Source organism: Luteibacter sp. HA06 (assembly GCF_054061215.1).
The window spans coordinates 4504955-4732541 of sequence record NZ_JBSSDZ010000001.1; the positions used below are offsets into that span (position 1 = coordinate 4504955).

Below are 227587 nucleotides of genomic sequence, written 5' to 3' on the forward strand. Positions count from 1 at the left end.
GCAAGACCACGTCGCCCTCTTCCATCCGGACCGTCGAGCCACCGTCCGTGCGCAGCCAGCACCCGCCGCGCAGGACGGCGAAGAACTTCAGCTTGTCCGGCGCCGGAAAGCGGATCGCCCAGTCCCCGCCGGCGCGGAAACCGCCGGAAACGACTGACTCGACGTCCGCCAGCCGTAACACCTCAGAGATCGGATCGTCAGCCATGCCCGTACGATTGCGCATGGATGGCGGACTTTCAAGCATTCATCGTTCGGCGAGAGGGGCCTAACCTTGTGAGCATCCCCAGAGGAGATTCCCCATGTCCAGCGTCCAGACCCCCATCCATTCCGGTTTCACCATGGCCAGCACGGCGGACGAGGTGCTCGCCGGCATCGACCTGACCGGCAAAACCGCCATCGTCACCGGCGGCTACTCGGGCATCGGTACCGAGACCAGCCGTGCGCTACGCGCCGCCGGGGCACGCGTGATCGTCCCGGCCCGCGACCTGGCCAAGGCGCGCAAGGCCCTCGAGGGCATCGATGTCGAGATCGAGCCGATGGACCTCGCCGACCCGGCCTCCATCGACGCCTTCGCCGAGCGCTTCCTCGCCCGTGGCGAGCCACTGCACGTCCTGGTCAACAGCGCTGGCGTGATGGCGATGCCGCTGACACGCGACGCGCGCGGCTACGAAATGCAGTTCGCGACCAACCACCTGGGCCACTTCCAGCTGACCGCACGGTTGTGGCCCGCCCTCCGGCGTGCTGGCGGCGCACGCGTCGTTTCGGTGTCGTCGCGCGGCCACCGCTTCGCCGGCGTCGACTTCGACGACCCGAACTTCGAGCACCGCGCCTATGACCCCTGGGTCGCCTATGGTCAGTCGAAGACGGCGAACGTGCTGTTCGCCCTCGGCGTGGACAAGCGTGGCGAGGCCGACGGCATCCGCGCGTTTGCCTTGCACCCCGGCGCGATCATGACGGACCTGGTCCGACACATCAGCCAGGACGAACTCCGCGCGTTTGGCGCGATCGACGAGGAAGGGCGTCCCGTCGTCGACCTCGAACGCGGCTTCAAGAGTGTGCCGCAGGGCGCGGCGACGAGCGTCTGGTGCGCCACCAGCCCACAGCTGGATGGCATGGGTGGCGTGTATTGCGAGGACGTCGAGGTGTCGCCGATTCTGGTGGAGGCAGACAACACGCCGGGGCGAGTGAGTAGTGATGTCGGTGTGCGCCCGTGGGCGATCGACCCGGCGGCAGCGGAAAGCCTGTGGGCGCTGAGCGAAACGCTCACGGGTGTATCGCTCGCTTTACGCTGATCCATCAGGGAACCGACGCGCGGTTGAGAGGCCGGGAAACCTCCGACGTTATTGAGGCGAAGCGGGATTTCCCGCAGGCGACGGCTGCTTGTAGACCACCCCACCCTTCATGACGAAGGCGACATGCGCAAGCGTGCCGATGTCCCGCGTCGGATCACCCGGCACCGCGATGATGTCGGCATCGAGCCCGGCTTTGAGCTGGCCGATATGGTCCTGCTGGCGAAGCACCTTCGCGTTGACTGCGGTGGCGGCGAGGAGTGCGCGGACGGGTGACATGCCATCGCGCACCATCCAGGCAAGTTCCTTGTAGTTGTCGCCGTGGGTGAACACGCCGACGTCGCTGCCGTTGCCGATGATCACGCCCGCATCGAGCGCAAGCTTGAACGCGTGCGCCGCCTTCTGCATGGATTCGGTCGGCGGATCGCCCGGCTTCCAGCCACCGAAGTATTCCGAGGTGGCCGCGCTGGCTTCGAGCGTGGGCATGTACGCAACCCCGTGCTGCTTCATCAGCGCGAAGACTTCCGGAGTGCCGTCATAGCCATGTTCGATGGTATCGACGCCGGCCAGCACCGAGCGACGCATGCCTTCGGCCGTGGTCGAGTGCACGGCGACGGGCAGGCCCATACCGTGCGCCGCGTCCACTGCCGTTTTCAACTCTTCTTCGCTGAAGGTCGGCACTGAGCCCTTCGCCTTGCCGCAGTGGTAGTCGGCATACAGCTTGATCCAGTCCGCGCCATGTGCGGCCTGGTCGCGCACGGCGTCCAGCATCTGCGCCGGACCGCTTACCGGGATGCCACCCTGCGGGATGTCCATGTCGTCACGAAAGCCCAGGGGCCCGGGACCATAACAATGCGCCGCGATAGTCGCGCGCGTTGCAACAAAGAGATGTGGACCCGGGATCACGCCCTTGTCGATGGCCCGCTGCACGTCGACATCGGCATAACCCGCGCCTTCCGTGCCGAGGTCCCGCAGCGCGGTAAAGCCGGCCATGAGGGTGTCGTTGGCGTGCTTCACCGCTTCCACCGTGCGGAAGGCCAGCGTTTCCTTGAGGACCTGGTCGTTCCAGGTCGTCTCGTTATACGGGTGCAGGAAGATATGCGAGTGCGCGTCGATAAGGCCAGGGAGGATCGTCGTACCCGGCAGGTCGATGGTCTGCGTGCCGGCCGGAAGCGTTACGTCCTTCGCCGCACCAACCGCGACGATCTTGTCGCCCTGGACGAGAACGACCCAGCCTGCGTGCGTCTGCTCGCTCCTTGCGTCGAAGACACGCTCGCCCTTGATCAGCCAGGCGTGATCCGCCGCTTTTGACCCGGCCACCTGCCCTGCTCCCGTGGCGCTGCACGCAACGGCCATACCACCCACCAGCGCAAGCGCCTTGCTCCACCCCGCCACCTTGCTCATACCATCACCCCTGATCGATTCATCACTGCCCCGGATGATAGGTCCGCTCGATGTGCCCCTGCTGTTCCTCGGGCCAGAAATACACGGTCCGCAGGTTGCCCGTGGTGTAACGCTCTGCCTCATCGTTGAAATGCGGCGAATCCGGGTGACCACTTTCGCCGCCTGCCGTGATGGCCCGCGCATGCACCTTGTCGCCGAACTCCACCACCGCCACGAAGCTGTTCCCGCTGGTGCCGTAGTAGCGTTTGGTGCCCGGCCAGCGGTGCGCGCCGAATGAGGCAAGTGAACCCCACCGCGATGACGTAAACGGCTCAGGGATGCTCGGCTTCGCATCGTCGAAGGGCTGCACGATCGCACCGTCGATCCGCTGGAAGCGATTGACCTCGCCCCAGGGCACGCCCCAGCTGCCGAAGTCGTGCTCGAGCCGTTCCGTCGCCTCGGCCAGGGCGTTAAGCCGCATCTGCGGCCCCGCCTTGTCGGCCATCCTGTCGTAGACCGACAGGCCTTCCTCCGTATCCAGCTTGCTGGCCTTGTCCCAGAGGATGTCTCCCCAGAATACGGCCAGCGAGGTTGGCATTGAGGAGATACCCCAACGGTAGTCCCAGGTCCGCAACATCGCGATGGGGCCGGCGAGTTTCTGTTTGAGGGGGTCAGCCGGGGGCAACGCGTCGAAGTCGGCGATAAGAATCGGCAACTGCCGCGCGAAGGCCGGCAGGTAGGGATCAAAGGCCGTGTCGATCAGCGAGGCCAGGGTGAAGTCACGGCGGCCGGTGAGCACGCGCGTCGCATGCAGACCGCGCGGGTTCTCACCAACAGCATCCATGTAGCGCGGGAAGTCGGCCTGCTTCGGGCTGTCCGGACCGGCCGCGGAGTACGGCCAGTCGTTGGTATTGAAGATCCAGCCCGTCGGCGGATTGAGCAGGTGCGGTGCCTTGTCCAGCGGAAGCAAACCCTGCCAGTCGGTGGATGGATCGCTGCCATCGACCGGCTTCGTGTAGTCGAAGCGGTCATCGCGCTTGGGGATGAACTGCGGGTGGAGGTAAGCGATGTTGCCTTTGTCGTCCGCGTAGATCGTATTGTTCGACGAGTTGGCCTTGAGCTCAGCCACCTTCATGTAGGCCGCGTAGTCGTTCGCCCTGGTCCGCAGCCAGCTCTGCTGCAAGGCCTCCAAGGGCTTGTTCATCAGTGCAACGGCGATCCACTTATCACCCTCGCTGCGCACGACGGGGCCATGGCGCGTCGCGTACACCGTGAAGGTGCGCGCGGTGCGAGTACCGTCGGCTGCACGGTAAGGCACGACGATCTCACGCGATGTCACCGCACGCAGTTCCTTGCCGTACCGATAGAACGCTTTGCCATCTTTCTGCACGATGGTCTCGGCGAATTCGTCGACGACGTCCGCACCGGTAGAAGTGTGCATCCAGCCTATGTGCTGGTTGAAGCCCTGGTAGATGAAGAACTGACCCCACGTGACTGCACCATACGCATCGAGTCCTTCGTCGCTCGACATCTGCAGCTCCGAACGAAAGAAGAACGACGTGTGCGGGTTGATGAGCAGCAGTGCGTGGCCGTTCGCCGTGAGCTTCCGCGCGATGGCGATGCCGTTCGAGCCCGTTGGCTCTTCCCAGCTGGAGGGCGGCGTGAACTGCGCAAGCGCCGCCCCCGGGTCCTTGCCGTAGAAAGCCTGCAATCCCCTGGTCGAGACCCGCTCGATGTCACCACCGATACTGCCTTCGCTGAAGCTAAGGGCCATCCAGGGTTCGAAGTGCGTGATGACGCGCGGATGCACTTCGGGATGCGTCGCGAGGTAATCGTTGAGTCCATCGGCCCAGGCGTCCATCAACGCTACCAGCCAACGTGGACTGCGTTCGTACATCGCCTTGAGCTGTGCCGGATCGACAAAGAGCTTCTGCCGGAGGTCCTGCCAGATGGCGGACTCGCCGTCGGCCTCGGCGGTGCGGCCAAGCGAGGTCAGATAATTAGACTCGATGCGATTGAAGTCGTCTTCCGCCTGGGCATAGGCCATGCCGAAAACGGCATCGGCGTCGGTCTTGCCGTGGACGTGCGCAATGCCCCAGTCGTCGCGCTGGATCGTCACGGATTGCGCTTCGTGCTTCCAGCGGGCGGCGTCGTCAGCGCCTCGTGCGTCCACCGTCGCCAAGGACAGCAGCATGAAGATGGACAATGGCAGGCCGCGTGTACGCATCCGATAGTCCCCGGGTCACCGACTAAGGCGTGCCCCTGCACGCGAGATGGAAGTATAGCCGCGAGTGCTCGCGCGGCGAGTTGTACTGCGCGCGCCGTTTGACCGAAGATGGCCCTGCCATCGTTGGCAAGGGAACAAGGAACGTACATGCGTCCATTTGCGTGGCTCGTCGTGCTTCTGCTGACCCCCACGGACGTTGGTGCTCGGGCGGCAGATGTCCCGCCGATCCAAGTGACCCCATGCCAGCTACTGAGTGATCCGGGGCGTTACAACCATGAACTGGTCCAGGTCTACGGCCTCATCTCTCATGGCTTCGAACAATTCGACATGTCGTCCGGGAAGTGCCCGATTCACGACGGCATGAGCACTGGCCTCTGGCTCGAGTACGGCGGCAAGCGCCAGTCACAAACCGCCTACTGTTGCTCGAACGCGACCGGTCCCGACCGCGCGGAAGTTCTCGTCGTCGAGAGCCTGAAATGCGATCTCGTGGATGATGCGCGGTTCAAGCAGTTCGACCATCTCCTTCACCGTCGACACGAGAGCTCAGTCACGGCGACCATCGTTGCGCGCTTCTTCGCCGGAGAAGAGTCGAAGATCAACGGAAAAAAGTTCTGGGGCGGCTACGGCCACATGGGATTTGGAAGTCTCCTCGTTGTCGAACAGGTCCTATCCGTATCACCTGCTGCCTACGCTCCGTATTCGAACGATCCCCTGCCGGTCCTTACGGGCAAACTTCCCAACATCGACGCTCGACTGCTCGCGCCTGCGAAGTAAAGAAGGCTTGACGCCTTACCGGAAAGGTCGCGAATCGCCGACGAGCTGCGAAAGTTCTCACAGCTTATCTTTCGCTTAGCAGCCACACCTGCTTCGCACGCAATGTGACGAAGCAACAACCACGAACCAAGCCCCACCACTCGTGTCGGTTAGCACGCCTTGCACGACAGTGCTTTCGGCCAGCTTACGTCCGGCTTAGCGACGAAGTGCACGTCGATGTCCGCGTCTATAAGTGTCGAATACATCGACAGCGATTTCGTTCGCTACGAACTTTAGCGACACGAAACCTGCACGAAACCAACCCGGCGTACGTTCGCATCTCCGTACTACACGTCGTGGAGTGCGCCTCAAGAAATCGCGGATATCCGATGCGCATCCATTACGTTGTTACGAGTCTTGAAAGCGGCGGCGCGGAGTTCAGCATCCCCGACATCGCCAAGGTCATCCGCGGCCTCGGGCATGACTTCCATGTCTTCGCCCTCGAGCCCCGCGACCGCCTGGCAGAACCGCGCCTGATCGACGCCGGCGTGCCCTACACGCTGATGTCCGAGGGGAAAGCCTCGAAGCTGGCCAGCATGTACCGATATGCCCGGGCAGTCAGGACATCCCGACCCGACGTCATATGGACCTCGCTGAGCCAGGCGACTCGTGTCGGCCAGATCGTCGGCGCGATGTACCGCATCCCGGTCGTCAGCTGGAAGCACAGTGCGGACGCCAAGTCCTACATTCGGCGGTCGCAACGCCTGAGCAACCTGTGGATCGCCGACTCTCGGGACGTCGCTCTGTACCTGCGCAAGTCGATGGGCGTCGAATCGGAGAGGGTGGCGACATGGCCATTGTTCAGCCCCACCTTCGCCGACGCGCCTCTTGCGCGGTGGGACGGTGCCGGTCCCTTGGTCATCGGTAGTTCCGGCCGACTTCATCCGCAGAAGAACTATCACTTACTCATTCAGGCGGTCGGTCGGCTTCGCCATGACGATCCCGAGACGTTCGCGAAAGTCGAGGTATCGATTGCCGGCGATGGACCGCTCCGTGGCGAGTTACAGAACCTCATTTCGTCGCTCGGCCTGCAGGACAAGATCACACTCAAGGGGTGGATCTCCGACGTACCTGCGTACCTGCGCACCCTGCATCTGTACGTCCAGCCATCCGCCTACGAGGGTATGTGCATTGCTGCGCACGAAGCCATGGCGGCGGGACTTCCGATCATCGCCACGCCGGTCGGCGAGATGCGCAGGAGCGTCCAGCCCGGCCGCACCGGCGTCTTGCTCGAGAACGACATCGTCGGCGGCATCGGCGCGGCGATACGTGGATTCCTCAGGCGGCCACAGACGCTGAAAGACTATGGCGAGAACGCGAGGGTTTACGTCGAGCGCAGCATGGGTGAAGGCGCCTTCGCCAGGAACGGACAGGACGTACTGGAGCGGATAGAGCGGGACATCCTGAAGAAGCACGTCCCGCGGCCGATCGCGCAGAAAGTCGACACCGCTACCGGCTGACCAGCGCGGCCGGCGTCAGTCCCCGGGATACGCCAGCGCGTAGTCGAACGCGGCACGCACCGCTGCCACCTGGGCGTCGTTGCACTGCTGCGGCGTCGCCCGCGGGCTATCCGGATAGACCTCGGTGGTCGTGACGTAACGTGCGTCGGTGATGCCAGCGCAAAGGCCCAGCTTCTTCACGTCGTATTCGATCACGCCAGGCGCGACCACTTCCGAGCCGATGATTTCGCCGTGGTCATCCGCAGGCGCGATATGCGTCACCTTCGCGACGGCGTCAATGATCGCTTTCTGGAATTCCGGCTGGCGATTGAAGGAGTCGTCGACAAGATAGAAGCCATCGGGAATCTCGCCGGGCTCGTATTCTTTTCCATCGCGCGCGGCGACGGCCGGACGGAATTCCGACTCGTCCGAATCAGTGGTTTCGTGCAGGTCGATGTGCGCCAGCACGCGGTTGCCCAGCGGCGCCAGTAGCTTCACGAGTGCAGCCGATTCCGCCGCCGGGCTGTCTTCGCGAAAATTACGGTTCGGATCGATTGCGTCCGGGTTCCAGCGCTGGATGCGCTCGTAGGCCCAGGGGCTCACGCAGGGCACGACGAGCACGTTCGCCCTGCCGGCATAGTCGGCCCCGTGGTCGCGAACGAACTGCAGCGCACCCTCCACGCCACTCGTCTCATAGCCATGGACACCGCCCGTCACTAGCAGCACGGGGAGGTCGTCGCGCCAGTCCCGGCTGCGGATGGCGAGCAGGGGGTACTGCCCCTCCGCGTAGTCCAGCGCGCCGTATTCGGACACGTCGAAGCGTTCACGCAGCGCGTCGATCGCGGTCAGGACGTCATCGGCGTAGACACGGGTCTTCGCCTGGCGCTTGCGCCACTCGGCGACTTCCGAAGCGCTCCAGGGCTGGCCGGGCGTGCCAATGGGATAAGACGAGGGGGTAGTCATAGGCCGGATAGTAGCCGGGAAGATCAGGTGGTCGTAAGGTCTGGGGCCTAATCTCAAATTATGGCGGCATGCCGGCCGCCACTGGGAGGAGACGGGGACATGGCACTACGCACCTGGGCATGCCTTTTCGCGCTGACCGTGTCCGCCACGGCGACGGCCGGCGGCGGACCACTCGGCATCGATCACCGCCTCCATTACGACAACAGCGGCATCTGGAAGCGAAGCAACCAGAAGCTCCTCGCCGGGGCGACCGCGGTGACCGTCTTCGGTGGCGCGTTGCTGCTGGGCGACAACGACGACTTCGGCGACACCCTATGGCGCTCGGTGGACTCCGTGGTCCTGGCTAGTGCCACGACGGACGTGCTGAAGCTGGGCTTCCGGCGGCAGCGGCCTTCCGAGACGGATGACCCGGACAAGTTCTTCTCCAGTGGAAAGAAGAACGACAGCTTCCCGAGCGGCGAGGTGACCCTGATATCGGCAGCGGTCACACCGTTCATCGTTCGCTACGGCGAAGACAACCCGATGGTCTACGCCCTCGCCCTGCTACCTGCCTACGACATGGTGGCGCGCATGAAGACGCGGGGTCACTGGCAGACCGACGTCCTCGCTGGCGCCGCTATCGGCACCGGCTTCGGTATCTGGTCGTCGCGGCGGAATTCGCCGTTCATCCTCAGCGTGCTGCCCGGCGGGTTCAAGGTCGGCTTCATCCACCATTTCGACTAGCCCAGCGGATCGGTATCACTCGATATTCTGAACCTGCTCACGCATCTGCTCGATCAACACCTTCAGCTCGACCGCTGCGTTCGTCGTCCGCGAATCAACCGACTTCGACCCTAGCGTATTCGCCTCGCGGTTGAACTCCTGCATCAGGAAGTCCAGGCGACGGCCGACGGGCTCCTTCAACGCCAGCACACGGCGTGCTTCGGAGATATGCGTGGCGAGGCGGTCGAGCTCTTCGTCCACGTCGATGCGGGTGATCTGGAGCACGAGCTCCTGCTCCAGGCGGCCCGGCTCCACCGGCTGGCGCATGTCGGCGAGGCGGCCTTCGAGGCGCGCGCGCAGGGCGGCCTGGATCTCGGGCAGCCATCCGCGGACATCGCCGACGATCTTTTCGATGCCGTTCAGACGTTCGACCAGCAACTCGCCCAGCTTGCCGCCTTCACGGCCGCGAGTGTCGTTGAGGGCGACCAGTGCCCGGTCGAGCACCTCGATCAGGGCGACCTGGAGCGCGTCCGCATCCGTCTCCGCCTGGCGCAACACGCCGGGGAAGCGAAGCAGGTCGGTGAAATCGATCGACATGCGCGGGAAACGCTGCTCGAGGTCCAGCGCCAGCTCGGAAAGGCGCGTGAGCATCTGGGCGTTGATCTGCAGGTTGTCCCCCGCTCCGGCCTCGGTACGCAAACGGACGGTCAGGTCGACCTTGCCGCGCGACAGATGGGCCCCGATCCGCTCGCGCAGGGCGCTTTCGAAGCTGCGCAGCTCCTCGGGCAGCCGGGGGCTGATCTCGAGGTAGCGGTGGTTCACGGTGCGCAGTTCGCAGGTGAGGGTACCGGAGGGGCCAGCGCTCTCTGCGGAGGCGTAAGCGGTCATGCTGCGGATCATGGATGGCTCGCTTGCGCGGCGGGGAAGACCGCAATGGTAAACTGACCCACCGTCCGCGCCCAAATCAGGTTATCCATGACTTTCTCCCGTCCGAGCGGCCGCGCCGCCGAACAGCTGCGCGCCGTCACCATCGAACGCCACTACACCCGCCATGCGGAAGGGTCCGTTCTGGTGTCCTTTGGTGACACCAAGGTGCTGTGCACCGCCTCGGTCGAAGAGCGCGTCCCACCGTGGTTGCGCGGCAAGGGTGAGGGCTGGGTCACCGCCGAATACGGCATGCTCCCCCGCGCCACCACCGACCGCACCCAGCGCGAAGCCGCGCGCGGCGGCCAGGGCGGCCGCACCATGGAGATCCAGCGTCTTATCGGCCGCTCCCTGCGCGCCTGTGTGGACCGCGCCGCCCTCGGCGAGCGCGTCATCACCCTGGACTGCGACGTGATCCAGGCCGATGGCGGCACCCGCACGGCCGCCATCACCGGCGCCTACGTGGCTCTCGTGGACGCGGTGGCAACGCTGACCAAGCGCAACGCCATCAAGCGCAACCCGATCCTCGGCGCCATCGCGGCCGTGTCCGTCGGCATCTATAACGGCGTGCCCGTGCTCGACCTCGACTACGCCGAAGACTCCAACTGCGACACGGACATGAACGTCGTCATGAACGACGGCGGCGGTTTCGTCGAGGTGCAGGGCACGGCCGAAGGCCACGCCTTCCGTCGTGACGAGATGGACGCCCTCATGGACCTCGCCTCCAAGGGCATCACCGACCTGGTCGCCGCCCAGCGCGCCGCCCTGGAGAGCGCCCCGTGACCACCGAGGTCCGCGCCGCCACGGCCGACGATCTCGACGCTATCGTCGCGATCCATCGCGCGGCCTTCGGTCGCGATGCCGAGGCGGACCTGGTCCGCCGCCTGGTTGCCGCCGGGCGCGCGTCCATCTCCCTGGTTGCCGTTGACGACGCGGAAACCGTGCTCGGCCACGTCCTGTTCTCGCCGGTGACCATTGAAGAAGGCGACGACGGCAAGTCGCTCGGCCTGGCACCGATCGCCGTGCACCCGGATCACCAGCGCCAGGGCATCGGCCACGCCCTGGTCGAGGAAGGCATTGGCGCCTGCTTCGTGCAGGATGCCCGCGCCGTCTTTGTGCTCGGATCGCCGGCGTATTACACGCAGTTCGGCTTCGGCAAGGCCTCCGCGCATGAGCTGCGCGACGCCTTCGAGGGTGGTAATGCCTTCCAGGTGCTGCCGCTCACCATCGAGGGTCTGGCGGGTTATCGCGGTCGTGTCGATTACGCCCCTGAATTCGCGGAGAAGGAGCTCTGATGCGCCTGGTGCTGGCTTCAGGTAATGCGGGCAAGGTCGTCGAGCTCGAACAGCTGCTCGCCGGCAGCGGTGTGCAGCTGGTCCCGCAAACGGCACTTGGCGTCAATGACGCCGAGGAAACCGGCCTGACCTTCGTCGAGAATGCGTTGATCAAGGCACGCCATGCGGCGCGTATCACCGGCATGCCCGCGCTCGCCGACGACTCGGGTATCTGCGTCGATGTGCTCGGTGGCGCGCCCGGCCTGTACGCCGCGCGCTATGCGGGCAAGCACGGCGACAACGCCGCCAACAACGCCAAGCTGCTGCACGAACTGGCCGGCGTGCCGACGGAGAAGCGCACGGCCTACTTCATCGCCGTACTGGTGGTGCTGCGGCACGCGGACGATCCGGCACCGTTGATCGCCGAAGGTCGCTGGCACGGTCGCATTCTCGAAGCGCCGCGCGGCACGGGCGGTTTCGGGTATGACCCGCTGTTCCTTCCCGCCGGTTACGACCTCGGTGCCGCGGAACTCGAGCCCGCCCTGAAGAATCGCCTCAGCCACCGCGGCCAGGCGCTCGAGGTGCTCAAGGCCCGTTTCGCCGAGCTGTCATGATCCTCGTCCCGCCGCCACTGTCTCTGTACGTCCACATGCCGTGGTGCGTGCGCAAATGCCCGTACTGCGACTTCAATTCGCATGGCGTGCGCGGTACACCGGCTTATGCCGAGTACGTGGATGTGCTGCTGGCCGACCTGGACGCCGACCTGCGCGACTTCGGCGAAGCCATCGGCAACCGCCCGGTCGAAACCGTGTTCTTCGGTGGCGGCACGCCGAGCCTGTTCGCGCCCGAGCTGGTCGGTCGATTCCTCGACGGCGCGCGGCAGCGGCTGGCCTTCGCCCCGAACGCCGAGATCACCCTGGAGACCAACCCGGGCACGGTGGAGCACGGGCGCTTCGACGGGTACCTGGCTGCCGGGGTGAATCGCATCTCGTTCGGCGTGCAGAGTTTCGACAACGACAAACTGCATCGCCTGGGGCGCATCCACTCCGCCCATGAAGCGGAAGATGCCGTGCGCCAGGCCCGCGATGCCGGCATCGACAACATCAATATCGACCTGATGTACGCCTTGCCGGAACAGACGCTCGACGGCGCGCTGGACGACGTGCGGCGAGCCATGGCGCTGGAGCCCACGCACATTTCGCATTACCAGCTCACGCTGGAGCCGAACACCGCGTTCGCCGCCAACCCGCCCCCCCTGCCGGACGACGATGCGGCATGGGCGATCCAGGAAGCCTGCGAGGCAAGCCTGGCGGCTGGTGGTTACGGACAGTACGAAGTCTCGGCCTATGCCGCTCCGGGTCGCCGGTGTGCGCACAACCTGAATTACTGGCGCTTCGGTGACTATCTCGGTATCGGCGCTGGCGCCCACGGCAAGATCACCGATGCCTCCGGCGTGCACCGTCGCTGGAAGACGCGGTTGCCTGCCGCCTACCTCGCCTCGTCCGGTGAGCCGGGCCGGATCGGCGGCGACAACGTGGTCAGCGGTGACGACCTGCCCTTCGAGTACATGCTCAACGCGTTGCGCCTGATCGATGGGGTCCCCGCCGTGGACTTCGCCGAGCGAACCGGGCTGCCTGCCGAATCCATTGCCCCGGCTCGACAGGCGTGCGTCGCGCGCGGCTGGCTGGTGGACGATCCGACCGTGCTGCGTACCACGGCGCTAGGTCAGCGCTTCCTCAACGACGTGATCGAAGCTTTCATGGCCTGATTGCTGCCGTTTCCGCCCCTAGTCCATCCGCCCTAAGCCGTAAGCCCGCTGGTTCCCCGCTGGCGCCCATAGGGTGTGGACGCCTAAACTTGCGATCAGGCAGGGGAGAAACCAACTAAATGAGCGCAGGCATGCAGCCCCCACACGGCAGAATGGGTCAGGGCCCCGTTGCTTTGTCGCCACGCGCGGAGCGCGAGGCGCAGCAGGGCCTGTCGCTGTGCCTGACCTGGCTGGACATGCCGCTGCGGGAATCCCTGCGCGACTTCAGCCAGCGCCTTTTCGCCACGGCCGAAAGCACGCGCAACCATCTCGAACAGCAGGAATGCTTCGACAGCCGGAACATCATCGAGCGCGAAGGGCCCGATTTCCGCAACCGCTTTGCCGCGCATCTGTCCGAGCGTTTTCGCCACCTGGGCGAGGATGTCGACAGCAAATCCGCAACAGGCGAACACCTCGGCCTAGGGATGAACCTGACCTTGGTGGATCCCGAGGAGCAGGAACAGACCGATGCGCTCAGCAGCATGGCTGCGCGCGGCGAGGCACGCAGCGCCAGCAGCCTGTTCGAACTGGGCTACCGCATGGCGGTGCTCGCCGGCACGTCGCCTCTGGAAGGTGACGCACTGCCCGCCGGGCCGAGGGCACTCACCGCCGCGCTCAAGGCGGCGATCGCGCCCCTGCCCCTCGCCAGCGCGCATCGCCTGCTTCTCTTTCATGCGGTGGACACCCACGTGCTCGGCCATAGCGAGGCCTTCTACGGCGCGCTAAACGAGCACTACCGGACACGCGGCATCCTTCCCGGTTTCCGCGTATATCCCAATGTCCGCGTTTCGACGTCGCCGGCCGCGGAGCGTCGTGGCCGTCCGGGCGACGCTGCGCCGGGCGCTGCCGGTTCCGGCGGTGTCTCCGGCAGCAGCGGAGCGGGCGGTGGCACACACGAAGCCGCCCCGGTCAGTGCAACCAGCGAAGGCCACATCGGCGTGCTGGAAAGCCTGCGTGACCTGCTGGCCCACCGTGTCGCCAGCCAGGGTCGCGGCGCCGGCTTCGCACCGGACCGCCTGGTGTCCGAAGACGAACTGCAGACGGCGCTCTCCGCACTGCAAGGCCACGTTTCCGAAGTGGCCGATGCGGCGCAGCGTGAAATCCGCAGCGCCCAGTCCCTGCGCGACGAACTGCTGATCCAGCTCAACCGTGGCCGGCCGGCCGGCTCGCCACCCGCCGAACTCACCCTCGAGCAGGGCGATACGGTGGAACTCACGGCCATGCTCTTCCAGAACCTGGGTCAGCAACTCGGTGCCACCAGCCCCGGTCGCGCCGTACTCGGTGGCCTGCAGTGGCCGATGCTGCGCGCGGCCGTGAACGACCGCGGCTTCTTCGACCGCCCCGAACACCCGGCGCGCCAGCTGCTCGATACCGTCAGCGAAGCCGCGCACCACTGGCTCGATCCGGCAGAGGGCGAACCGGATGCCGCATTGATCGACCGGCTGGAACGCCTGGTGGTCGAGGCCAGTCACGCGCAGGTGATCGACCCCAACTGGCGTTCGGAGATCGAGCAACAGATCACCCAGCTGTCGCGCAAGGCGCATGTCGCCGAGCGCCGGCAGATCGAAGCGATGGAAGGTCGCGATCGCCTCGAGCGCGCGCGCCAGCGCGCCACTGAAATCATGGGCGAGCGGCTCGGCAAGGGCGCGCCACCTCGCGGAGTCCTGCGCATCCTGCTCGAACGGACCTGGGCTGACGTGCTCGCCCTGCATATTCTCCGTGGCGGCGAGACGGGAGAAGCTTTCCTCCATTGCCTCGGTGTCACCGACCAGTTGCTCGGCCGGCGACCGATCGCCGACGTGCAGAAACTGCGCGTGGACGTCGAACGTGGTCTCGAACACCTTGGGATGCATCCGTCCGAAGCTGCCCAGGTCGCCGCGGGGCTGTTTGAAACCCCGGCCACGCAGACTGACGCCGCCCTCACGCCGACCGATGTCGCCCTACGCCTTAAGCAGCGCCCGCGGCTGGGCGAAGGCACCGCGCACGGTGAGACCGTGACCGCCGTCGAACCCACGCCGCTCGACGCGGCCGCACGCGCGGTCTACGACGGCTTCGCCACCCTTCGCTTCGGCACGTGGTTCGAATTCATCCAGCCCGATGGCAGCGCCAGCCGGCGCAAGCTGGCCTGGTTCTCGCCGACCACGGGACGCTGCCTGTTCGTCAATCAGCGCGGTAGCCGTGCCGAGGATATCGACCTCACGCGTCTCGCCCGGCTCATGGCCAGGGGTGAGGCCCGCGAATGGCGCGACCAGCGCACGTCGTTCATCGACCGCGCCTGGCAGGCCGTGGCGCGCACGCTGCGCCGCGACGGCCTGCATGACACACGCATGGCGGGCAACGCATGAGCAACGAATTCGAACAGCGACGCGCACCGCGCAAGCGGGTCACGTCACCCATGCCCATCGTGGACGACATGACCGAGCGCGTTATCGGCCAGCTCGGCAACCTTTCGGCCACGGGCATGATGGTGCTGGCGACGCGCGCTCCCCGCAGCGGCGCCGTGCACCAGGTGAGCTTCATGCTGCCGGACACCCAGCACCGCGAGCATCGTGTCGAGCTCGGCATCCAGGAGCAGTGGCACGAACCCGCCGCCTCCGCCGGGCAATTCTGGGCCGGCTACCGCATCGTCGCCGCCAGTGACGACGATGTCCGTGCCATCGACGAATGGATCGGTCCGCCGCCGGACTGAACGGGAGCTCGCGCTCATGCTTTACGACGCACCACACTGGGGATCACCATCCCCCACCATGAGCGATGCCACCACCATTCTTGTCGACACCGATCTCGAACGCGACGACGCCGCGGCCGCCGCGACCGGCCTGTATCTCAAGCTGGTCGGCGACGGCACCCTTTCGCCTGTCTATGAAGTCGAGAGCGAACCGCGCTTCCGCGTGCTCGACGAACGCCTGACCGAAGAAACCGGGGTCTACGCCATCGGCCTGCATGCAAGCAGCCACCGCTGGCGCGACGACGAACACGGCGGGTCACGCCTGGTCGAAGGCGGCCCCGAGAACGGCATTTTCTGCCGCTACGACGGCAGCTTCACGATCCGCTGCCCGGAATGCCGCCAGCCGCTGGCACCGGGCGACGAGGGCAGCGAAGCCCTCGAAGAAGCCCTCGCGGTCTGGTGCGACGCGCCCAACTCCGCCTATGTCGCCTGCCCCGGTTGCGCCGCCTGGACGCCGCTCACCCTGTGGCGCTCACCAGCCCACGATTTCGCGGTCGGCCACTTCGCCATCACCCTTTACGGGACGCACCTGCGCAGCCTGACGGACGACGCGCACGACCACGCCGCCACCCTGCTCCGCCATCGCCTGGGCGACGTCGCCGGCGATTTCGCCGTGGTCTACGCCAAGGCCTGAAGAGACATGTGGGAGCCGGTTGCTCCTCGTGGGAACCGATTTTGCTCCTTGTGGTAACCGATTTTGCTCCTTGTGGGAGCCGCTTCAGCGGCGATCCCGCGGCAGCGGGCAAGCCTGCCGCCAGCACCCATCGCCGCTGAAGCGGCTCCCACAAATGAAGCGGCTCCCACAAAGTGACTGACTCCGACAATCGCCACGCAGGGTTGGCTCCGCCGCCCCGGAGGCGCACCATTGGCGTTTGCCCCAGTCCCCCTTCCCGGAGATCGACGATGAACGACGCGCTGGCCGCGCTTTACCCGCAACACCTCGCCACCCTGCGTGAGCGCACCGATACCGCGCTGGCGCGCGGCGGTTTCGATCACCTTGTCGTCCCGGCCGGCCGACCGATCACCAAGTTCCTGGACGACCAGGACTATCCGTTCATCGCCAACCCGCATTTCAAACACTGGCTCCCCCTGGTCGACGCCCCGGGCAGCTGGCTGGTCTACACGCCCGGCGAGAAGCCCAAGCTGGTCTTCCTGCAGCCGCGCGATTACTGGCATGTCGTGCCGGAAGCGCCGTCGGGTTACTGGGTGGATCAGTTCGACATCGTCATCGTGCGCAAGCCGGCGGACGCGATCGCCGAGCTGCCGCAGTCACTCGCCCGTTCGGCCATCATCGGTGACCAGTACTGTGCACTGGACGAGGTCTGCGCGAACAACCCGCCGGCGGTCGTCGACCACCTGCACTATCACCGCGCCTACAAGACCCCATACGAACTCGAGCTGATGCGCGAAGCGAGCCGTCGTGGCACGCGCGGCCACCGCGCCGCCGAGCAGGCGTTCCGCAACGGCGAGAGCGAACTCGGCATCCACTTCGCCTACCTCAAGGCGGTCGGACAGATCGACGCTGAACTGCCGTACGCAAGCATCGTCGGCCTCAACGAGCACGGCGCCGTGCTGCACTACACGAACTTCGATCGCAACGCGCCGGCGGAAAGCCGTTCCTTCCTGATTGACGCGGGCGCGAGCGCCTCGGGTTACGCGAGCGACATCACGCGTACCTATGCCGGCAAGAACTTCGGCGAGTTCCAGGCACTGATCGATTCGGTCGAAGCAGCCGAGCAGTCGTTCGTGTCGAAAGTGCGCGCCGGCCAGAGCTATCCGGAACTGCACGTGCATGCCCATCACGCACTGGCGGGTGTCTTGCGCGAACACGGCTTCATTCGCATGAGTGCCGAGAGTGCCGTCGAGTCCGGCGTGTCGTCGGCCTTCTTCCCGCACGGCCTCGGCCACGGTATCGGCCTGCAGGTGCACGACGTCGCCGGCTTCGCCGCCGGTGAAACCGGTGGCACCATCGCCAAGCCGGAAGGTCATCCGTACCTGCGCCTCACCCGCAATCTCGAAGCCGGCATGGTGGTGACCATCGAGCCGGGCATCTACTTCATCGACATGCTGTTGGCCGAACTAAAGAACAAGCCGTTCGCCAACGATATCGACTGGGCCAAGGTCGACGCGTTCCGCAAGTACGGCGGCATCCGCATCGAAGACGACGTGGTCTGCACCACGGGCGAGCCCGAAAACCTCACCCGCGACGCCTTCGCCTCGATCTGATTGGAGCTGATTTGATTTTGTGGGAGCCGCTTAAGCGGCTCCCACATTGAACCTCACCCCTTGAAGCCGTTTAAGGACCCTCGTGCTTCGGCATCGGATCGCGCTTCAGCGTGGCCTCGTCGTCCGAGTGCACCTCGTACCAGATCGCATTGAGGATGCCGAAGGCGGCGGCCAGGCCAAGTCCCAATATCCAGGCGAAATACCACATGGCTGTGCTCCTTCAGTACATGTTGTGCGACTTGCGCACGTGTTCGAGGGTGACCCGGCCGCGCATGACGCGGTAGACCCAGCCGGTGTAGAGCAGGATCAGCGGGATGAAGACGACGGTCACGCCGAGCATGATCAGCAACGTGCCGCGGCTGGACGACGCATCCCACACGGTGAGGCTCGATGTCGGGTCGGCGGCTGACGGCATGAGGAACGGGAACAGCGCGAAGCCTGCGGAGAGAATGGTGCCGGCCACGGCAAGGCAACTGCAGAAGAAGCCCAGAAAGCCCCGTTTGCCGACGAATAGCTGTAGGCCGAGGGCACCGATGAACGCGACGACCGGACCGGCCCAGAAGTACGGATGCGTTAGGTAACTGGCGAACCAGGTTCCACCCACGGCCACCTGCTTGTTCATTGGATTGGACATGGCGTCCGTCACCACGGGCCCGGATACCGCGTAGCCGGGAATCCCGTAGGCCAGCCAGATACCCGCCAGCACGAACAGCACGATGTACACGGCGGATGCTATGCGCGACACCTTCGCCGCGCGCTCGGCAATCACATGATCGGCCTTCATCGCCGCCCAACTCGCCCCGTGCGCCAGCAACATGCTCAGGCTCACCAATCCTGAGAGCAGTGCGAACGGCCGGAACAGCTGTAAGAACGTTCCCTCCCACGTCATCCGCAGATCACCGTCGTAGTGGAACGGCAAGCCCAGGAACAAATTCCCAAACGCGACGCCGCACACGAGCATCACGATCACGCCCGACGCAATCAGGCACGTATCCCACACGGCCCGCCAGCGCGGATCGTCGACCTTCTCGCGAAAGTTGAAACCGACCGGGCGAACGATGAAAGCCACGAGCAGGACGAACATCGCCACGTAGAGGCCGGAGAACGACGCGGCATACAACAGCGGCCACGCGGCGAATACAGCGCCGCCGCCCAGGATGAACCACACCTGGTTTCCTTCCCACGTAGGCTCGATCGTCTCCAGCAACACGATTCGCTCATGCTCATCGCGACCGAGGATGCGCAACAGGGCCGCGACGCCGAAGTCGAAGCCGTCCATGACCGCGAAGCCGATCAGCAGGATCCCGATCAGGGCCCACCAGATCACGCGCAGGGTTTCGTAATCGAACATGTCGTTCTCCTCAAACCGTCTGCGCGGTGACGGGAATGGCGTCGGGCTTCTTCGGCCACATGCCGAGGCCGTCCGGTCCCTTGCGGGCGAACTTGAGCATCAGGTAGCCGTCGACGAAGGCCAGCGCCGTGTAGAACAGCACGAAGCCGCCTAGCGAAATCCAGATCTGCCCCGCTGTGAGCGACGAAGCACCCAGGGCCGTTGGCAACACGCCTTCGATCGCCCAGGGCTGGCGACCGTACTCCGCGACGATCCAGCCCAGCTCCGCCGCCACCCACGGCAGCGGCAGGCTCCACAGTGCGACGGTCAGAAAACGACGACCGTCGAGGCGCCGCGTACTCGAACGCCAGAACGCATAAGCGAAAAGGAAAATGAAGTACATCCCGCAGGCGACCATGATGCGGAACGACCAGAACAGCACGGGCACGTTAGGAATGGTGCTGTCCGCTGCTCGCTGGATATCCGCCGGGGTCGCCTTGCGAGGATCGTCCATGAAGCGCTTCAGCAGCAGCGCGTAGCCCATGTCCTTGTCATGCGCCGCAAGGATGGCCTTCGCCTGCGCATCGTCCTTGTTCTCGCGCAGGACGAGCATGGCGTCATAGGCCTGGATGCCGTAGGCGATGCGAAGCTTTGCATCGTCGACCAGCTGCGCAATGCCGAGAATCGGTTGATCGATCGAGCGCGTACCGATCAAACCCATCAACCAGGGCACGCGGATCGCCGCGTGGGTTTCACGGGCCTTCGTGTCCGGCAGGCCAAACAGCGTGAACGAGGCCGGCGCCAGCTCGGTTTCCCACATGGCCTCGATCGCGGCCATCTTCATCTTCTGGTTTTCGGAGACGGTGTATCCGGACTCATCACCCAGGACCACGACGGACAACGCTGCTGCGAGGCCGAAGCTCGCGGCGACCGTGATCGACCGCTTGGCGAAGTCCACGTTGCGACCGCGCAGCAGGTACCACGCGCTGATCGAGAGCACGAACATCGCGCCCATCGTGTAACCGGCACTCACCGTGTGCACGAACTTCGACTGGGCTACCGGATTGAAGATCACTTCCTTGAACGAGGTGACCTCCATGCGCATCGTCTGCGGATTGAAGGCGGCGCCGACCGGGTTTTGCATCCACGCATTTGCGATCAGTATCCATAGCGCCGAGAGGCTCGTCGCCAGCGCGAGGAACCAGGTCACCAGCATGTGCTTGAGCGGCGAGATGCGGTCCCAGCCGAAGAAGAACAGGCCGACCAGCGTACCTTCGAGGAAGAAGGCCATCATGCCTTCGATCGCCAGCGGCGCACCGAAGATGTCGCCGACGTAATGTGAGTAGTAAGCCCAGTTCGTGCCGAACTGGAACTCCATGGTTACGCCGGTGGCAACGCCCATTGCGAAGTTGATGCCGAAAAGCACGCCCCAGAACTGGGTCATGCGTTTCCACACCTCGCGCCGCGTCATCACGTACACGCTCTCCATGATGGCGAGCATGAAGGCGAGGCCGAGCGTGAGCGGCACGAAGAGAAAGTGGTACAGCGCCGTCAGTGCGAACTGCAGACGCGACAGGCCGACGACATCGGGGTCGACGATCATGGCTTGGATCCCTGGGTAGAGGCGGAAGCGGGCGCGAGCATCCGACCGACACCGGCCGGGGATACGTCCGCACGGGGCAGCGGCCGGATGGCCACGTACCAGATGATCATGAGCAGGATGAGCTTGGCGACGACGATCAGCGACAGCTCGAGGGCGAGCCTCGGCAGGGGCTTCTTGTCGCGCCAGCGACGGCGCCTGGGTAGTACGTCGACAATCATGGGTGCGACTCCCTCGATTCCCTGAACATCTGCCGGCATCGTATGCCCGGCGAGCCGACCGCGATCCATGGCCGATTGTCGCAACCGGCTGACCGCGTATCCTTCGGTTTCCCCTCGTTGGCCGAAGCGTACCCCCGGGATGACTCTTAAGAAAGTGCGCTACGCCTCAGTCGATGTCATACGGGGAATCACCGTCGCGGCCATGTTGCTGGTCAACGATCCGGGCGACTGGGGCCATGTCTGGTGGCCTCTGGAACATGCCGAATGGAACGGCTGCACGCCGACCGACCTGGTGTTTCCGCTATTCCTTTTCATCGTCGGCGTGTCGGTTTCGCTGGCCATCGTGCCGCGGATCGAAGCCGGCGCCGAGCGTGCACCGATTCGGCATGCGGCGTTGCGCCGCGCTGCCCGCATCGTCGGATTGGGCTTGCTGCTGAACCTCATGGCGTGGATAGCGATCCCCGAAGCGCACCTTCGAATCCCTGGCGTGCTTCAGCGAATCGGGATCTGCTTCGCGGCGGCCGCGCTATTTGCCGTCGACACGCGGCCGCGGACCCGCGATGTCATTGGCGTGTTGCTACTGGTCGTTTACGGCGCACTACTTCTTGCCGGTGGCTCCCTCGAACCGTGGACCAACATCGTCAGTCGCTTCGATACAGCCGTGTTCGGCCCCTTCGTCTACATGACGGACCCGGCCACTGGCCGTGGTCACGATCCCGAGGGCCTGCTCGCCACGCTGCCTGCCCTGGCAACGACCCTGCTCGGTATGCGCGCTGGTGCGTGGCTGCGTGCTGGTGACACGCGCCGCCTGGCCATTGCCGCGATCGTCTGTGCGGTGGCGGGCTGGTTTCTGCAGCCGCTGTGGCCCTTCAACAAGAACCTGTGGACGCCGAGCTACGTACTCTGGACCGGTGGCTGGTCGTTCGCCCTGCTGGCCCTCTTCCATGTACTTGTCGACGAGCGCGGCTGGAAACTCCCGGGCCGCGCCTTCGGGGTCAATGCCATCGCTGCCTACGCGGGTTCCGGCCTGATGGTTTACCTGCTGATCGGGCTGGGGATCGCCGCGCCGCTCTACCGCGTGGTCTTTGCCTCGTGGATGACGCCGCTGTTTGGCCCCTATGTGCCTTCAGCCGCGTGGGGCGTCGTCTTCGTCGCCATCTGGTGGCTCGTGGTCCGCTGGATGGACAAGCGCGGAATTTATCTCAAAGTCTGAGAAACCCCGCCCCTGCAGAACTCGGACCGACATGTGGGAGCCGCTTCAGCGGCGATCCCGCGGCAGCGGGCCAGGCTGAGGCAAGCACCCATTCGCCGATGAATCGGCTCCCACATCCCACAGAAGCCGGGATGTTCAGCGTTCGAGGGCGTCCGGGGACTTGGGGACCATTGCCGTGAGCACATCGGGTGCGCCTTTGGTCACCGCCACGTCGTCTTCGATTCGGATACCGATGCCGCGCCAGCGCTCGTCCACGTTCTTGTCGTTCGGCGGGACGTAGATGCCGGGCTCGACGGTAACCACCATGCCTTCCTCGAGGACGCGCGGCTCGCCGTCGATGCGGTAATCGCCGACATCGTGCACGTCCAGCCCGAGCCAGTGGCCGGTCTTGCTGGGGAAATAGGTTTTGTAGCTGCCTTCGGCGATAGCGCGATCGGCGCCGCCCTTCAGGATACCGACGGCACACAGACCTTCGGCGATCACACGCACGGCGGCATCGTGGGCATCGCCGAACGAGCGGCCCGGACGCACCGCGTCGATCGCGGCGAGCTGTGCTTCGTGGACGATCTCGTAAAGCGCCCGCTGCGCCACCGTGAAGCGCCCTCCGACCGGGAAGGTCCGCGTGATGTCCGAGGCATAGCAGTCGACTTCGGCGCCCGCGTCGATGAGCAGCAGGTCGCCGTCCTTCAGCGTGGCCCGGTTCGCCTGGTAATGCATGATGCAGGCATTCGCGCCGCCAGCCACCGTCGGCGGGAAGGCCGGTACCGCGCCCTGGCTGCGAATACTGCGGAGAATCTCGCCTTCGATCTCGTACTCGGCCACGCCCGGACGGGCCAGGGCCATGGCGGCGATGTGCGCCGCGCCGGCCACTTCGCCGGCGCGCCGCATGAGGGAGAGCTCGTCGCGTGATTTGAACAGGCGCAGGTCGTGCAACAGATGACTGAGTGCCACCAGATCCTTCGGCACCACGCCGCCCCCGCGCGCCGTGCGCAGGCGGCGCATCCAGCCCAGCAGCCGGGCGTCGAAATCCGGCTCCTGGCCGAAGTGGCAATAGACCCGCGCCCTGCCCTCGATCATTCCCGGAAGGATGTCGTCGATATCATCGATCGGAAAGGCGTCGTCGAGGCGAAGCTCGCGCGCGGCACGATCCGTGCCCATGCGCTCGCCGTCCCAGCGCTCGCGATCGGCATCGCGCTCGCGGCAGAAAAGCACGGTTTCGCCGTGAGCTCGCCCTGGTAGCAGCGCGAGCACGGCCTCAGGCTCGCCGAAACCGGTGAGATAGTGGAAGTCGGAGTCCTGCCGGTACGGCCAGGGGGCGTCGGCGTTGCGCATGCGCTCGGGCGCAGCAGCGAGGATCAGTACCGCATCCTCGCCCGCCATGCGCATCAGCTCCCGGCGCCGCCGGGCGTACTCGGCGGCGGAGATCAATGCAGGGTGTCGCCAGCCGGTCGCGATACACGGCTGAACTCGGCGTGCAGCAGGAGCGCGCCGGTGCGGACGTACTCTTCGATCTCGGTCAGGTTCTCGTCGTTGACGTCGTCGTCCTTATCGAACTCGAACTCCGTCGTGGCGATGCCCGCGAGGTCCTTGAGGAGCTCGCGTGCCTCTTCGCTCATGTTTTTATTGGCTTCGGGCGAGCCGCCCAGGCCAAAGCCACCGAGGAAGCCCTCGGACCATTCGCTCAGGGCCTCCGCGCGCTCGGCGATTGGTGCGTCATCGTCCGGCAGCCAGGGCGAGAAGGTGAGGTCCGCGTCAGCCAGCCATTCTTCGGTCTGGTGACGGAGGCGGGTGAGCATGCCCTGCTCTTCCACCGTCGGTGCCGGGTCGGGCTCGAGTTCGAGCGCCGCCAGCACGGATCCGTGAGGGAAACGGCCGCCGGCACTGATGTAACCCACCAGGGCGCCATGGAATTCACTCACCGACATGGCCAGCTTGCAACGTCCGATGAGTTCGAAGATCTCTTCGGGATCGACGGTCTGGTTGGCGGACATGGGGGTACTCCTCGATAACTTTGCCATGCAGTCTAATACAGGTGCCTTCACCCCCTGCTGACAAGGCCGGACCTCCTGTTATAGTCCGCGCATGACGAACCCGGATGCCTTCAAGACCGAAGTGGAAGCCCTGAGCGCAACGCTCGACCGGCTCGTCGATACCGTTCGCCGTCTCCACGAGGAAAACCGCAGCCTGCGGCACAGCCAGGAACAGCTGGCGAACGAACGTGCGGGACTCATGGCGCGCAACGAACAGGCGCGCGGCCGTGTCGAAGCAATGATCCAGCGCCTGAAGGCGCTCGAGAACACGGGCTGATCTGTCACATGAATGCTTCCGCCAGCGAACCGGTATCCCTCCGCCTGCTCGACCGCGAGTTTCATATCGCCTGCGCGCCCGAGGAACGGGCCGGCCTGGTCGCCGCCGCCCAGTTTCTCGACGGCAAGATGCGCGAGCTCAAGGCCAACGCCAAGGCCCCTGGATTCGACCGGATCGCCGTCCTGACGGCCGTCAGCATCGCCCACGAGCTGCTTTCGCTCAGAAAGGAGCACGAGTCGCAGGAACAGGTGCTGACCGACGGATTGGCTTCCCTTCGCAAGAAGCTTGATGGTCTGCTCGACGCACCGGTAAAATAGCCGAAGGCGTTCCCTGCGGTGTTCGCCAGCGCACTTTACATTTGCCTTGTTCCTACATACGACCCCGGGTCGGCTTTTCGTGGCTGTTGTGCATGTCCGCCTTTGTGCGGAAAGCCTGGATGCTGCGTAGCTCTCCCACCTGATCCTTTGGATCAAGGTCGTTTGGTGCGCAGCGGCATCGCGGAGAACGCCTCTCCTTAATCAGCCGATCGGCCCCAGGGCCGGTCAGCGCCCCTGTCGCGGCACCGGCTGGGGCGGCTCGACGGCAACCTTCGACCGTGCCGTTCAGCTGAGCCGCCCATGTCAAAGCTTCCCGAGAGACGCGAACTTCGAGCCGACCTCGTCCAGCGCCGGCGCCAGCTGAAGCCGGCCGAGCGCGTTGCGGCGGCCCAGGGCCTGCGCCATTCCCTGGAGCAACTGCCCGAATTCCTTACCGACGCGCATGTAGCGGGCTACTGGGCAACCGGTGGCGAGCTGCCGCTCAACATGGCCATCGCGCCGCTCGCCGAGCGCGGCCAGACCTTCTACCTGCCCATCGTGACCAAATCCGGCGGCAAGCGCCGCCTCACGTTTGCGCCGTGGACCACGGGTGAGGACGTCGAATCCAACGACATGGGTATTCCGGAGCCCAAGGCCTCCGAGCGCATCGTCGAGGCCAACAAGCTCGATCTGGTCCTGGTTCCCCTGCTCGGTTTCGACCGCAAGGGCAACCGCCTGGGCTTCGGTGGCGGCTATTACGACCGCAGCTTCGAGTTCCTGCACGGCCAGAAGCGCCCGGCCCAGCCCCTGCTGGTCGGCGTGGGTTATCACTTCCAGGAACTGGATGCGATCACCACGGCCGAGTGGGACATCTCGCTCGACTACATCGCGACCGACAAAGAGCTGATCGACTGCACGGGCGGCGCCGAGTGAACTATTGGCTCATGAAATCCGAGCCGGATGCGTTCTCGATTGACGACCTGAAGCGCAAAGGCAGCGAACCCTGGGACGGCGTGCGCAATTACCAGGCGCGGAACTTCATGCGTGACGGCATGAAGGTCGGCGACAAGATCTTCTTTTATCACTCGAATACGGATGTCCCCGGCATCGTCGGCATTGCCACGGTGGCCTCACCGGCGTATCCGGACGAGAGCCAGTTCAACAAGAAATCCAAGTACTACGACGAGAAATCCACGCGTGAAGAACCGCGCTGGATGCTTATCGACGTGAAGTTCGAGCGCAAGCTCGCACGCACCATCTCGCTCGAAGAACTGAAGAACCGCGACGAACTCGTCGATATGCCGTTGGTCCGCAAAGGTAACCGCCTGTCGGTCATGCCGGTCGCCAGGAGCGACTGGGATTTCATCCTTACGCTGGAAAAGCCATGAGCCAGGACAACGAGAAGCGCCTCGCCGCCGAGACCGCGGCGCATCGTTACGTCGAGAACGGCACGTTCAAGGGCGGCATCATCGGCGTAGGTACGGGCTCGACGGTGAATTTCTTCATCGATGCGCTTGCGCCTTTCCGCGACAAGATCAAGGCTGCGGTTTCAAGCTCGGAAGCCTCCAGCGATCGCCTGCGCAAACTCGGCATCGACGTGCTCGACCTCAACGCCGCCGGCCGCCTCGACATCTATGTCGACGGTGCCGACGAGTGCGACGGGCAGAAACGCCTGATCAAAGGCGGCGGTGCGGCACTCACGCGCGAGAAAATCGTCGCAGCGGCCTCCGACAAGTTCATCTGCATCATCGACTCGACCAAGCAGGTCGACGTGCTCGGCAAGTTTCCCCTGCCGATCGAAGTGATCCCCATGGCGCGCAGCCTCGTAGCCCGCGAAATCGTCGCCCTCGGCGGCCAGCCGGTGTGGCGCGACGGTGTCGTCACCGACAACGGCAACTGGATCCTCGACGTGCACAACTGGCGCATCACCCAGCCGGTCGAGCTAGAGGCCACGCTCAACCAGATCGTCGGCGTCGTCGCCGTCGGCCTGTTCGCGAAACGCCCGGCGGATGTCGTCATCGTCGGCAACCGCGAACTGTAGGACATGTGAGAGCCGATTCATCGGCGAATGGTAAATAACCCGCTGCGCAGCGGCGGCTCGTTACAGGTTGCTTGCCTCACGCTCCACCGAAGGAAGAGCTCGCCGATAAATCGGCTCCTACCGGGCAGGACGCGGGTCGATGGTACCCTCTCGCCCCATGACGCTCGAATCCATTCTCCTCATTGTTCTCCTGGTGCTGGCCATTGCCTGCATCGGCCTGCTGCTCGCACTGCTCTCGCGCGGTAAACAGGATGACGGTAACGCCGGCCGCCTCGATGCCCTGCGCGAAGACAGTCGCCGCCTCGAAACGGTGCTGCGCGACGAGCAACGCGCCGGACGCGGTGAGCTTGGCGAGAGTTTCAGTCAGTTCCGCGGCCATGTGCAGGAACAGATGAACCTGGCGGCCGAGCGCCAACATGAGCGCATCGAAGGCTTTGGCCGGCGCCTGGACCAACTCACCGAACGCACCGATATCGGTCTGCAGAGCCTGCGCCAGGGCCTGGCCGACGACTCGCGCAAGACCCGCGAGGAATCCGCGCTCACCCTCAAGCACTTCGGCGAACTGCTCGACCAGCGTTTCACCGCGCTGACGACCGATAACGAAAAGCGTTTGGGCGAGGTCCGCGCCACGCTGGAGACCCGCCTGGCGGCGATCCAGCAGGACAACGCGGCCAAGCTCGAACAAATGCGCGCCACGGTGGATGAGAAGCTCCAGTCGACCCTGGAAACCCGCCTGGGCCAATCCTTCCAGCTCGTGTCCGAGCGCCTTGAAGCCGTCCAGCGCGGCCTCGGCGAGATGCAGGTGCTGGCGGCCGGCGTCGGCGATCTCAAGCGCGTGCTCACCAACGTGAAGACCCGCGGCACGTTCGGCGAAGTCCAGCTCGGTGCACTGCTCGAGCAGATCCTCGTCGCCGAGCAGTACGCTGCCAATGTCGCGACCGTACCCGGCTCGGCCGACCGCGTGGAATACGCCATCCGCCTGCCCGGCACGGAAGAAGGCACGCCGGTCTGGCTGCCCATCGACGCGAAGTACCCGATCGAGGATTACCAGCGCCTGCTCGACTTCCAGGACGCCGCCGACGCCGAGGGCGTCCTTGTCGCCGGCAAGGCCCTGGAACTGCGTGTGCGCGAGGAAGCCAAGCGAATCCACACGAAGTACGTGGCACCGCCCCACACGACCGATTTCGCCATCCTGTTCCTGCCGACCGAAGGCCTTTATGCCGAAGTGATACGCCGGCCGGGCCTGTCCGATCAGCTGCAGCGCGAGTACCGCGTCACCATCGCCGGCCCGACCACGCTGACCGCCCTGCTCAACAGCCTGCAGATGGGTTTCCGCACCCTGGCCATCGAGAAGCGCTCGTCCGAGGTGTGGCAGGTGCTGGGCGCGGTCAAGAACGAGTTCAGCAAGTTCGGTACGGTGCTGGAAAAGACCCGCAAGCAGCTGGATACGGTGCGTAACAGCATCGACAGCGCCGGCACCCGGACCCGGGCCATCGAACGCAAGCTGCGTGGCGTGGAGTCGCTGACCGGCGACCAGTCGCAAGCCTTGCTGGAATTGCCGGCCGACCTTGATGAGCCGGAGGCAGAAGCCGCCCCGGATCAGTCCGAAGACTGACCGTTGGAACGGCTTCCTGTGGGAGCCGCTTCCTGTGGGCCGCTTCCTGTGGGCCGCTTCCTGTGGGCCGCTTCCTGTGGGAGCCGCTTCAGCGGCGATTGGGTGCTGGCCAAGACCCAGCCCGCTGCCGCGGGATCGCCGCTGAAGCGGCTCCCACAATCGCCGATGAATCGGCTCCCACATTCCTTATAGAATGGGCGTTTGCACCCTCAAGGAATCCCCCCGATGAGCGACGACGAAAAGTCCCGTCCGGTCACCCGCGAACAGGCCGAAGATGCGGTACGCACGCTCCTGCTGTGGGCGGGTGAGGATCCGAAGCGCGAAGGCCTGCTGGATACGCCCAAGCGCGTGGTCAAGGCCTACTCGGATTGGTTCAAGGGTTACGACGAAGATCCCGCCGAATACCTGCGCCGCACCTTCAAGGAAGTCGAAGGCTACGACGAGATGATCGTCCTGCGCGACATCGAATTCGAGAGCCACTGCGAGCACCACATGGCGCCGATCATCGGCCGTGCCCACGTGGGCTACGTGCCGACCGACCGCGTCGTCGGCATCAGCAAACTCGCCCGCGTGGTCGACGGCTTCGCCCGCCGCTTCCAGGTGCAGGAAAAGCTCACCGCGCAAATCGCTCATTGCATCGAAGACACCTTGCGTCCGCGCGGCGTAGGTGTGGTCATCGACGCGAGCCATGAGTGCATGACCACCCGCGGCGTGCACAAGCGCGGCGTCTCCATGGTCACCAGCCAGATGCTCGGCAGCTTCCGCGAAGATCCCCGCACACGTGGCGAATTCCTTCGCTTCGTCGGCGTCGACCGTCGCTGACATTGAGCGGACCGACCGACACCACCCTCCACGACGAACGCCTGCAGGATCTCTTCCGCGACGGCTTCGTCGCCGAGGATCTTCCCGCCGTCTTCCCGCTACTGCGGGGACGCGGGCTGCTGCGTGCGTTCTCGGCGCTATTCCACGGTAGCGAAGCGCAGGTCTTGCTGCGCCTCTTGGTGCTGCGCACGCTGGGTGCACGCTCGCATGCCTCGGAATGGACGCCCCAGGAGATCCGCGACCACCTGGCCTTCGTCGACACGGTGAAGCTGGAAACCGTGGTCCAGCGCCTGAAGGATCACGAGCTTCTCGTCTACGACGGCGAAACCCAGCGTTATCGCGTGGGTCCGCTGGGCCGGAAGGCACTCGCCTCCCTGGCGGTGATGCTGGAGTTCGAGAACGACGATGACGATGGCCTCGGATACCTGACCGCACAGCTCGCCGCCGGCCAGGCCGTCGGACGCGTGTCGGTCGATGAACTCGGGCATCTTCTGTCGCGCCTGAGCGAACTGAAGGAAGACTTCGACCGCGCAGTCCTCTCCGGCTCGGAGCACCGTATCCGTCGCGCCGCGGAACGCCTGGATTCGGTATGGACTTGGGTGGAAAAAGGCACCGAAGTGGTTGCTGGCATCACCGAGAAGGAAGAGCTCGAACCGGCGGCGCATCGCCTTGCCCAGGCCGTGGGCCGCGCACAAAGCGCCCTGCTCCGCCAGGCCGGCATCTTCCAGCGGGAACTGAACAAGATCGACCAGCATCGCGTCCACCTCGGGCGCACCGGACTGTCCTCGTCCGACCTCGTCGGCTGGCTGCGCGCCCTGGATGTCGACGCACTGGCTTCATTCGAGGACGGCCAGCTCCTGATGCCCTTGCCGGCGCCCTTCATCCACGACCAGATTGCGCTGGACGTGGCGGAGTTCGAATTGCTCGAGCGCGAGCGCCTCGCCGCAGAGAGCACGGCCTTGCCTGGCGCCGAAGAACCGCCGGACACGGCCGACCTCGCCATGGACGAGGAAGACCTGCGCTTCCTCGCCGACTGGCATGCCGAGCTTGCTGCCATCGCGACACCGCGCGAACTTGCCGACACGCTGATCGGCGACGACTACGCGCTTTCGGCCTACCGCCTTTCCCTGCTCGGCCTGCTCGGTGATCCCGAGTCCGCGGCACTGGAAGGCGGCACCGCCGACCTCGCGCGATTGCCCCTCACGCTCGAGATCGAGCCGATCCTGATCGAGACCGACCTGCCCCAGATCGCGCTGGTGAGCTCCGGACGATTGCGTCCGCGAGCTCCCGCCAAGGACACCACCGATGCATGATGAAACCGCCACCCTGGTCACCCGGCTGCTCGCCCAGCGCTGGTTGCCACGCGACGATGTGCACGCCCGCAAGGCGCTGCTGGACGACGCCTTCCGCGAAGAACTCGACCGCCGGCTCGAATCGGTCGGCCTGGAACTGCGCGAGCATCCCTATGCCGCGTACATCGGCCTCGCCGTCGCGAGAAAGAGCGAGCGCGCCGTGTTCGGCGGTAGCGACAGCTGGATTTCGAATACCTTGCAGCTGGATCGCGACGGCGTCGCGCTGCTGGTCGTTATCTGGGCCCTGATCGTGCTGCCGAAGCGCCAGCGCCAGGTCGAGCGACAGGGTGTCGAAGCCGCCGCCTCGCAGAGCCAGATGTTCGCCGAGCAGAAGCCCATTCCGCGCGACCCGACGGTATCCCCGGTGATCGCCGAGCGCACCCTGCTCGCTGATTTCGGCGACAAACTCGGCGGCAAGACGCGCGTCGGTTTCAACCTCGGCACACTCAATCGCCTGGGCTTCATCATCCGACGCAAAGGCGAGGTTGCCGAAGGCCCACTGCTCGACCTCGCCTTCGATTACGAGCGCACGGCGCGGCGCATCCTCGATGGCGCACTCGGCGACCTTCTTGCCGAAGCCGCGGCACGCCCGCCCTCCGCGCCGATGGATGACATCGACGACGAGCCCATGGACGAGATCGAGGAGAACGCCGATGTTTGATTTCCGCAGCCTCGAAGTCGTCCACTGGGATTACTGGCAGCGCTTCATCCTGCCGCTGGATACGAATATCGTGACCGTGGTTGGTCCGAACGGCTCGGGCAAGACGACCCTTCTCGATGCCTTGCGCACCCTGCTTACCATCGACTGCGCCGGCAACCGAGACTACAAGAGCTACCTGCGCCATAACGGCAAGCCCTTTGCGTGGCTGCGCGCCCGCGTGGGCAACACGCCGGGCCCCAGCGGCGAGCGCCCGTTCTTTCCGCTGATGGACCGCGAGGTCACCCTGGCCTGCCGCATCCAGAAGAAGGGTGGTGAGTGGACGCGGCAGTACGCCGTCGTCGGCGGTGACGTGAGCGTGGAAGAGATCGAGGCGCGTAACGACTTCCTCGGCCTGCGCGAGTACCGCGTGCGCCTGGAAGGTGCCGGCCTGTCGCAGGCGATCCGTCGCGTTCTCACGCTTGAGCAGGGCGCTACCGACAAGCTCTGCCAGATGCCGCCCAAGGCACTGCTCGACCTCGTCTTCGACGTGTTCGGCGACAAGGCCGTGCTCGACGACTACCAGCGCGCGCGTAATGAACAGAACGAAGCCGATCGCGAACAGCACGGACTCGAGCACCAGCTCTCGTTGATCGGCGTGAGCCTGCAGGAAGCCGAGGCCCGCGCGCGCTCGTTCCAGGAATGGAATGCGTTGAAGAGCGAGCGGGTGGACCTGGTCGCAGACATGCTTCCACGTACCGAGCTCGCCGAACTCGGGGCAGGCATCCGTGGTGCCCGACCGCCCCTGACCGGCGTGAAGCGACGCGTCGGCGAACTCGAGGCGCGGGATGCAGAACTGACGCGCCTGCTCGGCGAATTCGATGCCGGCGGCGAAGCGTTGCGTAGCGAGCAGCATGAAGCCGATCTCGCCCGCCAGCAGACCCAGAAGAGCCTCGACGCCGCACGCGCCGAGCTCGCGCAGAACGACCTGCTGATCAAGCAGGAACTGCGCCTGCGCGAGATGGTCGCGGCGCAGGGCGGTGCCGATCATGAGCGCCTTGCCGATGTGGCGCGCGACGCCCGTGCGCGGGTCAATGCGCTGCAGGGTGAGGAAACCACCCTCCGCCAGCAACTGGCGACGCTTACCAGCCAGCTGTCGGCATGGCGCAGCGGTCGCCGCTACACGCCCGACTTCGAAGCCGATTTCCGCCGCGCATTGGAAAGCGCCGGTATTCGCCACAGCATGCTCAGCGAGATCGTCGAGATCGTCGAACCGCGCTGGCAACCGGCCGTCGAGGCCGTGCTGGCGGGCTATCGACACGTCGTCCTGCTGGATGACCCGCGCGATCGCGAGAAGGCCTGGAAACTCGGCGAACAGCATCGCTACAAGCACTTCGTCGTGGCTGACCGCGAGCCGGCGCAGAACGCCACGCGCGGTTCGTTGCTCGAGGTCGTCGAATTCTCGGCCGCCGCGCCTGACTGGCTGCTGCGCAACCTCGACCGTATTCGTCGTGTCGAGGATATCGCCGATGGCTCGAAATTCGGGCGCGAACAGGACTGGATCACGCCGCAGGGCTATTTCCGCGAACGTCGCGGTGGCCGCCACCTCGGCGTCGACGACATGTATTTCGGCGCGGGCGCCCGTGATCGGCAACTGCGCGATGGCGAGGCGAAGTTGCGTGACATTGAAGCGCGCCTTCGCGACATCGCGAGCGAGCGCAAGCAATCCCTCGCTCGCGCGACCGATGCCGAGGGCGTGCTTCGTGGCGCCAGTGCGAGCAGCCAGCTCGCCGACCGTGCAGACGAATTCACCGAAGCGCATGAGCAACAGGCACGCCTTCGCGAGGACGTCCAGCGCACTGCGGACAGCCACGTCGCGGCAGAGAATCACTACGAGGGCGTGCGCGAGAAGCGCCTGAAGACATCCAATGCGCGCGACAACGCGGCGCGCGAACAGCGCGTGGTGCAGAACCAGCTCGCCGATACGGTCCGCCAGCACCATCAGCTGCGCAACGACCAGATCGACCGCCTCAAGGCGTTCCGCATCAAGCGTGCACATGTCGGCCTGGCGCAACGCAGCCGCGCCGCGATGGCTGCGCTGCGTGAGCGCTACGAGTCGCCATCCTCCGTGCGCCGCGAAATCGAACGTGTCGAGCGCCGCCTCGACGAAGGGCATTGGGAGCAGGATGCCAGCGTGGTGGCCCTGCGCGAGAAGCTCTGGACCGATCACGACGGCCTCAAGCTGGATCTCGAAAAGCGCCGCGTCCATCTGGAACGTGCTTCTCGCATCACTCACGAAGCGCGTGGTGCGTACATCCAGGTCTTGCGCAACACCGTTCGCCGCTACGCCAAGAACCTCAAGGTGCTCGCCGAACTGGCAGGCATCGGTGTCGATGTCGAACTGCCCGAGCTGAGCAATGACGACCTCGCCCTCGCCTCGGCTGCGCTGCAGGTGCGCTTCGAGTTCGACAAGAAAGGCTGGATCGGCATGGACGACGGTGAAGCGTCTGGCGGCCAGCAGGTGATGAAGTCGCTGCTGCTTCTTGTCGCCCTCATGCGCGATGAGGATCGACCCGGCGGTTTCGTCTTCATCGACGAGCCTTTCGCCCACCTGGACATCTTCAACATCGACAAGGTAGGCGCTTTCCTGAAATCCACCCGCGCGCAATACATCCTGACCACGCCAGCCACGCATAACGTCAATGTGTTCCAGCCGTCGGAGTTGACGTTGGTGACCAGCAAGCGGCGGCCCGGAGCGACCTGGGCGCAGCCGCTGGCTGTGCTGCGCAAGCGACCTGCTGCCGCGGCGTGATAAGGACGAACGGGCTCTAGTAAAGCCCCGTCTCGCCCGGCACCGGATTGTCCTCACCCGTCCCGTCCAGCGCATCGCCACTCGCGGTCGTCGGACGGTAACGCGTGGGGTCGTGCTCGTCGTACTCGTCCTGGGTGAGCGCTTTACGTCGGGCGAGCAAGTACGCCGTCGCAATAGCTCCAAGCCCGAGGCTGACACCGATCGCGATACCCAGGCTCTTGCGGCTTCGTGTCCGCCCGCCGGCCGCGGTCAGCGCCCTGGTCGTCGCCAGGGCCTTAGTAGCAAGCGTGCCGGCACGTCCCGCGTAATCACGCGCGTAACCGCGCGCCGCGTCGTAGGCATCACGCGGCGGATAGTCCTGCACGAGTTGCTGGGCGTGGGCGAGGAGTTCCTCGCTGATGGTCTTGCGGCGCAGAAAGGTCATGGCGGTCTCCTCGAATTCAGGCGCCTACCGTGACGTTGAACATGTGATGACAACGCAGCGATCCCGTTCTCGACGGATAACGAAATCGCTGCGGCCGACCTTGTCTCAGCCGAGGCTTTCGAGCCATGCGGTGTCCGACCCTTCCTCGACACCCTCGAACAGGAAGGTCGACAGGTAGCGCTCACCCGTGTCGGGAAGCATGGCGAGGATCACGCTGTCCTGGGGAGCACTTTCAGCGAAAGACAGTGCGGCGGCCACCGTGGCACCAGCCGACACACCGACGAACAGGCCTTCTTCCTTCGCCAGGCGCCGCGCGGTGTCGCGGGCGACTACCTCGTCCACCGGAAGATTGATGTCGAAAACCTTCCGATTGAGCACCTCCGGCACGAAGTCCGGTGTCCAGCCCTGGATCTTGTGCGGCGACCAGGGCTTGTCTGCCAGCAGGGGAGCGGCGGCCGGCTCGGAAACGACGATCTTCACCTCGGGGCGGGCCAGCTTCAGCATCTCACCCACGCCCGTAAGCGTGCCACCCGTGCCCCAGCCGGTAACGAAGGCATCGAGGCGGCGTCCCGCGAAGTCCTGCAGGATTTCGGCGGCGGTCGTGCTGCGGTGATACGCCGGATTGGCCGGGTTGGCGAACTGCCTCGGCAGGAACCAGCCGTGCTTCGCCGCCAGTTCTTCGGCACGGCGCACCATGCCACTACCGCGTTCCGCAGCGGGCGTGAGGATGACCCGGGCGCCGTAGGCACGCATGAGCTTCCGACGCTCCACCGAGAAGCTGTCCGCCATGATCGCGACGAACTTGTAGCCCTTAGCCGCGCAGACCATGGCCAGGGCGACGCCGGTGTTGCCGGAGGTGGCCTCGATCACGGTGTCACCCGGTTTCAAAAGGCCTTTCTGCTCGGCATCGAGGATGACCGCGATGGCGAGGCGGTCCTTCACCGAGCCGCCCGGATTGAACGATTCGACCTTGGCGTAGAGGGTGACGTGCGATGGCGCCAGGCGGTGCAGGCGCACGATGGGCGTACGGCCGATCGTGTCGAGGATGCTGTCGTAGATCATCGGCGGTCCCTTGGCTGGAGGGTAAGGAGCCAAAGGTACTCCCACGATGCATGGGGCGACAAACCGAAGCCTTTCCCGCAGACTCCTGCCCCATGAATCGACGTCCATACGCCCTGGTGGCCTTCACGCTCTTCGCCGGCGGCGCGCTGGCCCAGGACTTCCCGCGCACGCCCGCCGAGTACCTGCAGCGGATGGACGCAAATGGCGATGGCCGGATCGACGAGGCCGAGTACGTCCGCTACATGAGCCAGGGCTTTCTGCGCATGGACGTCAACGGCGACGGCGTCATCGACGCCAACGACGGCCCGATGAGGCCTGGCGCCCGGCCCATTCATCTGGATGAGTTCCAGCGCAACCTGATCCACCAGTTCCACAAGCTGGACAGGAACAAGGACGGCTACCTAAACGCGAAGGAACTCTCCCAGCCGCCGATGTAATGGCGGCTGGCGGAGCGTTAGCTCAGGCTTTCAGCTTGCGCACGAGGAAGTCGCGGATATAACCGGCGATCTCGTTGGCATGCGTCTCCAGGGCGAAGTGCCCGGTATCGAGGAAATGCACCTCGGCCTCCGGAAGGTCCCGCTTGTACGCCTCGGCACCCGGCGGAATGAAGAACGGATCGTGCTTGCCCCAGACCGCCAGCAGCGGCGGCTGATGCTCCCGGAAGTACGCCTGGAAATCCGGGTAACGCGCCACGTTGCTGCGGTAGTCGAGCACGAGGTCGAGCTGGATCTCGTCGGCTCCCGGGCGGCTCATGTACGCGATATCCAACGTGTAGCCATCCGGCGACAGCCGGGTCAGATCGGTGCCCGTGCCGTACTGGATGTCACGAATGGTTTCCGGCGCCAGCGCGTCGCGGGTGGCCTCCCGATTTTCCTGGGTGGGTTCGCGCCAGTAACGCTGCCACGACTCCCAGGCCGGGCTGAAGCCGTCGAGGTAGGCGTTGCCGTTCTGCGTGATGATCGCGGTGACGCGCTCCGGATGCGCCAACGCCAGGCGCAGACCGGTCGGCGCGCCGTAGTCGAAGATATAGAGCGCGTACTTCGTCAGGCCGATGGCGTCGACAAAACCGCCGATCACGTTGGCCAGGTTATCGAACGTGTAGTCGAAGTCGCCGCGCTTGGGCGCCTTCGTCTGGCCATAGCCCGGCAGGTCGGGGGCGATGACGCGGTAGCGATCGGCCAGCAACGGGATCAGGTCTCGGAACATGTGGCCCGAGGTCGGGAAGCCGTGGAGGAGCAGGATCACCGGGGCGTCGGCCGGGCCGGCCTCACGATAAAAGACCTCGACATTGCCGACGGCCTGGCTGCGGTACTGAACGGTCGGAAGGACGGGAGCGGGAGCGTTCATGACGGATCTCCGGGGAATGAATTCGGGGGGCCGATCTGTTAGAATAGATCCGACCGGTCGGTAGTTTATGCGGAGCATTCGATGAAAGCAAGCCTGGGTTTGATCATCCGTGAAGCAAGGGAGCTGTTCCGGCACCACGGCTACGACGGCGCCTCCATGCAGGACCTCGCCACGAAGGTGGGCCTTAAGAAGGCGAGCCTCTACACGCGCTTCCCGACCAAGGAAGCCCTGGTGCCCGAGGTGCTGACCCTCACCAACGACGAACTGTTCGCCGAACTGCCGGAAGGCGATCCTCTCGCCGCCTATGGCGTGGTGCTAGAACGGATCGCGCGTGGCTTGTCCGAGGAGATCCGCTGCGTCGGGTTGCACCTGGCGTATGGAGCATCGGGGCCGGATACCCCTGAAGCGGCCGTCGCGGTGCGGGGGTTCTTTACCGGGCAACGCGATCGGCTGACGGCGTTGATTGCGCCGTCGGTGGGTGAGGTGCGTGCGCGCGAGTTGGCTGGCGATGCCATTGCGCGGTTGGAGGGGGCGACGGTGTGGACGGTTGTCGAGGGGGATGCTGAGCCGATGGCGCGGGCGTTGAGGATGTCGTTGGAGGAAGTCGCGAGTGCCGTTCGCCGATAAATCGGCTCCCACAGAGTGGGCGGTCGTGTAGGCTCTGCCGGGGATTTGGGGAGAGCGATGAATACGACGGAACTGTTCCTGATCGCGATGACGATCATTCTTGGCGTGCCGTATCTGATCTGGCGCGTGTTCCGCACCGACTACTGGGCGCCGCTGGTCGTCGTGCAGATCCTTACAGGCATCCTGCTCGGGCCAGGCGTACTCGGAAAGGCTTTCCCGGACTATTACGCGACAGTATTTGCGCCGCCGGTGATTGGCGCGTTGAACGGCATCGCCTGGTGGGCGGTGATGGTCTTTGTATGGATTGCCGGCATCGAGCTGGACCTGCGTGAAGCGTGGAAACAGCGTCGCGAATGTGGCACCACCGCCGCCTTCGCGCTGGCTGCGCCGTTGGTCGCTGGCAGCCTTGCCGCCGTCGGCATGCTGGCGTGGCGCAGTGGCTGGATGGGCGAGGCCGCGAGCACGTGGCAGTTCATCCTCGGTATCGGCATGGCCTGCGCGGTAACTGCACTTCCCATCCTGATCCTGCTGATGGAGAAGATGGGTATCCTGCGAGAGCCGCTTGGCCAGCGTGTACTTCGCTATGCAAGCCTCGACGATCTCGCTATCTGGGCCGTGCTCGCGATCATCCTGCTCGACTGGAAACGTGTCGGCCATCAAGTCGCGTTCCTTGCCATCTTCGGCGTAGCGGCATGGCTGTTTCGCCGTCTCATGGCGCGACTGCCAGAGACGGATCGCTATTTCGTTGGTCTCATCTGGCTGGCCGCGTGCGCTTACGGCGCGGACTGGTCCGGGCTGCACTTCATGGTGGGGGCCTTCCTCGCCGGGGCCGTGATGGAACGCGACTGGTTCAATCTCGAACGCCTCGACAGCCTTCGTCACAATGTGTTGCTCGTCATCATGCCGGTGTTCTTTCTCTCCACCGGCCTGCGCACCGATTGGCAGATCGGTGGGGCCGCGGTCTTCATCGCCGCTTCGCTGCTGCTGGTCGCGTCGGTCGCAGGCAAGCTCGCCGGCGTGGGGATCGCCGGCAAGCTGCTCGGCTGGAAGCGCGGCGACGCGTGGACGGTAGGCTGGTTGCTGCAGACGAAAGCGCTGATCATGATCATCTTCGTCAACGTATTGCTCGACCGCCGCATCATCACCAGCGAAACCTTCACCGCCCTGCTGCTCATGGCTGTGGCGAGCACCATGCTGACCACGCCCATCGTGGCACCAAGGCTCAAACGCCTGACGGCATGACCTCGAACGCCGAATTGCCGAGCTAACCCCCGTGATTTCTCGTAGTATGGCCCACGTATTCGGCAGTTAACGCGACCGTTGGGGCGTGCGTTTGGACAACCATGTCTGGGAAAGCAAGTATCACGAGGCCGTTGAACGGTTGAGTCGTGAAGAAGCACAGTGGCGGACCGCCGAGTCCCTGCTGCGCCAGCTCGTTGGCTGTCTCGGACGCGCCGCCCACGGTGCCCACGATCAGGTCGATACCCATATCGAACGCCTCTCCGGTGCCTTGCAGGGCCCGATGGACGCGATGACGCTCGAGCCCCTGGTCAACGGCCTCACCGAGGCCATGAACAACCTCGGCGCCCGGCCCCGCGGCACGCATACGGAACAATCCATCGCGATCACGCGGCCCACGCGCACGGAACACGGTTCCTCCGTGCAGTCCGCGCTGAGCCGGCTGGTCGACCGGATCATCGTGTTGCCGCGCCTGGCCGACCGCGCCAACGATCTTCGTCACGATGTGGCTGACGCGGGCGACCTGGTCGCCCTTGCCTCCTGCGGTGACCGCCTTGCCGACCTCATCAACGAACAGCGTATCGGTCTGCAGCGTGAAATCGACGCCCTGCAGGCCGTGCTTCGCCATGTAACGAGCCGGCTCGACGAGCTGAGCCAGTACATGTCGCGCGAGCTGGCCGACCAATCCAGCGGTGAGGCCAACGGGCAGGCCCTCGATGCCTCGGTGGCCCACGAGATGCGACTGCTGAGCGAAGCCGCTCTCGAGTACGACGACGTGCACGACCTGCGCGAGCGGGTGAACAGCTGCCTCGAGACGATCGCCCAGTGTTTCAGCGAGTTCCGCGATCGCGAGGGTTCGCGCCTGACGGCATACCGCGAGCGCGCCGAGAAGATGCGCCAGCGCATCGAACAACTGGAAACCGAACGCAATACGTTACAGCGCTCACTCGAGCGCGAGCACGAGCTGGCGCAGACCGACACCATGATCGGCATGCCCAACCGGCTGGCCTACGAGAAGCGCATCGAAGCCGCGTTTGAGAGCTGGCAGACCACGACGCGTCCGCTCAGCATCGCAGCGATCGATATCGATCACTTCAAGAGCATCAACGATACCTACGGACACACCGCTGGCGATGCGGTGTTGCGCATCATCGGCCAGGCCCTGCTCAAGTACGTGCGGCCCTGCGATTTCGTCGCGCGCTACGGCGGTGAGGAATTCATCGTGTTGTTCGACGGCGCCGACGAAGCCGAGTCCATGCAGGTGTGCGAACGCCTGCGCGGAAAGATCCAGCACCTCGCTTTCCACGCCAGCCGCCAGCCGGTACGCGTAACGGCGTCGATCGGACTGGCGCAGTTCCAGCCAGGCGATACCCCGCAGACCGTGTTCGATCGCGCCGACCTCGCGCTGTATACGGCGAAGAACGGCGGTCGTAACCGCTGCGTCGCGGGCTAGTACCTACCCGCCGGCCAACCGGCCGCTGCCAGTCAAACTGCCGCGTCGAAGATCTTTCCGACCACCGCCGACAGAGCCATCGCCAGCGCGCCCCAGAACACGATGCGCGCCACGCTTCGCGTGGTATTCGCACCGCCGAGGCGCGCTGAGATGGCACCGAGGATGGCGAGCGCCAGCAACGATACGCCCACCGTGATCCATGCCAACTGCTCGCGCGGCGACCACACGGCGGCAAGGATCGGCAGGATAGCGCCCGCCGCGAAGCTCACGGCAGACGCCGCAGCAGCCTGCAGCGGCTTCGCCGCCGTCGTCACCGACAGGCCCAGTTCGTCGCGAGCGTGGGCTTCGAGTGCATTGTGTTTCATGAGCTGCTCGGCCACCTCGTGCGCGAGAGGCCGGTCGAGGCCGCGCCGCACGTAGATCTCGGTGAGCTCCCTGTGCTCGCCGGTCGGGTCGTCCTCCAACTCGCGCGATTCCAGGTCCAGCTCTGCCTGCTCGCTATCCGCCTGCGATCGCACGGAAACGTATTCCCCGGCCGCCATGGACATCGCGCCGGCGACCAGGCCGGCGACACCGGCCAGCAAGACGCTGCCCGCGGCCGCCTGCGCCGAGGCCACTCCCACCAGCAGGCTCGCAGTAGAAAGAATGCCGTCATTGGCACCGAGTACCGCCGCGCGCAGCCAGCCGATGCGATCCAGCCGGTGATGTTCGCGATGTTTAGGCCTGAGCATCGGGCGCCTTCTCCGGGTGGGGTGGGACATCCTAACCCCACACCCCGTCGACGCGTCGCCAACGAACCCGCACACTACGCCGCCGCGGCCATCCGGCCGCCACCCACGACAAGAGCCCCGCCATGTCCATCTCCATGTACCAGACCTGCGTACCCGTCCTCGTGCGCGCCCTCAACAATCTTTCCGCCGTGCTGGCCAAGGGCGCTGCCCATGCCGCCGAGCGCAACATCGCGCCGGAGGTGCTGCTGCATACGCGCATCACCCCCGACATGTTCCCGCTGATCCGCCAGGTGCAGATCGCCACGGACATGGCCAAGGGCGCAGGCGCCCGCCTCGCCGGCGTCGAGCCGCCGAAGATGGAAGACAACGAGACGAGCTTCGACGAACTGCAGGCGCGCATCGCCACCGTGATCAAGCAGCTCGAGGCATTCACGCCGGCGCAGATCGACGGCAGTGAAGATCGCGCGGTGGTGCTGAAGACCCGCGGCGGCGAGCAGACCCTCCGTGGCCAGGATTACCTGCTGGGCTTCGTCCTGCCGAACGTGTATTTCCACAGCACCACGGCGTACGCGATCCTGCGCGGCGTCGGCGTGGTGTTGGGCAAGACCGACTTCATCGGCAAGCCGTAAGCATCGCGGCTGCCGACAGCCCCTGCTTCTTGTGGGAGCCGCTTCAGCGGCTCCCACATTTCCTGTCAGCTCTTGAGCTTCCAGCCGGTGCGGAAGATCCACCAGACCACGGCGAGGCAGATCAGCAGGAAGCCGATCGTCGCTCCCGCACTGACAAGAACATTCACATCCGCCTGCCCATAGAAGCTCCAGCGGAATCCGTTCACCAGGTAGACCACGGGGTTGAACAGGGTGATCTTCTGCCATACCGGGGGCAGCATGTTGATCGAGTAGAAGCTGCCACCGAGGAAGGTGAGCGGCGTGATCACCATCAAGGGCACGACCTGCAGTTTTTGGAAGTCGTCGGCCCACAGGCCGATGATGAAACCGAACAGGCTGAAGGTCACCGCGGTGAGCACGAGGAAGGCCAGCATCCAGAACGGATGCTGGATCTCGTAGGCGACGAAGAAACGCGCCGTCAGCAGGATAAGCAGGCCGAGGATCACCGACTTGGTCGCCGCCGCACCTACGTAGCCGATCACGACTTCCACGTACGACACGGGCGCGGATAACAGTTCATAGATCGTCCCCGCCCACTTCGGCATGTAGATGCCGAACGATGCATTGGAAATGCTCTCGTTGAGCAACGACAGCATGATCAGGCCGGGGATGATGAAGGCGCCGTAGCTCACGCCGCCGATCGCGCCCATGCGCGAACCGATCGCCGCGCCGAAGACCACGAAGTACAGCGACGTCGACAGTACCGGTGACGCGATGCTCTGCATCAGGGTGCGGAAGGTACGGGCCATTTCGAAGCGATAGATGGCACGGATCGCATGGATGTTCATACGCCGCCCCTCACCAGGCTAACGAAAATATCCTCGAGCGAGCTCTCGCTGGAATGCAGGTCCTTGAAGTCGATACCGAGCTCACCGAGCTTGCGCAGCAGCATGGCGATGCCTGTGTCGTTGCCCTGGGTGTCGAAGGTATAGGTGAGGCACTGGCCGTCCGCCGACAATTCCAGCGGCCATTCGCGCAGGCCCTCCGGCACCGCTGCGAGCGGGCTCTGCAAGGACAGCGTGAGCTGCTTCTTGCCGAGCTTCTGCATCAACGTGTGCTTCTCTTCCACCAGCACGATCTCGCCGCGATTGATGACCCCGATGCGATCGGCCATCTGCTCGGCTTCCTCGATGTAGTGCGTGGTCAGGATGATGGTGACGCCCGACTCGCGCAGGCGACGTACCATCTCCCACATGTCGTGACGCAGTTCGACGTCGACACCGGCCGTAGGCTCATCCAGGAACAGGACTCGCGGTTCGTGCGCCAGCGCCTTGGCGATCAGGACACGCCGTTTCATGCCGCCTGACAGCACCATGATTTTCGAATCCTTCTTTTCCCATAGCGACAGGTCGCGAAGGATCCGTTCAAGGTGCACAGGATTGGGTGCCTTGCCGAACAGGCCGCGGCTGAACTTCACCGTGGCCCAGACCGTTTCGAACGCATCCGTGGAAAGCTCCTGCGGCACCAGTCCGATCAGGCCGCGGGCCGCACGGTAATCGCGCGCGATGTCGTGGCCATCCACGTGCACGCTGCCCTCGCTACCGTTGACGATGCCGCAGATAATGCTGATGAGCGTGGTCTTGCCGGCGCCGTTGGGACCGAGCAGGGCGAAGATCTCGCCGCGGCGGATCTCCAGGTCCACGTTGTTGAGAGCGTGATGGCCGCTCTTGTAGTACTTGGATAGGCCGCGCACCGAGACGATGGCGTCGGGCGCGGAAGTCGAAGCTTCGAGTGGCGACATGGGGACCCGCGGATCGATGGGTAAGGCGGCCGATGGTAGACCGATTGGACGAAGGATGCCTGCCTTGTCGGATGCCCCCGCCACCCCCAGATCGGACCGGATTGCCCAACCCAAAGGCCCTGCCCGCCATGACTATTTCTGCCTACGACGCTTCGGTCCCTGTCTTCGTCCGCGGCTTCCGCGTGCTCGCCGACCTGCTTGACCTGGCCGCGGCCCAGCCCGACGGCGCCCGCCTGATCGAGGCCCGGCTTGCGCCCGACATGCTCAACCTCGCCGGCCAGGTGCAGCGCGCCAGCGACACCGCCAAGTTCGCCATCGCCCGGATCGGCGAGGTACAGCCGCCCTCCTTCGACGACAACGAGACGACCTTTGCCGACCTGCGCAAGCGTATCGACAGCACGGTTGCCTGGATCGAGTCCGTGGACCGCGCGGTGATCGAGGCTGGCGAAACGCGCCCGCTGTCGCGCAAGTTCAAGGACACCGAGCACACCTTCACCGCGGCTTCGTACCTGCTGACCTTCGCGATTCCGAACTTCTTCTTCCACGTGACGACGGCCTACGACATCCTCCGCCACAACGGCCTTGCGGTCGGCAAACTGGATTACCTCGGCTTCAACGGGTGAGCGACGGCAAGACCCGCTGCGCCTGGGGGGAGTCCGACGAACTCATGCGCGCTTACCACGACACCGAGTGGGGCGTGCCTGAGCGCGACGGGCGCAAACTTTGGGAGAAGCTCATCCTCGACGGCTTCCAGGCCGGCCTGTCATGGCGGACGATCCTTGCCCGTCGCGACGGGTTCCGACGCGCCTTCGAGGGTTTCGATCCGGAACGCGTGGCAGCCTATGGACCTGACGACGTCGCACGCCTGCTCGGTGACGCCGGCATCATCCGCTCACGCAGCAAGATCGGTGCCGCGATCAACAATGCAAAGGCCTTCCTTGTCATGCGGGCGTCGGGAGAGGATTTCGCCCGGTTCTGCTGGGACGCGGTCGGCGGCCAGCCCATCCTCTGGGAAGGACCGGTGCCGCCTAACAGCCCCCTGTCAGAGGAGGTTTCCAAGGCGTTGCGCAAACGCGGCTTCACCTTCGTCGGGCCGACCATCGTGTTCGCCTGGATGGAAGCCACCGGCCTGATCAATTCGCATGCCGGCGATTGTTTCAGGCGCGACGAAGTGGCCCGCAAAACCATGCGCCACAAGGGTTAACGGGTTTTTTAGCCGGATCGGCGTAGCGTGGACTCGACACCGCTCCGCGGTGCCTGCGTCAGGTCTACCCATCCCATAGCGAGGGTTTCCATGGCTTCCAGCTCCGCCCAACTGTTCATTCCGTACAGCGAATCGACACAGGGACCGTGGATCGTACGCCGTGCTTCCACGCCCCTCGGACGGTATGCCTCGCAATCCATGGCCATAGCCGCCGCCGAGGCGCTCGCCCCGGGGCTGTCCGACAGTCTTGGCCGGCCAGTCGAGATCCACGTCCAGCAAGTCGATGGCACGTGGGAAGAACACACCTACGTGGTCGCCGGCCTTGTCGCGGGCGGCGCTGTCACACCCGTCGGAATCAACCGTCACGCCTGAGCGTCGTGGGGTGAGACGGGTATGAGGTAACCTTGACCGGTTATGCTCACCGACGACACCAAAGGCGCAATCCGCGCCGCGTATGCGCGCCTGAAGGACGGCCTTGCGGGCTTCCGTGGGCGCGCGTCACAGTTAAAGATGATCGCCGAGGTAGCCAAAGCGCTTGCCGAGCCTGGCGGCGCCGCCGTGATCGAGGCCCCGACCGGCACCGGTAAGTCCATGGCGTATCTCATCGCCGGACTCGAAGTGGCCCGCGCGCAGAAGAAGAAACTGGTCATCGCCACGGCGACGGTTGCCCTGCAGGAGCAGCTGGTCCAGCGCGATATCCCGCAATACCTCACTCTTTGCGGAGTCGAGGCCAAGATCGCCCTCGCCAAGGGCCGTGCCCGCTACCTGTGCCCGCGCAACCTGCGCATGGCCGGCTCGGAGCCGACGGCCCAGGGCGGCTTCGAGTTCGACGCCGATGTGGCTTTGTGGGCACGTCCGCCTGCGGAACGGGACACCAAGGCCGTCGCGAAACTCAGCGCGGCGTTCGAGTCGCGCGAGTGGAACGGCGACATCGACACCAGCCCCGAGCCGCTGTCCGACCTCGTTCGCGGCATGGTGACCACGAGCGCCGGTGGCTGCACCGGGCGCAAGTGCGGCGCGTTCGCCGTTTGCCCGTTCTTCGTCGCCCGCCGGCTCATCGGCGAGGCGGACATCGTGGTCGCCAATCAGGACCTGGTGCTGGCCGACCTGACGATGCCGCGCGACGAAGACACCTTCGGCGGCGTGATCCTGCCCAAGCCCGAAGAAACCCTCTACATCTTCGATGAGGCCCATCACGTGCCCGCGAAGGCGATCGACCGTGGTGCGGCCGACGTGCACCTTGCCACCGCCGTGCGCCGCATCGGTCGCCTGCAGAACCAGATCCACGCCGCGTATTCGCTCACCGACAAGGAAAGCATCGGCAACCTGTCGCTCGAAGCGGGCGACGAGAAACTGATGCTGATGTCGGGCTCCCTCGAAGAGATCGAGCGCGAGATCCGGATGTCGTGGACGCCGTCGTCCAGCGAAACCGAACCCGTATTCCGCGCGTCGCTGGGCCAGCTTCCGGAAAACTGGAAGATGCATGCCGAGCACCTGCATCTGGTGACGAAAGATATCCAACGCTGGCTGCGGACGGTGCGCCGCACCGTGGTCGAAATGGAGGCGGGCGGCCCGACCCAGGAAGCCTTGTCGCGCGAGCTTGGCGTGGCACTGGAGCGCCTCGATCGCCAGGTGCGTACCTGGTACGCGTGGTCGTCCGACGACCGCGAGAACGCACCGCCGCTCGCGCGCTGGGTAACGATGACGCCCGAGCAGCAACTCGTCTGCCACGCTTCCGCCGTGTCCGCGGGCGGCCTGCTGCGCACGGTGCTTTGGGACAACGCGTCCGCTGTCGTCATGACCTCGGCCACGCTGAGCGCCGGCGGCAACTTCCGTGGTTTCGCCGATTCCGTCGGCCTGCCCAATGAGGCGGTGACACTGAGCCTGCCCTCGCCGTTCGACCTGGAAAAGCAGGCCACGCTCACCGTTCCCGCGTTGACGACCATGCCGGACGATCGCGAAGGCCATGCACGCGAGGTCTCCGGCTGGCTGGCGAAAAACCTGGACTGGGACGCGGGCAACCTCGTGCTGTTTACCTCACGGGCAAAGCTCGATCGTGTCCTGCAGATCCTGCCGATCGAGTTCGTGCGCAAGGTACGTGCGCAGGGTTCGCTATCGAAGGCGCAATTGATTGCCGAGCACCGCGAAGACATCGAAGCCGGCAAGGGCAGCACCCTGTTCGGCCTTGCTTCATTCGGCGAAGGTCTCGACCTGCCGGGCAAGCTCTGCGAAACCGTTGTCGTGACACAACTGCCCTTTGCCGTACCCACCGACCCAGTCGGCGCGACCTATGCGGAGTGGCTGGAATCGCGCGGGCGCAATCCCTTCATCGAAGTGAGCGTGCCGGATGCCACGCGCATCCTCACCCAGTATTGCGGCCGCCTGATCCGTACCGAGACCGATACCGGGCGTATCGTGCTTTTGGATCGCCGTGTGATCACCAAACGCTACGGCACGGGCATGCTGCGCGCCCTGCCACCTTTCGCCCGAAATATCGAGCGTGTCGCATGACGGTCATTCCCTTTGCCGAGCTGAAAGCCGTGCCGTGGAAAAACGGTCTCGGCATCACCCGCGAAATCGTCGTCGAACCACCCGGTGCGACGATGGACGATTTTCTCTGGCGTGTCAGCATCGCCGACGTCGATACGGCATCGCCGTTCTCGGCCTTTCCCGGCATCGATCGCACCATCGTCCTGCTCGACGGCGATGGCTTCACGATGACGCTGGACGGGAAACACAAGCACGCGCTGACGACGCCGTGCCTGCCCTTCACCTTCGCAGGCGAATCGGCTGTCGAGGTGGGGCTCGCCGGTGGCGTGACACGCGACTTCAATCTGATGGTCCGTCGCGGCAAGGCGCGCGGGACCATCGATGTCGTGCACGGCCCGGCCAGCGTCGATCCGACTGGCGTAGTGTTGATTCATATCGCAAAGGGAAGCGTGATCGCCGATGGCACTCCCTGCCAGACGGGTGATTCAGTCACCCATCCGCGAACCATCGAACTTGCCGCCGACGCCACCGCCCTGCTCGTACGCATCGCGTAGCCGATCCCCGCGATCAAGGTTTTCGCCAGCTCTCTGCAGGAACCGCTTCAGCGGCGATGTGGAAGCCGATTCGTCGGCGATGTGGGAGCCGCTTCAGCGGCGATCCCGCGGCAGCGGGCCAGTACTCCCCCGCCCTCAGCCCTCAGCCCTCAGCCCAACGACCGCTTCCAAAGCTCCACCGAGGCCAACTGGAAGCGCGCCGGCGGCACCCCCTCCTCCCACTTCTCGATGCCCGGGAAGTACTCGCGCATCACGTCGATCATCGGCGCAAAGCCGCTGTCCAGTTCCGACACCGCGAGCACGGGTTCACCGTCGATGTGAAAGAACACGAACACGGTGTCGCCCGCCAGGTTGTCCCGGTTACCCGCCTCGATGCGGCGAATCCGTTCCATCGGCACCTCGCGCGTGCGGAAGGCGCCCAGATGGACCACGACCACGCCCGACTCCTGGTCGAAATGGACTTTCGGCCGCCACGTGAGGTTTTCACGCAGGCGAGTCCATAGGGGTCGGGGCATTGTCTTGGGGCCCATCGCGGCGGTCTCTCCGATCATTCGCACCCCTGTATCGGCCGACGCCTCGCAAGATTTAATTGGAGTTCACCGCCGATAGGCATCGTAGGGAGTCCGCTCCACAGGATTTACCGCCATGCGCGAACTCTTCGCCGCCCTATCCCTGGCCATGGCCACGTCTACCGCGGTCGCCACGGTCCCCCTCGCCCCCGTTCCCGACCTCGACCTGGCCCGCTACGCCGGCACCTGGCACGAGATCGCTCGGCTCCCCATGTGGTTCCAGCGGAAGTGCGAAAGCAACGTCACCGCCCACTACGAACCTAAGCCCGACGGGACCGTCGCCGTGCATAACGCCTGCGTCACGGCCGAGGGCAAAACCATCGCCAGCGATGGCGTCGCCCGCCGCCCGGACAACTTCGCCCGGGGCAAGCTGGAAGTGCGCTTCGCACCCGCCTGGTTGTCGTGGCTGCCGATGGTCTGGGCCGACTACTGGGTGCTCGCCCTGGACGAAAACTATCAATGGGCGCTGGTCGGGCAACCGGGCCGGAAGTACCTGTGGATCCTCTCGCGTGATCCGTCGATGGATCGGGCGACGTTCGAGTCCCTGAAGAAGACGGCGACGGACATGGGCTATGACCTCGCGCCACTTATTCTGTCGGGGAAGGTGGACTGAGCCATGTCTACCTCGCCGAACACGCCGTGCCCTTGCGGTTCCGGCAAGCCCCTGCCGACGTGCTGTGGCCTCTGGCATGCCGGCGAACCGGCACCGACGGCTGAGGCCTTGATGCGTTCCCGCTACAGCGCTTACGTGCTTGGGCTGGAGGATTACCTGCTGGCTACCTGGCACGAAAGCACGCGCCCGGGAGCCCTCGATCTCGATGCGCAGTCGCCCAGGCCGACCTGGCTCGGCCTGTCGGTCAAGCGCCACGAGAACCCTGCCCCGGACACCGCGATCGTCGAGTTCGTCGCTCGCCTGCGCATGGGTGGCGGAAGCGCGGAACGCATGCACGAGACGAGTCGATTCGTACGCGAAGGTGGTCGCTGGTTTTATGTCGACGGCACGCTCGGCTGATCCTGCCTCCGCAACATCGGTATTCGTGCGAGTGAGTTATTCCTCAGGGCTCGTACGCTACAAATGTAGGCGTACGTAGCGCCGAAACAGCAGGTCCTTGGACGGTGCGTGAAGCTGTGCGCCTACCGCACGCCTGGACTCGGCGTGGGCATTGTGTTCAACACCGCGACTTTTCTACAGATTCCGACTCGCGACACCCACGGGTCGTCAGGACGAACAAAAATAGCGGCTTCAGAGGGCATCATGGACGCGCAAGATCGAACGCTATGATCGGCGTATGACGACTCATGACCAGAAATTCCATGTTCTGAACTTTCCTATTCGAGGCAGTAGCCTGACGAAGAGGCAGAGGATCTCGCTCGTGCGTAACGCCATGCGAGATCAATGTGCGAATACAGCCACTTCTGCGCAGATAACATCGAAACGCGCTGCGCAGAAGAAGCTCGAAGGGAAGTAAGTCGCGATGCATCGAGGAATCGACCGAGACCGGACCAGTGTGTTCATTAACTGTCCTTTCACCGCCGACTTCAGGCAGCTACACGAGGCGATGATCTTCACCGTGCTTGCCTGCCGCTTTCGTCCCCGATCCGCACTAGAGGCTGGGAACAGCGGCGATGTCCGCCTCGACAAGATTGTCCGCTTGATGAAGGAATCGGAGTTCAGCGTCCATGACCTGTCTGCCGTCGGCCTCGATGCAGCCAGCGGGCTGCCCCGATTCAACATGCCGTTCGAGCTCGGAATCGCCGTCGGCCTGAAGAAAGCAACCCGAACTTATGCTTCGCATTCCCTGCTGATACTCGAGCATGAGAAGTACGCCTCTCAAAAGTGCCTCTCCGACATTGCCGGCCAGGATCTTCAGGCGCATGGCTGGGATACTGCTCGCCTGATCCCAATAGTGCGGAATTGGCTGCGTACAGAGTCTCGTCGCACCGACATACCTGGTGGGACACGAATCATCATTGAGTACGCCAACTTCAATGCGAATCTTCCGCGCATGTGCATACGCGCTGACCTGGACCGCGACGCGCTCCCGTTTGTTGACTTGGTGGCCCTTGCACAGACGTGGCTACAGCAGGCTCGCTCTAGGCCGACGGCACGCCCGGCTCGGCCTTCTTCCGCCGCATGCGGTACCAGCGCCCGACGGACGGCATGAGGCAGGCGACGACGAACGCCGCAATAGCACTGAACATTCCTTTGATCCCTGTGCGCCGACCCAGGGTCGGCTATGGCGGGAATCTAGGTGTCATGTCCTCTATTGTCAATCGCCGTCCCTGGCGATCGACCGGCACGCTCAGATAATCGAGCGGGTCACGCCGCCGTCGACGCGGATCGCAGCGCCGGTGGTGCCAGAAGCCTGCTCCGACGCGAGGTACACCGACACGTTGGCCACTTCCTCGACGCTCAGCAGACGCTTGATCAGCGAGGTCGGGCGGTGAGTCTGGATGAAGTCGCGCTCGACCTCCTCCAGCGACTTGCCCTGGTCCTTGGCAATCTTGCCGAAAAAGTCGCTGACACCTTCGGACAGGGTCGGGCCCGGAAGGATCGCATTCACGGTGACGCCGGTACCCGACATCACTTCGGCCAGGCCACGCGAGACGCCAAGCTGGGCCGTCTTGGTCACGCCGTAGTGGACCATCTCGGCCGGCACCTGCACGGCGGATTCGCTGGAGATGAACTGGACGCGGCCCCAGCCGCGCTCGGCCATGCCCTTGGCATAGTGGCGAGAGAGGCGGACACCCGAGTTCACGTTCACTTCGAAGAAGCGCGTCCACTCCGCGTCATCGATGTCGAAGAAGCCCTTCGGCTCGAAGATGCCCAGGTTGTTGACCAGGATGTCTGTCTCCGGCACGGCCTTGATCAGGATAGCGGCGCCTTCGGCGGTACCAAGGTCGGCGGCGACGCCCTTGAGCTTCGCATTCGGCACGTCCTTGCGGATCGTCGCCAGGGCTTCGTCGACGCGGGCCTGGGTACGACCGGTGACGACGACTTCCGCGCCGGCGGCGGCGAGGCCGGTGGCGATGGCCAGGCCGATACCGGCGGTCGAGCCGCTGACGATGGCGCTGCGCTTACTGAGATCGATGTTCATGCTGGAGCTCCGAGGGAAAGGGATGAATGTCTGACCCACTCATCGTCGGGGCTACCCGGGCCTGGATCAATCGCCATTCAGGCAAAAGACTCTCGCCACTACGCCAAGAACGACCGCTTTCAGGTGCCGGCGAGGTCGTACCGGCTCTCGCCCTGTGGGACACCGTGGGGCCCGAAACGGCGCTCCGCGATAAATGTCCGGTCATCGTGGTCGACCAGGATCACCGTACTGGCGCGGGTACCGTACGTTTCGCCGGCTATGAACGCGCTCGAAAGGAACCGCTCGCGCTCGATGCCAATGCCCGTGTCGGGAAGCACGTCGTCAGGCCATTCGCCCTTGTCCGCGAGTAGGGCGAACAGGGCATCGATGTCGGAATCGGTATCCGCAGCCACCCAGGCAGTGAGATTCTCAACGAGCGCTTGGGTCTTCGGCCAGGGCGCATTGAAGTCCGCGTTGCTCAGGCCATGCACGCCCGCGTCGACAAGCTGGGCTCGCGCGTTGGGATGGTTGCCGAGGTAGTAGGCATCGTCGTGGTCGAAGGTCAGCAGGTTGAAGGGGCGATAGCCCTTGGCGCTGGGCATGAGCTCGATGGCATGGGTGCGCGCCGGCACGTTTGAGCCGAGATAGTCCGCGACCAGCAACCCGCGCGAGAGGCCGCTGTGGTCCGCCGTCATGTCGCGCACGTTGGTGATCACACTGACCCTTCCATGTGGCGCGACGCCGGCCCACGTGCCGCCAGCCTCGAGATCGCGCCCCGCGATGACATCGGGCGCTTCATCCCACGGCGCAAGCGGTGCCGTCGGGCGCGCATGGAATTCGTCGCGGTTACCGACGAGCACCAGTCGCCAGCGCGGATGGACATGCCAGGCGAAGGCGATCAGGCACATGGGCGGGGAATGTCCCAAAGGAGCATGCGCCCATTGTGCCCTACCCGTCGCCGCAAGGTCTTGCCGACAACAGCGACCGGTGAGTTGACCGTCTAGACCGCCACCTTGAGAGCCAGCTTCGACGTCGCCAGCATGAGTGCGATGGAACCGGCGGCTTCCCGACCGTCGTAAACCGCACGCACCACGAGGTCCGCACCGCGCACGTTGTCGCCACCGGCAAAGATGCGCGGGTTGCTCGTCTGCAACGGCAGGCGCCCCTCGCCACCGGCGACGATGCGGCCGCTGCGATCGCGCTCGATACCGAAGGCATCACACCAGTCCGGCGGACTCGGCTGGAAGCCGAAGGCCTGGATCACCACGTCCGCACGCAGGTCGGTTTCGCTACCTGCGACGTTCTGCGGACGCGGGCGTCCGTCACCATCGTCGACAAGCTGGGTCTCGACCACGCGAACCGCCGTGACTTTGCCACCCTCGCCGACCAGCGCGATGGGCTGCTGCTGGAACAGGAAACGCACGCCTTCCTCGCGGCTGTAGCCGACTTCGCGACGCGAACCCGGCATGCTGGACTCGTCGCGACGGTAAACGCAGGTGACCGACGCCGCACCGAGGCGGATGGCGGTGCGATTGCAGTCCATGCCGGTGTCGCCGCCACCGAGAACGACGACATGCTTGCCAGCGAGGTCGTATTCCGCCGAAGGCTCCTCGTCACGCAGCAAGCGTTCCACGTTGGCGATGAGGAAGGGAAGTGCGTCATGCACACCGCCAAGGTCGCGGCCTTCGAGCTGGCCGTCGACGTACTTATAGGCACCCGTTCCGACGAAGACGGCGTCATAGTCGGCAAGCAATTCGTCGAACGCAATATCGCGACCGATCTCAACACCGAGATGGAAACGCACGCCCATGCCTTCGAGCACCATGCGCCGCGTGCGCACGACGGACTTGTCCAGCTTGAAGGGCGGAATGCCGAACGTGAGCAGGCCACCGATCTCGTGCTGGCTGTCGTAGACGTCGGCGGCGATGCCAGCGCGGCGAAGGCGGTCGGCACAGGCAAGGCCCGCCGGGCCGGCACCCACGATGGCAACGCGCTGACCGGTTTCGCGCACGCGCGAAAGATCAGGACGCCAGCCCTGGCGAATCGCTTCGTCAGTGACCCATTTTTCAACACTGCCGATCGTTACCGCACCGAAATCACCCTGCTCCAGCGTGCATGCACCTTCGCACAACCGGTCCTGCGGGCAGACACGCCCACAGATCTCCGGCAGCGGATTGGTTTCGTGCATGAGCGTCGCTGCTTCAAACAGGCGACCGTCCTGGACAAGCTTCAACCAGTTCGGAATGTAGTTGTGCACCGGGCAGGCGTGTTCGCAATACGGGTTGCCGCAATCGATGCAGCGCTCCGATTGCGAGGCGGCTTCGGAAGGCGCGAATTCACCGGATATCTCACCGTAACCGAGCACGCGAACCGCCACGGGCACGGTGCGCGGCGTCTGCCTTGGTACTTCGAGGAAACGGAAGTCCTTCGCGCTCATGCCGCACTCCGGAGTTCTTCAGCCAGGGCATCGAGGCTGGCAGCTTTCGGTTTCACCAACCAGAAGCGCTGCAACAGGCCACGGAAATCACCGAGGACCTTACGGCCCCAGGCTGAGTCCGTGAGTTCCGCGTGGCGGGCGATGAGCTGGCGCAGGTGCTGCATGTAATGTTCCATGCCTTCATGCGAGATACGCACGATATCCACGAGTTCGTGGTTGTAGCAGTCGACGAAGTTACGTTCGGTGTCGAGTACGTAGGCGAAGCCGCCGGTCATGCCCGCACCGAAGTTGAGGCCGGTACGCCCGAGCACCGCGACGACGCCACCGGTCATGTACTCACAGCAGTGATCGCCCGCGCCTTCGACGACAGCGAGCGCGCCGGAGTTACGCACGGCGAAACGCTCGCCCGCCTGGCCGGCGGCGAACAGCTCACCGCCCGTTGCGCCGTAGAGACAGGTGTTGCCGATGATCGAGGCTTCCTGGCTGGCGAATGGCGAGTCCGCAGGCGGCCGGATGATAAGGCGACCACCGGCCATGCCCTTGCCGACGCCATCGTTGGCTTCACCGACCAGATCGATATGCACGCCGGATGCGTTCCACGCACCGAGGCTCTGCCCGGCCGATCCGGTCAGGTGCAGATGAACCGGCTTCTCCACCATGCCTACGTCGCCCCAACGACGGGCGACGTCGCCTGACAGCCGCGCGCCAATGGCGCGGTCCGTGTTGGCGATGTCGTAGCGGAACGTACCGCCCAGCGCATCGGCGACCACGGCTCGCGTGTCCGCGGAGATACGGCTGGCCAGTGTCGCGGGATCGCGCATGGGATTGCGCGCGAAGGTGCAGGCGAAGTCGACCTTCTCGCCCATGCCGTCTTCCGTGATCAAGGGGCTGAGGTCGAGGCGATCCTGCACGGCGGTGACACCATCGCGCTGCTCCAGGCGACTGCTCTGGCCGACAAGTTCTTCCAGGGTGCGAACACCGAGGCGCGCAAGATGGCGACGCACGTCTTCCGCGACGAAGCGGAAGTAGTTCATCACCATGTCCGGCAAGCCGAGGAAGTGCTTCTGACGCAGCACGGGATGCTGCGTCGCGACGCCGGTGGCGCAGTTATTGAGATGGCAGATGCGCAGGTACTTGCAGCCGAGCGCCACCATCGGACCGGTGCCGAAACCGAAGCTTTCGGCACCGAGCATGGCGGCCTTGATCACGTCCAGGCCGGTTTTCAGCCCGCCGTCGGTCTGCAGGCGAACGCGGCCACGCAGGTCGTTGAGGCGAAGCGTCTGCTGGGTTTCGGCCAGACCGAGCTCCCATGGCGTACCAGCGTACTTGATGGACGTGAGCGGGCTTGCACCTGTGCCACCGTCGTGGCCCGACACCGTGATCAGGTCCGCGCCGGCCTTCACGACCCCGGCGGCGACGGTACCCACACCCGCGTGCGAGACGAGTTTCACCGAGATGAGTGCCTTCGGGTTCACTTCCTTGAGGTCGTGAATCAGCTGGGCAAGATCTTCGATCGAATAGATGTCGTGATGCGGAGGCGGCGAGATGAGGCCGATACCCGGTTTGGCGTAACGCAGGCGGGCAATGGTCGCGTCCACCTTGTGTCCGGGCAGCTGGCCACCTTCGCCCGGCTTGGCGCCCTGGGCTATCTTGATCTGCAGCACTTCGGCATTGACCAGGTAGGTCGGCGTCACCCCGAAGCGGCCCGAGGCAACCTGCTTGATCTTCGACGCGCGGTCGGTGCCGTAGCGGGCCGGATCTTCACCGCCCTCGCCCGAGTTGCTGCGGGCACCGAGCCGGTTCATGGCGATCGCCAGGGCCTCGTGCGCCTCCGGCGACAAGGCGCCGAGCGACATACCGGCCGAGTCGAAGCGCTTCAGGATGCTTTCCACCGGCTCGACCTCGTCCAGCGGAATGGACGTGCCTTCGCGCGGCACGAGCAGGTCGCGCAGGGCGGAGGGCGGACGCGCATCCACGTAGTGCGCGTACTTCGCGTAGTCGTCCCAGTCGCCCGTGCGTACCGCCACCTGCAGGCTCGCGATCACGTCGGGGTTATACATGTGGAACTCGCCGCCGTGCACGTACTTGAACAGGCCACCGGCGCGCAGCGCGTGCGCTTCGTCCCAGGCTTCAGCCGCCAGCAGGCGTTGTTCTTTCTCCAGATCATCGAAGGTCGATCCGCCGATGCGCGACGGTGTACCCGGGAAACAGATGTCCACGACATCGCGCGACAGGCCGACGATCTCGAACAGCTGGGCGCCGCGGTAGCCGGCCACCGTGGAGATACCCATCTTGGAGAGGATCTTCAGCAGGCCCTTGCGGATGCCGCGACGGTAGTTTCGACCGATCTCGCGTGGCGCGCCTTCGCCATTACGGATGTGACCGCTGCGACCCATATCGAACAGGCTCTGGTAGGCCAGCCACGGGTAGATCGCCGTGGCGCCGAAGCCGAGCAGGCAGGCGAAGTGATGCGGATCGCGCGGCGTGGCCGTCTCGACCATGATGTTGCACTGACATCGAAGGCCCGAGTCGACCAGGCGCGCATGCACGGCGCCGGTGGCCAGCAGCGAGTGGATCGGTAGCAGGTCGCGACGCGGATAGCGGTCGCTCAGGAAGACGATTTTCACGCCCGCACGCACTGCGGCTTCGACGGCATCGCAGATACGCAGCAGCGCCTGCTCCAGTGTTTCGTCGCTGCCGTACATGAGGTCGAAGCGCGGTGTATCCGCGTACTCGGCGTTTGCGAGAATCTGGCGCAGCTTGCGCTGCGAGAGGATCGGCGAGTTGAGCAGGATCTGTTTCGCGTTCTCCGGACCGAGGTCGAAGATGTTCCGTTCCTGGCCGATCTGCGTCACCAGCGACATCACCAGCCGCTCGCGCAGCGGATCGATCGGCGGGTTGGTGACCTGCGCGAAGCCTTGGCGGAAGCGGTCGAAGAGCGGACGGATCTGCCGCGACAGCACGGCCATCGGCGTGTCGTCGCCCATGGAGCCGGTCGCTTCCGCTTCGGTTTCCGCGAGTACCTTCAGCACGGACTCGCACTCTTCGCGCGAAAGGCCGAAGAGTTTCTGGTAGCGGCGCAGTTCATCGGCGGGCAAGGGCTCGGCGGCGAGGCTCGGATCGATCAGATCGGATTCGAGGTAGGTGACGCCGTCGCGCAGCCAGTCGCGGAACGGCGCGCGCTTGCGGTTGATCGCATCGATGTCGGCGTCGCGAAGCAGACGATGTTCGAGGAAATCGACGGCGATCATCTCGCCCGGTGCAAGGCGGCCCTTGGCGACGATACGCGCGGACGGGACATCCCAGAGGCCTGCTTCGGAAGCGACGATCAGGTGGTTGTCGTCGGAAAGCGCCCAGCGCGCCGGGCGCAGGCCGTTGCGATCGAGCGTGCAGGCCGCATAGCGACCGTCGCACATCACGAGGCCGGCTGGGCCATCCCATGGCTCGCTGTGCAGTGCGTAGTACTCGTAGAAGGCAGCGAGATCTTCGTCGATATCCTCGCGTGCCGAGTAGGCCGGCGGCACGAGCACGCGCATGGCGGTGAGCAGGTCCATGCCGCCCATCAGCAATACTTCGAGCGCGTTGTCGAGGCTTTCAGAATCCGAGCCGCTCTGGCGTACCAGCGGACCGATGTCCGACAGATCGACCAGCTCCGAGCGCATGACCGACGTTCGCGCCTGCATCCAGCGGCGGTTCGCACGAATGGTGTTGATCTCGCCATTATGGGCGAGCAGGCGAAACGGCTGGGCGAGACGCCACTGCGGCGATGTATTGGTCGAGAAGCGCTGGTGAAAGACGACCGCGTCGGCCACAAGGGCCGGATGTTTGAGGTCGGGATAGACATCGCGCAGGTGCCCGGGCGCGGCCATGGCCTTGTAGCCGACGACTTCACCGGAGAGCGAGACGACGTAGAACTGCTTGTCGTCGGCGAGTGCGAGTTCCGCCCGGCGACGCGCGTGGAACAGCTTCGCTTCGAACTGCGCGGGCGTGAGATCGCCTGGTGCATCGACGAAGATCTGGCGAACGCGCGGCATGGACGCCGCGGCGAGCGGACCACAAGCGGCTTCATCAACGGCGACATCGCGCCAGCCAGCCACCTTGAGGTTCACGGCACCCAGTTCGGCCTCAAGCACGCCGGCGGCGCGGTCATCGCCTTCCGGATCGAGGAAGACGACGCCCGCCGCGAAATGCGTGGCGAGCGAAATGCCGGATTCGCGCGCAAGCGCGCGCAGCCATTCGACCGGGCGGCGGATCAAGACACCGCAGCCATCGCCGCTGATTCCGTCAGCGTTGACGCCGCCACGGTGCGACAGCTTGCCCAGTGCCGAAAAAGCCGTGTCGACCAGCGCCGAACTGGCGTGGCCGTCTATTTGCGCGACGATACCGAAGCCGCAGCTGTCGTGTTCGAACGCCTCATCGTAGAGGCGCGGAGTGCCTTGCTTCACCATCCGCCTCCTGGGGCATAAGGTTGTGCTGGGGATCTGGCGAGCACGTGGCCCCGCGACCTGGACCGGTCGACCATCACGTGCGCGCAAAGGACTAGCGGCCCACTTTAGTCACATTTGCCGCGCTGCGTCAAAGCGTTCGGACGTCCAAACGGAAAGCGAACGGAATTCTCACGGCACGGGGGTCGAGACCAGTCAGAAGAAACGGGCTGAGGAGGCGGCTGGGAAGGCGTACCAGCACAGATAGTTTCGTGTGAGACGAATCGCCGCTGAAGCGGCTCCCACATACCGCCGCCCAAGCCTGCCGAGCCGCGATTCCCCTTTGGGAGCCGATTCATCGGCGATCCGCCGGCAGGCGGCCAGCCACCCTCTCGTCTTAACAGGCGACCCTCCCACCGGATAGGTAATAATCCCCCGATGCGCCCAATCCCCCGCCTCCCCCTCCTGCTCACGCTCGCCCTCGCCGCTGCCGCCGCCCCCATCCCGTCCGCCTTCGCGGCTCAGGACGCGAAAACGCGCACCGAACAGGAGGAGGCCCGGCAGAAGCTCGACGGCGTCCGCAAGGAGATCGAGGGCCTGGCCAAGGACCAGCGCGACACCGCCAACACCCGTGACAGCGCAAATGCCGCCCTGGCGAAGCAGGCCGAGCAGGTCTCGGCCGCGGCGAAGGCCGTCCGTGAGACCGACACCGATCTGGAAGCCCGCAAGCACGATCTGGCCCAACTGAATGAGCAGCGAGCGCAGATGCAGGCTGGTCTCGACAGACAGAAGGACGCACTGAGCGACCTGCTCCGGGCCACCTACACCCTCGGCCGCGGTTCGGACCTGCAGCTCCTGCTCGGCGACGAGGACGTCAACCGGATTTCCCGTGCGCTGGCCTATTCCCGCTACTTCCAGGAGAACCGGGTTGAGCGTATTCGCGGCCTGCTTGCGGATCTTTCCCGCCTGCAGGAGGTCGAAACCGCCATCACCGCAGAGCAGGACAGGCTCGAGGCGACCCGGACCGAGCGCGAGAAGCGCGCAGGCGAGCTGGAAAAGCAACGTAACGCGCAGCAGAAACTCGTGGCCGAGGCGGATTCGAAATACAAGGACCAGGCCCAGCGCATCGCCGCGCTGAAGCAGAACGAGCAGGACATGAACGCCCTGGTCGCCAAACTGCAGAAGGTGATCGACGAGGCCGCCAAGGCCGCCGAGCCGGCTCCCGCTCCCAAGGGCACGGCGCCCTCGGCGCCGCTTGGCAATTTACGCGGGAACCTGCCCTGGCCGACCAACGGGCCGGTGCACGCCTATGGCAGTGGCGTGATCATCGTCGCGGCGCGTGGCAGCGAGGTGAAGGCCGTGGCCCGTGGCCGAGTCGTCTTCGCGAACTTTCTGCGCGGCTACGGCATGATGATCATTGTGAACCACGGCAACGGCTTCATGAGCATGTACGGCAACAACGAAACGCTGCTGCACGGCGTAGGTGACATGGTCGAGGCTGGCGAAACCGTCGGCACGGCTGCGGCACCCGCCGGTGACAACGGCGCCTATTTCGAGCTGCGCCAGGGTGGAAAACCCATCGATGCGCGCGGCTGGCTCGGCAAACGGCATTGACCCCGGAGACAGGCATGCGTCAGCACCCCCTTCGTTTCGCCCTCGCGCTTGCCCTCGGCACCGTGGTGGTGATTCCCGTTGCCCAGGCCCAGCAGAAGCCCCTCAAGCAACCCGACGCGCCTGCGGCATCCTCGACCTCCGCCGCCGCGGTCGCCGCAAAGGCCGACGACACCGTCGACCTCGAAGACATCCGCAATTTCACGCGGGTCTACCAGATTGTCCGGCAGGCGTACGTCGAAAAGCTCGACAACAAAACCATCATGAAGGCCGCCATCAGCGGCATGCTCGAGAACCTGGACCCGCACAGCGAATACCTGGACAAGGATGGCCTCGACGAACTCGACGAGGACACGACCGGCCAGTACGGCGGCCTTGGCATCGAGGTATTGCAAGTCGAAGGCGCGCTGAAGATCGTCTCGCCGATCGACGACACGCCTGCGTCACGCGCTGGCATCAAGCCGGGCGACACGATCCTCAAGGTCGACGGCATGGTCATCGATAACCAGAACATCGACGAAGCCTTCAAGAAACTGCGTGGCGACCCCGGCAGCAAGATCACCCTCACCATCCTGCATGAGAAGTCGGACAAGCCGATCGACATGCCGCTGGTGCGTGAGCGCATCGCCGTCACCAGCGTCAAGGTACGCCAGCTCGATCCCGGCTACGTCTACATCCGCCTGAGCCAGTTCCAGGAAGACACGGCGACGGACATGGACAAGAAGCTCGGCGACTACATCACGAAGAACGGCGCTCCGAAGGGTGCGGTGCTCGACCTTCGTTCAAATCCCGGTGGCCTGCTGACCACAGCGGTCGCGGTCGCCGATGCTTTCCTCGATTCCGGCACCATTGTCACAACGAAGGGCCGCCTGCAGGACGCCAACCTCAACTTCGAAGCGCACCCCGGCGATCTGCTCAGGGGCGCGCCGATGATCATCCTTACCGACAACGGCACGGCTTCGGCGGCGGAGATCGTCTCCGGTGCGCTCAAGGACAACCATCGTGCACTGATCATGGGTCGCCGCACGTTCGGCAAGGGCGTGGTGCAGACCGTCCTGCCGCTGGACCAGGACCACGCGGTCAAGATCACCACGGCGCGCTATTACACACCCAACGGCACCTCGATCCAGGCCGAAGGCATCAAGCCGGACATCGCGCTCGCCGATCTCTCGGTGAACAAGAGCGATACACCGCCGCAGCTGATCGGCTCGGAAGCGGATCTGCGAAATCATCTGGCTAATGAGAAAGGTACGAAGGACGACAAGAATGCGTCCGACGACGATGGCAAGCTGGCTATCGAGGATTACGCGCTGTCGCAGGCGTTGAACGTTCTGAAAGGGATGGCGCTGAATCGGCAGGCTGGCGCGAAGTAGCCAAGCTGACTCGTTTCTCCCGCAACGCACCTGAAACCAACGACGTACGGCGGCGATAAGTGCGTTACCAGAACCTCCACCAAGGCCGATCTGCGCGGGCCTTCACGATGGCCCGTCGGACGCTCCACGGAAGCTCGGCCTTGCGTCCGGGCTTCAGCGCCTCGACCGGCGTCCATCCTTCGAATGCAGCCACGCCGTAAGCAGTCGCCGGCAACGCTTCGTCGAATGTGGTCACGCTGTGCGCGAGTTCGGGCGGCAAGAAATAAAAGTGGTCGACGTCCTCACGATCCGCATCAGTAGCATCCTGCAACGCTTCGATGCGCGCGTGGATGGCATCGAATGCCAGCGGAAGGTTGCCCTTTGAAGCGAGATGACGCGTGTCGTCCTGCTGTCCGTCGTGCTCTACCGTCCAGCTGCGCAGGCCGTCGACGTAGCACGCGGCGGTACTGACCAGTTGCTGATCATCCTGCTCGCAGGTGACGACCGTGCAGCCGCGCGACAGCGGCCGCAGCGATACCTCGGCGATCAGTGGCGATGCGAAGCGCGTGACGACGACGAACCAGCCCGAGGGTAGCGTGATGGCGTAGCCGCGGCGCGGATGCGACGTGGTCTCACCGTTGCGCACCAGTTCAAGCGCACCCAGCACGGTGTCTGCGTCCTTGCCTTTTACCGCGACCCAGCCGATCGACACGCCCATGGTGTTACTCCCTTTCGGGTGGTTTCAGCAGGAAGCGCACCGACAGCAGGCCCACTTCGTAGAGCAGGCACATCGGCACGGCCAGCATCACCATGGAGAGCAAATCCGGCGGGGTGATGAAGGCGGAGATGGCGAAGGCGCCGACGATGGCGTAACCGCGTCCCTTGCTGAGCTTCTGCGCATCGACGATGCCCATGGCGGCCAGGATCACCACGGCCACAGGCACTTCGAAGCACAGTCCGAACGCGAAGAACATCAGCATCACGAAATCGAGGTAATGCGTGATGTCCGTCATCATCGCCACGCCTTCGGGCGTGACGGCGTTGAGGAATTTGAAGGCCGCCGGCATCACAACGAAATAGGCGAACGCGCAGCCGGCATAGAACAGCACCAGCGAGGCGACCAGCAGCGGTCGCGCAAGCCGCTTCTCGTTCCGGTACAGGCCCGGGCTGACGAAGGCCCAGAGCTGGTAGATGATCATCGGCATGCTGATGAACAAGGCCACGAAGAAGGCCAGCTTCAGCGGCGTGACGAAGGGACTCGCCACTTCGGTCGCGATCAGGTGCGCGCCTTGCGGCATGCGCTCGACCAGCGGCTTGGCCAACTCGGCATAGAGGTGGTTGGCTACCGGCACGAGGGCCAGCAGCACCAGCAAGAGAACGACAACGGCGCGAAGAAGCCGGGAGCGCAGTTCGATCAGGTGGGAAAACAGGCCCTCTTCGATCGCGTCGTCGGCGGACGGACCAGGGTCAGCTGCGGTCATGCGGTTCATCCGTGGGCGGCGGGGTCACGCCGTGGGCCAGCGGCAGCATGTCACGTGCCGGGTCGGGCTCCCGGGGCTCGACCCGTGCCGTCTGGGTTTCGGTAAAGGTGTCACGGACGCGGTCGCCGGTCTGGCGGATGTCCTGGCCGGCACCGCGGATTTCGTTGCGAACGCTGTCATGCGCCGAGCGGGCGCTTTCTGCCGTCTCACGCAACGTGCGTTTGATTTCCTCGGCCTGGATCTCGCGCTCGACCTCGGCCTTGACGTTGTCCCAGCCATTGCGCATGCGGCGGATCAGCAGGCCCGCCGTACGCGCGGCGTGCGGCAGCTTCTCTGGGCCGAGCACGATGAGCGCCACTACCGCGAGCAGCAGCAATTTACCAAAGCTGATCTCGATCATGGCGCCGCCGGGATCACGGAGCGCGGTCGCGCGGCTCGGTGGATTCGGTGTGGACCGGCGGCACCTGGCCCGTTAACGGGGGATCCGCGCGCAGCTTCTCTTCGCGGTCACGGGCGGCCTTGGCCTCCTCGTCACCGTCCATGCCCTTCTTGAAGTCGCGCATGGCACCGCCCAGGTCCGAGCCGATGTTGCGCAGCTTCTTCGTGCCAAAGATCAGCACGACGACGAGCAGCAGGAGGACGATATGGGTAATGCTCATGAAAACCTCGCAGGCGCCCGCCAGGGCACCGATAGGACGGACCGGCGCCCTTGCGCGGCGCCGGATGGTTCAGATTCAGCGGTTAGTGTACTCCTCCAGCGTGTCGCGGAAATTGACGACGTACGCTGGAGCGTTGGTGACACCACCCGACTCAAAGATACGCCGGGGCGTCATGCCCGGGCCATAAACCTGCTTGTTGGTGTCGTCATCGATGCTGAAATGGGTGCCATCGAGCGCCACGCCGGCGAACAGACCCCTGGCCCGCGAATAGGTGTAGATCTCCGCCTTGAGCTGGCCGTCGGTCGCCGCGGTAGCCGAGCGGCCGACCGGGCCGGCGGCCGCGGAGGCGTTGGCGCCCAAGGTGAACTTGCCATCAATGATGCCATTCACGCCACGATCGGTGCGAAATACAAGGATGACGTCGGCTGACTGGATGCCAATCTGGAAACCGACTCCCGCACCGGCCATCGAGATGAAATTGGGGTTGGACCAGGTGCCGTCGGGGCTCTTGATCGAGATCAGGCCCTCGCCTTTCGCACCCGAGAACACGAAGCCGCCCTTGACCATATCCGGCAGCACGGCGATTGCCCTGGCGTTCTTGAGCAGGTCGGCCGGGAGCTGTTTGTCCGGCGCGTCATCCATGATTTCCTTCAGCACGCGCACCGCGTTCTCGGCCTGCTCCTTCGGTGGGTCAGCGGCCTGCGCCGCCGACACGGGCAGCAAGGCGAGAAGTCCGAGAACAAGCAGGCGGGAAAGACGTGGGGTCATCGCGTGGCTCCTTTCATACACATGACGGCTTCGGCGTCACACCGCGCTATGGCAGACTGCGGGAATTCCCGCGAGCGCCCGACGCCGATGCCAGGTACGCCAAACTATACCGGCCTTGCCGGCTATTCCCACGACACCCTGCCCTCGGTTGGTGTGCTGCTGGTTAATCTCGGTACACCTGCGGCGCCCACCGCCGCGGCTGTGCGCCCCTACCTCGCCCAGTTCCTTGGCGATCCACGTGTCATCGAGTATCCGCGCCTGCTGTGGCTGGCCATCCTGCACGGGGTCATCCTGCGTGTGCGGCCCAAGCGCTCGGCACATGCCTACGCACGGATCTGGACGGAGCAGGGCTCGCCGCTCCGGGTCGGCAGCGAGGCGCTTGCCGCCGCCCTGCAGGCAGAACTCGGCCGCCGTCGCCCCGGCCCGATCCGTGTCGCCCTGGCCATGCGCTACGGCAAGCCGGACGTGGCCGGAACGATCGCCCAGCTGCAACGCGAGGGCGTTCGCCGCCTGCTCGTGCTGCCGCTGTATCCGCAGTATTCGGCCACGTCGACAGGCAGCGTCTTCGATGCGGTGGCTGATACCGTGAAAGGCCTGCGCTGGCCGCCCGAACTGCGCCAGATCAACGATTACCATGCGGAACCCGGCTATATCGCCGCCCTGGCGGACAGCGTACGCGCGCACTGGGAGAAGAACGGTCGCGGTGAGAAGTTGCTCATGAGCTTCCATGGCATTCCCGAACGATACGTGCGCAACGGGGACCCTTATTTCTGCCAGTGCCATGCGACCGCGCGCCTGCTGCGCGAAGCGCTCGGCGTTTCCGAGGCCGAGGCGCCGATCAGCTTCCAGTCGCGTGTCGGCCGCGAACGGTGGCTGCATCCGTATACCGATGAAACGGTCAAGCAGTTCGGCGCCAAAGGGATCAAGCGGATCGACGTGATCAGCCCGGGCTTCGCCGTGGATTGCCTGGAGACCCTGGAGGAAATCGCCATGCAGAATGCCGACTTCTTCAAGGAAGCCGGTGGTCAGACACTGAACTACATCGCCTGCCTCAATGACACTCCGGGGCAGGTCGGGACGATCGCCGATCTCGTGCTCCGGCATACCCAGGGCTGGCCCGAGATGGCCGATGATTACGACGCAGCGGATGCCGCCCGCCGCCTTGCGGCCGCCCGCGAGCGCGCCCGGCAGGTGCGTGACGATGCGTGAATTGCGTATTTCCGTTCCCGGCCTGGAGCTGTGCGGCCTGGCCTGGGGCGAGCCGGACGCGCCGCCGCTGGTGCTCATCCACGGGTGGCTCGACAACGCGGCGAGCTTCGCGTTGCTCGCGCCGCTACTGGCCGAGCGCTTCCATGTCATCGCACTCGACCTGCCAGGCCATGGTCACTCCGGTCATCTGCCTGCGGGAACGATCTATCAGCACACCGATTACACCCGCGCCGTCCTGGCCGCCGTCGACGCGCTCGCGCTACCGCGCTTCCACCTGCTTGGCCATTCGCTTGGCGCCGGCGTAGCGACGATGGTCGCGATCGCTGCGCCGGAGCGCATTCGTGCCCTGGCCCTGATCGAGGGTCTGGGTCCGCTCGGTGATGATGGCTCGCGCACGCTCGACCGTTTTCGGGATGCCCTGGCGATCAAGGACACCGGTGATCGACCGCTGCGCATCTTTCCGTCGATCGATGATGCCGCCCGTGCCCGCGCCCTGGCCAGCGGGCTGGATGCGTCGCTCGCCCGGCATATCGTCGAGCGCGGCCTGCGTGAGGTGGAAGGCGGTTTTAGCTGGCGAAGTGATCCGCGCCTGTCGAAGCCGACGGCCATTCGCCTTGCCGAGACGCAGGTGATGTCGTTGTTGCTGGGGCTCGCAGCGCCGACGTCACTGCTGCTGGCGATACCGCATCCGCCGTATCTGGAGCCGGAAGCCTTGCAGGTGCGGATCGACTGCGTGGAGCAGATTGCCGTTACCCGTATGGACGGCGGGCATCATCTGCACCTGGAGCGGCCGGAAGCTGTTGCCGGCTGGTTGCGGGACGCGCTGTAGAGCATCGCCGCTGAAGCGGCTCCCACATGTCTGCGGCGTCCTGTGCATGTCTGCGGTGCCCTGTGTGGGAGCCGCTTCAGCGGCGATGCCCTAAACGACAGGCTCCAGGCGGAACGCCGGCTGCACCATCGGGTCGACCAGCCAGTGGTCGGCTAGCAGGAAGGCGAACAACACCATCAGGTAGACGATGGAATAGTTGAACATCTTCATGGCGAACAGCTCATCCGGCGGATTGAGCATGCGGATCGCGTACCAGAGGAAGCCTGCACCCAGGATCACGGCACCGAACAGGTAGATCAGCCCGCTCATGCCGGTGAAGAACGGCAGTAGGGTCACCACGCACAGCAGGATCGTATAGAACAGGATGTGCCAACGCGTGTACACCACGCCGTGGGTCACCGGCAGCATCGGCACCTGGGCGCGCGAGTAGTCGTCGACCCGGAAAATCGCCAGCGCCCAGAAATGCGGCGGCGTCCAGACGAAGATGATCAGCAGCAATTGCAGCGCGTACGGGTGTAGTGAACCGGTAACTGCCGTCCAGCCGAGCATCGGGGGTGCCGCACCGGCAAGACCGCCGATCACGATGTTCTGCGGCGTCGCACGCTTGAGGTACGCCGTGTAGATCACCGCGTAGCCGATCAGCGAGAAGAAGGTCAGCACCGCGGTGAGCATGTTCACCAGGAACACGAGCACCAGCATCGACACGATGCCGAGCGACATCGCGAAGACGAACACCTGCATCGGCGTGAGCTGACCGGTGGCCAGCGGGCGATGCGAGGTGCGCGCCATGATCTTGTCGATACGCTGGTCGATCAGATGATTGAACGCCGCTGCGGAGGCGGACGCCAGCCAGATACCGAGCGTTCCGAACACTGCCGCATGCCACGTCGGCAGGATCCGCTGGCCCGAAGCGTCCACGGCGAGGAACATGCCGATCACGGCGCAGAAGACCAGCAACGCGACGACGCGCGGCTTGGTCAGTTCGTAATATTGGCCGAGGATGCTCACAGTGACTCCGTCGTCGCGGGCAGGCGCTGCGTGCTGGCCAGGGCCGCGAGCAGGGTGAAAAGGAGCAGCGCCGCCACGCCATTGTGCGCCGTGGCGACAGGCAGCGGCAGGCCGAGATGCACATTGCCGATACCGAGAAGGACCTGGGCGATCAACACCACGCCAATGGCGATGCCGACCCTGCGCATGCCCGCTCGGGCCAGCTTGTGCGACAGCCACGCGAGGTAACAGAACGTCACCAGCGCGCCGATGCGATGCGCGAGCTGGATCGAGCTGCGCGCGGCCATGTCGAGGACCCCGCCTTCATAGTTCACACCGATACCCCGCCAGAGCACGAAGGCCTGCGGGAAATCGGTTTGCGGCCACCACTGGCCGAGGCACTTCGGGAAGTCGGTACCGCAGGCGAGCGCTGCGTAGTTCGAACTGGTCCAACCGCCCAGGGCGATCTGGCAGACCAGCACGACGATGCCGATACTCACCGGCGCACGCAGCGCGGTGAAACGATCGTCCGGCGTGCCTACGCGCCACCAGCGCATTGCGGCCCAGGCCAGCAGCGCGAATGTGGCGAGGCCACCGAGCAGATGGCCCATCACCACGATGGGCTTCAATAGCAGGGTCACCGTCCACATGCCGAGCATGGCCTGGAAGATGATGACCGCCAGAGCAGCTACGCCGATTTTCCACGCACCGGGCCTGTCGAGCGTTACCGCCGCAAGCAACGGCAGTGCGATAGCGAAGGCGGAAAGGAACGAAGACACGACATGCTCGCCGCGCATGTACATGACCACGCCGACCACGGCGAAGGCTGCGGCCAGCAGCACGGCAATCACGGCCATGCGTCGACGCCACGCCGAGATCAGCGCGATGGCCAGCACCATGAAACCAAGGCCACCGGCGAGGAAGCGATGCACCTGCTCGCGCCATGCCTTGTGGGTTTCGTAAGGCCGATCAGGGAAAGCCTCGTTCGCCTGCGCGATGTCCTGCGCATGGCCGGGCCAGCTCGCCTTGCCGTAGCAGGTCGGCCAGTCCGGGCACGACAGACCGGCGTTGGAGAGGCGCACGAAGGCACCGAACATCACGATGCAGAATGCGAACAGCGCAGCCAGCAAACCCAGCGTTCGAAGGATCTTCACGGTACGCGGCGGCATCAGCGGATCACCTTCTGCATGTCCTTGCGCAGACCGCTCGGATCGAAACCGGCAGGATAGAAGGACAGCGCGGTGCCGTTGGACTCGATGAGCACGGCGGACACGCTATCCGGCTCGGTCGGACGGAACTCGCCAAAGGTATTGCTGCCGTCACTACCCACCTTCCACGACGGCATGACGCCGTCAGCACCCGGTGCGGTCGGCGGCGCTCCGAGATAGAGCAAACGCAGGCGGTCCGCATTGGCGTTGAGCACGATGCGCGCGTTGCGCATCAGCGCCAGCGTCTGCAGGCAATGGTCGGCACAGCCCGGGCCCGGCAGGGCAATGAGGGTCAGGCGCGGCTCACTGTCACGCCATACCCACGGCTTGCCGTCGACGTCCACGCGCACGTCGTTGACGCTGCGCTGGGGAACGATCGGCCGACCGTTGCCCTTGCCTTCCGGTTGCCACCCGCTGAGTGTCAGCAGGCCCGCGGCGATGATGGGTGCAAGGAACACCAGCATGATCAGGACCAGCTTGATGCGGCTGCTACGGATGTTCTTCGTGGAGACGTTCGGATCGGTCATGGTTGCTCGGGCCGCTTCGGGCGTCGCTGGCGATGCAGGAGGACGAAGATCACCACCGCGGCAAGCGCGAAGGTGAACCACTGGAAGGCGTAGGCGCGATGACGCGCCGGCGGCATGAAGCCGGGCGTCCAGTCACGCGAGTAGATACTGGCCGGGTCGGCATCGAGCAGCAGCACGCGAGGATACAGGGCGCGGCCGGTGTCGGCGCCGATCTCCTTGAGGTCGACGTATACCATCGATTTTTCCGGCGTGTGCTGCTCCGGGAGGCGATCGCCTCCCAGCCGGACACCGACACCTGGCGAGGGTACATACAGGCCACGGATCGTCGTTTCACCCTGGGGCAGCGGCGGAAGGCGCGGATTGGCACCGGCTTCCTTGGCGAGGAAGCCGAGATCTACCAGCACGTACGGCACCTGCCCATGCGGCGAGAACGGCACATAGACATGGATGCCCACCTGCCCCGCGTGGGTCTGGTCGTCGAGGATGTAGGTGTGTCCGGGAACGAACTGGCCGTGCAGGGCCACGCGCGGGTAGCGATCCACCGGCGGTGCGTCGGCGATCATGCCGAAGTCTTCCACGGCGGCAGCGGCAGATGCGGCGTAGCGCCGCAGCAGCTCGTCCTTCTCGTCGGCGCGGTCCAGCTGCCAGATGCCAAGGCGCACGAACACCAGCACGCCCACGATGGTGAGTGCGACAGCGAACCACGTCGGACGACGCAAGAAGGTCATGCCAGACGCCCCGCGGCCACCGCTATACTCGGATTGTCGATATCAGGCGGAACGGTCACGTGGAAACCATCTATAAGTACGCGCTGGTGATCCTGCTGCTGGTTGTGCTCTTCAACCTTGGCCAGGCCCTGTTCTTCATGATGACCGACAAAGGCCAGAGCAAACGCACGGTATGGGCGCTTACCCGTCGCATTGGCCTGTCGCTGCTGCTCATCGCTATGGTCGCACTGGGCATCTTCATGGGCTGGCTGCACCCCCATGGGGTCGGCCAATTCTAACGCGCATGGCCGGGGGGCCAAGGCGCGGTGCGGCATTTGGTGCCGTGGACTAGCTACAGGGGGGGGGAACCAGGGATGACTTCCGAAACAAACAAGCCATTGCCTGGCGCGCTGTTCCTCGCGCTGATTCCGGTCGCCTGGCTGGGCCTTTCGGTCATCGTGACGGGCCTGGAAGGGACGTTCGGCATCTTCCCCAGCCGCTACGCGGCAGCGCTGAAGAGTTTTCACGACGCCTCACCGGCACTACTCACCGGTTGGGGCATCACAGCCGCGATGGCGGTCGGCGCCCTCCTCACCCGTGGTCGGCGGCCCTACGTCTGTGCCTTGTTCATGGCCTTGTTCCTCGTTGGATACGCTGGCCTCGCACCTGCAATGTACCAACGTGTCGCATTCGGCGTCTGGCTCGCAGGAATAGACGGAATCCTTGTCGTCGCGGGGATCTGGCAACTAACACGTGACCGCGGCGACGAACCAAATTCTCAATCGACGGGCGAGTAGGCCCGCTCACCTGTCATCAGGCCAGCGCCGCAAGCACGTGCTTGGGGTCTTTGTGAATGGCACGAAGAAGAGCCCGGGCCGGCCCCGTCGGCGCCCGCCTCCCCTGCTCCCAGTTCCGCAGCGTACCGACGTCAACGTCGAGCAGGAGCGCGAACTTCGACTGGGAGAGGCCCGTGGTTTCGCGAAGTGCTTTGACCGCGACGGGATCGACGTGAAACACACGGAATGGCTGGCGCTCACCCTTGAGGATTCCGTCCATTTCCTGGACGCTTTTCATCAGGTCTTCAAAGAATTTGCTCATAGCCTCGCTTCCAGGTCTCAATGATCTTTCGAAGCGCCTTGCGATGTTCCGGCGCAAGGTCTTCTCGTTCGTTCTTGGCGAAGATCAGTAGCATCGCGATGTGGGAGTGCGGCACGAAGTGGTAGTAAATCACCCTGGCCCCAGCACTTTTGCCGCGCCCTGCCATGGCGACACGGACTTTCCTCAGTCCGCCCGTACCTTCCATCACATCGCCGACATCGGGGTGCTGCGCGAGGTAGCCCTGAAGCCGCGCGTAGTCTTCATCCTCCAGCAACTCCGTAATCTGCCTGGTGAAAGCAGGCGTCTCTACGAAGATCACGCGACAAAAGTACGCCATTGGCGCACATGCGTCAATGGCGCACACCTCGCATTTCCGTGATTCATAACCGCTCCTTTTTCCGCGCGGGCTGCGCTGAAAGAAGCATCGGCATGCGGACGCAGCGCGGTCAGTGGGCGCTGCCCATGCGGACGTGAAGGTGCAGCGCTCCAGCGCCGAAAGACCTGACAGCGCCCACAAAAAACCCGCCTCACGGCGGGTTCTTCGATTCACATGGCAGCGCTCTTACGTCAGATCAAAGCACGTAAACAAACAGGAACAGCGCCAGCCAAACCACGTCGACGAAATGCCAGTACCAGGCGACGGCTTCGAAACCGAAGTGGTCGTCCTTGGTGAAGTGGCCCTTCGCGCAGCGGATCCAGATAATCGCCAACATGATCGTGCCGAGGGTCACGTGCATGCCGTGGAAGCCGGTGAGCATGAAGAACGTGGCGCCGTAAACGCCGCTGCCCAGCGTGAGGTTGAAGTGCTCGTACGCCTCGGCGTATTCGTGCGCCTGGAACCACAGGAAGCAGCAGCCGAGCAGGACGGTCGCACCGAGGCCAATCAGCAGTGCCTTGCGGTGACCGGCCTTCAACGCATGGTGCGCGATGGTGATGGTCACACCGGACGAAAGCAGGATCAACGTATTCAGCAAGGGCAGGCCCCAGGCCGCGATGGTCTGGAACGAGCCGCCGATCTTCTGCGGACCGCCACCGCCGTTCGCGCCCCACGATGCTTCATAACCCTGCCAGACGAACTGGTGGGTAAGCACGCCGTGGCCTTCGCCGCCCAGCCAGGGCACGGAGAAAATGCGTGCGTAGAACAACGCACCGAAGAAGGCGCCGAAGAACATCACTTCGGAGAAGATGAACCACATCATGCCCATGCGGAACGAGCGGTCCACCTGGCCGTTGTAGCTTCCCGCCATCGATTCACGGATGACCGAGCGGAACCAACCGAAGAACATGCCAAGGATCATGACGAAGCCGATCCAGAAGAGCGGCTTGCCAAAGGCACTGCTGTCGCCGGGCTGCGAGTTCAGCCAGTGCGCGGCACCGTACACGGTGACGAACATGGAGATCGCCGCCACGATGGGCCAGTAGCTCTTGCTCGGTACGTAGTAAACGTCTTGTTGCTGGTGACCCATGGTGGTTTCCCGTGGATGTCGCTTGGTTTAGCCGCTCAGACCTTCAGCATCTGCACGATCGAGAGAAGGAACACCGCGACCGCGAATCCGCCCGCGATCAGTGCGGTGACGCGGGCGCGCTTGAGGCGCGCCGCCATCTCGATGTCCGTCTTGTCCTGCATCGATCAGTGGTCCGTGTTGCCGTGGGCGAGCTCGTCGTCATGGATGACCGGCGGCACGTCGAAGGTGTGGAACGGAGCCGGCGACGGCACGGTCCACTCGAGACCCTTGGCGCCTTCCCACGAGCGATCCGCCGCCTTCTTCTTCGAGAAGAACACGCAGTGGATGATCACGCCGAGGAAGATGAGCTGCGAGGCGCCGAACCAGAAGCCGCCGATCGAGCTGATCATGTTGAAGTTCGCGAAGGCGACGTTGTAATCCGGGATGCGTCGGGGCATGCCCGCCAGTCCAAGGAAGTGCTGCGGGAAGAACAGCACGTTCACCGAGATCACACTGGACCAGAAGTGAATCTTTCCCCAGGTCTCGCTGTACATGTGACCCGACCACTTCGGGATCCAGTAATACGCAGCGGCCATGATCGAGAACGCGGCACCGGTCACGAGCACGTAGTGGAAGTGCGCCACCACGAAGTAGGTGTCGTGGTACTGGAAGTCGGCCGGAGCCAGGGCGAGCATCAGGCCGGAGAAGCCACCGATGGTGAACAGGATCACGAAGGCGATCGAGAACAGCATCGGGGTCTCGAAGGTCATCGAGCCGCCCCACATCGTCGACACCCAATTGAAGACCTTCACGCCCGTGGGCACCGCGATCAGCATCGTCGCGTACATGAAGAAGATCTCCGCGCCCATCGGCAGGCCCACGGCGAACATGTGGTGGGCCCAGACGATGAAAGAGAGGAAGGCGATGGAAGCGATCGCGAACACCATCGCGCGGTAGCCGAAGATCGGCTTGCGGGCGAAGGTCGGGATGATTTCCGAGATGATCCCGAATGCCGGCAGGATCATGATGTAGACCTCGGGGTGCCCGAAGAACCAGAAGATGTGCTGGAACAGGACCGGGTCACCGCCGCCGGCGGCGTTGAAGAAGTTGGTGTGGAAGTACTTGTCGGTCAGCAGCATGGTGACCGCGCCGGCAAGCACCGGCATCACCGCGATCAGCAGGAACGCCGTGATCAGCCAGCTCCAGACGAAGACCGGCATCTTCAGCAGGTCCATGCCGGGCGCGCGCATGTTGAGGATGGTCGCGATGATGTTGATCGCGCCCATGATCGAGCTGATGCCCATCAGGTGGATCGCGAAGATCACGTAGGCCACCGACTCGCCCTGCAGCGACAGCGGCGGGTACATCGTCCAGCCGCCAGCAGGACCGCCACCGGGCATGAACAGGGTGGACAGCAGCATGAAGAACGCGAACGGGAGAATCCAGAACGACAGGTTGTTCATGCGCGGCAGGGCCATGTCCGGCGCGCCGACCATGAGCGGGACCATCCAGTTGGCCAGGCCGACGAAGGCCGGCATGATCGCGCCGAAGATCATCACCAGCGCGTGCATCGTCGTCATTTCATTGAAGAAATACGGCTGCACGAGCTGCATGCCCGGCTTGAACAACTCCGCGCGGATGACCATCGCGAAGGCGCCGCCGATGAAGAACATCGTCAGCGAGAAGATCAGGTACAGCGTGCCGATGTCCTTATGGTTGGTGGACATCACCCAGCGCTGGAAGAACCCCTTCGGGGCTCCGTGGTGATCGTGGTGGTCGTGGGTGGCTGCGTGCGCCATAACCTTAAACCTCTACCTGATACATATGCGGATTAACCCTGGGGAGCCGGGGCGGGAGCGTTCTGGGCGGTCTGCGCGGCCTTCTTGATCGTGGCCTCGTCTTCCTGGGTCGCCAGCCATTGTTCGAACTCGGCCTTCGGCACGGCCTTTACGACGATCGGCATGAAGCCGTGGTCCTGGCCGCACAGTTCGGCGCACTGGCCGCGGTAGACACCGGGCTCCTTGATCTTGGTCCAGGCCGCATTGGCGATACCCGGGATCGCGTCCATCTTCCAGCCCAGTGCCGGCACCCACCAGGAGTGGATGACGTCGCCGCCGACAATGATGAAGCGGATCTTGACCCCGACCGGCACCACGAGGGGCTTGTCGACGTCGAGCAGATAGGTGTTGTAGCCGTCGACCTGGATCTTCTCCGGGTCGAGGTTGGACTTGAGCTGGCGGGTGCGGTCCGAGGACTCTTCCAGCTTGGACACGAAGCCGACCTTGTCGACGCCCTTGCCGCGGTAGTCGACGTAGTCGTAGCGCCACTTCCACTGGTAGCCGGTGATCTTGATGGTCATGTCGGCGCCGGTGGTATCGGCGAACGAGGTCAGGCCGCCCGTGGCGAGATTCGCCAGGAAGATCAGGATGATGACGGGAACGACCGTCCAGACAACTTCCAGCTTGGTGCTGTGCGCCCATTTCTCGGCGACCGCGCCGCGCGACTTCCGGAAGCGGAACATCGCGATGAACATGGCGCCGAACACAATGACACCGATGACCACGCACACCCACAGGGCGACCATGTGCATCGCATAGGGCGACCACTCACTCACACCCTGGGTCATGTTCATCTGGTTGGCGACGGGATTGCCCCATGCCTGCCCACCGAACAGCGCCATCGCGCCTGCCGTCCACGCCGAAACCGATCGTCCGATGCCGCCAGATGTCATGTCTTGCACCTTTAATGAACCTACCTGCGCGTCTGACTCGATACCTCGGCCAGCAGCACCATGAGTTTCCTTGACACCTCGACCCGTTCCTCTTCCCCGAGAAAGGCGCCGATTTCGAGCTCGTTGCCGTGCGACCTGAGCAACAGACGCTGACGTCCATCCCCCGGCGCCAGACCCACCCTGACCCAATACGTCTGGAAGCGCCGTACCCGATGCCCGGGTACCACCCTCACCTCCAGCGTATCCGGCCCGATGGCGATACGTTCACCCCTGTCGCCGGCCCTCCAGGCCGCGCCAAGCGCGAACCCCACGACGAAGGTTTCGATCAGGGCGAACACGGGAGCGAAAACATTCCCCTGCCACGCGCCGAACGACGCCGTCGCCAGGGCTATCGCCGCCAGACCCATGATCAGTCGACGCAGACCAAGCTTGTCCAGCGCACGGTTGGGCCTGAGCCACAACACGCGCGGCTGACCCGCGACGGTCGGTCGAAGCACGTTCATGGAAAGTCCAGCGTGCCTGGAACCCGAGGGATGATAGGGCGCTGGTCAAAATGCGGCAAGGTTGGGAAGGGACGTGTTGTCGCAGGCGGCGTGCCGCAGGGGCCTCCCGCCGTGCAACACACACCCGGGCCCGAGGTCCCCTACAATGGGCGGTCTCCCCATGCACCCCACTTCCCCGTGAACCCATCGATCCTCCGTCCCGAACTCCCGACTGGCGCCGAGCCGGCCCGCGCGCGAATCACGGCCGCCTGGCTGCGCGACGAAACCGAGGCCGTCAACGACCTCCTTGCCCAGGCGACCCTGCCCCCGACTGAGCGCGAGCACGTGATCGATGTCGCCGCCGGCCTGGTCACGCGCGTTCGCGCGCGCGCCAAGGACCAGAGCGCGGTCGAGTCCTTCATGCGCCAGTACGACCTCTCCTCCGAGGAAGGCGTCCTGCTGATGTGCGTGGCGGAAGCCCTGCTGCGCATTCCGGACAAGGCAACGGCGGACAAGCTCATCCGCGACAAGCTGGGTGAGGCGGACTGGAAGAAGCACCTGGGCCAGAGCGAATCGGTTTTCGTCAATGCCTCCACCTGGGGCCTGATGCTCACCGGCCACCTGGTGAACCTCGCCGAAGAGACCCGCCACGACTTCACCTCCGCCCTGCGCCGTCTGGTCGGTCGCGCGGGTGAGCCGGTCGTGCGTCTTGCCGTGCGCCAGGCCATGCGGATCATGGGCCACCAGTTCGTCATGGGCCGCACCATCAAGGAGGCCCTCGATCGCTCCGCCGAGAAGGAGCACGCGGTCTACCGTTACTCGTACGACATGCTCGGCGAGTCGGCGCTCACGCAGGAAACGGCCGAGCGCTACCAGCAGGACTACCGTGACGCGATCAATGCGCTCGGTGCCCGCGGCCCGTTCAAGAACAACCTCGAGGCCCCGTCGATCTCGGTGAAGCTCTCGGCGCTGCACCCGCGCTATGAAGTGGCCAATCGCGCCCGCGCCCGCATCGAGCTCGGCGCCAAGCTGCTCGAGCTTTCACAGCTGGCCTATAAGAACGGCATCGCGCTCTCGGTCGACGCCGAGGAAACAGACCGCCTTGAGCTCTCGCTCGACATCATCGGCGATGTCTTCGAGCATGCCTCGCTGGAAGGCTGGAACGGCCTGGGTATCGTCATCCAGGCGTACCAGAAGCGCGCTCCGTTCGTCATCGACTGGGTCACCGAGAAAGCCCGTGCCACCGGTCGCCGCTGGTTCGTGCGCCTGGTCAAGGGCGCCTATTGGGACGCCGAGATCAAGCGTTCGCAGGAAAACGGCCTCACCGGTTACCCGGTGTATACGCGCAAGCCGAACACCGATGTCTCGTACCTCGCCTGCGCGCGCCGCCTGTTCGCCGCCGGCGGGCGACGCCGTCTACCCGCAGTTCGCCACGCACAATGCGCATACGATCGCCGCGATCAACCACCTGGCGCAGGGTCGTCCGTACGAGAACCAGCGCCTGCACGGCATGGGCGCGGATCTCTACGCCGAGGTGATCGGCAAGGACAAGCTCAACGTGCCCTGCCGCGTCTACGCGCCGGTGGGCACGCATGAAGACCTCCTGCCCTACCTCGTGCGCCGCCTGCTCGAGAATGGCGCCAACACCAGCTTCGTCAACCGCGTGGTCGACGAGAGCGTGCCGGTGCGCGATCTGGTTGCCGATCCCTGCGAGACGGTGCGCGCCTTCGCCTCCATTCCCCATCCCCGCATCCCCCTGCCGGTCAATCTGTACGGTGAACTTCGGAAGAATTCCATGGGCATGAACTTCGCTAACGACAACGAGCTCCACGAGCTCGCCGACGCCGTCAACCGTCACAGTGGTCCGTGGACCGCCGCTCCGCTGGTCGCCGGTGGCGCCACGGCCGGCACGAAGGTCGAGGTCACCGATCCGTCGGATCGGCGCCGCATCATCGGTACCGTCGAGAACACCGATCCGGCCCTCGTCGATCGCGCCCTGACCGCCGCCGTGAAGGCCCAGCCTGCCTGGGACCGCCTGCCGGCTGCCAGCCGCGCCGCGATCCTCGAGCACGCTGCCGAGCAGCTCGAGCACAACCGCCCCGAGTTCATCGCGCTGTGCGTGCGCGAAGCCGGCAAGAGCCTCCCGGACGCCATCGCGGAAATCCGCGAGGCCGCTGACTTCCTGCGTTACTACGCGACGATGGCACGCCGCCTGTTCGGTCAGCCCGAACAGCTGCCCGGCCCCACCGGCGAGAGCAACCAGCTCTTCCTCAACGGCCGCGGCGTGTTCGTCTGCATCAGCCCCTGGAACTTCCCGCTGGCGATCTTCCTCGGCCAGGTGGCCGCGGCACTCGCCGCCGGTAACGCCGTGATCGCCAAGCCGGCCGAGCAGACCGCACTGATCGGCTACGCCGCGGTGAAGCTGCTGCACGCCGCTGGTGTGCCGACCGATGTCCTGCAGTACATGCCGGGCGACGGTGCCACCGTCGGCGCCGCGCTCACCCGCGACCCGCGCGTGGCCGGCGTAGCCTTCACCGGCTCGACCGACACCGCCTGGGCGATCAACCGCGCGCTCGCGGCACGCAACGCCCCGATCGCCGCGCTGATTGCCGAAACCGGTGGCCAGAACGCGATGATCGCCGACTCCTCGGCGCTGCCGGAGCAGATCGTCAAGGACGTGATCGCTTCGGCGTTCCAGTCCGCTGGCCAGCGTTGTTCGGCCGCGCGCGTGCTGTTCGTGCAGGAAGACATCGCCGACAAGGTCACCGCGATGCTCGCCGGTGCCATGGCGGAGCTGAAAATCGGCGACCCTGGCCTGCTCTCGACCGACGTCGGCCCGGTGATCGACAACGACGCACTGCAGATTCTCGTCGACCATGCCGCGCGCATGGACAAGGAAGCGAAGAAGATCGGCGAAGTGCCGCTCAACGACGCAACCGCGAATGGCACGTTCTTCGGTCCGCGCGCCTACGAAATTCCGTCGCTCGACGTGCTCACCCGCGAAGTGTTCGGCCCCGTGCTGCACGTGATCCGCTGGAAGGGCTCGGAGCTGGACAAGGTAGTCGAGCAGATCAACGGCACCGGGTTCGGCCTCACGCTCGGCATCCACAGCCGCATCGACGACACCATCGACTACATCCAGAGCCGTGCACGCGTCGGCAACTGCTATGTCAATCGCAACCAGATCGGTGCGGTGGTCGGCGTGCAGCCGTTCGGCGGCGAAGGCCTGTCCGGCACCGGCCCGAAGGCCGGCGGCCCGCACTACCTGCTCCGCTTCGCCGGTGAGCGCACGCTCACGATCAACACCACGGCCGCCGGCGGCAACGCGTCACTGCTCACCATCGGCGAGTAAGACCAAAACCATGTGGAGCCGCTTCGGCGGCGCCTACAACGAAAGTTATATTGCGCGCGGCCCCGTTATGTAGCTTGCTTGACGGACATCGCGCCGACCGGAACTCGGCGCCCATCCATCCTGGAGGGCCGCGACATGATGTTGCAGATGTCCGCTACACCGCTATCCCCTGCTGTCCAATCCGAAGTCCCGCGCCCGCGCCCCGCGGGCAAGATGTCGTCCCCACGGCCATCGTGGTACACCGCGAGCGTCCGGGAGTTCATGACTTCCCACCGGGACGGCACGTCCGAGCTGGGCAGACTGGCAGCACAGTCATGGGTAGAAAACTTTCGCGATGCCAGCCCTCGCACGCTGAAGGCGGGTGAGACGCTCGAATTGCCAGAGACCTTGGTCATCGCGGGCAACGCCGACGTCGTCATCGAATCGACGAACGACGGCTGCGTGGTGACAGGCATACGCGGCAGGCAGAATGAATGCCGCTTGATCTTTCGCCACGCCTACGACCGCGCGCGTTGCACCGTTCATGTGCCTGCCGGCGCCGTGGAATCGCGCATCACCTTCCTGAGATCACCCAGCCAGTCGTTGGCAGGGCCTGCGGAACTGCAGTCGTTTCATATCTGCCAGTCGCACCACGGTTCACGCGGCAGCGGCAGCGGCAGCGGCAGCGGATTCTCGACGACGCTGGACTACCAGGCCGAGGCGCTCAATGAAGTCCAGGGCATCCTGTGGCGAGGCGGCTTGCTGCAGATCTCGCGGATCAGTCTCGAGCTTTAGCGAGCCACGCACAGGTTTCGTAGCCGCCCGCACCGGCGAGGGCGGCCGCGCGTTGTCACGAGCAAGCCGGATCAAAGGATCGCCGCGAATCGAATTCATAGATCAGTCGCGGCGTGAGAGTTCTCTCAACAAGGAGTAGTCCATGCTCATGTCCTCCAGGCGCAATTCGGGCCTCACCCTGCCAAACCGCGGCCACTCGACCCACGCTCAGTCACCTCGCGGCGAACGCGGGGTATCGATCAACTTCGACAACTTGGGAGCAGGTGAGTTTGCCGCCGGCTCAACGCACGACCTCGCTCCAGGCGTCAAGATCTACGTTTCGCGGCAATTCGCACCTGCCGCGCTGGTAAACGTGGGGGCTGGAGACCAGTTCGTGTCGGGCATTGCGATCGCCTGCACCATTCCTGACTTTTTCACATCCGTCGTCCTTATTCTCGAGGAGCCCTGCACGCGTGCCTGGGTCTCGATCCGGTGGGGCGCCACTCCGTACTCTGCTATCGGTTACTGGAACAAAAAAATCGTCGACCCTGAACTCGATGAAGAGATCAGGGTCGATATTGAGCCGTCGCCATCCACGGGGCGGGAGGTCGCGATCGTACCCGAAGGCGGTAATCTGATATGGGCTGTCGGCTTCTCGGTTGGAATGGACGACCGCATCGACAACATTTTCGCCGTGAGCTGACAGCTCGGGCAGGCCGCGGAAATCTACCCCGACCCGTCTGACCCGTCGGCTAATCTCAGGAAAAAAGGGCGGCATTATTCGCCGCCCGATTTCCAGCAGATTCACTTCAAGCCACGATCCTTCAACATCGGCTCGATGCTCGGCTCCTTGCCGCGGAAGTCGCGGTAGAGCTTGCCGAGCTCTTCGGTGTTGCCGCGCGAGAGGATCTTGTCGCGGAAGATCTGGCCGTTCTCGCGGGTAAGGCCGCCGTGCTCCTTGAACCACTCGAACGCATCGGAATCGAGCATCTGGGTCCACAGGTAGGCGTAGTAACCGGCGGCGTAACCATTACCCCAGATGTGCTGGAAGTAGCTGGAGCGATAGCGCGGGGGAACCTGGGCGAGGGTGAAGCCGGCTTTCTTCAGCGCGTCGGCCTCGAACTTGTCGACATCCTGCTTCGGCGCGCCCGGCGCGATCATGTGCCACTGCATGTCGAGCAACGCGGCCGAAATGAGTTCGCTCATCGCGTAACCCTGGTTGAAGCTCTTCGCCTTCTTGATCTTCTCGACCAGTTCGTCCGGCATGGGCGCGCCGGTCTGGTAGTGCTTGGCGTAATTGGCAAAGACCTTCGGATCGGAAGCCCACTGCTCGTTGAACTGCGACGGGAATTCGACGAAGTCGCGCGCGGTGTTCGCACCGGACAGCGACGGGTACTGCGCGGCGGCGAACATGCCGTGCAATGCGTGGCCAAACTCATGGAACATGGTGGTCACGTCGTCGAACGACAGCAGCGCAGGCTGCCCGGCGGCCGGCTTGGTGAAGTTGGCGACGTTGTACACCACCGGCTTGGTGCCGAACAGCTTCGACTGGTCGACGAAGTTGCTCATCCACGCGCCGCCGTTCTTGTTGTCACGCTTGAAGTAGTCGCAATAGAACAGCGCCATCGAGGTGCCGTCCTTGTCGAACACCTCGAACACGCGCACATCCGGCTGATACACCGGAATGTCCTTGCGCTCCTTGAAGGTCAGGCCGTAGAGCTGGTTGGCCGCATAGAACACACCGTTTTGCAGAACGTTGTCGAGTTCGAAGTACGGCTTGATCTGCGATTCGTCGAGGTCGTATTTCGCCTTGCGGACCTTCTCGGCGTAGTGGTCCCAGTCCCAGGCCTGGACCTGAAAGCCACCCTTGTCCTGGTCGATCACCTGCTGGATATCCTTCGACTCCGCCGTGGCGCGGGCGACGGCGGCGGGCACGAGACGCTCCATGAACTTCTCGGCGGCGGCCGGCGTCTTGGCCATCTGGTCGTCGAGCTTCCAGGCAGCGTAGTTCGGGAAACCGAGCAGCTTCGCGCGGTCCGCGCGGACCTGGGCAATACGCGTGATGATCTCGCGCGTGTCGTTGGCATCACCGTGTTCGGCGCGGTCGAACGAGGCCTTGAACAGCTTCTCACGGGTGTCGCGGTCGTTCATACCCTGCAGGGCCGGCTGCTGCGTGGTGTTCTGCAGCGTGACGACGTACTTGCCGTCGAGCTTGCGGTCCTTCGCGGCGGCCGTGGCCGCTTCGATGTCGGCGTCCGACATGCCGTCCAGCGCCTTCTTGTCGTCGACGACCAGCGCGCCCGCCTTGGTCGCCGCGAGCAGCACATTGGTGAACCTGGTGCTGAGGGTCGATTCTTCCTTGTTGAGGTCCTTCAGCTTGGTCTTGTCGGCTTCGGACAACTTGGCGCCGGCGTGCACGAAGTCGTCATAGGTGACCTGAAGCAGGCGTGCGGACTCCGGATCGAGCTTGAGCGAAGCGCGCTTTTCATAAAGGGTTTCGACGCGCTTGAACAGCTTGTCGTTGAGATACATCGCATCGCTGTGCGCTGCCAGCTTCGGGGAGATGTCCTCGTCCACCTTCTGCAGGGTGTCGTTCGTATTGGCGCCGGTCAGCGCACTGAACACGTTCTGTGCTCGCTTGAGCAGCACACCCGACTTCTCGAAGGCGACGATGGTGTTGTCGAAGGTGGGCGCTTCGGCCGAATTTGCGATGGCCTCGACTTCGGCCAGCTGCTGCTTCATGCCTTCTTCGAGGGCCGGCTGGAAGTCGGCATCCACGATCTTGTCGAACGGCGGCGCCTGGAACGGCAGCTCGCTCTGGGTCAACAGGGGATTCACGTGGGCGGCAGGGGCAGCGCTCGCGGTGGTCGCAGCGGCCGCGGGCGCGGAGCCAGCAGGCGCAGGCGTGGGTGCCACGGCCTTGTCGGCGTCGTTCGACGACGAGCAGGCGGCGGTGAGGGCGATCGAAGTGGCGATCACGAGGCTACGTACCTTCAGCATGGGCAACGAATCCCTGACGGTGGGCAAAGCGGCGACTCTAGCGGCGCAGGGCCGCCGAGGACAACCGCCATCGGTCAGGGGGTTTGCAGAGGGAGGCCGGGATCAGCGGGTGTCGCGCAGTTCCCAGCTCGACCCGATCAGCAGGTTCAGGCGATGCTTGACGATGCGCATGGGCAGGCTGGTCGTCAGCTGCACGTCCGTACGGTCGTTCGAAAGCTCGCCCTTTGCCGACGCACTGCCGTCGGTGACGCCAAGGCTGGGGTCGACCTCGTCCGGCTCGGGCTGTTTGGCGCGCCAGCGCTGGAAGAGGCTGTCGCTGCGCATGGCGTCGGCGATGTCGGCGGCCAGCTTTTCCGGGCCGATGCCTTCGAAGGAAAGGTCAGGGTCGGGACCCTTCGCCTTGCTCATGTCTTTTACGGAAAGGAAATAGGTCGTCATGGCGTCCTAGTTAAGCTGGAGGGCGTGAATTTGCCGTCAGGCGAGCAGATCCAGGTCGAGAAGCAACGCCGCATCCCGGGGCGCAACGCGATGCGGCAGCACGCCGATGCAGGGCGCAGGCAACAGTTCGCGCAGCGTGGCGATGTTCTCCTCGCGCAGTGGCATGTCCGATTCGACGACGTTGGCGACCCAACCGGCGAGGGTGCAACCATCCGCCACGATGGCCCGCGCAGTGAGGCGCGCATGACTGATGCAGCCAAGGCGAATGCCCACCACGAGAATCACGGGGAGGTTCCAGCGACGTGGAATGTCCTCGGTCGACATGCCTTCACCCAGCGGCACCATCCATCCGCCCACGCCTTCGACGATCACCCGGTCGTAGTCGCGGGTGAGCGTCGCGAACGCGGCATCCAGCGGCGGCCACGTGATCGGTTGGCGTGCGCGCGCCGCGGCCAGATGCGGCGCGACCGCTTCTTCCAGCGCAAGGGGATTGACCAGGTCGTAGGGCGGGGGCGGCGTGCTTGCCCCCAACAGGTCGAGGGCATCCTGGTTGCGCAGGCCGTCCGCATGGCGGGCGGATCCGCTGGCGATCGGTTTCATGCCCGCCACGCGTTCGCCTTGTTCGCGGAAGGCGTAGACCAGGGTCTGCGCGCCATGGGTCTTGCCGATGCCGGTATCGGTGCCGGCCACGAAGAAATGTCGCGACATGGGAGCCTGGAGCCTTGCGGGAACGGGGACGTGGCACCATACACGGTCCCAGATACCGACTCACCGGATACCGCCATGTTCGAAGCCAAGGCCATCGCCACCGACCACAAAGCCACCCTGTACGCGGAGCTGGTGCAGCAAGCCCAGGGCCTGCTGGCGGGCGAGCCGGACATGATCGCCAATGCCGCGAACTTCGCCGCGCTCGTGTTCGACGCCGTGCCGGACATCAACTGGGCGGGCTTCTATCTGTTCGACGGCAAGGAACTGGTCGTCGGTCCGTTCCAGGGCAAGCCGGCCTGCATCCGGATCGCGATCGGTCGCGGTGTCTGCGGCACGGCCGCGCAAACCCGCGAAACCCAGCTGATCCGCGACGTCCACGAGTTCGCCGGGCACATCGCCTGCGACGCCGCGTCCAATTCGGAGATCGTCGTGCCCCTGGTCAAGGCCGACGGCAGCCTGCTCGGCGTATGGGACGTGGATAGCCCGTCCATCGCACGCTTCGACGACGAAGACCGCAAGGGCATGGAAGCACTCTGCCGCGTCTTCATGGCCACGCTGGCCTGAGCCCGGGCGGCAGCCTCAGAGTTCGTGCGGGCGCGGCGTAGCCAGTAGTTCCATGACGCGCGCGCGGGCTTCGTCGACGCCGGTCTTGGCGCTCGAGGAAAAGACCTGCGCCGTACCGGGCACGTTGGTGTCGCGGAAATGCTTGCGCATGGCGTCCAGTGCTTTCTGGGCCTGGCTGCGCGAGATCTTGTCGGCCTTGGTCAGCAGCACATGGCAGGGCAGCTGGGTGTCGGCGCAGAACTGCAGCATCGTCGCGTCGAACTCCTTGAGTTCGTGGCGGATATCGACGATGAGCACGATACCGCGCAGGCTGCGACGCATTTTCAGGTAGGCGTCGATCTCACCGCGCCAGTGCTTGCGCATGGCTTCGGGCACTTTCGCGTAGCCATAGCCGGGAAGATCGACCAGGCGGCAGTCGAGCGGCTCGGCACCTTCGGTCTTCAGTCGTGGCAGGTCGAACACGACCATCAGCTGGGTGCGCCCCGGGGTCTTCGAGGTACGCGCCAGGGCGTTATGCCCCGTCAGCGCGTTCAGTGCGCTCGACTTGCCAGCGTTGGAGCGTCCGGCAAAAGCCACTTCGGCCCCTTGGTCGAAGGGCAGCTGGACGATTTCGTGGGCGGCCAGGACGAAGGTCGCGCCGTTGAGCGGATTGGAAGACATGGGGGGATAGCCCGCCGGGCGGGAAAAACAATGGTCGGGCAGTGTATGCGATACGGCGCACCCTCGCGCAGTGACGCGGTTTGACCGGGCTCTCCCGGGCCCCTCATAATCTTTTGGTTGCGGCGCGTGGGGAAGCGCGCCCGATCCAGAAGCATCCCCCTTGGAGAGACTTATGAAGTTTCGGCACGCCGCCGCTGCCATCACCGCGATGCTCGTCATGAACCTAGCCGCGGCCCAGACCGCAGCACCTGCCAAGCCGGCGTCTGCGCCGGCTCCGGCGACCACCGCAGCGAAGCCAGGGGCGAATCCAGCGGCCGATCCGGCCACGCCGGGCATGCCGACCAACGAAGCAGCCACCGTGGCGCCGGGCGCCCCAGGGGCCGACGCGACCGCCGCAGTGAAGCCTGGCGACGCCACGGCTGGCCAGGGCAAGGCCGCCGCCTGCGGTGCCTGCCACGGCATGGATGGCAACTCGACGGACCCCGCGAACCCACGCCTGGCCGGCCAGAGCGAGCAGTACATCGTCCGCCAGCTAACCGACTTCAAGGCGGGCAAACGTCAGAACCCGATCATGATGGGCATGGCGGCGCCGCTGACGCCGCAGGACATGCACGACATCGGCGCGTATTTCGCCAAGCAGAAGTCGTTGCCCGGCGTCGCCGACAAGGCTCTCGTCGATCAGGGCCAGACGCTTTACCGCGAAGGCGACACCGCACGCGGCATCCCGGCCTGCATGGCCTGCCATGGTCCCGACGGTCGCGGCAACCCGGGTGCCATGTACCCGCAGCTGACCAGCCAGCACGCCAAGTACATTGAGTCCACGCTCAAGTCCTGGCACGACGGCACGGCCTGGGGCGACGACGCCCACGCCAAGATCATGCCCTCGATCGCACAGAAACTGGACGAAAAAGACATCGCCGCGCTGGCCAGCTACATCGAAGGCCTGCACACGAACGACGCGGACACACCCGCGACGCGCTGATGGCGTTAAAGTTGGACGATCGAACGGGCCCTTCGGGCCCGTTCTCGTTCAGAAGGTTTGAAAAGGAATCCCCGATGCGACTGCGCCTTCCCCTGCTCTGTGCCGCCCTTTTCGGTCTGGCGGCCTGCGGCTCCGGTAACAACGACGCTGCAACCACCACGCCTCCCGCTGCCGCTACCGCGCCAGCCCCCGCCGCGACTGCTGCGACGACGACACCGACCCCGGCCTCTACCGCCGCACCGGCGCCGTCCGGCAGCACGGCTGTCGCGGTCACGCCGGCCGCCGCACCGGCCGCCGATGCCGACGACGCCACCCGCCCCGCGCCCAAGCCCTTCGTGGACGAAGGCAAGTGGGTCGAGGGCAAGAACTACTTCCGTATCGATCCGGCCCAGCCGACCAGCACGCCGGGCAAGATCGAAGTCACCGAGGTGTTCTCGTACGGTTGCCCGTTCTGCTACCAGTTCAACGGCCTCGTCGAACAGTTGGCGAAAGACCTTCCCCGTGGCGCGGTCATGACCTACACGCCCGCCGCGTTCCGGCCCGATGAGAACTGGCCGCTGCTGCAGCGCGCCTTCCTCACCGCACAGGCCCTCGGCATCGAGAAGCAGAGCCACGACGCCATGTTCGATGCCGTGAACAAGAGTGGCGAACTCGGTATCCTGGACAGCTCCAACAATCGCCGGAAGCCGGAATCCGCCTGGCCGACGATCGACGACGTCGCAAAGTTCTACGCGAAGTACGGCGTCAAGCCGGAAGACTTCGTCGCCACCGCCAAGTCCTTCACCATTACCACCAAGATGAAGCGCGCAGATGAACTCGTGCGCGCCTACGAGGTCGATGGGACGCCGGCGATCATCGTCAACGGCAAATACCGCTTGTCGCCCAGCAGCGCCGGTGGCTATCCGCAGGCCGTCGAGCTCACTCAGTGGCTCGTCAGCAAGGAAGCCGCGGGTAAGTAACCGCGTACTCGACCTCTTCCGGAGTTTTCAATGTTCAAGCGTCTCTCGTTCCTGTTCGTCGGCCTGACCCTGGCCACCGCCTGCTCGGCGGGCGGCGCCGATCCGGCTGCCGCCACGGCGCCGGCCTTCACCGACAGCCAGTACGCCACCATGGCGACCCCGGTGCGTCTGGATCCGAAGGACGGCAAGGTTGAAGTCGTCGAAGTGTTCTCGTACGGCTGCATCCATTGCGCGCACTACGAGCCCAAGGTGGAAGAACTGCAGAAGCAGCTGCCCAAGGGCGTGGTGTTCCATGCGATCCCGGCGGCCTTCAACGATGCGTGGCTGCCGTACGCACAGTCGTATTACGCCGCACAGAAACTGGGCGTGCTGCCGAAGACGCATGCGGCGCTGTTCAAGGCGATCCACGAAGAGCATTACCCGCTGCGCACGCTCGAAGAACTGGCCGACTGGTACAAGACCAATGCGGGTATCGACCCGGCGAAGTTCCTGGAAATCGCCAACAGCAAAGAAACCCATGACCGGATCATCGCCGACACCAAGCTGATCCAGGCCTGGGGTGTGGACGGCACGCCGTCGATCATCGTCAACGGCAAGTACCGTCCGGTCGACTTCAAAGACTTCGACGGCCTCAACGCCATGACCCTGTTCCTGGTCAACAAGGAACTCAAGGGCGGCAAGTAAGCCCCTGGGCCGCTGAGGATGCCCCCCGTTCACACGATGGAGGGCATCCTCAGTTGTCACGGCCCGACGTGGTAACCATCGCGAAACACCATGACCCGCTCCCCGCCGAATCCGTCCCCTGCTCCCGAACGCACCTTGCGCCTGCTGAGCTGCAACATCCTCGCCGGTGCCAGCGTCCAGCGTTACAGCGACTACGTCACGCGCAGCGTCAACGCCGTGCTGCCCGGGCGTTCAAAGCTGGCCAACCTCGATTCACTGGCCGAGCTGCTGCATGAGTTCGACGTCGTCGGCCTGCAGGAAGCCGATGCCGGCAGTCTCCGCTCCGGGTTTCTCAACCAGACGCGCTACATCGCCGAAGCCGCTGGCATGCCGTTCTGGAGCCACCAGCCGAACCGGCCGATGGCGCGCGTCGCCCATTCGGCCAATGGCCTGCTCAGCCGCATCGAGCCGACCGAAGTCATCGATTACCCGCTGCCGGGACGCATCAAGGGACGCGGCGCGCTGTTCGTAAGATTTGGCGAAGGCTCCGACGCTTTGGTGATGGTCGTCGCCCATCTTTCCCTGGGTGCGGCGGCACGCATGGGCCAGCTCGGCTTCATCGCCGAATTGCTCGCGCCGTATCCGCATGCGGTGCTCATGGGCGATCTGAACACCGAACCGACCAGCCCCGAGATGCGGCTGTTGTTCGACAAGACCGCGCTGCAGATGCCGACCACCAGCACGCTCACCTTTCCCAGCTGGAAACCACGGCGCGCGCTGGATCACATCCTGACCTCGGCGGAGATCAAACTCGAGCGCACGTGGACATTACCCCGTGCCTTCTCCGATCATCTGCCGCTTGCCGCCGAAATCCGCCTGCCCCTCTCACTGATCGAGGCAGCGGGCGCGTCCCGACCGAGGTAACCGTTCCATGAAACCCAGCCTGCGCGCCGCCCTGCCCTGGGCCGTCATCGTTCTGGTCGCCATCGGCGCGGCATGGCTTCGCTACGGGTTTATCGAGCCGTCCGACATGGCTCACGCCTGTGACGGCACGGACGGCCCGTGGTGGTGCGGCACGCGCACCCTCATTGTCCAGGGCTTCCTCAGCTACGGCTACGGCTATGCGGCCGTGCTGATGGCGCTCGTTGCGCTGTTCTGGCGGAACACGGTCGCTGCCGTGCTGGCCGCCAGCCTTGGCGTGATCGCCTTGCAGCTGTATTGCTATGAAGGCGGCGCGCTGGCCTTGCTGATCGGCGCGTTGCGACTGGTGCGCGTGCAGTACGACCGCCAGCAGGTTGCTGCAGCGACCTGACCGGCTCAGCTTTCCTCAGGTGCGCCGCGCGCGCGGTACCAGGCGGTCAGCACCGGTACGGCAAGTGCAAGATTCAGCAGCATCCAGCCCCAGGACACGGCGTTCGCACCCAGCTCCTGCACCACGACCGCGACGCCCAGGCCGGCGATCCAGATCGCCAGCAGACGCTCCTCGATCAGCGGCATGAGGACATCCTCACGCGTGCGCAGGGTGGCAAGCAGCAGGAAGCCGACGCAGGGCAACGCGAACAAGCCGATCGGGAAATCGCGGTAGCGGCCGTTGAAGACCATCAGGATGCCGTAGAGCGCCAGCACGAACATCCAGAAGAACCGTTGCGGGGTGAACGCGTCCGAGAAGACGATACCGAGGCGCCGACGCTCGACCGGGCGCGGGGCGATCGCCGCCGGGTTCACCGGTGAGGCGAGACGCGACGCGACGGCGCGCGACAGCGACAATGCAGTGAGCAACGCCAGGGCGCCGATGATCACGCCGGTCGCCCACTCGACGTCGTTGCGTGCAGTGAAGAGCAGAAGGCGGGCATGCGCGGCGAGTGCCGTGCCGGTGGCGAAACCGGCAAGCGCCAGCGCTGTCCAACCCGATATGCCATGCCAGCGACGACGAATCGCGCCAGCGATGAGGAACAACGCCGCGCCGAGTCCGCCGGCACCGATCGCCCAGGTCCAGCGAGGCTCTTCGACAATAGGGCCCTGCATGGCGAACTTGGGTTTGGCATCGACATCGAAGATGCCCCAGTAGCCACCCACGGTGCCTTCGAGATCGCGCTTCCACGGTTGGTCGAAAGCCTCGATGACGTTGTAGGGCATGTCGACGGTGGCGGCGTAGTTGAGGAACTCGCGCATGTAGCGCGCCTCGTTGACCAGACTCGCGCTCGCGGCGCGGCGCGTACGCCCCTGGCTCGGCCAGCCGGTTTCGCCGATCATGATCGACTTGCCGGGGAACTCGCGCTTCATGGCCTGGTACACATCGGCGACGTGATGCACGGCGTCTGCCGGCGCCACCGGCTCGTCTTCCCAGTAGGGAAGAATATGGATGGTGATGTAGTCCGTATCCTTCGCGAGCTCCGGGTGCTTCTTCCAGAACTCCCAGACGTCGGCATAGGTCACGGGTATGTCGGTGGCCGCATTCACCCGTGCGATGTACGCGCCGAGCGCCTTCGGCGACAACTCGCCCCGCAGCAGCACCTCGTTGCCGACGACGATGCCGCGCAAGGTGTCGTGGTCACGTTTGGCTGCAGCCAGTGCAAGCTTGATCTGCTGTTCGTTTGCCACGGGGTCGCGGCCGAGCCAGACGCCCATCAGCACCTTCATGCCGTAGCGGCCTGCGAGATCCGGCACCGCTTCCAGGCCCTGGTTCATCGCGTAGGTGCGCACGCAATCGAACCGCGTGGACAGCGCCTTGAGATCCTCCTCAACACGTTCGCGGGAAACGAACGCATGGGGATCCATGGGATTCTCGCCCTTCAGTCGGAAGGGGGCGTACGAAACGCAGGCGATCTTCGCGGTCGGCGAGTCGGGAAGTGGAATCGGGCGGCCTAGTGTCCACCAGTAGCCCGCACCGAAGAGAGCGGCGGCAACGAGGACGATCCATGCGAGGGGTCGCGCGAGGCGCGCGTAGGGGCTGAGAGGCGGCATCCCGCTAGCTTAGCGGGCGGCAGGCCTCAGGGCGATTCCGGGCCAACGGACTTCGTTCATCCGACCTGCGCACCACCTTCCCTTACAATCGGGCGATATGTCCCTGTAAAGGAAGACCCCGATGGCATCTGCCCCGGTAGCACGACGCGTCGACCGCTCCCTCCGCCTGATGGGCGGACTCGTCCTCGCTGTCTGTGGGCTCGCCATCAGCCTGGCCGCTTCGGCCAGTGGCACCGACGCCCAGCGTGCGCAGTTCCGGCAGGCCTATTCGGCAGCCCAGCAAGGCGGCGATGCGTGGCGCTCGCAGGCCACCGGCCTCGAAGGCTATGTCCTGTTCCCCTATCTGGAAGCGGCCTCCCTCGAACACGACCTGCGCACCCTCGACCGCGGCCCGGTGGATGCCTACCTGGCTCGTTATCCCGGACTGATTCCCGCCGCCGACCTGCGCAGGGATTACCTCGGCGAACTGGCGCGGCGGAAAGACTGGACCACATTCAGCGCTATGTACCAGCCCGGTCTCGGCGATGCGCTGACCTGCTTCGCCTTGCAGGCGAAACTGTCACGCGGCGAGCCGCTGGTTTTCGAGCGCGACCTCGCCGACCTCTGGAAGAAGGCCAGCCTGCCCAACGCCTGCGACCCGGTGCTTTCCGCCGCGCATGACCAGGGCCTGCTCACGCCCGATCGGGTGTGGACACGCATCCAGGTCGCCGCGGACGCCGGCAAGGGCGGCACCGTGGCGGCACTGGCGCCGTGGTTGCCCGCAGACGACGCGGTCGCCGCCCAGCGCATCGCACAGGCTCTCAACGATCCGGCTACCGCGCTGCGCGATGCGGCGAACTGGCCCGACACCCCGCGTCATCGCCAGGCCGTGACCCTCGCCTTGCAGCGCATGGCCCGCAAACAGTCGACCGTGGCCGATAGCGCGTGGAATTCGCTGTCCTCGCACTTCACGCTGAGCGAGCAGCAGCGCGGTGCGATCGAGAATGCGCTGGCGTTGTTCCATGCGACGGATTTCGACGAGTCGGCGCTGGACCGCCTTGCCGCCCTGCCACCGGGTGCACAGACGGACGCCACCCGCGAGTGGCGTGTGCGCGTGGCGCTGGCGCGACAGGACTGGACTGCGGCGCTCTCTGCACTGGATGCACTCGGCGAATCGCAAAAAGATGACGGCGAGTGGCGTTACTTCCGTGCGCTCGTGCTGGGCAAGCTCGGCCGGCAGGGCGAGGCGAAGGCCCTGTACCAGTCGGTGTCACAGGAAGCGACGTACTTTGGCTTCCTCGCCGCCGACCGCATCGACACCTCGTATGCCATCTGCCCCTCGACCATGGCGACCGACGAGCGGCGGGAAGCCGCCCTGCTCGCCGAGCCCGGTCTGGATCGCGCCTTCGAACTCTATGCCGTGGGCCTGCAGAAGCAGGGCCGACGCGAATGGACGGCCGCCCTTGCCGGCCGCGACGCCGACACGCAGCGGCTCGCCGCCGACCTCGCCTTCCGTAAGGGCTGGTACGACCGCGCCGTATTCGGACTGTCTTCGGGCGATGCCCTGCGTCTCTACGAACAGCGCTTCCCGCTGGCCCGCCAGGACGGCGTCGTGGAACAGGCGAGCCAGGCCGGCATCGAAGCGCCGTGGGCCTACGCAATCATCCGGGCCGAAAGCGCCTGGATGACGGACGCGCGCTCCGGCGCGGATGCGCGCGGCTTGATGCAGTTGCTGCCCGGCACCGCCTCCCTCGTCGCAAAACGTAACGGACTTTCCTGGGGCGGCGGCGACAGCCTGTACGACCCCGGCACGAATATCGTCCTCGGCACGCGCTATCTCGCGCAGATGGCGCAGCGTTACAACGGTGCACCGTGGCTCGCCAGCGCGGCCTACAACGCCGGCCCGAACAAGGTCGACCAGTGGCTCACGGCACGCGGCACGCTGGATCCGGACCTGTTCGTCGTCAGCATTCCCTATAAGGAAACACGCGAGTACGTCGCCCGCGTGATGGCCTTCGCCGTGATCTACGACTGGCGTCTCACCGGCAATGCCATGCCGATCAGCTCGCGCATGACGCGGATCGGCAGCACGTATTCCCTACCCCCTGCTGGTGCGGTGCGTAAGCCGGTCTCGTGCCCGGCACCCGCCGCCGCAGTGGCCCGTAGCTCGCACGACACCGCCCCTGCGGCACCGGCTGCCTTGCAGCCCGCGCCAGCCGCAGCCTCGTCGGCACCCGCCTCACCGGACGCCCAACCGTGAAAACCCAACGGATCGTCATTCTCGGCGGCACCGGCTTTGTCGGTGGCACGCTGATACCGCGGCTAGCCGCCGACGGGCATGAACTGATCCTGCTCTCGCGCAATCGCCAGGGGCGCCGGCATAGCGTCGTCGGTCGCAACGTCACGGTGACCAGTGCCGATGTCTACGACCCGGCGGCACTGCGTCGTCATATCGCCGGCGCAGACGCGGTCATCAACCTTGTCGGCATCCTCAACGAGAGTGGGCGCAACACGTTCGAGCGAGCGCACGTCGGCCTGACGCGCCTGCTGATCGACGCCTGCCGCGACACCGGCGTACATCGCTTCCACCAGATGAGTTCGCTGAAGGCTGGTCAGGGTCTGTCCTCCTACCTGCGCACGCGCGGCGAAGCGGAGGCACTGGTCAAGGCCTCCACGCTGGACTGGACCATCTACCAGCCGAGCACGATCTTCGGGCCGAACGACGGCCTGGTCTCGCGCTTCGACAAACTGCTGTCGTTCGCACCGGCCATGCCCCTGCCCCGTCCGAACGCGAAGATCGCCCCGGTCTTCGTCGGCGACGTGGCCGAGGCCATCGCCCGCGCGGTGGCTGACCCGGCGATTTCCGTGCTGCGCACGTTCGAACTCTACGGCCGGGAAACCTTGTCGCTGGTCGATGTCGTACGTGCCATTCGCGATGCGCGCAGCCGCCGGCGCTGGATCATTCCCATGCCCGACGCGCTGGGGCGCCTGCAGGCGCAGTTCGCCCAGTTCGTCCCCGGCAAGCCGTTCACGCCGGACAACTTTCGTACGCTGCGCACCGACTCGGTCGGCAAGATCGATGGACTGGCCCAGTTGGGCATCGTGCCGCAGTCGTTCTCCGCGTGGCTGCCGAGGCTGCTCGGTCAACCCGTCCGCCAGCGTCGTCTCGACGAAGCTCGCGCGCGACGTCGTCCCTGAAGCGACGCATGGACATCTATCTCGTCGGCGGCGCCGTTCGCGACCAGCTTCTTCATCGCCCTGTCGTGGATCGCGACTGGGTCGTTGTCGGCGCCACGCCCGAAGACATGCTTGCCGCTGGCTACAAGGCCGTCGGCAAGGATTTTCCCGTCTTCCTGCACGGTGAAACCAAGGAGGAATACGCGCTCGCCCGGACAGAACGCAAGACGGGACGCGGGTATCACGGCTTCGCCTTCCACGCGGATCCGAGCGTCACTGTCGAGCAGGATCTCGAGCGCCGCGACCTGACCATCAATGCAATCGCCCAACGCGATGACGGCAGTCTGGTCGATCCTTTTGGCGGTGTCGCCGACATTGCCTCGCGTACGCTGCGTCACGTCTCCGACGCGTTCCTCGAAGACCCGGTACGCCTGCTTCGCGTAGCGCGCTTCGCCGCGCGCTACGCCCCGCTGGGCTTTCGCGTGGCCGACGAAACCATGGCGCTGATGCGGCGCATGGTCGACGACGGTGAGATCGATCATCTCGTGCCGGAGCGCGTCTGGACGGAAACACGCAAGGCGCTGGCCGAGCCCGCCCCTGCCGTGTTCCTGCGTGTTCTCCGCCAGAGCGGTGCGCTGCGCGTGCTTTTTCCGGAAGTGGATGCACTCTACGGTGTGCCGCAACGTCCCGAGTTTCATCCTGAAGTGGACACGGGCATTCATATCGAGCTCGTGCTCGATGCTGCCGCGAGACTCGCTCCGGGAAACGCGCTGGTCGGCTGGTGTGCGCTCACCCACGACCTGGGTAAGGCGCTCACGCCGGCGGATGTCCTGCCGCGACACATCATGCACGAGCAGCGCGGCATCGAACCCGTGCGGGCGATCTCGGCGCGTTTGAAAGTACCGGTGGACTACGCATCCATGGCCGAGCTGGTCTGCAAGCACCATCTGAATGCACACATGGCGTTCGAGCTGAAGCCGACGACGATCCTTCGCCTGCTGGAAGCACTGGGTTCGCTACGCCGACCCGAGCGTCTGGAGACCTTCCTGCTCGCCTGCATGGCCGACAAGCAGGGACGCCTGGGGAGCGAGGACGCCGCGTATCCGCAAGCCGATTTCCTGCGCGCCTGCCGCGAGGCGGCGGCGGCGATCACCTCGCAGCCCTTCGTCGACCAGGGCCTGCACGGGCCAGCGATCGGCGAGGCGATGAAGAAAGCGCAGGCCGTGGCCATCGCGGGTATTCCAAAACCGAAGCCGGAGCCACTGTAGGAGCCGATTTATCGGCTCCCACATTTCTGCAATTACAACCGCGAGCCCTGGTCGGCGGCGAGGATCCCTTCGGGCAAGGCGGACGCCTCGATGCCCTTGGCGAACAACATGACCTGGAAACGTTCGCCCATCTGTTCGGGCATCGTCAGCTTTTTCACCTCCTGGGCCAGGCGGTAGCGCGCGGCTTCGTCGGTGAGCATGAGGTAGTCGTTCTCGAAGAACTCCTGCATGCCCGCTGCGATGAGGAAGGGCGCTTGCGGCATGTAGGCGGCGACACCGAAACCGGCGTTGTTACCCGCTTCGGCCAGGCCGGTGAAATCCACCGAGGCCGTGAGGTCCTGCAGGCCGGGCAGATAGAACGCATCGCCGTGCATGCGATGCCGGTAGAACGCACGCAACGTGCCGTCGGTACGCTCCGGCAGGTAGAACTCCTCGCGCACGTAGCCGTAGTCGGCAAACAACATCGCCCCCTTGCGCAGCGAGCCTGCGATGGCCTGCATCCAGTACGGCAACTGCGGAAGAATTTCGGTGCGGTAACCGTTCTCGAAGTCGCGACCGAGATCGCGCTCGACATGACGCACGGCACCGCTGACCAGCGCATCCGCCGGCCGGTCCGTGCGATGGAACCGCCCGTCGCCGTCGAGGACCACGTATTCCTCGTAGACCTCGCCGTCGCGCACCGTGAAGCGGGTGGTCGGCAGTGCGTCGATCACTTCATTGGCGAAGAGCACGCCGTCCCAGTCTTCCTCCGGCGGGCCGTCGAGCCATACCGCACGTGCGAAGAGTTCCGCCGGCAAGGCGGCATGCAGCCGCTCGCGCTGGCGCTCGCGCAGGTCGGCGCTGGGTTCGAGGATCATGAAGCGCCGTGGCAGGCGACCGGCAGCATCGAGGGCGAGCAAGGCGGCTTCCGCAAAGGCACCGCTGCCGCCGCCCAGTTCGAGGAAGTCGGCGTCAGGGCCCAGCGACGCAAGCACGGGCTCGAAGGCGCGGACCACGCAGCGGGCGAACAGCGTACCGATCTCCGGCGCGGTGACGAAGTCACCGTCTGCACCGAACTTGGCTTTGCCGGCGCTGTAGTAGCCGAGGCCCGGCGTATACAGGCAGCGCTCCATGAAGCGCGAAAAAGGCATCGGCCCCTGCGAGGCGATTTCCTCGCGCAGCAGGGCAGACAGATGGTCGGAGTGGGCGCGCTCGTCGGCGCCGGGTTCGGGAAGCTTGGCGTTCATGCCATCAGGATAACGGATGCCGCGCCCCGCTTCAGGGGGCGCGGCATCCGGGGGGCGATCAGAAGTCCTGCTGCAGCGAGAGGAACACGCCACGGCGCGGACCGAACTGGGGCGCGCCCACGCCGATACCGGAGCCGTCGCGGATCTCGTAGGTGCGATCCAGCGCGTTGACAAGAGCGAGCTGGGCGTGGGTCTTGCCCATGCTGGTCAGGTCGAAGTCGTGCGCCACGCTGAGATTGAGCTGGAAGTAGCCAGGCAGCGTGTCACCGTTCGGGACGGCGCCGTCCCGACGAAGACCCGAGCCGAACAGGTAGTCCGCACCCACGCGCGTGCCTTCGGAGAAGGCGTAGCTCACGCCGCCGGACGAGGTGTACTTCTGGTCGTGATCGAGGTGGATGTAGTTGTTGTAGATGTAAGCCAGATCTTCCGGGCTGAAGTTGTACTGGCCGGTGATGATCCGCTTGCCCACCGAGCGGTTGTAGGCAAAGTTGAAGTACGCCGTGAGCGCGCCATTGGTGTAGTTCACCGTGAGCTCGTCGCCCTTGATACGTCCCTGGTCGTAGTTGAACGTCGAGTACACCAGTGCCGTGCCGAACTGGCCTTCATCCTGAATACGCGAGACTTTGCGGTAGTAGCTGTCCAGGCCCACGGTCAGGTTGTCGCCGAATTTCTGCGAAATACCGACGTCGTAGTAGCTGGAGCGCTCGGCCAGCGGCGTGTCGCTGCCATTGTCCGGCGGCAGTGCGTTGGTCGTGCCAACGAATTTCGCGATCGAGGTCGGGCTGATCTGCTCGCTGGCCGGCGGGGTGAAGTAACGCGAGTAACCGGCGTGGATCGTCGTGCTGTCGGTCGGCTGGTACACCAGGCCGAGGCGCGGACTGAGCTGGCTCTCGGTGCGGAAGGCTTCGTAACGGTCGGCACGCACACCGTAGTTGACGGTCCACTTGTCGCCGATGCTCCACTCGTCCTGCAGGTAGGCCGCGTAGGTGCGAGCAAGAATCCGGCTCGAGTCGACGATGTTCAGCGGCGTGGTCGAGGTCTGGTTACCGTCGTCGTCCGCCGGGAAGACCATCGCATCGTTGCTTGCCGAGGCACGTTCGAACGAACCGTACAGACCGTAACGCAGCGTGTGGTTATCGCCCAGCGGCGTGGAGAAGTCGGCCTGCAGCGTCGAGGCACGGTTCGCGCGGCGTACATCGGAAGCGACGCCGTTGAACATGAGGTCGCCGATATCGTCCGGCGTGAAGTCGAGGCTGCTGTAGCGCTCGCCAGCCGAGACCTGGTACGCCGTCTCGCCCATCTTGCCTTGCAAACTGAGCACGCCGAAGCGCGTCTTCTCCTGCTGGCGCTCGTCGAGCTGGGCCGAATCGAAGTTGGTCACGTCGAGGTAGCCGAACTGGGGCGCCTGGCCCGGATTGTTCGGGACTTCGAAGCGGTTGTTGGTCACGCCAAACATGAAGCTGAGGCGCGTGTCGTTATTGATGAGGTAAGAGACATCGCCGAACGCCTTCACCTGGTTGGTGTGGTCGTGGATCGGCTTGCGGCTGGACGTCGGGTTTTCGATGCCGACATCGTTCTCGAGGTAGTTCGCCGTGAGGAACCAGCTCCAGTCGCCCGACTTGCCGAACAGCGTGGCATTCGGATTCACGGTGCCGAACTGACCGCCGGTGATGCCGACGGTGCCGCCCACGCCGTCTTTCGGCGTACGCGTGGTGATGTCGACGATGGCGGCGGTGCGCTCGCCGTACTGCGCGGGCAACGCGCCGGTGAGCAGCTTCACGTTGTCGATCATGCGGGCGTCGAGCGTCTGGCCGAAGCCACCGATGCTTTCGGGAATGAGCACGCCGTTGATGCGGTACTGCAGGTTGGCGTGGTCACCACGCACGTGGAGCTGGCCGTAAGAGTCCTGCACCACGCCCGGCGCCTGCAGGATCACCTGGTTGAGCGGGGTGGAGTCGCCCAGCGGCAGCGCCTGAATCGTCTGGCGATCCATGACGTACTGGCTGCTGCCGGTGTCCGGGGAAAGGCTGTTACGCGCTTCGTCGAGTCGCGCGGAGACATCCACCGCACCCAGGTTCGTCGCCTTCTGCGGGTCGGTGGGCTCAGTGGTGGTGTCGGCAAACGCAGGGGCGGCAGATAGGGCAAGGGCGATGCAGAGCGCGAGGCGTGCGGGGGTCATCGGGGGACTCTTCTTCGGGTAGCGATGTTATAACGTATCATAACGAATTCGCAGAACGGGGGAAATCGGTCGAAAGTCACTATCGGCCCGAGGGGTTTCATCGCCCTTTCGACTCGCCGCTTTCGCTTCATGGCGGACTCACGTGGCCCACGCGACGATGCTTATATCGCATGCGTGGAGAGACCGATGGCCAAAAAGGACGCTACTCCTTCTTCGACTTCGCGGGAGATCGTTGCCGTGACCGCCGACCGGGGCGAGAGCCCGGTGGCCAAGGCGATCCTCGAGTTTGTCAGCCGCATTCCCGAGAGCGACGTACCCCGGATCAAGGGCGACGCCGCGGAAGAGTGCCGCCGCCTGGCCGCCTCCGCCGCACAGAAAGCCGCCATCACGGCCGGCACGCTCGCCCTGCCTCCAGGGCCTTTGGGCTGGCTGACCGTCCTGCCGGAGCTGGTCGCTATCTGGCGTATCCAGGGCCAGCTGGTGAGCGATATCGCCGCCGCTTACGGCAAGACCCCGAAGCTCGGCCGCGAGCAGATGCTCTGGTGCCTCTTCCGCCACACCGCCGCGCAGGCCTTCCGCGACGTGGCGATCCGCGTGGGCGACCGCCTCGTCTTCCGCACCACAGCCACCAGCGTGCTCCAGCGCCTTGCTGGCCGCATCGGCGTAAGCGTGTCCAAGCGCGCCGTCGGCAAGGGCATTTCCCGCTGGCTCCCGGTCGTGGGTGCCCTCGGGGTCGGCGCGTACGCCTACTACGACACCGGTCAGGTGGCGAAAACCGCGATCGACCTGTTCAGCGGTGAGATCCACATCGACGACGCCCCCGACGGCACCGAGCCCGGCAAGAAAGCTGTTGTGGGAGCCAGCTCCGCCAAGGCCACTGTAGAAGCGGGCTCCGCCAAGGCCACTGTGGGAGCCGGCTCCGGCAAGGCCACTGTGGGAGCCGGCTCCGCCGGCGATAAGGCCGCCACGAAATCGGCCGCCCGCAAGACTTCACCAGCATCGACACGAAAACGCGCAACGACCAAAAAGACCGTCGCCCGCAAGTCCGCGTCGACCAAGGCCGTGAAGTCAGCCAAGCCCGCCACAAAGAAAACGGCAGCGAAAGCCGCGAAGAAAACCACCGCGCGCCGCGCTCCCGCTAAAAAAGCCACGGCCAGCCGCAAACCCAAAGCCGCAACGTGACGCCCGCCCCCAAATCCGGCAAGCTCCCCGCAGATTGAAATGGGAGTCGCGATGAACATGCAGCCGGTCATTCTCGTTACCGGAGGCGCGCGCCGCGTCGGCGCCGCCATCGTGCGACGGCTGCACGCCGCAGGCTGCGACGTCGCCATCCACTACCGCAGCTCGGCCGACGAAGCCGACTCTCTGGCCCAAGAGCTCAACGCGGTGCGCGCGGACAGCGCTGCTACTTTCGCTGGCGCACTGGAAGACGACGCAACGCCGGACGCACTCGTTACCGCTGTCCTGGCACGCTTTGGTCGATTTAACGGGCTCGTCAACAATGCCTCCGCGTTCTATCCCACGCCGATCGGCGAAACCACGGCAGCGCACTGGGACGATCTCTTCGCCGCGAACGCGCGTGCTCCGTTCTTTCTGTCACAAGCAGCGGCGCCGGCCCTACGCGAAGCGCGTGGTGCGATCGTCAATATCGTCGACATCTATGCCGAGCGACCGCTTGCCGGACACGTTGTCTATTCGATGGCGAAGGCCGCGCTTGTGATGCTGACGCAGGCGTTAGCCAAGGACCTCGCGCCGGACGTGCGGGTAAATGCCGTGGCACCGGGTGCGATTCTCTGGCCAGCTTCGGGGAAGCCCGAAGAAGCTGTGGAGGCGTTGATCGCGAAGACACCACTTGCGCGTAAGGGCGAGCCGGCTGATGTTGCTGAAGCGGTGCGCTGGTTGATGATGGATGCGCACTACACCACCGGGCAGGTGATTCGGGTGGATGGTGGTAGGGCGTTGAATATTTGAGGGGGCCGGGCTTGCCGCGCCGTTGGCGCGGATCGCCGATGAATCGGCTCCTACAGAAAGCAGAAAACGGGGCCTTGATGGGCCCCGTTCCATTTACAGACCCGCCGTTTTTAGTTTTTTGGGCGGAACGCCGATTCGAGCAGGGCGCGATCGAAGCCCTGGCCCGGGTCGCCTTCTTCGGCGAAGCGATAGAGCGCTGCCGAATAGACACCGTGCATCGCCGTCTGGAACAGGCTGAGGGCAACGAGGGCGATCACGGCGGCGGCGCCGACGACGAACATCAGGGCGATCGAGTGCGTGGCGACGGCACCGATGAAGAGCATCGCGCTGACCAGGATCAGGCCGAACGTCAGCAGGCCGCCGGCAACGCCGATGCCCGCGTTACCGATCAGGTTCTCGCCCCAGGTGTTACGCAGCAGCGATGTGCTCCGCTTTACAGCTTCGATGGGGCCGACGTCCTGTGCGGCGAGCACCGGCACGACGAGGAACGTGGCGACGGTCCAGCCGAACCCGAGCATGCCGACGACGATGCGACCGATGAAGCCGAAGCGTTCCTGCAGCGCGCGCAGGATCATGCCGACCGTGGCTGAGATAAGCGCATAGCCGATGATGTTCGGAAGCTTGCCCATGGCGAGGCGAACGCCGTCGCGGACCGTCGGATTGCCGCCGTCGAGACGAATCATGGCCGCAGATGCGAGGGCGGTGTTGAAGAAGATCACCACCGTGTACTGCACGAAGTAGAACAGGAAGCTCACCAGCATGAACATCGGCGAGGCATGGCCACGCTCGCCCTCGAAGCCGGCGCGATGATGCGCGACCAGGGTGAAGACAGGCCACGCGAACGTGGCGATTACGGCCAGCGACGCCAAGCCCGCGAACAGCGGGAACAGCATCAGCTCTTTGTCCTGCCGGAGGATATTGGCGCTCGCCTTCATCAGCGCCCAACTGCGTTGGAACTTACCCATTTCCCTTTCCCTATGGCCCCTTTGGTGGAACGCGTTGTAGCACCTTGGAGCGGCGGTCGCCAGAGCCGTGCCCGTCGGCGTCTTCCGTAACGGCTGGCGTTAGCGGTTGGTTTCGACGGCTTGGGTTACCGCTTCGTCCACGGTCAACGGCTCGCTTTCCTTCGGAAACATCGTCCATAGCTCAGCCATGGTCCGCCCATCGACGGGATGGCGAAGGGACGGCGCGATGTCCGCCATCGGCTTGAGGACAAAGGCATGGCGCAGCTCGCCGCGCGGAAGCTCCAGGTTGCCCTTTCCACTCAGGACCAGATCGTCGTAAAGCACGATGTCCACGTCCAGCGTACGCGAGCCATAGCGTGCGCCGCCGCGGATGCGACCGTGCCGGTCCTCGAGTGCGTGCAGCCAGTCGTTCAACGCGTCAGGCGCGAGGTCGCTGTCGATCGCCACTGCCAGGTTGAGGAAGTCGGGGCCGTCGAAACCGACGGCGGCACTGCGATACACCGGAGAGATATCGAGCGCGCCGAAGCGGGCACGCAGCTCGCTCACTGCGGCGGCAAGCCAGCGCTCCGCATCGATGTTCGAGCCGAGACTCAGGTAGGCACGACCGGTATGCGTCATTCCGGTCGGATGCCACGTTCGATGCGTACGCCGACCGCCTTGGCGCCGCGCACCGCACCCGGCTTGGACAGCTTCAGGCGTACCCATGCCACGCCAAACTCATCGCGCACGATCTCGGCGCATCGCTCCGCCAGCGTTTCGACGAGGCCGAAGCTGGATGCTTCGACGAACGACTGCAGGCGCTTGGAGATGGACTTGTAGTTGAGCGTGTCGGCGATGTCGTCGCTCGCAGCAGGCCGACGATTGTCGAACGCCATTTCCAGATCGAAGGACAGGGTCTGCCGGATCCGGCGTTCCCAGTCGTAGATGCCGATGACCGCGTCGATACGCAGGTCTTCGATGAAGACGATATCCATGGAGGGGGCGTGGCGCACAAGGAGGGCCTTACAGGGTCCGCGACCGACCTGGATTACGCAAGTACAGCAGCGCAACCCAGGTCGCAAACGTCAGGCGGCGGGCAGGCTTTCCAGACTCCAGCGCGGATGCACTTCGATCGTGGCGTCCTGGTGCTGTCCCGAGGCCAGACGAATCGCGCCGGCGAGGGCGATCATCGCGCCGTTGTCCGTGCAGAAGGCCAGACGCGGGAAATAGACGCGGAAGCCGTCCTTCACCCCGGCCTCGGCCAGTTGCTCGCGAAGGCGTTTGTTGGCCCCCACGCCACCGGCGATCACCAGCCGCTTAGCGCCGGAGGCCTCGAGCGCGCGCCGGCACTTGATCGCCAGCGTATCGACAATGGCTTCCTCGAAGGCCCTGGCCACATCGGCGCGGGTCTGGTCGCTCTGGTCACTCGCCTTCCAGGCCAGCAGCACCTGGGTCTTCAGGCCGGAGAAGCTGAAGTCCAGGCCGGGCCGGTCGACCATGGGCCGTGAGAAGCGGAATCTGCCGGGAGTGCCCTGTTCGGCCAGCTTGGCCAGCGCCGGGCCGCCCGGATAAGGCAGACCCATCATCTTGGCCGTCTTGTCGAAGGCCTCGCCTGCGGCGTCATCCAGGGTGTCGCCGAGGATCTTGTACTCCCCGATCGCCTTGACCTCGACCAGCATGGAGTGGCCGCCGGAGACCAGCAGGGCCACGAACGGGGTTTCCGGCGGGTCGTCCTCCAGCAGCGGCGCCAGCAGATGACCTTCCATATGGTGGACGCCGATGGCCGGCACGCCGAGGGCCCAGGCCATGGCGCGGGCCGCCGAAGCGCCCACGAGCAGGGCTCCGACGAGGCCGGGGCCCGCCGTGTAGGCCACGCCTCCCAGGTCGGCCGGGGTAAGTCCCGCCTCCTTGAGAGCCTCACGCACCAGCGGCACCAGCTTGCGGACATGGTCGCGACTGGCCAGTTCCGGCACCACACCCCCGTATTGGGCATGCAGGGCGATCTGGCTGAAAAGCGCGTGCGAAAGCAGGCCACGGCCCGGCTTTTCGGGGTCCCAACGCAACAGGGCCACCCCCGTTTCGTCACAGGATGTTTCCACGCCCAAAACAGGCTTTGAATTTCTCGAATCAATCACGTTATAATCCACGGCTCGCCCGGGTACTCCGGGTCAGTTTAATCAAGTGGAGTTTCCATGCCGAGCGTTAAAGTCCGCGAGAACGAGCCTTTCGAGCTTGCCCTCCGTCGCTTCAAGCGTACGTGCGAGAAGGCTGGCGTGCTGGCCGAAACGCGTAAGCGCGAATTTTATGAAAAGCCGACCCAGGAGCGTAAGCGCAAGCGCGCCGCTGCTGTGAAGCGTCACCTGCGCCGTCTGTCCCGCGACACGACGCGCCGGACCCGCATGTACTGATGCCCATCCCGGTCCTTCGCGACCGGGTATGGTACCTCGGCAGGCGCCCTGCGCGCTGCCCGGTGTATTCAGAGCGGAAATCCCGAGCCGGCTTTGCCGAAAGGTAAAGCCGGCTTTTCGTCGTCCCGGAGAAAGTGCATGAGCCTCAAGGCAAAGATCACCGAAGACATGAAGGCCGCCATGAAGGGCGGAGAGAAGGACCGCCTGGCCGTGATCCGCCTGATCCAGGCGCAGATCCAGCAGCGCGAAGTCGACGAGCGGATCGAGCTGGACGACGCTCAGGTCCTGGCTGCCCTCGAAAAAATGCAGAAGCAGCGTCGCGACTCCATCGAACAGTTCGACAAGGCAGGCCGTACCGACCTGTCCACGATCGAGCGCTATGAGATGGGCGTGATCGGCGCCTACCTGCCGGCCAAGCTGGACGACGCCGAGCTGGACGCCCTCATCGCCGCCGCCATTGCCGAAACGGGTGCCACCTCGGCACGCGACATGGGCAAGGTGGTCGCCCTGATCAAGGAAAAGGCCGCCGGCCGGGCCGACATGGCTGCGGTGGCAGGCAAGATCAAAGCCAAACTGGCCTGATACACAGCTTCTGTGGGAGCCGCTCCACATAGCCAGGCTTTCACAATCGCGCCACGCGCTTGTCATCATTCTCCGTCCGCGGCTGGCGGACGTTCCTCCGGCGCTCACGGGGGCCCCCTATGCTTAAGTACGCCATTATTTTCGGTCTCATCGCGCTGGTTACCGGCGCGCTGGGCTTCAGCCGTGTGTCCGGCATTGCCGCGACGATCGCCAAGGTTTGTTTCGCCATCTTCCTGATCCTGTTCGTGATCGCGATCCTGGCCGTCATCGGTGTCTTCCACCTGGCGTTCTAAACGGTGATTCGGACTCCATTCGGACGCGGATGCATGGCATCCTAGGCGACTGATGCGTGGCCGAATTCCCGACAATTTCATCGACGAACTGCTGACCCGCGTCGACATCGTCGACGTGATCGAGCGTCGCGTCCCGCTGAAAAAGGCGGGACGCGAGTGGACTGCCTGCTGCCCGTTCCACAACGAGCGCTCACCGTCGTTCTATGTGAGCCCGCAGAAGCAGTTCTTCCACTGCTTCGGCTGCGGCGCGCACGGCAGCGCGATCAAGTTCCTCATGGATTACGACCGCCTCGAATTTCCCGATGCGATCGAAGAACTCGCCCAGTCAGCGGGCCTGAAAGTCCCCTACGAAGGCAACCGCGACGACAAGCCGCGCGAAGACCGCAGCGACCTCTACACCCTGCTCGACGAAGCCGCGAGCTTCTATCAGCGCGAGCTGGGAAACAGCCCCGAGGCGACCTCCTACGTGGACCGGCGCGGCCTGGACGAGGACATCGTCAAGCGCTTCCGCATCGGCTGGGCGCCGGCGGGTTTTGACGGTGTCATGAAGGCCCTCGGCACGAACGACCGCCGACGCCAGTTGCTCAACGAAGCCGGCATGGTGGCCAGCAACGAGCGCGGCAACAAATACGACCGGTTCCGCGAGCGAGTGATGTTTCCCATCCTGGACCGTCGCGGCCGCGTGATCGCCTTTGGCGGGCGCGTGTTGTCGTCGGAACAGAGCCCGAAGTACCTCAACTCGCCGGAAACCCCACTGTTTCACAAGGGCAAGGAGTTGTTCGCGCTGTGGCAGGTGAAGCAGGCGAACCAGACCGTGACCCGGATCATGGTGGTCGAGGGTTACATGGACGTCATCGCCCTGCATCAGGCGGGGTTACCCATCGCCGTCGCCACACTGGGCACGGCGACGACACCCGAACACGCCGAAGTACTGTTCCGTACCGCGCCCGACGTCTACTTCTGCTTCGACGGCGATCGCGCGGGCAAGGCCGCGGCCTGGCGCGCGCTCGAGTCCGTGCTACCGCGCATGCGCGACGGGCGCCAGGCGCACTTCCTGTTCCTGCCCGACGGCGAAGACCCGGACACCCTCGTGCGCAAGGAGGGCAAGGACGGCTTCGAGAAGCGCATGAAGGAATCGATGCCCATGTCCGAGTACTTCTTCGAGGAGCTCGCACGGGATGTCGACGTCAGCCGCCTGGACGGGCGAGCCCGCCTCGCCGAACGCGCTCGCCCCCTCATTGCCAAGCTGCCCGACGGTGCGTTCCGCGATCTCATGGGTCAGGAGCTGGAACGCCGCACGGGCGCCAAGGCCGTACTCGAGCCCGAACCGGCGCCGAATCGAGCCAACCAGGCGCGCCCGGCTAACGTCCAGCGCAGTCTCGTACGCAGTGCGATCACCCTGCTCCTCGCGCAGCCGGCCCTGGCCGACGAGGTGGAGCCGCCCTATGCCTTCCTTCGCCTGGACCGCCCCGGCGTGAACCTGCTGGCCGAGTTGATGGACGTCGCTCGTTCACGTCCGGGGATCAATCCGGCGGTTCTGGTTGAGTATTTTCTTGACCGACCCGAGTACGCGTCCCTGCAAAAGCTCATGCAGGCTGAAGTCGTCGGCGATGCCGGCATGCAGCGCGTGGAGTTCCTGGGATCGCTGGACCAGATGCAGCGCCAGGCCATGACACAACGCCGCGAGTACCTGATCGGGCGCAGCCGCGAGGGTGTACTGGACGACACCGAAAAGGCCGAGCTGCGCGTGCTGCTGGCGGCCCGCTCCGCCCCTGCCCCTGTGGACGGGGAATGATGCACCGCACCGCGAGATTAACGCGATCCATGGGATCATCCGGGCTTCGTTCCATGAAGGGACCGGCCAGGGCCGGACTTGCGCGTCGCTGATGGATTTATTGAATCACCTCGTCGATCTCTTCGGGCAAAACGGCTACGCGGCCGTTTTCCTGGCCCTGATGCTCTGCGGAGCAGGTGCGCCCCTGCCGGAAGACATCACCCTGGTCGCTGGTGGCATCATCACCGGCCTCGGCTATGGCGACGTCCATACGATGGTCGGCGTGGGCATGGCGGGCGTACTGGTCGGCGATTCCACGATGTTCCTGCTCGGCCGCCACTTCGGCGCGCGTATCCTGCGCTGGCGCGTCGTCGCCCGGCTGCTCACGCCCGAGCGCTACGCCAGGGTGCAGGAGAAGTTCGAGCGCTACGGCAATCGCATGATGTTCGTCGCCCGCTTCCTGCCGGGCATGCGCACCGCGGTATTCATCACCGCCGGCGCCACCCACCGCGTGGGCTTCTTCCGTTTCCTGCTACTGGATGGACTCGCCGCGGCGATCAGCGTGCCGCTGTGGGTGTACCTGGGCTATTTCGGCGCGCATAACCACGAATGGCTGGCCATGTGGATCCACCGTGGGCAGGCAGGTATCTGGCTGGCGATTGCCGGTGCACTGATTGCGCTGGCCGCGCTTTGGTGGCGCAGGAAGAAGGCGCCTCGCGACTGCTGAGCGTGCGGTTGGCGAGGCCGTACGGCACGCCAGCCTTCTCCCGTAGAAGCCGATTCATCGGCTCCTACAACGAGCCTTGGCCTACTTCGGCGAAGAGCCACTCACGGAAGACCATGGTTTCCTCGCGGGACACCGCATCGCGGGAGATGGCCAGGTAATACGTGTGACGCAGCGGCACGTCCACCCGGAAGGGCTCAGCGAGACGGCCTGCCGCGAGGTCGTAGGCAACGAGCAGGTCCTGCGCCAGCGCCACGCCCTGCCCTTCGATCGCGGCCTGCAGCATCATCGTGCCGTCGCCGAAACCCATGTCCCGCGAGACGACGGCATTCTCGATCCCCGCGCGCTCGAACCACTGCTCCCAGCTGACCGCGGACGCGGCACGCCGTCCCGGACGCTCGTGGAGCAATAAGTGTTCGCCGAGATCCGCGGGCCCATGGATGCGCTCGGCCAGCGAGGGCGCACAGACCGGGGTGTAGCCGCTCGTCGCGAGGATCGACTGGTCGCCGCCCTCGCTCAGGCGATCGTCGATGGCCAGGTCCCAACCCGCGTCATCGCCACCGTCGGTGACCACCTCGACCGCGATATCCGGGTGCCTGGAAAAGAAGCGGAAAAGTCGCGGCACCAGCCATTTCGTACCGAAAGTCGGGGGCACCGATACCCTCAGCGACGCGTTGCGCTCGCCCATCACTTGGTCGGTGGCATGCTGCAGTGCACGAAAAACATCGCGAACGCGCGGGAAATAGTTCTCTCCCGCCGGCGTCAGCGAGAGCTTATTGTTGCTACGCACAAAAAGCGCAGCGCCCAGGTAAGACTCCAGCAATTTGACTTGCGCACTGACCGCAGCCGCCGTCAACGAGAGCTCCTCACCGGCCTTGGTGAAGCTCAGATGTTGCGCTGCAAGTTCGAAAACTCGCACGGCGTTGAGGGGGAGCGAGCGCTTCATTGCGGACTCATTCAAAAAAACTTGGGGAAGCCCCGGAGAAATTCTAGTTTGCCTGTCTCGACAGGTGCCGCCAATCATCCGTGGCGCTTTCGAACGGACACGCGATGAACATCCTCACCATCGACACTGGTACCACGAACACCCGCGTTACCGTCTGGAGCGACGGCGAGGTGGTCGCGCAGGCCGCGCGGCAGGTCGGTGTGCGGGATACCGCGATCACCGGCAACACGAAAAAACTCGAGGATGGTCTTCGCGAAACCATCAACGAAGCGCTCGCCTCGGCACAGCTCGAGCGCGGCGATATCGGCCTTGCCGTGGCCTCCGGCATGATCACCTCGAATGTCGGCCTCTGCGAAATACCGCACGTGCCTGCACCGGCCGGCATCGACGACATGGCGAAGTCCATGCGCGAACACCTCGTCGAGAATGTGTGGCATGCACCGATCTGGTTCGTTCCCGGCGTGCGCAACGCGGTGGACCATATCGGCCTGCATAACTGCGAGGCGATGGACATGATGCGCGGCGAGGAAGTCGAATCCTTTGCGCTGGTCGAGCGCCTGGACCTCAACGAGCCGACCGTCGTCGTGCTGCCGGGCTCGCATTCGAAGTTCGTGAGCATCAGCAAGGACCGCCGTATCGACGGCTGCGTGACCACGCTGGCGGGTGAACTGCTGCATGTCATCTCGCACGACACGATCCTGGCCGGCTCGCTGAAGGAAGGCTTCGCCAAGCGCATCGATCCCGAGATGCTGCTGGCGGGCGCCGCCTCGGCGAACAAGATCGGGCTGGGCCGCGCCTGCTTCAGCGTGCGCATCCTCGACCAGTTCGCCGTCTACGACGCCAACGCACGGGCGAACTTCCTGCTCGGTGCCGTGCTCGGCTCCGACCTGCTTACGCTCAAGAATTCCAGCGCGATCCGGATGAGTCCGGGTACACGCTTCGTTGTCAGCGGCAAGCCGATCCTGCGCGAGGCGATCGCGCGGCTGGTCGAAGGCGACGATTTCTTCTCCGGCACCGTCACGGTGCTGGGCGATGACGAACAGCGCGACCTCGCAGGATACGGCGCCATCGCCGTGGCCCGTCGTCGCGGCCTGGTCGACTGAAAACAACGAGTCATTCGAGGAGGGAACGCATGAAGACGAAGATTGCCCTGGGCCTAAGCGCCCTGGCCGTGGCACTGGCCATGGTCTCCGCACCGACCTTCGCGGCCGACGAGCCGGTCAAGATCGGTTTCGTGGTCAAACAGGCCGAGGAACCCTGGTTCCAGGACGAATGGAAGTACGCCGAGCAGGCTGCCAAGGAAAAGGGCTTCACCCTGGTCAAGATCGCCGCGCCGGACGGTGGCACGGTGCTCACCGCCATCGACAACCTGAAGTCCCAGCACGCGCAGGGTTTCATCATCTGCACACCGGACGTGAAGCTTGGTCCCTCGATCGTGGCCAAGGCCAAGATCGACAACCTCAAGCTGATGACCGTCGACGACCGTCTGATTGACGGCTCGGGCAAGCCGATCGAGTCGGTGCCGCACATGGGTATCTCCGCGAGCAAGATCGGTGAGCAGGTCGGCCAGGCGATCGCCGACGAAATGAAGAAGCGTGGCTGGAAGCCGGAAGAGACCGGCGCGCTGCGCATCTCCTACGACCAGCTGCCCACCGCCAAGGATCGTACGGACGGCGCCGTCGCTGCGCTCACCGCGGCAGGCTTTCCCAAGGCCAACGTGATCAACGCGCCGGAAGCGAAGACCGATACCGAGAACGCCTTCAACGCGGCGAACATCGCGATCACACAGAACCCGAAGTTCAAGCACTGGGTTGCCTTCGGCCTCAACGATGAAGCCGTGCTCGGCGCCGTGCGCGCCGCGGAAGCCCGCAAATTCCTCGCGGACAACATGATCGGCGTGGGTATCGGCGGCAGCAAGTCGGCGCTCAACGAGTTCGCCAAGGCCCAGCCGACCGGCTTCTTCGGCAGCATGCTGATCAGCCCGAAGCGTCACGGCTACGAGACCTCGCTGAACATGTATGCCTGGATCAAGGACGGCAAGGCACCGCCGCCGCTCACCCTGACCACCGGCATGCTCACTACCCGCGCCAATGTCGCCGAAGTACGTAAGGAAATGGGTCTTTGACGATGACCGACGCACCACGCCTGGAATTCCGGCATATCGGGAAGACCTTTCCGGGCGTGCGTGCGCTCGGTGATGTCAGCTTCGCCGTGCGCGCCGGTAGCGTGCACGGCCTGCTCGGTGAAAACGGAGCAGGCAAGTCCACGATGATGAAAATCCTGGGCGGGGAATACATCCCCGACGAGGGCGAGGTGGCGATCGACGGCCAGGCGCAGCACTTCCGCAAGGCAGCCGATGCCATCGCCTCCGGCGTGGCGGTCATCCACCAGGAGCTCCAGTACGTGCCGGAGCTTTCGGTGATGGAGAACCTGCTCATCGGCCGCTTGCCCACGCGTTTCGGCCTGGTCGATCGCCGCAAGGCGCTTGCCTGGACCCGCGAGCGCCTGGATGCGCTCGGCGTGGATCTCGATCCACGTGCAAAACTCAAGCATCTCTCGATCGGCCAGCGGCAGATGGTCGAGATCGTCAAGGCGATCCTTCGCGACGCGAAGATCCTCGCCCTCGACGAACCGACCAGTTCCCTGTCCCATCGCGAGACCGAAGTCCTCTTCCGCCTCGTGCGCGACCTGCGTGCGCAGGGCAAGGCGATGATCTACATCTCGCACCGCCTGGACGAGATCTTCGAGCTGTGCGACGCAGCAACGATTTTTCGCGACGGCCGTAAGGTGGCCGATTTCGACACGCTCGAAGGCGTCACTCGCGACCAGCTCGTGCAACGCATGGTCGGCCGCGAAATCAGCGATATCTTCGGTTACCGTCCGCGTGAACACGGCAAGGTGCGCCTCGCGGTGCAAGGCGTGACGGGACGTGCCGTACCGGCACCGGTGAGTTTCGAGGTGAAGGCCGGCGAGATCGTCGGATTCTTCGGCCTCGTCGGCGCGGGACGCAGCGAAGTCATGCGCGTGATCTACGGTGCCGACCGCCGCACGGCGGGCGCCGTGCACGTGGACGGCGAGCCGATCAAGGCCTCGCACATCCGCGACTCGATTCAGCATGGCCTGGTGTTCTGCCCGGAAGACCGTAAGGAAGACGGCATTATCGGTGTGCGTTCCGTGTCGGAGAACATCAACATCAGCGCACGGCGCAACCACCTCGTCGCCGGCCTGTTCGTCAACGACCGTAACGAGTCGAAAGTCGCCGATACCTATATCGATCGCCTGCGCATTCGCACGCCCAATCGCCGACAGGAGATCCGCCTGCTCTCGGGCGGCAACCAGCAGAAGGCGGTTCTGTCGCGCTGGCTGGCGGAGAAAGACCTGCGCGTGCTGATTGTCGACGAGCCCACCCGCGGCATCGACGTTGGCGCAAAGAACGAGATTTACAACGTCCTCTACGAACTCGCCGACCGTGGCGTGGCCGTCGTGATGATTTCCAGTGAACTGCCCGAAGTACTCGGCGTGTCCGACCGCGTCGTCACGATGTGCCGTGGGCGGATCACCGCGCAGTTCCACCGTAACGAGGCGAACGAGGCGGACGTGCTCGCCGCCGCGCTTCCCGAAGGCGCCAGCGCCACCCCGATAAGGAATACCTGAGCCATGACCGAGACCAACGCCGCCGCCATCGGTGCGAAGCCCGCCGAAACGCCCCAGGCGCGTCATCGCGCCCTGTTCTGGCAGATCGTCGACGACTACAGCCTGATCGGCATCTTCATCGTGCTGTTCGCCGTGCTGAGCGTCACGGTGCAGTACTTCTTCTCATGGGACAACATCGTCGGTCTCGCCCTGTCGGTCTCGCAGATCGGCATGGTCTCCTGCACCATGATGTTCTGCCTGGCCTCACGTGATTTCGATCTTTCGGTCGGCTCCACCGTGGCCTTCGCCGGCGTCTGCTGCGCCATCGTGTCCAATGCCACCGGCAGCGTGGCGCTTGGCATCGCCGCCAGCCTGGTGGCCGGTGCACTCATCGGCTTCGTCAACGGCGTCGTCATCGCCAAGCTGAATATCAATGCGCTGATCACCACGCTGGCGACCATGGAGATCGTCCGCGGCCTGGCATTCATCACCTCGCAGGGGCAGGCGGTCGGCGTCACCAGCGAAGCCTTCTTCACCCTCGGTAGTGCCGAACTGTTCGGCCTGCCCGTGCCGGTGTGGTTCGCCGTGGCCTGCTTCGTGGTCTTCGGCATCCTGCTCAACAAGACGATCTATGGCCGCAACACGCTCGCGATCGGTGGCAATCCGGACGCGGCACGCCTCGCCGGTGTTTCGGTCGACCGCGTGCGTATCGCCATTTTCCTGATCCAGGGTCTGGTCGCGGCACTCGCCGGCATCATCCTGGCGTCCCGGATGACCAGCGGGCAGCCGAATGCGGGCGAAGGCTTCGAGCTGAACGTCATTTCCGCCTGCGTGCTGGGCGGCGTGTCCCTCATGGGCGGCCGGGCGAGCATCAGCGGCGTGCTCGTTGGCGTTCTCATCATGGGTACTGTGCAGAATGCGATGAGTCTCATGAACATCGACGCCTTCTACCAGTACCTGGTCCGCGGCACGATCCTGCTGATCGCGGTGCTGGTCGACCAGCTCAAGAACCGCAGGCAATCCCGCTGATAACAGACACCTTCAATCCGCTATCCCCGCATCGACAGGAGCACGCCGAGGGCGTGATCTGGGACGACCTGGTGGGCGTGGTCCGCTGGACCGACATCGGGGCATCCCGCCTCTATGCCTACGACCCGACCACCGGCGCGGTGACCGAGACCACCCTTCCCGCGCGTCTTTGCTGCTTCGCCCTGACGGACGAGCCCGGCGTGCTGCTGCTGGCGCTGGAGAAGCAGCTGGCCCGCTTCGACACGCGCGTGCCCGACGCGATCCAGGTGCTCGAGGATATCGAGCCGGACCTTCCCGGCACGCGCGCCAACGACGGTCGCTGCGATCGCGGCGGCAACCTGATCTTCGGCACGCTCAACGAGCGCGGCCCGGAACAGGTCGCGTCGTTCTGGCGCTACTCGCGCGAAGGCAAGCTTGCGCGGCTCGCCCTGCCCAAGGCAGCGATCACCAACAGCATCTGCTTCAGCCCGGACGGTGAAACGATGTACTTCACCGACTCGCCCACGGCGAAGATCATGGCGTGCCGCTATGACGCCGCCAGCGGCGAGGTGGAACACATCCGCGAGTTCGTCCAGCTGGAGAAGGGCCTCGAGCCCGATGGCTCGACCGTCGATGCCGAAGGCTACGTCTGGAACACCCAGTGGGGTGGCTCGCGCGTGCTGCGTTACGCACCTGACGGACGGGTGGATCTTACGATCGAGCTTCCGGCGCGCCAGCCGAGCTGCCTGGCCTTCGTCGGCCCCGCGCTGGACCGCCTCGTCATCACGTCGGCCAGCAAGGGCCTGGACGCTTCCGTCGTCAGCGCCGAGCCGCTGAACGGCGCCATCTTCATTGGCACGCCGGCGCGAGGTCGCGGGCTGCCCGAGGCCCGCTACGGGAAAGGAACCCACGCATGACCACCGCGACACACGCCGATCCGCGTACCACGCCGCTGCCGCGCCTTGCCGGCAAGATCGCCATCGTCACCGGCGCGACCCAGGGCATCGGCGCAGCCACGGCGAAGCTCTTCGCTGCCCATGGCGCGAAGGTGGTCCTCAACGTGCTCGAGGACAACGCACAGGCCCGTGCCACGCTGGCCGACCTCCACACCGAGGACGCCATGCTGTTCGAGGCCGACGTGACCGACCCGGCGGCGATCAACCGCATGGTGGCTGCGGCCACCGAGCGCTTCGGCCCGCCCGATGTCCTGGTCAACAACGCGGGGATCAACGTCTTCAACGACCCGCTGTCGCTGACCGACGACGAGTGGACCCGTTGCTTCGAGGTCGACCTCAAGGGCGCCTGGAACTGCGCCAAGGCTGTCCTGCCGGGCATGCTGGAGGTCGGCCACGGCAGCATCATCAACATCGCCTCGGTCCATGGCCACAAGATCATCCCGCACTGTTTCCCCTACCCCGTCGCCAAGCATGGGCTGATCGGCCTGACCAAGGCGCTGGGCATCGAGTACGCCGCACGCGGCATCCGCGTGAATTCCATCTCGCCGGGCCTTATCCTGACCGCCATCGCCGAGGCTGGCTTCGCCGCCGCGGCCGATCCGGTCGCGGAACGGAAGCGCCAAACGGACATCCTGCCGAACAAGCGGATCGGCGAACCGCAAGAGGTGGCTTACACTGCGTTGTTCCTCGCCTCCGACGAGGCGCGTTACATCAACGCCGCCGATATCCGTATCGATGGCGGCCGCTCACAGCTTTACCACGAGAACTGATATGGCCTGGCCCACCGCGCTACCGCTCATCGCCATCCTGCGTGGCATCACGCCCGAGGATGTCGTCGAGCACGTCGAGGCCCTCCTGGAGGAGGGTTTCGACGCGATCGAGATCCCGCTCAACTCGCCGGACTGGCAGACCAGCATCCCGCTGGCCGTACGCCGGGCGGGCGATCGCGCTCTCGTCGGCGCCGGCACGGTGCTCAGCGCGGACCTGGCCAACCAGGTCGCCGATCTCGGCGGTACGCTCATGGTCACCCCGAACACCGACCCCGATGTGATCCGCCAGGCGCGGCGCCGCGGAATGTACACCGCGATCGGCTTCATGACGCCGAGCGAAGCGTTCGCCGCGCTCGCCGCCGGCGCGCAGTCGCTCAAGCTATTCCCGTCGTCGAACCTCGGCCCCTCGTACATCAAGGCAATCCGGGCGGTCCTGCCGCCCGACGTGCCCCTCCTCGCCGTTGGCGGAGTCACTCCCGAGAACCTCGGCCAGTTCCTCGATGCCGGTTGTATCGGCGCAGGGCTCGGCGGCGACCTCTACAAGCCGGGCCAGCCCGTCTCGCGCACCCGCGAGCAGGCTGCTGCCTTCGTCAAAGCCTATCGCTCGAACTGACCATGAAGATCACCAAGCTCACCACCTACCGCGTCCCGCCTCGCTGGATGTTCCTCAAGGTCGAAACCGACGAGGGCGTCGTCGGCTGGGGCGAACCGGTGGTCGAAGGCCGCGCGCGCACCGTCGAAGCCGCCGTGTCGGAGCTTTCGGAGTTCGTCATCGGCAAGGATCCGTCGCGCATCAACGACCTCTGGCAGGCTATGTACCGCGGCGGTTTCTATCGCGGCGGCGCGGTGTTCATGAGCGCCATCGCCGGTATCGACCAGGCATTGTGGGACATCAAGGGCAAGGTGCTGAACGCGCCGGTGTTCGAGTTGCTTGGTGGTCGCGTGCGCGATCGCATGAAGACGTATTGTTGGGTCGGCGGTGACCGGCCGGCCGATGTCATCGCGCAGATCCGGGCGCGCATGGAACACGGCTTCGACACCTTCAAGATGAACGGCTGCGAGGAGATGAGCATCATCGCCTCGAGCAAGGCCGTCGATGCCGCCGTCGCACGTGTCGCGGAAATCCGGGAGGCGTTCGGTAACACGATCGAGTTCGGCCTGGACTTCCACGGTCGCGTCTCGGCGCCGATGGCCAAGGTGCTGGTGAAGGAACTGGAGCCGTTCCGTCCGCTGTTCATCGAAGAGCCGGTGCTGGCCGAGCAGGCGGAATACTACCCGCGGATCGCCGAGCAGACCTCGATTCCGATCGCCGCGGGCGAACGCATGTATTCGCGCTACGAGTTCAAGCACGTGCTCGAGCGCGGTGGCATCTCCATCCTTCAGCCCGATCTCTCGCACGCCGGCGGCATCACCGAATGCGTGAAGATCGCCGCGATGGCCGAGGCGTATGACGTGGCCCTCGCGCCGCATTGCCCGCTGGGTCCGATCGCACTGGCTGCCTGCCTGCATGTCGACTTCGTCAGCTGGAACGCCACGCTGCAGGAACAGAGCATGGGCATCCACTACAACAAGGGCGGCGAAGTCCTCGACTACGTGCTCAACAAGGACGCCCTCAAGCTCGACGACGGCGGTTACGCGAAGCCGTTCACCGGGCCCGGGCTGGGTATCGAGGTGAACGAGGAGCTCGTGATCGAGCGCAGCCGCGAAGTCGCCGACTGGCGGAACCCGCTGTGGCGGCATCCGGATGGCTCGGTCGCCGAGTGGTAAGTCGCTAACACTATTGAATTTAATTTAGTTATCCATAATTATGGCGACTTGCATAATTATGGATAACTACTGTGGCAGCCTCGTTCGACCTGCCCTACTTTCCTCGCCACGGCCTCGTGGAAGAGGTCTTTCAGATCCTCACCAGCGGCCTCAAGCAGGGCGTCACGCTTTTCGCGCCGCGACGTCAAGGCAAGACCTCCTTTGTCAGACACGAGTTGATGCCTGCTGCCCACGAACTCGGGTGGCAGACCCTTTACGTGGATCTATGGCGAAGAAGAGGCGAGCCGGAACTTGCGTTAGTCGAAGGCCTGGAAAGCTTTCTCGAGAAGCGACAGAGCGGGTGGCGTCGACGAATGAGATTCAAGGAACTTCGCGCAAAAGCCAGCGCGGGCGCCGCCGAGCTTGAGTCCACGCTCGAACCCATCCGATTCGCGCCGGATCCGGTTCTCGAGAACCGGCTGGATACGGCTTTGTGCGCGCTGAGTGAGAAAGGCGTCACCTTGTTGGTGCTCGATGAGGCGCAAGCGCTAGCGGGAGTCAAGCGCGAGGACTTCGTAGCTGCTCTTCGCACCGTCATTCAGAAGCTACGCGGACGCCTGCTGGTGTTCTACACGGGCTCCTCGCGCGACGGCCTCAACAGCATGTTCCGGCAACAGAAGGCGCCGTTGTTTGCTTCAGCGATGCCTGTGCAGCTACCCGAACTCGGCGACGATTTCATCGAAGATCGCCTCGTCTTTCTTTCCGAGCGAACAAAAGCTGCCGTCGATAAGTCGTCGCTGACCCGCGCGTTTGAACATCTCGGCAGAACGCCGGAGTTCATGAACGAAGTGATCCTGCATCTCCTGATCGCAGGAAACGGCGACGTTGAAGGGGCGATGTCAAAGTGGCTGCAATCACACCAGGAGGCGGGGGCGGCGGTCCTGCTGGAGGAACTGCGGCCATTGGAGCTCGCATTGATGCGGTTACTCGCGCAACCCGGCCATTCATCGCTTTATAGCGTCGAATCCGTCGAAGCACTCGGTGCACAGATGGATGCAGAAGAAAAAATAACCACGACCAAAATTCAAACCGCATTGAAGCGCCTTATGCGGCTCGACCTTGTCGCGCCGACGGGTCGTCATGGCGAATACGAGATCGAAGATCGCGCGATACTTCTTCAGCTTCGTTTGGGGCAGTGACGTCGACAAACGCCGTCACCTGCCGGCTCGCGTTTCCCTGCCTGGCAGGAGCCGATTCATCGGCGATCCCGCGGCAGCGGGCAGGTTGAGGCAAGCACTCGTTCGCCGATGAATCGGCTGCTACCGGGCGGGTGTGGCGTCTATGACGCGTACCTGGCCTGAGCCTAGCCCATCCAGGCGATAGCTACCTACCGCCTCGCGAATCAGCCGCAGCGTCGGCAGGCCAACGGCCGCCGTCATGCGCCGCACCTGGCGATTGCGCCCCTCGCGCAGCACGATGCGCAACCAGCTGTCCGGCACCGTCTTGCGAAACCGCACGGGTGGATCGCGTGGCCATAGCCATTCGGGCGGGTCGATCGCGTCCACGCCTGCAGGAAGCGTCAGGCCGTCGTTGAGCGTCACGCCGCGACGCAGACTGTCGAGGGCTTCCTCCGTCAGGACGCCCTCCACCTGCACCACATACGTCTTCGGTTGCTTGTGCTTCGGATCGGCAAGGCGATGCTGCAGCTTGCCGTCGTCGGTCAGCAGGAGCAGGCCTTCGCTGTCATGGTCGAGCCGCCCCGCCGCGTAGACACCCTTCTGCGTGACGAAGTCGGCCAGCGTGCGCCGGCCGGCTTCGTCGGTGAACTGGCAGAGCACACCGAAGGGCTTGTTCAGTGCGACCAGCACGTTACTTCGCGGTGGCGGGCTTCACGAAGCGGAGCGTCATGCGGTCCGACTCGCCGATGGCCTGCCACTTCGCCTTGTCCGTCGCGCCCATGTCGTAGCTCGGCGGCAGGGTCCACACACCCTTCGGATGGTTGTGGTCGTCCTTCGGATTGGCGTTGATCTCGCTCTGTGCATCGAGCTTGAAACCTGCGTCGGTCGCCAGCTTGATCACGTAGTCGGTCGGCAGGTAGCCGGAGTTGACGACGTCGTCGAGCTTCTTGCCAGCGTCGGCGCGGTGATCTTCCACACCCAGCACGCCGCCGGGCTTGAGCACGGTAAAGAACGACTTGAACATCACCTCGGCGGTGCCGTCCGCAGCCCAGTTGTGGACGTTGCGGAAGGTCAGCACCATGTCGGCCGAGTTCGGCGGACCAAGCACCGGCGCCTTGTGGTTGACCTCGACGAGCTTGGCATTGCCGTACTGCGCCGGGGCGAAGGAGAACTTCTTCGTCAGCGCGGCCATGCCCTTCGAGCCATTTTCAATCACGCCGATGTAGTGGCCGTTGTCATGCAGGAACGGCGCGAGGATCTCGGTGAACCAGCCACCCGACGGCCAGATCTCGATCACGGTCATGTCCGGACGGATGCCGAAGAAGGTGAGCATTTCCTTCGGGTGGCGGTACTGATCGCGCGCCTTGTTCTCGGGCGAGCGCCAGCTGCCCGCGATGGCTTTGTCCAGCTGCGACGCCGTGAGCTGGCTGGCGCTGGCCGGCGGCGTGGCCTGCGCGGGCTGGTCCGCGCCGGTGGCAGCCACGGAAGCAAAGGAGGCGGTCAGACCGAGCAGTCCTGCACAGGCGAAAGCGAGCTTCTTCATGGCGTCACCGGGGTATGGGGGATGTGGTCGGGAAGGCTAGCATGCCCTTGTGGGAGCCGCTTCAGCGGCGATGGGTTCTTGCGGCAGGTTGGCCCGCTGCTGCGGGATCGCCGATGAATCGGCTCCCACAGGAAGGGCGCGGATCAGTTCGGGTCCCCGTTTTGAGATAACGCATACACTCTCTTCAGCATCATTGCCGTATCTCCCGCAGGGTCCCCGCATGACATCCCCCCATCTTCGCCCCCTTGCTGGCGCCGTTCTCCTTGCGCTGGCCGGCGGTGTCGCCGCGCAGGACGCGCCGAAGCTCGCCCCCGTGGTCGTCACTGCAACGCGTACCGCGCAGACGCCGTATGACATTCCCGCGGCGATCGACGTGGTGGCCACGCCGCCGGACGGCAGTCTCGACGTGAACCTGTCCGAGCGGCTGCAGACGATTCCCGGGATCGTCGCGCGCGACCGGCAGAACTACGCGCAGGACGAACAGATCTCCATCCGCGGATTCGGCGCGCGCTCGACCTTCGGCATCCGCGGAATTCGCCTCTACACCGACGGCATCCCGGCGACGATGCCGGACGGCCAGGGCCAGGTGTCGCATTTCAACCTCGACTCGGCCGAGCGTGTCGAAGTCCTGCGTGGCCCGTTCTCCGCGCTGTATGGCAATGCCTCGGGCGGTGTGGTGCAGTTGTTCACCGCCGATGGCACCGAGCCGCCGGAACTGCGCTTCGGTGTCGCCGGTGGCAGCAACGGCAACTTCCGCACCTCGATCAACGCGCGCGGCGTCGAGGGGCCGGTCGATTACAACGTGGACCTCAGCCACTTCCGTACCAGCGGCTACCGCGACCATAGCGCTGCCCGGCGCGAGTCGGGCAATGCCAAGCTCGGCTGGAAGATCGACGACGATCGCAAGCTGACGCTCGTGCTCAACGCGGTCGACATACCGGGTGCGCAGGACCCGCTGGGATTGACCCGGGCGCAGTACCAGGCCAATCCCCGGCAGGTCGCCGCGGTGGCAGACACGTTCGATACCCGTAAATCAGCCAACCAGCAGCAGGCCGGCCTGATCTACGACCAGCGCATCGACGATTCGAACAGCCTGCGCGTGATGACCTACTACGGCCAGCGCGACATCACGCAGTACCTTTCCATTCCCAAGGCCACCCAGGTCTCCCAGCCGGGCAACTCCGGCGGCGTGGTCGACCTGACCAGCCAGTACGGCGGCGGGGACGCGCGCTGGACGTGGAGCAACACGCTCGCGGGCCGTCCGTTCGAGATCGCCACCGGCGTCGCTTACGACAACCAGCACCAGCACCGCATGGGTTACAACAACTTTGAAGGCAACACGCTCGGCGTGCGTGGCGACCTGCGCCGCGACGAGATTGATCGCGTATTCGACTTCGACCAGTACGCCCAGGCGACCTGGCGCGTCGCCGACGACTGGACCCTGATGGGCGGCGTGCGACACAGCGACGTGCACTTCAGCTCGACCGACCGTTACATCGTGGCCGGGAATCCCGACGACAGCGGCACACAGTCATACAGCGCCACGACGCCTGTTTTCGGCGTGCTGTGGCGCGCTGCGTCGTGGGCACATGTCTACGCCAACTGGGGGCGCGGCTTCGAGACGCCGACCTTCTCCGAGATCGGCTACCGCGCCGACAACGGACCGGGGCTGGCCTTCAACCTGCAACCGTCGCGTTCGCACAACGAAGAGGTCGGCATCAAGCTGCAGCCCTCCGACAAGACCCAGGCGGGTATCGCCCTGTTCCGTGCGGACAGCGACAACGAGTTGGCGGTCGCCACCAATGTCGGTGGACGCACGACCTACCAGAACATCGCGCGGTCGCGCCGGCAGGGTATCGAGGCGTCGTTCAGTACCGAACTCGCACGCGACCTGCGCTTCGTCGCGTCGTACACGCATCTGCAGGCCAGCTTCCGCACACCCTTCCTCACCTGCGTCTCGACTGGCTGTGCCGCTCCTGACACGCCGGTGCCGGCCGGAACGCGCATTCCGGGCGCACCGCGATCCACCGGCTATGCAGCGCTGAAGTACGGCGGTGATCGTGGCTGGCAGGGTAGCTTCGACGTCCAGACGATGGGCGCGACGTCGGTCAACGATCTCGGCACGGAGTCGGCGCCGGGCTATGCCTTGTTCGGTCTTTCCGGCGGCTACGTGTTCGACCAGGGCCCGTGGCGCGTGAATACCTTCGCCCGCGTGGATAACCTGGCCGACCGGCATGTGATCGGCTCGGTGATCGTCAACGATGGCAATGGCCGCTATTACGAGCCGGCGCCCGGGCGTGGCTTCCTGGTCGGCGTTGACCTGACCTGGCGATGATGCCGGCCTGAATCAGCCGGAAATCGCGAGCCGCTCGGAGCGGTAGAGCATGGCGGTGCCCCACACCGCCAGTACCGCCGCGACGAAGCCGCCGGCAAGGCACAGGCCCAACTGCCAGCCCGGTACGCCGTCGCCACGAAGCAGTTGCACGATGCCGAGGTTCTGGCCGAGCAGCGGCACGGCGTACATCCATGGCTCGGCGCGCACCGGGATCACCGAGAGCAGCACGCTCGGCAGGATCGGGATGATCATCAGGATCGACAGGTACGTCTGCGCCTCGCGGTAGCTCTTGGCAAACGCGGAAACCAGCGACTGCAACGCGGCCAGCAGCAGGATCAACGGCAGCATCAGCAGGATGACCTGGGCGCTGAAGCGCCAGCCGATGTCCAGCGCGATGCCAAGCTTCTCCGTGGGAATGAACCACGGCGCCGTCATGAAGGCGCCCACGGTGAGCAGCAGGCTGACCAGCGAGAAGGTGCAGATCGCGGCGAGCTTGCCGGCGAGGATCTTCCAGCGCGCCACCGGATTGACGAAAAGTGGTTCCAGCGACTGCCGCTCGCGCTCGCCCGCGGTGAGGTCGATGGCGAGGTACATCCCACCGAGGAAGACGGTGAGCACGAAGAAATACGGCAGGAACGAGAACATCAGGCCCGAGCGTGACTGCGAGGTCGCCTGGTCGCGATCAGCCACCTGTACCGGCCATGCGGTGGTGGGCGACAGACCTCGCGCGATCAGCCGCATGGCACCTTCGCGGCGACCGTAGCTCTCGACGACACTGCGAACGCGCATCACCGGCGTCGATGCATCGCGTCGCGACGAGTCGTAGATCAGTTCCACCTGCACGGTCTGGCCCTTGTTCCAGGCTTTCGCGTAATCGGGTGAGATGCGCACGACGATGTCCGTGCGCTGCTCGCGTACGGCGTTCTCGGGATCGTGCAGTGCGGGCTGGGCATCGATGCCTGCACTCTTCAATGCAGCGACCAGGTTCGGTGCCAGCTCCGCGCCGATCACCGGCACGGCGATGGGGCGATCGGCCTTGGCGATCTCCCGGTTGATCGTGACGTTCATCAGCATGATGAACATCACCGGCCCGAGCAGTGGCCCGGTCACCAGTGCATTGATGAGCGTGCGGCGGTCACGCAGGTTCTCGCGGACTTCTTTCCAGTAGACGGCGGTGAACGCGCTCATGCGGCGAGGCCCTCGTCGGTGCCGATGATCTTCACGAAAGCATCCTCCAGGCTGCTTTCACCCGTCTGCGCCAGCAGGGCGGCAGGCGTTTCATCGGCAACCACGCGACCATGGGCGATCACCACGATGCGATCGCACAGCGCGGCCACCTCCTGCATGATGTGACTGGAAAAAAGCACGCACCGACCTTCGTCCTTCAGCTGCCGCATGAAGCGACGCATGGCACGCGTAGCCATGACATCCAGGCCATTCGTTGGCTCGTCGAGCAATACGTTGCGCGGATCGTGGACGAGGGCGCGGGCGATGGCCGTCTTCACACGCTGGCCTTGCGAGAATCCCTCGGTGCGGCGCGTGGCGATGTCCCGCATGTCCAGGCCGTCGATCAGGGCTTCGCGGCGACGCGCCAGCAAGGCGGGCTCCATGCCGTGCAGTTGCCCGAAATAGTCGATGTTCTCGGCGGCAGTGAGGCGCTTATACAGACCGCGCGCGTCCGGCAACACGCCGAGCCGACGGCGTACTGCCAGCGCGTCCGTATAGGCATCCACGCCATCGACCAGCACCTGCCCGGCGTCGGGCTTCATCAAGGTGTAGAGCATGCGCAGCGTGGTGGTCTTGCCGGCGCCGTTCGGTCCGAGCAGGCCGGTGATTTCGCCATCGCGCGCAGTGAAGCTCACGCCGTTGACGGCGCGCACCTCGCCGAAGGCCTTGTACAGGTCCCTGACTTCGATCATGGCGTGGCTCCGTTGAATCCGACGAACACCGGCAGCGGCGCGAGGCGATCCAGACAGCGTGCGTCGAGCGACTTCGCGTTGGCGGTGTCGATAAACTGGTCGAGGAGACGCGGCATGCAGCCGCGGCCGACGACGTTATGACCCTGCCCCTTCAGCACGAAGTGGCGTCCGTTTGGCAGACCCTGGAGAACCTGCTCGCCGTAGCGCGGTGGCGTGACCGGGTCGAACTCGCCCGACATGAGCAACGAGGGCACCTGGCTTTTCAACGGCTCGTGGAAGTCTGCCGGTCGCTTGCCGTGTGGCCACACGGAACATGCGGCGCGGAAGGCTTCGATCATGGCGTCGCCAAGAATCGTGTCCTTGTCCTGCGGACGAGATGTCAACAGGTCGGCGTCTTCCGAACAGATCACCGAATACTGCATGCCGCCGTCCATCGTGTCGCCCAGGTCACCTGTAAGCAGCTTGGCCTGGCCGAGGAGCGGGCCCACGTCGCCGTGTGCGGCCGCGTCGATCGACAACGGCAACAGTGCAGCGGTTTCCGGCGAGTAGGCGAACATGCGTACGACCGTGGCGAGTGCGTGTTCGCTCAGCACACGCTGCACGGAGGCGTAGTTCTGCGGATCACGGAAGCTGACCTTGTGCGGATTGGCGCGAAGTGCGTCGCGAAGCTGGAACAGGGTCTGATAGGGATCGCTGAAGCGTGCGCGGCACGCGTTGTCCGCTTCGCAACGCGCGAACTGCGCTTTCAACGCGGCGTCCAGGTTCACCGCGAAGTCCTCACCAAGCACGAGCTGGTTGGGCGCAATGCCATCGAGGATCAGTGTGCGCAGCCCCTCGGGGTGGCGCATCGCATACTGCTGGGCCACGCGCGTGCCGTAGGACACGCCGAGCAGGTCGAACTTCGGCGAGCCGAGGGCGCGGCGTGCGTCTTCCAGGTCGGCTACCGCGTCCGTCGTCGTGTAGAAGCGAACGTCCGCATCCGGCGAGAGCTGGTCGAGGCACTGACGGGTTTCCTTGCGCACGGCCTCGGGGTCGAACCCATGCGCTATAGCGCCGCCGCCCGGCACGGCGGGCTCATCTTCATCGCGGCAGCTCAGCGGGTGTGAGGCGCCCGTACCTCGCTGGTCGAGCAGGAGCACGTTGCGATGCGCCAGTAACGGCGCCATGGCCGGTGCGATCGCGGGATAACTTTCCGCCGCCGACTGACCAGGACCGCCTGCGATAAAGGCGACCATGTCCTCTGCGGGTACCTGTGCGCTGCTACGGATCACAGCCAGGCGCATCGCCAGCTTGCGACCTTCCGGATGCCCACGATCTTCCGGTACCTCGAACGGCGCACACCATGCCGCCACCGATGTTCCCGAATGCGGTTGGGCGAGCTCGCAGGGTCGCAGCTCGAGCGAGCCGAGCTTCCATACGCGCGGTGGGGCCGGCCGCGTAGCGGCAGGAATGGCGGCGACGGGCTTGTCAGTCTCATCGACAACCGGCTTTCGCATGAGCTGCCTGCTGGCGAATGCCCCCGCGACGATGACGAGGATGATGGCGATACGTGGCGCGCGTTTCATGCCATCAGTCCTCGGGCGTGAAAAGGGATTCGATGGAGAGTGCGAAAAGCTTCGCTATCTTGAAGGCGAGCGGCAGGCTGGGGTCGTACTTGCCGGTCTCGATGGCATTCACCGTCTGCCGGGAGACGTCCAGCTTCTCGCCGAGGTCGGCCTGCGACCAGCCCTGGGCGGTGCGGAGTTCGCGAACGGTGTTTTTCATCGGCTGCGGTAGTACAGCCGGATGGCGCACTTGCTCACACCGAAGCAACCCATCAATACCGGCAACACCCAGATCGCGATGGCTTCGGCTGGAGGAGCAGCTATCACGTGCGCATTAAGCAGCATGCCGTACGTAAAGAAGCCAAACCCTCCGACGCCGCCCGCGATGGCGATGGACTCCAGATCGATGCGACGTTCGAACTCGTCCTGGTCACGGATCACGCGAACCATGGCGCGGATCACGAAGGCGATCGGCAGTACCGGCAGGAGGGTGACGGCGGCGCGCGCAGCAGTCCCTTCCAGGGTTCTCAGCCACCCGACCGAAACGAAAATCAGGATCACGTAGACCAGCATCGCTGGCACGAACTCGCGGAAATATCGCTTGTGTACAGCACGCATCGCCATCCCCGAGTCAGTACGCTTTGATGAAGTCTGCCAGCGCTTTCTGGAAAGCGACAGGCTGGTCGAGCATGACATAGTGGCGCGAAGGCCCGATGGAAATCACCTTCGCGTCCGGCGCGGCAGCAAGCAACGAGGCGTAGTACGCGCTCTTCTGCTGCTCGCTCATTTTCATCGGACCCTCGCTGAAGTCGGCCGCGTTGTACGGCGAGATCTCGAGGATTGGCAACCTCGCATGCTTCAGGATGGGACGGAAGTCAGCGCCCGCGTCTTCAGCCATGTAGCGGGCCACGGCTTTCTGATCGCTGCGCGCATTGAGCGGGGCGACACGCTCAGCGGTCGCCGGATCGAGGCTGCCAATCTTCTGCATATAAGCGAGTTGTTGCGCTTTGAAGGCGTCCGGCGCGGCCGACTCGAACTGCGCTCGCATGCCCGCGGCGATCGCCGTACGCTGATCGGGGGAGACGCGTTCCATGCCCGGGAAGATCGGCAGCCCGTCAACGGCGACCACTCCACCAGCGGCATCCGGGTGCAGGCCCGCAAACCGCAGGGCAACCGTGCCACCAAGGCTGTGGCCGACCAGGATCGCCCGGTCGAGGTGGCGGGTCCGAATCAACTCCAGCAAAGACCGGTCGGCCTGGTCAAGCCAGTTCGTCTGGTCCGCCGGCGCCGGCGTTCCGTCGAAACCAGCCAGGGTGACGGCGTAGACCGTGTGGTTTTTCGCCAGTACAGCGATCGTCTGGCTCCAGACCCACGGGCCGCCGGCCAGGCCGGGAATGAGGACTACCGGGCGACCGCTCTGACCGAACCTCTCAACCCGAAGCGTGCCGACCGTGAAGGTCTCGGCCGCCGCAGTCGTAGTGAGGACCACAGGCGGCGGAGTGTCGGTCGGCTGGGCCGGACCGGCATGCAGGGTAGAAGCGGCGCACGCGGCAAGAGCGAGCGCGGCGAGTCGGAAAGCGACGCGGTACGACATGGCGAACCTCCAGGTGACCCGTGAACGTGTCAAGCACGCTTGACACCATCCTGAGCCCGTCATCGAGTCATGTCAAGCACCCTTGACACAAACCGTGCGCCGATTCGGCATCGCTAAGTCGTTACGGCAGGGACCGACGTATTTCACTCACGTGACGCTTTCCCTTCCCCGATCCTTGCAGCTGACGGTGTACGTCACTGGAGATCGATCATGAAGTTCCGTCCGATTGCCACCGCCGCACTCGTCGGCCTAGCGTTCGCCTCGGGCAGCGCCCAGGCAGCGACAGCCACCACCACGTTCAACGTCCGCATCACCATCACCGCCGCGTGCGATATCAGCACGACGGCGCCGACCGACGTGAACTTCGGTACGCAGCCATCCACGGCGACCGCCGTGGACAACCAGGGCGCGCTCAACGTCAACTGCACACCGAGCTCGCCGTACACGATCTCCCTGGACAACGGACAGAACGGCACGGACGCGAACACACGGAAGATGAGCAGCGGCACCGCGCAGGTGCCGTACCAGCTCTATCGCAATGCGACGAGGACGGCCGCCGACATCTGGGGCAGCACGACGGGAACCGGTGGCAATGTCTACGCCGGTACCGGCACGGGCACCGTACAGACGGTTCCGGTTTACGGTCGTGTGCCGAGCGCGAACTTCGCCGCAGGCAGCTACGCCGACGTCATCACCGCAACGATCACGTACTGACGGTGCGCCAGTGGCCACGACGCGTGGCGTTGGCCTGCGCCCTGGCCGCGGGGCCGCTACTCGCGGCCCCCGTATCGGCGAGTGGCCTGCAGGTTTCCCCTATCGGCCTGCGCCTGGCGAGCACGGCGCAGGCGGACGCGCTTTGGCTGACCAACACGGGCAGCGACCCGGTGCACGCGCAGGTGCGCGTTTTCCACTGGTCGCAGGTCGAGGGAAGAGATGTGCTCGAACCATCCCGCGATCTCGTCGTGAGTCCGCCGATGGTCACCATCGCACCGGGCGACCGGCAGATGGTGCGTGTCATTCGGCAGGTGTCTCCTCCTTCGGGAACGGAAGCCTCGTACCGCGTGATCGTCGACGAGCTACCGATCGACGCAGGCGATCACCCGGGCCTGAAGTTCGTCCTGCGCTATTCGGTGCCGGTCTTCCTTGCACCCGTCGGCGATCCTTCGGTGAAAGTAGCTTTGCAAACCACGTGGGAGGATTCCGCCGAGGGTCCGCTGTTGCGTGTGAGCAATGCGGGCAGCGAGCATGCGCAAATCGCCGACGTCGTCTGGCATGGTGCGAAGGGACAGCAGAGGATCTTGATTCCGGGGCTCGTGGGCTACGCCCTGCCCGGCAGCACCATGAGCTGGCATCTCCCGCCAGGCGCGTCGCACGCGGGTGGCGCGGTGAAGGCGAGGATCAATGGTGAAACGTCCGAGTCGACGCTGGTCGTGGACACGGACGGCCGCTAGCCTCCTCGTGCTGGACCTCGCTGCCATGCCGACCTCCGCCCGGGATGCCGACCCCGTGCCTCCGCCCGCAACAGTGCAGCCGCGCGACCGCCTTGTCGGCGAGGATCTGTACCTGGAAGTCGTACTCAACGGCAGCACGACCGAACGCCTCGTCCATTTCACGCGTCGCGGCGAAGCCCTCTGCGCCACCGCGACCGACCTGCGTGGATTGGGCTTCGTGCTGCCACCGGGCGACGACGAGCGTTGCCTGCCTGATATCCCCGGGCTTCACTACACCTACGACGTGGGCCAGCAACGGGTCACCGTGGAAGCTCCCCTCAACCAGCTCAACCTCCCGAGGCAGCTGCTCAACAAGACCGAGCGCAGTTCCACGCCGCCCACCAGCGGCACCGGCGTGTTGCTCAACTACGATATCTATGCGGCGGAAGGCGGCGGCCTTGGCAATGTCAGTGCCCTGACCGAACTCCGCGCCTTCAGCGAAGGCCTGGGCGTTCTCAGCAGCACCGAGCTCACGCGGCGATACCAGACACCGGGACAGGGTTGGCAGGGTGACACCGTGCGACTGGACACGCAGTGGCGGCTGGCTTTCCCCGCGCAGTCGCTGGCCCTGACGGTCGGCGATACGTTCACCGGCTATCTCTCATGGACCCGTGCCACGCGCATCGGTGGCATCGGCTTCGGAACCGACTTCGCACTACAGCCGTATCGCATCACCACGCCGCTGCCGCAGTTCTTCGGCCAGGCGACCGCACCCTCTGCCGTCGAGCTCTACGTCGACGGCGTGCGCCAATACAGCGGCCGCGTTCCGGCGGGGCCGTTCCAGCTCACCGCCGTGCCGGGCATCGATCAGTCGGGGCAGGCCCAGGTGGTGCTCACCGATGCGCTCGGTCGCAGCAGTACGGTAACGTTCCCGTTCTATTCCGCGCGTCAGCTACTGCGCGGCGGACTCGACGACTGGTCCGTTGAGCTTGGCACCGTACGCGAGGCGTACGGCATCGAGTCCTTCGAATACGGCAACGCGCCGATCGGCAGTGCGACGTGGCGGCACGGCGTGAGCGATACGCTGACCGTCGAGACGCATGCCGAAGCCGGCGATGGCCGTGGCACTGCCGGCGTCGGCGCCGTGTGGAACCCTGCTGGCGCCAGCGTGCTCAATGCCTCCGTCGCTGGCGCGCGGGGTGGCGGCTCGCAATTCGGCGCGGGCTACGCGTGGACGGGGCGTTACATGAATGTGTCGCTCGATACGTTGCGCAGCGATGCGCGCTACCGCGATGTCGCTTCCAACTACGGCTCCCCACCGCCGCGCGCCAGCGACCGCGCACTCGTCGGCTTCAATGTGCGCGAGTCCAGCTTCGGTGCAAACTTCGTCCGCCTGCGCTATTCGGGACAGCCCGCCTCTCGCTACGCGGGTCTGTTCGTCATACGCAACCTCGGCCGGGGAATATCGCTGAACCTCAGCTACAACCAGAACCTCGACCAATCCAGTGATCGCAGCATCTTCCTGGGCGCCACGGTGTCGTTGGACCAACGCACCACCTGGAGCGTCGCCGCACAACGCGATCGCGACCAGACCTTTGCGACCGTCGATGCAAGCCGTCCGGTAGACGGCGACGGCGGGTTCGGCTGGCACGTACAGGGACGTAGCGGGAGCGACGGTGGCGGGCTAGCCGAACTGGGCTGGCTCGGGAATCGCGGCCAGCTCACGGTGGGGGCAAGCAACGTCGGGCCCTCCTCGTATAGTTATGCCGACGCGAACGGTGCCCTGGTGTTGATGGGTGGCCATGCCTTCGCTGCGCGGCGCATCGACGACGCGTTCGCGCTGGTGAGCACGGAAGGCACGCCGGATATCCCCGTACTGCTGGAGAACCGGCGCACTGGCGTCACCGACAGCAACGGACTTCTCCTGGTTTCGCGCCTCAATGCTTACCAGGACAATCGCCTCGCCATCGACCCGCTCGACCTGCCCGCCGATGATCGCGTGCAACGGGTGGAGAGCATCGTCGCGCCTTCGGATCGCTCCGGCGTGGTCGTGCGTTTCCCGGTGAAGCGTGTGCGGGCGGCGTCGGCCCTTCTTGTCGATGAGAATGGCACGCCGCTGCCCGTGGGGTCGCAGGTAGCAGTCGGCAGCGAACCCCCGGCGTATGTCGGCTATGACGGCATGGTTTACCTGGACAACCTTCAGGGGAGCACGGCGCTACACGTCACCTTGCCCGACGGGCGCCGCTGCGATACATCGCTCACCTATCCTGCCAGCGCACGCAACCTGCCCGAGTTGGGACCCCTCGTTTGCCCGGTGACGAAGCCATGAGGTGGCTAGCCATCACGGTGTTTGCGATCGCGGCGTTGTTCGCCACGCACCGGGCGGAGGCGACGACGGTATGTTCGGTGACCAGTATCACCGGCGTGGCTTTTGGTGCCGTCGATCCGACCGGAAGCTTCGTCGATACGACAGCGACCCTCAATTACCAGTGCACGTACAACGGAGTACTGGGCGCACTGTTCGGCACCTATGTCACGGCTTGCGCGAGCCTCGGTGCGGACGATCAGGGTAGCTTCGCACCGCGCACCATGATCGATGCAAGCGGCGATCGCATGCAGTACCAGCTCTACAAGGATTCGACGCGATCGACCATTTGGGGGACGACCAGCAACGCCACCTATACCGCGCAAACGTTCAACATGGCCATCGGCGTTCTTTCCAACGGCGCGGCGGTGTCGGGGAACGTGACCATCTATGGACGCGTGCCGGCGCTGCAGTCCAACCTTTCGCCCGGCAGCTATGCGGCCACACTCATCAGTTCGCTCAGCAGTAACGCCCTGACCTACAGCTACAACGAAGCACTGCTCAGCATTGGTGTCGCACCAGCCACGTGCCAGTCCGGTGGCACCGGCGGGCCGATTTCCGTAGCGGCCCCTTCGTTGGGTGTCACGGCGTCGGTGGCCGCGAAGTGCACCGTAGGCACGGCCACCGACCTGGACTTCGGCAGCGTGCCCGGATTGCTGCGCACAGCCACCGACAAGACGTCCCTGGTCCGCATGACCTGCACCAATCGTGCGGCGTACCAGGTCGGACTCGACAACGGGCAAAATGCCCTGGGCAGCACGCGGCGCATGTCGTCCGGTTCGGGATTCGTCACCTACGACCTCTTTCGCGATGCGCCGCGCAGCCTGCACTGGGGAAGCACACTGAACACCGATACGGCGACTGGCACCGGTTCCGGCAGCGAACAGGTGATGACGGTTTACGGCCGGGTTCCCGCCCAGACTGCCGTGAGGGCGGGAATCTACAGCGACACGATCAAAGTAACGGTGACCTACTAGAACGTGTAGACGACGCCAGCCCGTGCACTCAAGCCGGACTCGCCTGCGCGGCCGAGGCGCATGCGGGAGGTAACATCGACATGGGCCGTCAGGTCGGCGCGAAACTGCAGGGATACACCGGCTGCAATTTCCGCCGCCCTGCCCCCGTTACCGGTGGCGAGCCGGACGCCAGCTACGTCCACGGATCTGCGCGATTCGCGAGTAACCACGTAACGGGTGTCGACATACGGCGACCAGGCGACGAGGACGTCTCCGCGCGGATCGAAGTGCATCGACGCGCGAGTGCCACCGCGAACGGTCAGACGTTCGGGCGCGCCGTGACGCACGCGGAGGCCGTCGCGATCCCTCGCGCTGAGAAATCGCAGGCGTTGCCAGAGAAGTGAGCCGGAAGGTTCGACAGTGAGCCTTCCGGACGTCATCCAGCGGAAGCCGCCACCCATCGTGGCTTCATTGGCGTTGGCGCGAAGCCGCCCAAGCACTTCGCCGCGCAGCGGCGTGCTTACGTCGAAGCGGAAGTGCGTCAAGCCATACGACGCGTCGGCGTGCCAACCGCTATCGGTGTTCAATACGTAGGTGGCCGCTAGACCACGTGCATCTGCTTTGGCGCGAGTCAGACCATCGACGGCGCGTGGGACGACGTGGGTCGACCCCGTGGATAGTCCCAACCCGGCGCGCATCGTTGTCGATCCTGAAGACCACGCGAGTAGATCCCCGGCGACCTGCAAACCGCGGTCCGATCGCGTGTAGTCGACAGCGTAGCGCTGAAAGGGCAGACCGCTTCGATACTGCGCGTGACCACCGAATGCACGCACGCGCCACGCGGTATCCCGCGGTGCGGCGGGGTCGACCGCGCGCCACGCATCCATCGACGCGGTGCCGTAACCGAACAGAGCATTGGCCAGCACCAGATAGGCCGGCACCTGCGGAAGCAAACGGGCGCGCACCACTCCCGAAGATGACGCATGACCGTTCACCGGGCGGCCTGAGGCGTCCGTGCGGTTGCTCTGCAGACGGAAGTCCCAATGATCGTTGCCTGCACCTTCGAGCAAGCGCTGCCCAGGGTCGGAGGTGCCGGGTGCGTAAGCGACGAGGCCGTATTGCCAGGGCCCGACGGCCACATACCCTCCGGCAAGCTCAAAGGCGTTCGCGGCGGCGGTTCCGCCGACCTGCACGACGCTGATGCCATCGCCTGCACGCGGCTCTTGCGTCAGGGACGATGTGTCGGCGCCCGTACCTCCCGCGTTGACGACATGGAGCAGTGTGGATCCTCCCACATTGCCCGAAACCAACAGCCGATCCGTGAGTTGGTGGTCCAACGGACCACCGGCGTCGAGTCGCGTCCGAAGCGTCACGCTGCCTTCGCCATCCGAATTGGCGAAGGTGCCGAGGCGAAGGCTGCTGGGCGACACACCGTTGCCGAAGGCGACGTGGCTACGGCCGAGCAGGGTCAACTGTTGCACTGAGCTGTCGCCGCCAACCTCCCAGACGCTGTCGGCGACAACGAGCTCTGCGACGCGTTCGGCGCGGCCACGCCACGAGGACTTGTCCAATCCGACAGAGAGGGGACCGCTTCCCGAGCTGACAATGTCGCCCTGCACGTGGCTGTCGTGGGCGTTGAAGGTCAGGGCCTGGTCCGTGTTCTCGATCCGGCCTTCGATGTTCGCACCGTCTCGCACGAGGACCATGACGAACTCCTTGCTTGCCCCCACCGCATGGATCGCATGCCCGGCACCCGTGACTTCGCCGCCACTGATGGCTGCGACACCGCCTGCAAGGGCGATTGCGGATGCGCCGTCACCCCTGGCGGCGATGCGTGTGTCGACGGCCGTGAACGTCGACTCGATGCCCTGAATCGTCACCGCGTCCACGCCGGATTCTGTCGTGAGCAGCGAACTCCTGGTAAGTGCCACGTTGGCGCCGCCACGCACGGCGATCGCCTCGGCGACATCGAAGGTCGCGCTGGCGCCGAGGCGCTTTCCGGTATGCACGATCGAAAGTCCCGAACCGACGACACGCGAGTTCGCCCCAGCCGCATAGACCCCGATGGATTTATCACCTTCCATGCGTAGCGTGACGCCGTTCGCCGTTACCCGGCTGCCCGAGCGTGACGAGATGCCGATGCTGTTGCCTCCACTCATGCCCAGCGTGACGTTCTGCAGCGTGACTCGTGAGGCGTCCTGGGCATGCACACCGATCGACCTCGATCCGCTGGCCGTGATGCGGCTATCCGCGATCAACGCGCTCGCTTCGCCGAAGGCGAGCAGCCCATACGCGTGACGAGTCCCATTGCCGGCGCTGCGATTGATGATGTCCGCCTCATACGCATCGAACGACGCACGCTTTCTTACTTCGATGGCTCGGCCGACGCCGGGTCCGTCGATCGCGATGCTGTCACCGCGTTCCAGCGAAAACGCCTCGCCGGCATCGACGACAATACTGTGCGGGTAGCGGGTGGCCTGGGCGGGAGCGACTGCGCCGAGCAATGCCAGGGCGAGCGCACGGCGCCCGTATGAACACACGGCCATGATGCCTTCCTCGTTTCAACAGTGAGGAAAGCAACTTAGTTTTCAGTCGGCGTTACGTATGTCGGGCACGAGCGCGCCGTGAGTCAGCCGTCGCCGCGACGCCATTCGCCACGCTTCGGTTTCGCGACTGGCTTCGGCCCCGCTTTACGCTTCAGGCGTGCTTCCAACGTCGCGGCCTGCTCTTCGCGCTCGTCATGAAGCTTCAGGAAATTGCGCCAGCGCTGCGGAGAAAGTTCACCCGAAGCCAGGGCCGCCTGAATGGCACATCCCGGTTCGTTTGTGTGCCCGCAATCCGCGAAGCGGCACTGCGACGACAGTGTCTCGATGTCGGCGAAGAGGTCGAGATTCTCTTCACCGGTGAGCTTCAGTTCGCGCATCCCCGGCGTGTCGATCAGGCAACCACCCGTCGGCAGACTCAGCAGGGCACGGTGCGTCGTCGTATGGCGGCCACGGCTGTCGTGCGAACGCACGGCGGCGGTGGCCATACGATTTTCACCCAGCAAGGTATTGGTGAGCGTCGACTTGCCCGCACCCGACGAGCCCACGAGCACGGCGCTCGACCCGGGACCGAGATACCCGGCGAGGAGGGCCACGGTGCTCGGGTCTTTCGCGTTGATCGCATGCACCGCTGCATCGCCCGGCAGACGCGCGCGCAGGGCATTGACCGCGCCCTCGACATCCACCTCGGTGTCGGCCTTGCTCAACAAGACGACGGGGCGAGCACCGGAGCCTTCGACAAGGGTGAGGTAGCGCTCGATACGCGATGGGTTGAAGTCGCCGTCGAGTCCCGTGATGACCAGCACGTAGTCGATGTTGGTGGCGATGATCTGCCGCTCGTAGCGCTCGCCGGCCGCAGCCCGGGTCAGGACGGAACGGCGTGGCAGCACCTCTTCGATCACCGGGTGGTTGGCATGATCGAGCAGCACGAAGTCGCCGACCGACGGCCGCACGGAAGGATCCAGGCCGCGTTTGAGGAAATGGCCGGCAGGCTGTGCGTTGAACGCCACCGAGCCGTCATGCACCTCGTAACCGGCACGATGCTGCGCCACGACGCGGGCGAGGCGGCGTGGATCGTCGGGCAGGGCGGGGTCGCGCCAGCCGATATGGCGCAGGCGCGCCAGGTCCGAGGAGTCGGTCATGCCCGCGATTATGCCCGCTTCTGGCCCGGATCCGCCTCGCAGGGCCTTACATACGCTGTTACGATCCGATGACGACCGCCGGGAACGGGCCCGGCGGCATGCACCGGAAGTCCTGTACGTGTCCTCGATCAAGCCCAGCGCGCACCTGGCGGAAGTGCGCTATGAAATCCGCGGCGCCCTCACCCGGCGTGCCCGCGATATGGAAGCGGCCGGCCAGCCGATCATCAAGCTCAACATCGGAAACCCCGGCCGCTACGGCTTCGCCACCCCGCCGCACCTGCGCGAGGCGATCGGCGCCCACCTGACCGATAGCGAAGCCTACGGCCACGAACAGGGCCTGGAAGAGGCGCGCGAGGCCATCGTGGCCCAGCAGAAAGCCCGTGGCTCGTTCGGCATCGATGTGGAGCGCGTTTTCATCGGCAACGGCGTAAGCGAGCTCATCGACATTTCCCTGCGCGCCCTGCTCCAGCCCGGCGACGAAGTGCTGCTGCCCAGCCCGGACTACCCGCTGTGGAGTGCCGCGACCATCCTCAACGACGGTAGCCCGCGCTATTACCGCTGCCTGGCGGAGAACCGGCACCTGCCGGATCCCGACGAGATCGAATCCCTGATCGGCCCGCGCACGCGCGCCCTGGTGCTGATCAACCCGAACAATCCCACCGGCGCCGTCTACCCGAAAGCGCTTCTCGAGCGCATCGTCGAGGTCGCCCGGCGCCACGGACTATTGCTGCTCTGCGACGAAATCTACGACGAGATCCTCTACGACGACACGCCGTTCCAGCCGCTGGCCGCTATCGCAGGCGATCATCCCTGCGTGAGCTTCGGTGGCCTGTCGAAGGTGCACCGCGCCTGTGGCTACCGCGTCGGCTGGATGAGCCTGTCGGGCGACCCGCGTCGCACCGCCGAATATCGGGACGCGCTCCAGCTGCTCGCCGCGCTGCGCCTGTGCGCCAACGTGACCGCGCAGTGGGCCGTGCGCCCTGCCCTGCTCGACAAGCCGACCATCGGCGCGCTTACCTCGCCGGGCGGCCGCCTTCACCAGGCGCGCCAGACCGTGCTCGACCATGTGGCCGCCAGCCCCTTCCTCGACGTCGTCGCGCCGGGCGGCGCGATTTACGCCTTCCCGCAGATCCGGGCGGAAGCCATCGCGCACTTCGACGACACCGCCTTCGCCCTGCGTCTCCTTGAAGAGGAGAGCGTACTCGTCGTTCCGGGGACCAGCTTCAACCTCTCGGCAAGCCGCCACCTGCGCCTTACGCTGTTGCCCGAACCCGCCCAGCTGGCCGAGGTGTTCGTACGCATGGGTCGCGTGCTCACCCGCATGGCCAACCAGGCGACGCCTGCCGCCAGCGCGGTCGCCTGAGCCGTGGCGGAAGCAACCTTCCTCGCCCTTGGCGACTCCTACACGATCGGTGAAGGCGTCCCGACCGAAGGACGCTGGCCCGTGCAACTGGTCGGGCGACTGCGCGAACGTGGGGTCATGCTCGGCGATCCGCGGATCATTGCCACGACCGGTTGGACCACTGACGAATTGTCGACGGCGATGGACGACGCCGGCCTGCGCGGCAGCTTCAGCCTGGTGACCCTGTTGATCGGGGTAAACAACCAGTACCGCGGCCGCTCCGCCAGCGAATACCGCGAGGAATTCCTCGCCCTGCTTCATCGCGCCATTGCGCTGGCCGGCGACTCCCGCCGCGTCGTCGTGGTGTCGATTCCCGACTGGGGCGTTACGGCGTTTGCCGAAGGCCGTGATCGGGCGGTTATCGGCAGCGAGATCGATACGTTCAATGCGATTGCGCGCGATGAGACCGTACGCGCGCATGCGCGCTGGGCGGACGTAACGCCGGCCTCGCGCGCTGCGGGTGCGAAGGCGGGCATGCTCGTGGAGGACGGTCTGCATCCGTCCGCGGCGCAGTATGCGACCTGGGTGGATGTGATTCTGCCCGAGGCGCAGGCCGCCCTGAGGGAACTTCATCGCTGATCGCCGCTGAAGCGGCTCCCACAGAAAGGCCGCTACCGTGCTTCAAAGCCGCTACCGCGCTCGGCTTTGTGTGGGAGCCGCTTCAGCGGCGATGCTCTCCCGCAACACGCCTGCAACACCCCCGCCACGCCCCGGTTACCTGCGAGGCCGACACTGACGTCCCGGGACAACCCGGGAAACCGACGTCATGGCCAAGCTCTCCTGCCGCAGCGCTTTCATCTCCGACGTGCATCTGGGCACGCCGGACTGCAAGGCTGCCTACCTGCTCGACTTCCTCAAGAACCTCGATTGCGAGCGGCTGTACCTGGTCGGCGATATCGTCGATCTGGAAGCGCTCGCCAAACGCCACTGGTGGCATCCGGACCATAGCGCGGTGATCGCCGAGCTGATCGCCATGGCGGCGAAAGGCATCGAAGTGATCTACCTGCCGGGCAACCACGACTTCCAGATGCGTGGCCTCGCCGGCTCGACCATTGCGGGTATCCGGGTGGAGCTCGACGCGGTCCACGAAGGTGCCGACGGCCGCCGCTACAGGGTGAGCCACGGTGACGAGTACGATCCCGAACACATCGGCCGCAGCTGGATCGCCTGGCTGGGCGACAACCTGCACCGCTTCATCTGCTGGGCAAACCGCAGGGTACACGCGGTGCGCAAGCGTCTCGAACTGCCCTACATGCCGCTCTCGATCATCCTGAAGTCGCATGTCGGAGCCGCCCTGGCCTACATTCGCGACTACGAGCAGCGAGTCGCCTCCGATGCGCGGGAGCGTGGCTTCGACGGGCATATCTGCGGCCACATCCACTTCGGCCACATCCGCTCGCTGGACGGCATCCTCTACATGAACGACGGCGACTGGGTGGAGCACTGCACGGCCCTGGTCGAGGATATGAGCGGCGCCATGGAGCTCATCCACTGGACCGAGCGCTGCACCCACCTCGGTCGCGCCAGCCGTGAGACTGTCCTGCCCTCGCCGGATGCCGTGCGCGGCTTCGCCCCGCTGGTCGATTGCCGGCCAGATCTGGCGGAATTGACAACGGAAGTGTCGCTAGCGGGTTGAAACGGACTCGCGGGGGGCCCATGTGCCACGGATGCCGGTAAAATGGCCCCCTCTCTTTCCGCGGTGACCCCATGGCCCTCGATACACCTACCCGCGAGCGCATCGACACCCTCCTTGCCGAGCACCAGGTCGTGCTCTTCATGAAGGGCACGCGCCAGCAGCCGATGTGCGGCTTCTCGGCAGCGGCGACCAATACGCTCAATGACATCATCCCGACCTACCACACGGTCAACGTGCTGGAAGATCCGGAAATCCGCGAGGGCATCAAGGAGTACGGCCAGTGGCCGACCATCCCGCAGCTCTACGTGAAGGGCGAGCTGGTCGGTGGGTCGGACATCATCCGCCAGATGTACACCAGCGGTGAGCTCTACACCCTGTTCGGCGCCAGCGCGCCGGATCGTACCCCGCCGGAAATCACCATCACCGAGAAGGCTGCCGAAGCCATTCGCGGCGGCATGGCCAATGCCCAGGGCATGGCCCTGCACCTCGAGATCGGTCCGGACCACAGCGCGGGGTTCCAGCTCGCTCCCGCCGGTGATTTCGACATTGTCGTCGTCGCCAGCGGCATCGAAGTCCATTTCGATCCGGGCAGCGCCGCACGCGCGAAGGGCGTGGTCATCGACTGGGTCACCACCGTCCAGGGCGAAGGCCTCAGCCTGAAGTTTCCCGGCGCCGTCGAGATCGACACGCTCAACGTCCATCAGCTGAAGGACCGCCTCGCCGCCGGGGACATCACCCTCGTCGACGTACGGCCGGCTCACGCCCGTGCCCTCGCCGCGCCGCTGGCCGGTGCGCGCATCCTCGAAGAGGAAGGCTACGAAGCACTGGCCCAACTGCCGAAGGACGCGTCCATCGCCTTCATCTGTCACCACGGCGTGTCCAGCCGCGCTGCGGCCGATCGCTTCGCCGCTCACGGTTTCACGCAGTTGTTCAATGTCGAAGGCGGCATGGACGCGTGGTCCCGTGAAGTGGACCCGACAGTTCCGCGCTACTGATCGCTGACGTAGGAGCCGCTTCCTGTGGGAGCCGCTGCAATCATGTGGGAGCCGCTGCTCCATGTGGGAGCCGCTTCAGCGGCGATAGCCAGATTGCCTCAACGCCATCGCCGGCATAGCCGGCTCCCACACAATGCTGGGTTCCCAGACAAAACGGCGCCTTTTCGGGCGCCTTTTTTTTCGTCAGCGCGGCGCCAGCACGTGCAATGTGATGCGGGCGAACGGGCCGTTCTGCGCAACGGCCGTGATCTGGTGGTCGCCGGCCTGCGGCAACGCGATCTGCAGCGACGCAGCGCCGACGCTCGCGCCCTGCAGGCGCCCGTCCAGCAGCCATTGCACATCATCGATGGTGCCCAGCGCATTGACCGTGACGCGCAGGGGCTCGGTCGCGTTGGTCGGCTTACGAAGCGTCACGCCGTCAGCGACACCGGCAATGCGAATGGGACTCGCCGCATCGAGGGAATCCGCTGCGCACGTCGGTGCCAACGGGGGAAGAGTCGATGCGACAAGATCGTCCGACGACAGCCAGGGCATGGCGAGTGCGGGCCATCGCGCCACCGTGATCGTGCGCGCGCCGGTCGCGTCGCAGCCGCCGCTCAGGCGGCGCCCCTTGTTGTCTACATGCAGCACGACACGACCGCTCGCCCACGCGGTGACACCACGCTCGGCGAACGTGGGCGGCAAGGTCTTGCCGAGGATCCAGCTTGAATGACGCTGACGACATTGCTCTGGCGGCGTAGCGGAAACCGCACCGCCGAGGGGCCAGCAGATATCCACCTTGCTGACGCTTGCCGGCTGGGGTGCGTGCATACGGCTGCGCGACACGGGCAGCATGCCGTTCACCGCGAAGAGCAACGGCAGCGAGGTCACTGCACCGTACTGTCCGGGCGAAGGTGTGCCATCCGGGCGTCCGATCCAGACCCCGATCGTCCAATCATCAGAGACGCCCATGGCCCAAGCGTCCCGGTAGCCGTAACTCGTGCCGGTCTTCCAGGCCAGGGGTGCCGGCGTACGCGCCGTCCCTTCCATCGGCCCGCCCTCCACCGACGCCGGATTACTGGCAAGGACGTCGCGCACGATCCATGCAGCGCCTGGCGAAAGCAGCTGGCGCGGCTGATACGGATCCGCCGGCGTGAAGCGCGGCGGCGCCGCGATGCCCCGATTGGCGAATGCGCTATAAGCACCCACCAGATCTTCCAGTCGCGCGGATGCCCCGCCGAGAATGACCGAGAGATTCGGTTGTGCTCCCTCGGGCAGGTGCAGATCGACGCCGCCCGCGGCCAGGCGAGCGACGAACCGGTTCGAGCCCACGTGATCGAGCACGTCTACCGCGGGAACGTTGAGAGATGACTGCAAGGCATCCGCAACACTGACTGGCCCGTGGAAGGCTTCGTCGAAGTTCCCCGGCCGGTAGCCACCGAAATCCTGCGGCGCATCGACCAGCAAGCTGCCCGAGCCGATCAGCCCGTCGTCGAGAGCGAGGCCGTAAAGGAATGGTTTCAACGTCGAGCCGGGCGAACGTTGCGCGTGCACCATGTCGACGTGCCCGAAACGTAGCGGATCGGCGAAGGCCGCCGTACCGACGTAGACGCGAGCCTCCATCGTGGCGTTGTCGACAACGAGCACGGCCGCCGAGGTGTGCGGCGGCAGCCGGGAAAGATAATCGGTTACCCGGTCTTCGATCGCGCGCTGCAGCGGCGCATCCACCGTGGTCACGATCCGGCGTGCGCCGGGGTCCCGCTGATGCAGGCGTTCGGCGAGCAACGCGGCATCCAGCGGTGAACGCAATGAACGGGCGACCACGGGCTCGATGGCAGCGTCACGCACTTCCGCATCGCTCCAGCGGCCGAGTTCGCGCATGCGTCGAAGTACCTTGTCGCGAGCCTCCCTTGCCGCGGCGGCATGACGGTCCGGGCGCAGACGACTCGGCGACTGCGGCAACACTGCCAAAAGCGCGGCTTCCGCATGCGACAGTCTGCTCGCCGGCTTGCCGAGGTAGGCCCATGAGGCCGCTTCGACCCCCTGGATGGGACCACCGTAGGGCGCGTGGGTCAGGTACAGATCGAGGATCTGCGCTTTCGAAAGATGCGCTTCGAGCTGCAGGGCGCGGAAGATCTGCACGATCTTTCCGGCGAAGGTATGCGGAATAGGATCGATGCTGCGCGCCACCTGCATGGTGAGCGTGGATCCGCCCGAAACGACGTGCCCGTGCCAGGCACCGCCGGCTGCGCCGCGCAGCAGTGCCCAGGGGTTGACCCCCGGGTGCCAGCGGAACCAGCGGTCCTCGTACGTCAGGAGTGCATCGAGATAGAGCGGCGATACCTGTGCCGCCGTAACCTGCTGGCGCCATACGCCGTCGCTATCGGCGAACGCGCGCAATGGTGTGCCATCACGCGCGACCACCACGCTGCTGATGCCGTCGGGCCCGGGCAGTCGCAGCGGAAACGCACGATCGAGTACCACCGCAACGATGACCACCGACACCAGTACGATCAGGAAAGCCCGCCCCCGTCGACGGACTGTCCCCGCTTTCACGGTTCGCCCACCGTCAAGCTCGAAAGGGTGGTCGTGCCGACGCCGCGAACGGCCGGGCGATACATGTCTTCCACCAGCGGCGGCGGCACGACATACGTGCCCGGCGTGACCGCGCGAACCAGGTAGAACACATGGGCGGCCTGACCACGCCGCAGCTTCAAGGCCGCGGCGTAACGGTCGTCACGGTACTCCTCGTGCACGATGTCGGCGGCGCCTTCGTGCTCCTCCATCTCGATGCCATCCACGACGACGCCCTTCCACTGCTGCGCGCCACCGAGATTGAGGTTCTCGATCTCGAGGCCACCCGGCACGAGATCGGTCACCAGCGCGTCGGGCATGTCCATGCGTGCCTCGATGGTGAGTCCGACGATCAGGGTGTCGCCTTCCTTGAGCGCCTTGCCCGTCCAGGACTGTCCGTCCGTGGTGTAGTACGCGCGGCGGACGTCCACCTGTGCCTGATCGGCGGCGGGTGCCTTCTGCGGAATACCGGCCACGTCGAGCGTCGCGAAAATCGTGGCGTCGCCTTCCAGCTGCACGGTGACACCTGAGCCTAGTTCGGCGGCGGTAACGTCACGAGTAAACAGGAAGCGGCCGTCCGGCACGGCTTCCTTAGTCGCGCCGACCTGGAGCGTCGCCGACAGCGGACGGTTGTCGCCGGCACCGAATACATGCGCGACGCGAGCGATGGCGACCTGCTCCTGGGTGCTGAGGTAAGACCACGACCAGTGGTAGTACGGCACTTTCTCCTGCATGGAGCGGACGTTGGCTGTCGCGTTCCTGGCCCAGTCGACCAGCTTCGCGTCGTACTCCGGCTTGCCCACGCCATAGGCATGGGTAAGTGCGACCATGGTGCCGAGGTCACGCAGGTCGGAACCGTAATCACCGACATACCACGGCCGTTCCTTGCTCCACGCGAAGGCTTCGTCGATCGCCTTTTGCGCACGCTCGGTATCACCCATCAGCTTCAGCGCAATACCAAGATGGACCAGCGGTAGTGGACCGACGAGCTTGTTGCGCTCGTTGTCGAACAGGTTACGAAGCGTCCCCAACGGGGCGCGGTTCACACGGGCCAGCACGAAGCCGGCGTAGGCTTCATCGGCCAGTCGCATATGGTCGTGCTGTTCGTAGCCGTAGTACGGGTGACCGCCAGCGAGCAGATCGTCGCTGGTACGTTGCAGGGCCTTCTGCAACACGTCGTCCGGCACGGCGAACCCTGCCTCGCGGGCGTCGAGCATGAAGTCGATCACGTAAGGCGTGATGAAGGTCTCGATCGGGCTGGTGCCGCCCCAGAAGCTGAAGTGACCATTGCTCGCCTGGAAGGACGCGATACGGGCCAGCGCCGTATCCACGGCCGAACGCTGCGCGGCTGGACTCAGGCCCGCCGTGCCGAGCATCTTTGCGGCCTTCTCATCCATGTACAGCGCCGCGTAGCCCTTGCTCGTGGTCTGCTCGATACAGCCGTAGGGGTAGCTCAACAATCCCCGCAGTGCAGCCGCATAAGGCAGGGGCGGCAACGTGCTGAGGGTGATCCGACCGAGCAGGGTCGACGGCACGTAACCGGCAGCGAGGGAGCCATCCAGGTGGGTGGCCTTGCCGCCCTCGATCGCCATCGGAACGGTCTTCACTTCCTCCGGCCAGGCGCTGCGCACGGAGAATTCAAAGTGGCGATCGACGCTGAAGTCGTTGAGTTCTGCGTGAATGTCGACCTTGGCGACGTCGATGCCGGCGGACGCCGTGACCGGCATCGTCAGCACGGTTCCCGCACCATTCTTGAGTGCAGCCGATTGCGTCGCGTTATCGATGTGGATGAGGCCTGTGCCCTTCACGGTGACTTTTGCGACGCCGTCCTTGCCGGACATGTTCTTCAGATCGATCGTGATCCGTGCCTTGTCGCCACCGGCCATGACTCGCGGTGTGCCCGGCTCGACGACCAGCGGTGCCCGCACGGTCACCTGTCCGTCGGCGTTGCCGAAGCGGTCGTCGCCGAATGCCAGCGCGGTTACGCGAAGGCTGCCGTTGAAGTCGGGCACATCGACGTGCACGACGGCCTTGCCGTTCGCATCGAAAGCCACCGGGCCGGCGAACAGATCGACGATCTTCACCTTCGGATTGAGGCGCGTGGCCTTGGGCAAGCCCTTGCCGCCCATGTCGCCGCCATAACGCAGCTTCGCGGTGGCGCCGTCCATCGCCTCGATCACGCGACTGTAGAGATCGTACGCATCGATCACCATGGCGCGCTTGGCGAACATCCATGCCCAGGCGTCCGGCACCGGATAGTTCGTGATGTTGAGAACACCCTGGTCCACGGCGGCCACCGCGACAAAGGCACGCTTGCCAGCGAGGCCGTCCGCCTGCACCGTCACGTCCAGCGGATTGCCGGGACGCATAGTTGCCGGAACGCTGAGCTTGAGCGGAATGCGGCGATCGTTACGATCCATGGCGACATGCTCGATGCCCATCGCACGTGCGGGTGTCGTCTTGTCGCTGGCCTGGCCACCGCGGAAGGCGAGTGCCACGACGTGGACGTCGTGGCGCTCCCACTCAGCCGTGACCGGGATATCGAACGTCGCACCGGCCTTCGCATCGATGTTACGCGTGTAGAGCAGATGATCCGACTCGACCAGCAACATGCCCGGACCGGGCTGCGGCGGTGTGATGGTCACCTTCATCGTGTCGCCGGCACGGTAGCGCGCCTTGTCCAGCGCCACCTTGACCTTGTCCGGGCGCGCTTCCTTACCCGTGTTCTCGTCGTCCCAGCTATAACCGGCGAAGAAAGGGAAAACCGTCGTCAGCTTCGTCTCCGGATCGAAAACCTCGACGCGGTAACCGCCCCACGACACCGGAAGGTCGAGCTTCACGCTCTTGCCGGCGGCGACGTCCACGTCGTGCTCTTCCATCAGCTCGAGGCTGACGTTGGCATTCGACTTCCAGTCGTCACCATGCTCGTACAGCCAATAGAACGAACGGATCTCGCGCTGCAGGCGCACCTTCAGGTGCTGCCCCGCCACCAGTTTGCCGTCCGCATTGGCGCGGACGATCTCGAACGAAGCGTTGCTCTCGCTCAGCGCGCCCTGCTTCGGATCGAACAGCGGACGGACACCGACCAGGTTGGGTGCCGGCCAATAGACCTTGTTCATGACGCGTGTGACGGCGCGACCACCTGATTCGTACACACTGCCGGACAGCACGAAGCTCATCGGACCCACGGGCTTCACGTCATCGGGGATGGCGATCTCCTGCTCCAACTGACCCTTGTCGTCCAGAGGCTGGTCGACAATGTCGTCGGCACTCTTGTGTACCGCAACCAGGGGATCGCCGAAGAACGTGTCCTGCATCGTAGGCAGCGGGTGGACCTCCGGCCCGACGAACAGCTTCGCCGTGAACCGGTTGCCAGCAGCCGGTGCGCCAAACAGGTAGCTCGACTCCACCTTGAGGCGCAGAGGCTCGTCCGGCACGACGTGTGTCTGCGGGCTGGTGAGAGCGACCTTCAGGCGTTCGGGCAGGAACTCTTCGACGTGGAACGGAAAGGCCTGCACCGACTCCTTGCTCGCGGGATCGAGCCGGAACTCCATCTGCCACAGGCCCGTCGGCGCATCGGCGGGAATGGCCTGCTTCAGTTCGTAATAGTTGAGTTCGCCGGGTTCGATCCGGGTGTCGACCAGCGCGCGGCCATCCGGCTGCTTGAGACGCACGTAAACCGTCTGCTGCTTCATCGGCTTGCCGTCGTAGTCACGAAGCAAGGCGGATACGCGCATGTCCTCGCCCGGGCGATAAAGATCGCGGCCCGACCAGGCATACACCTCGAAAGGTGCCTGGCGGCGGCCCGTCACATCGAAGTTGGAGACATCCAGTGCCGGACGGTTGAACGGCAGCACGGATACGTCGCTACCGTGGCGCGCGACGAGCACGTCGTTCGCATCCACCTTGTATTCGAGCAGGGCGTTGCCCTTGTCGTCCGTCGTCGCCGAGAGGCGAGCCTGCCCATCTTCGCCATCGATCTCGACCTTGACGCCGCTGACCGGCGAACCGTCCTTGAGCGAGGCGACGTGCAGCAGTGCGTTGTCCTTGTAAACGCGCAGGTGCAGGCCGAGGTCGCTCACGAAGAAGACCGACGTGTCATACGCGTCGGCGAACGATCCGCCGCGCCGAAGTACGGCCATGTAGACGCCGGGATCTTTTAGCTGGGCGATATCCTGGACGGGAATGAAGCTTACGGAGCGGGCGTTTTTCTCGCCGGGCAGTGTGTAGTGATTCGCGTACACCGACTGTCCGATCTCAGTCAGCGGTGTAGGTGTGCCGGCACCGGCATTGCAGGAACGGTAACTGCTCGGCTCGAAGTCGAGCTCGTAGCTTTCCTGCCGCTTACCGACCGAATAGGTACAGAACAAGCGCGACAGCTGGTCGTCCTTGATCCGGAAGAACTCAATATTCGCGTCCTGGACGTTCATCGAGACGATCGGAAGGCCGCGCGTGCCCCGGGCAGGCAGCACGCTGCCCTTGGACGCGAAGCCGACGGCCGCCGGGAGGTCACCGGAGAACACATCGTGGCGCTGGTCGCCGGGCAACGTACGCCCGTCCGCTGCCAGCAACGTGGTCTTCACCGTGACGGCGTAGTGCGTGTTCGCCGTCACGAACGGGAAGGTGAGCGTCTTCCGGTCGCTGTCGAGCGTCCAGCTGCCCTTGACGTTCTCGCCGTTGGGCCCGGTGACAACGACGCGCTCGTCGAACGGCTGCGCATCCACCAGGGGCGCTGTGAAGGTCAGCACCAGCTCACTGCGCGCGTCGCGGAAGCGACTGCTCGCCGAGGCGACACCGAAATCCTGCTTGCTTCCTCTGGCCGCCGCTGGCGTGGCTCCCTGAAGAGCGGGTTTATCTCCCTCGTCGTGCCGGCAGGCACTCATGAGGGCAAATGCAGATAGCAGACCGCACACAACAACGATGCCGCCGATACGGCGGACCTTCCTATGGTTCGACATGTTGGTTCCCTGTGAGTCGACAAAGTGTCGCACGACCTCGTGGCGATTTCGAGGCGTCGGACGGGCACGTTCGGGATGACGCTTTCCGACGTGTCAGGTCACCGCGGAGGGTAGTGACGGCTCCGCCGTGCGTTGTGTCCGTCGATGCCGCCAACGCAGGAAGGGCCGCTCCACGCCGTAATGGAGGAGTGCACCGCCGGCCAGCGTCGCGACCACGTAAACGGCAAAGCGCAGCAACGGGTTGTCCACGGGGTGGCTGACCAGCGCCGCCTGCACCAGCATGAACACGCCCTTGTGGCTCAGATACAGGCTGTACGACGCCGACGCCAGCCAGCCCGCGCCGGGAATCTTCAGGCGCGCGAACCACGTGGCCCCGGTGCCGGTGGCGACGAAGGCCATCATCGCCAGCGCGACCAGCGGGTATCCGATAACGCAGGGCCAGAAGTCGGCACGGGCGGCGTCGAAAAGCACGATAGCGGCAGCGAGCAGCGCCGCGCCCAGCGCCAGCAGCAGGTTCACACGCGCATGTACCCAGGCGAACCAGAGCGGGCGGTAGACGCCGCAGGCCGCCAGCGCGACGCCGGCGACGAGACCATCGAGTCGGGCCCAGGTCGGGTAGTACAGATAGCGCAGGTATCGCAGGCCGCGGTCGTCCGCCGGGCCGCCCGCGCTACTTCCGGCAGGTCCGACGAAATGCGTCCATAGCCACGCGCGCAGCACGACGCCGCCAAGGACCACGATGGCGGCCACCATGGCGAACTTCCAGGCCGCTGGCTTGCGTGTCAGCACATACGCAAGCAACGGAAACACCACGTAGAAATGTTCTTCGACACAGAGCGACCACACGTGGGAGAAGGCGTAGTTATCGTCGTTGTCGTACTGAAGGTTGAAGGTGAAAGTGAGGAACTGCCACAGCGGCTGCATCCCCTTCGTTTCGGGCCACGCCGGCCAGAGTTCGTACAGCGCGAGCACGACGAAAAAAACAGGAAGAATGCGGACGAAACGCCGCTTGTAGAAGGCCGGGAAATCGAGCGTCCCGGTCCGCTGCAACGCCTTGAACACCTGCGTCCCGATCAGGTGGCCACTGAGCACGAAGAACAGGTCCACGCCCATCCATCCGGACCACTGGAAAAGGCCGTATCCATCGCCCAGACCGCCGATCAGGTAGCTGTGGAAGAGGATGACCCACGCGATAGCGGCGGCACGGAGGGTGTCGAGGCCGGCAAGGCGGGGCATGGGCAGTCCTTCGCATGGTTGTTGCGTGAATGTGCGCGATGACGGTGCGCGGCGCGGGGCAGGAAAGTGGCAATTCGAAGACGCGGGGCCAGGGTAACCGACGAGGCTACGGGCGTCCCTGATGAAGCACGGCGAGCAAGGCGTCGATATAGGTACGGCTCGCGCGCAGGGTCGTGCCGTCGCGCAGGCGAAGCACGGCGTCACGATTAGGGCGCGGCTGGATCTCCGCCACCTGGTCCACGCGGACGATCGCCGACCGATGCACACGCAGGAACCTCGCCGGATCCAGTTTGCGCGACAGAACGGTCAGTGTCTCGCGCAGCAGGTGGCGCTGCCCGCTCACGTGCAAGGCCGCGTAGTCACCGTCGGCTTCGATCCAGGTGATCTCCGTTGCCTCGACGAAGCTCAGGCGCGCACCGATCCGGATGCTGAAGCGCTCCGGCCACTGTGGCGTCAATGCTCGCCCGAGTTGCCGGCGAGCGCGCTCGATCGACTCGGCGAGACGCTCGTCGTCGATCGGCTTGAGCAGGTAGTCGATGGCGTTCAGTTCGAAAGCACGCAAGGCGAAGCTGTCGTGCGCAGTCAGCAGGATCGCCAGGGGTCGCTCCGCCGCGGGAATCATCGCCAGGGCGTCGAGTCCACTCAGGCCCGGCATCTGCACGTCGACGAACGCGACGTCGACGGCATCGTTCCGTAGCGCGGCCAATGCGTGGCCATCGCGGCACTCGGCCACGACGGTGACGTCCGGCTCGGCACGCAGGCGCGCCAGCACGCCGCTGCGCGCGAGTGGCTCATCGTCGACCACGGCGACCCGAATCACGCCCCTGCCTGCGACGGCGAAGACACACGCCGCGGCAATGCGACGGTCACGCGCCACTGCGCACCGGCCGGACCGGCCTCGAACCGATGGGCACCCGGATAGAGTGCATCGAGACGGGCACGCACATTGGCAAGGCCCACGCCGTGTCCGTCGATCGCGACGCCGTCGAGCGTGGCATCGTCGATCCTGTCGTTCGCCACTTCCACACGAAGGAAGTCTGCCTCTCGCAACACGCGGATCGACACCAGGCCGCCCTCCCCGCGTGGCGCGATGCCGTGGCGGATCGCATTCTCCACCAGCGGCTGCAGCAGAAGGTGGGGCACTAGCGCGTCGAGGGTGTCCGGCCCTGTCTGGATATCGACCTGCAGGCGGTCGCCCAGCCTGGCTTTCTCGATATCCAGATAGGCCAGGGTGAAGGCCACCTCGTCCCCTACCGTCACTTCGTGACCGTGTGTTTCTTCCAGCGTCGTGCGAAGGAAGTCGCCAAGGCGAGCAATCATGCGGGTGGCATCGCGCTTGCGATCATCATTGACCAGCGACGAAATCGCGTTGAGCGTGTTGAACAGGAAATGCGGCTGCAGCTGGTACTTCAGTGCACGCAGCTCGGCGTCGCGTGTGGCCTGCGCAGCCAGTACCAGACGTGCACCTTCGGCACGCAACGCCGCACGATGCAACACCATCGCCTGCAAGCCACAGAATGCGATGAGTGCCAGCCAGCAACCGTCGAGACCGCCGAAGATCCACACCCAGGTAACCTTCGCGCGCATCTCGGCGCTGGCCAGGTATTCCAGCGCGATCACCGCGTTGAGCACGGACATGGCGTAGCTCACCGGCAGCAGCACGGCCGCCATCGTCCACCAGCTGGCGCCGCGGCGCCACAACACACGCTGCAGCCAGCCCAGCGGCACGATCCAGGCGAGATACGACAGGGTATAGAACAGTCGAAACGCCAGCGCCTTCGGATCGGAGATCGACGAGGGAAAACCCATGATCACCATGCAGCCAAAAATCGGCAGGCCTGCGATCCAGGCCATGCCCGGCGATACCGTGACGTTCCGATCTTCCTGCATGACTACCCTTGGCCGACTGCCACCGATTGTATCGGTCAGAAGTTCGAGGAGTAGAGCATGGCCGCGATCTTCCAGCCGTTGTCCGTGCGGACCAGCTGCCACGTCTCGGCGCCGTGGTTGCCCACCTTGCCGTCCATCAGGAACTCGAAGTCGAAGTAGACCGAGGCCACGGAGCCGTCGGTTTCAATGCGTACGCTGTGGAAGCGTTCCTCGACGCTGCCTTTGGCCTTGGCGACGAAGTCGGTGAACTCCTGCCAGCTGCCCTGCTTGTAGCGGGTCACTTCGGGGTGCTTGGCCTTGACGTTGGTGAACGAAGGCTCGCCCAGCGTCGTGATCCACGCCTTGCTCTCGGGAAGGAACAGGTCGCCGAGGGCCTTGGCGTCCTTGGCCTTCAGCGAGACCTGGAAGCTGTCGACGACCTGCTGCACCTGCGCTTTCGGCGATTCGTCGGCGAAGCAGGGAATGGCGACGAAGAGCAGGAGGACGGCAAGAGGGAGGGCGCTACGCATACGGGTGGCCTCATCGGGATTAAGTGTCCGAGAAAACCAACAAAAACGCCCTGCTGCAAGATCACTCGCGGCAGGGCGGTCCGTTACTGCGACAAACCGGTTAAGGGCAGCCGCTTACAGGCAGCCGATCAGCCCGTCGTAGATGGACTTGCGGGTCATCGGGAGCTTTACCTCGAGCGGGTTCTTCACCGACATGAGCGCCTCGTAGAACGTCTCCACCGGGGTGTCCTTGGCGAGCGGCAGCTTGCACTTGAACAGCTTGGCGTTGACCTGCACGGCGCCCGACTTGCCGTTGATGTCGGTATAGCTACCTGCGAACGTCCACAGGCACTGCTTCACCGTGCCCTTGGTGGAATCGACCGAGCAGCGCAGCTGCATCGGCCGGAGGTTGGCGTAGTCTCCTTCGCAGAAGGTGTCGCCGCAGACGCCGCCGAACGCGCCGGCGAGGTGCTCCTCCAGTGCGACGAAGCGTTCGAGGCCGGCTTCGGACGCCGGCCAGTTGGTGGCGTCGACGTAGCGAGCCGTGGCCGGTGCCGGCGCGGGCTTCGGTGTCGTTTCCGTCTGCGCCATGGCGGCGACGGGAACGAACAGAAGTACGGCAGCGAGGGTGTTTCGAAGCATCGTGGTGTCTCCTTGGTTGGGGAGCACACATGACACCGTGTTTGCGGATGGGCGTCTGTCCCTCGACGCCCATGCCGCTGCGTAGTCTTACAACCAACGTCCGTAGCGGCGAATGTAGATCGTCTTCATCAGCTGCGTGAGCACGCAGTAGCTCACCAGCGTCACAGCCAGCCAGGCGAAATAGATACCCGGCAGCGGCACCATGCCGATGCGTGTGCCAAGACCCGAGTACGGAATCAGCATGCCGATTACCATGATTGCACCCGTGAGTGCGAGCACCGGCGCCGAAGCAACGCTCTGCAGGAACGGAACGCGGCGGGTACGAATCATGTGCACCACGAGGGTCTGCGAGAGCAGGCCTTCGATGAACCAACCCGACTGGAACAGCGACTGGTGCGCGACGTTGTTGGCACCGAAGTAATGCCACATCAGCCAGAACGTGGTGATGTCGAACACCGAGCTGACCGGGCCGATCCAGACCATGAAGCGACCGATATCCCCCGCGTCCCACTTGCGTGGCTGGCGCAGGTATTCCTCGTCCATGCGATCGAAGGGAATCGACAGCTGGGACAGGTCATACAGCAGGTTCTGCACGAGGATCTGCAGTGGCAGCATCGGCAGGAACGGCAGGAAGGCGCTCGCCACCAGCACGCTGAACACGTTGCCGAAGTTCGAGCTGGCGGTCATCTTGATGTACTTCATGATGTTGCCGAAGGTGACGCGACCTTCGATCACGCCCTCCTCCAGCACCATCAGGTTCTTCTCGAGCAGGATGATGTCCGCCGACTCCTTGGCGATATCCGTGGCCGTGTCGACCGAGATACCGACGTCCGCTTCGCGCAATGCGGGAGCATCGTTGATGCCGTCGCCGAGGAACCCGACGGTGTGGCCACGACGCTGCAGTGCCTTCACCACACGCGCCTTCTGCACCGGCGACATCTTCGCGAACACCGTGGTCTTCTCGACCATCGCATCGAGTGCGTCGTCGTCGAGCTGCTCGATGTCGCGACCCAGGGCGGACGCTGTCACGTCGAGGCCGACCTCGGTGCAGATCTTCCGCGTCACCGCCTCGTTGTCACCGGTAATGACCTTCACCGCGACGCCGTGGTGGTTCAGTGCGCGGATAGCCGTGGCGGCCGAGTCCTTCGGCGGATCGAGGAAAGCGAGGCAGCCAACCGCGGTCAGGCCCGACTCGTCAGCCACGCCGTAGGCACGCTCGCCCGCCGGGTCGCGGCGAATCGCGACGATGAGCACGCGCAGGCCGTCTTCGTTGAGCTCGTTCGTCATCGCGCGGATCTCGGCGCGCTTTTCCGACGTCATCGGCTCGGTCACGTCGCCGATGCGCGCCTCGGTGCAGATCTGCAGCATCTCCTCGACGGCCCCCTTGCAGACAAGCAGCTGCTCGCCGCGGCCGTCCGACACCACGACCGACATGCGGCGGCGCTGGAAGTCGAAGGGAATCTCGTCGACCACATGGAAGCGGGCAGCGATAGGCTCCAGGTCGCGATGCGTCAGCACCGCCTTGTCCATGAGGTTGCGCAGGCCGGTCTGGAAGCGGCTATTGAGGTAGCCGTATTCCAGCGCGTCGTCGGAGTCGTCGCCGTTGAGATCCACGTGACGCTCGAGCACGATCTTGTCCAGCGTGAGCGTGCCGGTCTTGTCCGTGCAGAGCACGTCCATCGCGCCGAAGTTCTGGATCGCGTTTAGGCGTTTGACCACCACCTTGCGCTTCGACATGGCGATCGCGCCCTTGCCGAGGTTGGCGGTGACGATCAGCGGCAGCATTTCCGGCGTCAGGCCCACGGCCACCGACAGGCCGAACATGAAGGCCTCGAGCCAATCGTGCTTGTCGAAGCCGTTGATCAGGAAAACGATCGGGACCATGACCGCCATGAAGCGGATCAGCAGCCAGCTGACCGAGGAAATACCGCGGTCAAAGCTCGTCTGCACACGCTCGCCGGACAACGTATGCGCGAGCGAGCCGAGGTAGGTGCGCGAACCGGTGGACAGGACCACAGCCGTCGCCGTGCCGGACACCACGTTGGTGCCCATGTAGCAGACCGTCGGCAGGTCCAGCGGACCATCGGCAGAGCCCGGGCCGGTGGTCGCGTTCGGGGCAGCCTTCTCCACCGGCAACGATTCACCGGTGAGGATCGCCTGGCTGATGAACAGGTCCTTGGCGGCGAGCAGGCGCAGATCGGCTGGCACCATGTCGCCAGCGCCCAGATGGACGATGTCGCCGACCACCAGCTCTTCGACCGGGACCTCGATGCGCTCGGCGTGGCCGTCCTCGGCACGGCGGGTCACCGTGGAGGTATTGCGGACCATGGCCTTGAGCTTCTCGGCCGCCCGGGAGGACCGGAACTCCTGCGTAAACGAGAGCAGGACGCTGATGCCGACCATGACCGCGATGATCACGGGTCCGGTGAGGTCGTCCGAATCGGTGACCAGCTGCACCACCGCAAGCACCAGCAGCACGATGATGAACGGGTTACGGAACGCATGCAGCAACTGGATCGACCAGTGCGGCGGTTTCTCGTGCCCGACTTCGTTGATGCCGTCGCGGTCGAGCCGCTCGGCGATGGCCTCCTCGTCGAGGCCGTCGAGACGGGCATCCAGCGAGCGCAGCAGCTCATCGGCCGGACGGTAGGCGTCGGCGCTGACGTTGGTGAAGGCTTTGGCGGCGACGGCCGCCTGCGAGGACTGCTTCTTCATGGCTCACTGCCTTTCCGGACGATCTCTCCGGACGGGCGCGAGCGGCTCTCAGCTGGCAGCTGAAGGCGTGCGCGCCGGCGCGGAGCCGACGTTCGGTTTCCGGGTAATCGTGACGGCGGACGGCGAAAGCCGCGCCGTAGAGTCTATGTCGCTGTTCATGCCTGCGGCAGTTTGCCGTCAGCCCGTTTCAAATTGCTTTCAGTAGCGTCGAGCGAGCGCGGAACGGTGATCGTGCGCTTGGCCGGGGAGGCCTCGTTGGCACGACGACGGGCGAGAGCGAAAGCGAGACGGCGGCCGAACATGCGCGGACCGGTCTTTTCGAGCTGGATGTACATGGCTCAATCCTCAGATAACGGAAGCTCGCGAGCTTCCGACGAGGAGAGCCGGACTTTCCCTAGCGGAGGAAAGCGCCGACAGACCGGGTACGGTCGCCGCGGGCGATGAGTTTTGCCAGCGCCGGGCTCCGATGCGAGCGGAAGCCGGCGCGTCGACTAGGGTAGACGTCCATATGCCTGGATAAGCTAAAAGGGGTGCCACCGCACGAGAAGTGCTGAGCGGTAGCCCGGGAATTGTCGCGCCGCAGCGAGGATCGGTCAAGCACCAAGCGCGCTTTTTGTGGGAGCCGCTTCAGCGGCGATAACCAGGTTGCCTCAGCCCCAATCGCCGATGAATCGGCTCCCACAGGAATCGTCTCCTGCAGGAGGATCAGGGAATCTCCGCGGCAGGCCGGCCGTCGGTAATGCCGGCTTCGTATTCGGCGGCCTCACCCATCAGCCAGTCACGGAAGCGAGTCACACCGCTGTGGGACTCTGACCGCTTCGGGTAAACCAGGTAATACGCCTCGGCCACCCGCAACCGCTCCTTGCACAGCACGGTGAGCGCCCCACACTCGATCAGCGAACGCGCCATGACCAGCCGCCCCAGCGCGACGCCCATGCCTTCCAGGACGGCCCGCTGCAGGTGCTCGGTATTGTCGAAGCGGGCGACGTAGCGCGAGGGCAGCGGCATGCCGAAGGCCTCGGCCCAGTCGTTCCAGCGGCCCGACGGGTCACCGAGCAGGGGCCAGCCTTCCAGAGACGTGGTGGGCAGGCCACCCATCTTTCGCACCAGCGACGGGCTGGCGATGGGCACGATGTACTCGGCGAACAACTTGTCGGCCTTGGTCCGTGGCCACGAGCCGAGGCCATAGCGGAAGGCGACATCGATCGTCGGTTCACGATCGAAATCGACGACCGATACCGACGAGGACAGGCTGAGCTCGAGTTCCGGATGCGCGCCGACGAGGCGCGGCAGGCGTGGCACCAACCAGCTCGATGCGACCGAGGGCAATACGCTGAGGGTGACGGTGTCCTGATGTCGGCTCGCGTAGCGATTGAGCGCGTGCTCGATGCCATCGAAGTGATGACCGATCGAATCGAGCAGGTTGTTGCCGTCGGCCGTGAGCGTGACGCCACGGGGACCGCGATCGAACAGCGAGCGATCGAGCCGCTCTTCGAGGTTGCGGATCTGGTGGCTGAGCGCACTCACCGTGAGGTTGAGCTGCTCCGCGGCAAGCGACAGCTTGCCCGTGCGGGCGACCAGAACGAACCCCTGTAGCTGACCGAGCGGCAGACGAGACATGTGAAAAATCCTCAAGTCCAAGTTGCAAACATATCGCTTTTTGGCGGCCTGCGGAACGGGCACCCTTAACTTCACCGATAGTCGCAAGGGGTTGCGACTCGACCCGCAAGGAGTACGTCATGGCTTCGATCTTTACCGGCCTCGCCTTCATGCACGGGCACATTGTCGACCGCGAACTCATCTTCCGGCTGGGTCGTGAGGAAGTGCCTGTGGATAGCGGCGCGGGCTCCATCCAGCCAGCGGTGGCCCCTCGCAACGCCGAACGTAAGTCGGCTCGCGATGTCACACCCCGCACGACCTGCGCATCCTGCGCACCCTGCTGACGGATACATCGCCTGAACTTCGCGTGCGTCAAAATGGGGGTTTCCGCCCTCATCGGAGAGACGCATGACACTTCGCCCCCTCGGCCGTTCGTCGTTGCAGGTTGCCCCGCTCGCGTTTGGCGGCAACGTTTTTGGCTGGAGCGTAGACGAGCCCCGCTCGTTCGACCTCCTCGACGCTTTCGTCGACCACGGTTTCAACCTCATCGACACGGCCGACGTGTACGAGGCCTGGGTGCCGGGTAACGAAGGTGGCGAGTCCGAAACCATCATCGGCAACTGGCTGAAGAAGAGCGGCAAGCGCGATCGCGTCGTCATCGCCACCAAGGTCGGCAAGTGGGCCCGCTACCCGGGGCTTGCGCCGACCAACATCAAGGAAGCGGTCGAGGATTCGCTGCGCCGTCTGAAAACCGATCACATCGACCTCTACCAGTCTCACGAAGACGACGCGAAAGTGCCGCTGGAAGAAACGTTGCGCGCCTTCGACGACCTGGTGAAGGCGGGCAAGGTGCGAGTGATCGGTGCCTCCAACTACAGTACCAATCGCCTCGCCGATGCGCTCACCACGAGTGCCTCGAAAGGGCTGTCTCGCTACGAGTCGCTTCAGCCGGAATACAACCTGATGGACCGCGCCGGCTTTGAAGAAGGCCTGCAGCCACTCTGTGTGAATGAGCAGGTTGGCGTCATCAGCTATTACTCGCTGGCCAGCGGCTTCCTCAGCGGCAAGTATCGCAGCGAAGCAGACCTGCACAAGAGCAACGCACGCGGCGGCGCGGTTAAAAAATACCTCAACGAACGCGGTTACCGTGTACTGGAGGCATTGGATCAGGTCGCGTCCTCGCACCAGGCGACGACGGCACAAGTGGCATTGGCATGGGTGATCGCCCAGCCAGCGATTTCCGCTGCCATCGCCAGCGCGACGACCGTGGAGCAACTCGCCGACCTGGCGAAGGCGGCCACGCTCTCGCTGTCGAACGACGAGCTCGCCTCGCTACGCAAAGCCAGCGGCCCCGCGTAACTTTCCGGATGTGCCGTCGGTTCCGAGCCTAATGTACTCAGTTGACGGCTGAGCGTATCGAGGGTCATTGGCGAGCCACTGTGTAGGTAGGCGCCGGCATCCGGTGGCGACGGCGAAGAGGAGGATGGCCCTGCCGGCTTTTTGCCGGCGCCCATTCCTAAGGAGTTCCCTATGTCCAAGAACGGACACCGCGCGCTTTTCGCCGCCTTCGCCAGCGTCAGCGTTGCCATCTGTGCGCCAACTTCAGCCGCTGGCCAGGCGCCTGCGACACGGACACAAGCCTCGACGACCGCCGACGTTCGCTGCCACTTCACTTTCAAGGCGGATCCGCTGGGCACGAAGACCGCCTACGTCGAAGCGGGGGTCGAGCTCAAGGGGTACTGGCATTCGGCGAGCGTCCTGAAATCGCGCAGCATGTTTTTCACCAGGGCTTCCCCCGCTGACGTCCGAACCGCCTGTTCAAAGCGGATCGCCCGCATACCGGAGGCCGGCGGGTTGGCCATGATCAGTGCGGCCAGTAGCCCGGTAGGCAACAACTACGAGATCTGGCACAACGGCGATCAAGCGAAAGGTAAGCCCATCGAGCGCATCGTGTCGTTCGGCGACAGCCTGAGCGATTCGCGCAACATGCATAACGAGTCCCAGTGGTTGCTTCCAAGCGCATCGTGGTATGTGGGCCGCTTCAGCAACGGTCCGACCTGGGTCGAACATCTCGCGACACGCACGGGCCTTACGCTCAACAACTGGGCGGTGGGCGGCGCGCAGACCAGGAACGCTCGCGGCGGTCTCATCCATGGCGTTGGCAAACAGATCGACGGCTTCTTCAACTATATGGAACATGCCGAGGGCTACGACCCATCACGCACCCTGTTCACCTTCATGATCGGCGGAAACGACTTCGTCAACGACACGAAGGCACCGGCGCAGATCGTCTTCGACCAGGAAAAGGCGCTCGAGAAACTCGTGGCAGGCGGCGCGCGCCGGATACTGATCGTGAATCTTCCGGATATGTCCGTGGCGCCGGTATTCACCATGAAAGGCGGTCGCACCGACGCGGACGAGATCCTGGACAAGGTCGACTATTACAACGCGCGCATCAACGACGTGGCTGCCCGTGTAGCGGCACGCACCAAGGGTACCGAGATTTACGTCGCCGACGCCCGTCGGAGATTCGACGCCGTCGTCTCCATGCCTGCGAAGTTCGGCTTCACGAACTCGAACGAATCGTGCCTGCAGATCGACTCGGCCGGCTCGCTGAGCTATCTGAAGTCGCAGAAGCCGCGAGCCGGTTGCCAGGACCCGGCGAAGTACGTCTTCTGGGACACGTTGCACCCCACCACGCGCGTCCATGACCTGATGGCGCAGTGGGCGATCGAGGCGACCCCAGTGACCTGGGGCCTCCGCAAGTAAGCGCTAGCCCGATGTGGGAGCCGCTTCAGCGGCGATAGCCAGGTTGCCCTGAACCCATCGCCGGCGGAGCCGGCTCCCACACAGAGCCCACCACACCGACCGGATTAGCGCGAGGCGAGCAGGGTCGCGATGGCCTTGTTGAACGTGGCACTCGGACGCATGGCAGCGCTGACCAGGGCCATGTCGGGGTGGTAATAACCCTTGATCTCGACGGGCTTGCCCTGGGCACCGTTGAGTTCGCCGATGATGGTGTCCTCGTTTTCGGCCAGCTCCTTCGCCACGGCCGTGAACCGTGCCTTCAGGTCGGCATCGTCATCCTGCGCGGCCAGTGCCTCGGCCCAGTACATCGCCAGGTAGAAGTGGCTGCCGCGGTTGTCGATCTCGCCGACCTTGCGTGCCGGCGACTTATTGCTGTCGAGGAAGCGGCCGTTGGCGACGTCCAATGTCTTGGCGAGCACGCGGGCATGCTTGTTGTCGTAACGCTCACCCAGATGCTCGAGCGACGCCGCTAGCGCGAGGAACTCGCCGAGCGAATCCCAGCGCAGGTAGTCTTCTTCGACGAACTGCTGGACGTGCTTCGGTGCCGAACCACCCGCGCCGGTTTCGAACAGGCCGCCACCGGCCATGAGCGGCACGACGGAAAGCATCTTCGCCGACGTGCCCAGCTCCATGATCGGGAACAGGTCGGTCAGGTAATCGCGCAGCACGTTGCCGGTCACCGAGATGGTGTCTTCACCCTTGCGGATGCGGTCCAGCGAGAGCTTCGTGGCGGCGACGGGATCGAGGATGCGGATGTCGAGGCCGCTGGTGTCGTGATCTTTCAGGTAGCGCTCGACCTTGGCGATCACCTGCGCGTCGTGCGCGCGATGCTTGTCCAGCCAGAAGACGGCCGGTGTGGCCGACAGGCGCGCACGCTGCACGGCGAGCTTCACCCAGTCCTGGATCGGCGCATCCTTGGTCTGGCACATGCGCCAGATGTCGCCAGCTTCCACGGCATGCTCGAACACGATGCTGCCATCGTCGGCCAGCACGCGAACCGTGCCGTCGGCCGGAATCTGGAAGGTCTTGTCGTGCGAGCCGTATTCTTCAGCCTTCTGCGCCATCAGGCCGACGTTGGGCACGCTACCCATGGTCGCCGGATCGAACGCGCCGTGCGCGATGCAATCCTCGATCACCGCCTGGTAGACACCAGCGTACGAACGATCCGGAATCACGGCCTTGGCGTCCTGCAGCTTGCCTTCGCCGTTCCACATGCCGCCGGAGTCGCGAATCATCGCAGGCATGGAGGCGTCGACGATGACGTCGCTGGGCACGTGCAGGTTGGTGATGCCCTTGTCGGAATTGACCATGGCCAGCGCGGGACGATGCGCGTACTCGGCCGTGAGGTCAGCTTCGATCTCGGCGCGCTTCGCGGCGTCGAGCTTGTCCAGCCGCGCGTAGAGGTCGCCGATGCCGTTGTTGGCATCGAAACCCACCTGCTTGAGCGCGTCGGCATGCTTGCCGAGCACGTCCTTGTAGAACTCGCGCACGACGATGCCGAACATGATGGGGTCCGAGACCTTCATCATGGTCGCCTTCAGGTGCAGCGAGAACAGCACATTCTTAGCCCTCGCATCGGCGATCTGTGCGTCGATGAAGCTGGCAAGGGCCTTTCTGCTCATCACGGCCGCGTCGACGATCTCGCCGGCCTTGACGGCCACCTTGTCCTTGAGGACCTTCACGCTGCCATCGGCAGCAGTGAACTCGATCCGCAGGTTGCCTGCCGTACCGAGCGTGGCGGACTTTTCGCTACCGTAGAAGTCGCCGCCGTCCATGTGCGACACATGCGACTTCGACTCGCTGGACCACTTGCCCATGCGGTGCGGATGCTTGCGTGCGAAGTTCTTCACCGAGAGCGGCGCGCGCCGATCCGAATTACCTTCACGCAGCACGGGGTTCACGGCGCTGCCCATGGCCTTGCCATAGCGCGCGTTGGTGTCTTTCTGCTCGTCGGTGGCCGGGGCGTCAACGTAGTCGGGCAGCTTATAGCCCTGCGACTGCAGCTCGCGGATCGCGGCCTTCATCTGCGGCACGGAGGCGCTGATGTTCGGCAGCTTGATGATGTTGGCGTCCGGCGTGGTCGCCAGGGCGCCGAGCTCGGCCAGGTGGTCGCCGATCTTCTGCGCATCGGTGAGGTAATCGGGAAACTGGGAGAGGATGCGCCCGGCGAGCGAGATATCGCGCGTCTCGACAGCCACGCCGGCGGTACCAGCGAAGGCTTCGATGATCGGCAGGAAGGAGGCGGTGGCGAGGAACGGCGCTTCGTCGGTGAGCGTGTAGATGATCTTGGGGGAACTGGACATGATTCGGCGAGCCTTATGCTTGAGTGGGCCAGGTCATGGGGCCCGCCGGCGCAAGCCTCAAGGGCGCGCCGGCGAACGGGAAACCGGTCCATTGTGGCGCGACCGCCCCGAACGGGAAAGCCGCCCCGCAGCAATGCTGTTATGCCGGCTGGGAACAGGGCCTCGATCAGGAGGCCCTGGCGAGGAGGCGGCGCTCGCGGCGGCGGGCCTTGCGCGCCTTCCAGCGCTCGGAGAGGCAGGCGAAGATGACGTAAAGCGCTGGCGTGGAGAGCAGGGTCAGGCTCTGCGAGATGATCAGGCCGCCGATCATGGCGATACCCAGGGGGCGACGCAGTTCGGAGCCTTCGCCCAGGCCGATCGCCAACGGCAGCGCGGCAAGGATCGCCACCATGGTCGTCATCATGATCGGACGGAAACGAACCAGGCAGGCTTCGCGGATCGCTTCCTTCGAACTCAGGTGATGCTCGCGCTCGGCGACCAGCGCGAAGTCGATCATCATGATCGCGTTCTTCTTCACGATGCCGATGAGCAGCACCAGCGCGATCATCGCCACCACGGATAGCTCCGTGTCGGTGATCACCAGCGCGGCCAGCGCGCCGACACCGGCGGCCGGCAGCGTGGAAAGAATCGTCACCGGGTGGATCAGGCTCTCATACAGCATGCCCATCAGCAGGTACACGACGATGATCGCCGCCAGGATCAGCAGCGGCATGTCGCTCTGCGATTGCTGGAAGCGCCGGAAGTCGCTGCCCGCGTCGAGACGGATGTCACCGGGCATGCGCATCCCGTTGATCGTCTTCTGGATGATCTCCATCGCTTCGCCCATGCTCACGCCGGGTGCCAGATTGAAGCTCACGCCCATGCTCGTGTATTGGTCTTCGTGAACGATCTGGGTGGGCGCGAGACCAGGCACCTGCTTGGTCACCGCGGACATCGGCACCATGGCGCCGGAATCGGCCTTCACGTAAATCTGGTTCAACGACTCCGGCGTGGCCGCCATCTGCGGCAAGGCATTGACGATGACGCGGTACTGGTTGATATCCGAGTAGATCGTGGAAACCGCGCGCTGGCCGAAGGCGTTGTACAACGCGCCATCGATATTGCCGATGGAAACGCCGAGGCGTCCCGCCGTGTCGCGATCGATCACGATGTTCTGTCGCAGGCCGGCGGCATCGATATCGCTGCCGACGTCCTTGAGCATCTTGTTCTTCTTCAGCGAATCGACCAGCTTTGGCAGCCACTCCTGCAGCTCGGCCACATCGTTGCCCTTGAGCGACACCGAGTACTGGCCACCCTGCGAGGTACCGCCGCCACCGCCGGTGGGAAGGTCCTGGATGGGACGCAGGCGCAGGTTGAGATCGGGATACTTGTTGGCCTTGGCCGAGATGCGATCGAGCGCGTCGAAGGTCGTATCCTCGCGACCATCCGCCACGGTCTTCAGCTCGATATTGAACGAGCCGGTCGAGCCCGTACGGCTGGTGCCCAGGCGCGAACCGACCGACTTCACGTCCGGATCGGCGAGCAGCATCTCGGTGAGGCGCGACTGGCGTGACTTCATTTCGCCGAACGAAACCGTGGAACTGGCCGTGGCACGTGCGGCCATCAGGCCGGTGTCCTGCGGCGGGAAGAAACCGCCCTTGACCATACCGGCGAGCACAAAGGTGATGCCCACCAGCACCAGTGGTGTCAGCGCCATCAACAGCGCGTGCCGCAGTGACCAGTCCAGCGCGCGGCGATAAACCCCGACCAGCCGGTCCTGCCCGCGTTCCAGGGCGCGACCAAGCCGCGACTCCGGCTTGTCGTTCTTGTGCGCCGTGAGGAAATGACCGCAAAGCGAAGGCGTCAGCGTCAGCGAAACCAGCGCCGACACGACGATCGCAGCGACCAGGGTAACGGTGAACTCCTTGAAGAACATGCCGGTGATGCCACCAGCAAACAGCAAGGGAATGAATACCGCGATGAGCGATGCCGTGATCGAGACGATGGTGAAGCCGATCTCCCGCGCGCCGAGCAAGGCGGCTTCGAACCGGGAAATGCCTTCATCCATGTGCCGGATGACGTTCTCGATGACGACGATGGCGTCGTCCACCACGAAGCCGATGGCAATGACCAGGGCCAGCAGCGTCAGGTTGTTGAGGGTGTATCCGAAGCAGTACATGACCACGAACGCCCCCGCCAACGAAAGCGGCACGGCGAGGCCGGCGATCAGCGTGGGCGCGAGACGACGCAGGAACAGCGCCATCGTCATGATCACCATGCCGAGGCTGATCAGGAGGGTCGCCTGCACTTCATGCAGCGATGCGCGAATGGTCGGGGTGCCATCGAAGAACGAATGCAGTTTGACGCCAGCCGGCAACCAGGCCTGCATGGTCGGAATCTGCGCCTTGATGCGGTCCACCGTCTCGATGACGTTCGCGTCCGACTTACGGAACACGTACATCAGGATGCCGGGCTTACCATTGAACCACGCGGCCTGGTAGGCATCCTGCTGGCCGTCGTACACATGCGCGATATCGGACAGGCGGATAGGCACGCTGTTCTTGACCGCGATCACCAGCTTGCCGAACTCTTCGGCCGTATGCAGCGAATCGGTCGCGGTCACGGCGATATTGCTGTAACCGTCGGTGAGAAAGCCTTGCGGCGAGGTGACGTTTGCAGCCGTGAGTGCGTTGCGCAACTGGTCGGGCGAGAGCCCCATGGCGTTCAGAGCGCGCAGGTTCACGTCCACGCGAATGGCTGGCGTGGCGCTGCCGGCGATGTCGACCGAGGCAATGCCTTCCTGCTGGCGCAGCCGCTGCGCGAGAATCGAGTCGGCGACGTTGTAGAGCTCGGTCGGCGCGACCGTGTCCGAGGTAAGCGCCAGCACGATCACCGGATCGTCGTTGGGGTTGGCCTTCTGGTACGACGGCGCGTTGAGCAGGCCCGCGGGAAGATCCGGCTGCGCCGCATTGATCGCCGACTGCACGTCGCGCGCGGCGGCGTCGATGTTGGTGCCGTTCTGGAAGAACAACAGCACGAAGGTGCTGCCTTCGGAACTGTTCGAACGCATGGATTCCACGCCGGGCACCTGGCCCAGGTGGCGCTCCAGCGGAGCGGCCACGGTCGAGGCCATGGTGCTCGCGTCGGCACCGGACTGCTGCGCCTGGACGAAGATCGCGGGGAACTGGATATTCGGCAGCGCGGCGACGCCGAGCAGCGAATAACAGATCATGCCGACGACGAAGAGACCGATGGCGAGCAGCGACGTGCCGATGGGTCGACGGATGAACGGACCGGAAATATTCATGCGGTGGGACGGCTTGTCTCGTGCTGGATCGCGCGGGTCATCCCTGCTCTAACGCGTATCCCGGAAAAAGGTTTCGCCGGGCGGCGAACCGTCCGGCGAATGAGGGTGGTGCGGTCTCCCCCGGCGACGCTCCCCATCAGGAGGCGGGCCGGGCTTCGGCTTGAAGTAGCTCTCGTCGCGCCTTGCGCTCGGCGAGCCAGTCGGAGAATCGCTCCATGTAGAGGTAGATCACCGGCGTGGTGTAAAGCGTGACCAGCTGCGAGAGCAGCAGGCCGCCGACGATGGACACACCCAGCGGCTTGCGCAGCTCCGAACCGATGCCGGTGCCCAGTGCCAGCGGCAAGGCGCCGAGCAACGCGGCCGCCGTGGTCATCATGATCGGCCGGAAGCGCAGCAGGCACGCGCGGCGGATGGCGTCCTGTGCGTTCAGGCCAGTGCGTTTCGCCTCGATCGCGAAGTCGATCATCATGATCGCGTTCTTCTTCACGATACCGATCAGCAGCACGATACCGACGATGCCATCCACCGACAGGGTCATGCCGCACAGCAGCAGGGCAAGCAGCGCGCCGACACCCGCGGGCGGCAGCGTGGAGATGATCGTCAGCGGATGGATATAGCTCTCGTAGAGCACGCCCAGCACGATGTAGATGACGATGATCGAGGCCAGCAGCAGGAGCACTTCGTCGCCGACGGACGAGGAGAACTCCGCCGCCTTGCCGATGAACTGGCCACGTACCTGCGGCGGGAAGTTGAGCTGCTGCTCCACCTCATGAATGGCCGTGACCGCTTCGGACAACGACTCGCCCTGGGCCAGGTTGAACGAGATCGTGACCGCCGGCAGCTGCTGCAGATGGGTCACCACCAGGGGCGCGCTGGTAACGACGGAACTCGCCAGCGCCGTGATCGGAATCGTGCCACCGCCGCCGACCTGGAAGCCGACGTTACCGGTGTTGCCGATACCGGCCGGCGTGGCGGAGTTGCTCGAGGCCAGCTGGCCGAAGCTGGTCGCGTTGGAGCCGGTGAGCGCGCCGTTGCCGTTACCACGAACCGTCAGCTTGTTCAGCAGGTCGGAGCTGGTGCGGAATTCCGGCGAGACTTCCATCACCACGCGGTACTGGTTCAACTGCGTGAAGATGGTCGAGATCTGGCGCTGGCCGAACGCGTCATACAATGTGTCGTCGATGGTCTGCACCGGCACGCCGAGGCGGCTGGCACTGTCACGATCGATCGTCAGTTTGAGCGCCGTGCCCTGGTCGGCCAGGTTGTTGTCGACGTCCGACAACTCCTTGCGCTTACGCAGGGCGGACGTCATCTGCTTGGCGTAACCGGCGAGCTCGGTCGAGTTCACGTCGGAGAGCGAGTACTGGTACTCGGTCGCGGATACCTGGGTATCCAGCGTGACGTCCTGCACCGGCTTCAGGTAAAGCGCGACGCCTGCGATGTTCTCGACGGTCTTCTGCAGGCGCGGCAGCAGTTCGTCGAGGGCAGCGCGGTCGCCGCGATCCTTCAGCACCAGAGACAACTGGCCCTGGTTGAGCGTGGGATTGATCGAGCCCGCGCCGATGAAGGCGGCGACGCCGGCGACGGCGGGATCCCTTCCCAGCGCATCGGCCACGGCCTTGGTGCGCTGTTCCATCTGCGGGAAGGCGACGTTCTGGTCGGCCTGGACCACTGCGGTGATCAGGCCGGTGTCCTGCTCGGGCAACAGGCCCTTCGGAATGATGATGTAGAGCACGACCGTCAACGCCACGGTGAGCGCGGCGACGACCATGGTCAGCGGACGGTGATCGAGCACCCAGTCGAGGCTGCTGCCGTAGCCGTCCACGATGCGCGACCAGGCGTTGTGCTTGCCAGAGGCGGCAGCATGCTCGTGCGCGTCTTCCGCGTCGGGCAGTTCGTCCGCCTTGAGCAGATAGGCGCACATCATCGGGGTAAGCGTCAGCGAGACCAGCATGGAAATGGCGACGGCGATCGTCAGCACCCAGGCGAACTCGTGGAACAGGCGGCCAGTGACGCCGGGCATCAGCAGCAGCGGCAGGAACACGGCGATCAGCGAGACGGTCAGCGACAGGACGGTGAAGCCGATCTCCTTCGCGCCGATTTCCGCGGCGGTCTTGGCATCGTGACCCTGCTCGATGTAGCGGACGATGTTCTCGATCATCACGATCGCATCGTCGACGACGAAGCCCGTGGCCACCGCGAGCGCCATCAGCGAGAGGTTGTCCAGCGACATGCCGGCGAAGGCCATGACGCCGAAGGTGCCCACCAGCGACAGCGGTACCGCGACCGACGGGATCACCGTGGCCCACAGGCGGCGCAGGAAGACGAAGATCACCGCGACGACGAGGAAGATCGTGAGGATCAGGGTGAACTGGACGTCCTCGACCGAGGCACGAATCGTGATGGTCCGGTCGGAGAACACCTTCAGGTGGACATCGGCCGGGAGCACCTTCTGCAGGTCGGGAATGGTCTGCCGGATCTGCTGCACCGTCTGCACGATGTTCGCGCCGGGCTGGCGGCGGATATCGAGCAGCACGGCCGGCTTGCCGTTGGCCCACGCCGCGAGCTGGTCGTTCTCGACGCCGTCGATCACGTTGGCTACATCGGAAAGACGCACGGGTGCGCCGTTCTTGTAGGCAATGATGGTGCCCTTGTACTCGGCGGCATCGGCCAGCTGGTCGTTGGTGCCGATGCTGTAGGACTGGGTCTTGCCGTTAAGCGTGCCCTTGGGTGCGTTGACGTTGGCCTGCGTGAGCGAGCTGCGCACGTCTTCCATGGTCAGGCCGAGGTTGGCCAGCTGCGCGGGGTTGATCTGGATGCGCACGGCCGGACGCACGTTGCCGGCGATGGAGACCAGGCCCACGCCCTGCACCTGCGCCAGCTTCTGCGCGATGATCGAGTCGGCGAAGTTGTTCACGTCGCGCAGCGGCAGGCTGTCCGAGGTGAGCATCAGGGTCATGATCGGCGCATCGGCCGGATTCACGCGGTTGTACACGGGCGGGTAAGGCAGGTTGTTCGGCAGCGTGCCACGCGCCTGGTTGATCGCCGCCTGTACGTCCTGCGCCGCGATATCGATATCGCGATCCATGGCGAACTGCAGCACGATCGTCGACAGGCCGGCGGACGAATCCGAGCTCATCGAGGTCAGGCCGGAAATCTGGCCGAAGTTACGCTCGAGCGGCGTCGTCACCAGGGCAGCCATCGTGGTTGCGCTGGCACCCGGGTACTGCGTGGTCACGACCATGCTCGGCGCACTGATCTCCGGCAGTGCCGACACCGGCAGCTGGCGGTAGCCGAGGATGCCGAGCAACAGCACCGCCACCATCAGCAGCGAGGTCGCGATCGGTCGGCGAATGAAGAGTGTCGAAAAACCCACGTTTGTGTCCTGGTGTCGGGACCTTGCGGTCCGTGGGCGACGCGTCCGTCATGGACGCGCCGCGCGCTGCTTGATCAACCGCCGCGCTTGGCGCCCGAGCGACCCTGCTTACCGGTCGTCTTCGACTTCTGCAGTTCTTCGGCGGTGGGAGCCTCCGGCACCTGGCCCGGCGCCAGCGGCTGGATCTTCGAACCCGGCTTCAGGCGGAACTGGCCTTCGGTGACCACCTTGTCGCCCACCTTCACGCCCTTGCTGAGCATGACGTGGCTGTCGCCGACTTCAGTCGCGGTTTCCACCGTCTGCATCTTGACCGTGTTGTCGCCCTGCACGAGGTACACGTAGTCGCCGTCCGGACCGCGCTGCACCGCCTGGGCGGGCACCACGAGGCCGTTCTTCACCGTGCGCACCCTCAGCTGCACGTTGACGAACTGACCGGGCCATAGCTGGGTCTTCTCGTTATCGAACAGCGAGCGCAGGCGGAAGGTGCCGGTGCTGGTGTCGATGGTGTTGTCGAGGACGTCCAGGTGGCCCGTGGCGATGGCGTGCGAGTCGACGCGGTCGAGTGCGGAGACTTCCAGCGCGGAGAGCGAGCCGTCGGTGGTTGAACCGCGGACGAGGTCCAGGTTCTTCTCAGGCAGGTAGAACATGACGTAGATCGGGTGCAGCTCGGTCAGCGTGACGATGGCATCCGTGGTGGCCACGATGTTGCCCGCATCCACCGAGCGGATGCCGGCGAGGCCGTCGATCGGCGCGATGACCTTGGTGAAGCCCAGCTGCACCTGCGCCGCGCGGATCGCGGCCTGGTCGGCGTTAGCGGTCGCCACGGCCTGGTCGAGGCTGTTCTTCAGGTTGTCCAGGTCCTGCTTGGACACGTACTGCTGGCCACCCTTGCTGACGAGGTTCGTCGAACGGTCGAGGTTGTTCTTCGCCGTGGCCGCGAGCGCCTGGTCCTGCTTGAGCTTGGCAACGGACTGGTCGTACTGGGACTGGATCGTGCGGGGATCGATCTCCGCGATGACGTCGCCCTTCTTCACTTCCTGGCCTTCCTGGAAGTTCAGCTTCATCAGCTGGCCGCCCACCTGCGGGCGCACGGTGACCGTGTTGCGCGCCTGCACCGTGCCGAGTGCCGTGAGGTAGACCGGCACATCCTGGCTGGCCACCGGGACGACCGTGACCGGCACCGGCGGTTGATCCTTGCCCTGCCCTTCACCGTTGGCCTGCGCGCCTTCGGCGGCATCAGCCCCCTTGGCGTGGTGGCTCCTGACGATGAAGAAGCCCGCGACCAGCACGACAACAATGACGGCCAGCGCGATTTTCCAGAAACGCGACATGTAAAACTCCCAAGATGAATAACCGCTCGAAGGCACCGCTCCGACCGGGCGCGCCGTGCGCCAAGGGGGTTATACCCCCCGGAGGTTAAGGATCGACGGCGCCAATGTTAGGTGTTGGGGAACGGAATTGAACAATGCCGGTTGACATGGGTACCCCATGACTGACGGCATGTTTACCCTGTTCCCCATGAACCGTTCCAGCGCCGGTCTCAAGACCGCTGACTCAGGCAAGGGTTCCGTTATACTCGCCCGGTTCGACGCCGCATCGCGGCCGCAGGCACGCCGGATCCCGGGGAGGGGGAAGGCACACCCAAATTCAGTGGAGTCAATGCGTGAGCGGTTCTCCGAGCAAGTCCGACCAGAACTTCCTGCGTCAGTTCTCAATGCTGAGCGCCGGCCTGAGCGTCCTGACCGTCCTGTTGATGGTGTTGGCATACTTCATTTACAGCCACATCCCCAAGGACCAGGACCCCGCCGTCGCCAAACGGACCGAGGCCCGGATCGCCCCCGTCGGCGGTGTTTATGCCGGTGACACGGGCCGTGCGGCCATGCTGGCCGCCCAGGAAGCCGCCACCAAGCTCGCCGCCTCGCAGGTCGCCTACGGCGGCAGCACGGACGGCAAGACCGTCTACGACAACCTCTGCCACAGCTGCCACACGGCTGGCGTGGCCGGCGCGCCGAAGCTCGGCGACAAATCCGCATGGAGCGCCCGTATCGCCGAGGGCATCGCCACGCTGACCAAGCACGCCATCGAGGGCTACAAGGGCCCGGACGGCAACCAGATGCCGGCCAAGGGCGGCAATCCCTCCCTGACCGACGAGCAGGTCGGCAATACGGTGAAGTGGATGGTCGAGCAGGCGAAGTAAGTCTGGACTGATCCGCTCACCGATGAAACGCCGCCTCCGGGCGGCGTTTTTTATGGCTCTCTGTGGGAGCCGGCTACGCCGGCGATGGGGTTGAGGCAGCCTGGCTATCGCCGCTGAAGCGGCTCCCACACCACTCGCGGGCGAAATCCCTCAACTGCGGGAAGAACCTCTCGAAGGTGCCGCGAAGCATCGTGTCCTCCGATAGCAGTAGCGGCATGGCCTCAGCCACCGGGTTGGCGCGCGACAGGCGTTGAGAGATGCCACGCAGAGCCTTGCCGATCGCCTCAGGCTCGATATAGCCGGCCGGCAGGTCGTTGGCGTCCATGTAACCCAGGAAGCGCTTGAGCGAGTCAGGAAGGATCGGCGTCGCCGCGTGCATCTCGACGCGCAACGCGGTCGAGAACTCGTCGAGGGGACGACCAGACCACTTCGTGAAATCCCTTGCCAGGCAATGGTCGAACCACATGTCCAGCAGGATGCCGGCGTAGCGGCGGAACGGAGCCGGCAGGCGCTCGCGGGCGGCACGGACGTCATCGTGGCTGTCGGTGAAAACGTCGATCGCCCGGTGTAGGTAAATTCCATCGCGCACCCTGGGCGGAAGGGCAAGGTCGGGCGTGCCGCGGACGAAGTCGCCCATCACGCCACCCAACCGCAGGGCCGCGTCGTCGCCCGCCAGCAGGGCGTGGGCCAGGACATTCACGGGGCGGGTATCATTAACGGCATGAGCGAACATCTATCTGAAGCGCCGGAGCATTTTCCGGACGAGACCGCCAGCTTCGCGCTCGCGGGCCCCGCGGGCAAGCTGGAATGCGAAGCCCGCGCCGCCGCCCCCGATGTCGCCCGTCACGCCATCGCCGTGATCTGCCATCCGTTGTCCACCGACGGCGGCAGCATGCGCAACAAGGTGGTGACCATGATCGAGCGCTCGCTGCGCGAGGCCGGCGTCGATACGGTCATCTTCAACTTTCGCAGCGTTGGCGGCTCCGAAGGCACCTTCGACAGCGGCAACGGTGAAAGCGACGACCTCGCCGCCGTCGTCGCCTGGGCGAGCAAGACGCGCCCAGGCGCAGCGCTCTGGCTGGCCGGCTTCTCGTTCGGTAGTTACGTGACCTTGCGCAATGCGGTGAGCCTTCGTGCCGACGCACTGATCAGCATCGCGCCGCCCGCCGCCGGCCGTGGCTGGGACTTCGGCCCCCTCGAACTGCCGACCTGCCCCTGGCTGGTCGTCATGGGCGACGCGGACGAAATCGTCGAGCCGCAGGCCGTCTACGACTGGATCGACAGCCTGCCCGAGAGCAAGCGTCCCCAGCTGGTCCGCATGGAAGACACCAGCCACTTCTTCCATCGCCGCCTGATGGACCTGCGCGGCGCGATCAAGAACGCGGTGAAGGGCTGGCTGCCGGGACCGCGCGCGGCATGAACTGTGCGGAATCGACACCGGGCGAACGCTACCGGGACGGCATCGCCGGGCACCGCTGGGAATCCGATCCCGCCCAATTGCCTGTCATCGCGGAGTTCGACCGCCTCCATGCGGCGTTGTGCGCGCCGGAACCTGCCACCGGCGGTCTCTTCGGCCGCCTGCGCAACATGCTGGGCAGCGAGCCGCGCAAGGCCGTCCGCGGTCTATACCTGTGGGGCAGCGTCGGCCGCGGTAAGACCTTCCTGATGGACCTGTTCGTGTCGAGCCTCGCGCCGGGACTGGCGCTGCGTCGCCACTTCCATCGCTTCATGCTCGAAGTCCACGCCATGCTGCGCGACATGGGCGAGCGACAGAATCCGCTCGATGAAGTCGCGGAGCGGCTCGCCGCGAAGTGCCGTGTGCTCTGTCTCGACGAGTTCCTGGTTTCCGACATCGGCGACGCGATGATCCTTGCCGGCCTGCTCGACGGCCTGTTCGCCCGTGGCGTGACCCTGGTCACCACGTCGAATACGCCGCCATCGGGCCTCTACAAGGACGGCCTGCAACGTGCCCGTTTCCTGCCGGCCATCGCTGCGATCGAAGCGCAGTGCGTGGTGCACGAAATGATTTCGCCGCGTGACTGGCGGCTGCGTGCGTTGAGCCAGGCCTCGGTATACATGGTGCCGCCCGGCGCGGAAGCCGAGCGTTCGCTCGCGCGCATCTTCACCGGCCAGGCCCAGGGCGAGACGCTGGATGGCGGTTCGATCGTTTTGAACAACCGTGAGATACCCGTGCGCAAGCGCGCCGAGAACATCGCCTGGTTCGATTTCACCGCGCTATGCGAAGGGCCGCGCGCCGTCGCCGATTACATCGAGCTGGCGCGGACGTTCCCCGCAATCATCATTTCCAACGTGCCACAGTTCACCGTCTACTCCGAGAACGAGGCCAAGCGTTTCGTGCTGCTGGTCGACGAATTTTACGACCGCCACGTCAAGCTCGTGCTTTCCGCCGCCGCGCCGATCACCGAACTGTATGACGGCAGCAAGGTGCGCGCCGAATTCGGGCGCACTGAATCGCGCTTGATCGAGATGCAGAGTGAGGACTACCTTGGTCGTGACCATAAGCCCTGATTCTGCGCGGACGCGAACGTCTATTCGCATGCGGCACACCACCTTCATGCTTTACGGGCGGGTCTCCCGCGCCACCTGACGAGGACAGCCATGGAACATTGCGAACTGGTTCCCGGTCGCGGCATCCGCCGCGATAGCACCGATATCTTCTTCGGCATGCCACGCAAGAAGCTTCGCGACGCGCTCGGCTGGAAGGCCGGCGGCGAGAACATGTGGGACGACGAAGACGAGTACAGCTCACCTGAAGGCAACGACTGGCTGCGCCTGCGTTTCCTCGACGACAAGCTCTGCGACATCGAAGTCATGGGCGGCCATCTCATTCATGAGGGCATCGAGCTCGTCGCCACCGACCTCCCGGCCCTGCGCGCCGCACTGAAAAAATCTGGCATGGCGCTGGAGAAAACACAGTGGCTGTCCGAAGGACACGACTGCGTCGATCTTCAGATCGTCGTCGCTTCTCGCGAAGACGCTGGCGACGTCGGTGACGAGATCGAATGGGTGATCACCAGCTGCGACTTCCGCGTCGAATGACGCTCCGGGCCGCCACCGCCGCCATGGGTCTACACCGTGCGGCGGCCGGCCTTTTCCTGTTGTTCCTGGTCGGTTGCGCCAGCACGCCGACGGCCGCACCGCAGCGCAGCGCCCTCGCCCACTGGACCCCCTCGCCGAACTTCAATGTCCGCAAGGCACAGCTGATCGTTCTGCACCATACGTCCATCGGCGATCCCGCGGCGGCGCTTCGCGTCCTCAGTACGCGAAACAGCGAGGGCCCGGTCAGCGCGCATTATCTGGTTGAGGCAGACGGCCGCATCGACCAGCTCGTCGACGACAACGCCCGTGCGTGGCATGCCGGCGCCTCGCGCTGGGCAGGCATGACCGATATCAATTCATCGTCCATCGGCATCGAGATCGACAACGATGGCAACTCGCCCTTCACCCAGCCGCAGATCCAGGCACTGGTGAACCTGCTGGCCGACCTTACCTCGCGACTGGGTATTCCGCGCGACGCGGTGGTCGGCCACGGCGACATCGCACCCGGACGCAAGAACGACCCCAGCGTGCAGTTTCCGTGGGCAACGCTGGCTCGGTATGGTTTCGGCTTGTGGCCAGACGCGGTCCTCATACCCGCGCCGCCGAACTTCGACAGCCTGGCAGCCATGCGCCTTGTCGGTTACGACGTTAGCAACCCGCGTAACGCGATCATCGCCTTTCATCGGCATTACCGCGCGATGGAAACCGACACGCTCGACGCGACGGATGCCGCCATTCTTTACTCGTTGCAGCGCAAGCTGATGGCGCCGCGTCAGTAAGCGAACGACGCAAACGCGGCTATCGTCCGCTCGACGGCGGCATCGTCGATATCCAGGTGCGTAACCAGCCGGATCGACGGCAAATAGCCGATGCTCAGGCGCACGCTGGCCTTCGACATGTGTGCGGCCAGATCCTTCAGGCGTGATGCCGGCACATCGAGGAAAACCATGTTGGTGTGGCAGGCCGTGACGTTGAGGCCATCGACGCGGCGCAGGCCCTCGGCGAGACGGCTTGCGCGAGCGTGATCGTCGGCGAGTCGTTCCACGTGGTTGTCCAGCGCATGCATCGCCGCGGCGGCGAGCATGCCGGCCTGGCGCCAGCCGCCGCCAGTAACTTTCTTCCAGCGACGCGCGCGCTCGATCAGCGCGGTGTCGCCAAGCAACACCGAACCCACCGGTGCACCCAGACCCTTCGACAGGCAGACCGAGACACTATCAAAGCCTGCGGCGACATCGCGTGCCGGCCGTCCATAGGCGACGGCGGCGTTGTAGATGCGGGCGCCGTCGAGATGCAAACCAAGGCCGCGACGCGTCGCCAGTTCACGGGCCTTTGCCATGTAACCGAATTCGAGCGTGCGGCCGTGCCAGGTGTTTTCCAGCGCGAGTAGCCGCGAGCGGGCGAAGTGCGGATCGACCGGCTTGATCGCCGCCTCGACCTTGTCCAGCGGCAGGCTGCCATCGGCGTCCTGCTGAATGGGCTGTGGCTGGATGGAGCCCAGGACGGCAGCACCGCCGCCTTCGAAGCGATACGTATGGGCATCGGCACCGACGATGTATTCGTCGCCGCGTTCGCAATGCGCCATCAGGGCGATCAGGTTGCTCTGCGTCCCCGTGGGAACGAAGAGTGCGGCCGCGAAACCGAGGTCGCCGGCGAGACGTTCCTGCAACGCGTTGACGGTCGGGTCTTCCCCATAGACGTCATCGCCGACCGGGGCGCGCAGCATCGCTTCGCGCATGGCGTCGGTGGGCCGGGTGACGGTGTCGCTGCGGAGGTCGATCGTGTCCATGGGGTGACTGTCGTTGGGGACCAGCGTCGGATAGTACGCCACGCCATGTGGGACACACTTTAAATCCCTCCTACACTTCACGATTCCTCGGCCCGATTCGAGGCATGCTTGGCGTCATGATCACTATCGTCATGGGCGTTTCCGGCAGCGGCAAGAGCACGATCGGCGAAGGCCTGGCAGTCCGCCTGGGCCAGCCTTTTATCGACGGCGACAGCCTGCATCCCACGGCCAACCGCGAGAAAATGGCGCACGGCATCCCCTTGGACGATGCCGACCGGCAGCCATGGCTGGAGGCAATCGTGGCCGAGATGGACAGGCATCGCGAGCGCGGCGAGTCGCTGGTGCTGGCGTGCTCGGCGTTGAAGCGGCGTTATCGTGATTTCCTGCGAGGGGGATACGACGATGTTCGATTCGTTTACCTGCACGCCTCGCGCGATCTTCTCGCCGAGCGCCTTGGCCATCGCAACGGACACTTCTTCGACCCACGTCTTCTCGACAGCCAGCTAGCGACGCTGGAGGAACCATCGACGGACGAGGCGCTTCGCGTCGACGTGGGCCCTGCGCCGGCCGAGGCCATCGAGTGCATCATCCGGGCGAATTGCCCGCACGCTGCGATCGATACGAAGACGGCTGACGGCTGATGCGCGGGACGTGTCAGGGTTGATAGTGGCTCGGCGATTTCCCGAGAACGCGACGAAACATGGTCGAGAAACTCGTCGGGCTTTCATAGCCCATATCCAGCGCGACCGTCGTCACGGCTTCACCGGCGGCGAGCCGCGGCAAGGCCACCAGCAGGCAGGCCTGTTGCCGCCACTGCGCGAAGCTCGTTCCCGTTTCACGGCGGAACAGCCGGGTGAAGCGGCGGCGATGCATGCCGAGGTCGGCTGCCCAGTCGTCGATGGTCTCGCTCATGCGTGGCTGCTCGAGAAAAGCGGCGCAAAGTGAGGCCAGCGGGGCCAGGGTGGGCAGCGGCAAGGCCAGCGGGATGGTCGGCGCGCGCGCGATCTCCTCCACCACCAGGGACATGAGAAGGCCGTCGCGGCCGTCCTGGTCGTACTCGCGCGGCACATCCACCGCCGCGACCAACAGGGCACGTAGCAGGGGTGCTACCGCAAGCACGCGGCAGTGATCGCCGAGTGCGCCGCTCGCCGCCTGCTCGATGTAGACGCTCCGGGTACTCACGCTACCGACCATGCGCACCGAGTGCGGCGTGCCACCGGGAATCCAGACGGCACGCTCGGGCGGGGCGATCCACGCGCCCTCCGGCGTCGTCACCGCGACCGTGCCGGCAGCCGCATAGAGCAGCTGGCCGCGCCGGTGCTGGTGGGTACCCAGTTCGAAGGACGTCGGATACTCGTGGCCCCGCGACACCACGGGCCGGGGGACCGCCTCGAACGCGACGGGGTCGTACTTCGCACTCATTGTCCCGATCTCCAATGTGCGTGACCCATATCCTAGCGCGGGACGGAGACAGACGTGGTCTCATAGTGCTCCCCGATCCCCCAGGACGACCCCATGCAAGCGCCAGCCAGCGTGACGGTGGACACACCGCGCGCGGACCCGACTGTTTTCGGCGTGATCTTCGCCATCAGCTTCTGCCACCTGCTCAACGACATGATGCAATCGCTGCTGCCGGCGATTTATCCGGGCCTGAAGGAAGGTTTTCACCTCGACTTCGGGCAGATCGGCCTGATCACGCTGACCTACCAGATCACCGCCTCGATCCTGCAGCCGCTGGTTGGCCTCTATGCGGACCGCCGGCCGACGCCGCTGGCCCTGCCGGGCGGCACGCTGTTCTCGCTCGCCGGCCTTCTGGTGCTATCGATCGCGCATACCTACCCGATGCTGCTGGTCGGTGCGTCGCTGCTTGGCATGGGTTCGTCGGTGTTCCATCCGGAATCCTCGCGCGTGGCGCGCATGGCCTCCGGCGGACGGCATGGCCTGGCGCAGTCGCTGTTCCAGGTCGGCGGCAACGCCGGGCAGGCGCTCGGTCCGCTCGCTGCGGCTGTCGTCGTCGTGCGCTGGGGCCAGTCGAGCCTGGCCTTCTTCGCTCTGCTGGCGTTGCTCTCCGGCGCGATCCTCTGGAACGTCGGCCAGTGGTACAAGCACCACGGCCTGCCGCGACTGAAGGCGAGCGCGGCGAAACAGCCGGCGGTGACGCACACCAGCGCCGAAGCCAAGCGCGGCATCGCCGTGCTGCTCGCGCTGATCTTCTCCAAGTATGTGTATCTGGCCAGCCTGACCAGCTACTTCACTTTCTACCTGATTCACCGTTTCAACGTATCGGTGGAGAGTGCGCAGCTGCACTTGTTCGTGTTCCTGGGTGCCGTGGCCGTGGGCACGATTCTCGGTGGCCCGGTGGGCGACCGGTTCGGGCGCAAACGAGTGATCTGGTTTTCGATCCTCGGCACCCTGCCCTTCACGCTACTGCTTCCGTACGCCAGCCTGTTCTGGACGGCTCCGCTGACCATTGCGATCGGCCTCATTCTGGCATCTGCGTTCCCGGCCATCGTGGTCTTTGCGCAGGAGCTTGTACCGGGCAAGGTCGGAATGATCTCCGGGTTGTTCTTCGGTTTCTCGTTCGGCATGGGCGGACTGGGTGCGGCCATCCTGGGTGAGCTCGCCGACCACATCGGGATCGAGGCGGTTTACCAGATATGCGCGTTCCTGCCGCTGATCGGGTTGCTGGCGGCGTTGTTGCCGAATACGGCGAAGAAATCCGATTGAAGCATCGCCGCTGAAGCGGCTCCCACAGGGGCTGATAAAGCATCGCCGCTGAAGCGGCTCCCACACTGCCGGTCGCAAGCTTTGTGTGGGAGCCGCTTCAGCGGCGATGTTTTTACGGCGTGGCCGATACTTTTGAGGCTTCGCCGCTACTCTCAGGGCTTTGGCAACGCGTAAGCAATCACCCAATCACCCTGCTTCGTACCCAGCGAACCATGCCCGCCTGCGGTCACCAGTAGATACTGGCGGCCACTGCTATCCGCATACGTCATCGGCGTGGCCTGGCCGCCCGCAGGCAGACGCGCCTCCCACAGCTTCTTGCCCGTGCGCACGTCGTAACCGCGCACGTAGTAGTCGAGCGTGCCGCTGAGGAAGGTAACGCCACCCGCGGTGGTGACCATGCCACCGAGGCTCGGCACACCGAGCGGCATCGGGATCGGCAACGGGGCGCTGTCGATGATGGTGCCGTTCTTGTGGCGCCAGAGCATCTTTCCGCTGCGCAGGTCTACACCGGCTACATAGCCCCACGGCGGTGCCTGGCACGGAATGCCCAGCGGCGAGAGGAAAGCCGACAGTTCGATGCCGTACGGAATGCCTTCGGCCTTCTTCACACCCTCGGTTTCGCTCTTCGCCGGACCGACTTCCATCTTCGCCAGCGTTTCCTTCGGAATCAGCTTCGACTGGAAGGCCATGTAGCTGGGATTGATCAGCATGAGTTGGCGGGTCGGATCGACCGACACGCCGCCCCAGTCGAACACACCGAAGTTACCCGGAAACACAAGCGAACCCTGCTCCGACGGCGGCGTGAACATGCCCTCGTAGCGCAGCGAGCGGAAGCGCACGCGGCACCACAGCTGGTCGAAGGGTGTCGTGCCCCACATGTCCTGCTCGGTCACCTGCGGCGGTGCGAAGTTGAGATCGGAAAGCGGCTGGGTCGGCGCGGTGTGGTCACCGGGCACGGCACCCTGCGGACGCGGCACTTCGTTGATCGGAACAATGGGCGTACCGTCGCGACGATCGAGCACGTAGACGCTGCCCTGCTTGGTCGAGGCCACCACGGCGGGCTTCACACCTTCGGCGGTCTGCAGGTCGACGAGCGTCGGCTGGCCACCCACGTCCATGTCCCACAGGTCGTGGTGCGTGAACTGGTAATTCCACTTCAGCTTGCCGGTCGCCACGTCGAGCGCAACCAGGCCTGCGCCGAACTTTTCCGAGGTCGGCGTACGGCCGCCGGCGAACTGGTCGGGCGTCTGGTTGCCCATGGGCAGATAGAGGATGCCGAGGTTCTCGTCGACGCTGAAGAGCGACCAGACATTCGGCGAGTTGCGCGTGTAGATGCCATCTGCAGCAATCGGGGCGGTCGCGTCGGGGTTACCCGGATCGAAGTTCCAGACCAGGTGACCGTCGTGCACGTCGTAGGCGCGGATCACGCCCGAGGGTTCGTTGGTCGATTCGTTGTCGGTGACATGACCACCGATGATGACGAGGTCTTTGGTCACGGCCGGCGGCGAGGTGGAGTAGTACCCGCCCGGTGTGAACGGACCGATGTTACCGCGCAGGTTGATCGTGCCTTTGTCGCCGAAGTCGGCGCAGGGCTGGCCGGAATCCGCATCCAGCGCGATCAGGCGCGCGTCGGCGGTCGGCAGGAACAAGCGGCGCGCGCACGTCGTCGCGACAGCGGTCGGCGGCAACGCGGCGGTGGAAGCGGCGGCAGGAACCCCGGGCGCCGTGGTCGCCGGTGCCGGAATGATCGCGGACGCGTACTTCGCGTCATCGTGATACGAAACGCCACGGCAGGTCATGTGCTCCCAGTGCTTGAAGCCCACGGGGCTCTGTATCTTCGGATCGAACTCCCAGCGCTTCTGTCCGGTCGCCGCATCGACGGCGATCACACGACTGTGCGGCGTGCACAGGTACACGGTGTCGCCGATCTTGAGCGGCGTGTTTTCGGCCGTCGTCTCGGTCGGATCGTCAGGACCGACCTTGTCGCCGGTCTCGATCTTCCATGCCACCTGGAGCTGGGCCACGTTGTCCGGGGTGATCTGCTTCAGGGGCGAGTAACGCTGGCCGTACGGCGAGCTGCCGTAGTCGGTCCAGTCGGCGTCCGCACGTGCGGCGCGGTCACCTTGCGGTCCGGACACATCGGCCATGGGCAATTCGCCCGGCAGGTCGTGATCGACATGGAACACACCGACAATGCCGACGGCAGCGACGATCAGCAGGGAAACAAACAGGAAGCCGCCGCCGGTATCGCGTGCCGTGTCGTAGTAGCGGTCACGGCTGAGTCCGCGTCGTGGCCAGGGCAGCAAAAGCCAAAGGCCCAGAACGAACCACACGTCCAGGCGGGGCAGAAGCTGCCAGAAATCCCAATGGACTTCCCATACGGACCAGGCCGCGCTACCGATGAGCATCAGCGCATAAAGGCCGACGGCCAGGCGCTGCCGCAGGAGCAGCAGGATCGCGACGACAAGCAGCACTGCGCCGGCGACCAGGTAGTAGATGGAGCCGCCGAGGTTGACGAGTCGTATGCCACCCAACAGGGTGGCCACACCGGCCAGCGCGAAAAGGAACGCCGTAAACAGCGTTGCCGGATGGAATCTTCTGACTCGTTTCACGTGGCGCCTCATCATGAGCAGTACCCCCACCCCTGTGAAACAGGGTGGTGGTCACGGCGTGAATCCGAGGTGGAGGCAAAAACTTGCGGCGATCTAGGCGCTCGCTTTTTCGGCAAGTTCGGCAAGTTCGGCAATCATCGATTCGCGCATCAGGTATTTCTGCACCTTGCCCGTCACCGTCATCGGGAACGCATCCACGAAGCGCACGTAATGCGGCACCTTGAAGTAGGCCAGATGTCGCCGGCAATAATCCTGGATCGCTGCAGCGGAAACCGAGGTGCCCTCCCGCAGCCGAATCCACGCGCAGACCTGCTCGCCGAGACGCTGGTCCGGTACACCGAACACCTGTACGTCCTGGATGTCCGGGTGACCGTAGAGGAATTCCTCGATCTCGCGCGGATAGATGTTCTCGCCGCCGCGGATGATCATGTCTTTCAGGCGACCAACGATGCTGCAGTAGCCGTCCTCATCGAGAGTGGCCAGGTCGCCCGTGTGCATCCAGCGGGCTTCGTCGAGCGCGGCGCGCGTGTTGGCTTCGTCCGCCCAGTAACCACGCATGACCGAATAGCCACGCGTCAGCAGCTCGCCGGTACTGCCTCGCGGTACGACGCGCCCTTCTTCATCGACGATCTTGACCTCCACGTGGGGATGCACCCGACCGACCGTGGACACACGAAGCTCGAGGGGATCCTCCGCGACGGTCTGGAAACTCACGGGACTGGTTTCGGTCATGCCGTACGCGATGGTGACCTCACTCATGTGCATGTCGCGCACGACGCGACGCATGACTTCGATCGGGCACGGCGAACCGGCCATGATGCCCGTGCGAAGCGAGGTGAGGTCGAACTCGCGGAAGCGTGGATGTTCCAGTTCGGCGATGAACATGGTGGGCACGCCATGCAGGCCCGTACATCGTTCTTCGGCCACGGTTTCAAGCGTGGTGAGCGCGTCGAAGCCCTCACCCGGGATGACCATGCACGCACCATGCGTCACGCAGGCGAGGTTACCAAGCACCATGCCGAAGCAGTGGTAGAACGGCACGGGAATGCACAGGCGGTCCTCCTCGGTAAGACGCATCGCCTCCCCGATGAAGAAACCATTGTTGACGATGTTGTGGTGCGTGAGGGTCGCGCCTTTCGGTGCGCCCGTGGTGCCGGAGGTGAACTGGATGTTCACCGCATCGTCGAAGGAGAGTTCGGAGGCGATGGCCGCAAGCTTCGCCCGCGCCTGCGCATCGGCCGCGATGTCGGCCCAGCGCCGGGTGCCGGGCGCTGCCTCGTCGTCCAGCAGGATGACGTGTCGCAGGTCGGGCAGGGCCGCGGCGCGGAGGCCGCCGGGCACCGACGTCGCCAGCTCGGGCGCCAGGCCGCCGAGGATTTCCAGGTAACGCGATGTCTTGAAGGCACGCGGCAGGATGAGCGCCGGGCAGGCCACCTTGTTCAGGGAGTACGCCAGCTCGTGCGAACGATAGGCCGGATTGATGTTGACCAGAATCAGCCCGGCCTTTGGCGCAGCGAACTGCGCCACCACCCACTCCGCACGGTTGGGCGCCCAGATGCCGACCCGGTCGCCGGGCTCGAGGCCGAGTGACAGGAGTCCGGCAGCGACGCGCTCCACTTCGTCATGGAATTCGCGGTAGGTCCAGCGGATGCCCTGCTGGCGTGCGACCAGGGCTGGCCGTTCGGGCCAGCGGGTGACGATGCGCTCCAGCATCGCCCCCACCGTTTCACCGAGTAGCGCCGTGGCGCTCGCCCCATGGACGTAACTTGCGGCGTGACCCATGGGGGCGTTCCTCAGGCAATTCGTTGCAAGGCAGGATAGGTCAGCCGCCGCGACTCACCAACTGTTCGATCACGGCGTCGATGCCCGTGACGCCCTTCACCGAGGTTCCCTCGAAGTCGATCCAGCCCTCGTTGAAACCGTCGAGCATGCGCATCCGCGGCGTCGGGTTGGTCATGCCCTGGGCGACGAAGCGGCCTTCCCATTCCGCGCGTGGAACGACGCGGGCCGTGACATCCCGACCCAGCGCCCTGGCGAGGGCGGCGGCGATGTCGTTCGGGCTGGTCCGCTCCGGCCCTTCGAGCTCCACGACGCGGACGCCGGTCGACGGCTCGCCGAGTAGTTTCGCAGCCAGCTCGCCAATGTCCTTCGTGGCGACCATTGGCAGCTTGCGATCGAGCGGGCGGAGGTAGCTGTCGATGATGCCCGTGTCGCGGGCCGAAGCGACATCCCACTGCGCGTTCTCGAAGAACCAGCCCGCGCGGAGGAAGGTGACGGGCATCGGCAGTTTGCCGAGTTCGTCTTCCATGCGACCCAGTTGCGAAAGCAGGTTCTCTTCCGTGGCATGCGCGCCGACGGTCGACAGCACCACGACGCGGTCCGGCCTGGCGGCGACCAGCGCGTCACGGATGGAGGCGATGCTGCGATTCGACTCGAGGTAACCCGGTGACGGATCGAACACCGGCGGCAACAGGATGAAGACGGCCTCGGCCCCTTCGAAGGCGCGGGTCAGGGCGGGCGTGTCATCGATCCCGGCAAGGGCGACTTCGGCACCGCGCTCGGCGAACGGCTTGCCCTTGGCGGCGTCACGAACGACGGCGCGGAAGGGTTTGCCCGCAGCGAACAACGCGCTGGCAAGGGCGGTGCCGACCTGGCCGGTGATTCCGGTAATGGCGTACATGGTGGTTTTCCTCGTCTGGATGGGGGACGAGGACCACCATAGGCGCCAGTCACTCGTGACTGAAGCGACTTGTTCGCAGGTCTTTAATGAGCTTTTGTCACTTAAGCGTAGGCGGCGGTCTGGCCGAACGTGAGGTCGTGCGCGGTACGCTCGGCCGCCGAGGCCTGCGCCACGCGGCCGCCTGCGGTGGCGCCGTCGACGGTGAAGAACGCGACCTGCTGGCTCAGTGAATCCGCCTGGTCCTGCATGGACTTAGCCGCGGCAGCCGCTTCTTCCACCAGCGCCGCGTTTTCCTGGGTCACCTGATCGATCTGTGCGATCGCCAGGTTGACCTGATCGACGCCCGCCGACTGTTCGGCGCTCGCGGCAGCAATCTCGGCGACGATGTCGGTCACCTTTTTTACGCTGGCCACGATGTCGCGCAGGGCGAGCGAGGACTGCTCGACGAGTGCCGCGCCGACCTCCACGCGCTCGCCGCTTTCAGCGATCAGACCCTTGATCTCGCGCGACGCTGCCGCGCTGGACTGAGCCAGTCGGCGTACTTCCGCCGCGACCACGGCGAAGCCCCTGCCCTGTTCACCGGCACGCGCCGCTTCGACGGCTGCGTTAAGCGCCAGCAGATTGGTCTGGAAAGCAATCTCGTCGATCAGGCCAACGATGTCGCCGATGCGGCGGCTGGAGTCACCGATATCACGCATGGCGTCCATGGCTTCACCCACCACGGTACCGCCCCTCTCGGCTTCGCTACGCGCATGACGCGAGAGGCGGTCGGCAGCGGTCGCATTCTCCGCGTTCTGTTTCACCGTTGCGGTCATCTCTTCCATCGATGCCGCGGTTTCTTCCAGGCTGGACGCCTGCTCCTGCGTGCGCTGGGACAGATCGTCGTTGCCACGCGCAATCTCCCCCGAGGTCGTCGAGACCACGTGCGCGCCCTGCTGCACCTCGGACACGATGGAGGAAAGCGTGCCGCGCATCCGCTCAAGGGCACCCAGTAAGCTGGCTGGCGCGTACGCTTCACCGTCACTGCGCAGGTCACCGCCGGCGATGCGGCCGGCGATATGCACGGCGTCACGCGGCTCGCCACCGACGGTCGAGCGGATGCTGCTCATCGACAGCCAGACCACCAGCAGCGCGAGCGCAGCGATGGCACCTGACTTGAGCAGGTCTTTTTCGAGCTGTGCGCGGAAGGCCGCGTCGATATCGTCGAAATAAGCCCCGGAGATGAAGTGCAGGTCCCAGGGCTTGTACCAGCTGGAATAGCTGATCTTGTCTTTGAGCTCGTTGGTCTTGGGCATGACCTGCGTGTAGCGCGTCATGCCGTGACCTTCCTTCGTGTCGGCGTCGAGCATGGCCACGTACTGGTGGAAGCCCTTGCCGTCCTTGTCCTCGCGGATGTTCTTGCCGATGTCGTCGGCACGCAGGGGATGCATGCGCATGGTCAGCGCCGAATCGAAGGCGAAGACATAGCCGCTATTGTTCGACCAGCGCATCGCCTGGATGTCGTCGAGCGCAGCAATGCGCGCTTCGAGGTCGCTGGTCTGGCCCTTCTCGGCGCGCGCGTGATACGCGTCCGCGATGGCAATCGCCGCCGTCACATGCTGCTCCAGCGTATTGGCGAGCTGCTCCATCTGCACGCGCCGGCTTTCGATCCCCGACATGACAGTCTGGCCGACCAGGCCCAGCACCACCACCGACATGACCATCCACACGCGCGTATTCAGCGTCGTGCGGCCGAACCAGTTCTTCAATGCAGACATCTACCGTCACCCTGTTTACGACCCCGTATATGCATTAACGGCGGGGAATCGCAGGGCTTTACGAAAGGTTTGTGAACGGTGCGGTCCGAGAGCCTTGTCTATTGTGGGAGCCGCTTCAGCGGCGATGCTCTTCCCCGATCGCCGATGAATCGGCTCCTACAGAAGATTCCCCGGAAGATCTGCCGGTCAAGTGATGATCACCGGACCCGACAACCTCATCAGCCCGCCCCGGCAACCCCACCACAGCCTCCGCCCCCACCGGCACGTGCACATCCATCTCGACCCGGCCACCCACTTTGCGCCACGCCACCGATGCCTCCCCATAAGGTGTCATTACCGCCGCCGACGCATGGTCCAGCCACGCCGTCACCGCCGGCCGCACCTCGATCCGCTGCCAACCCGGCGCCAGCGGACGCAATCCGGCGACGTCGCCGAACAACCAGTCATCCACCGTGCCGAGGAAATAGTGCCCCCGCGAGCGCGACGCCAGCTTCCAGTGCTCCCAGAGGCTGGTCGCGCCGTTATCGCGCCAGAAGCCCCAGCTCGGGAAGGTGACCTGGGTCGCGATGCGCCAGGCTTCGTCGGCGTGACCGGTCGCCGTGAGCACCGGGAGGATCACCTTTGTCGCCAGCGCACCGGTGTCCAGGTGATCGCCGCGGGCCTTCGCGTCCGCCGCGACACCGGCAGCGACGCGATCGCGTAGCTCGTCGGGCACCAGCCCGAACGCCAGCGCCAGCAGGTTGTGTGCCTGCCGGTAACCGTTATCACCCTCACCGCGGTAGCGAGCCGCCGTCCGATCGAGGAAGCGTGCGTTGAAGGCATCACGAACGGCATCGGCCTGCGTGTCGAAATCCTTCGCCTTCGCATCGTCGCCGAGCAGGCGAAGCATCTGCGCCGTGACGCGCTGCATCCGGTAAAGGTAGGCAGTAGCAGCGACACGCTTGTCCTCGGGCGCGTTCTCACCGCCGGGGTCGGTTTCCGGACTCACCCAGTCGCCCAGTTCCGTATCGGCGATCCCTCCGGGCGAGCGCGCGTTTTCCATGGCCACGTAACGTGCGATGCCATCGATGTGTTCCTCGATGGGGCGACGGTCACCCGCATTCATCCACAGTGACCACGGCACGAGCACATAGGCGGCATGCCAGGTCGGCGCGCGCGCATCGCCCCAACCAGGGTTCGGCGCGATCAGCAACGGCGCGCCGTCCGGCTTGCGCGTGTCGGCGATGTCGCGCACCCACTTCGCCAGCAGGCGGTCGGCATCGACGTTACGCAGGAACATGTCCGCACCGAGCATGCCGTCACCGGTCCAGCCGTTCTTCTCGTACATCGGTGTATCGGTGGGAATGCCGTAGAGGTTGTTGAGCAGGGTGTCGACCGCCGCCTCATGTATCCAGCTGAGCAACGGATTCGAACTGTCGAACCGTCCGGTCACGGCGACATCCGTGTGGATGACCTGCGCGGTAACGGCGGCAAGGCCGGGTTTACCGCCGGGCCACCCTTCGACCTGCACGTAGCGAAAACCCTTGTAGGAAAAACGCGGGTGCCACTGCTCTCGCCCACCGGCGAGAGTCAGGCGATCCGTCTGGAAACCCGCCTTGAAATAGTGGTGTTCGTCGCGGGCGTCCACGGTGCCGTCCGGCATGAGTTTTTCGCCGTAGTGCGCGGTGATGGTCGTTCCCGTCGGCCCTGTCACGTCGACCATTGCCCAGCCAGCGATGACACGTGCAAAGGCGAAAACAAAGACGCCCGGCCGGGGCTCGGTGACCGACGTGGCGTGCAACGTGTCGATGACGCGGATGGGCTGTTCCGTTTGTGCGACGAGCTTGCCCCGGGGTGCCGGAAGAACCGTGGCTGGCGCCCAGGCGGTCGGCGACGCCTCGCGCGCGTCGTAGGTTTCACCGCCGTAGAGATCGTCGAGCCGTGTCGGGCCATCGGCGATGCGCCAGCTTTCGTCGCTGACGATGTCCTGCACACGGCCGTCCGCATAACGCACGCGCAGCAGGGCACGCAGACGCGGCTGCCCGTGCCACGGCGCCCGCTCCCAATGCCATACATTGGGATTGGTCATGCCGTAGAAGCCGCGACCAAGTTCGGCGCCGAGGGTATGCTCGCCCGGCACCAGGGCAACATCGGTGGCGACGACTTCGACGCGCTTGTCGTAGTCGGTGAAGCCGGGTGACAGAACCGCGTCACTCACGGCCCGGCCGTCGATGGAGAGGTCGGCGTAGCCGCCTGCTGCGATGTAAAGCGTGGCGCGCTGGACGTTTGCGTCGACGTGGAATGGCTTGCGCAGCAGTGGTGCGGGAATGCTCGCTTGGTCAGCCTTGCCGATCCATTGCGCCCCGTGCCAATCCGATGCCTGCAATGCCGTATCGAAGTACGAAGCCGTGCTCGCCTTTCCATCGGTGGTACGGACATCGGCGCGCCATTCGTAGCGTTGGCCAGGTTGCAGTGCCGGGCCGGTGTAGTCGATGTCGAAGGATCGCGACGAGGCGACGTCACCGGTGTCCCATACCGGTTTGCCGTCGTGCGTGACGACGATGCGGTAGGCGGTCTGGCGCGTTCCGTTGACGCTGGAATGGACGAGCCAGGAGAAGCGTGGGGTCTTGGCGTCGACGTAGGTGGGGGTGTCGCTGCGTTCGACGCGGGGGGTGTTGATGGTCACGGCGCCGGTGGCGCCAATCGCCGCTGAAGCGGCCCCCACAAGGGTCATGAAAGAGGCGGCACACATGGCGGTGCGAAAAGAGGGGCGGGTGCTGGGCAAGGCCGGGACCTGTCGCGGATGGAACGTCCGAGCATAACCGGCCAGAACGGCCCTGCGGCGGCCGCGCATACATCCATCTAACGCGTGAAGGTTTATCCCTTCGGAACCTCGAAACCCCGGAGCCAACGTCATGAAGACCGTCCTCGCCGGCATCGCCCTTTCCCTCACCCTCGCATCCGGCATCGCGTCTGCCGGGCAACTCGACAGTCTCAAGGGGCTGGCGGGCGGATCGACCAGTTCGCTCACCTCCGGCAGCATGGGCAACGCCGCTGGCATCCTGCAGTACTGCGTCACCAACAACTACCTCGGCGGCGACAGCGGCGCCTCGGGGGTGAAAGACCAGTTGCTCGGCAAGTTGGGTGGCAAGTCCTCCGAGACCGCCGCCGCGCCCACGCAGGACCCGAGCTTCCTCGACGGCGCCAAGGGCCTGCTCAAGTCCAAGGACGGCAAGACCGTGGACCTGGGCGGCGCCGCTGGCTCGGACAGCTCGGCCACGGGGGACATGAAGGCGCAGCTCACGAAGAAGGTCTGCAAGGCCGTGCTCAAGCAGGGCAAGGGCATGCTCGGCGGCATGGGCAAATGACATGACGTGGACGGGACATGGACGTCCCGACCCGTAAACCGGAGGCCTCCCCACCCCGAGGACCTCCCCCATGGCGAAGCACGCCACGTACGACCCCTATGCCATGCGCGATCCGCGCACGCAGTACCCGCAACCGGATTTCTCCAAGCAGCCACAGCCTGCGCCTGGCCTCGCCGGGGAGATGGTGCCGAAGCCGGATCACGGCGAGACCAGCTACCGCGGCAATGGCCGCCTGAAGGATCGCAAGGCCCTGGTCACCGGCGGCGATTCCGGTATCGGCCGGGCGGCAGCGATCGCCTTTGCGCGCGAGGGCGCCAGCGTGATGATCAACTATCTTCCGTCGGAGCAGAAAGATGCCGATGAAGTGATCGCGCTACTTACCGGCGAAGGCCATAACGTCATCGGCGTACCAGGCGACGTGAAAGACGAGGCCTTCTGCAAGAAGCTGGTCGATAGGGCCGTGAAGGAACTGGGCGGCCTGGACATCCTCGCGAACGTCGCGGGTCGCCAGCAGTTCGCCAAGTCCATCGATGAGCTGGACAGTGCTGCCTTCCAGGAAACCTTCCAGACCAATGTGTTCGCGTTGTTCTGGCTGTGCAAGGCCGCGTTACCGCATATGCCGCCGGGCGCCGCGATCGTGAACACGGCATCGATCCAGGCGTACGAGCCCTCGGACATTCTTCTCGACTATGCGCCCACGAAGGCCGCGATCGTCGCCTTCACCAAGGCCCTCGCCAAGCAGGTCGCGGAACAGGGTATTCGCGTGAATGCCGTGGCCCCGGGTCCCGTGTGGACACCGCTGCAGCCGAGCGGCGGGCAGCCGCAGGAAAAGTTGGTGGAGTTTGGCAAGAACGTGCCGCTGAAGCGTCCCGGGCAGCCGGTGGAGTGCGCGCCGGTGTATGTGCTGCTGGCTTCGCAGGAGGCGAGCTTTATTACCGGGGAGACTTACGGGGTGACTGGGGGGCATATGTTGCCTTGACCCAGCGCAGGGTGCGTTATCGCTAGCACCCTTCGTTATCGCTAGCACCCTTCGCCGATGAATCGGCTCCCACAGAAAGCACCAGCCCATGTGGGAGCCGCTTCAGCGGCGATGCTCTTGATACCTGTGGGAGCCGCTTCAGCGGCGATGCTCTCAGGCCGGAACCCGCGCCACCCGCCCAATGGCCTCCATAAGATCCGCCACCCCATACGGCTTGACGATAACGGCCGTGCGCGCATCGCGCTGCACGCCATTCGCATTGTGATCGCCGGTGGCAAAGATCACCGGTAGCAACGGCTGCACTTCACGCATGCGCTCGGCCACCTCCACACCATTCATCCCCGGCAGGCCGACATCGGTAAGCAGGATGTCGATCGCTTCGGCGCCATGCAGGCGCATGGCTTCGTGCCCGTCCCCGGCTTCGAAAACAACGTGTCCACGGCTATCGAGCATCTCGGCGATGGACATGCGAATCAGCGCATCGTCCTCGACCACCAGCACGCGCAACGGCGCCGGCACACCGTTCGGTGGCGGCATCGAAGGCGCGGGTGCAGCGGTGGGGCCTACGGGGGTACGCGGCACGCGGCCGGCGAGCACCTGGCGAATCTTGCGCGCCAGCGCCTCGCGCGAGTACGGCTTGCTCAGCAGTTCCACGCCCTCGTCCAGCCGGCCGCCGTGCACAATGGCGTTCTCTGTGTAGCCGGAGGTGAACAGCACGGCGATGCCCGGCTGACGCTCGACGGCCTTGCGGGCTAGTTCAGGACTACGTAGCGGACCCGGCATGACGACGTCGGTGAACAACAGGTCGATCGCGATACCGCTTTCGATGATCGACAATGCGCTTTCCGCATCGCGCGCCTTCAGTACGCGGTAACCCAGGTCGGCGAGCAGCCCGACCACGGTCTCGCGCACCTGCTCGTCGTCCTCCGCGACCAGGACGGTCTCGTCGCCACCACGTACGCTCTCTTCTTCGAGTTCGACCACACGATCTTCGCCTTGCGTAGAGCGCGGCAGGTAGATCTTCACGGTCGTGCCCTCACCGGGCTCGCTGTAGATCTTCACGTGGCCACCGGACTGCTTCACGAAGCCGTAGACCATCGACAGGCCCAGTCCGGTACCGCGGCCTTCGGGCTTGGTGGTGAAGAACGGTTCGAAGACCTGCCCGAGGATGTCCTGCGAGATACCGGCGCCGGTGTCAGTCACGGCCAGCATCACGTACTGCCCCGGGCGAAGGTCGCCGTGGGCCTTGGCATAGGCGTCGTCGAGCAAGGCGTTGCCGGCTTCCACCGTGAGGCGCCCTTGCCCGTTCATCGCATCGCGCGCATTGATCGCGAGGTTGAGCAGCGCGTTCTCTACGTTCGAAGGATCCACCAGCGTGTTCCACAAGCCGGCGCCGATCACGGTCTCCACTTCGATCGCCTCGCCCAAGGCGCGGCGCAGCAGTTCGTCCATGTCGCGGACAAAACGACCGATATTCACCACCTTGGGTGCCAGCGGCTGGCGACGGCCGAAGGCGAGCAACTGGGAAGCAAGCTTGGAACCCCGCGTGACGCCGGCCATGGCGTTGGCGACGCGACGCTCGGCGCGTTCGTTCCCGGCGACGTCGGCCGAGAGGAGCTGGAGGTTGCCGCTGATCACCTGGAGCAGGTTGTTGAAGTCGTGCGCCACGCCGCCGGTGAGGTTGCCGATCGCGTCCATCTTCTGCGCCTGGCGCAGCTGTTCCTGGGCCACGTCGAGAGCGGCGTCACGCTCGCGCTCGGCCGAGACGTCGCGCGCCACGGCGAAAATCAGCCCATCGCTCGGCACCGCGCGCCACGAAAGCGTACGCAGGCCGCCGTCGGCGGTGCGATAGCGGTTCTCGAAGCGAAGCGTCGTTTCGCCCTCGGCAAGGTGACCGGTTTCATCCTGCGTGCGCGGCACGTCCTCCGGATGAACGAAGTCGAGGTAGGAGCGGCCGATCGTGTCGCGCTCGCTCCAGCCGAGGATGGCGGTCCACGCCGGGTTGACCGAGAGCAGGCGCGTTTCGGTGTCGGCGACGACCAGGATGTCGCTGGACAGGGTCCAGACCCGGTCGCGCTCATAGGTACGCTCGACCACCTGGCGCTCGAGGTCCTTGGCGAGCAACCGCAACTCGTGCTCTGCACGGCGCCGCTCCACCGCCACGCGCGTGCGGCTGGCCACTTCACTGACGAAGCTGATCTCTTCCTCGGGCCATTCACGGGGCACTTCGTGGTTGAGATATAGCAAGGCCACGAAGCCGCCGCGCTCGGTCACCGGCATATTGATGAAGGACAGCGCGCGGATCCCGTCCAGCGCGTCGGCGGTGGACGCGGTCCGTGGGTCCGTCCTGGCATCGGTTATCACGGTGGTCACGCCGCGCTTCAGCTCGTCGATGTAGCTGCCGTAATCGCGGAAGTGCAGCACGCCGGCGAGGGTCTGGATACCCGGCGCGTTCCAGTCACGCTCCACCGCGATGGTCTCGGCGACGGGGTCGATCGTGCCGTACCCGGCCCGGCTCACCTTGAGCGTCCGGCCCAGCACTTCGGCGACTCGATAGGCGATTTCGGCCGGATCTTCGAGGTCGCGCAGCAGGTTGCCGATCTCGATCAGGGCCAGGCGTCGGTCTTCGGCGGCGCCGGTGCTCCCTGTCTCCGGGTTCGCGGAGCGGATGGTGACAGCCACGGTGGCCGGCAGACCGGGCCGGGCCTCGAGTGACACCCGCACGGTATCGCCGTCCGCCGTGACAAGGGCCAGCTCCCGCACCCCGTTCCCGGGGGCGGCCAGCGGCAAGGCAGCGAGTAGCCGATCGCGGCTCCCCGCATCCCACAGGCCCATGAACCCTGACGGCTCGTGCTCGCGCAGGCGCGCCGCGACCCAGGCGTTGGCGTACAGCAGCTCTCCCGAGGCTGTCACGGCGGCGAAGCCGAACGGCAGGCCATCGAGCGCATGGGAAAGGAGGGTCTGGTCCTGCAATGCGAACGATGAGGGCATCAGTCGAGCAATCGTGGGATGGGAATGGGCCGCGATTTTATCGGGTGATTGTGGTTCCCTTTGTGTAGACGATCTTCACGAAACCCTCATGCCGCCGGTCACGAAAAGCGCTTGACAAAAGGGAGTCCCAAGCCGATCAAGCACCTAGGCCAAACACCCTACATCTTGTGTTGACGCACCCCTTCACCAGCTATATGGTGTGTCCCGTTGGTGTCCGAAGAGGCGCGACTGCCCGTCGGACTTAATAGGGAATACCGGTGTGAATCCGGAACTGCCCCGCAGCGGTAAGTGGAAACGACCCCGTTCATTGCACTGGTCCTTCGGGGGCTGGGAAGCGACGGGTAGGCGGATCGGAAGGTCCATGTCCACGAGTCCGAAGACCTGCCAACAATCGGAGCCCGAGCGGCCTCGATAGTGGTGACGGCTTCCGCGGGGAAGCACGTCGCGGATCGGAGCCCTTCACGGCGCTCCGTCCCGACGTTTCCCGTGTTTCGCCCCCATCGCATCGAGCCTTGCCCTCGGGATCGGGGTTTGACCAAGGCCATGGGGCTGCCAACACAATGACGACGATGGATTCCGCAGCGCGCGAGCGCACCGAGACGGCCGATGCGGCCGCCACCCCCTCCGCTGCAACCGACAAGGCGCCTGCCGCCGGTTACAGGAACGACGCGCCGCCGGCCTTCGCGCTGACGCCGCCGCACAATCCCGGACAGATGCGCGTGACCAAGCGCAACGGCGGCCATGAAGTGGTCGACGTGAACAAGATCGTGCGCGCGGTCACACGCAGCGCCGATGGCCTGTTCGCGGTCGATCCGATGCGCGTGGCGCTGAAGACGATCGGCGGCCTGTATGACGGCGCCACCACCCAGGAACTCGACCAGCTGTCGATCCGCACCTCGGCCGCGCTGACTGCCGAAGAGCCGGAATACGGCCAGCTCGCTGCACGCCTGCTCGCCGCCTTCGTCGACAAGGAAGTGTCGGGCCAGGACATCCAGTCGTTCTCGCAGTCGATCTCCACCGGTTTCGACCTCGGCATCCTCAACGAGCGCCTTCGCGACTTCGTGCAGATCAACGCACGTAAGCTCAACGATGCGATCGACACCACCGGTTCGCGTCGCTTCGAGTACTTCGGCCTGCGCACGGTGTACGACCGTTACCTGCTGCGCCACCCGACCAAGCGCTTCGTCATCGAGACGCCGCAGTACTTCTTCATGCGCATCGCCTGCGCGCTCGGTGGCAACGACGTCGCCGAGACGCTGGAGCTGTACCGCATGCTCTCGTCGCTGGAGTACCTGGCCAGCTCGCCGACCCTGTTCAACGCCGGTACCGCGCACGAGCAGCTGTCGTCGTGCTTCCTGCTCGACTCGCCGCAGGACGCACTCGAATCCATCTACGCCAAGTACGGCGACGTGGCCCAGCTGTCGAAGTTTGCCGGCGGCATCGGCCTCGCTTACTCGCGCATCCGTTCGCGCGGTTCGCTGATCAAGGGGACCAATGGCCATTCAAACGGCCTCGTGCCCTGGCTGAAGACGCTCGACGCCTCCGTGGCCGCAGTGAACCAGGGTGGCAAGCGCAAGGGCGCGGCCTGCGTGTACCTGGAATCCTGGCATGCGGACATCGAGGAATTCCTCGAGCTGCGTGAGAACACCGGCGACGACGCGCGCCGCACGCACAACCTCAACCTCGCCAACTGGGTGCCCGACCTCTTCATGCGCCGCGTGGAGATCGACGGTGACTGGTCGCTGTTCGACCCGAAGATCGTGCCGCACTTCGTCGACACCTGGGGCCCGACCTTCGACGCCGCCTATGAGAAGGCTGAAGCCGAAGGCCTCGCTTCGAAGTCGATCAAGGCGCGTGAGCTCTACGCTCGCATGCTGCGTTCGCTGGCCCAGACCGGCAACGGCTGGATGACCTTCAAGGATCGTTCCAACGCGACCAGCAACCAGACTGCCCTGCCGCAGAACGTCATCCACCTGTCGAACCTGTGCACCGAGATCCTCGAAGTGACCTCGGAAGGCGAGACTGCGGTGTGCAACCTCGGCTCGGTGAACCTTGCCCGCCACGTGGTGGACGGCCAGTTCGACTACGACAAGCTCGCCACCACGGTGCGTACCGCCGTGCGCCAGCTCAACCGCGTCATCGATCTCAATTTCTACCCGATCGCCACGGCGAAGACGGCGAACATGAAGTGGCGCCCGGTCGGTCTCGGCGTGATGGGCTTGCAGGACGTCTTCTTCAAGCTTCGCCTGCCGTTCGATTCGGAAGAAGCGCGCAAGCTGTCGACGCGCATCCAGGAAGAGATCTACTTCCACGCGCTGTCCATGTCCAACGAGATCGCCGAGCGCGACGGCCCGCTGCCGGGCTTCGAAGAAACCCGCTCCGCCAACGGCGAAATGCAGTTCGACTACTGGCCGGCCGCTACGCCGAACGATCTGGACGGCCGCTGGGCCGAGCTACGCGAGAAGATCAAGGCCAAGGGCCTGCGCAACTCGCTGCTCATCGCCATCGCGCCGACCGCCACCATCGCCTCGATCGCCGGTTGCTACGAGTGCATCGAGCCGCAGGTATCCAACCTGTTCAAGCGCGAGACGCTCTCGGGCGACTTCCTCGTCGTCAACCGTTACCTGGTCGACGAGCTGAAGACGCTCGGCCTGTGGACCGCCGAAGTGCGCGACCAGATCAAGCTTGCCGAAGGCTCGGTACAGGGCATCACGTCCATCCCCGCCCGGCTGCGCGAGGTGTACCGCACCACGTGGGAACTGCCGCAGAAGGCCCTCATCGACCTCGCCGCCGCGCGCGGTGCCTACATCGACCAGAGCCAGTCGCTGAACCTGTTCATGGAAAACCCGAACATCGGCCAGCTGTCGTCCATGTACATGTACGCGTGGAAGTCGGGCGTCAAGACGACCTATTACCTGCGTTCGCGTCCTGCCACGCGCATCGCCAAGACCACGGTGAGTTCGCCGGCTGCCGTGCAGGCACCGATCGCCCCGGTCGCCGACGCCCAGGAACAGGCCGAAGCCGCGGTGTTCTGCTCGCTCGAGAACCCCGAGTACTGCGAAGCCTGCCAGTAACGCGACGAAAACTGTGGGAGCCACAAAACTGTGGAGCCGCGAAACTGTGGGAGCCGCTTCAGCGGCGAAAAGCCAACGGAGCGGATTAGCCGGAAGGTCAATCGCCGCTGAAGCGGCTCCCACAGAAGCGGCTCCCACAGAGTCGGCTCCCACAGAACCGCTCATTCTTACCCGAGGTACCCGATGTCCGCTGCACCGATCACCCGCGACTCCAACATCCTCGACCCCGGCTTCGAACTGACGCTGCGGCCGATGAAGTATCCGCAGTTCTACGAGATGTACCGCTCCGCTATCCGCAACACCTGGACGGTGGAAGAAGTCGACTTCTCGCTGGACACGTCGGACCTGAAGTCGAAGATGTCGGACGCGGATCGTCACCTCATTCATCGTCTGGTGGCCTTCTTCGCCACGGGCGATACGATCGTGTCGAACAATCTGGTGCTTAACCTGTACCAGCACATCAATTCGCCCGAAGCGCGTATGTACCTCTCGCGCCAGCTATACGAAGAAGCGCTGCACGTGCAGTTCTACCTCACGCTGCTCGACACCTATATTCCGGAGCCGTCGGAGCGCAACAAGGCGTTCGCGGCCATCGAGAGCATCCCGTCGATCGCGGCGAAGGGCGAGTTCTGCTTCAAGTGGATCGACTCCATCCAGGGCCTCAACCGCCTGGACACTCGCGAGCACCGTCGTCAGTTCCTGCTCAACCTGATCTGCTTCGCCGCGTGCATCGAAGGCCTGTTCTTCTTCGCCGCTTTCGCCTACGTGTACTACCTGCGTTCGCGCGGCCTGCTGCACGGCCTTGCTTCGGGTACCAACTGGGTGTTCCGCGACGAGTCCGGCCACATGGCCTTCGCTTTCGAAGTCGTCCGCACCGTGCGTGAGCAGGAGCCGGACCTCTTCGACGACGAGATGCGCATGCAGGTCGAAGCCATGCTCGAAGATGCGATCGCCTGCGAAACGCTGTTCGCCCAGGACGTACTTTCGGGCGGCGTCGCCGGCCTGTCGGTCACCGACATGCGCCAGTATCTCGAGTACTGCGCCGACCAGCGCCTCGTCCAGCTGGACATGCCGAAAAAGTACGGCTCGAAGAACCCGTTCGACTTCATGGACCTGCAGGACGTCCAGGAACTCACCAACTTCTTCGAGCGCCGCGTGTCGTCCTACCAGGTAGGCGTGGAAGGCGAAGTCGCCTTCGACCAGTCGTTCTGATTCCAGCAGCCGGCTGCTTATAGGAGCTAGCTGTTGTGGGAGCTAGCTGTTGTGGGAGCTAGCTGTGTTGGAGCCAGCTTCTGTGGGAGCCAGCTGTGTGGAAGCCGGCTGTTGTGGGAGCCGGCTATTTGCCGGCGATCCCGCGGCAGCGGGCCAGCTAGCCGCGAGCACCCATCGCCGCTGAAGCGGCTCCCACAGTAGAGGCGGCTCCCACAGTAAAGCGTGCGGTATGATGCATGCTGCACTGCAACAAGGAACTACCCCGTGACCGACATCGCCCGCCCCATCGAGGCTCGCCTCCTCGAAATCGTCTTCCCCGACCACACCAATCACCTCGGCACGCTGTTCGGCGGCCAAGCTCTGGCGTGGATGGATAAAGCGGCCTTCCTGGCTGCCTCGCGGTATTCCCGCCAGATCGTCGTCACGGCTCGTTCGGAGCAGGTCGACTTCCACGTGCCGGTGCGCAAGGGCCAGATGGTCGAGCTGATCGCCACGGTCGTCTCCGTCGGGCGCACCTCGATGAAGATCGACGTCGCCATGTACACCGAGGACCTGCTTACCGGCGCCCGTGAGCTCTGCACGCGCGGCACGTTCACCATGATCGCTCTCGACGCCGACCATAAACCGACTGCCGTACAGCCCCTGCCGGTCTGATTCTCCGCTGAGAAGAGCGGGTTCGGCTTTGTGTGGGAGCCGGCTATTGCCGGCGATCCCGCGACAGCGGGCCAGGGTGCCTCAAGCAGCCATCGCCGCTGAAGCGGCTCCCACAAGAAGCAGCAGGATGTGAGCGGCCGGACCCTGTTGACTTAGAGCGCACTCGAAGGCGTACGCTCGTCGGATGCCCAATTCGATGACGATCGCCGAGGCCGCTCTCGCCACCGGCCTCACCACGCACACGCTGCGCTATTACGAGCAGATCGGCCTGATCGATCCGGTGCCACGCCGGAGCGGTCAGCGCGTCTACGGTGAGGCCGAGATGCGCTTCATCCACTTCGTGCTCAAGCTGCGCGCCACCGGCATGCCGATGCGGGTGATCCAGGAATATGCCGAGCTGCGCCGCCAGGGCGAGACGCCCGAGAGCATTCGCCTGCGCGGCGATCTCCTGGCCCGCCACGCCGCCAACCTCCGCGACGAACTGGTCACCCTCACCGAGACCATCGCGCGGCTGGACGACAAGATCGCGCTGTATCGCTCGATGTACGTCGAAGACGGCGCCCCATCCCCCGCCGAAGCCCCGACGCCTCCCGCGCCGGTGCCGGCTGCCCTCCCCTCGAAACGAAGGAGAAACGCATGAAAACCCGCCAACTCGGAACGCACGGCCCGCAGGTGTCGATGCTCGGCCTTGGCTGCATGGGCATGAGCGAGTTCTACGGTGCCGGTGACGAGAAGGAATCGATCGCCACCCTCGAGCGGGCGCTCGAACTGGGCATCACGTTCTGGGATACCTCCGACGCGTACGGCCCGCACACCAACGAGGAACTGCTCGGCCGTACGCTCGCCGGGCGCCGCGACAAAGTGTTCCTGGCGACCAAGTTCGGCATCGTGCGCGATCCGAACGACCCGACCAAGCGCGGTATCAGCGGCCGCCCGGAGTACGTGCGCCAGTCCGTGGAAGGCAGCCTGCGCCGCCTGAAGACCGACTACATCGACCTCTACTACCAGCACCGTGTCGACCAGAGGGTACCGATCGAAGAGACCGTTGGCGCCATGGCCCGCCTGGTAGAGGAAGGCAAGGTGCGTCACCTCGGGCTGTCCGAGGCCTCGGCCGAATCCATTCGCAAGGCATCCGGCGTTCATCAGATCGCCGCCCTGCAGAGCGAGTATTCGCTATGGACGCGGGATCCGGAAACCACCGGTACCCTGGCCGCCTGTCGCGAACACGGCATCGCCCTGGTCGCCTATAGCCCTCTTGGCCGCGGCTTCCTCACCGGCGCGATCACCCGGCCGGAAGACTTCGCCGAGGACGACTACCGCCGTCTCAACCCGCGCTTCGTCGGCGAGAACTTCCAGAAGAACGTGGCTATCGTCGACAAGGTGAAGAAATTCGCCGCCGACAAGGGCTGCACGCCGGGCCAGCTGGCCCTCGCGTGGGTGCTGGCCAAGGGCGACGACATCATCCCGATCCCGGGCACCAAGCGTCGTACGTACCTGGACGAGAACGCGGGCGCCGTGGACGTGCCCCTGAGCACGGCCGAGGTCGCTGAGATCGATGCGATCTTCCCGCCGGATTCCGCCGTGGGCGAGCGCTACCAGGCCAACATGATGGGCTTCATCAACGCCTGATCCGATGAACGGAAGCCCCCGCTCCGGTTAACGGGCGTGGGGCTTCCCTCCCTATAATGGGCGGATGTCATCTCCCGATCATTCGCCACTGGGCAAGGCCACCGTCTACGCCGACCGCTACGACGCCGGCCTGCTCTACCCCATTCCCCGCCAGGGTAAACGCGACGAGATCGGCGTGTCCGCCGACGCGCTGCCGTTCCATGGGGTGGACGTCTGGAACGGCTACGAGCTCTCCTGGCTGGACCTGCGCGGCAAGCCCATGGTCGCCGTGGCCGAATTCCGGTTCCCGGCGACGACGCCGAACATTGTCGAATCCAAATCCTTCAAGCTCTACCTGAACAGCTTCGCCCAGGAACGCCTGGCCGATGCGGAGGCCGTCCGCGCCCTGCTCGTCCGCGACCTCTCGGTGGCCGCTGGCGGTCCTGCCGAGGTCATCCTGCGCGCTCCCGGCGAGCTCGATGGCACGTTGATCGGCGAGCCGGAAGGTGCGCTGCTCGATACCCAGGAACTGGACTTCGACGCGTATGGGCCGCCCCGCCCGGATTTCCTCGGCACCCACGAGGGCGACGCCCGCGAAGTACTGGTGTCGCACCTGTTGCGTTCCAACTGCCCGGTGACCGGCCAGCCCGACTGGGGCAGCGTACAGATTGCCTATACGGGCGCACCGATCGATCGCGCCGGCCTGCTCCGCTACCTGGTTTCGTTCCGCAGCCACACCGAATTCCACGAGCAGTGCGTCGAGCGCATCTTCATGGACATCCGGGAGCGCTGCGCACCTCGCGAGCTGGCCGTGTACGCGCGATACACGCGCCGGGGCGGCCTCGACATCAACCCGTTCCGCAGTACGGATCCGGCCGCCGTGCCCGGCAATCCGCGCGGTGCGCGCCAATGATGAATGCCTCGTTCATGCATTCTTCATTGGTCTTGCCTTTAGTTGTGTAGCCTGTAACCTGCCGCGGCCAAGGGGATTAGGCCCCTGCGCCTCGTCCCATTCGACTTTGATCAGCACTATCGGAATCCAGACATGAAGCTTTCCTTCCGTTCGTCCGCCCTCGCCACGGCCACTGTCGCCGGTCTGCTGGTCCTCACCGCCTGCGGCAAGAAGGAAGATCAGCAGAACGCCGCGCCGGCTCCGGCAGCGACCGCTCCGGCTGCCGCCAGCACGGCGCCGGCTGCTCCGGCCGCCGCCACCACGGCTGCCGCTGCTCCGGCAGCACAGCCCGCCGCTGCTCCGGTCGCGCCCGCCGCGCCGGCTGCCGCCGCCGACACCCTGAAGGTCGGTGCGGTCACCCTCGGCAATGCCGTCGGCGCCGACAAGAAGGTCAGCAAGGCCAAGAACGCCTTCGCCCCGTCGGACAAGACCATCTACGCCTCGGTCGCCACCGACGGCACGACCGCCGGCGCCACGCTGAACGCGAAGTGGACCTACCAGGACGGCGAGACGACCACCACGGTCAGCGACATCAGCCAGTCGATCAGCACCGAAGGCCCGGCCGTCACCACCTTCAAGATCCAGAATCCGAACGAGTGGCCGGAAGGCAAGTACAAGGTCACCATCTCGCTCAACGGCCAGGCCGTGGGCAACGAAGCGTTCGACGTCAAGAAGAAGTAATTCGCTTCGTCTGCGCGCTTCGAAAAAGGGGTGGCGAAAGCCGCCCCTTTTTTTGTGCCTGCTGTTGTGGGAGCCGATTCATCGGCGATAGGGTGCTCGCGACACCCCACCCCGCTGTCGCGGGGATCGCCGATGAATCGGCTCCTACAATTTCAAGAGCGCGTTGAGGGTTGGGTAGGTGACGACAGCGGGCTCGTCCTTGCCCATGAATTCGGCTGCGCGTTTAGCTGTGCCTGCGTACGCATCCAGTGACAACGCGATGCCGGCGCTCAGCCGCCGGGCTCCTGCTGCGTACAGCTCCGCATGCGAGGGAAGATTGGCCACCAGCATCACATTCAGCGGTGCCGGGGCGATGCCCTCCGCCACACGGCGGATCTCTTCGGTCCCCGACACACCGGGAACGAACATGCCATCGGCGCCGGCTTCGATGTAACGCTTGGCACGAGCGAGAACTTCGGTAACCGCCGCGTCTCCCGAGGCCATGCCGCGCAGGTACACGTCCGTTCGTGCGTTGATGTAGAGATCGCGATCACCCAGCGTGTCGCGTATCGCCCACAGCTTCGCCACCAGCAGGTCCGGTGATTTCGATCCGTCTTCGATATTGATGCCGGAGACACCGGCATCCGCCAGCGTCGCCACGAACGCGGCTACCTCGGCCGGATCGTCCGAGCAGCCTTCCTCGACATCCACGGTCAATGGAACGTCGATCACGCGCACGATGCGGCGCACAGCGCCAAGCATCTCGTCCGCTGGTAACTGGTCGCCATCCGGCCAGCCGCACGACCAGGCGACACCGGCGCTGGTGGTGGCGACGGCCGGCGCGCCCGCGTGTTGCACGACGGCGGCGCTGGCGGCATCCCAGGCATTGGGCAGCACGAGGAGTTCGGTGCCGCGATGGAGTTCTCGAAGACGTTGAGCGGTCATGGTCGGGGATTCCCGGCAGAGAAGTCCGCACACCATCGCGCCTTCGGCGGCTGTGTACAAGATGCATAGGAGCGGTGAGACACGGACTCACCCGCCAACGACACGGACTTCAGGCTCCCGATGGTCGAATGGCACCCGACCTGGAGCAGCAAGTGATGCCGCCCGGGCGGCACCACCGCTCCACCCACCCTATTCCGCTTTTACCGCGCCACCAGAGGAGTCATCGACATGCTGCATTGGGCCGTAGTTTTCTTCATCATCGCCATCATCGCGGCGGTCTTCGGCTTCACCGGCATCGCTGCCGGCGCCGCCAGCATCGCCAAGATCCTGTTCGTGGTCTTCCTTATCCTGTTCATCCTGTCGCTGCTGTTCGGCGGCCTGCGTCGCGGTCCCAGGATATAAGTCACGCGCACATTGAGTTACAGGGACAACGCCCCGGCCCCAGACCGGGGCGTTGTCTTATCTGGTCGTTCGGTCGCTCAGGGAATAGGTCATGCGCACGTACGTCTGTCTTTTTCTCGCCCTCATCCTCGCAGGCGCGGCCTCCGCCGAGTCGGCGCGAAGCAGTGCCGCCGACACCGACTTCGTCCGCAAGGCCAGTAGCGGCAACCTCACCGAGATCTCGCTCGGCAAGCTGGCCGCCGACCAGGCCTCGTCGGACGACGTGAAAAAATACGCAGCGCGCATGGTGACCGACCACACCGAAGCGAACGAGAAACTCGGCAAGCTCGCCGGCAGCAAGGGTGTCCAGATCGCCACGGCCCCGGACATGGCGCAGCAACAGGACATCGACCGACTGAAAGGCCTGGATGGCGCGGCCTTCGATCGTGCTTATTCCGACCTGATGGTGAAGTCGCACAAGCTGACCACGGGGCTGTACGAACTCGAGGCCACCAAGGGCGAGGACGCCGAGATTCGCGCGTTCGCCCACGACACGCTACCCGTACTTCGCGAGCACGAGAAACTGGCGGATTCGCTGCCTCCGTTCTGACTGCGCTCGGACTCGCCGCGAACGGTGAATCGGCGGATCATGGTGGGCCTGGACCCTGCCTATTCCCGGACTCACGCCATGTCATATGACGCCCTCGCCGCACTCGATCGACTGCCCCGCATCGCCCTGCTCGACTCGGCCACCACCATTCACCGTCTCTCCAGGATCGAGCAAGAGCTCGAACTGGCGTCGCGCGGTATCCGCCTGAGCATCAAGCGCGACGATGTCATGGCCCTGGGTGGTGGTGGAAACAAGCTGCGCAAGCTCGAGTATCACCTTGGCCATGCGCGCGACATCGGCGCGGATACCGTCATCACCGTGGGCGGCGTCCAGTCGAACCATGCGCGGCTGACTGCGGCGGCCGCGGCACGGCATGGCTTCGCATGCGAGATGCTGCTCGCGCGCATGGTTCCCAAAGATGGCGACGAATACGAGAAGAACGGCAACGTGCTGCTCGACGAGCTGTTCGGTGCGAAGGTGACCCTGCTACCTCAGGGCGAGAACGCGCTGGTCCACGCCAATGCGCGTGCCGAGGCTCTTCAAAAGGAAGGCCACACCGTCGTGGTCCTGCCGACGGGCGGTTCCACGCCGCGCGGCGTGCTGGGGTATGTCCGCTGCGCGCGGGAGATCGCGCAGCAGGAAGACGAGCTGGATATTCGTTTCGACCGTATCGTCGTCCCCAACGGGAGTTCGGGAACGCACGCGGGCCTCGTCGCCGGTTTCGCCGCCATGGGACGCGCACCCGAACGTGTGGATGCGTACTCGGTGCTCGGTGAACATGATGCCGCGGCCACAACGACACTTGCCCTCGCACGCGATGCACTCGGCCTGCTGGGTTCGTCGGCCGGGTTGACGGCTGACCAGGTGCGCGTCGATGGATCGCAGCGCGGTGCGGGTTACGGCGTCACGACCCCGGCGATGAAGGAGGCGTTGCGATTGATGGCTCGTGCCGAGGGCATCCTGCTTGACCCGGTGTATTCGGGGAAGGCGTTCGCGGGGCTGCTGGAGGGGCTGCGTAGCGGTGCGGTGCGCGATGGGGAGCATGTGTTGTTCATCGCGACCGGCGGCCAGCCGGGGTTGTACGCGTACCGCGAAGACCTCGCAGGCTAACCTGGCGGTGCTGATGTGGGAGCAATAAGCCTGTGTCAGGGGAGCTCCACTCTTACGACCAGGCCGCCGCCGGGGCGGTTTGCCAGCGTGAGCTTTCCACCCACCGACAGCATGAGCTGCGCGGCGATGGCCAGGCCCAGTCCGGTGCCACCTGTATCGCGGTTGCGTGAGTTCTCCAGTCTGTAGAACGGCTCGAGCACGCGCTCCAGTTCCTCTTCGGGAATGCCCGGCCCGCTATCGGCCACTTCGATGCACAACATCCCCGCCGACGTGCGCGTCATGCCCACCTCCGCGCGCCCCGCATACTTCAGCGCGTTGTCGATCAGGTTGCCAAGCACCCGGCGCAATGCCTGCGGCCGAACGATAGCCGTGCCATCGACGCTTCCCGAAAGGCTCACCGGCTTGCCGGTATCCTGGTAATCGAACACGAGGCTCTCGACGAACGCCGCCGGATCGATCCGCCGCGGTGTCTCCGTCGCACCGTGCGCGCTACGTGCGTACGCCACGCCTTCGCGCACCAGGTGTTCCATCTCGTGCAGATCCTGCAGAAGCTTGTCGCGTTCGGTCGAATCGTCGAGGGCCTCGGCACGCAGGCGCATGCGTGTGATGGGTGTCTGCAGGTCGTGCGAGATGGCAGCGAGGATCTGCAGGCGTTCCTTCACGTAACGCCCGATGCGATCCTGCATGGCATTGAAAGCCACCGCTGCCCGGGCCACTTCCGTCGGCCCGTCCTCCCGCATGCGCGGCCCCTCGTTGGTCGGCGTGATCTTCTCCGCGGCGCGCGCAAGTCGCACCAGCGGACGCGTCGCCAGGCGCACGGCGAACCATGTGATCACCAGGAGCAGGGCCATCTGAAGGATGAAGACGAACGGCAGCCAGTCGGCGAGCGGCATGATGCGCGGCGTGACCTCGATACTGAGAGGTTGGCCGTCATGCAGGGTGAGGTGCACCTGGTAGCGCTCAGGATTGAGCGAGACCGTGTTTGCCTTGATGTTGAACGAAGGACCCACCTCGTGCTGGATAAGCCGGGTGACGACGCGCGAGCGATCCGAGATGAGGCCGGCACCTGCCTGCCCCGGACCGAGTATGTAGTGGTAGTTGTCGCGTTCGAGACGCGGCACCCAGGCGGGCCTCTCGGCGGCGGGCAGGCGGTCGAGAATCGCCACCGAGGTGCCGACATCGTGCTCCAGGGTGTTGAGCATGACCGTCTTCGCGCTCTGGTAGCGCTCGTAGAACAGCAGCCCGAACGACATGCCGTGGGCGAGCAGCAGCCCGGCGAAGATGATGAGGTACAGGCGAGAGGCGATGCTGCGCGGCATCCAGCGCTTCAGGGTTGCGTTCACGACTCCTCTCCGAGCACCACCACCGACATGGTGAACACGTAGCCCTCGTTACGCACCGTCTTGATATAGGCCTGCTCACGGGCATCGTCGACGAGGCGCTGGCGAAGGCGACTCACCATCAGGTCGATCGAGCGATCGAACAGCTCGGCATCGCGGCCCTGGGTGAGGTTGAGCAGCTGGTCTCGCGAGAGAATGCGCTGCGGGTGATCGAGGAAGACACGCAGCAGGCGGAACTCCGCTCCGCTCAGCGATACGATGGTGCCCTGGTCGTCCAGCAGGTGGCGCGCCGTGGTATCCAGGCGCCAGCGACCGAAGCCGAGCATGCCGCTGGCTTCGGTCACGCGCAGGTTGGGTGGCAACATGCGCGTGCGGCGAATCACCGCCTTGATGCGCGCCAGCAGTTCGCGCGGTGAAAAAGGTTTGACTACGTAGTCGTCGGCACCCATCTCCAGGCCGATGATGCGATCCGTTTCATCGTCACGTGCGGTGAGCAGGAGCACCGGAACTGCACGGTGCTTACTCGCGCGCAGGTTGCGGGTCAGCACCAGCCCATCGTCACCCGGCATCATGATGTCGAGGACGATGAGGTCCACCGCGGTGGTGTCGAGCACCGCGTTCATCTCGCGACCGTCGGCCGCCACGGTGGCGCGCAGCCCGTTCTTCTGCAGGTATTGCGCGACACCGGTGCGAATCTCTCGATCGTCATCGACGACGAGAATGTGATCGACGTGGTCCATGCGAGGCTCCAGTGGGTGGTATGCGGCGGGTGTCCGGGTTTACGCCTTGCCTAGCAGGTGGCGGACGCGTGCTTCGGTTTCGTCATAGTTTCCCTCCCCGTAGTGGCTGTAGACAATCTTGCCGTTCTGGTCGATCAGGTACAGCGCCGGCCAGAAGCGATTGTTATAGGCGTTCCAGGTGGCGTAGCTATTGTCCACCGCGACCGGATAGGTAATGCCCATCTGCTTGATGGCCGAAGCGACACCCTGGAGATCATGCTCTTCGTCGTACTCCGGTGTGTGGACGCCGACAATCACCAAGCCATCCTTCGCATACTTCTGGTAGAGCGCCTGGGTGTGCGGCACCACGTGCACGCAGTTGATGCATTCGTGCGTCCAGAACTCCACGAGGGTGACCTTGCCATGCAGATCCTTCAGCGATAGCGGTGCCGAATTGAACCAGCGGTCGATGCCGGCGAATTCCGGTGCCGGCACGGAAGTCGATGCCGAGGTGCCATCGAGATCCTGGCCGTGGGCCCAGCCTGCCGGCCAGGAGGCGACGAGGGCGACGCACAGGGCGGCGAAAACGACGAGAAGGCGGGAAGGGTTCATGGCGGGATGCCTTTCAGTGAGGATGACCTATTGAAGCCCCGACACGTATCCCGCGCGTGTCGCGCCAGGGCCCGTGTGTATCCGAATGTATCCCACGGCCCGGGCTACACACTCCGACGCGTTTGAGGAGGTGTGGCGACACATCCGGGATACGCCCAGGGCGTCTTCTGGGCATCACCTCCAACCGAACGGGAAATCACCATGTCACGCATCCAGAACGTCCTCTATACCGGGAAGACCCGCACCACCGGTGGCCGCGACGGCGAGTCGCGCAGCTCCGATGGTCGCCTGGCGATCAAGCTGTCGCCTCCGGGCTCCGCCGGCGAAGGCACCAATCCCGAACAGCTGCTCGCCGCCGGCTGGTCCGCGTGCTTCATCGGTGCGATGGGCCTTGCCGCCCGCGCCCGGCACGTCGCGCTGCCCCACGACACGGAAGTGAACACCGAAGTGGATCTTGGCACCGCCGGTGAGGAGTACTTCCTGCAGGCTCGCCTGCACGTGAGCCTGCCCGGGCTCGATCGCGATGTCGCCCAGTCCCTGGTCGATGCCGCGCATGGCACCTGCCCGTACTCCAAGGCGCTGCACGGAAACATCGACATCGTCACCACGATTGCCTGAGCTCGCGGTTACCATCGGGTTTTCCACGATTGAAGGAAGGCCCGATGGGACTGTTTCGCCGACTGGCGGCTTGCGCCGCGCTGCTCAGTATGTCGATGGCTGCCAGCGCCGCAACCACCGATGTGCCTGCGAACACTTCGGTGGCGCCCTGGTGGAAACACGCCTTCATCTACGAGATCTACCCGCGTAGCTTCGGCGACAGCAACGGTGACGGCATCGGCGATCTCAACGGCATCACCGGTCATCTGGACTACCTGCAGAAACTCGGCGTGGATGCGATCTGGATCGCACCGATGTATCCCTCGCCGCAGGTGGACTTCGGGTACGACATCTCCGATTACGAATCCGTCGACCCGAAGTACGGCACGCTCGCCGACTTCGACCGCCTCATGAAAGCCGCTGGCGAGCATCATGTGCGCATCATCCTCGACATGGTGCTCAACCACACCTCGGACAATCACGCGTGGTTCGTGCAGTCGGCCAGCTCCCGAGATAACCCGAAGGCCGACTGGTACGTTTGGAACGACGGTATCGACGCGAACACCGCCGGCGCGACGGCGCTGCAGAAGCACAACATCCACGACGGCCGAATGCCTCCGAACAACTGGGAGTCCGTCTTCGGCGGATCGGCCTGGCAATGGGTTCCGGCGCGCAAGCAGTTTTACTATCACCGCTTCTACGTGCAGCAGCCCGATCTCAACTGGCGCAATCCCGCCGTCGAGAAAGCCATGTTTGCCACGATGAAGTTCTGGCTGGATCGCGGCGTGGCAGGTTTTCGTCTCGATGCCATCTCGACGCTGTTCGAGGATCCGCAGCTACGCAACGATCCGGAACGTCCGGGTACCAACGCCCAGGGTGATCCCAACCTGCATTCCCAGTACAGCGACAACCTGCCCGAAGTGCACGACGTGATGCGACGCATGCGCGCCATGGTCGATACCTACCCGGGCAACCGCGTGCTCATCGGCGAGACCTATACGCCGGACATCGCCTCGCTGGACGTCTGGTACGGCACGGCAACCGCACCCGAACTCCACCTTCCCATGAACATGGTTCCCGGTTTCGGCTGGCAGGCGAAGTTCGACGCCAACTGGTTCCGCACGACGCTTGCCGCGACGCAGGAAGTGCACGGCCAGCCGTTGGTGGTCTTCGACAATCACGACAATCCGCGCTCGATCGACCGCTTCGGCGACGGCCAGCATGACGTGGCACGCGCGAAGGTCGTGACGACCGCCCTGCTGACCACGCGCGCCGTGGCCCTGACCTACTACGGTGCCGAGCTTGGCATGACCACGGCAACGCCGACACGCGTCGAGGACGTGCGCGATCCTATCGGTATCACGGGCTGGCCGAAGGAGAAGGGTCGCGACGGCGAGCGCACGCCCATGCAGTGGCTCCCCGGCGCCCAGGCCGGCTTTTCGACCAATCCGGTGACGTGGCTCCCGGTCACGCCCAACCACGCGACGATCAACGTGGCCACGGAATCTACCCGATCCGATTCGTTGCTCAGCTGGTATCGCGACCTGGTGGCATTGCGCCGGGACAACGCGGCGGTGCGCGACGGCGCCATGACCTTCCTGGACACGTCGAATCCCGATGTCCTGATCTACGAACGCAGGGGCGAGAAGCCCGTGCTCGTGATGCTGAACTTCAGTGGCACGCCCCAGGCACTTCCTACCGACACGATGCCAGGCGAGGTGAAGACGCTTATGGCAAGCGACCCCGCACTGCGCGCCGCGAAGATGCTGGATGGAACCGTCCTGCCCCCTTATGGGGCATGGGTAGTGACGCCGGCGGGGAAGTAGCCGTTTTGGGTATGTGAGCGGCGGCGCGACGGGCGTAGATTATTGCGAGCCACGCCGCGTGGCCCCGGTCACCGATGGAGAGGCTTATGTTTCGTCGCTCGTGGTTCGTGTGGGTGTCGTTACTCGTCGCCGCGACGGCATCCGGCCAGGAGATGCACGACCACGGCATGCCGGAGAAACTGGGGAAGGTGACCTTCCCCATTTCATGCGACCCGAAGGTGCAGCAGCCATTCGACCGGGCCGTCGCCCTTCTTCACTCGTTTGCCTACGGCCCCGCCACCAAAGCATTCCGCGACATCGTCGCCACGGATCCGAAATGCGCCATGGCGCATTGGGGCGTGGCGATGACCTACTTCCATCCGGTGTGGGCGCCGGCACTTCCACCCGATACGTTCGCGGCGGGCCAGAAGGAAGTGCTCGAAGCGACGCGCCTCGATGGCCCGACGCCTCGCGAGCAGGAGTTCATCCGCGCCCTTGGCGAGCTCTACAAGGTTGATCCAGGCATCAAGCTCCCTCAGCGCACGCTCGCCTATGAGAAGGCGATGGCGCAGCTGGCACACGACAACCCGAAGGACGTCGAGGCGCAGGTTTTTTACGCCGTGGCGCTGCTATCGAACGCGGCGCCATCGGACAAGACCCACGCCAGGCAGAAGCAGGCCGTCGACATCCTCGAGCCGCTGTTCAAGACCTATCCCGACCATCCGGGTATCGCGCATTACCTGATTCACGCGTGCGACAGCGCAGAGCTCGCGCAGCGCGGCCTTCCCGCAGCGAGAAAGTACGCCAGCATCGCGCCCTCGGCGCCGCATGCGCTGCACATGCCTTCGCACATCTTCACGCGGCTCGGCTTGTGGGACGATTCCATCCAGTCGAATCTCGCCTCGGAGAAGTCCGCTCGCGAGCATGGCGACACGATGGGCCAGCTCCATGCGATGGACTATCTGGTCTACGCGTACATGCAGACCGGACGTGCGAAGGAAGCAAGCGCTGTCGTCGACGACATGCATGCCATGCCGCCGCTCGACATGGAGGACTTCGGCGTCGCCTATGCCGCCACCGCCATGCCCATTCGCGTGGCAGTGGAGCAAGCACACTGGGCAGACGCCACTGCGATCAAGGACCCGGCCGGCGCGCCTCCTTCCGTCGTGGCGATCGCGGTCTGGGCCCGGGGCCTGGGCCTCGCGCATTCCGGGCACCCGGCGGAAGCGCGACAGGAAGCGAAGCGCCTGGAGCAGATAGCGACCCAGCTCGACGGCAGCGGGGATGCCTACTGGTCGGTGCAGACCAGCGTCCTCGCCGGTGAGGTCATGGCATGGTCGGCGCAGGCCGGTGGCGACACGGCGAACGCGGTGGCGCTTCTGACCGCGGCGGCCGACAAGGAAGACGCCCTGGAGAAACGGCCGGTCACGCCCGGCCCGATCCTGCCGGCCCGCGAGCAGCTCGGTGACCTCCTGTTGCTCCAGAAGCAGCCCGCCCTTGCGCTGGCGGCCTTCAAGACCACCCTGACAGGATCTCCCGGCCGGGCAGGCGCACTGGCAGGCGAATCACGCGCCAAGGCCAGCGGAATGTAATTACCCCATTCCTCGCCCCCCTGTGGGAGCCGCTTCAGCGGCGATACCCCGGTTGCCCCACCCCCGCATCGCCGGCATCGCCGGCTCCCACAGAAAGCCGCCTGAAGGCCGCCCCGGGCATGATCCCCCATGCCAGAATGACCTCCATCGAAACCCGACCGAATTCCCCCATGACATCCCCCCGCTCCGTCGTCTTCGCCGCCCTGGCGATCTTCGCGACTTCTGCCCTGACCACAGCCACCGGCGCGCCCCAGGCGGCAGCGACAAGCGCCGGTTCCGCAGCCAGCTCCGTCACGGCGGCCGGAACGATCGCGCTTGTCCCCGAAGACCAGGAAGCCGTCGCCGGGAAGGTGGCGATGTTGTTCCTGACAAAGTTCCATTACCGCCCGCGCCCGCTGGACGCGACGTTCTCGGCGGTCGTTTTCGACAAGCTGGTTGAGACGCTGGACCCGGAGCGCAGCTACTTCACCGCCGCCGACATCGCGCACTTCGCCCCGCTGCGTCCCACCCTGGGGGCCGCGATCGATCAGGGCGATCTCGGCCCCGCGTTCGAACCGATCAACCTCTACCTCAACCGCGTCGTGGATGAAGCCCACTACGCGCAGTCGCTGCTCAAGGATGGTTTCGACTTCAGCGTCCACGAATCCATTGCCACCGAGCGCAAGGCCGCACCCTGGCCGGCGTCGATGGACGAACTGCACGAACTGTGGCGCGAACGTGCGAAGGAAGACTGGCTTCGCCTGAAACTGGCCGGCCAGGGCGACGACGCCATCCGCAAGACGCTGGCGCATCGTTACGCGAACCTCGCGTCGCGTATCCAGAAGACCAGCGCCGATGACGCCTTCCAGCTCTTCATGACCGCGTATGCCGAATCGACCGATCCGCATACCGACTATTTCGCAGCCAAGGCGGCGACAGCGTTCAACACCGAGATGTCACTGTCGCTCGAAGGTATCGGCGCTTATCTCCGCGAGCACGATGAATACACCCAGGTCACCGAGCTGATCCCGGGCAGCCCCGCTGCCAAGTCCGGAAAGATCCACGTCGGCGATCGCATCACCGGCGTCGGCCAGGGAACCGCTGGCCCGTTGACGGACGTGATCGGCTGGCGCTCGGATGACGTCATCACGCTCATCAAGGGCAAGAGCGGCAGCACCGTTCGCATGGAACTGCTTCCTGACGAGAGCAAGGGTGATGTCGCTCCGCACGTCGTCACCCTCACCCGCCGTCACATCAGCATCGAGGATGAAGCGGCCAAGCAGACGGTGCTCCAGGTTGGCGAGCCGGGCCATGCACACAAGCTGGGCATCATCACGGTGCCTTCGTTCTACGAAGACTTCGACGCCCGCCGCGCGGGTGACGCGAACTATCGCAGCGTGACGCGTGATGTCTCGCGCATGCTGGGCGAGATGAAGAAGCAGAAGGTCGATGGCGTGGTCATCGACCTTCGCGACAACGGCGGCGGTTCGCTGACCGAAGCCTCCGACATGGTCGGCCTGTTCACCGGCGCCGGTCCCGTGGTGCAGGTACGCAGCGCGGATGGCAAGGTCGAAGTGCAGGGCGCGAACAACGCCACGCCGGCCTGGTCGGGTGCGCTGGGCGTGCTGGTGAATCACGGCTCCGCCTCGGCCTCGGAGATCTTCGCCGCGGCGATCCAGGATCGCGGTCGTGGCGTCATCCTTGGCCAGCGCACCTTCGGCAAGGGCACGGTGCAGAATCTTCTCGACCTCGACGAAGCCGTGGAAGAGCAGCACGAGGGCAAGCTCGGCGAACTGAAGATGACGATCGCGCAGTTCTATCGCATCAACGGGGACAGCACGCAGCTGCTCGGCGTGAAACCGGACATCGCTTTCCCGCCGACCGAGGACGAGAAGGACTTCGGCGAGTCGACCTATAAGAATGCGCTGCCGGAGTCATCCATAGCCGCCGTCCCGCACACGCAGGACAAGACGCTCATGCCGCTATTCCCGAAACTCGACAGCGCTCATGCCGCACGCGTGCAGCACACCGCACGCTGGCAGCTCACCATGGACGAACTCGCTTCGTTCCAGGCAACCGCCGCCCGTACGACCGTCTCGTTGAACCTCGATGAGCGCAAGGCAACCCGCGAGGCCGACCTGAAAGTCTCGGCGGATTTCCGCGCGCGTCGCAAGGCCCTGAACGTCGCAGACGGCCTGCCGGTGGACGACGACGATGCGTCCGCCAAGGGTGACGACGGCCTCGACCCGGAGGAACGCAGTGTGGCGCAGGACAAGCGCCCGGAGCCGACCAAACCGTCGAAGGATCCGTACGTGCAGGAAGCCGCGCAGGTCGTAGCCGATGCGGCCGCGATGTTGATGACGGTGGCGCCCACTCAGTCTTAAAAAGCCGAAGTCATTGCGATGGCCAAGGCTTTTCGGAACCATCCTCGGGGCTATCTGAGATGAACGCCATCGAGATCTTGCAGACGCATCTCGATGCCCCACCCGTATTGATCCCGCATATCCGGTGTATTGCTGCGGATGGCGACCACGACGTGATTCGCGCCCTTATGCAAAGGCAGATCGAACGATCCGTTTTCCAGTGAAAGGCGGCCGTCGGGATCTTTGCGCTGACCGGCGACGTGATAAAGATTCTTGTCGGCGTAGACAAGCTTGCCGTCGACGAACACCCAGACCTCGCGCAGGAAACCGATGGATACATGCTGGGTCTGGTCATGGTCGGATTCGATGGTCGTCTTCAGCCAGCCGATCAACGGTCTGGCGTGATCGTCCGGATGGGCATCGCTGCGTCGCGCCAGGTTGATCAAGCCGTAATCCTCGGCATGCGTCGTCGCCCATGCTGCCGAGGCCGGCGGTACGTCGGTGATCGTCGGCTCGGCACCTTCGGCAAGCCGTGTGGGCGGCGCCATCTCCCAGGTGCGCAAATACCGTTGGTCGCTAGCGGTGGGATCGGCTTCCGGCTCCGCAGGCAGGCCCTCGACCACATCCGGTTTCACGACGAGGTTGGCATAGGTCGCCGGGCCGCCAAGCGAAAGCGCACCGATGGATGCGTCGCCCTGCAGCCTGCCCACACTCAGTGACGGCGTGGCTTCGTGATTGACGTACACGTTCATGCGCCGCCCGGACATCACCATCTTGATGTGGTTCCAGTGATCATCCGCGAATGGCGCCGGCCTTTGATACTGGATGTACATATCCCACAGGCGGCGCGTATGCGTGAGCGGCGCGTATTGCAGGCAATCCTGCGAAGCGGCGCAATCCGGCGAGACGCGCACGTAGAACGTTTCGGTGCTCGCGTCGGTCTTACGGAACGCGACGTTCACTTCGCCGTCCTTGTCGCTGGCTTTGGTGTCGAACTCGATCGTGCCGTTGCCGAACGAGAAACCTTTGAGGAGTGCAGACAACTGCGGATCGGCGCCGCTCATTGTCATGATCCCGCGGGGGAAGCCCTCTTTCCTGGTGAACTGGACATCGCCGGTCACTTGCCACAACTCGGCTGCAAGCGGCACCTGGATGGAGCCATCCGGGGCAGCCGTCAATTTGGGAGGCGCCTTCGCCTTGGTGGTGGTCACCACCTCCATGCTCGCCGTCCCCATATCCATCGCCGCCGCGGGCAACGTGACGGCGCACGCCGCCAGCCAGAGACGGAGGTGACGTGTCGAAGCGTATCTCTGCTGAATCATGAGCATTCCTGGCTGTCGGTCTGATTGACCACCAGGCAATGCTAGGGATGGGCGTGTACTGCGCCGAGGAATATGTCGCGAGCCGGTCGCAGCGTGTCACCAGGCGGATCTACCGCTGCGTCGCACTCACGAAGATCGGCATGACGATCGCCTCGATCCTGTCCGCCATCTCTTCCGCCGACACGCGGTCGCTCATCTGCAACCAAAGCCGCGCCGCTCCGAAAACCGCCCATGCTGCCGTGGTGTAAACAAGCTCGGGATCGACCCCGGGGCGGGCCTCGTGGTCGGCTCCGCCTTCCCGGAAGATATCTTCCAGCACGGGGATGATCGAGCCCTCGATGGGCATCCTGCTCAAGGCGCTCGGGCACCCCGACGAGCTGGCGAGGTAGTCGCAGACGCCCAGGGCGATTGCCTTGAGGCCGCCTTCGCAATTCTGGAACGACAGGCCGCGCTTGGCGACCAGATCGCGGAACCGCGCGGCCGCCATGGCCTGTAGCAGGCTGCCCTTGTCTGGGTAGTGCAGATAGAAGGTGGCGCGATTCAGCGTCGCCTCGTCGGCGATTTCCTGAATGGAGATCTCTTCGAAAGACTTGTGCGCCAGCAGGCGGACCAGCGCGTCCATGAGCATGCGCCGGCTGCGCAGGATGCGCGGGTCGGTCTTCTGCGCCGCTGCGTCGCCGGAGGGAGAGGTCTGGATCATCGTGCTCAAGGATACCGGCATCGGCAGCTGGCGTCTAAACGACACTTGTCTATTAGATCTAACGGACATATGCTGCTTAAACGTCATTTGTCTATTAGGAACCACCTCAATGTCTGTCTTGCTGCATATCGATTCCAGCCCGATGCTCGAAGGCTCGGTCACTCGCCAACTGTCTGCCGCGTTCGTCGACCGGTGGGTAGCCGCCAATCCGGGTGGTCGCGTGCTGGCCCGCGACCTCTACACCACGCCGCTCGCCCCGATCGACGCCGCCTGGATCAACGCGGTACGCACCGCGGCCGACCAGCGGACCGCCGCGCAGACGCAGACCCTGGCCTTGTCCGACTCGCTGATTGCCGAACTGGAGGAAGCCAACGAGTACGTGTTCGCCGTACCGATGCACAACTTCAGCGTGCCGGCGATCTTCAAGCTCTGGATCGACCAGGTCGTGCGTGCGCAGCGCACGTTCTCGTACGGCGACGGCAAGACACCCACTGGCTTGCTGCAGGGCAAGAAGGCGACCTTCATCGTGGGCACGGGTGGTCCCCAGATGGACGCCTATAACTTCGTCGGGCCGTACCTGCAGACGATGTTTGGTTTCCTCGGCGTCACGGACGCCACGCTACTCACGGTCAACGGCACCATGGCGCTCAACTTCGGCGCGGACCGCGAGCAGTTCATGGCGCCGCATCTGGAGGCAGCGGCTGTGCTTGCGCAGGCCTGAGGGTTAGCTTGTTCGGGAGTTCGGCAAGAGTCGGGAATCGCCGCTGAAGCGGCTCCCACAGGGACGTGGGAAAGATGGTGCGCCCGGAGGGATTCGAACCCCCGACCAATGGCTTCGGAAGCCACTACTCTATCCGGCTGAGCTACGAGCGCATCTTGCAGAGGCGGCATTGTAGCCGAATGCCCCGAGGCGGCCTAGCCTGAGCTGTCAGGCTCTGGCCAGCGTGGGTTCGGCGCCCGCCGCGGCGGCGCGCAGGCTTTCCCTGTAACGCCGGCTGCACGGCAGGACCGTACCGTCGGCCATGTGCAGCCGGGCATCGCCGGCGTCCAGCGGTTCGATGGACGTCACCTGGGCCAGCTGCACGAGATAGCTGCGGTGTGCCCGCACGAACACGGCGGGATCGAGCCGGGTCTCGAGCGAGGCGAGCGTGCTGCGTAGTGGATAGTCCCGCCCGCGGACGCGCAGGTTCACGTAGTTACCAGCGGACTGCACCCATTCGATGTCGGCCGTGGCCACAAGGAAGTCGCGACCGAGCTTGCGCACGAGGAAGCGTTCCGGGCGGTCCACGGCCTCGACCGGCGGGCCCTCGTCCGGGACGTCGAGCAGGCTGGCTTCACCCTGTATGTGGCGCCCGAACCATTCGACCATGTGGCCGACAGCGACGATCAGGAAGAAGGTGCGCACATCCTTCAGGTACTCGTAGATGGCCTGGGTGGTCCACGAGCCCGGGTCATACCTTGAACCAAAGCTCGAGTAGACGACCAGGCGAATCAGGTCCATGCCGATCACGTGGCAGGCCGAGTAGGCAAGGCTGCCCAGGAAGTACAGCGGCAACCTGCGCCGCCAGGTGTCCGCGTGCAGGGGCCATCGGTCACAGGCCTTGAGAATCAGGGTCAGAAGCAACAGGCCGAGGGTGATGCTGCTGAATTCGTTAGTCGCGATCTGCCAGGTCGGCACCGCGATGTTGTACCGGTTCGCGTCCATCCGGCTGGTCATCGTGTTGCCGATGGCGGCCGCGACGAAGGTGACGACCCAGAAGGCGATCATCCAGCGCTGGCGACGGCGATGGGCGCGGTCGAGCTCCTTACCGGGCGGTGTGGGTGCGGTGTCTTCCATGCGCTCAATCATAACGTCCCACCTGCCCCGCGGTTCGTCCCTGAAAGCCTCTCATTCGACACCTCGCGCTGGTGACGAGCCCGGTACGACGCCAATGCTGGCCTCGCCTTCACGACAGGACGCACGGCCATGCCATCCACCCGCCGCCACGACATCGATGCCTTGCGCGTCTTCGCCTTCGCCCTCCTCATCCTCTATCACACGGGCATGGCTTATGTGGCGGACTGGGACTTTCATATCAAAAGCGTCCACACGGCCGAGTGGCTGCAGTGGCCGATGATCTTCGTGAACCGCTGGCGGATGTCGCTGCTGTTCCTGATCTCCGGTGCGGCGATTGCACTGGCCGCGCCCGAGGGCCGGTTATGGCGTTTTGCCCGCGAGCGCACCTGGCGGCTGATGCTGCCGCTGATCTTCGGCATGTTCGTGGTGGTGCCGATCCAGCCGTATTGCGAGGGCGTGGCTAACGGCCACCTGACGCCGGGCTTCTGGAACTTCCTGCTCAGCTACTGGCGTGTGCACCCGTGGCCGAAGGACAGTTTCGGTGGCTGGCAATACGGGATCACCTGGAACCACCTCTGGTACCTGCCCTATCTGTGGACGTACACGCTGTGCCTGGTAGTGCTGATGCCCTTGTTGTCGCTCCGGCCGGTACGCGCAGCGGTCGCCGGCTTCTGTGCGGCACCCCTGTGGATGATCGTGAGCGCACCGGCTGCCCTGCTGCTGCTCTTCATGCAGTTTTTGGCGCCAGCCTTCCCGGGAACGAATGCCTACTTCGGCGACTGGTACCAGCATGCCAAGTACGCATCGATCTTCCTCGGAGGTTACCTGCTGGCCCGTGAGGCAGGATTCTGGACACGCGTGGTGTCACTACGAAAGGCAACGCTGGCAACGGCACTGGTGTCGATTGCCGTGTATCTCGGACTACGGCTGGCAGGGCAACTGGTAACGGCGGATTCTTGGACGCACCGTGTGCCGGACGACTATTGGGATCTGCTGACGGAGGCCCTGCATTGCGTGTATCTCTTCAGCGCCCTGCTCGCCATCCTCGGCTGGGGCAAGGCTCTCCTCGACCATCCGTTCCGCTGGCTGCCGTATTGCACCGAAGCGGTGTATCCCTGGTACATGCTGCACCAGAGCCTGATCATCCTGCTGGTGTTCTGGCTGAAGCCGATGGCGCTCGGGCCGTGGCTGGAGCCTGCGCTGGTGCTGGGTGGGACGATTGGCGGTTGTTTCGTGCTGCATGAGTTCTTGATTCGACGTGTTGGCTTTATCCGGCCGTTGTTCGGTCTGAAGCCCGCCAAGCCCGAGCGCGCTGTTGTGGGAGCCGATTCATCGGCGATGGGTGCTCGCGAAGGAATCTGAAGACACCGCTCCGCAGGGATCGCCGATGAATCGGCTCCCACAAAAAAACGCGTGGAGGTCGGCTGATACCGAGTCCGCGGAACGCATGAAAAAGAAGGGCGCCTTTCGGCGCCCCCTTTTCATTTCGCCTTGTAAAGCTCGCCCAGCCAGTCGGGCTTGCTCTTGTCGCGTTCCAGATGCGGATACATCAGGCCGTCGTGGTAGTCGACGTTGACGGTCTTGTAGGTGTCGAAGTTCTTCACCAGCAACTGGATCGGGGCCTTGCTCGTCTTCGCTTCGGTGACGGCGTCCTTCAGCACGTCGCCGGAGAACTCCTTGTTGTTCACCGCGATGATATGCATGCCCGGCGAAAGACCGGCATTGAAGGCCGGACCGTCCCAACGCACGTCGGAGATATCACCCTTCGACGACACGCCGAAGCCGGCCGAGTAGGTCAGGTCGGTCATCATGCGGCGGGTCTCGAACGCCTTGATCGCGTCGGAAGGCTTGTCGTTGTAGACCAGCTTCCAGCCGCCGCGCTCGATGCCTTCGATATCGCCCTTGTGCCCATCGATGCGCTCGCGCAGGTAGGTCGACCAATCGAACGGCGCAATGCCGTTGAGCGTCGAGACCACTTCTTCGAACGTATACGGGTTGACCTTCCAGTCGCCGTCCTTCATGCCGAAGAACGCCTTGGCGAAGTTGTCCAGGTTGCTCTTGTTCTTGGTCAGCTCGCGCAACTTGGTGTCGACGTCGAGCCATACCATCTGGCCGCCCTGGTAATAGTCTTCGCTCATCTGGTAATTGCGATACGAGAGCGGACGACGCTGGGCAATGGTCGGATCGTTGGTGGTGTCTTCAATGTTGCGCCAGGACAGGCCCGGACGGCCCTTGTCGTAGGTCGCAGCGACGAAGGCGAGCAGGTCGCGCGCCTGGTCCTGCGTCACGAGGCCCGAACGCGCTGCGACCACGTTGCCCCAGAACTGCGTCTGGCCTTCGTAGACCCACAGCAGGCTGTTGCCCATGGGTACGTTGAAGCTCGGCGTGGCCAGGTCGGCACCACGACGGTACTTGCCGTCCCAGGAGTGGTTGTACTCGTGCGCGAGGAGGTCGCGGCCGAGCCAGTTCTTGTCCCACTCGGTGAAGTAGCCCGGGGCAGCGCTGTTCTCCGAGGAGCGGTGGTGTTCCAGGCCAATGCCGCCGAGCTTGTCGGTGAGCGCGAGCAGGAAGTCGTAGTGGTTGTAGTGGCGCGCACCGTAGAGCTTGTCCATCTGCTGGACGAGCTTGCGGTGGATTTCCAGTGCTTCCGGCTTGATCTCGAGCGACTTGGCGTTGTCAGCCACGATGTTCAGGTGCACCGGCGAGCGGCCGTTCGGGTCGAGGTCGACGCGCTTGAAGTAACGGCCGGCGAAGATCGGCGAATCGACGAGGTCGTCGTAGTTGATCGTCTTGAAGTTGACCGTGTCGCCGCTCTTGCTGGCTTCTTCCAGCGCGCTGCCGAACTGGAAACCAGCCGGAAGCTTCACGCTGGCGTCGACCTGCACGCGATCCGCGCGGTAACCCGCCGGATACAGCGACACCTGGTTCCACTCGACATTGACGATGTCGGGCGTCATCACGATGCGACCCTGGCGGGTGTCCTGCGGGGTCAGCGTCTGGAACTCGACATCGACCGAGGTGGCGCCAGCCGGCACGTCGACATGGAAGGCATAGACGTTGAACTCGTCACGCTTCCATTCGATGCGCTTGCCACCGGCCGTCACGACGAGGCCGGCGAACTGGTCGATCGGACCGGTCGGGGAATGATGGCCCGGGATCCACTGCGGGAACAGCAGCGTCAGCGGACCCGCCGGAGCGGGAATGTTTTCACGAACGCGAAGCACGCGATGATCGAGGTCGGTCGCATCGACGGCAAGCTTGAGCGTGCCGTTATAAGCGGTGTCCTGCGGAGCGGGGACATCATCCGCGCGGACGGCCGTCGCGCCAACGCTGGCGAGTGCCGCCAGCAGCGCGGAGGCAAGAAGGGTGGATTTCACTGAATTCTCCCGTGGAGCGTGTGGGTTGCCCGGACATCCATGCGAGCGGGTCGGCGCGAGCCCCTGCGGTTCGCGCAAGCCTCCGATGCTAAACGGCGTGGGCCGGGGTGCCCTATGCCAGAGGTCACGGGCGTTCTGACCGCCGGGCCCGACCGACGCGCTTGGCGTAGGCACGACAGTCAATCCGCAGCCATTCCAATCGTAGAAACTTACGATACGGATACGCGCAAAAAGTGCTTGGCGCAGGAAGTTAAAAGATCGTAATATCGCGCGGCCAGTAAAGGGGCCGCCCGGCGAAGGGGCCGGTGCGCACTACCAGGAACACAGGGATCCTCATGGAAAAGCTTCTTCTCACGGCGGCCGCTGCCGCCGCGCTTTCGTTTGCCGCGTTCGGTGCCAATGCCTCCAGCGAAGGCACCTTCGTTGGCATCAACGGTGGCCAGACACATTACGACATCAGCCACAGCGGCTTTCAGGACAAGAAAGACGCCGCCTTCGGTGCGGTGGCCGGTTACCGCTGGGCGGTGGATCGTCCGTTCTACCTCGGCGTTGAAGCCGGGTACGTCGATCTGGGCAAAATCTCGTCGAAGTACGAGTACGGCACTCCCAGCTACGGCGAGACGGACAAGTTCAAGTTGAAGGGTCGCGCAGTGCTCGTCGGCGCGAATGGCAAGTGGGAACTTCCGCACCACTGGACGATCACCGCTCGCCTCGGCCTGGCACACTCGCACACGTCGTACGACGTAGACGTGAGCGAGACCTACGCTGGCCAGAACGTGTTCAGCGAAAAGTATCGCGACTCGTCGAACGACAATGGCATCTACGCAGGCATCGGCTTCGGTTACGACTTCACGAAGAACTTCGGCGTGACGGTCAACTACGACAACTACTCGCTGAAGGCGCAGGGCATCACCGATGACAAGCGCACGGTGAATGTCGGCGTCTGGGGTGGTGCGGCAGAATTCCGTTTCTGATCCCATTGCGTCTTGCACCACAAAAAACGGCCGCTTTCGCGGCCGTTTTCTTTTGGCGTGGTGGGTCAGGTGCGTGAAGGAATCTTCAGTCCCCGCTCCACGCCCGAGCGCGACGTCCCGCGCTCAAGCCAGGCAATTACGTTCTGAAAATCGTCGAAGCCGACGAGCTCACGCGCACCGTAGAACGTTACGAGGTTATTCACCCAACCCAGCGTGGCGATATCCGCGATCGTGTACTCATCGCCAATGATCCACTTGCGCCCGTCGAGGCGGCGATCGAGTACGCCGAGCAGACGCTTCGATTCATCGACATAACGCTGCAGCGGACGCTTGTCCTCGAACTCGCGGCCGGCGAACTTATGGAAGAACCCGACCTGTCCGAACATCGGCCCGATGGCCGCCATCTGGAAGAACACCCACTGGATGGTTTCCCAGCGCTTCGCCGCATCGACCGGGATGAATTTCCCGGTCTTCTCGGCAAGATAGAGCAGGATGGCACCTGATTCGAACAGGCCGATCGGCTTACCGTCGGGACCGTTCGGGTCGATCATCGCCGGGATCTTGCCGTTCGGATTCAACGACTCGAACTCCGGCGTCTTGTTCTCGTTCTTCATGATGTCGACGAGGTGCACCTCGTACGGCAACCCAAGTTCCTCGAGCAGGATCGAGGTCTTGACCCCGTTGGGTGTCGGCAGCGAGTAGAGCTGGATCCTGTCCGGATGCGCAGCCGGCCAGCGCGAGGTAATCGGGAAGGCGGAAAGATCGGACATGAGGCGTTCCTTCGAAGGGGTAACGCCCGACGTTAGGGCGTACTCCACAGGCTTTCAAGGGTCCTGGCGATTGAGCTTGCTGTGCTTCACACCATAGGTGAAGTACACGATCAGGCCGATCGCCATCCAGATGGCGAAGCGCTCGAAGGTGATCCACGGTAGGCCCCAGATCAGCGCCAGCGAAAACAGGATGCCCAGCGGTGCGACGAACCACACGGCAGGCGTCTTGAATTTGCGCTCGAGGTTCGGCCTGCGCACCCGCAACACCAGCACCGAGGCGCAGATCAGAATGAACGCGCTGAGCGTGCCGATATTGACCAGCTCCGCCACTTCGCCGATCGGCAGCAGACCGGCGACCACGGCGGTAAAGATGCCGAGGATCATGGTCGGCCGCGCAGGCGTACCGAAGCGCGGATGCACGCGGGCGAACCAGGCCGGCAGCAAGCCATCGCGGGACAGGGCGAACCAGATGCGCGCCGCGCCGAGCATGAAGGCGAACAGCACGCTGATGACGCCGATGACGGCGGCGACGGCAATGACGTTGCTGAGCCACGGCAGGCCGATGGCGTTGAAGGCATCCGAGACCGACGCTTCGCCGTTGAGCGTGCCGTACGGCACGATGCCGGTGAGCACCAGCGATACCGCGATGTACAGCACCATGGCTACGGCCAGCGACAGGAGCACCGCACGCGGAAGATCTCGCTGCGGATCCTTGGCTTCCTCAGCGGCAGTGGTCAGCGTGTCGTAGCCGAAGACGGCGAAGAACACGACGCTCGCACCGGTCAGGACGCCCTGCCAGCCGAAGTGGCCCATGCCCTTGTCGTCGAACACGCGCTCGGGAATGAACGGATGCCAGTTGGCGGTGTTGATGTAGAACGCACCGACGCCGATCACCAGCGCCACGCCAATCACCTTGATGCCGACAATCACGGTGTTGAGGCGCGCGCCCCATTCGGTCTTCACCGAAAGCAGGATGGCGACGAACAGCGAGATACCGGCGGCGATGATGTTGAAGCGGTGGGCGTCGGTCGGTGCTGCCACGGGATGAGCGAAGCCGATGCCGAGCGGACCCACGGCGTGCTGCCAGTAATAGGCCATGGTGTCGGCGCTCATGCTCTTCTGCGCCCATTCCGGCAGATGGACGCCGGCGGAGGCGAGCAGTACCTGCACGTACCCCGACCACCCGATAGCCACGACCGCAACCACCAACGCGTACTCGAGGAGGAGATCCCAGCCGATGATCCAGGCAGCGCCCTCGCCAAGCACGGCGTAGCCGTAGGTATAAGCACTACCCGTGACTGGAATGAGACCGGCGAACTCGGCGTAGCAGAGGGCGGCGCACGCGCTGCCCAGGCCGGCGATGATGAAGCTGAGCGCGACCGCGGGGCCGGCATTCAGCGCCGCCTGCTGGCCGGCCAGTACGAAGATGCCCACGCCGATGATGCCGCCGATGCCGATGGCGGTGAGCTGCCACAGGCCCAGCACGCGCCTGAAGTCCTTGCGCTGGCCTACCTCGGCCTGAAGCTGCTCGACGGACTTGTGACGGAGGAACTTGGCTAACGACATCGGGCGATCCCTGGGACTGGCTGAGCCGGGATCATACCTGCGCGGGGCGGCTGAGGGAGCCGGACGGGCCCATGTGGGAGCCGCTTCAGCGGCGATGAGGTTGCAGCTTCACCGCTCCGTTGGCTTTTCGCCGATGAATCGGCTCCCACATGCCCTCATTCGCCGATGAATCGGCTCCCACAAGGGTCAGCGACGGTTATTTGCCGTCCAGGGCTCTACGTCCCAGCGCCGGATCGTCGGTAAAGAACGCGTCGATACCGGTAGCCAGGTAGGCGCGAATCTCCTCAACCGAGCCGGCTTCGTTCCGAGCCGCATCCCCGGCGTCATTACGGAAATCCGCAGCGAGGAAGTGGTTCTCCGGCCGGAACGTATACGGGTGGACCTCGAGCCCGGCGGCGTGCGCGTCGTGGACCAGGGGGGCGACGGGCGCCAGCTTGCCATCCTTGGCCAGCGGAATGATGCTGCGCGTCGACGGCCCGATGGCGTCGGCATAGGTCGCGATGACCTTGAGCCCCGCCGGCGTCATCATCGCGCCATACGTGGTGTCGGCGTCATCAGCCGGGTGCTCCGCCGCGTCGTCCATCAGCTGGAGCAGGCGGATATTCGGATGCGCCTTGCCGAGCTTGTCGTGCAGGTACTTGAGGTTGCCGATCTCGAACGACTGGATCTCGACCGGCGCCGTCCGCGTATAGGCGTGCGCGGCGAGGGTGGCCAGCACCTTGTCTTCCATGGGAAGTCCGACGCCACGGAAATACGTCGAGTGCTTGATCTCGGGAATGATGCCGATGATACGGCCGCGTGCCGATGATTCCGCGGCGACGTACTCGATCATCTCGTCGAACGTCGGCACGCTGAACTGGCCGTCGAATGCCGTGTTGGCCTTGCGGATATCGGCGAGCCGTTCGCGGGCACGCAGCGTTTTCAGCTCTGCAAGAGTGAAGTCTTCGGTAAACCAGCCGGTGATCTGCACGCCGTCGACGGTCTTCGTCGTGCGCCGGCTGGCGAACTCGGAGTGCGCCGCGACGTCGGTCGTGCCACCGATCTCGTTCTCATGACGAATGACCAGCACACCATCTTTCGTCGACACCAGGTCGGGCTCGACGAAGTCGGCACCGTCACGGATCGCCACCGCGTAGGAGGCCAGCGTGTGCTCGGGGCGAAGCGCACTCGCGCCACGGTGTCCGATGACGAGGACCTTCGCGGCAAGGGGCTTGGCCGGTGCGGCATGCGTGGACATCGAGAGCGCTCCAAACGCCAGGGCGAGAGCGCACGAGGATAGTGCATACAACGAGCGGCCATGCCAGGAGCGGGCAATTCGTTTCATCAGAAGTCCGCCGTGAGGGTAACGAAGCTCTGGCGCGGTGCGCTGGCGTGGAAAGCGAGCGCGCGGCCGTTCGGATCCGTGGCCGCGAAGGCGGTCAGGTTGGTCGCGTAACGGTGATCGGTGAGGTTGGTGATATTGAGGGCCAGGGTGAGTGCCTTGAGGCTGGCGACGGGACCGAAGTTATAGCTGGCACCGAAGTCGAAGGCGGTGGCGCCGGCGACGCTCTGGTCGTTGGTATAGGTGTAATAGCGCTTGCCCGTGTACTTGCCCTGCAGGCTCGCCGACCACGGGCCATAGGTATAACTGATCTCGCTGGCGTACATGCGCTTGGGCGTATCGACCGTGGTCTTGTCCTTCACTGGCACGATCTGGCCGTTGGCCACGTAGTTGTCGTCGTACCTGGAACGGTTGAACGACGCCGAGTTGTACCACTCGAAGCCCTTGACGGGCTTCCAGATGAAGGTGAACTCCGCACCACGGCTGCTCACCGAACCGACGTTGACGAAAGCCGTGTTGCACTCCGGACGCGTGCCCTGCTCGATGCTGGGGCAGGGGTTGAGCGACAGCAGGCGGTTGTCGAACTTCACGTCATACAGCGCGACGGACGCTTCGTACCACGTGCCGACACTGCGAAAACCGCCGTCGATGCTGCGCGACTCTTCCGGCTTGAGGCTGGACTTCGTGCCGTTGAATGCGGTCTGCGAGACCGACAGAGGTCCACCCGCGCCGCCGCCCTGGAACGCAGCGATGTTCTTCGCGTAGGAAAGGAAAAGCTCCTGTCCCGGCGCGAGCTGGAAGGCCAGGCCGGCCTGCGGAAGGAAGGCCTTCTCCGCCTTGAGCGTACCGTTCGCATAGGGACTCTCGACACCAGGCAACTCGCGCGCGGTCATGGTGGTGTGCGGGCTCTTGACCCCGAAGTCGACACTGAGACGATCGTCCAGCGCCTTGAAGCTGTCCTGCAGATAAGCCTGCTTCGTCGTGATCACATAGTCCTGCGCGAACAGGCGGCGATCCGGATCGGACAGGTAGCGATCGTCGCTCACCGGGCCATCGATGTAATAGAAGTTGCGCTCGACGTGATGGTTGTTCTTCTCGTACCAGATACCACCCTCGACGTGATGACCGCCAAGGTCCCACGCCAGCGATGCGATGGCACCGTTACGGTTGATCGTGTAGTTGGTGCTGCGGATCGAGATGGGCAGTTCCTGCGCCGTGCCCGGATACGACTTCTGGCCCGGAGACCACCAGTGACCCTGGCCGGCGTCTTCGTGGTGGTAGACCTGGGTGTGCAACGTCGCCGAATCGGAAACGGTGAAGTCACCGGCAAGGTAGTAGAGGTCATCGCTGCGCAGTGCACGGCTCTGGTAGTAAGCGTCGTCGATGTTGTCGACGCCACCGGAAAAACCGCAACGGGGATCGCTCACACCACCCTTCGTGTACGTGGGCGAGCAGTAGGCCGCCGCGAGCGCACGCTTCCAGTCCGGGGCATAGAGATTCCAGTCCCAGCCCAGGCCACGCTGCATGCCGCTCTTGGACAGGTACGCGTAATCCGCCTGGCTGGTACGCGAGGTATCGGCAAAGCCGGTGATGCGATTACCCTCGCCAAACTCGTAGACGGCCTTGCCGTTGAACTGTTTGGTGTTGGTCGGCGAATTGGGATTGGCCCACATGTCCGCGTCGGTGTGCGCGCCGGACAGGTACATGGAGAAACCCTTGTAGTCACCCGTATCGATGCGCGCGTAGCTGCGACGGTTATGGTCGCTGCCGAAGGTCTGCGCGACTTTGCCGCCGAAGGTCTTCGCCGGGTCCGACGAAAAGTACTGGATCGCGCCACCCAGGTTGCTCGTCGAGGCCGTGCCAAGCGCGCCGATGCCTTCGGACAGTTCGACCGTCGCCATGTTTTCGGCGATCAGCGCACGCGAGATGTTCAGCCCGTTGTAGTTGCCGTACGCGTTGTCGCCCAGCGGCAGGCCATCCAGCGTATAGCCCAGGCGCGTGGCGTTGAAGCCGCGCAGGGTGATCGTCTGCGATTCCTCGTTGGCGCCGAAGGCGTCGTTCGACTGGACGGACACGCCCGGCAGCCGGTTGAGGATCTTTTGCGGGCTGGTACCCGGCGGCAGCACGGTCTGGTCGGCCGGCGTGATGCGCTGCACCTGTCGCGTCTCGCCCTGGCCGATGACCGACACGCCCTCGAGCTGCTGGGCCTGGTCGGCGGCCGGCGGCGGCACGTCCTCGGCGTGGGCCTGGAAGGCCATGGCGGAGGCAAGGGCGAGGAACAGGTGACGGCGGGAAAGCATCATGATCGACAGGGAACTCGTCGTGGGGAAGCCGACAAGCCTGCGGGCGCCATATGTATGTTTTCTTACGGCAGGATGTGATTCTTACGAATGGGTGTCGGGCATCGCATTTTTCTGATGCCTCGTCCCCGAACTGAAACACGGGGGCGTCACCATGCTCACCTTTTATCCTGACGGAAATTTCCCATGCGCCGACTCGCCCTCCTGGCCTCCCTCTTACTTGCAGGGGTCACCGTGGATGCGCAGGCGCACCGCGTCATCGTCTTCGTGTGGGACGGCATGCGACCGGATGCGATCAGTGAGGATGACACGCCCAACCTGGCGGCCCTGGCGAAACAGGGCACATTCTTCGCGGATAACCACGCGACGTATCCCACCTTCACCATGATCAACGCGTCGAGCTTCGCGACGGGCTCGTTTCCGGGTACGACCGGCTTCTACGGCAATCGTTTCTGGGCGCCGGGTGCGACCGGCTTCGACGCCAAGGGCGCGCCAAGCGATTACAACGCGCCGATCTACACCGAGGACTATGCGGTCCTTCGCGCCCTCGACGATCACTGGCACCACGACCTGCTCGAGGCACCGACCCTGCTCGAGCGCGCACGAAAGGCCGGCCTGAAGACGGCCGTGGTGGGTAAATCCGGCCCGGCCTTCATGCAGGACATCCACGAGGGCGGCGTGATCCTCGACGAGAACGTGGCCTTGCCGCTGGACTTCTCGAGGCGCCTGACGAAGGCGGGCCTGCCGCTGCCGGCCAATACGGTTCATGCCTACGAGGCGGACCGCTTCCAGCTCGAGCCCGACAACGGCACGCCGACGGCGCAGCTGCCGCTGGTGACCCTGAAGGACGGCGTCACCTCCGACGCCTCCGATGCCGCCGGCGCGCCACCGACGGCATCGAATGCTTACCTGATGAACGCCTTCCTGACGTACATCCTGCCGATCGAGAAGCCCGATATCAGCTTTGTCTGGCTGCGTAACCCCGATTCCACCGAACATCTCTACGGTGTTGGCTCACCCAACTTCCATCTGGCGCTGCGCGCACAGGACGAACTGCTAGGCAGGCTGCAGGCGCGCCTGAGGGAGCTTGGCATGGCGGCGGATACCGATCTTGTCATCGTCTCCGACCATGCACACAGCAACGTCTCCGCGCCGCTGGACCTATTCCCGTTGCGCACGATCGCGGATGGCCGCGTGGGCAAGCCCGATGGCGAATGGGGCTATGCCGTGTCTGGCGCCATCCGCCTGGCGGACGAGATGACCCGCGCCGGTCTCACGGCCTTCGATGGTTACGGTTGTCTCTACGTTCCGGTGATGTCCGGCATCGCAGCCGACGGCAAACCGGTACGCCCGACGCGATTCGACGACGATGGCAAGCTCTGCGGCAAGCCCGGCCCGTACACGACGCCTGCCTACAAGGTTCCCGTGGAACTGCCGAAACAGGCGTTCGTCATCGCCCCCAACGGCGGCAGCGAGTACCTTTACCAGCCCGAACACGATCGCGCACAAGTGCTCAAGGCGGTGCGTTTCCTGCAGAGCCAGGAATACATCGGTGCCATCTTCGTCGATGCGCGCTACGGGAAGGTTCCTGGCACGTTGCCGCTCGGCGCGGTACGCCTGGCGAACAAGCGCTCGCCGGACATCATCGCCAGCTATGACTTCAACGCGGATGCCGTCGTGCAGGGCTTCAAGGGCACCGTCTATACGAGTATGTCCAACGAGCGCGGCATGCACGGCAGCTTCAGCCCGGTCGACGTACACAATCTGCTGCTGGCCAGTGGCCCGGACTTCCGCAAGAACATGCGCAGCGAGCTGCCCAGCGGCAACGTCGATCTGGCACCCACGCTGGCTGCGGTGCTCAAGCTGGAATTCGGCAAACCCGACGGGCGCGTTCTGCGCGAGGCACTCGAAGGCCGCAACGGTGATGGGCTCACCGTCAAACCGGCAGACGTGACGACCGACGTCGCCACCGGCCTCGACGTCCGCCGTGTCGACGGCTCACCGATGAATCGCAGCGCATACCGCTTCGTCCTGAAGACCAGACAGCTGAACGACAACGGCAAAACCTACACGTACTTCGACCAGGCCAAAGCCGAGCGCACCCCGTAACCTGCCCCGCTCCCTGTGGGAGCCGATTCCTCGGCGAAAGCCAGTCCACCGCACCCCCATTCGCCGATGAATTGGTTCCCACAAAAAAACGGCGCGGGTTTCTGCTAGTTTTCCGACCCGACACCCCAAAGCCCCACCGGATACCCCATGCTCAAGCATCTCGCGATGGCCACGCTCTCGGCCGCCCTGCTCGCCTCCTGTGCCGGCGCGCCGAAAGGCAAGACTGCGCACCCCGCGGCCATCACCGATGGCGCGACGCTGGACCTGGCCATTCTCGAGACGACCGACGTCCACTCGAACATCCTTTCGTACGACTACTACAAGCAGAAAGACGATCCGACCTTCGGCTACGAGCGCGTCGCCACGCTGATCCGGCAGGCCCGGCAGGAATTCCCGAACACCGTGTTGTTCGACAGCGGCGACACCATCCAGGGCTCGGTGCTCGCTGACTACCAGGCGATGGTCAAGCCGGTAGGTTGCGATACGGAGCTCGGCATCTACGCGGCGATGGATACGATCGGTTACGACGGCGGTACCGCCGGCAACCATGAATTCAACTACGGCCTGCCCTTCCTCGCCCAGGTCACCAACACGGCGATGAACGTCGATGGCGTGAAGGCACAACAGTGCGCCGGACCGAAGTTCCCTCTGGTGCTATCCAACGTTTACAGCGCACGTGATGGCAAGCCCATCTTCAAGCCCTGGACCATCGTGAGCAAGACGGTGAACGTCACCAC

General features: G+C 64.8%; 204 protein-coding genes, 1 tRNA gene, 1 other RNA gene, 1 pseudogene and 1 riboswitch (2 of these 208 cut by a window edge). Of the genes and pseudogenes, 110 read left to right on the forward strand and 97 right to left on the reverse strand.

Features of this window, described 5'->3' with window-relative positions:
• Nucleotides 1–223, reverse strand: partial view of an AraC family transcriptional regulator gene (locus tag ACVWWJ_RS20830; protein WP_456969325.1) — the start only. Its footprint begins 713 nt before the window's first position; 223 of the gene's 936 nt are visible here — the first part of the coding sequence; it begins with the start codon at nt 221–223; its stop codon lies off the left edge, out of view.
• 76 nt (nt 224–299) lie between these two features.
• Here ACVWWJ_RS20830 and ACVWWJ_RS20835 point away from each other — a divergent pair, with 76 nt between their 5' ends.
• Entirely contained in the window at nt 300–1292 is a 993-nt protein-coding gene (locus ACVWWJ_RS20835) for an oxidoreductase (protein WP_456969326.1), read from the forward strand.
• 48 nt (nt 1293–1340) lie between these two features.
• Here ACVWWJ_RS20835 and ACVWWJ_RS20840 read toward each other — a convergent pair whose 3' ends face one another.
• Together ACVWWJ_RS20840 and ACVWWJ_RS20845 are read right to left on the reverse strand one after the other, a co-directional pair.
• Nucleotides 1341–2693, reverse strand: coding sequence for an amidohydrolase family protein (locus tag ACVWWJ_RS20840; RefSeq protein WP_456969327.1), 1353 nt, complete (start codon nt 2691–2693; stop codon nt 1341–1343).
• Between the two features lie 22 nt (nt 2694–2715).
• Nucleotides 2716–4899, reverse strand: a complete 2184-nt coding sequence (locus ACVWWJ_RS20845) for a penicillin acylase family protein (protein WP_456969328.1) — start codon at nt 4897–4899, stop codon at nt 2716–2718.
• Between the two features lie 147 nt (nt 4900–5046).
• Between ACVWWJ_RS20845 and ACVWWJ_RS20850 the strand changes: the two genes are divergently transcribed.
• Both ACVWWJ_RS20850 and ACVWWJ_RS20855 read left to right on the forward strand, forming a co-directional pair.
• Nucleotides 5047–5673 carry a hypothetical protein gene (locus ACVWWJ_RS20850; RefSeq protein ID WP_456969329.1) on the forward strand — a complete coding sequence of 209 codons (627 nt, stop codon included), beginning with the start codon at nt 5047–5049 and terminating at the stop codon, nt 5671–5673.
• Nucleotides 5674–6041: 368 nt separating this feature from the next.
• Nucleotides 6042–7172: a glycosyltransferase gene (locus ACVWWJ_RS20855; RefSeq protein ID WP_456969330.1), complete on the forward strand. Its 1131-nt coding sequence runs from the start codon at nt 6042–6044 to the stop codon at nt 7170–7172.
• Nucleotides 7173–7187: 15 nt separating this feature from the next.
• Here ACVWWJ_RS20855 and ACVWWJ_RS20860 read toward each other — a convergent pair whose 3' ends face one another.
• On the reverse strand, nt 7188–8114 hold the full coding sequence (locus tag ACVWWJ_RS20860; protein ID WP_456969331.1) for a M14 family metallopeptidase: 927 nt from the start codon (nt 8112–8114) through the stop codon (nt 7188–7190).
• Nucleotides 8115–8213: 99 nt separating this feature from the next.
• On the opposite strand from ACVWWJ_RS20860, the gene ACVWWJ_RS20865 reads away from it, so the two are divergent.
• Nucleotides 8214–8837, forward strand: coding sequence for a phosphatase PAP2 family protein (locus tag ACVWWJ_RS20865; RefSeq protein ID WP_159890081.1), 624 nt, complete (start codon nt 8214–8216; stop codon nt 8835–8837).
• A 15-nt stretch (nt 8838–8852) separates the two neighbouring features.
• Here ACVWWJ_RS20865 and ACVWWJ_RS20870 read toward each other — a convergent pair whose 3' ends face one another.
• On the reverse strand, nt 8853–9716 hold the full coding sequence (locus tag ACVWWJ_RS20870) for a YicC/YloC family endoribonuclease (protein ID WP_456969332.1): 864 nt from the start codon (nt 9714–9716) through the stop codon (nt 8853–8855).
• A 75-nt stretch (nt 9717–9791) separates the two neighbouring features.
• Between ACVWWJ_RS20870 and rph the strand changes: the two genes are divergently transcribed.
• The 8 genes from rph to pepQ all read left to right on the forward strand — a co-directional run bounded on the left by rph (nt 9792) and on the right by pepQ (nt 17775).
• Nucleotides 9792–10523, forward strand: a complete 732-nt coding sequence (gene rph / locus ACVWWJ_RS20875) for a ribonuclease PH (protein WP_456969333.1) — start codon at nt 9792–9794, stop codon at nt 10521–10523.
• A complete protein-coding gene (locus ACVWWJ_RS20880) occupies nt 10520–11035 on the forward strand; it encodes a GNAT family N-acetyltransferase (protein WP_159890075.1) in 516 nt (171 codons plus the stop codon). The genes rph and ACVWWJ_RS20880 overlap by 4 nt, the downstream gene beginning before the upstream one ends.
• Nucleotides 11035–11628, forward strand: a complete 594-nt coding sequence (gene rdgB, locus ACVWWJ_RS20885) for an RdgB/HAM1 family non-canonical purine NTP pyrophosphatase (protein ID WP_456969334.1) — start codon at nt 11035–11037, stop codon at nt 11626–11628. Before ACVWWJ_RS20880 ends, rdgB begins: the two co-directional genes overlap by 1 nt.
• Nucleotides 11625–12782: a radical SAM family heme chaperone HemW gene (hemW, locus tag ACVWWJ_RS20890; RefSeq protein WP_159890073.1), complete on the forward strand. Its 1158-nt coding sequence runs from the start codon at nt 11625–11627 to the stop codon at nt 12780–12782. Before rdgB ends, hemW begins: the two co-directional genes overlap by 4 nt.
• Before the next feature lie 131 nt (nt 12783–12913).
• The gene (locus ACVWWJ_RS20895; protein ID WP_456969335.1) at nt 12914–15166 is read left to right on the forward strand and encodes a DUF1631 family protein; all 2253 of its coding nucleotides are present in this window, start codon (nt 12914–12916) and stop codon (nt 15164–15166) included.
• Nucleotides 15163–15510: a PilZ domain-containing protein gene (locus ACVWWJ_RS20900; protein WP_159890069.1), complete on the forward strand. Its 348-nt coding sequence runs from the start codon at nt 15163–15165 to the stop codon at nt 15508–15510. The genes ACVWWJ_RS20895 and ACVWWJ_RS20900 overlap by 4 nt, the downstream gene beginning before the upstream one ends.
• A gap of 58 nt (nt 15511–15568) precedes the next feature.
• The gene (locus ACVWWJ_RS20905) at nt 15569–16183 is read left to right on the forward strand and encodes a hypothetical protein (protein WP_159890067.1); all 615 of its coding nucleotides are present in this window, start codon (nt 15569–15571) and stop codon (nt 16181–16183) included.
• A gap of 269 nt (nt 16184–16452) precedes the next feature.
• Nucleotides 16453–17775: a Xaa-Pro dipeptidase gene (pepQ, locus tag ACVWWJ_RS20910; RefSeq protein ID WP_456969336.1), complete on the forward strand. Its 1323-nt coding sequence runs from the start codon at nt 16453–16455 to the stop codon at nt 17773–17775.
• Nucleotides 17776–17845: 70 nt separating this feature from the next.
• Here the strand turns inward: pepQ and cydX are convergent, their stop codons facing one another.
• From cydX to cydP, 4 genes are read right to left on the reverse strand one after another with little or no spacing between them, the layout of a single operon-like run.
• Nucleotides 17846–17983 (reverse strand): cytochrome bd-I oxidase subunit CydX, encoded by a 138-nt coding sequence (gene cydX, locus ACVWWJ_RS20915; protein ID WP_052767214.1) that lies wholly within the window; start codon nt 17981–17983, stop codon nt 17846–17848.
• 12 nt (nt 17984–17995) lie between these two features.
• Nucleotides 17996–19126: a cytochrome d ubiquinol oxidase subunit II gene (gene cydB, locus ACVWWJ_RS20920; protein ID WP_456969337.1), complete on the reverse strand. Its 1131-nt coding sequence runs from the start codon at nt 19124–19126 to the stop codon at nt 17996–17998.
• 10 nt (nt 19127–19136) lie between these two features.
• Nucleotides 19137–20705 (reverse strand): cytochrome ubiquinol oxidase subunit I, encoded by a 1569-nt coding sequence (locus ACVWWJ_RS20925; protein ID WP_456969751.1) that lies wholly within the window; start codon nt 20703–20705, stop codon nt 19137–19139.
• Nucleotides 20705–20926 carry a cytochrome oxidase putative small subunit CydP gene (gene cydP, locus ACVWWJ_RS20930; protein ID WP_456969338.1) on the reverse strand — a complete coding sequence of 74 codons (222 nt, stop codon included), beginning with the start codon at nt 20924–20926 and terminating at the stop codon, nt 20705–20707. The genes ACVWWJ_RS20925 and cydP overlap by 1 nt, the downstream gene beginning before the upstream one ends.
• A gap of 139 nt (nt 20927–21065) precedes the next feature.
• Between cydP and ACVWWJ_RS20935 the strand changes: the two genes are divergently transcribed.
• Complete coding sequence (locus ACVWWJ_RS20935) at nt 21066–22139, forward strand: acyltransferase family protein (RefSeq protein WP_456969339.1); 1074 nt, start codon at nt 21066–21068, stop codon at nt 22137–22139.
• A 135-nt stretch (nt 22140–22274) separates the two neighbouring features.
• Here the strand turns inward: ACVWWJ_RS20935 and ACVWWJ_RS20940 are convergent, their stop codons facing one another.
• Complete coding sequence (locus ACVWWJ_RS20940; RefSeq protein WP_456969340.1) at nt 22275–23567, reverse strand: aminopeptidase P N-terminal domain-containing protein; 1293 nt, start codon at nt 23565–23567, stop codon at nt 22275–22277.
• Complete coding sequence (locus tag ACVWWJ_RS20945; protein ID WP_456969341.1) at nt 23564–24130, reverse strand: UPF0149 family protein; 567 nt, start codon at nt 24128–24130, stop codon at nt 23564–23566. The genes ACVWWJ_RS20940 and ACVWWJ_RS20945 overlap by 4 nt, the downstream gene beginning before the upstream one ends.
• Nucleotides 24131–24221: 91 nt before the next feature.
• Here ACVWWJ_RS20945 and ACVWWJ_RS20950 point away from each other — a divergent pair, with 91 nt between their 5' ends.
• The 11 genes from ACVWWJ_RS20950 to ACVWWJ_RS21000 all read left to right on the forward strand — a co-directional run bounded on the left by ACVWWJ_RS20950 (nt 24222) and on the right by ACVWWJ_RS21000 (nt 34021).
• The gene (locus ACVWWJ_RS20950) at nt 24222–24446 is read left to right on the forward strand and encodes a TIGR02449 family protein (RefSeq protein ID WP_046967973.1); all 225 of its coding nucleotides are present in this window, start codon (nt 24222–24224) and stop codon (nt 24444–24446) included.
• An 8-nt stretch (nt 24447–24454) separates the two neighbouring features.
• Nucleotides 24455–24763, forward strand: a complete 309-nt coding sequence (locus ACVWWJ_RS20955) for a cell division protein ZapA (protein ID WP_159890049.1) — start codon at nt 24455–24457, stop codon at nt 24761–24763.
• Between the two features lie 7 nt (nt 24764–24770).
• Nucleotides 24771–24954, forward strand: a non-coding RNA gene (gene ssrS, locus ACVWWJ_RS20960) — 6S RNA.
• Between the two features lie 109 nt (nt 24955–25063).
• The gene (locus tag ACVWWJ_RS20965; protein WP_456969342.1) at nt 25064–25675 is read left to right on the forward strand and encodes a 5-formyltetrahydrofolate cyclo-ligase; all 612 of its coding nucleotides are present in this window, start codon (nt 25064–25066) and stop codon (nt 25673–25675) included.
• Nucleotides 25676–25686: 11 nt separating this feature from the next.
• Nucleotides 25687–26130, forward strand: a complete 444-nt coding sequence (locus tag ACVWWJ_RS20970) for an EVE domain-containing protein (RefSeq protein WP_456969343.1) — start codon at nt 25687–25689, stop codon at nt 26128–26130.
• Entirely contained in the window at nt 26127–26783 is a 657-nt protein-coding gene (gene rpiA, locus ACVWWJ_RS20975; RefSeq protein WP_159890043.1) for a ribose-5-phosphate isomerase RpiA, read from the forward strand. The genes ACVWWJ_RS20970 and rpiA overlap by 4 nt, the downstream gene beginning before the upstream one ends.
• 157 nt (nt 26784–26940) lie before the next feature.
• Entirely contained in the window at nt 26941–28398 is a 1458-nt protein-coding gene (locus ACVWWJ_RS20980; RefSeq protein ID WP_456969344.1) for a DNA recombination protein RmuC, read from the forward strand.
• A 225-nt stretch (nt 28399–28623) separates the two neighbouring features.
• Complete coding sequence (gene folE, locus ACVWWJ_RS20985; RefSeq protein WP_159890039.1) at nt 28624–29220, forward strand: GTP cyclohydrolase I FolE; 597 nt, start codon at nt 28624–28626, stop codon at nt 29218–29220.
• Nucleotides 29221–29222: 2 nt separating this feature from the next.
• Nucleotides 29223–30533 carry a hypothetical protein gene (locus ACVWWJ_RS20990; protein WP_159890037.1) on the forward strand — a complete coding sequence of 437 codons (1311 nt, stop codon included), beginning with the start codon at nt 29223–29225 and terminating at the stop codon, nt 30531–30533.
• On the forward strand, nt 30526–31233 hold the full coding sequence (locus ACVWWJ_RS20995) for a hypothetical protein (RefSeq protein WP_159890035.1): 708 nt from the start codon (nt 30526–30528) through the stop codon (nt 31231–31233). Before ACVWWJ_RS20990 ends, ACVWWJ_RS20995 begins: the two co-directional genes overlap by 8 nt.
• Entirely contained in the window at nt 31226–34021 is a 2796-nt protein-coding gene (locus tag ACVWWJ_RS21000; protein WP_456969345.1) for an AAA family ATPase, read from the forward strand. Before ACVWWJ_RS20995 ends, ACVWWJ_RS21000 begins: the two co-directional genes overlap by 8 nt.
• Nucleotides 34022–34037: 16 nt before the next feature.
• Here ACVWWJ_RS21000 and ACVWWJ_RS21005 read toward each other — a convergent pair whose 3' ends face one another.
• Nucleotides 34038–34445, reverse strand: coding sequence for a hypothetical protein (locus ACVWWJ_RS21005; RefSeq protein ID WP_456969346.1), 408 nt, complete (start codon nt 34443–34445; stop codon nt 34038–34040).
• Between the two features lie 105 nt (nt 34446–34550).
• Nucleotides 34551–35507 carry a cysteine synthase A gene (cysK, locus tag ACVWWJ_RS21010; RefSeq protein ID WP_456969347.1) on the reverse strand — a complete coding sequence of 319 codons (957 nt, stop codon included), beginning with the start codon at nt 35505–35507 and terminating at the stop codon, nt 34551–34553.
• A 92-nt stretch (nt 35508–35599) separates the two neighbouring features.
• Here cysK and ACVWWJ_RS21015 point away from each other — a divergent pair, with 92 nt between their 5' ends.
• Complete coding sequence (locus tag ACVWWJ_RS21015) at nt 35600–35944, forward strand: EF-hand domain-containing protein (RefSeq protein WP_456969348.1); 345 nt, start codon at nt 35600–35602, stop codon at nt 35942–35944.
• A gap of 22 nt (nt 35945–35966) precedes the next feature.
• On the opposite strand, the gene ACVWWJ_RS21020 is transcribed toward ACVWWJ_RS21015, so the two are convergent.
• Complete coding sequence (locus ACVWWJ_RS21020; protein ID WP_456969349.1) at nt 35967–36854, reverse strand: alpha/beta fold hydrolase; 888 nt, start codon at nt 36852–36854, stop codon at nt 35967–35969.
• An 81-nt stretch (nt 36855–36935) separates the two neighbouring features.
• Between ACVWWJ_RS21020 and ACVWWJ_RS21025 the strand changes: the two genes are divergently transcribed.
• The 3 genes from ACVWWJ_RS21025 to ACVWWJ_RS21035 all read left to right on the forward strand — a co-directional run bounded on the left by ACVWWJ_RS21025 (nt 36936) and on the right by ACVWWJ_RS21035 (nt 40173).
• On the forward strand, nt 36936–37481 hold the full coding sequence (locus ACVWWJ_RS21025; RefSeq protein ID WP_456969350.1) for a TetR/AcrR family transcriptional regulator: 546 nt from the start codon (nt 36936–36938) through the stop codon (nt 37479–37481).
• Nucleotides 37482–37538: 57 nt separating this feature from the next.
• Complete coding sequence (locus ACVWWJ_RS21030; protein WP_456969351.1) at nt 37539–38723, forward strand: cation:proton antiporter; 1185 nt, start codon at nt 37539–37541, stop codon at nt 38721–38723.
• Nucleotides 38724–38808: 85 nt separating this feature from the next.
• Entirely contained in the window at nt 38809–40173 is a 1365-nt protein-coding gene (locus tag ACVWWJ_RS21035; protein WP_456969352.1) for a GGDEF domain-containing protein, read from the forward strand.
• 32 nt (nt 40174–40205) lie between these two features.
• Here ACVWWJ_RS21035 and ACVWWJ_RS21040 read toward each other — a convergent pair whose 3' ends face one another.
• Nucleotides 40206–40904, reverse strand: coding sequence for a VIT1/CCC1 transporter family protein (locus tag ACVWWJ_RS21040; RefSeq protein ID WP_456969353.1), 699 nt, complete (start codon nt 40902–40904; stop codon nt 40206–40208).
• Between the two features lie 122 nt (nt 40905–41026).
• On the opposite strand from ACVWWJ_RS21040, the gene ACVWWJ_RS21045 reads away from it, so the two are divergent.
• On the forward strand, nt 41027–41533 hold the full coding sequence (locus tag ACVWWJ_RS21045) for a DUF1993 domain-containing protein (protein ID WP_456969354.1): 507 nt from the start codon (nt 41027–41029) through the stop codon (nt 41531–41533).
• Nucleotides 41534–41598: 65 nt separating this feature from the next.
• Here ACVWWJ_RS21045 and ACVWWJ_RS21050 read toward each other — a convergent pair whose 3' ends face one another.
• Nucleotides 41599–42360, reverse strand: a complete 762-nt coding sequence (locus ACVWWJ_RS21050) for an ABC transporter permease (protein WP_456969355.1) — start codon at nt 42358–42360, stop codon at nt 41599–41601.
• Nucleotides 42357–43313 (reverse strand): ABC transporter ATP-binding protein, encoded by a 957-nt coding sequence (locus ACVWWJ_RS21055; protein ID WP_456969356.1) that lies wholly within the window; start codon nt 43311–43313, stop codon nt 42357–42359. Before ACVWWJ_RS21055 ends, ACVWWJ_RS21050 begins: the two co-directional genes overlap by 4 nt.
• Nucleotides 43314–43441: 128 nt before the next feature.
• Here ACVWWJ_RS21055 and ACVWWJ_RS21060 point away from each other — a divergent pair, with 128 nt between their 5' ends.
• The 5 genes from ACVWWJ_RS21060 to ACVWWJ_RS21080 all read left to right on the forward strand — a co-directional run bounded on the left by ACVWWJ_RS21060 (nt 43442) and on the right by ACVWWJ_RS21080 (nt 47561).
• Nucleotides 43442–43936 carry a DUF1993 domain-containing protein gene (locus tag ACVWWJ_RS21060; protein ID WP_456969357.1) on the forward strand — a complete coding sequence of 165 codons (495 nt, stop codon included), beginning with the start codon at nt 43442–43444 and terminating at the stop codon, nt 43934–43936.
• Nucleotides 43933–44517: a DNA-3-methyladenine glycosylase I gene (locus ACVWWJ_RS21065; protein WP_456969358.1), complete on the forward strand. Its 585-nt coding sequence runs from the start codon at nt 43933–43935 to the stop codon at nt 44515–44517. Before ACVWWJ_RS21060 ends, ACVWWJ_RS21065 begins: the two co-directional genes overlap by 4 nt.
• Before the next feature lie 90 nt (nt 44518–44607).
• Complete coding sequence (locus ACVWWJ_RS21070; protein ID WP_159890007.1) at nt 44608–44889, forward strand: DUF2188 domain-containing protein; 282 nt, start codon at nt 44608–44610, stop codon at nt 44887–44889.
• 42 nt (nt 44890–44931) lie between these two features.
• Nucleotides 44932–47028, forward strand: coding sequence for an ATP-dependent DNA helicase DinG (gene dinG, locus ACVWWJ_RS21075; protein WP_159890005.1), 2097 nt, complete (start codon nt 44932–44934; stop codon nt 47026–47028).
• The gene (locus tag ACVWWJ_RS21080) at nt 47025–47561 is read left to right on the forward strand and encodes a HutD/Ves family protein (protein ID WP_456969359.1); all 537 of its coding nucleotides are present in this window, start codon (nt 47025–47027) and stop codon (nt 47559–47561) included. Before dinG ends, ACVWWJ_RS21080 begins: the two co-directional genes overlap by 4 nt.
• Before the next feature lie 149 nt (nt 47562–47710).
• Here the strand turns inward: ACVWWJ_RS21080 and ACVWWJ_RS21085 are convergent, their stop codons facing one another.
• A complete protein-coding gene (locus tag ACVWWJ_RS21085) occupies nt 47711–48076 on the reverse strand; it encodes a hypothetical protein (protein WP_456969360.1) in 366 nt (121 codons plus the stop codon).
• A gap of 130 nt (nt 48077–48206) precedes the next feature.
• Here ACVWWJ_RS21085 and ACVWWJ_RS21090 point away from each other — a divergent pair, with 130 nt between their 5' ends.
• Nucleotides 48207–48743, forward strand: coding sequence for a lipocalin family protein (locus tag ACVWWJ_RS21090; RefSeq protein ID WP_456969361.1), 537 nt, complete (start codon nt 48207–48209; stop codon nt 48741–48743).
• A gap of 3 nt (nt 48744–48746) precedes the next feature.
• Nucleotides 48747–49142: a YchJ family metal-binding protein gene (locus ACVWWJ_RS21095; protein ID WP_159889997.1), complete on the forward strand. Its 396-nt coding sequence runs from the start codon at nt 48747–48749 to the stop codon at nt 49140–49142.
• A 592-nt stretch (nt 49143–49734) separates the two neighbouring features.
• Here the strand turns inward: ACVWWJ_RS21095 and ACVWWJ_RS21100 are convergent.
• The 5 genes from ACVWWJ_RS21100 to gltB all read right to left on the reverse strand — a co-directional run bounded on the left by ACVWWJ_RS21100 (nt 49735) and on the right by gltB (nt 58092).
• Entirely contained in the window at nt 49735–50007 is a 273-nt protein-coding gene (locus ACVWWJ_RS21100; RefSeq protein ID WP_456969362.1) for a hypothetical protein, read from the reverse strand.
• Between the two features lie 426 nt (nt 50008–50433).
• Complete coding sequence (locus ACVWWJ_RS21105; RefSeq protein ID WP_456969363.1) at nt 50434–51228, reverse strand: SDR family NAD(P)-dependent oxidoreductase; 795 nt, start codon at nt 51226–51228, stop codon at nt 50434–50436.
• 119 nt (nt 51229–51347) lie between these two features.
• Nucleotides 51348–52115, reverse strand: a complete 768-nt coding sequence (locus tag ACVWWJ_RS21110) for an NRDE family protein (protein ID WP_456969364.1) — start codon at nt 52113–52115, stop codon at nt 51348–51350.
• 92 nt (nt 52116–52207) lie between these two features.
• Complete coding sequence (locus ACVWWJ_RS21115; RefSeq protein WP_456969365.1) at nt 52208–53644, reverse strand: glutamate synthase subunit beta; 1437 nt, start codon at nt 53642–53644, stop codon at nt 52208–52210.
• Complete coding sequence (gene gltB, locus ACVWWJ_RS21120; RefSeq protein ID WP_159889987.1) at nt 53641–58092, reverse strand: glutamate synthase large subunit; 4452 nt, start codon at nt 58090–58092, stop codon at nt 53641–53643. The genes ACVWWJ_RS21115 and gltB overlap by 4 nt, the downstream gene beginning before the upstream one ends.
• A gap of 414 nt (nt 58093–58506) precedes the next feature.
• On the opposite strand from gltB, the gene ACVWWJ_RS21125 reads away from it, so the two are divergent.
• Nucleotides 58507–59682: a murein hydrolase activator EnvC family protein gene (locus tag ACVWWJ_RS21125; RefSeq protein ID WP_456969366.1), complete on the forward strand. Its 1176-nt coding sequence runs from the start codon at nt 58507–58509 to the stop codon at nt 59680–59682.
• 14 nt (nt 59683–59696) lie between these two features.
• Complete coding sequence (locus ACVWWJ_RS21130) at nt 59697–61052, forward strand: S41 family peptidase (RefSeq protein WP_456969367.1); 1356 nt, start codon at nt 59697–59699, stop codon at nt 61050–61052.
• Nucleotides 61053–61116: 64 nt separating this feature from the next.
• Here the strand turns inward: ACVWWJ_RS21130 and ACVWWJ_RS21135 are convergent, their stop codons facing one another.
• The 5 genes from ACVWWJ_RS21135 to ACVWWJ_RS21155 all read right to left on the reverse strand — a co-directional run bounded on the left by ACVWWJ_RS21135 (nt 61117) and on the right by ACVWWJ_RS21155 (nt 63939).
• Nucleotides 61117–61749 carry a hypothetical protein gene (locus ACVWWJ_RS21135; RefSeq protein WP_456969368.1) on the reverse strand — a complete coding sequence of 211 codons (633 nt, stop codon included), beginning with the start codon at nt 61747–61749 and terminating at the stop codon, nt 61117–61119.
• Nucleotides 61750–61753: 4 nt separating this feature from the next.
• The gene (tatC, locus tag ACVWWJ_RS21140) at nt 61754–62512 is read right to left on the reverse strand and encodes a twin-arginine translocase subunit TatC (protein ID WP_159889369.1); all 759 of its coding nucleotides are present in this window, start codon (nt 62510–62512) and stop codon (nt 61754–61756) included.
• A complete protein-coding gene (gene tatB, locus ACVWWJ_RS21145; protein ID WP_456969369.1) occupies nt 62499–62912 on the reverse strand; it encodes a Sec-independent protein translocase protein TatB in 414 nt (137 codons plus the stop codon). The genes tatC and tatB overlap by 14 nt, the downstream gene beginning before the upstream one ends.
• A gap of 13 nt (nt 62913–62925) precedes the next feature.
• Complete coding sequence (gene tatA, locus ACVWWJ_RS21150; RefSeq protein ID WP_159889373.1) at nt 62926–63171, reverse strand: twin-arginine translocase TatA/TatE family subunit; 246 nt, start codon at nt 63169–63171, stop codon at nt 62926–62928.
• A gap of 75 nt (nt 63172–63246) precedes the next feature.
• A complete protein-coding gene (locus ACVWWJ_RS21155) occupies nt 63247–63939 on the reverse strand; it encodes a lipid-binding SYLF domain-containing protein (protein ID WP_456969370.1) in 693 nt (230 codons plus the stop codon).
• An 87-nt stretch (nt 63940–64026) separates the two neighbouring features.
• Between ACVWWJ_RS21155 and hemH the strand changes: the two genes are divergently transcribed.
• Together hemH and ACVWWJ_RS21165 are read left to right on the forward strand one after the other, a co-directional pair.
• Nucleotides 64027–65148: a ferrochelatase gene (hemH, locus tag ACVWWJ_RS21160; protein WP_456969371.1), complete on the forward strand. Its 1122-nt coding sequence runs from the start codon at nt 64027–64029 to the stop codon at nt 65146–65148.
• Nucleotides 65141–65977, forward strand: coding sequence for an alpha/beta fold hydrolase (locus ACVWWJ_RS21165; RefSeq protein ID WP_456969372.1), 837 nt, complete (start codon nt 65141–65143; stop codon nt 65975–65977). Before hemH ends, ACVWWJ_RS21165 begins: the two co-directional genes overlap by 8 nt.
• Before the next feature lie 90 nt (nt 65978–66067).
• On the opposite strand, the gene cyoE is transcribed toward ACVWWJ_RS21165, so the two are convergent.
• The 4 genes from cyoE to ACVWWJ_RS21185 are packed head-to-tail and all read right to left on the reverse strand — an operon-like array spanning nt 66068 to nt 69427.
• Entirely contained in the window at nt 66068–66985 is a 918-nt protein-coding gene (cyoE, locus tag ACVWWJ_RS21170; RefSeq protein ID WP_456969373.1) for a heme o synthase, read from the reverse strand.
• Nucleotides 66982–68133, reverse strand: a complete 1152-nt coding sequence (locus tag ACVWWJ_RS21175) for a COX15/CtaA family protein (RefSeq protein WP_456969374.1) — start codon at nt 68131–68133, stop codon at nt 66982–66984. Before ACVWWJ_RS21175 ends, cyoE begins: the two co-directional genes overlap by 4 nt.
• Nucleotides 68133–68699 carry a hypothetical protein gene (locus ACVWWJ_RS21180; RefSeq protein ID WP_159889385.1) on the reverse strand — a complete coding sequence of 189 codons (567 nt, stop codon included), beginning with the start codon at nt 68697–68699 and terminating at the stop codon, nt 68133–68135. Before ACVWWJ_RS21180 ends, ACVWWJ_RS21175 begins: the two co-directional genes overlap by 1 nt.
• Nucleotides 68696–69427, reverse strand: a complete 732-nt coding sequence (locus ACVWWJ_RS21185; protein WP_456969375.1) for an SURF1 family protein — start codon at nt 69425–69427, stop codon at nt 68696–68698. Before ACVWWJ_RS21185 ends, ACVWWJ_RS21180 begins: the two co-directional genes overlap by 4 nt.
• A 59-nt stretch (nt 69428–69486) precedes the next feature.
• Here ACVWWJ_RS21185 and ACVWWJ_RS21190 point away from each other — a divergent pair, with 59 nt between their 5' ends.
• Both ACVWWJ_RS21190 and ACVWWJ_RS21195 read left to right on the forward strand, forming a co-directional pair.
• Complete coding sequence (locus ACVWWJ_RS21190) at nt 69487–69705, forward strand: twin transmembrane helix small protein (protein WP_036139356.1); 219 nt, start codon at nt 69487–69489, stop codon at nt 69703–69705.
• Nucleotides 69706–69780: 75 nt separating this feature from the next.
• Complete coding sequence (locus ACVWWJ_RS21195; RefSeq protein ID WP_159889389.1) at nt 69781–70203, forward strand: hypothetical protein; 423 nt, start codon at nt 69781–69783, stop codon at nt 70201–70203.
• A gap of 16 nt (nt 70204–70219) precedes the next feature.
• On the opposite strand, the gene nadS is transcribed toward ACVWWJ_RS21195, so the two are convergent.
• From nadS to ACVWWJ_RS21230, 7 genes are all read right to left on the reverse strand, one after another.
• The gene (gene nadS, locus ACVWWJ_RS21200) at nt 70220–70504 is read right to left on the reverse strand and encodes a NadS family protein (RefSeq protein WP_456969376.1); all 285 of its coding nucleotides are present in this window, start codon (nt 70502–70504) and stop codon (nt 70220–70222) included.
• Nucleotides 70488–70823 carry a type II toxin-antitoxin system RelE/ParE family toxin gene (locus ACVWWJ_RS21205; RefSeq protein ID WP_159889558.1) on the reverse strand — a complete coding sequence of 112 codons (336 nt, stop codon included), beginning with the start codon at nt 70821–70823 and terminating at the stop codon, nt 70488–70490. Before ACVWWJ_RS21205 ends, nadS begins: the two co-directional genes overlap by 17 nt.
• Nucleotides 70824–71076: 253 nt before the next feature.
• Nucleotides 71077–71970: a cytochrome c oxidase subunit 3 gene (locus ACVWWJ_RS21210; RefSeq protein ID WP_159889393.1), complete on the reverse strand. Its 894-nt coding sequence runs from the start codon at nt 71968–71970 to the stop codon at nt 71077–71079.
• Nucleotides 71971–72005: 35 nt separating this feature from the next.
• Nucleotides 72006–72131 carry a hypothetical protein gene (locus ACVWWJ_RS21215; RefSeq protein WP_456969377.1) on the reverse strand — a complete coding sequence of 42 codons (126 nt, stop codon included), beginning with the start codon at nt 72129–72131 and terminating at the stop codon, nt 72006–72008.
• A gap of 3 nt (nt 72132–72134) precedes the next feature.
• Nucleotides 72135–73748: a cytochrome c oxidase subunit I gene (gene ctaD, locus ACVWWJ_RS21220; protein ID WP_159889395.1), complete on the reverse strand. Its 1614-nt coding sequence runs from the start codon at nt 73746–73748 to the stop codon at nt 72135–72137.
• Between the two features lie 32 nt (nt 73749–73780).
• Nucleotides 73781–74680: a cytochrome c oxidase subunit II gene (gene coxB / locus ACVWWJ_RS21225; RefSeq protein ID WP_456969378.1), complete on the reverse strand. Its 900-nt coding sequence runs from the start codon at nt 74678–74680 to the stop codon at nt 73781–73783.
• A gap of 20 nt (nt 74681–74700) precedes the next feature.
• Nucleotides 74701–75183, reverse strand: coding sequence for a DUF2244 domain-containing protein (locus tag ACVWWJ_RS21230; protein ID WP_200851473.1), 483 nt, complete (start codon nt 75181–75183; stop codon nt 74701–74703).
• 177 nt (nt 75184–75360) lie between these two features.
• Between ACVWWJ_RS21230 and putA the strand changes: the two are divergent.
• The 3 genes and pseudogenes from putA (at nt 75361) to ACVWWJ_RS21245 (ending at nt 79970) form a co-directional block, all read left to right on the forward strand.
• Nucleotides 75361–78514 (forward strand): annotated as a pseudogene (gene putA, locus ACVWWJ_RS21235) (bifunctional proline dehydrogenase/L-glutamate gamma-semialdehyde dehydrogenase PutA).
• A gap of 261 nt (nt 78515–78775) precedes the next feature.
• Entirely contained in the window at nt 78776–79288 is a 513-nt protein-coding gene (locus ACVWWJ_RS21240; RefSeq protein WP_456969379.1) for a hypothetical protein, read from the forward strand.
• A 142-nt stretch (nt 79289–79430) separates the two neighbouring features.
• Nucleotides 79431–79970 carry a hypothetical protein gene (locus ACVWWJ_RS21245; protein WP_456969380.1) on the forward strand — a complete coding sequence of 180 codons (540 nt, stop codon included), beginning with the start codon at nt 79431–79433 and terminating at the stop codon, nt 79968–79970.
• A gap of 101 nt (nt 79971–80071) precedes the next feature.
• Here ACVWWJ_RS21245 and dcp read toward each other — a convergent pair whose 3' ends face one another.
• The 3 genes from dcp to bioD all read right to left on the reverse strand — a co-directional run bounded on the left by dcp (nt 80072) and on the right by bioD (nt 83413).
• Nucleotides 80072–82267: a peptidyl-dipeptidase Dcp gene (dcp, locus tag ACVWWJ_RS21250; RefSeq protein WP_456969381.1), complete on the reverse strand. Its 2196-nt coding sequence runs from the start codon at nt 82265–82267 to the stop codon at nt 80072–80074.
• Nucleotides 82268–82369: 102 nt separating this feature from the next.
• A complete protein-coding gene (locus tag ACVWWJ_RS21255) occupies nt 82370–82705 on the reverse strand; it encodes a hypothetical protein (RefSeq protein ID WP_159889405.1) in 336 nt (111 codons plus the stop codon).
• A gap of 36 nt (nt 82706–82741) precedes the next feature.
• Nucleotides 82742–83413, reverse strand: a complete 672-nt coding sequence (bioD, locus tag ACVWWJ_RS21260) for a dethiobiotin synthase (protein ID WP_159889407.1) — start codon at nt 83411–83413, stop codon at nt 82742–82744.
• A gap of 75 nt (nt 83414–83488) precedes the next feature.
• On the opposite strand from bioD, the gene ACVWWJ_RS21265 reads away from it, so the two are divergent.
• A complete protein-coding gene (locus tag ACVWWJ_RS21265; protein ID WP_456969382.1) occupies nt 83489–83977 on the forward strand; it encodes a GAF domain-containing protein in 489 nt (162 codons plus the stop codon).
• Between the two features lie 15 nt (nt 83978–83992).
• On the opposite strand, the gene yihA is transcribed toward ACVWWJ_RS21265, so the two are convergent.
• Nucleotides 83993–84637, reverse strand: a complete 645-nt coding sequence (gene yihA / locus ACVWWJ_RS21270; RefSeq protein WP_159889411.1) for a ribosome biogenesis GTP-binding protein YihA/YsxC — start codon at nt 84635–84637, stop codon at nt 83993–83995.
• 172 nt (nt 84638–84809) lie between these two features.
• Here yihA and ACVWWJ_RS21275 point away from each other — a divergent pair, with 172 nt between their 5' ends.
• The 5 genes from ACVWWJ_RS21275 (at nt 84810) to ACVWWJ_RS21295 (ending at nt 88553) form a co-directional block, all read left to right on the forward strand.
• Nucleotides 84810–85619 carry a c-type cytochrome gene (locus tag ACVWWJ_RS21275; protein WP_456969383.1) on the forward strand — a complete coding sequence of 270 codons (810 nt, stop codon included), beginning with the start codon at nt 84810–84812 and terminating at the stop codon, nt 85617–85619.
• Between the two features lie 74 nt (nt 85620–85693).
• A complete protein-coding gene (locus tag ACVWWJ_RS21280) occupies nt 85694–86578 on the forward strand; it encodes a thiol:disulfide interchange protein DsbA/DsbL (RefSeq protein ID WP_456969384.1) in 885 nt (294 codons plus the stop codon).
• 30 nt (nt 86579–86608) lie between these two features.
• Nucleotides 86609–87262, forward strand: coding sequence for a thiol:disulfide interchange protein DsbA/DsbL (locus tag ACVWWJ_RS21285; RefSeq protein ID WP_159889413.1), 654 nt, complete (start codon nt 86609–86611; stop codon nt 87260–87262).
• A gap of 90 nt (nt 87263–87352) precedes the next feature.
• On the forward strand, nt 87353–88165 hold the full coding sequence (locus ACVWWJ_RS21290) for an endonuclease/exonuclease/phosphatase family protein (RefSeq protein WP_159889415.1): 813 nt from the start codon (nt 87353–87355) through the stop codon (nt 88163–88165).
• A gap of 7 nt (nt 88166–88172) precedes the next feature.
• Nucleotides 88173–88553 carry a hypothetical protein gene (locus ACVWWJ_RS21295; protein WP_456969385.1) on the forward strand — a complete coding sequence of 127 codons (381 nt, stop codon included), beginning with the start codon at nt 88173–88175 and terminating at the stop codon, nt 88551–88553.
• Nucleotides 88554–88558: 5 nt separating this feature from the next.
• Here ACVWWJ_RS21295 and ACVWWJ_RS21300 read toward each other — a convergent pair whose 3' ends face one another.
• Complete coding sequence (locus ACVWWJ_RS21300; RefSeq protein ID WP_456969386.1) at nt 88559–90205, reverse strand: glycoside hydrolase family 17 protein; 1647 nt, start codon at nt 90203–90205, stop codon at nt 88559–88561.
• Nucleotides 90206–90326: 121 nt separating this feature from the next.
• Between ACVWWJ_RS21300 and ACVWWJ_RS21305 the strand changes: the two genes are divergently transcribed.
• From ACVWWJ_RS21305 to ACVWWJ_RS21315, 3 genes are read left to right on the forward strand one after another with little or no spacing between them, the layout of a single operon-like run.
• Nucleotides 90327–92444 (forward strand): transglycosylase SLT domain-containing protein, encoded by a 2118-nt coding sequence (locus ACVWWJ_RS21305; RefSeq protein ID WP_456969387.1) that lies wholly within the window; start codon nt 90327–90329, stop codon nt 92442–92444.
• Entirely contained in the window at nt 92441–93382 is a 942-nt protein-coding gene (locus ACVWWJ_RS21310; RefSeq protein WP_456969388.1) for a complex I NDUFA9 subunit family protein, read from the forward strand. The genes ACVWWJ_RS21305 and ACVWWJ_RS21310 overlap by 4 nt, the downstream gene beginning before the upstream one ends.
• Nucleotides 93383–93390: 8 nt before the next feature.
• Complete coding sequence (locus tag ACVWWJ_RS21315; RefSeq protein ID WP_456969389.1) at nt 93391–94629, forward strand: multifunctional CCA addition/repair protein; 1239 nt, start codon at nt 93391–93393, stop codon at nt 94627–94629.
• Nucleotides 94630–94661: 32 nt separating this feature from the next.
• On the opposite strand, the gene ACVWWJ_RS21320 is transcribed toward ACVWWJ_RS21315, so the two are convergent.
• On the reverse strand, nt 94662–95855 hold the full coding sequence (locus ACVWWJ_RS21320; RefSeq protein WP_159889566.1) for an SAM-dependent methyltransferase: 1194 nt from the start codon (nt 95853–95855) through the stop codon (nt 94662–94664).
• Nucleotides 95856–95913: 58 nt separating this feature from the next.
• A complete protein-coding gene (locus ACVWWJ_RS21325) occupies nt 95914–98034 on the reverse strand; it encodes a TonB-dependent receptor domain-containing protein (RefSeq protein ID WP_159889428.1) in 2121 nt (706 codons plus the stop codon).
• A 237-nt stretch (nt 98035–98271) separates the two neighbouring features.
• Between ACVWWJ_RS21325 and ACVWWJ_RS21330 the strand changes: the two genes are divergently transcribed.
• Together ACVWWJ_RS21330 and ACVWWJ_RS21335 are read left to right on the forward strand one after the other, a co-directional pair.
• Nucleotides 98272–99216, forward strand: a complete 945-nt coding sequence (locus tag ACVWWJ_RS21330) for a hypothetical protein (RefSeq protein ID WP_456969390.1) — start codon at nt 98272–98274, stop codon at nt 99214–99216.
• A 51-nt stretch (nt 99217–99267) separates the two neighbouring features.
• Entirely contained in the window at nt 99268–100005 is a 738-nt protein-coding gene (locus tag ACVWWJ_RS21335) for a pteridine reductase (RefSeq protein WP_456969391.1), read from the forward strand.
• Nucleotides 100006–100115: 110 nt separating this feature from the next.
• Here ACVWWJ_RS21335 and ACVWWJ_RS21340 read toward each other — a convergent pair whose 3' ends face one another.
• The 4 genes from ACVWWJ_RS21340 to tsaD all read right to left on the reverse strand — a co-directional run bounded on the left by ACVWWJ_RS21340 (nt 100116) and on the right by tsaD (nt 103081).
• Nucleotides 100116–100970: a DUF6159 family protein gene (locus ACVWWJ_RS21340; protein ID WP_456969392.1), complete on the reverse strand. Its 855-nt coding sequence runs from the start codon at nt 100968–100970 to the stop codon at nt 100116–100118.
• A gap of 99 nt (nt 100971–101069) precedes the next feature.
• Nucleotides 101070–101588: a 2-amino-4-hydroxy-6-hydroxymethyldihydropteridine diphosphokinase gene (gene folK / locus ACVWWJ_RS21345; protein WP_456969393.1), complete on the reverse strand. Its 519-nt coding sequence runs from the start codon at nt 101586–101588 to the stop codon at nt 101070–101072.
• Nucleotides 101585–101944 (reverse strand): dihydroneopterin aldolase, encoded by a 360-nt coding sequence (folB, locus tag ACVWWJ_RS21350; RefSeq protein WP_456969752.1) that lies wholly within the window; start codon nt 101942–101944, stop codon nt 101585–101587. Before folB ends, folK begins: the two co-directional genes overlap by 4 nt.
• A 90-nt stretch (nt 101945–102034) precedes the next feature.
• The gene (gene tsaD / locus ACVWWJ_RS21355; RefSeq protein WP_456969753.1) at nt 102035–103081 is read right to left on the reverse strand and encodes a tRNA (adenosine(37)-N6)-threonylcarbamoyltransferase complex transferase subunit TsaD; all 1047 of its coding nucleotides are present in this window, start codon (nt 103079–103081) and stop codon (nt 102035–102037) included.
• Between the two features lie 60 nt (nt 103082–103141).
• On the opposite strand from tsaD, the gene rpsU reads away from it, so the two are divergent.
• The 5 genes from rpsU to ACVWWJ_RS21380 all read left to right on the forward strand — a co-directional run bounded on the left by rpsU (nt 103142) and on the right by ACVWWJ_RS21380 (nt 106733).
• Nucleotides 103142–103357: a 30S ribosomal protein S21 gene (rpsU, locus tag ACVWWJ_RS21360; RefSeq protein ID WP_029213735.1), complete on the forward strand. Its 216-nt coding sequence runs from the start codon at nt 103142–103144 to the stop codon at nt 103355–103357.
• A gap of 138 nt (nt 103358–103495) precedes the next feature.
• Nucleotides 103496–103939, forward strand: a complete 444-nt coding sequence (locus ACVWWJ_RS21365) for a GatB/YqeY domain-containing protein (protein ID WP_456969394.1) — start codon at nt 103496–103498, stop codon at nt 103937–103939.
• Between the two features lie 119 nt (nt 103940–104058).
• Nucleotides 104059–104232: a DUF1328 domain-containing protein gene (locus tag ACVWWJ_RS21370; RefSeq protein WP_107914692.1), complete on the forward strand. Its 174-nt coding sequence runs from the start codon at nt 104059–104061 to the stop codon at nt 104230–104232.
• A gap of 52 nt (nt 104233–104284) precedes the next feature.
• Nucleotides 104285–106027 carry a DNA primase gene (dnaG, locus tag ACVWWJ_RS21375; protein WP_159889446.1) on the forward strand — a complete coding sequence of 581 codons (1743 nt, stop codon included), beginning with the start codon at nt 104285–104287 and terminating at the stop codon, nt 106025–106027.
• Between the two features lie 91 nt (nt 106028–106118).
• Nucleotides 106119–106733 (forward strand): DedA family protein, encoded by a 615-nt coding sequence (locus ACVWWJ_RS21380; RefSeq protein ID WP_159889448.1) that lies wholly within the window; start codon nt 106119–106121, stop codon nt 106731–106733.
• A gap of 64 nt (nt 106734–106797) precedes the next feature.
• Here the strand turns inward: ACVWWJ_RS21380 and ACVWWJ_RS21385 are convergent, their stop codons facing one another.
• Nucleotides 106798–107676, reverse strand: a complete 879-nt coding sequence (locus ACVWWJ_RS21385) for a LysR substrate-binding domain-containing protein (RefSeq protein ID WP_159889450.1) — start codon at nt 107674–107676, stop codon at nt 106798–106800.
• Between the two features lie 104 nt (nt 107677–107780).
• On the opposite strand from ACVWWJ_RS21385, the gene ACVWWJ_RS21390 reads away from it, so the two are divergent.
• The 9 genes from ACVWWJ_RS21390 (at nt 107781) to ACVWWJ_RS21430 (ending at nt 116988) form a co-directional block, all read left to right on the forward strand.
• Nucleotides 107781–108779 (forward strand): 2-dehydro-3-deoxygalactonokinase, encoded by a 999-nt coding sequence (locus ACVWWJ_RS21390; RefSeq protein ID WP_456969395.1) that lies wholly within the window; start codon nt 107781–107783, stop codon nt 108777–108779.
• Nucleotides 108780–108808: 29 nt separating this feature from the next.
• Complete coding sequence (locus tag ACVWWJ_RS21395; RefSeq protein ID WP_456969396.1) at nt 108809–109801, forward strand: arabinose ABC transporter substrate-binding protein; 993 nt, start codon at nt 108809–108811, stop codon at nt 109799–109801.
• 2 nt (nt 109802–109803) lie between these two features.
• Nucleotides 109804–111330: an L-arabinose ABC transporter ATP-binding protein AraG gene (gene araG / locus ACVWWJ_RS21400; RefSeq protein WP_456969397.1), complete on the forward strand. Its 1527-nt coding sequence runs from the start codon at nt 109804–109806 to the stop codon at nt 111328–111330.
• Between the two features lie 3 nt (nt 111331–111333).
• On the forward strand, nt 111334–112338 hold the full coding sequence (gene araH, locus ACVWWJ_RS21405) for an L-arabinose ABC transporter permease AraH (protein WP_159889458.1): 1005 nt from the start codon (nt 111334–111336) through the stop codon (nt 112336–112338).
• Between the two features lie 53 nt (nt 112339–112391).
• The gene (locus ACVWWJ_RS21410; protein ID WP_456969398.1) at nt 112392–113234 is read left to right on the forward strand and encodes an SMP-30/gluconolactonase/LRE family protein; all 843 of its coding nucleotides are present in this window, start codon (nt 112392–112394) and stop codon (nt 113232–113234) included.
• Nucleotides 113231–114043 carry an SDR family oxidoreductase gene (locus ACVWWJ_RS21415; RefSeq protein WP_456969399.1) on the forward strand — a complete coding sequence of 271 codons (813 nt, stop codon included), beginning with the start codon at nt 113231–113233 and terminating at the stop codon, nt 114041–114043. Before ACVWWJ_RS21410 ends, ACVWWJ_RS21415 begins: the two co-directional genes overlap by 4 nt.
• A gap of 1 nt (nt 114044) precedes the next feature.
• The gene (locus ACVWWJ_RS21420; RefSeq protein WP_456969400.1) at nt 114045–114656 is read left to right on the forward strand and encodes a 2-dehydro-3-deoxy-6-phosphogalactonate aldolase; all 612 of its coding nucleotides are present in this window, start codon (nt 114045–114047) and stop codon (nt 114654–114656) included.
• Between the two features lie 2 nt (nt 114657–114658).
• Nucleotides 114659–115810 (forward strand): galactonate dehydratase, encoded by a 1152-nt coding sequence (gene dgoD, locus ACVWWJ_RS21425; protein WP_159889466.1) that lies wholly within the window; start codon nt 114659–114661, stop codon nt 115808–115810.
• A gap of 71 nt (nt 115811–115881) precedes the next feature.
• A complete protein-coding gene (locus ACVWWJ_RS21430; protein WP_456969401.1) occupies nt 115882–116988 on the forward strand; it encodes a hypothetical protein in 1107 nt (368 codons plus the stop codon).
• 120 nt (nt 116989–117108) lie between these two features.
• Here ACVWWJ_RS21430 and ACVWWJ_RS21435 read toward each other — a convergent pair whose 3' ends face one another.
• Nucleotides 117109–117657: a pseudouridine synthase gene (locus ACVWWJ_RS21435; protein WP_456969402.1), complete on the reverse strand. Its 549-nt coding sequence runs from the start codon at nt 117655–117657 to the stop codon at nt 117109–117111.
• Nucleotide 117658: 1 nt separating this feature from the next.
• Entirely contained in the window at nt 117659–118510 is an 852-nt protein-coding gene (locus ACVWWJ_RS21440) for a class I SAM-dependent methyltransferase (protein ID WP_159889472.1), read from the reverse strand.
• Between the two features lie 220 nt (nt 118511–118730).
• Between ACVWWJ_RS21440 and ACVWWJ_RS21445 the strand changes: the two genes are divergently transcribed.
• The gene (locus ACVWWJ_RS21445) at nt 118731–120845 is read left to right on the forward strand and encodes a TonB-dependent receptor family protein (protein ID WP_456969403.1); all 2115 of its coding nucleotides are present in this window, start codon (nt 118731–118733) and stop codon (nt 120843–120845) included.
• Between the two features lie 12 nt (nt 120846–120857).
• Here the strand turns inward: ACVWWJ_RS21445 and ACVWWJ_RS21450 are convergent, their stop codons facing one another.
• The 6 genes from ACVWWJ_RS21450 to ACVWWJ_RS21475 are packed head-to-tail and all read right to left on the reverse strand — an operon-like array spanning nt 120858 to nt 125902.
• On the reverse strand, nt 120858–122033 hold the full coding sequence (locus ACVWWJ_RS21450) for an ABC transporter permease (protein ID WP_159889476.1): 1176 nt from the start codon (nt 122031–122033) through the stop codon (nt 120858–120860).
• Nucleotides 122030–122764 carry an ATP-binding cassette domain-containing protein gene (locus ACVWWJ_RS21455; RefSeq protein ID WP_159889478.1) on the reverse strand — a complete coding sequence of 245 codons (735 nt, stop codon included), beginning with the start codon at nt 122762–122764 and terminating at the stop codon, nt 122030–122032. The genes ACVWWJ_RS21450 and ACVWWJ_RS21455 overlap by 4 nt, the downstream gene beginning before the upstream one ends.
• Nucleotides 122761–124329 (reverse strand): alpha/beta hydrolase, encoded by a 1569-nt coding sequence (locus ACVWWJ_RS21460; protein WP_456969404.1) that lies wholly within the window; start codon nt 124327–124329, stop codon nt 122761–122763. Before ACVWWJ_RS21460 ends, ACVWWJ_RS21455 begins: the two co-directional genes overlap by 4 nt.
• 4 nt (nt 124330–124333) lie before the next feature.
• Nucleotides 124334–124528 (reverse strand): helix-turn-helix transcriptional regulator, encoded by a 195-nt coding sequence (locus tag ACVWWJ_RS21465; RefSeq protein ID WP_159889482.1) that lies wholly within the window; start codon nt 124526–124528, stop codon nt 124334–124336.
• Nucleotides 124525–124926 (reverse strand): hypothetical protein, encoded by a 402-nt coding sequence (locus ACVWWJ_RS21470; RefSeq protein ID WP_159889484.1) that lies wholly within the window; start codon nt 124924–124926, stop codon nt 124525–124527. The genes ACVWWJ_RS21465 and ACVWWJ_RS21470 overlap by 4 nt, the downstream gene beginning before the upstream one ends.
• Before the next feature lie 13 nt (nt 124927–124939).
• Entirely contained in the window at nt 124940–125902 is a 963-nt protein-coding gene (locus ACVWWJ_RS21475; protein ID WP_456969405.1) for an alpha/beta fold hydrolase, read from the reverse strand.
• Nucleotides 125903–126112: 210 nt separating this feature from the next.
• Between ACVWWJ_RS21475 and ACVWWJ_RS21480 the strand changes: the two genes are divergently transcribed.
• Genes ACVWWJ_RS21480 through ACVWWJ_RS21495 form a run of 4 tightly spaced genes read left to right on the forward strand, consistent with a single transcriptional unit; the run spans nt 126113 to nt 130674 of the window.
• Nucleotides 126113–126616: a Csu type fimbrial protein gene (locus tag ACVWWJ_RS21480; protein WP_159889486.1), complete on the forward strand. Its 504-nt coding sequence runs from the start codon at nt 126113–126115 to the stop codon at nt 126614–126616.
• A gap of 2 nt (nt 126617–126618) precedes the next feature.
• Nucleotides 126619–127353 (forward strand): fimbrial biogenesis chaperone, encoded by a 735-nt coding sequence (locus ACVWWJ_RS21485; protein WP_456969406.1) that lies wholly within the window; start codon nt 126619–126621, stop codon nt 127351–127353.
• Complete coding sequence (locus ACVWWJ_RS21490) at nt 127304–129661, forward strand: fimbria/pilus outer membrane usher protein (protein WP_456969407.1); 2358 nt, start codon at nt 127304–127306, stop codon at nt 129659–129661. Before ACVWWJ_RS21485 ends, ACVWWJ_RS21490 begins: the two co-directional genes overlap by 50 nt.
• Entirely contained in the window at nt 129658–130674 is a 1017-nt protein-coding gene (locus ACVWWJ_RS21495) for a Csu type fimbrial protein (RefSeq protein ID WP_456969408.1), read from the forward strand. Before ACVWWJ_RS21490 ends, ACVWWJ_RS21495 begins: the two co-directional genes overlap by 4 nt.
• Here the strand turns inward: ACVWWJ_RS21495 and ACVWWJ_RS21500 are convergent.
• The gene (locus ACVWWJ_RS21500; RefSeq protein WP_456969409.1) at nt 130671–133199 is read right to left on the reverse strand and encodes an autotransporter outer membrane beta-barrel domain-containing protein; all 2529 of its coding nucleotides are present in this window, start codon (nt 133197–133199) and stop codon (nt 130671–130673) included. The two genes, ACVWWJ_RS21495 and ACVWWJ_RS21500, sit on opposite strands and share 4 nt — an antisense overlap.
• 83 nt (nt 133200–133282) lie before the next feature.
• Entirely contained in the window at nt 133283–134338 is a 1056-nt protein-coding gene (rsgA, locus tag ACVWWJ_RS21505; protein WP_159889496.1) for a ribosome small subunit-dependent GTPase A, read from the reverse strand.
• A 118-nt stretch (nt 134339–134456) separates the two neighbouring features.
• On the opposite strand from rsgA, the gene ACVWWJ_RS21510 reads away from it, so the two are divergent.
• From ACVWWJ_RS21510 to grxD, 4 genes are all read left to right on the forward strand, one after another.
• Entirely contained in the window at nt 134457–135701 is a 1245-nt protein-coding gene (locus ACVWWJ_RS21510; protein ID WP_456969410.1) for an aminotransferase class I/II-fold pyridoxal phosphate-dependent enzyme, read from the forward strand.
• Between the two features lie 3 nt (nt 135702–135704).
• Nucleotides 135705–136319 (forward strand): GDSL-type esterase/lipase family protein, encoded by a 615-nt coding sequence (locus ACVWWJ_RS21515; RefSeq protein WP_159889500.1) that lies wholly within the window; start codon nt 135705–135707, stop codon nt 136317–136319.
• A gap of 187 nt (nt 136320–136506) precedes the next feature.
• Entirely contained in the window at nt 136507–137376 is an 870-nt protein-coding gene (locus tag ACVWWJ_RS21520) for a UDP-2,3-diacylglucosamine diphosphatase (protein WP_456969411.1), read from the forward strand.
• Nucleotides 137377–137447: 71 nt separating this feature from the next.
• Nucleotides 137448–138371 (forward strand): Grx4 family monothiol glutaredoxin, encoded by a 924-nt coding sequence (gene grxD / locus ACVWWJ_RS21525; RefSeq protein ID WP_456969412.1) that lies wholly within the window; start codon nt 137448–137450, stop codon nt 138369–138371.
• 183 nt (nt 138372–138554) lie between these two features.
• On the opposite strand, the gene pbpC is transcribed toward grxD, so the two are convergent.
• The 10 genes from pbpC to ACVWWJ_RS21575 all read right to left on the reverse strand — a co-directional run bounded on the left by pbpC (nt 138555) and on the right by ACVWWJ_RS21575 (nt 154473).
• The gene (gene pbpC / locus ACVWWJ_RS21530; protein WP_456969413.1) at nt 138555–140906 is read right to left on the reverse strand and encodes a penicillin-binding protein 1C; all 2352 of its coding nucleotides are present in this window, start codon (nt 140904–140906) and stop codon (nt 138555–138557) included.
• Nucleotides 140903–145882 (reverse strand): alpha-2-macroglobulin family protein, encoded by a 4980-nt coding sequence (locus tag ACVWWJ_RS21535; RefSeq protein WP_456969414.1) that lies wholly within the window; start codon nt 145880–145882, stop codon nt 140903–140905. Before ACVWWJ_RS21535 ends, pbpC begins: the two co-directional genes overlap by 4 nt.
• Before the next feature lie 93 nt (nt 145883–145975).
• Nucleotides 145976–147118: an acyltransferase family protein gene (locus ACVWWJ_RS21540; RefSeq protein ID WP_456969415.1), complete on the reverse strand. Its 1143-nt coding sequence runs from the start codon at nt 147116–147118 to the stop codon at nt 145976–145978.
• A gap of 106 nt (nt 147119–147224) precedes the next feature.
• Complete coding sequence (locus ACVWWJ_RS21545; RefSeq protein WP_456969416.1) at nt 147225–147938, reverse strand: LytR/AlgR family response regulator transcription factor; 714 nt, start codon at nt 147936–147938, stop codon at nt 147225–147227.
• Entirely contained in the window at nt 147935–149008 is a 1074-nt protein-coding gene (locus ACVWWJ_RS21550; protein WP_456969417.1) for a sensor histidine kinase, read from the reverse strand. The genes ACVWWJ_RS21545 and ACVWWJ_RS21550 overlap by 4 nt, the downstream gene beginning before the upstream one ends.
• A 35-nt stretch (nt 149009–149043) precedes the next feature.
• Complete coding sequence (locus ACVWWJ_RS21555) at nt 149044–149517, reverse strand: nuclear transport factor 2 family protein (protein ID WP_456969418.1); 474 nt, start codon at nt 149515–149517, stop codon at nt 149044–149046.
• A 114-nt stretch (nt 149518–149631) separates the two neighbouring features.
• A complete protein-coding gene (locus ACVWWJ_RS21560; protein ID WP_456969419.1) occupies nt 149632–150138 on the reverse strand; it encodes a hypothetical protein in 507 nt (168 codons plus the stop codon).
• 87 nt (nt 150139–150225) lie between these two features.
• Complete coding sequence (gene mgtA / locus ACVWWJ_RS21565) at nt 150226–152853, reverse strand: magnesium-translocating P-type ATPase (protein ID WP_159889518.1); 2628 nt, start codon at nt 152851–152853, stop codon at nt 150226–150228.
• Nucleotides 152854–153008: 155 nt separating this feature from the next.
• A complete protein-coding gene (locus ACVWWJ_RS21570; protein WP_159889520.1) occupies nt 153009–153188 on the reverse strand; it encodes a hypothetical protein in 180 nt (59 codons plus the stop codon).
• Nucleotides 153189–153558: 370 nt separating this feature from the next.
• Nucleotides 153559–154473, reverse strand: coding sequence for a LysR substrate-binding domain-containing protein (locus ACVWWJ_RS21575; protein ID WP_456969420.1), 915 nt, complete (start codon nt 154471–154473; stop codon nt 153559–153561).
• A 119-nt stretch (nt 154474–154592) separates the two neighbouring features.
• Between ACVWWJ_RS21575 and ACVWWJ_RS21580 the strand changes: the two genes are divergently transcribed.
• The 3 genes from ACVWWJ_RS21580 to ACVWWJ_RS21590 all read left to right on the forward strand — a co-directional run bounded on the left by ACVWWJ_RS21580 (nt 154593) and on the right by ACVWWJ_RS21590 (nt 157221).
• Nucleotides 154593–154796 (forward strand): hypothetical protein, encoded by a 204-nt coding sequence (locus ACVWWJ_RS21580; RefSeq protein WP_456969421.1) that lies wholly within the window; start codon nt 154593–154595, stop codon nt 154794–154796.
• Nucleotides 154797–154860: 64 nt separating this feature from the next.
• Nucleotides 154861–155811, forward strand: coding sequence for an aldo/keto reductase (locus ACVWWJ_RS21585; protein ID WP_456969422.1), 951 nt, complete (start codon nt 154861–154863; stop codon nt 155809–155811).
• Between the two features lie 171 nt (nt 155812–155982).
• Entirely contained in the window at nt 155983–157221 is a 1239-nt protein-coding gene (locus ACVWWJ_RS21590; protein ID WP_456969423.1) for an SGNH/GDSL hydrolase family protein, read from the forward strand.
• A 104-nt stretch (nt 157222–157325) separates the two neighbouring features.
• Here the strand turns inward: ACVWWJ_RS21590 and ACVWWJ_RS21595 are convergent, their stop codons facing one another.
• The 4 genes from ACVWWJ_RS21595 to ACVWWJ_RS21610 all read right to left on the reverse strand — a co-directional run bounded on the left by ACVWWJ_RS21595 (nt 157326) and on the right by ACVWWJ_RS21610 (nt 167556).
• Nucleotides 157326–159563: an NADP-dependent isocitrate dehydrogenase gene (locus tag ACVWWJ_RS21595; protein ID WP_456969424.1), complete on the reverse strand. Its 2238-nt coding sequence runs from the start codon at nt 159561–159563 to the stop codon at nt 157326–157328.
• Between the two features lie 166 nt (nt 159564–159729).
• Nucleotides 159730–162849, reverse strand: coding sequence for an efflux RND transporter permease subunit (locus ACVWWJ_RS21600; RefSeq protein ID WP_159889530.1), 3120 nt, complete (start codon nt 162847–162849; stop codon nt 159730–159732).
• A gap of 136 nt (nt 162850–162985) precedes the next feature.
• Nucleotides 162986–166225, reverse strand: coding sequence for an efflux RND transporter permease subunit (locus tag ACVWWJ_RS21605; RefSeq protein WP_159889532.1), 3240 nt, complete (start codon nt 166223–166225; stop codon nt 162986–162988).
• 74 nt (nt 166226–166299) lie between these two features.
• On the reverse strand, nt 166300–167556 hold the full coding sequence (locus tag ACVWWJ_RS21610; protein ID WP_159889534.1) for an efflux RND transporter periplasmic adaptor subunit: 1257 nt from the start codon (nt 167554–167556) through the stop codon (nt 166300–166302).
• A gap of 383 nt (nt 167557–167939) precedes the next feature.
• Here ACVWWJ_RS21610 and ACVWWJ_RS21615 point away from each other — a divergent pair, with 383 nt between their 5' ends.
• Nucleotides 167940–168422: a c-type cytochrome gene (locus ACVWWJ_RS21615; RefSeq protein ID WP_159889576.1), complete on the forward strand. Its 483-nt coding sequence runs from the start codon at nt 167940–167942 to the stop codon at nt 168420–168422.
• Nucleotides 168423–168495: 73 nt separating this feature from the next.
• On the opposite strand, the gene ACVWWJ_RS21620 is transcribed toward ACVWWJ_RS21615, so the two are convergent.
• A complete protein-coding gene (locus tag ACVWWJ_RS21620) occupies nt 168496–169122 on the reverse strand; it encodes an acyl carrier protein phosphodiesterase (RefSeq protein ID WP_456969425.1) in 627 nt (208 codons plus the stop codon).
• A 21-nt stretch (nt 169123–169143) separates the two neighbouring features.
• Here ACVWWJ_RS21620 and ACVWWJ_RS21625 point away from each other — a divergent pair, with 21 nt between their 5' ends.
• From ACVWWJ_RS21625 to ACVWWJ_RS21640, 4 genes are all read left to right on the forward strand, one after another.
• Nucleotides 169144–169842 (forward strand): alpha/beta hydrolase, encoded by a 699-nt coding sequence (locus tag ACVWWJ_RS21625; protein WP_456969426.1) that lies wholly within the window; start codon nt 169144–169146, stop codon nt 169840–169842.
• Nucleotides 169839–170951 (forward strand): cell division protein ZapE, encoded by a 1113-nt coding sequence (zapE, locus tag ACVWWJ_RS21630; RefSeq protein ID WP_456969427.1) that lies wholly within the window; start codon nt 169839–169841, stop codon nt 170949–170951. The genes ACVWWJ_RS21625 and zapE overlap by 4 nt, the downstream gene beginning before the upstream one ends.
• Before the next feature lie 90 nt (nt 170952–171041).
• The gene (locus ACVWWJ_RS21635) at nt 171042–171482 is read left to right on the forward strand and encodes a hypothetical protein (protein ID WP_159889540.1); all 441 of its coding nucleotides are present in this window, start codon (nt 171042–171044) and stop codon (nt 171480–171482) included.
• Complete coding sequence (locus tag ACVWWJ_RS21640) at nt 171446–172261, forward strand: N-acetylmuramoyl-L-alanine amidase (RefSeq protein WP_456969428.1); 816 nt, start codon at nt 171446–171448, stop codon at nt 172259–172261. The genes ACVWWJ_RS21635 and ACVWWJ_RS21640 overlap by 37 nt, the downstream gene beginning before the upstream one ends.
• On the opposite strand, the gene ltaE is transcribed toward ACVWWJ_RS21640, so the two are convergent.
• Nucleotides 172255–173268, reverse strand: a complete 1014-nt coding sequence (gene ltaE, locus ACVWWJ_RS21645) for a low-specificity L-threonine aldolase (RefSeq protein ID WP_456969429.1) — start codon at nt 173266–173268, stop codon at nt 172255–172257. The two genes, ACVWWJ_RS21640 and ltaE, sit on opposite strands and share 7 nt — an antisense overlap.
• Before the next feature lie 116 nt (nt 173269–173384).
• Here ltaE and ACVWWJ_RS21650 point away from each other — a divergent pair, with 116 nt between their 5' ends.
• The gene (locus ACVWWJ_RS21650) at nt 173385–173909 is read left to right on the forward strand and encodes a gluconokinase (RefSeq protein WP_159889544.1); all 525 of its coding nucleotides are present in this window, start codon (nt 173385–173387) and stop codon (nt 173907–173909) included.
• Nucleotides 173910–173922: 13 nt separating this feature from the next.
• On the opposite strand, the gene ACVWWJ_RS21655 is transcribed toward ACVWWJ_RS21650, so the two are convergent.
• Complete coding sequence (locus ACVWWJ_RS21655; protein WP_456969430.1) at nt 173923–174690, reverse strand: AraC family transcriptional regulator; 768 nt, start codon at nt 174688–174690, stop codon at nt 173923–173925.
• Between the two features lie 93 nt (nt 174691–174783).
• Here ACVWWJ_RS21655 and ACVWWJ_RS21660 point away from each other — a divergent pair, with 93 nt between their 5' ends.
• Nucleotides 174784–175995: an MFS transporter gene (locus tag ACVWWJ_RS21660; RefSeq protein ID WP_159889548.1), complete on the forward strand. Its 1212-nt coding sequence runs from the start codon at nt 174784–174786 to the stop codon at nt 175993–175995.
• Between the two features lie 152 nt (nt 175996–176147).
• Here the strand turns inward: ACVWWJ_RS21660 and ACVWWJ_RS21665 are convergent, their stop codons facing one another.
• The 5 genes from ACVWWJ_RS21665 to ACVWWJ_RS21685 form a co-directional block, all read right to left on the reverse strand.
• Nucleotides 176148–178607 (reverse strand): membrane-bound PQQ-dependent dehydrogenase, glucose/quinate/shikimate family, encoded by a 2460-nt coding sequence (locus tag ACVWWJ_RS21665; RefSeq protein ID WP_456969431.1) that lies wholly within the window; start codon nt 178605–178607, stop codon nt 176148–176150.
• A 93-nt stretch (nt 178608–178700) separates the two neighbouring features.
• Entirely contained in the window at nt 178701–180389 is a 1689-nt protein-coding gene (locus ACVWWJ_RS21670) for an AMP-binding protein (RefSeq protein ID WP_456969432.1), read from the reverse strand.
• 40 nt (nt 180390–180429) lie between these two features.
• The gene (locus tag ACVWWJ_RS21675; protein WP_456969433.1) at nt 180430–181287 is read right to left on the reverse strand and encodes an NmrA family NAD(P)-binding protein; all 858 of its coding nucleotides are present in this window, start codon (nt 181285–181287) and stop codon (nt 180430–180432) included.
• Between the two features lie 101 nt (nt 181288–181388).
• A complete protein-coding gene (locus tag ACVWWJ_RS21680; RefSeq protein ID WP_456969434.1) occupies nt 181389–183044 on the reverse strand; it encodes a methyl-accepting chemotaxis protein in 1656 nt (551 codons plus the stop codon).
• A 115-nt stretch (nt 183045–183159) separates the two neighbouring features.
• The gene (locus tag ACVWWJ_RS21685) at nt 183160–185757 is read right to left on the reverse strand and encodes a family 78 glycoside hydrolase catalytic domain (protein WP_456969435.1); all 2598 of its coding nucleotides are present in this window, start codon (nt 185755–185757) and stop codon (nt 183160–183162) included.
• 181 nt (nt 185758–185938) lie between these two features.
• Here ACVWWJ_RS21685 and ACVWWJ_RS21690 point away from each other — a divergent pair, with 181 nt between their 5' ends.
• Both ACVWWJ_RS21690 and ACVWWJ_RS21695 read left to right on the forward strand, forming a co-directional pair.
• Complete coding sequence (locus ACVWWJ_RS21690) at nt 185939–186391, forward strand: DUF2501 domain-containing protein (RefSeq protein WP_159896886.1); 453 nt, start codon at nt 185939–185941, stop codon at nt 186389–186391.
• 70 nt (nt 186392–186461) lie between these two features.
• Nucleotides 186462–187370, forward strand: coding sequence for an SDR family oxidoreductase (locus tag ACVWWJ_RS21695; protein WP_456969436.1), 909 nt, complete (start codon nt 186462–186464; stop codon nt 187368–187370).
• Between the two features lie 153 nt (nt 187371–187523).
• Here the strand turns inward: ACVWWJ_RS21695 and ACVWWJ_RS21700 are convergent, their stop codons facing one another.
• Complete coding sequence (locus ACVWWJ_RS21700; protein WP_456969437.1) at nt 187524–190361, reverse strand: response regulator; 2838 nt, start codon at nt 190359–190361, stop codon at nt 187524–187526.
• 191 nt (nt 190362–190552) lie between these two features.
• Nucleotides 190553–190764, forward strand: a riboswitch (cobalamin riboswitch).
• A 157-nt stretch (nt 190765–190921) separates the two neighbouring features.
• Between ACVWWJ_RS21700 and ACVWWJ_RS21705 the strand changes: the two genes are divergently transcribed.
• The 7 genes from ACVWWJ_RS21705 (at nt 190922) to ACVWWJ_RS21735 (ending at nt 198542) form a co-directional block, all read left to right on the forward strand.
• Nucleotides 190922–193435 (forward strand): ribonucleoside-diphosphate reductase subunit alpha, encoded by a 2514-nt coding sequence (locus tag ACVWWJ_RS21705; RefSeq protein WP_456969438.1) that lies wholly within the window; start codon nt 190922–190924, stop codon nt 193433–193435.
• 183 nt (nt 193436–193618) lie between these two features.
• The gene (locus tag ACVWWJ_RS21710) at nt 193619–194647 is read left to right on the forward strand and encodes a ribonucleotide-diphosphate reductase subunit beta (RefSeq protein ID WP_159896226.1); all 1029 of its coding nucleotides are present in this window, start codon (nt 193619–193621) and stop codon (nt 194645–194647) included.
• Nucleotides 194648–194911: 264 nt separating this feature from the next.
• Nucleotides 194912–195301, forward strand: coding sequence for an acyl-CoA thioesterase (locus tag ACVWWJ_RS21715; protein WP_325470281.1), 390 nt, complete (start codon nt 194912–194914; stop codon nt 195299–195301).
• Between the two features lie 196 nt (nt 195302–195497).
• Nucleotides 195498–195941: a MerR family transcriptional regulator gene (locus tag ACVWWJ_RS21720; protein ID WP_200851959.1), complete on the forward strand. Its 444-nt coding sequence runs from the start codon at nt 195498–195500 to the stop codon at nt 195939–195941.
• Nucleotides 195938–196930 carry an aldo/keto reductase gene (locus ACVWWJ_RS21725; RefSeq protein ID WP_456969439.1) on the forward strand — a complete coding sequence of 331 codons (993 nt, stop codon included), beginning with the start codon at nt 195938–195940 and terminating at the stop codon, nt 196928–196930. Before ACVWWJ_RS21720 ends, ACVWWJ_RS21725 begins: the two co-directional genes overlap by 4 nt.
• A 64-nt stretch (nt 196931–196994) precedes the next feature.
• The gene (gene queF, locus ACVWWJ_RS21730; RefSeq protein ID WP_456969440.1) at nt 196995–197822 is read left to right on the forward strand and encodes an NADPH-dependent 7-cyano-7-deazaguanine reductase QueF; all 828 of its coding nucleotides are present in this window, start codon (nt 196995–196997) and stop codon (nt 197820–197822) included.
• A gap of 132 nt (nt 197823–197954) precedes the next feature.
• Nucleotides 197955–198542: a hypothetical protein gene (locus ACVWWJ_RS21735; RefSeq protein WP_159896218.1), complete on the forward strand. Its 588-nt coding sequence runs from the start codon at nt 197955–197957 to the stop codon at nt 198540–198542.
• A 144-nt stretch (nt 198543–198686) separates the two neighbouring features.
• Here ACVWWJ_RS21735 and ACVWWJ_RS21740 read toward each other — a convergent pair whose 3' ends face one another.
• A complete protein-coding gene (locus ACVWWJ_RS21740; protein ID WP_456969441.1) occupies nt 198687–199466 on the reverse strand; it encodes an isocitrate lyase/PEP mutase family protein in 780 nt (259 codons plus the stop codon).
• A gap of 228 nt (nt 199467–199694) precedes the next feature.
• Between ACVWWJ_RS21740 and ACVWWJ_RS21745 the strand changes: the two genes are divergently transcribed.
• From ACVWWJ_RS21745 to ACVWWJ_RS21755, 3 genes are all read left to right on the forward strand, one after another.
• Nucleotides 199695–199868 (forward strand): DUF1328 domain-containing protein, encoded by a 174-nt coding sequence (locus ACVWWJ_RS21745; RefSeq protein ID WP_159896214.1) that lies wholly within the window; start codon nt 199695–199697, stop codon nt 199866–199868.
• Between the two features lie 91 nt (nt 199869–199959).
• The gene (locus ACVWWJ_RS21750; RefSeq protein ID WP_456969442.1) at nt 199960–200457 is read left to right on the forward strand and encodes a DUF4142 domain-containing protein; all 498 of its coding nucleotides are present in this window, start codon (nt 199960–199962) and stop codon (nt 200455–200457) included.
• A gap of 78 nt (nt 200458–200535) precedes the next feature.
• Entirely contained in the window at nt 200536–201567 is a 1032-nt protein-coding gene (locus tag ACVWWJ_RS21755; protein WP_456969443.1) for a D-cysteine desulfhydrase family protein, read from the forward strand.
• Nucleotides 201568–201602: 35 nt separating this feature from the next.
• Here ACVWWJ_RS21755 and ACVWWJ_RS21760 read toward each other — a convergent pair whose 3' ends face one another.
• Genes ACVWWJ_RS21760 through ACVWWJ_RS21770 form a run of 3 tightly spaced genes read right to left on the reverse strand, consistent with a single transcriptional unit; the run spans nt 201603 to nt 204238 of the window.
• Entirely contained in the window at nt 201603–202910 is a 1308-nt protein-coding gene (locus ACVWWJ_RS21760; protein ID WP_456969444.1) for a sensor histidine kinase, read from the reverse strand.
• Entirely contained in the window at nt 202907–203647 is a 741-nt protein-coding gene (locus ACVWWJ_RS21765) for a response regulator (RefSeq protein ID WP_456969445.1), read from the reverse strand. The genes ACVWWJ_RS21760 and ACVWWJ_RS21765 overlap by 4 nt, the downstream gene beginning before the upstream one ends.
• A gap of 39 nt (nt 203648–203686) precedes the next feature.
• Complete coding sequence (locus ACVWWJ_RS21770; RefSeq protein ID WP_159896206.1) at nt 203687–204238, reverse strand: redoxin family protein; 552 nt, start codon at nt 204236–204238, stop codon at nt 203687–203689.
• A gap of 201 nt (nt 204239–204439) precedes the next feature.
• Between ACVWWJ_RS21770 and ACVWWJ_RS21775 the strand changes: the two genes are divergently transcribed.
• The 4 genes from ACVWWJ_RS21775 (at nt 204440) to ACVWWJ_RS21790 (ending at nt 210595) form a co-directional block, all read left to right on the forward strand.
• Nucleotides 204440–204856 (forward strand): organic hydroperoxide resistance protein, encoded by a 417-nt coding sequence (locus tag ACVWWJ_RS21775; protein ID WP_456969446.1) that lies wholly within the window; start codon nt 204440–204442, stop codon nt 204854–204856.
• Nucleotides 204857–204900: 44 nt separating this feature from the next.
• Complete coding sequence (locus ACVWWJ_RS21780; RefSeq protein WP_456969447.1) at nt 204901–206661, forward strand: glycoside hydrolase family 13 protein; 1761 nt, start codon at nt 204901–204903, stop codon at nt 206659–206661.
• An 86-nt stretch (nt 206662–206747) separates the two neighbouring features.
• Nucleotides 206748–208232: a hypothetical protein gene (locus ACVWWJ_RS21785; protein WP_456969448.1), complete on the forward strand. Its 1485-nt coding sequence runs from the start codon at nt 206748–206750 to the stop codon at nt 208230–208232.
• Nucleotides 208233–208402: 170 nt separating this feature from the next.
• Nucleotides 208403–210595 carry a carboxy terminal-processing peptidase gene (locus tag ACVWWJ_RS21790; RefSeq protein WP_456969449.1) on the forward strand — a complete coding sequence of 731 codons (2193 nt, stop codon included), beginning with the start codon at nt 208403–208405 and terminating at the stop codon, nt 210593–210595.
• Between the two features lie 50 nt (nt 210596–210645).
• Here ACVWWJ_RS21790 and ACVWWJ_RS21795 read toward each other — a convergent pair whose 3' ends face one another.
• Both ACVWWJ_RS21795 and ACVWWJ_RS21800 read right to left on the reverse strand, forming a co-directional pair.
• The gene (locus ACVWWJ_RS21795) at nt 210646–211896 is read right to left on the reverse strand and encodes a hypothetical protein (protein ID WP_456969450.1); all 1251 of its coding nucleotides are present in this window, start codon (nt 211894–211896) and stop codon (nt 210646–210648) included.
• A gap of 109 nt (nt 211897–212005) precedes the next feature.
• Nucleotides 212006–212596: a TetR/AcrR family transcriptional regulator gene (locus ACVWWJ_RS21800; RefSeq protein ID WP_456969754.1), complete on the reverse strand. Its 591-nt coding sequence runs from the start codon at nt 212594–212596 to the stop codon at nt 212006–212008.
• A gap of 109 nt (nt 212597–212705) precedes the next feature.
• On the opposite strand from ACVWWJ_RS21800, the gene ACVWWJ_RS21805 reads away from it, so the two are divergent.
• Nucleotides 212706–213317 carry an FMN-dependent NADH-azoreductase gene (locus tag ACVWWJ_RS21805; RefSeq protein ID WP_456969451.1) on the forward strand — a complete coding sequence of 204 codons (612 nt, stop codon included), beginning with the start codon at nt 212706–212708 and terminating at the stop codon, nt 213315–213317.
• 75 nt (nt 213318–213392) lie between these two features.
• On the opposite strand, the gene ACVWWJ_RS21810 is transcribed toward ACVWWJ_RS21805, so the two are convergent.
• Together ACVWWJ_RS21810 and ACVWWJ_RS21815 are read right to left on the reverse strand one after the other, a co-directional pair.
• A tRNA-Arg gene (locus ACVWWJ_RS21810) sits at nt 213393–213469 on the reverse strand.
• 55 nt (nt 213470–213524) lie between these two features.
• Nucleotides 213525–214445, reverse strand: coding sequence for a LytTR family DNA-binding domain-containing protein (locus ACVWWJ_RS21815; protein WP_456969452.1), 921 nt, complete (start codon nt 214443–214445; stop codon nt 213525–213527).
• 117 nt (nt 214446–214562) lie between these two features.
• Between ACVWWJ_RS21815 and ACVWWJ_RS21820 the strand changes: the two genes are divergently transcribed.
• Nucleotides 214563–215795, forward strand: a complete 1233-nt coding sequence (locus ACVWWJ_RS21820) for an acyltransferase family protein (RefSeq protein WP_456969453.1) — start codon at nt 214563–214565, stop codon at nt 215793–215795.
• Nucleotides 215796–215914: 119 nt separating this feature from the next.
• Here the strand turns inward: ACVWWJ_RS21820 and ACVWWJ_RS21825 are convergent, their stop codons facing one another.
• Nucleotides 215915–217810 (reverse strand): M61 family metallopeptidase, encoded by a 1896-nt coding sequence (locus ACVWWJ_RS21825; RefSeq protein WP_456969454.1) that lies wholly within the window; start codon nt 217808–217810, stop codon nt 215915–215917.
• Nucleotides 217811–218145: 335 nt separating this feature from the next.
• Here ACVWWJ_RS21825 and ACVWWJ_RS21830 point away from each other — a divergent pair, with 335 nt between their 5' ends.
• A complete protein-coding gene (locus ACVWWJ_RS21830) occupies nt 218146–218784 on the forward strand; it encodes an outer membrane protein (RefSeq protein WP_456969455.1) in 639 nt (212 codons plus the stop codon).
• 65 nt (nt 218785–218849) lie between these two features.
• On the opposite strand, the gene ACVWWJ_RS21835 is transcribed toward ACVWWJ_RS21830, so the two are convergent.
• The 4 genes from ACVWWJ_RS21835 to ACVWWJ_RS21850 all read right to left on the reverse strand — a co-directional run bounded on the left by ACVWWJ_RS21835 (nt 218850) and on the right by ACVWWJ_RS21850 (nt 224744).
• Nucleotides 218850–219554: a glutathione S-transferase N-terminal domain-containing protein gene (locus ACVWWJ_RS21835; protein ID WP_456969456.1), complete on the reverse strand. Its 705-nt coding sequence runs from the start codon at nt 219552–219554 to the stop codon at nt 218850–218852.
• 54 nt (nt 219555–219608) lie between these two features.
• A complete protein-coding gene (locus ACVWWJ_RS21840; protein WP_456969457.1) occupies nt 219609–221120 on the reverse strand; it encodes an amino acid permease in 1512 nt (503 codons plus the stop codon).
• A 196-nt stretch (nt 221121–221316) separates the two neighbouring features.
• Nucleotides 221317–222357 (reverse strand): glycerophosphodiester phosphodiesterase, encoded by a 1041-nt coding sequence (locus ACVWWJ_RS21845; RefSeq protein ID WP_456969458.1) that lies wholly within the window; start codon nt 222355–222357, stop codon nt 221317–221319.
• An 86-nt stretch (nt 222358–222443) separates the two neighbouring features.
• Nucleotides 222444–224744, reverse strand: coding sequence for a TonB-dependent receptor (locus ACVWWJ_RS21850; protein ID WP_456969459.1), 2301 nt, complete (start codon nt 224742–224744; stop codon nt 222444–222446).
• Between the two features lie 183 nt (nt 224745–224927).
• Here ACVWWJ_RS21850 and ACVWWJ_RS21855 point away from each other — a divergent pair, with 183 nt between their 5' ends.
• Together ACVWWJ_RS21855 and ACVWWJ_RS21860 are read left to right on the forward strand one after the other, a co-directional pair.
• Complete coding sequence (locus ACVWWJ_RS21855; RefSeq protein WP_456969460.1) at nt 224928–226850, forward strand: alkaline phosphatase family protein; 1923 nt, start codon at nt 224928–224930, stop codon at nt 226848–226850.
• A 147-nt stretch (nt 226851–226997) separates the two neighbouring features.
• Nucleotides 226998–227587, forward strand: the start of a protein-coding gene (locus ACVWWJ_RS21860) for a bifunctional 2',3'-cyclic-nucleotide 2'-phosphodiesterase/3'-nucleotidase (RefSeq protein WP_456969461.1). It continues 1402 nt past the right edge of the window; 590 of the gene's 1992 nt are visible here — the first part of the coding sequence; its start codon is at nt 226998–227000; its stop codon lies beyond the right edge, outside the window.

What these genes read in the sequence shown, in the direction of transcription:
- ACVWWJ_RS21000 (WP_456969345.1), top strand. Translation starts at nt 31,226, where the DNA reads ATGTTTGATTTCCGCAGCCTCGAAGTCGTCCACTGGGATTACTGGCAG.
- ACVWWJ_RS21230 (WP_200851473.1), bottom strand. Translation starts at nt 75,183, where the DNA reads ATGAACGTGCTTCGACCGACCGTCGCGGGTCAGCCGCGCGTGTTGTGG.
- cydX (WP_052767214.1), bottom strand. Translation starts at nt 17,983, where the DNA reads ATGTGGTATTTCGCCTGGATATTGGGACTTGGCCTGGCCGCCGCCTTC.
- ltaE (WP_456969429.1), bottom strand. Translation starts at nt 173,268, where the DNA reads ATGGACACGATCGACCTCCGCAGCGACACCGTCACCCGGCCCACCGAC.
- yihA (WP_159889411.1), bottom strand. Translation starts at nt 84,637, where the DNA reads ATGTCTTCCAATCCGCTCAACGGCGCGACCTTCGTCCTGGCCGCCCAC.
- ACVWWJ_RS21675 (WP_456969433.1), bottom strand. Translation starts at nt 181,287, where the DNA reads ATGTACGCCATTACCGGAATCACCGGCCAGGTCGGCACCGCCCTTGCC.
- ACVWWJ_RS21815 (WP_456969452.1), bottom strand. Translation starts at nt 214,445, where the DNA reads ATGATTGAGCGCATGGAAGACACCGCACCCACACCGCCCGGTAAGGAG.
- ACVWWJ_RS21835 (WP_456969456.1), bottom strand. Translation starts at nt 219,554, where the DNA reads ATGTCCGATCTTTCCGCCTTCCCGATTACCTCGCGCTGGCCGGCTGCG.
- ACVWWJ_RS20845 (WP_456969328.1), bottom strand. Translation starts at nt 4,899, where the DNA reads ATGCGTACACGCGGCCTGCCATTGTCCATCTTCATGCTGCTGTCCTTG.
- ACVWWJ_RS21805 (WP_456969451.1), top strand. Translation starts at nt 212,706, where the DNA reads ATGTCTGTCTTGCTGCATATCGATTCCAGCCCGATGCTCGAAGGCTCG.
- ACVWWJ_RS21670 (WP_456969432.1), bottom strand. Translation starts at nt 180,389, where the DNA reads ATGGGTCACGCCGCAAGTTACGTCCATGGGGCGAGCGCCACGGCGCTA.
- ACVWWJ_RS21180 (WP_159889385.1), bottom strand. Translation starts at nt 68,699, where the DNA reads ATGACCGATCCGAACGTCTCCACGAAGAACATCCGTAGCAGCCGCATC.
- ACVWWJ_RS21055 (WP_456969356.1), bottom strand. Translation starts at nt 43,313, where the DNA reads ATGTCGCCACTCGAAGCTTCGACTTCCGCGCCCGACGCCATCGTCTCG.
- mgtA (WP_159889518.1), bottom strand. Translation starts at nt 152,853, where the DNA reads ATGAAGAAGCAGTCCTCGCAGGCGGCCGTCGCCGCCAAAGCCTTCACC.
- ACVWWJ_RS21365 (WP_456969394.1), top strand. Translation starts at nt 103,496, where the DNA reads ATGAGCCTCAAGGCAAAGATCACCGAAGACATGAAGGCCGCCATGAAG.
- ACVWWJ_RS21770 (WP_159896206.1), bottom strand. Translation starts at nt 204,238, where the DNA reads ATGAACCCTTCCCGCCTTCTCGTCGTTTTCGCCGCCCTGTGCGTCGCC.
- ACVWWJ_RS21440 (WP_159889472.1), bottom strand. Translation starts at nt 118,510, where the DNA reads ATGAAGAAGCTCGCTTTCGCCTGTGCAGGACTGCTCGGTCTGACCGCC.
- ACVWWJ_RS21680 (WP_456969434.1), bottom strand. Translation starts at nt 183,044, where the DNA reads ATGTCTGCATTGAAGAACTGGTTCGGCCGCACGACGCTGAATACGCGC.
- ACVWWJ_RS21495 (WP_456969408.1), top strand. Translation starts at nt 129,658, where the DNA reads ATGAGGTGGCTAGCCATCACGGTGTTTGCGATCGCGGCGTTGTTCGCC.
- ACVWWJ_RS21340 (WP_456969392.1), bottom strand. Translation starts at nt 100,970, where the DNA reads ATGGGTAAGTTCCAACGCAGTTGGGCGCTGATGAAGGCGAGCGCCAAT.
- ACVWWJ_RS21470 (WP_159889484.1), bottom strand. Translation starts at nt 124,926, where the DNA reads ATGCGTGCTGTACACAAGCGATATTTCCGCGAGTTCGTGCCAGCGATG.
- ACVWWJ_RS20945 (WP_456969341.1), bottom strand. Translation starts at nt 24,130, where the DNA reads ATGTCCGCCAACCAGACCGTCGATCCCGAAGAGATCTTCGAACTCATC.
- grxD (WP_456969412.1), top strand. Translation starts at nt 137,448, where the DNA reads ATGGCCCTCGATACACCTACCCGCGAGCGCATCGACACCCTCCTTGCC.
- ACVWWJ_RS21555 (WP_456969418.1), bottom strand. Translation starts at nt 149,517, where the DNA reads ATGCGTAGCGCCCTCCCTCTTGCCGTCCTCCTGCTCTTCGTCGCCATT.
- queF (WP_456969440.1), top strand. Translation starts at nt 196,995, where the DNA reads ATGTCATCTCCCGATCATTCGCCACTGGGCAAGGCCACCGTCTACGCC.
- ACVWWJ_RS21720 (WP_200851959.1), top strand. Translation starts at nt 195,498, where the DNA reads ATGACGATCGCCGAGGCCGCTCTCGCCACCGGCCTCACCACGCACACG.
- ACVWWJ_RS20895 (WP_456969335.1), top strand. Translation starts at nt 12,914, where the DNA reads ATGCAGCCCCCACACGGCAGAATGGGTCAGGGCCCCGTTGCTTTGTCG.
- ACVWWJ_RS21085 (WP_456969360.1), bottom strand. Translation starts at nt 48,076, where the DNA reads ATGCCCCGACCCCTATGGACTCGCCTGCGTGAAAACCTCACGTGGCGG.
- pepQ (WP_456969336.1), top strand. Translation starts at nt 16,453, where the DNA reads ATGAACGACGCGCTGGCCGCGCTTTACCCGCAACACCTCGCCACCCTG.
- ACVWWJ_RS21840 (WP_456969457.1), bottom strand. Translation starts at nt 221,120, where the DNA reads ATGTCGTTAGCCAAGTTCCTCCGTCACAAGTCCGTCGAGCAGCTTCAG.
- hemW (WP_159890073.1), top strand. Translation starts at nt 11,625, where the DNA reads ATGATCCTCGTCCCGCCGCCACTGTCTCTGTACGTCCACATGCCGTGG.
- ACVWWJ_RS20980 (WP_456969344.1), top strand. Translation starts at nt 26,941, where the DNA reads ATGACGCTCGAATCCATTCTCCTCATTGTTCTCCTGGTGCTGGCCATT.
- folB (WP_456969752.1), bottom strand. Translation starts at nt 101,944, where the DNA reads ATGGATATCGTCTTCATCGAAGACCTGCGTATCGACGCGGTCATCGGC.
- cydP (WP_456969338.1), bottom strand. Translation starts at nt 20,926, where the DNA reads ATGATTGTCGACGTACTACCCAGGCGCCGTCGCTGGCGCGACAAGAAG.
- rph (WP_456969333.1), top strand. Translation starts at nt 9,792, where the DNA reads ATGACTTTCTCCCGTCCGAGCGGCCGCGCCGCCGAACAGCTGCGCGCC.
- hemH (WP_456969371.1), top strand. Translation starts at nt 64,027, where the DNA reads ATGCCAGGTACGCCAAACTATACCGGCCTTGCCGGCTATTCCCACGAC.
- ACVWWJ_RS21245 (WP_456969380.1), top strand. Translation starts at nt 79,431, where the DNA reads ATGCTCATGTCCTCCAGGCGCAATTCGGGCCTCACCCTGCCAAACCGC.
- ACVWWJ_RS20870 (WP_456969332.1), bottom strand. Translation starts at nt 9,716, where the DNA reads ATGATCCGCAGCATGACCGCTTACGCCTCCGCAGAGAGCGCTGGCCCC.
- ACVWWJ_RS21855 (WP_456969460.1), top strand. Translation starts at nt 224,928, where the DNA reads ATGCGCCGACTCGCCCTCCTGGCCTCCCTCTTACTTGCAGGGGTCACC.
- ACVWWJ_RS21045 (WP_456969354.1), top strand. Translation starts at nt 41,027, where the DNA reads ATGTCCATCTCCATGTACCAGACCTGCGTACCCGTCCTCGTGCGCGCC.
- cysK (WP_456969347.1), bottom strand. Translation starts at nt 35,507, where the DNA reads ATGATCTACGACAGCATCCTCGACACGATCGGCCGTACGCCCATCGTG.
- ACVWWJ_RS21800 (WP_456969754.1), bottom strand. Translation starts at nt 212,596, where the DNA reads ATGATCCAGACCTCTCCCTCCGGCGACGCAGCGGCGCAGAAGACCGAC.
- ACVWWJ_RS21015 (WP_456969348.1), top strand. Translation starts at nt 35,600, where the DNA reads ATGAATCGACGTCCATACGCCCTGGTGGCCTTCACGCTCTTCGCCGGC.
- ACVWWJ_RS21850 (WP_456969459.1), bottom strand. Translation starts at nt 224,744, where the DNA reads ATGATGCTTTCCCGCCGTCACCTGTTCCTCGCCCTTGCCTCCGCCATG.
- ACVWWJ_RS21845 (WP_456969458.1), bottom strand. Translation starts at nt 222,357, where the DNA reads ATGTCCACGCATGCCGCACCGGCCAAGCCCCTTGCCGCGAAGGTCCTC.
- ACVWWJ_RS21265 (WP_456969382.1), top strand. Translation starts at nt 83,489, where the DNA reads ATGTTCGAAGCCAAGGCCATCGCCACCGACCACAAAGCCACCCTGTAC.
- tatC (WP_159889369.1), bottom strand. Translation starts at nt 62,512, where the DNA reads ATGACCGCAGCTGACCCTGGTCCGTCCGCCGACGACGCGATCGAAGAG.
- ACVWWJ_RS21125 (WP_456969366.1), top strand. Translation starts at nt 58,507, where the DNA reads ATGCGCCCAATCCCCCGCCTCCCCCTCCTGCTCACGCTCGCCCTCGCC.
- ACVWWJ_RS21610 (WP_159889534.1), bottom strand. Translation starts at nt 167,556, where the DNA reads ATGTCGCGTTTCTGGAAAATCGCGCTGGCCGTCATTGTTGTCGTGCTG.
- ACVWWJ_RS21490 (WP_456969407.1), top strand. Translation starts at nt 127,304, where the DNA reads ATGGTGAAACGTCCGAGTCGACGCTGGTCGTGGACACGGACGGCCGCT.
- ACVWWJ_RS21585 (WP_456969422.1), top strand. Translation starts at nt 154,861, where the DNA reads ATGACACTTCGCCCCCTCGGCCGTTCGTCGTTGCAGGTTGCCCCGCTC.
- folE (WP_159890039.1), top strand. Translation starts at nt 28,624, where the DNA reads ATGAGCGACGACGAAAAGTCCCGTCCGGTCACCCGCGAACAGGCCGAA.
- ACVWWJ_RS21755 (WP_456969443.1), top strand. Translation starts at nt 200,536, where the DNA reads ATGTCATATGACGCCCTCGCCGCACTCGATCGACTGCCCCGCATCGCC.
- ACVWWJ_RS21560 (WP_456969419.1), bottom strand. Translation starts at nt 150,138, where the DNA reads ATGCTTCGAAACACCCTCGCTGCCGTACTTCTGTTCGTTCCCGTCGCC.
- rpsU (WP_029213735.1), top strand. Translation starts at nt 103,142, where the DNA reads ATGCCGAGCGTTAAAGTCCGCGAGAACGAGCCTTTCGAGCTTGCCCTC.
- ACVWWJ_RS21210 (WP_159889393.1), bottom strand. Translation starts at nt 71,970, where the DNA reads ATGGGTCACCAGCAACAAGACGTTTACTACGTACCGAGCAAGAGCTAC.
- ACVWWJ_RS21750 (WP_456969442.1), top strand. Translation starts at nt 199,960, where the DNA reads ATGCGCACGTACGTCTGTCTTTTTCTCGCCCTCATCCTCGCAGGCGCG.
- ACVWWJ_RS21280 (WP_456969384.1), top strand. Translation starts at nt 85,694, where the DNA reads ATGCGACTGCGCCTTCCCCTGCTCTGTGCCGCCCTTTTCGGTCTGGCG.
- ACVWWJ_RS20955 (WP_159890049.1), top strand. Translation starts at nt 24,455, where the DNA reads ATGAATGCTTCCGCCAGCGAACCGGTATCCCTCCGCCTGCTCGACCGC.
- ACVWWJ_RS20905 (WP_159890067.1), top strand. Translation starts at nt 15,569, where the DNA reads ATGAGCGATGCCACCACCATTCTTGTCGACACCGATCTCGAACGCGAC.
- ACVWWJ_RS21775 (WP_456969446.1), top strand. Translation starts at nt 204,440, where the DNA reads ATGTCACGCATCCAGAACGTCCTCTATACCGGGAAGACCCGCACCACC.
- ACVWWJ_RS20840 (WP_456969327.1), bottom strand. Translation starts at nt 2,693, where the DNA reads ATGAGCAAGGTGGCGGGGTGGAGCAAGGCGCTTGCGCTGGTGGGTGGT.
- ACVWWJ_RS21320 (WP_159889566.1), bottom strand. Translation starts at nt 95,855, where the DNA reads ATGAACGCCAAGCTTCCCGAACCCGGCGCCGACGAGCGCGCCCACTCC.
- ACVWWJ_RS21785 (WP_456969448.1), top strand. Translation starts at nt 206,748, where the DNA reads ATGTTTCGTCGCTCGTGGTTCGTGTGGGTGTCGTTACTCGTCGCCGCG.
- ACVWWJ_RS20860 (WP_456969331.1), bottom strand. Translation starts at nt 8,114, where the DNA reads ATGACTACCCCCTCGTCTTATCCCATTGGCACGCCCGGCCAGCCCTGG.
- ACVWWJ_RS21290 (WP_159889415.1), top strand. Translation starts at nt 87,353, where the DNA reads ATGACCCGCTCCCCGCCGAATCCGTCCCCTGCTCCCGAACGCACCTTG.
- ACVWWJ_RS20935 (WP_456969339.1), top strand. Translation starts at nt 21,066, where the DNA reads ATGACTCTTAAGAAAGTGCGCTACGCCTCAGTCGATGTCATACGGGGA.
- ACVWWJ_RS21460 (WP_456969404.1), bottom strand. Translation starts at nt 124,329, where the DNA reads ATGAAACGCGCGCCACGTATCGCCATCATCCTCGTCATCGTCGCGGGG.
- ACVWWJ_RS21740 (WP_456969441.1), bottom strand. Translation starts at nt 199,466, where the DNA reads ATGACCGCTCAACGTCTTCGAGAACTCCATCGCGGCACCGAACTCCTC.
- ACVWWJ_RS21710 (WP_159896226.1), top strand. Translation starts at nt 193,619, where the DNA reads ATGTCCGCTGCACCGATCACCCGCGACTCCAACATCCTCGACCCCGGC.
- ACVWWJ_RS21095 (WP_159889997.1), top strand. Translation starts at nt 48,747, where the DNA reads ATGTCTACCTCGCCGAACACGCCGTGCCCTTGCGGTTCCGGCAAGCCC.
- ACVWWJ_RS21135 (WP_456969368.1), bottom strand. Translation starts at nt 61,749, where the DNA reads ATGGGCGTGTCGATCGGCTGGGTCGCGGTAAAAGGCAAGGACGCAGAC.
- ACVWWJ_RS21550 (WP_456969417.1), bottom strand. Translation starts at nt 149,008, where the DNA reads ATGCAGGAAGATCGGAACGTCACGGTATCGCCGGGCATGGCCTGGATC.
- ACVWWJ_RS21705 (WP_456969438.1), top strand. Translation starts at nt 190,922, where the DNA reads ATGACGACGATGGATTCCGCAGCGCGCGAGCGCACCGAGACGGCCGAT.
- ACVWWJ_RS21315 (WP_456969389.1), top strand. Translation starts at nt 93,391, where the DNA reads ATGGACATCTATCTCGTCGGCGGCGCCGTTCGCGACCAGCTTCTTCAT.
- ACVWWJ_RS21100 (WP_456969362.1), bottom strand. Translation starts at nt 50,007, where the DNA reads ATGCGCCTGAAGATCCTGGCCGGCAATGTCGGAGAGGCACTTTTGAGA.
- ACVWWJ_RS21765 (WP_456969445.1), bottom strand. Translation starts at nt 203,647, where the DNA reads ATGGACCACGTCGATCACATTCTCGTCGTCGATGACGATCGAGAGATT.
- ACVWWJ_RS21390 (WP_456969395.1), top strand. Translation starts at nt 107,781, where the DNA reads ATGAACATCCTCACCATCGACACTGGTACCACGAACACCCGCGTTACC.
- ACVWWJ_RS21020 (WP_456969349.1), bottom strand. Translation starts at nt 36,854, where the DNA reads ATGAACGCTCCCGCTCCCGTCCTTCCGACCGTTCAGTACCGCAGCCAG.
- ACVWWJ_RS21790 (WP_456969449.1), top strand. Translation starts at nt 208,403, where the DNA reads ATGACATCCCCCCGCTCCGTCGTCTTCGCCGCCCTGGCGATCTTCGCG.
- ACVWWJ_RS21575 (WP_456969420.1), bottom strand. Translation starts at nt 154,473, where the DNA reads ATGTCTCGTCTGCCGCTCGGTCAGCTACAGGGGTTCGTTCTGGTCGCC.
- zapE (WP_456969427.1), top strand. Translation starts at nt 169,839, where the DNA reads ATGAACTGTGCGGAATCGACACCGGGCGAACGCTACCGGGACGGCATC.
- bioD (WP_159889407.1), bottom strand. Translation starts at nt 83,413, where the DNA reads ATGTCGCGACATTTCTTCGTGGCCGGCACCGATACCGGCATCGGCAAG.
- ACVWWJ_RS21535 (WP_456969414.1), bottom strand. Translation starts at nt 145,882, where the DNA reads ATGTCGAACCATAGGAAGGTCCGCCGTATCGGCGGCATCGTTGTTGTG.
- dcp (WP_456969381.1), bottom strand. Translation starts at nt 82,267, where the DNA reads ATGCTGAAGGTACGTAGCCTCGTGATCGCCACTTCGATCGCCCTCACC.
- coxB (WP_456969378.1), bottom strand. Translation starts at nt 74,680, where the DNA reads ATGACATCTGGCGGCATCGGACGATCGGTTTCGGCGTGGACGGCAGGC.
- ACVWWJ_RS21445 (WP_456969403.1), top strand. Translation starts at nt 118,731, where the DNA reads ATGACATCCCCCCATCTTCGCCCCCTTGCTGGCGCCGTTCTCCTTGCG.
- rsgA (WP_159889496.1), bottom strand. Translation starts at nt 134,338, where the DNA reads ATGACCGACTCCTCGGACCTGGCGCGCCTGCGCCATATCGGCTGGCGC.
- ACVWWJ_RS21195 (WP_159889389.1), top strand. Translation starts at nt 69,781, where the DNA reads ATGACTTCCGAAACAAACAAGCCATTGCCTGGCGCGCTGTTCCTCGCG.
- dnaG (WP_159889446.1), top strand. Translation starts at nt 104,285, where the DNA reads ATGCGTGGCCGAATTCCCGACAATTTCATCGACGAACTGCTGACCCGC.
- ACVWWJ_RS21115 (WP_456969365.1), bottom strand. Translation starts at nt 53,644, where the DNA reads ATGAGCGCGAAGGACTTCCGTTTCCTCGAAGTACCAAGGCAGACGCCG.
- ACVWWJ_RS21450 (WP_159889476.1), bottom strand. Translation starts at nt 122,033, where the DNA reads ATGAGCGCGTTCACCGCCGTCTACTGGAAAGAAGTCCGCGAGAACCTG.
- ACVWWJ_RS21240 (WP_456969379.1), top strand. Translation starts at nt 78,776, where the DNA reads ATGACTTCCCACCGGGACGGCACGTCCGAGCTGGGCAGACTGGCAGCA.
- ACVWWJ_RS21455 (WP_159889478.1), bottom strand. Translation starts at nt 122,764, where the DNA reads ATGATCGAAGTCAGGGACCTGTACAAGGCCTTCGGCGAGGTGCGCGCC.
- ACVWWJ_RS21370 (WP_107914692.1), top strand. Translation starts at nt 104,059, where the DNA reads ATGCTTAAGTACGCCATTATTTTCGGTCTCATCGCGCTGGTTACCGGC.
- ACVWWJ_RS21385 (WP_159889450.1), bottom strand. Translation starts at nt 107,676, where the DNA reads ATGAAGCGCTCGCTCCCCCTCAACGCCGTGCGAGTTTTCGAACTTGCA.
- ACVWWJ_RS21420 (WP_456969400.1), top strand. Translation starts at nt 114,045, where the DNA reads ATGGCCTGGCCCACCGCGCTACCGCTCATCGCCATCCTGCGTGGCATC.
- ACVWWJ_RS21570 (WP_159889520.1), bottom strand. Translation starts at nt 153,188, where the DNA reads ATGTACATCCAGCTCGAAAAGACCGGTCCGCGCATGTTCGGCCGCCGT.
- nadS (WP_456969376.1), bottom strand. Translation starts at nt 70,504, where the DNA reads ATGAGCAAATTCTTTGAAGACCTGATGAAAAGCGTCCAGGAAATGGAC.
- ACVWWJ_RS21185 (WP_456969375.1), bottom strand. Translation starts at nt 69,427, where the DNA reads ATGACCTTCTTGCGTCGTCCGACGTGGTTCGCTGTCGCACTCACCATC.
- ACVWWJ_RS21165 (WP_456969372.1), top strand. Translation starts at nt 65,141, where the DNA reads ATGCGTGAATTGCGTATTTCCGTTCCCGGCCTGGAGCTGTGCGGCCTG.
- ACVWWJ_RS21685 (WP_456969435.1), bottom strand. Translation starts at nt 185,757, where the DNA reads ATGACCCTTGTGGGGGCCGCTTCAGCGGCGATTGGCGCCACCGGCGCC.
- ACVWWJ_RS21380 (WP_159889448.1), top strand. Translation starts at nt 106,119, where the DNA reads ATGGATTTATTGAATCACCTCGTCGATCTCTTCGGGCAAAACGGCTAC.
- ACVWWJ_RS20965 (WP_456969342.1), top strand. Translation starts at nt 25,064, where the DNA reads ATGTCAAAGCTTCCCGAGAGACGCGAACTTCGAGCCGACCTCGTCCAG.
- ACVWWJ_RS21090 (WP_456969361.1), top strand. Translation starts at nt 48,207, where the DNA reads ATGCGCGAACTCTTCGCCGCCCTATCCCTGGCCATGGCCACGTCTACC.
- ACVWWJ_RS21595 (WP_456969424.1), bottom strand. Translation starts at nt 159,563, where the DNA reads ATGTCCAGTTCCCCCAAGATCATCTACACGCTCACCGACGAAGCGCCG.
- ACVWWJ_RS21590 (WP_456969423.1), top strand. Translation starts at nt 155,983, where the DNA reads ATGTCCAAGAACGGACACCGCGCGCTTTTCGCCGCCTTCGCCAGCGTC.
- ACVWWJ_RS21025 (WP_456969350.1), top strand. Translation starts at nt 36,936, where the DNA reads ATGAAAGCAAGCCTGGGTTTGATCATCCGTGAAGCAAGGGAGCTGTTC.
- ACVWWJ_RS21005 (WP_456969346.1), bottom strand. Translation starts at nt 34,445, where the DNA reads ATGACCTTTCTGCGCCGCAAGACCATCAGCGAGGAACTCCTCGCCCAC.
- ACVWWJ_RS21635 (WP_159889540.1), top strand. Translation starts at nt 171,042, where the DNA reads ATGGAACATTGCGAACTGGTTCCCGGTCGCGGCATCCGCCGCGATAGC.
- ACVWWJ_RS21275 (WP_456969383.1), top strand. Translation starts at nt 84,810, where the DNA reads ATGAAGTTTCGGCACGCCGCCGCTGCCATCACCGCGATGCTCGTCATG.
- ctaD (WP_159889395.1), bottom strand. Translation starts at nt 73,748, where the DNA reads ATGGCGCACGCAGCCACCCACGACCACCACGATCACCACGGAGCCCCG.
- ACVWWJ_RS21540 (WP_456969415.1), bottom strand. Translation starts at nt 147,118, where the DNA reads ATGCCCCGCCTTGCCGGCCTCGACACCCTCCGTGCCGCCGCTATCGCG.
- cydB (WP_456969337.1), bottom strand. Translation starts at nt 19,126, where the DNA reads ATGTTCGATTACGAAACCCTGCGCGTGATCTGGTGGGCCCTGATCGGG.
- ACVWWJ_RS21105 (WP_456969363.1), bottom strand. Translation starts at nt 51,228, where the DNA reads ATGAACATCGATCTCAGTAAGCGCAGCGCCATCGTCAGCGGCTCGACC.
- araH (WP_159889458.1), top strand. Translation starts at nt 111,334, where the DNA reads ATGACCGAGACCAACGCCGCCGCCATCGGTGCGAAGCCCGCCGAAACG.
- rdgB (WP_456969334.1), top strand. Translation starts at nt 11,035, where the DNA reads ATGCGCCTGGTGCTGGCTTCAGGTAATGCGGGCAAGGTCGTCGAGCTC.
- ACVWWJ_RS21500 (WP_456969409.1), bottom strand. Translation starts at nt 133,199, where the DNA reads ATGGCCGTGTGTTCATACGGGCGCCGTGCGCTCGCCCTGGCATTGCTC.
- ACVWWJ_RS21295 (WP_456969385.1), top strand. Translation starts at nt 88,173, where the DNA reads ATGAAACCCAGCCTGCGCGCCGCCCTGCCCTGGGCCGTCATCGTTCTG.
- ACVWWJ_RS21625 (WP_456969426.1), top strand. Translation starts at nt 169,144, where the DNA reads ATGAGCGAACATCTATCTGAAGCGCCGGAGCATTTTCCGGACGAGACC.
- ACVWWJ_RS21480 (WP_159889486.1), top strand. Translation starts at nt 126,113, where the DNA reads ATGAAGTTCCGTCCGATTGCCACCGCCGCACTCGTCGGCCTAGCGTTC.
- ACVWWJ_RS21050 (WP_456969355.1), bottom strand. Translation starts at nt 42,360, where the DNA reads ATGAACATCCATGCGATCCGTGCCATCTATCGCTTCGAAATGGCCCGT.
- ACVWWJ_RS21580 (WP_456969421.1), top strand. Translation starts at nt 154,593, where the DNA reads ATGGCTTCGATCTTTACCGGCCTCGCCTTCATGCACGGGCACATTGTC.
- ACVWWJ_RS20850 (WP_456969329.1), top strand. Translation starts at nt 5,047, where the DNA reads ATGCGTCCATTTGCGTGGCTCGTCGTGCTTCTGCTGACCCCCACGGAC.
- ACVWWJ_RS21795 (WP_456969450.1), bottom strand. Translation starts at nt 211,896, where the DNA reads ATGATTCAGCAGAGATACGCTTCGACACGTCACCTCCGTCTCTGGCTG.
- ACVWWJ_RS21520 (WP_456969411.1), top strand. Translation starts at nt 136,507, where the DNA reads ATGGCCAAGCTCTCCTGCCGCAGCGCTTTCATCTCCGACGTGCATCTG.
- dgoD (WP_159889466.1), top strand. Translation starts at nt 114,659, where the DNA reads ATGAAGATCACCAAGCTCACCACCTACCGCGTCCCGCCTCGCTGGATG.
- ACVWWJ_RS21285 (WP_159889413.1), top strand. Translation starts at nt 86,609, where the DNA reads ATGTTCAAGCGTCTCTCGTTCCTGTTCGTCGGCCTGACCCTGGCCACC.
- ACVWWJ_RS21060 (WP_456969357.1), top strand. Translation starts at nt 43,442, where the DNA reads ATGACTATTTCTGCCTACGACGCTTCGGTCCCTGTCTTCGTCCGCGGC.
- ACVWWJ_RS21640 (WP_456969428.1), top strand. Translation starts at nt 171,446, where the DNA reads ATGGGTGATCACCAGCTGCGACTTCCGCGTCGAATGACGCTCCGGGCC.
- tatA (WP_159889373.1), bottom strand. Translation starts at nt 63,171, where the DNA reads ATGAGCATTACCCATATCGTCCTCCTGCTGCTCGTCGTCGTGCTGATC.
- ACVWWJ_RS21465 (WP_159889482.1), bottom strand. Translation starts at nt 124,528, where the DNA reads ATGAAAAACACCGTTCGCGAACTCCGCACCGCCCAGGGCTGGTCGCAG.
- ACVWWJ_RS20835 (WP_456969326.1), top strand. Translation starts at nt 300, where the DNA reads ATGTCCAGCGTCCAGACCCCCATCCATTCCGGTTTCACCATGGCCAGC.
- ACVWWJ_RS21690 (WP_159896886.1), top strand. Translation starts at nt 185,939, where the DNA reads ATGAAGACCGTCCTCGCCGGCATCGCCCTTTCCCTCACCCTCGCATCC.
- ACVWWJ_RS21305 (WP_456969387.1), top strand. Translation starts at nt 90,327, where the DNA reads ATGGCATCTGCCCCGGTAGCACGACGCGTCGACCGCTCCCTCCGCCTG.
- ACVWWJ_RS20855 (WP_456969330.1), top strand. Translation starts at nt 6,042, where the DNA reads ATGCGCATCCATTACGTTGTTACGAGTCTTGAAAGCGGCGGCGCGGAG.
- ACVWWJ_RS21110 (WP_456969364.1), bottom strand. Translation starts at nt 52,115, where the DNA reads ATGTGCCTGATCGCCTTCGCCTGGCATGTCCATCCGCGCTGGCGACTG.
- ACVWWJ_RS21660 (WP_159889548.1), top strand. Translation starts at nt 174,784, where the DNA reads ATGCAAGCGCCAGCCAGCGTGACGGTGGACACACCGCGCGCGGACCCG.
- ACVWWJ_RS20950 (WP_046967973.1), top strand. Translation starts at nt 24,222, where the DNA reads ATGACGAACCCGGATGCCTTCAAGACCGAAGTGGAAGCCCTGAGCGCA.
- folK (WP_456969393.1), bottom strand. Translation starts at nt 101,588, where the DNA reads ATGACGCATACCGGTCGTGCCTACCTGAGTCTCGGCTCGAACATCGAT.
- araG (WP_456969397.1), top strand. Translation starts at nt 109,804, where the DNA reads ATGACCGACGCACCACGCCTGGAATTCCGGCATATCGGGAAGACCTTT.
- ACVWWJ_RS21615 (WP_159889576.1), top strand. Translation starts at nt 167,940, where the DNA reads ATGCTGAGCGCCGGCCTGAGCGTCCTGACCGTCCTGTTGATGGTGTTG.
- ACVWWJ_RS21030 (WP_456969351.1), top strand. Translation starts at nt 37,539, where the DNA reads ATGAATACGACGGAACTGTTCCTGATCGCGATGACGATCATTCTTGGC.
- ACVWWJ_RS21300 (WP_456969386.1), bottom strand. Translation starts at nt 90,205, where the DNA reads ATGCCGCCTCTCAGCCCCTACGCGCGCCTCGCGCGACCCCTCGCATGG.
- ACVWWJ_RS21655 (WP_456969430.1), bottom strand. Translation starts at nt 174,690, where the DNA reads ATGAGTGCGAAGTACGACCCCGTCGCGTTCGAGGCGGTCCCCCGGCCC.
- tatB (WP_456969369.1), bottom strand. Translation starts at nt 62,912, where the DNA reads ATGATCGAGATCAGCTTTGGTAAATTGCTGCTGCTCGCGGTAGTGGCG.
- ACVWWJ_RS21215 (WP_456969377.1), bottom strand. Translation starts at nt 72,131, where the DNA reads ATGCAGGACAAGACGGACATCGAGATGGCGGCGCGCCTCAAGCGCGCC.
- gltB (WP_159889987.1), bottom strand. Translation starts at nt 58,092, where the DNA reads ATGGTGAAGCAAGGCACTCCGCGCCTCTACGATGAGGCGTTCGAACAC.
- ACVWWJ_RS21830 (WP_456969455.1), top strand. Translation starts at nt 218,146, where the DNA reads ATGGAAAAGCTTCTTCTCACGGCGGCCGCTGCCGCCGCGCTTTCGTTT.
- ACVWWJ_RS21070 (WP_159890007.1), top strand. Translation starts at nt 44,608, where the DNA reads ATGGCTTCCAGCTCCGCCCAACTGTTCATTCCGTACAGCGAATCGACA.
- ACVWWJ_RS21395 (WP_456969396.1), top strand. Translation starts at nt 108,809, where the DNA reads ATGAAGACGAAGATTGCCCTGGGCCTAAGCGCCCTGGCCGTGGCACTG.
- ACVWWJ_RS21175 (WP_456969374.1), bottom strand. Translation starts at nt 68,133, where the DNA reads ATGCCGCCGCGTACCGTGAAGATCCTTCGAACGCTGGGTTTGCTGGCT.
- ACVWWJ_RS21695 (WP_456969436.1), top strand. Translation starts at nt 186,462, where the DNA reads ATGGCGAAGCACGCCACGTACGACCCCTATGCCATGCGCGATCCGCGC.
- ACVWWJ_RS20970 (WP_456969343.1), top strand. Translation starts at nt 25,687, where the DNA reads ATGAAATCCGAGCCGGATGCGTTCTCGATTGACGACCTGAAGCGCAAA.
- ACVWWJ_RS21335 (WP_456969391.1), top strand. Translation starts at nt 99,268, where the DNA reads ATGAACATGCAGCCGGTCATTCTCGTTACCGGAGGCGCGCGCCGCGTC.
- ACVWWJ_RS21155 (WP_456969370.1), bottom strand. Translation starts at nt 63,939, where the DNA reads ATGACCCCACGTCTTTCCCGCCTGCTTGTTCTCGGACTTCTCGCCTTG.
- ACVWWJ_RS21650 (WP_159889544.1), top strand. Translation starts at nt 173,385, where the DNA reads ATGATCACTATCGTCATGGGCGTTTCCGGCAGCGGCAAGAGCACGATC.
- ACVWWJ_RS21325 (WP_159889428.1), bottom strand. Translation starts at nt 98,034, where the DNA reads ATGACCCCCGCACGCCTCGCGCTCTGCATCGCCCTTGCCCTATCTGCC.
- ACVWWJ_RS21735 (WP_159896218.1), top strand. Translation starts at nt 197,955, where the DNA reads ATGAAGCTTTCCTTCCGTTCGTCCGCCCTCGCCACGGCCACTGTCGCC.
- ACVWWJ_RS21700 (WP_456969437.1), bottom strand. Translation starts at nt 190,361, where the DNA reads ATGCCCTCATCGTTCGCATTGCAGGACCAGACCCTCCTTTCCCATGCG.
- ACVWWJ_RS21415 (WP_456969399.1), top strand. Translation starts at nt 113,231, where the DNA reads ATGACCACCGCGACACACGCCGATCCGCGTACCACGCCGCTGCCGCGC.
- ACVWWJ_RS21745 (WP_159896214.1), top strand. Translation starts at nt 199,695, where the DNA reads ATGCTGCATTGGGCCGTAGTTTTCTTCATCATCGCCATCATCGCGGCG.
- ACVWWJ_RS21820 (WP_456969453.1), top strand. Translation starts at nt 214,563, where the DNA reads ATGCCATCCACCCGCCGCCACGACATCGATGCCTTGCGCGTCTTCGCC.
- ACVWWJ_RS20900 (WP_159890069.1), top strand. Translation starts at nt 15,163, where the DNA reads ATGAGCAACGAATTCGAACAGCGACGCGCACCGCGCAAGCGGGTCACG.
- ACVWWJ_RS20865 (WP_159890081.1), top strand. Translation starts at nt 8,214, where the DNA reads ATGGCACTACGCACCTGGGCATGCCTTTTCGCGCTGACCGTGTCCGCC.
- dinG (WP_159890005.1), top strand. Translation starts at nt 44,932, where the DNA reads ATGCTCACCGACGACACCAAAGGCGCAATCCGCGCCGCGTATGCGCGC.
- ACVWWJ_RS21725 (WP_456969439.1), top strand. Translation starts at nt 195,938, where the DNA reads ATGAAAACCCGCCAACTCGGAACGCACGGCCCGCAGGTGTCGATGCTC.
- ACVWWJ_RS21040 (WP_456969353.1), bottom strand. Translation starts at nt 40,904, where the DNA reads ATGCTCAGGCCTAAACATCGCGAACATCACCGGCTGGATCGCATCGGC.
- ACVWWJ_RS21080 (WP_456969359.1), top strand. Translation starts at nt 47,025, where the DNA reads ATGACGGTCATTCCCTTTGCCGAGCTGAAAGCCGTGCCGTGGAAAAAC.
- rpiA (WP_159890043.1), top strand. Translation starts at nt 26,127, where the DNA reads ATGAGCCAGGACAACGAGAAGCGCCTCGCCGCCGAGACCGCGGCGCAT.
- ACVWWJ_RS21255 (WP_159889405.1), bottom strand. Translation starts at nt 82,705, where the DNA reads ATGACGACCTATTTCCTTTCCGTAAAAGACATGAGCAAGGCGAAGGGT.
- ACVWWJ_RS21780 (WP_456969447.1), top strand. Translation starts at nt 204,901, where the DNA reads ATGGGACTGTTTCGCCGACTGGCGGCTTGCGCCGCGCTGCTCAGTATG.
- ACVWWJ_RS21600 (WP_159889530.1), bottom strand. Translation starts at nt 162,849, where the DNA reads ATGAATATTTCCGGTCCGTTCATCCGTCGACCCATCGGCACGTCGCTG.
- ACVWWJ_RS21475 (WP_456969405.1), bottom strand. Translation starts at nt 125,902, where the DNA reads ATGTCGTACCGCGTCGCTTTCCGACTCGCCGCGCTCGCTCTTGCCGCG.
- ACVWWJ_RS21130 (WP_456969367.1), top strand. Translation starts at nt 59,697, where the DNA reads ATGCGTCAGCACCCCCTTCGTTTCGCCCTCGCGCTTGCCCTCGGCACC.
- ACVWWJ_RS20995 (WP_159890035.1), top strand. Translation starts at nt 30,526, where the DNA reads ATGCATGATGAAACCGCCACCCTGGTCACCCGGCTGCTCGCCCAGCGC.